Raw genomic sequence first — 230,686 nt, 5'->3', positions numbered from 1 at the left:
TGGCCATGGCCAAAATAATAGATGGAATACCTGAACCAATAACCATAATGAGTAGAATGGCGATTAACAAGAAAGGAATCGCATATACGATTTCAATCGTACGCTGCATCACTTCATCGACTTTCCCGCCATAGTAAGCAGAAATACCGCCATAAATAACACCAATAACCAAATCAATTATAGCTGCGATAATCCCAATGAATAATGAGATACGTGTCCCCCACCATACACGGGTCCATACATCGCGGCCGAAGTCGTCTGTACCGAACCAGTGGTCACCACTTGGAGCCACATTTTTCGCTTTTAAGTTTTGCGTCTGATAATCGTAGCTTGAAACAAAAGGTACAATAATCGCAAATACGATCAAAGCAACCAATATAATTAAGCCAGCCATAGCCAGTCTATTTTTCTTAAGTCGTCTCCAAGCGTCCTGCCAATAATTGAGCGAAGGTCTAACAATTTTTTCGCCAGTTAAAGATTTATTTGAAACGGGAGCAAACTTGTAGTTATTCTCTGTTGATTGATTCGGAGTTTGCATTGTTTATTTCCCGCCTTTCCCAAGACGAATTCTAGGGTCTACAAAGCCATACACTACGTCTGTAATAAATATTACTAAGATAAGAATACTTGAGTAGAAAATGGTTAATCCAGAAATCATTGTGTAGTCATTGGAATAAACCGATGTTACAAAGTGTTTACCCAAACCTGGCACAGAGAAAATTTGTTCAACAACTAGCGTTCCTGTGATGACGTTTACAAATATTGGACCTATTATTGTGATAACTGGTAAAATAGCATTTCTTATCGTGTGCTTAACAACAACTGTAAAATTGGTTAAACCTTTGGATTTGGCTGTCTTAATGTAATCTTGATTCAGAACGTCCAACATGGAAGTTCGCATCAAACGTGCCAAGATTGCAATAGTTCCGAATGAGAGCGCAAGTGATGGTAAAATACGATAACTTGGACCTTTCCATAATCCTGCAGGAAGAATGCCCCATTTAACACCGATATAATAAGAAAGCAATGGACCAAGAACAAATGATGGGATAGATACACCCAGAATCGCAATAAACATTGCCGTATAATCGCCTGCTTTATTATGCTTCAAAGAGGCAATGATCCCTAAAGTAAGACCTGCAATAATAGCAATAGCGATGGAAATCAACCCAAGTTCTAGTGAAGAAGGAAATGCTTGTTTGATAATATCAGTAACTTTGTGAGCAGGGAATTGATAGGAAGCTCCTAGATCGCCATGGATGATATTGTTCATGAAAGTCAGGTACTGTTCCCATAATGGCTTATCTAAACCGTATTGCTTCATCAGCATCTCTTTCGTCGCTTTAGGAATCCGTTCAGAACCTTCTCCAAGTGGATTACCTGGTAAGTTTTTCATCAATACGAATGTAAATGATGCAATTAGCCATAACGTAATAAGCGCATATAAGAAACGGCGAAGAATGAACTTAACCATATTGCTCCTCCTTTATTAAAATGAACTGCTTAGAAATTTAGAAGAGGCCGCTCCCACGAGGTGCGAACGGCCCCTTCTTGTAAATATGAAGTATAGATTACTTAATAGTAACCCATTTCAGTTCCCATTCTTGACCAAATGAAGGAAGAATCAAACCGTTAACTGCAGGCTTTTTCAAGTAAGCACGAGTACGGAAGTAAAGTGGTGCTACACCTTGATCATCCATGAGGATTTTCTCAGCTTCAATCATTGCTTTCGCACGTTTGGAAGGATCAACTTCTGCTTGAGCTTGCTTAATTAGCGTATCATATTGCGGGTTGCTGTAGTCGCCTTCATCAAACTCTCCGCCAGTTACCCACATATCCAAGAATGTCATTGGATCGTTGTAATCCGCGCCCCATAGGGAAAGAGCGATTTCGAAGTCATGTTTGGAGGACAACTCGATACGCAATGCATGCGGAACTGGGTTCGCTTCTGCTTCGTATCCAAGATTTTGTTTCCATTGTGCAAGGATGAACTCAAGTGATTTTTTCGCAGTTTCTGTATCATCCGCGTTCACTTTCATTTTTGGAAGAGCTGTTAAACCAGCTTCTTTCAAACCTTCAGCAAGCAATTGTTTTGCTTTAGCTGCATCGAACTTAGGTTGAGTTTCGCCAGCAGATTTACGGAAGTCGCCGCCTGCACCGTCAGAAGTACCGCCAGGCACTAAACCTGTGGATGATACGGAACCGTTAGCAAGAACTGTATCTACGTAAGCTTGACGATCGATTGCCATACCTAAAGCTTGACGGATTTTCTTGTTAGCTAAGGCAGGAACTTTTTTCGTTTGGTACATCAGGTAGGAGTTAGTCAACTCAGGTTTTGGCAAGTTGTCTGGTTTACCTGCATATAGTTTAAGTTGATCGCGATTGATTTCAGCCAAATCAGCTGCATCTGTTTCATATAGGTTGAGTCCTGTATTTGTATCTTTTACGATATTGACAGTTGCTTTCGTAAGCTTAACGTTAGCAGCATCCCAATATTTATCGTTTTTAACAAGTTCAAGTGTTTGGCCATGATCCCATTTGCTTAAAATAAATGGACCTGCACCAATGACTTTATCAGCTTCTGCTCCATATTTATCACCAGCTTTTGTAACGAAATCTTCTCTTTGTGGCAAGAAAGTTCCGAACGCAAGCATTTGTGTAAAGAAGGTAACTGGTTTCTCAAGTTTAATTTCAAGTTGTTTGTCGCTAATTGCTTTTACGCCAAGTGCATCTTGAGCTTTTTTAACATCTTCAGGTGTTTTTGCTTTCGTTACAGCTTCTCCACCTTTTATCCAAGCTACTACGAAGCTATATTGTCCTTTTGTTGCTGGATCTAAAGTACGTTTGAAAGAATAAACGAAGTCTTGTGCTTTTACTGGTTGACCATCTGACCAGTTCGCATTGTCGCGAATGTCGATTGTGTAAGTTAGACCATCAGCTGAAATTTTAGGGAAATCTTTTGCAAGTCCAGGAGTCGCTTTGCCGTCTTTGTCAGTACGAAAAAGACCTTCGTTAAATGCGCTAATGAATGTGAAAGCAGCATTTGCTGTTGCTTTGGAGCTATCCATAACAGGTGGCTCTGCAGTAAAGTTGATTTTAATTTCTTGCGGTTTGTTAGATGCCGCAGGAGCTGCTGTACCTTTAGTATCCCCAGTTGGAGATGCAGATGGTTCCTCTTTTTTGGCACAACCAATTGCCACACTACCCATAAGCGTTAATGCTACTGCTGTAGAAACCCATTTCGTCGCTTTCATAAAACTCCTCCTTTAAAATATGTATCTAAACATCTATGGTTAGGTGTTTTGATAGTTTTACTAACACAAACCTCACACCTTAAACCCAAAAACAAATGAAACAGCTTTACGCATGTCAGTATATCTGACTCGAACCTCTGGTAAAAAAATTTACTAGACTCTACGCAAGGAATTATAACATATAACTATGCTTTGTCCAGAACAAATTTTCCTTTTCATTCATTCCGATAAAATTTTAATTCACCTTTGTTAAAATAATATGAAGAAAAAGGTCCTTTACGGTTTCTAATTATACAACCATCGGTCAATAAAATCTAGACGGATTTCATTGTTATTTTCTACAATTCTTAAATAAATATTACAAACACACGCTAACAATTGATTTATTCACATTATTTCCACAAAATTGATCTATACTAGGTCAAAAATATATAATTTTTCCCGATATGCAGGAAAAATAGCAGGATATAAAGTGCTGATAGACCCAGAAAACTAAGCCTCCATACTACCCTGCTAACCTTTAATAATTCGGTTTTTCCTTTCATATGCGTCTGATAACCACCAATGATCCCAAAAGCGATGAGCAGCACGAGCGCAATGAGCCAGAAACCAAAATTCGTATGAAATAATTGATTCCACATCAAAGAAACAGAGCCAAACAGAAATAACGTCGTCATATCCATGGTAAGTCTTGTTGTCATCTTCTTATCTCTAAGAAAAACAAAAACTAGAAACCACAAAAAGATAAACGTAATAAACGGTGCCACTGCTAAGACCGCATATATCGTAGATATCCAACTGGCTAGCACATTCATCATTAAGAATCACCTACTTATTCTAAGGCTTTCACTAAGTGGTACACGGTTTGGTGAGTCGGAATCTCAAGATTTAAGTCTTTTGCCATTTTTACTAGGCTTCCATTAATATAATCAATCTCGGTACGTCGAGACTGTTCAATATCCTGAAGCATAGATGAATGATTTAAGCTTGTGGCTTCACAGACGCTAAGTATCGTGTCCCATAGCTCATCAGGTAGTAAAATCCCCTTGGTAGCCGCCACCCTACGAGTTTCTTGATAAAGGTCATTCATGAGTGAGCGCGCCCAGGGTGAAAGCAGCAGATCTCCGTTCTTTACACGTAAAATTGCTGTAAGCGGATTAATTACTGCATTTATCGTCAGCTTGCTCCAAATCCTTACATCCATGTTCTTCGACATCACTGTATGAAATCCTGCCTTCTCAAGCATCTCAACTAACAAAATATGTGTTGAATTTACAGAATGATCCGAATCTTCCGTTGTTCCTATATAACTGACACCCTGTCCTGTGTGAGTAACCCTCGTTAAGCCCTCGCGCTTAGCCCCTTCCGTCGTAACAGCGAGCAGCAAGCGATCCCGCCCGAGATCTTCACCTAACCTCACTTCGTGTCCTATTCCGTTCTGGAAACTTATTAAGTAGGTGTCTTTAGACATTTGAGACTTCAAATTGTTTATTAGTTCTTGTGAAATAGCAGGCTGTTTGACCATGAGAAATATGTAATCAAAATGATATAAAGACGATTTAGCTGTTTCTGCTCCTTCTATATAGTAGCGAAAATCTATAGTCCCACTACGAGTAGTCCTAATTGCCTCTGCAGTTCCATCCAACTCGATTCCCTTCTGAGCTAGCATATCTGCTTGTTCTATGGTTCTTGCAATGATTGTCATATGTTCACAAAAAGCAGACAACTTGGCAGCGAATAACAGCCCTAAGGAGCCTGCACCAATAATCATAATGCGCATCACATGTCCCCCTTTACATACAATTCCCATTATACAACAAAAAAGCCCCAGTCCAAGGGCTCTCCTTGTTCTGAAGCTTCTATATGTAAGGGCGGATTGGCAACTTAATCTACTCTTTCTAGGTTACCATTCGCATCCATCTTGAACCGCGGCTTCTCTTCTTCCTCTTCTTCAACAAGGAAGGCCATTTTCCTAGCACGATCCATAATTTGAATCAATGCTTTATAATCATCATTCACAACACGGTAATCAGTCTCAACTTCATTAACTTGCTTATTCAGCTTGTTGTTTTCTCTGCCAAGTCTATCTAGTTCGTCCTCTTTGTCTTGCAGCTCTTTTTCCAAATTTTTAATATGACGATTCATATCTTGGTACGTATTTCTCCATTGTCTCAGAAAACGGATCACAGCATCAATCGATAATGTTTCTTCCGTGAATGTCTCTACTTTGCCCGTAGACAACTCAGGTCCATCCAGCAGTCCAATGGCAGAAGAACCGGAAATCGAGACGGCCGCATGCTTTTTGAGCTGCGTTCTTTTCTGGCGCTGCGCTTTGGCAATCTGAATTGCCGCTTCATATTTTTTCCTTACAAAACTATTCCATCGGAATCCACATGCTGCTGCTGTACGCCCAATGCGCTCTCCAACCTCTTCGAATGCAGATAATTGTGTACTTCCCTCTCGTATGTGACGCAGTGTCACTTCCGCTAAGATTAAGTCGTCTTCATCGCTCCAAGCATCTTGCCTAATTGCTGACATATGGTCAAACCTCCTAACATAATATAGGGATCTTTGGCGTAGGCAAAGTCTCTCCTTTTTGGGATCTTTGGTCCGTAGATCAAAGTCTCTCCTTTTTGGGATCTTTGGGTCCTTGATCAAAGACTCACCTATTGGGGATGCATCATAATAAAGAATCAATTCGTAGAGAGCAGGGATAAATTGATTCGTGCCATTATTATTATTTCTATGCCCGTACTAGAGTTCATAGAATCTATTTGATACTAAATGGTATTGCCAAATTTTTTGTCACTCATACATGGGATCCCGATAAAAAGACATACTACTACTATCTGATGAAATGTTTTCAATTTCGTCACCGTTTGACGGTTTACACCGCTCATTTCAAACGGTATAATGTGTTGTAGTTAAAGTGCAACGTGGTATGAGAGGGGGATGTTACGAGAATGGATCGCATGTTTCGGGTTCTAGGTTTTTGGACACTTGTTATCGCACTAATGAGCTTAGCTGGCGATATGATACCTATGTCTCTGATTTTCTTTTTTCAAACTGCCGTATTCGTCATTCTAGGCTATATGCGCTTGTCAGAACGAACTTACATATTGTTGTTCTGGGGATATATGATTATTTCCTTCAGCGGATTTACGTATTGGTCATTTTTCAAAATGTCTGTCTAATACCCACAACAATAACAACAAGCAAAAAGGTGAACCGACTGTTACTCAGCGGCTCACCTTTTTTTCATAGAGAATGCTTACTTGCGATGAATACTTTGAATAGCTCACTCATTTGATCACTTAGCAGTAATTGCCTAATTGAGCGGTTCCGCTTAGACACTTCACTGAAAGGGTTCGGATCATAATGATTTTGAAGCCTTTGCAGGATCCCTTGCTCCACCAGAAACTCCCTTTGCGTCTGAAGTTTGCAGTGAGTAAAGCCACTTCGCCTTGCAGCTAATTCACAAGAAGTAAAGTTAACGTGTGATGTCATATCCTGCTCACCCTGGTGGATGAATGGGTCATCCTGAGCTTGGTGTTTGCGATAGCACATTAATGTTCCATTATAACGGTGATGAGCGAATAGTTCTTCTGCTGTATCGCCATAATCAATGATCATGCAGCTCCCGCTTCGGATCCGTTCAGCTACACGCGAGACCCAACTCTCAGCTTCAAGGTTTATCTCCCCTATTTGACCATCCAACCATTGAACTTTGGAACGTTCTAGGAAGTCTAATATACGTCGGGAGCTTATAGGACGCCAAATTTCTTGAAAAATTTGTTCCTCCTCTTGCCATTTTACAAAGGACTCTTGGAAAAGCGAATCTTTATAGCGAATTCGGTGGATTGGGAAAGCATCCAATAGCTCATTGGCAAAAACATATACCTGATCTTGCGGCGTTTGAGCCAACCATTCTGTTTCACTTGCGAATTGAATAACTTTGATGTGTTCTTCAAGCAGTGTTCGCTGCTGCTGAAGATGATAACCACTAGATTCAATAATTGTATAGGTTAAACGAGCATAAATGGCGGGTTCAGTTCGCTTTATTTCGCCCATGATGTGAAGAGCCATTCGCCCGTTCCCCCCTCCCCATTCAACAATATGAACGGGTTCTGTATGAGGGCTTTCATTATGCTGCTGCGTACAAATAAATGATGCCACCATTTCCCCCATTATTGAACCAATAGAGGAACTTGTATAGAAATCTCCTTGTTTACCAATTTTCGGCCTCTCATTTCGATAATAGCCATACGGTTCGCTATATAGACAAATTTCCATATAGTCTCTGAATGTGATGGCTTGAAATTCTGCTGACTGAATGGCCTTTTTTAAGGCGGTTACAACACTTGGGTATCCGAGCTGATGATTCAATGAAGAACCCTCCAATTCTTTACTTAAAGACAAAACATAAGGAAACCATTATAATGAAGAAGGATTTATGGAAGGAGAGATAGAAAAGCATGTCAAAGAAGTGGATTACCTTAACTACGGTAACGGCGATCAGCCTAATATCGCTGACAGCTTGTACAGACAACACGAAGGTCAAAGAAGCACTCGAACAATCACTAAATAAACAAAAAGAAATGAAATCTTACACCTTCGATGGGAGCACAACATTAGCCATAAGCGATGGATTGATGAAATCCTCCAACCCTTTAACTAACGGGCTGTTATCTTTGGTCAGAGAAAGCACAATCGATTGGAAGGGCATTAGCAATGTGGAGCCTCTCCAGTTCCAGACAGATTTGAAAATAACGCCTAAGGGCTCTACATCGCCTTTTGAGATTCCAATTCTCATTAAAGATAGCAAATTGTATTTTAATATGCCAGCACTAAATAAAACAGCTGACGAGTACTATGCAATCGATTTACAAAAAATGAGCCAGAACAGTACCAGTCCCTTAACCGTAGACAGTTTGAAAAATACTTCTCAATTGTCAACCACACTAGGTAATCTTATTTTCAGCGGGATTGACCCAAAATGGTATAAAGAAGCCAAGGAACCGGTTAAGCTGAAAGACGGATCTTCTGCCAAATCCATCAGCGTTGAACTTACTAGTAAAAATGAAAAAGAATTGAATACGCTGCTGCAAACAAAGCTTCCAGAGTTTATTGGGTACTTACAAAACAATGGATTCCTTACAGCCGATAAAGCCGAACAGCTCAAAAAAAATCAAGCAAACCTCTTGCAGCTCAAAGCTCCGGGTAAAATGGTTGTCGCCATTGATGACACTGGCTTTATTCGTGACCAGACGATTGATGTTGGCTTCACCATAACAATGGACGGCAAAGCGCAGGATAACCATATCCTTCTTCACCAAACCTACGACGCTATCAATCAAGCTTCTCCTTTAACGAAAGAAATACCGAAAAACGTTAAAAGCTTCGATGAAATCCTTAAATTAATTACGCCGGCAAAAAAATAGGTAAAAGGCAAAATACTTATCTCTTCCCCAGAGGTAAGTATTTTTTTGTGCTTCATTTAATAGAAATATGATAATCTGTTCTTAGGGGGAGAATTCGTTCAATGACATATAAATTCGTAGCTATAATGTTGTCCATTCTATTGCTCACTCAAGTAACACTACCACTTCATACAATATCAGCCGAAGAAAAGACCCCTACACAAGACGAAGCCAAGGATCTCGTCCAAAAAGGGCTTACCATTTTCGAAATTGACAAAGAAGTGGGCCGATTAAATGAACAAGATGCAAGCATCGTTACCCAAATCAAACAAAATGAACAAGATATCATCAAGCAGAACAGCAATGTTGAAAACACCCGTAAACATGCCGGAAAAGTGTTGAGAGCTTATTATACAGGAGATCGAGATTCGATCTGGATGCTGCTGTTTACCGTTAGTTCCTTTACGGATGCATTGCGAATGTTCGAGTATCTGCAAATGATTATTAGTAATGATCATCGCGCTTTATCAGCTTTCACCGAATCGTTTAAGAAATTGAAAAGCCTGCGAACCGAACTTGATTCTTCTCGTGTCGAGCTCCAGAAAACGAAGGAGAAATTCCTCACACAGCGTGAGAGACTCGTAAAGCTTCAAGAAGAGCTGGACAAACAACTAGCCGTCAGTGCACAAGCACAAGTCATAGAAGCCCAAATAAAAAGCTTAAATGACCAATGGAAACAAGAAGGCATCCCTTTATTCCGCGAGTACTTGAATAGTTTATCATCGGCTTTCAGAGAGCTGCCACAGTATGTAACGACAGAAAATAAATTCATGGACTTATCTTCCATCAAAAATCCGGTCATAACGATTAGTGATACGGATTTCAATGCTTATCTTCATTCAAAAAATGAACTTTTACAGAATTTGAATTTTGAATTTGCCGATGGGTCGATCATTGCAAAAGGTAAAAAAGATCAGGTACAAATCGTGTTGGAAGGAATGTTTTTGTTGAAGGAACATCCCGATATGAATGAAGTCCGCTTTGTTGTGGATAAACTTGAATTCAATGGCTTCCAACTGCCTGATACCACAATTGAAGACTTTATGAAAGAATTCCAACTTGGCTTCATCCCGAAAAAAATTGTCAATTATCTCGATGTCGTTAGTGTAGAGACGAAGAATGGCATCGCAGTTGTAAAACTCAAATTATCCCTGTAAAGTAGCAGAGGATAATGAAGTAAAGTGAGGACTACGAATGGAACCGAAAATTGGTCTGATGATGGATTTGCCCGAAGGAAAAATACCTGGATTTTACGCACAAATTGTTAAAGCTCTTGCAGGCAAGGTTGATTTATTTGATCGCGATAAAGAAATGCTTATTGTCAGCAATGAAGAACAACAGCTTGCCGCGCTCGGTGTTATGGCTCATTTCAATATTGAGACGAACCTGATGCAGCTTCGGCTGCTGCCGGATGACGCTGAACTGACTGATCTATTCAGCGATTATGGCTTTACAAGCCGTGCAGAACACAATTATTTATACGATAAGCTTGTCGTACAATTCCGATTTACCGCAGATAGCCCACAAGCTGAAATCGACCAAGCTGCCCTTCAGATCGAAGAGCACCTCCTTGCTCAGTACCAGGTTCAGGATCACACTGTGTACGTCGTAGATCGGCAGCTCGAAGAGCTCATGCAGGGTATTGCCAAAGCTTATCGATGCCGCATCGAGATGCTGCCTTAGAACAGGCAAAGAAGCCCACATCCCCATAATCAGGGGTGTGGGCTTTTTGAATTTTCAGAGCAGATCGGCTGCTAATTGCGCTAGATGCGAGCGTTCACCACGCTCAAGAGTGATATGCCCACTAATACCTTCCTGCTTGAATCGTTCAACCACATAAGTTAATCCATTACTCGAGGCATCGAGATATGGATGGTCGATTTGGTCTGGATCACCTAGAAGAACTATTTTACTGCCCTCTCCCACGCGGGAAACGATCGTTTTCACTTCGTGCTTGGATAAGTTCTGCGCCTCATCAATAATGATGAATTGGCCAGGAATCGAGCGTCCTCGAATGTACGTCAGAGCTTCCACTTGAATACTACCGAGACCCGCTAGTATTTTTTCAATGTCGCCCGGTTTTTTGGTATCGAATAAATATTCCAAATTATCATAGATCGGCTGCATCCAGGGACGCAGCTTTTCATCTTTTTCACCAGGCAGATAACCAATATCCTTGCCCATTGGAACAACAGGTCGAGCAATTAGCAATTTTTTATATTTACGATCATCCTCAATCTTCATTAGGCCCGCAGCTAATGTAAGCAGCGTTTTACCTGTACCCGCTTTCCCAGTCAGGGTGACGAGCGGGATGTCGTCATTGAGCAGGAGCTCAAGAGCCATTCGTTGCTGCGCGTTACGCGCGGCAATCCCCCAAATGGGATCGTTACTCATGTAGAGCGGCTCCAGCTTTTTGGCATCGGGCGTCACTTTCAATAAAGCTGATTTGGAAGAACCCAGCTCATCCCGCAAAATGACAAATTCGTGAGGATGCAGCATATAGCCCAAATTAAGCGATGTCACAGTCAAGAAACGATATGAATAAAACTCATCAATGATAGAAGGATGTACGTACAACGTTATATATCCCGTGTACATATCCGTTTGTGCAACTATGCGATCTGTTAAATAATCCTGTGCAGGTATACCGAGGACATCCGCTTTAATACGAACTAATGTATCTTTACTCACGATAACGACAGGTCTCGGAAATTCATTATCCTGCTCTTCTAGATGATAGTTGAGCGCGACAGCGAGAATTCGGTTATCATTCGTTAATTCCGCAAATGTATCCTGCAGCTTTGCGAAGCTGCGGTGGTTGAGTTCCACTTTAATGCTGCCGCCACGTTCGAGTGTGATGCCATCGGACAAATTTCCTTTGGTTCTTAGTCCATCCAGCAATCTCGATACATGTCTCGCATTACGGCCTATTTCGTCCGCATTTCGTTTCTTAGAATCGATTTCCTCCAACACCACGGCGGGTATGACTACTTCATTATCTTCGAACGCGAATAAAGCATTAGGGTCCTGAAGCAGAACATTGGTATCCAACACGTAAATTTTTTTCATTGGTGTGTCCCCTCCCAGATTTGGCGTTAGATCATTGGTTATATGAAATACATACAACCTAGCTGTGCCGGACAAACTAAACGCGAGATTCAGGAAAGAAAGGAACGATTCAAGTGAGACTATTGTGCGTAGTTATAGTTATACTGACCCTCGCGGTTGGCTGTAGTCAAGCGCCGAAAAGTGGTGCCCCCTCTCAAAATCCGAATCAAAATCAAGTAAAAGTTCAACAAATCGCCCCACAAAAGCTCGAGATAAAAGATTCTAAAGCAGTTGTAGAACGTTTGGAAAACTTAGCCACCAGTATCCCTCAGGTTGAAAGCGCGCACTGCGTCGTCTTCGGTGATACCGCCGTTGTCGGCATCAACATTAAGAAAGATTTGGATCGAGCCAAAGTCGGCACCGTCAAGTACTCGGTAGCTGAAGCGCTCAAGAAAGATCCATACGGAGTTAATGCCATTGTTACCGCAGATTTGGACTTAGACCAACGCTTGCGCAACATTCGGGATAACATTCGAGCAGGAAGACCCATTACTGGTTTCGCAGAACAAATGGCAGACATCATGGGCCGTGTAATGCCTCAGCTGCCGCGCGATATTCGCAATATGCCAAACAATACAGGACCTAACGGTACGAATCAGTCGGAAATTCCGAACCCTTAATCCACCGAAGATAACAAAAAGCCTGACTGCATACGCAGATCTAGGCTTTTTTTATCACATCAAAAACTCGGCCGGCTGGATTCACAGTTACTCGGCTTACACAAGTTTTCTCATATTCAGGCTCGGTCATCATTTGGGCGCGATCAATCCATTGCTTCGGTAAAGCTGTATTGTGTTCAGCCATATCGTTTGCGCCTCCTACTAGGTGGTTGAAAACGCTCCTTACACTTACAGTATAGCATAGCCGGTGGCAAGCGTTCCACCTTTATGTATCTATTTTCAGATCATGCGAACACTCCTTTTTCAGCCAGATATACCTTAGTGTACGTCGGTTTAAAAAAGTTATGTCGTCAACCATGAACGTCTATTGATTATTGTAAATTGGATTCGAATTAATATCATCAAGCAGCTTTTCCGCCGATTCACGATCAAAACTTTGTTTACTCTTGATACTTTCTTGTTCATAGGCGATGTGAATTTTCATCGGATCCGATTCGTCCACAATTTCCATATGAGTGACCCCATGATCTTCACGCAATATAAGAGCAAAAAAATCAAGCGTTTCTTTCGCCGCTTCGTCATCCGGTCTTGCTTGACTTACTATATGCATTTGCAGCCAATTAAAAAAGGCGTCTTGCAGTTTCATTTTAACGCCCGTCCTCTCTAAGTAAAATAACATCGCAGCCTAATTCCAGCCAACGAAGCCATTGATTTTTCCAAATGATTTGCTGGACATCTAAAGCGCTGTCATCCAACGATGAGACGAAGTCCCAAGCTTCCTCTCGCTTCAGGAGACGATCTAGGAAGGCTTCTGCACAATGCGATAAATGATAAGGGTCACCATCAAACACAATGGTCTCAGAATGCGATAAATCAAGTTCTACGAGCTCTGAACCACATATCTCTTCATCGTCACTTAACAGCAGACTAGCCTTAAACATAGATAGCAATCTGGGGTGTCTCCCATTCGCCAATTCACGGAAAGCTTCCAGCTTTGTGAGCGGAGAGCAGTCCAAGCGATCAGCCCCCAACACCAAAGGAGAATAGCCCACAATCGGAGTTAACCAGTATCGAGTCATTCGCTCCTCCTTAGAGTTTTGCTTTAGCAAAACTAACATCGTAAGCATAATCCTTATTAAGTTGGTTTATTGCCGCTTCTTTTCTCGATGAAATAACGAATACGAACCAGAAACATTAACGATATGGCAACAGCCAGGCAGAGCACGATAGGTAGTCCTACAATTTGAAAAACAAGCAGCATAACCGATCCAATGGCCAGCAGCACATAGATGATAGCTGTCTTGAGAACCGGCAATTTACGCGTTTTGAAAACTTTGTTATACACATAAGACATAAATATAAATATTAACAGATAAGTGATGTACAGGTGATTTCCAAACCACTCGTTCAAGGCAGTCAAAACATACACTCCATTCATTCAAAAAGTAAAGTCAATTATCATTATCCCTCAAAATTACAAATAAATAAAGGGAAATGCGGCATTGCAGCCCACATTTCCCATATTTAGAACACTTTGTGAATTACACGTTAGCTTCAGCTGTTTTGCGGTGTTTCTCAGCACGCTCGCGCTCGCTTTTGTTCAAAATCTTTTTGCGAATACGAACGGATTTCGGTGTGATTTCACAATATTCATCATCGTTCAAATACTCAAGCGCTTGCTCCAAAGAGTACATACGAGGAGTTTTCATTTTTACAGTTTCTTCTTTGTTTGCGGAACGGATGTTGTTTACCGCTTTTTCCTTACAAATGTTAACGATGATATCATTGTCGCGCGTATGCTCACCAACGACCATGCCTTCGTAAACTTCCGTTTGTGGATGAACGAACAAGATACCGCGATCTTCAACGGAAAGGATTCCGTATAAGGTAGATACGCCAGATTCGCTGGAAACAAGTACGCCTTCATGACGTCCGCCAACACCAGCTCCTTGGTATGGACCATAGCTGTCAAAAGCATGGTTCATAATACCGTAACCGCGAGTTAACGTTAAGAAGTTCGTTCTGTAACCGATCAAACCACGTGCAGGGATTAAGAACTCAAGACGAACGTTGCCGCTGCCGTTGTTGATCATGTTGACCATCTCGGCTTTACGGGAACCTAAGCTCTCCATAACGGAACCCATGCTATCTTCTGGAACGTCGATGATTAAACGCTCAATCGGCTCCATTTTTTGACCGTCGATTTGACGAATGATAACCTCTGGTTTGGAAACTTGCAATTCAAAGCCTTCACGGCGCATGTTTTCAATCAAAATACCTAAGTGAAGCTCACCGCGGCCAGATACAACGAAAGCATCCGGGCTATCCGTATCTTCAACGCGCAAGCTTACGTCTGTTTCAAGTTCTTTGTAAAGACGCTCGCGAATTTTACGGGAAGTTACCCATTTCCCTTCGCGCCCTGCGAATGGTGAGTTATTTACGATAAAAGTCATTTGCAGCGTTGGCTCATCAATTTTCAAGACTGGCAATGCTTCCGGATTCGCAGGATCTGCTACCGTTTCACCAATATTGATATCTTTGATCCCTGCAATGGCAATAATGTCCCCTGCAGCCGCTTCTTCGATCTCAATACGCTTCAAGCCTGTGAAACCAAAAAGTTTCTCGATTCTAGCTTGCTTCTGACCGCCTTCACGCGTCATAACAGCAACGGTCTGGCCTTGACGAATTTTACCACGGTTCACACGGCCTACGCCGATACGACCCAGGTACTCATTGTAATCCATCAATGTAACAAGGAACTGAAGCGGTTGATCAACATCTTCTGTTGGAGCTGGAATGTGACTAACAATCGTCTCATAAATAGCTTCCATGTTGTCATCTTGTTTCTCAGGATCAAGACTTGATGTACCTTGTAATGCAGAAGCATATACAACGTGGAAATCAAGCTGCTCATCTGTAGCACCTAGTTCAATGAAAAGATCAAGAACTTCGTCCACAACTTCTTGAGGACGCGCGTTCGGACGGTCAATTTTGTTAACAACAACAACCGGAGAAAGGTTGCTTTCTAATGCTTTACGCAGAACGAATTTCGTTTGCGGCATGGTGCCTTCAAAAGCATCAACAACCAGCAAAACACCGTCTACCATTTTCATGATACGCTCTACTTCACCACCGAAATCGGCATGTCCAGGTGTATCCACAATGTTAATCAGGTAGTCTTTATAATTAATTGCTGTATTTTTTGCAAGAATGGTAATACCACGTTCTCTCTCGAGATCGTTGGAGTCCATCGCTCTCTCTTGAATAGCCTCGTTCTCGCGGAATGTTCCGGATTGTTGAAGTAATTTATCTACGAGTGTCGTTTTACCGTGGTCAACGTGTGCGATAATTGCAATATTGCGAATTTTGTCTCTTGCGTGCATGAATGTCAAACCCTCTCTACCCTATAATTTTCGTCTCTGTTCATAAAACAAGCGTCGGACGAAAGCGCCGACGCTTGACATTTACACTTATTATACGCAGTTTCTCGACATTATGCAAGGTAAATGCGGCTCTACATAAAACTTTTACAAGTAAATGCCTGAAATTACCACACATTTCGCTTACGGAAAATCATGACAAGTCCAGCTACCACAAGGATCAAAGCGATTACATAGATCCCTAAATGAATAAGTAGAGTTAACCCGAAAAATACAGCTGAAATAATTCCCAGCACCATAGCACCAATCAAAACACCGCGATCACTTCCACGATCGAACAAGTGCATCTCATACAATCCAATAGCTACACCAAGAATGAATCCCGGCCACAAATAGCTCATTGACCCCCAACCAAATATATTGCAGTAAAAGAACATTAATGCATAAGTCGATAAAATGCCTCCAGGTACAAGAACGCCTGCGGGCAGTGATCGATTAAAAAAGAATACGTGGAACAGCAGCCCAGGAATGAGTAGAACTAGCGGCCAGAAGAACGAAAGAAGAACATGGAAAAAACCTAATTTTCCAAGAAGCAATAGGGCGGCCAGGCCGATTAACAGGATACCAATGGAGTAGCTATTTCTAGCCATTCAAATCCCCTCCTAATTCACTTGTCACTAAGGGATCGACTTCGACACCCTTCAACAAATAGTTTATCGTACCTGGCGAGAAATTGCTAGGTGTTTGGCGCTATTCGCGGCCTCGCCGTTTGGCTTCGAGCAAACGGCTCATGCTGTCCGGAGGCGCACTATAAAACGATGCGAATTGCTTAAACACTCACCTTTCCAAGAACGAAGGAGCTAGCTTTATCTTGCGTTCAAATTCCTTAGCATGGGCATACTACTATGCGTACAATTTTCCCCTGTCAAACAGGTTTGCGTATGGACAACATGGGAGGTAAAATGGAAACGTTATTTGTAGATAAAAAGAAGAGAAAACCGCTTTGGACCAAAGCTTTTCTGATTACATCACTATCCAACTTACTGCTTTTCTTTAGTTTTCAAATGCTCATACCAACGATACCTACACATGTGTCGCAATTAGGCGGAAATGATGTTCAAGTCGGTCTCGTCATTGGCATTTTCACCATTTCTTCCCTGCTTACCCGCCCTTTTGCTGGGCGAGCGCTTGATTTGTTTGGAAGAAAACATGTGCTTCTGGTTGGACTCGCACTCTGTGCGCTAACCATTGCTGGCTACTCCTATATGGCTGCAGTCACGCTAATTCTTGCTGCGCGCTTTGTTCATGGGATCGGTTGGGGGATGTCCACAACTTCCTTAGGCACTGTTATAGCCGATATCATTCCATCTGAGCGGCGTGGAGAAGGTATGGGTTATTACGGGTTGTCCAACACGTTCGCTATGGCACTTGCACCACTTACAGGCCTGTGGTTGATGCAAACCTATGGCTTCCCCCGCGTACTTTTAATATCAACATTATTAGCATTACTTTCCTTATTTAGTTCTCTTTTTATCACCTATTCCAAACCGATGCCTATAGAAAAGTCGGCTCAAAGGCCGAAGCTTATGGATCGTTTATGGGAACGGACCGCGATGCTTCCCTCCGGTTTATTGCTATGCACAGCAATTTGTTATGGCGGAATTGTGACCTTTATTACGCTGTTCGGCCACGAAGCCGGCATTTCGAATGTCGGTTGGTTCTTCCTATGCAATGCCTCCATGGTGCTAATTGTTAGACCTATAACGGGTATGCTGTTTGATCGAAAAGGACCCGAATGGGTGCTCCTGCCCGGCGCTCTCTTTACCCTAGCAGGACTCCTGCTGCTTTCTTATGCTCACTCAGAAGCTAGCTTGGCCGGAGCAGCGATATGCTATGGCATAGGTTTCGGATCCTTGCAGCCGGCACTGCAGGCTTGGACCATTGCACGCGCTGCTCCGAATCGCCGCGGTGCAGCCAACGGAACCTTCTTCTCGGCCAATGATCTTGGCATTGGGTTAGGCGCGATGGTTTTGGGAGCTCTCGCTAACATAAGCGGGAGTTATGCGTTGATGTACCGTTACTCGACCGTGCTTATTCTGGTTTTCATCCTTATTTATGGATGGTGCTTTTGGCAAGCTCGGCGAGGCATTCAGATGGCACAGCACTAACTTGCATACCTTACTTAATCGAACAATTGGTGAAAAGTTTCAATTCTTAATAAAAAAACAAACCGCTAGCTGATTGCTTCAGCTTGGCGGTTTTCCAAATCATCTATTCATTTTTTGCTTTGAATTGCAGCAATCGCACCCATTTGACGGTTAAGCCGATCGTAATAACAAGAGAAGCCGCTACAATAGGGATCCATACATGCAGCATTTCATAATCATGCAGCAGCCAATCAATCATTTTCTCATCTTTAACAAACATTTCCCCTGCTGTATATCCGAGAATGCCTGCACCCATAAATACGAGAATTGGAAATTTCTGTAGCAGATCCATCACTAGCGAACTCCCCCAAATAATGATGGGAATACTGAGCCCTATCCCTAGTATGATTACGGTATTGTTCCCATTCCCTTTAGCTGCAATCGCAAGCACATTATCCAAACTCATAACAAAATCCGCTACTACAATCGTCCATATCGCTTTACCAAGCGTAGAGGCTTCTTTCACATTTGCATGACTGTCATCATCTGTAAGCAGCTTTATTGCAATCCAGAACAGCAGAAGGGATCCCCCAGCTTGAATATAGGGGATATCGAGCAGACTTACAGCAACTAAAGTCAGGATCAACCGCAAGGCAATAGCCCCGAAAGCTCCCCACCATATGGCAAGCTTACGCTGTTCAAGCGGCAAATTTTTGCTCGCCAATGCAATGACAACGGCATTATCACCGCTAAGCACAATATTGATCAACATAATTTGTAAAAACAAAATGAGCGCATCAATCATGCTTTATAACCTCCCAAGATGCATGGCAAGCAGGTGACGATGTCTGCGATCTTAGCGGCGAATAGTAGTTAGAATAAGTGGGAGTCCGACACCTTCTTCATTTGTCCATGAACAATTTCAATGGTTTCTGTTTGTAAGACAGCTTTCTCAATTAATTCGGGTAAGAAGTCCATACTGTTCTCGATTTTCTCAACCATACGCAGGTTAGGATTGGTACTTGGGGATGGAGGAAGAAATAAGGAACAGCAATCCTCATAAGGCAAAATCGAGATAGGGAAAGTACCAATAGATTCGGCTATTCGAATAATCTCTTGCTTGTCCATCATCATGAGCGGCTGTAAAAGCGGCAGTGTTACAACGCGCCCTATGACGTTTAGGCTTGGCAGCGTTTGACTAGCCACCTGACCTAAGCTTTCACCGGTCACTAACGCACTTAGACCTTCTCGATCTGCCATTTGTTCGGCAATGCGATACATCGCTCTTCGTATAAGCGTTACTAATAAATTATCTTGATACTCACGGTGGATAGATGTCTGTACATCCGTGAATGGAACCAAATGAAGCTTCAAGGAATCCGTATAAGCAGACAGCTGGTGTGCCAGTTCAATTACTTTATCCTTCGCACGCTCGCTGGTGTAAGGATAACTATGAAAGTGAATGGCCTCGATGGAAAGTCCCTTTCGCATCGCTAACCAACCGGCAACCGGACTATCAATTCCCCCAGATAGCATCAACAGCGCTTTTCCACTCGTTCCTGACGGGAATCCTCCTGCCCCCTCAATAACCTCTACATACATGAGTACTTGCTCTTCGCGTATCTCCACCCGCAGCTCAACCTCAGGATTATGAACATCCACCTGAAGACCCGGTGATGCTTGGAGCACATAGCCTCCAACCAAATAATTCATTCGCTGTGAATCAAGTGGAAATGATTTGTTCACTCTGCGAACGGTCACTTTAAAGGTTGCTGGTTGTTTAGGCAATGCCTGCATCATACGCAGCGCCATCTCTTGAATGGCTTCAACCTCCATAGGAGCATGATAGGCAGGACTAAACGACGCAAGTCCAAAAACGCGCTGCAAAGCTGCTGAAGCTTCTTCATAAGCTGCTCCCCCTAGCTCCACATATACGCGTCCAAACTCGGGAATATACCTTAAATCAGGAAATGAGCCTAAAACTTTACGAATTTGAGTCATGACGCTTCTCTCAAAACGCTTACGATTTTTTCCTTTGAGCATCATCTCGCCAAAACGCAAAATTAAACAATCCGGTTTCATCTTCGCTTCTCCCTTCTGACTGACGGTTTGCCGAGCATGGGTGCAAGTTCCTTCACGACCTCCCGCAATGCGGCAATGAATAACGCTATCTCTTTATCTTGATGTTCGTCAGAGAAGCTAACTCTTAATCCGCTAACTGCTCGCTCTCGACTACAGCCTAATGCAAGCATCACCGTGCTTGGATCTGATTCCTCTGAAGCACAGGCTGATTTCGTAGAAATGTATATTTGCCGCTGCTCGAGTGCATGAACGACAACCTCAGCCTTCATTCCCACGAAGGCAAAATGAACAATATGGGGTGCCATTTCCTCTTCCTGCTCGGATCCTGTAAGGGTAAGCTCAGGGATCGATGAGATACCCTCTACAATCATGCGTCTTAAACGATACTTATGCTCTGTTTTGACTGTAAGGTTGTCTACGGAAAGTCGAAGCGCTTTGGCCATTCCTACTATGAGCGGCACATTCTCCGTACCGGAGCGAATGCCATATTCTTGACCGCCCCCTACAAGCAGCGGCTTGAGCTGCACACCCTCTCTGCGATACAGAAACCCAACTCCCTTAGGACCTCTGAATTTATGGGCAGATGCACTGCATAAGTCAACGCCCCACTCTTTAGGGTGAAAGGGAAGCTTTGCAATGCCTTGAACGGCATCAACATGAAATAACACCTTTGGATATTGAGCTAACCATCTGGCGATTTCTTGGATAGGCTGAATCGTACCTACTTCATTATTAACATACATCACACTAACAAGGATGGTATCTTCTGCTATCGCTGCTTGAAGAGTCTCTAGCTCAACACACCCCTTGCTATTCACAGGTAAATAAGTAACTCGAAAACCCTCACGCTCCAGTTCGAGAAAAACTTCCTTCACCGAGGAGTGTTCGATTTGCGTAGTAATGAGATGCTTTCCGCGGTTTTGATAGCTGTAAACGGCACCTTTAATTGCCAAATTATTACTTTCCGTCCCGCCGGACGTGCATATAATTTCAGCAGGCAGCACACCTAATGCTCCTGCAATCACCTCTTTGGAGCTGTATAGAAGCTTCTCCGCTTGTATACCTAATCGATGAATCGAAGATGGATTTCCATAATGTTCCTTCATTACTTCGGCTATCGTATCAATGACTTCTTCATAAATTGGCGTTGTCGCCGCGTAGTCCAAATAAAGCATTTATTGCTGATTCCCCTTTTTCACGCTCTTCCTGCCGCGCACAATCAATTTAAATTCCTTTCATCATTAAAGCCTAAAATAGGGCATAACTCAAGCATTCCCTTGGTAACACAAAAAGCCGACCTCCGCATAAACATGCGAAAATCAGCTAGTTAGCTAATGATTATAACGAAAAATTCTGCCTGTGACCCATCACTTTAGATATGTAGCCTTGCGTTTCCCTTGGCAGTAAATGGAGTTTGTTAGCCAGATCCTGATCGGTCTTAATGCCTAATCGGTCAACACGTCCAGGCCCGGCATTGTAAGCTGCAAGAGCAACCCCTTCATTTCCGTTGTACTTCTTAATTAAGTTGCTAAGGAAATGAGTACCCGCATCCACATTTTGCTTAGGATCAAATGGGTTCGTTACACCGAAGCCGCTGCCTGTCCCATCCATAAGCTGCATTAAACCTTTGGCACCTGCCGGTGATACAGCCTGGTGATTGAATTCTGATTCTTGCTGAATAACCGCCTTGACTAGCGAGGTATCCACACCGTATTTATGACTTGCCTCTTGGATTAAACCGTCAAACTGTGAGACTGAGGATGCTTTACTCACCGATTGTAGCGGTGTATACGCTCTATTTAAAGCCCCCAAAGAACTTGGCATACTGTTTGTCGTGTTATCTAGCATGGAAGATACAGTATCTTGGCTTGTAACGCCAGTTCCACCAGATTGTCCCATAAGCGTGTCAAGCAGCGCACTAAAATCGCTTGAATCATCCGTACTTGATGCCGCGGTTTCACCGGATAGCAAACTCATTTTACCCATCAACTGAAGCTGGAGCAATTCTTTCATTACTCTAGGATCAATGCTGTTCGTGCTGTTCATCCGTCAGACCTCGTTTCTATCCATTCATCGTTGTCTTTATTGTACACGTTTTGTGCCCTGACGACCATCCCCAATTTATATAGAGTCACAAAAAAAGAGGCCGTCAATTGACAGTCTCTCTTCCATCTTAAGAAATGTTTTGCTGCAGTAGCTCATTCTCATCCGACAATTTTCGTACCATGACACGAGAAATTCGTAGATGATCGGTCTCTTCAACAATAAATAAAAACTCATCGTTGTAACTTACTTGCTGGTTCTTGCTTGGCGGTATCTCAGTTTTCGAGTAAATCCATCCTCCGATTGTATCATAATCATCCGACTCAATTTCAAGTCCGAAATACTCATTCACTTCATCAATTAGCAGCAATCCATCAATAGAAAAGGTGTTTTCATCCTTGATTTCGATCGTAGGACGTTCTTCATCGAATTCATCTTGAATTTCTCCAACAATTTCTTCCATAATGTCTTCCAGTGTCACAAGACCTGATGTTCCACCGTACTCATCAATGAGCAGTGCCATCTGGCTTTTTCTTTTCTGCATCATTTTCAACAAATCACTGATAAGAATCGAATCCGGAACCGTCGTTATCGGTCGGATAATTTTCTTGATCCCTTTCAGGTTCGCATCCGGTTTGAGTAAATCCTTAATGTGGACGAAGCCAATAATATTGTCTTTGTCCGGATCACATACCGGGTAGCGCGTGCGCATTTCTTTAATGGCACTCGCAAGATTCTCAGAATAGGAAAGTCCGGCATACAAACATTCCATTTCTGTTCTTGGGATCATAATTTCCCTGGCAGTCGTCTCTGCAAATCCAAATATATTATCAACAAGCGTGAGCTCTGTATTATCTATTAGTCCGTTTTTGTGACTTTCTTTCATAAGGACACGAATTTCATCCTCCGTATGCGCCGATTCATGTTCAGTCGCAGGCTCGATTCCTGCACGTCGTAACATCCAGTTCGAAATACCGTTCAACAACCATATAAACGGATACATCACTTTATAGAAAAAAACCATAGGCCCTGCAGATAGCAGAGTTATTTGCTCAGCTTTACGAATCGCATACGTCTTAGGGAACTGTTCGCCTAATGTAATATGCAATGTGGTCATTAAGGAAAAAGCAATAATGAAGGTAATCGTGTGGAACACCGAATCTGGCAAATTCAGAGGAGCGAATAACGGTTCCAGAATTTTGGCGAACGTCGGTTCCCCGACATAACCAAGTCCCAACGAAGTAAGTGTAATCCCAAGCTGACAAGCACCTAAGTAGGCGTCGAGATTATTCATGATTCCTTGTGCAAATTTCGCATTGCGGCGGCCTTCTCCAACAAGCGAATCAATGCGACTACCTCTTACCTTGACCATCGCGAATTCAGCTGCGACAAAAAAACCATTTAATATGACCAGTCCAAACATTAACAGAAAACTGATTAACGTTCCGGGCAAAGGATCTTCCAATACCTTACCTATCCCCTATCAAGCACGATTACCGCACCAAGGAGAATAGGTACACCTCCCTTAATTTCGATTTGAATTTGAATTATCACTTTTCATTATATAATAATACTGTAATCATTCAAAGGTGCGAATATGACTCTTGTAGCCAAATAGTACGAGCAAATGGGAGTATACGCATTAAAACGATGCCTTAATGAGTCTCTACCCGCTATTTATCCCTTTGAAACGCGAATTTACGCGATTTTTTATTGAAAAAACAAAAACAAGCCGATCGCTCGGCTTGCTTCTAATCGGTCATGCATAATAGGGTACTAACAAAAAATAGGCGGCGACGGCAATAAAACTTAGCGCGATTGACCAAGACCCTAGTCTTTTATTCCCCATAAGAAACGCAATAACACCAAGCACAATACCCGAAATACCTAACAACACAGGCCATACAAAAAGAGAAGCCAAGGCAACGAACAGAGCGACATAGCCTACTGCTTTGTTACGCGTGACAGCCTCTACCAATTCCGCAACTTCTTCATCTGACACATCGGAGTCAGTTTCAAGCCTCTCTGGCTTATTGGCTTTATACTGTTCGGCATAGTTGATTCTTCGGGTAGGTGCTATAATTTCGGCTGCGTATTCTTCCTTATGGTTCAATCCGCTTTCAACGCGGAGCTGATCCTTTTGGAACCGCTCCTTGGTGGCATGATCCAGAGGGACATCGTCTTTATTCATGCTGCCTCCATGTTACGCACCTTAATGTTTATTCTTAGCTTTGAAAGTGTGGCAGCAAGTATTAGCTACTTTGTTTGCTGCATCTTGATGATCCGTATCAAATGATTCCCCTGCAAACTCTTCATTATAATTGGCGGCAGCATGCTGATCGACTTCAATCATAATCGTTCCTGCACTACAGTTGTTGCCTTGCGCCCAGTATTCGCAATTGGCAACTGCACATTTTACATCCGGCATAATCATCACCCCTTTAACAATTTGCCCGCTGTCAGGGTGAACTATGCTTATTTTAAGCTGTCAGATAGCACCAAGAACATCGCTTGAGACCAAAGCAGCGGTAGCGCTGGCTCTCCCCATTTGGCAATCCATTCCGGGTGAGATGAGGGGTCTCTAAGACTTTCAGCCACTTGTTCCGGCAATCGCCCCAGCTTATCTGCTTTACTCATTATCCAATCTAAGCATCGCTGAGCCTCTTCACGATTACCAAGCTCCGCTTGGTACCATCCATACCATGCGGTTAGCAGAAGCCATTCTCCGCCCCCATAGTAGCGATCATCGACATATCTTTGGATGCCTCCATGCTTGAGGTCAGCTTCAATCGCTTGTACCGTCTTCAACATAATAGGATCATTAACCTCACAGGCGCCGAACGGGACAGCAAGCCACAACAGACTTGCATCCACACCATTTAAAGCCGGCTGCCAGACTTCTCCCAAGCAATGGATGGATTTAACAAAACGCCCTTCATAAACTGCGTGATCCATTATAAACTTTTTAATCAACGCCGCTTTCTCAAGTAATGGAGTACGATTCTCAAGTTCACCAAGTGCCTTTAAACCGCCATATACGCAAGCTAATGTTGCCGGGTGAACATAATCTGGAAACTCTTCCCAGCAATCAAAATTCGGAAAATGCCAGAACGTCATCAAATAATCAACTGTTATCTCGATACTCTCCCGCAATTCATTCAAGAGCCCGGAATGACCTGTGATACGAATATGTTCCGTAAGGCCCCAAAGCCACGCTCCATAACCATCCAGTTGAAAATGTCCCCACTCTGATAAATCATCACGACCATCTAAATGATAACGTGTCCCAAAAAATTCGGAGCGGTCTATCCATTCTTTGGCTTCCTGTTTACGAATTAACGCATCCACACGCGGACGCTTGTCCTTCAAAACACGATGTACCCAGCGATAGAAAAGCTCAGCACTTTCGGTTTCCATAGAGCGATCCATCGCGTTCGCGATAAAAGTCCCATCTCTGAGCCAACTGTAAGAGTAAGGCGGGAATAATGGTGAAGCTACATAACCCCCGCTAGGGTGCTGATTCAGCTTAATAATCGAGATACTGCTGTTGATTAATTGTTTACGCTCCATGCACCAAGTCTCCTTTTAAAAGAAAAAGGATGCGCTTTTAGTCGCATCCCTTCTTGTATTTGCCAATTCGATTAAAATTATACTTTTTCGCCTTGCATACGACGTTGAGTGATGTAGTCTGTTTCATAGTAAGACAGATCTTCACGAAGTTCCTCGAATACTTTGGACAACTCAATCGTCAAATCACGCACTTCACGTGAAGGCTTTTTGCGGAAACGAATAGCATCTTGTCCTGTATAAGCGTAGCGACCATCCTCGGAATAGCATTCATTTTTAGGGTAGAAAAATGTATTGACGCATGTATGATAAACCTCATACAGTACTTTTTCCGAAAAATCTACATTAAAAGTAGGACGTCTCAAGCTAACGCCCAATTTCTCATAGGCCACTTCACAAAATACTAATAGATGGCGAGTATCCTGCAAATAACCGCGGTAAAACTCATCCATAGCAGGATCATTCTCCACATTTAACTGTGCGAGCGAATTTTGATTCAGAAACAGTTCCATTTTGGCAGTTGTTTCTTTTAACTTCGTACGCGTTGAATCACAAATATTTTTCACATTAAAAACAGCCATTTATGAAGACCTCCTATAATTGCGCTATTCCTATCCTACCATAAATTAACCCGAAGTGGTATATGCAAAACTCCAGTTTCCATGTATAAAACAATCCTCCGCGCCTCACCCTAGTCAAAGGTAAATCGTTTCGTCACTTGAAAACAAGTTAGTTAAAAAGGAGGGCCTGAGCATGTGGCGTTATCTATCTTCTATTACTCTTATTCTTGGTTTAGGTGTCATCCTATTTCCTGAGCAACCGAACCCCCAGACGAAACCAGGACCGGAAGTGTACAGTAAAAAGTATGAAACAACATCCAAGCTCGCGCTGTTGGAGCAGGACGTGAAATTGACCGATGATCTATGTAGAAGCCAATGTTCCATTGATTATTCGCGAATGCTTAGCAAGATTGATAGTGGAGAGCCTGTGTTAAAAGTGCTTGGCGAAATGAAAACTGAGCATGAAAAAATGGATGTGCTTATTTGGTCGAAGCAAAGTCAACCGTTGGAAAAAGGGATTACAGTAGGTGAAATGCCAAGTTCTTATAAAGAACAAGCCACCTCCTATTTGAAAGAAGCTAAAACAGCCGTCGATGAAGGAAAACATTATCAATCACCTAAATTTGGCGCGGCGCAGCAAACTTATTTCGTTCAGGGCACTCCTTCAACCAATAGGGACAGCTCGGTAGTAGGTGTTATTCATCAGGATGTTCTTCATCAAGTAACAGATCACCAGATGAAAAACTTACGCCTGGAACCTTACCCTAATGAAAATCGTTGGAAAGTTGAGTCAGTGGATACGGACACTTTACAAGATAAAGTCGTTGATCATCCTGAGGATAACCAAGGAACAAGCCACTATCATCAAAATGAAGTCGTCGTCCGCTTCAAGCAGGATCCCACGGAGGCTCAGCTTACACAAATCAAAAACGAAATAAAAGCCATTTCCGCTCAAAAGCTTGGATATACGTATGTATTTCGCACGCAGGGCATGGAAGCCAAAGCATTAATGGCTTATTTCAAAAAATGGGATGTAGCCTATGTGGAGCCTCATTTCCTCTACTTAACAAATGATTATTATGACGATCAAGAAGAAGATGAAAATAAAGATGATTCCAGTCAAACAGATACGGGAGCCTCGACCCCGTCAGATATATCGGCTAATTTTATGCCGAATGATAATTTATTCAGTAAATATCAATGGAACTTGCCCCTTATCGAGACTGTTCAGGGTTGGCAATTAACACGTGGTACGAAAGATGTAATTGTCGCAGTTGTGGACACAGGTGTTGACTTGAAGCACCCTGATCTGCGCAATCAACTTTTACCTGGCTATAATGTCATTAGTGATAATGACAACCCGCAAGATGATGTTGGACATGGTACACATGTCACTGGTGTTATTTCTGCATTAGTTAACAACAATCTGGGTGTTGCAGGTATGACATGGTATAATAAAGTATTACCAGTCAAAGTTTTGGACCAAACAGGAGCAGGCAGTACCTATTCTGTCGCTCAAGGTATCATTTGGGCTGCCGACCATGGCGCTAAAGTCATGAATCTCAGCCTTGGCAATTATGCGGATTCAAGCTTTCTCCACGACGCCATCCGATATGCCTACAATAAAGATGTGGCACTCATCGCGGCGAGCGGCAACGACAATACAGAAAGACCTGGCTATCCAGCCGCTTATCCGGAAGTGTTAGCTGTAGCCGCGAGTGATTCCCAAAATAACAAGGCACCCTTTTCGAATTATGGCGACTATATTGCCGTGACGGCCCCTGGTGTCAGTATCGCAAGTACGTATCCTAATAATCAATATGCGGCGTTATCGGGTACATCAATGGCTAGCCCTCATGTCACTGCTTTGGCAGCCTTGGTTCGTTCTACGAATCCTAGTTTGAAAAACACGGAGGTTTACGAAATCATTAGACAAACCGCTCAAGACCTTGGTACAAAAGGTAGAGACAAATATTTCGGCTTCGGATTAATAGATGTCGTGAAAGCTGTAAAAATGGCCGAACAAAGCTCGAATCAGGTTTCTTACTTTTCGCAAAGTTTATCTCGTCAAATACATCTCATTACGAAAAAGTATGCCTACTAAAGTAAAAGGTTGGTCAGCCTCTGTGCTGATCAACCTTTTTTTGGTATCATGCTCACCTAATGTTCCGCAAGCCCTTTGAATATATCAAAGCTTCCGTTTCTTTGATCTGCTCCTCACCTTTTGGAGTGGAACGTACAAGAACAATTCTACGATCTGCGGAGATCAGATAGCCTCTCCAGATAACCGGCTTGTTCAAGAGCACCCACGAGATGGGTCGCTCCGGCCCGGAGTCATTTCGAGGGCACGGCTGAGCCCTGAAATCTTGATGCCAGAAGTATAAGCGCTCGTGTAGTAAGAGACGGTAGTAAGCAGGGTAAATTCACTTTGACGCAGCCCTTTGAACGATTTACTTTTACTGCTTGATCTTGCTAATTGACCAAATGTACGTGCTAATTCTTGTACGATAAATACAGCATTTTGCGGGGAATCAATAATCGGTACTCTTCACTAAAGTTAAATAAGGGTCTCAAGGGACTCTTATTTAGCCACTTTTTGTGAAAATAGAAGCTTCTATAGGCTCTAATGGCATGAATTTATCAAAAAAGCTGATCTCAGTATCAATTAAAAGTCTATAGGGACTCTTATTCCACCACTTTAGCCACTTTTTGCGAAAATAGAAGCTTCTGGAGACTCGTATTTGCATAAATTTATCTAAAAAAGCTGATCTCAGTACCAATTAAGAGTCTTTAGGGACTCTTATTCCGCCACTTTAGCTACTTTTTGCGAAAATAGAAGCTTCTATAGGCTCTTATTTGCATGAATTTATCTAAAAAGCTGATCTCAGTACCAATTAGGAGTCTTTAGGGACTCTTATTCCGCCTCATTGCCCACTTTTTGTGAAAATAGAAGCTTCTATAGGCTCTTATTTGCATGAATTTATCTAAAAAGGCTGATCTCGGTACCAATTAGGAGTCAGTAGGGACTCTTATTCCACCACTTTAGCCACTTTTTGTGGAAATAGAAACTTTTGGAGATTCTTATTTTTCTTCCAGAAAAATTAAATACCCGCAAGGCCTAAGCCTTGCGGGTAACCGACAGTATGGAAAGTTTGCCGTAAGCCGGGTTCTGTACTTCCAGTGGTCATAGCGGGCGTCTGTCCCCTGCCACCATTGAAGTGACAATCATCTATCTAGGCCATACATTGCTGTACAGCTCAAGCGACCAACCCGAACGCGTCTCAGGCTAAGACTGCCACCTCGAAAGCGGCTTGCGTTCCTCTAGGTCTTGCTCCAAGTGGGGTTTACCAGGATCTATGTCACCATAGAACCTCGTGGTCTCTTACACCACGGTTCCACCCTTGCCTGTGAATCCCTTGCGGGAAACCATCGGCGGTCCATTTCTGTGGCCCTATCCTTCAACTCGCGTTGACTGGACGTTATCCAGCACCCTGCCTTATGGAGCCCGGACTTTCCTCTCGCTGTGGCTTACCCACAGCCAGCGATTGTCTGTCAAACTTTCCGGTGCATTTGCTAGTATACTAAGAATGCCTTTGAAATACAACTGCTGATCGTTTCCTCAAATACCATTTGCAAGTCATGAAGTTATCAAGGCTGCAAATAATCGACTGTGCGAGAACCCTCCACCCTACTCTACAGAAACTGGAATGGTTCTGTATCCACCTCGGAAGCCAGCACCTGCGTGTCCGTCTTGACCAACTGCGCGGCGAGATAATCGGCCACGCCGCGCTTCATGATCTTCTCGACGTTATGTCCAACGTCGATCAAAGTCAAACCCGCCGCAAGCGCATCGTGCGCGGTGTGATAGTCGATGTCGCCGGTGACCAGCACATCGGCGCCTGCAACCAAGGCGTGCCGCATATAGCGGCCGCCAGAGCCCCCCAGAACGGCCACCTTACGGATGGGCCGTTCCAAATCTCCGACGACGCGCACCGTCGGCACGTCGAACACCTGCTTCGCGAGCTCCGTTAGCTCGCGAAGCGTCGTGGCCGCGGGCAGCTTGCCCACGCGGCCCAAACCGAACACTCTACCCTTGAGGTCCATCGGGTAGAGGTCATAGGCCACCTCCTCGTAGGGGTGGGCCTTCATTAGAGCCTGAACCGCCTTGCGCTGGACGCTGGCGGTTACGATGGTCTCTACGCGTACTTCCTGTACGCGTTCAAGCTTGCCTACTTCCCCGATAAACGGGTGCGTCCCTTCCTGCGGCAGGAACGTCCCCGTTCCGGGGATGTTGAAGCTGCAGTGGCTGTACTGCCCGATTCCACCCGCTCCCGCGGTGAAAAGGGCATCCAGCACAGCCTGGTGATGCGTCTCAGGGACGAAAACAACCAGCTTCTGCAGCTTCTCCGTGTGCACATCCTCTAGATGAGTAAGCTCCGTCAAACCGAGCTTATCCGCCATCATATCGTTCACGCCGCCCTCAGCCACATCCAAATTCGTATGAGCAATATAGACAGCGATGTCGTGCTTAATTAATTTTTCATATAAACGACCAGCAGGCGTATCCGTTTGCAGATGAGCGAGCGGTCTGAAAATAATCGCATGATGAGCAATAATGAGATTAGCACCTTGCTGAATCGCTTCTTCAACCACTTCATCGGTGACATCCAAGGCTACGAGGACCTTATGGATTTCCTTCTGCAAAGACCCTAGCTGTAAACCTATTTTATCATCAGGCATCGCATAATGCTTCGGCGCCAGCTGTTCAAACAGCTGGATTACGGTTTGACCTTTTGCAAACAAGCGAGTACCTCCTTTATTTCCTTCATTTCTTGACCGACCTGCTCCGCCTTCGCTACAGACGCTTCTGCTGAAGACAATTGGAGCTGCTCTTCAATCATGGCGAGCTTTTTCAGTTCGCTTTCCCACTTGGTGAACCATACTTCTGGAGCCTCGTTGATGAAGTAAGGCCCCATTTGGAGCAAGCGTTCCTTCGATACCCTTACCCCACCTGGCAGCTGACGTTCAGCGTAAAGAACCCCCAAAGTATGTTTTTCCTCATCCGGCACAGCTATGGCTGTCAAAATCTCATAAATCTTGCCGTCTTCCTCTAGAATCGTTTCGGATTCTAGCTTCCAGCCCTGCTGCAGCAACCAACGCCGCACATGATCTTCACCGACATTGGGCTGCAAAATAAGATGAGTGACGCCTTGCAGCTTATGCTTTCCAGCTTCCAATATACTTGCCATCAAACTTCCGCCCATTCCGGCAATCGTAATGACATTCACTTCTCCAGCATCAATAACGGCGAGTCCATCACCGGATCTTACACTGATTTTCTTAGACAATCCACTTTCAAGAACCTGCCGAGTTGCCGCTTCAAAAGGCCCTGGATTCACCTCGCCAGCCACAGCAAACAAAATAATACCCTGTTGTGCCAAATACGTTGGCAATAGGGCATGATCGGAACCAATGTCCGCTACCTTTGATCCTAATGGAACTCGATCTGCAATCATTTGCAGTCTTTTCGATAATTTCACCATATGTTACATTACCCACTCTACCCATTTTTTACGCAGCAAAAATAATGCCACGCCTGCAGAAACTAACTTTCCTGTAAACGATAATTGAATGAGACGAGAGCTCATATCGACATCTGTCAGAAACGTCATCGCTTCAGGAGCAAACCAAACGATACTTCCAACTAACAACAGCACACTAGCTGCTTGCTTATTCGTATGATGCGCAAGCCAAGCCATCCATATAAGTACAATACTAACCGGAATCCAACTAATTTCAAGTGAGAACCACCCAGGGCTCTCCAGCTTGTGCAGTAATAGCCACCCATATGTACCCACTAGCCCCAGCCATCCACATATCTGGAAAATGGCCATTCGGCCTACCAACCCATTAAACAACCAGATACTACTACAAAAGGCTAAATAACCAACATAGGCATTATCAGAACTCACAGCGTATAAATCTAATAAATACAGACCGACAAAAAGCAAAGCAATCGAAGAAACACCACAGAGCAAATAAGAAATAACAGGTGCTTTCTGATAATGCCGATATGCAAATCCATAACAAATGATGACAAAAAGCGTGGAAATTCCAATTTGCATTGGCAATCCAAAAGAGTTAAAATTAAGAGCAGATAAGGCCAGAGCGGCAATCACCGCCATGATGGCCAACCATATTTTCCAATTACTGTTTGCTACCGAGGATGCGGATACCCCCATTAATGAAGTATGTTTAGGCGTTGATTCATCCACATACAAATTCATTAGGAAATCACAATAATGCTCAGGAAGCAATTTGCTTCTGCGCCAATGATGGATTTCCTTTACAATCAATTTACGTTTCTCTGCATCCATTTATTCGCTCACCTTCCTAGCTACTTTATCGGTGAATTCGTCCTTTGGCTTTAGTAGTAGTTTCAAAATAAAAAAGACCCCGCCGAATATGGCAGGGCCCTCTCACAGCGTCTTTATTCCAAGAAATCCTTTAATCGTTTGCTGCGGCTAGGGTGTCTCAACTTCCGCAAAGCTTTGGCTTCAATCTGACGAATCCGTTCACGTGTAACACCGAATACTTTACCTACTTCTTCAAGCGTACGTGTACGTCCATCATCTAAACCAAAACGTAAGCGGAGTACATTCTCTTCTCTTTCCGTCAACGTATCTAGAACGTCCTCAAGCTGTTCCTTCAGAAGCTCATACGCGGCAGCATCAGCTGGAGCTAACGCTTCTTGATCCTCAATGAAATCTCCCAAGTGGGAATCGTCTTCCTCACCAATCGGTGTTTCTAACGACACAGGCTCTTGTGCAATCTTCATGATTTCACGTACTTTATCTGTGCTCAAATCCATCTCTTTAGCAATCTCTTCCGGCGTAGGTTCGCGCCCTAATTCTTGCAGCAATTGACGGGAAACGCGGATCAGTTTATTAATCGTTTCGACCATATGTACCGGAATACGTATCGTTCTCGCTTGGTCAGCAATGGCACGGGTAATCGCCTGACGAATCCACCAAGTCGCATACGTACTAAACTTATATCCTTTAGTATGGTCAAACTTTTCCACAGCTTTAATAAGCCCCATATTACCTTCTTGAATCAAATCTAGGAACAGCATGCCGCGACCTACATACCTTTTGGCGATACTAACAACGAGTCTAAGGTTAGCTTCTGCTAAACGTCTCTTCGCTTCTTCGTCCCCATTTTCAATCCGTTTGGCTAACCCTACTTCATCTTCCGCGGAAAGAAGCGGTACTCGACCAATTTCTTTCAAATACATCCGAACTGGATCATTAATCTTAATCCCTGGCGGTAAGGCCAGATCATCATCGAAGTTAAATTCATCGCGCTCATTTTCTTCTGGATTCATAGAATCCTCATCGGATTCGTTCCCTACGTCGATCCCTTGCTCCGAAAGCTGTTCGAAAAACTCATCGATTTGTTCAGGATCCTGATCAAAGGGAGCTAATTTCTCCATAATATCCTTGTAAGTTAGTGAGGACCGCTTTTTCCCTTGCTCAATAAGCTGGTCTTTCACCTGGTCCAGGGTCAATTCTGTCTCTAGTTCTGTACGCTGATCATTCGCCATGGTACGGACTCCCTCCTCCCTAGTCATTGCAGTAATTCTAAGTTGACTTCAATCGTTTTTCTAGGGCAATAATTTCAATAGCAATTTGTGCAGCTCTAAGATGGTCGCCCGCGCGTTCAGCACGAACTCGTTCTTCTTTCTTACGTTCAACTTCTTCTTGCATTGGAACTTTGCGAATTTGGCGAATATAGTCGTCAATCACTTGTTCGTTAATTCCATGACCAGCACCCATCATTACAATGGAACTAGCCAAGCTCTCCAGCTGTTCGTCTTGCAGCATGGCAATGTATCGGCTTGCATCCGGCTCAGCATTCTGAGCGTAGTAAGCATATAAATAAGCAGCTAAGACTGCGTGAGCTTCAACATTGAATTGATCACCTAATTGTGCTTCCACTTGTGCGCAGACGTCACGGTCATGCATCATTACCGCCAAAATTAACCGTTCTGCATTATGATAAGCGGGCAAAAGAGAAGGTGTTTTTTTGAGTGTTCGTTCCACTGTTCTCCCATTATTCATAACATTATTCCACAGAATTGGTTTATTATCCCCCTCTGGTCGGTTTTTTTCCGATTGCAGCAAGATTTCGTGAAGGTCTAACTTCATCGCTTCATACGAAGATTCCGGGAATTCAGAAGCCAACTGTTTCAAATAATGTTCACGTTCCATTGGAGATTGAAGATGACTGATTAATTTCACAGCGGATTGCAGATAACGAAGTCTGTCACCGTCCTCATGCAACTTAAAATTTTTGCGGATGTACAATAGCTTATATTTCATCGATGGTACGGCTGGTTCAATAATCTCCCGTACGAATCGGTCAAAACCATAGTTTCTTACATAATCATCTGGATCCTTGCCATCTGGCAGCATAGCTACCGTGACTCGGCTGCCTGTCTCTTCTAGTATAGGAATGCTTTTGAATGCAGCTGATTGTCCCGCGTTATCTCCGTCGTAACATACGACGATTTGATCGGCGTTACGGTTCAGCAGAGCGGCATGTTCCTTCGTTAATGCTGTCCCCATCGTGGCGACACCATTACTTATTCCCGCTTCCCATGCTTTGATGACATCCACATAACCTTCAAAGAGAACTGCTTGTTGAAGCTTACGCATATTGGGTCTAGCCAGATGTAGGTTGTACATCGTCCGACTTTTATTAAAGAGAATGGATTCCGGACTATTTAAATATTTGGGCTGCACATCGCCCATTGATCTGCCTCCGAATGCGATAACTTTGCCAGTAGAGTCGCAAATAGGGAACATGATGCGTTCCCGGAATTTATCTACATAACCGTTACCTTCATGTTTGGCAGAGATTAAACCGCCCTTCTCCATCAGGGCTAAGTCGAACTCTCGTTTATCTAGCTGTTGAACGAGTGTGTCCCACATGGCCGGTGCATAACCAATTTGGAAGGTATCGATCAGCTTATCCGATATTCCTCTTGAGGCCAAATAACCTTTAGCCACTTTGCCTTGCTCCGTGTTGCCAAGAATATAATGATACAATTTCGCAGTAAAATCATAAGCTTTTAACAAGGTTGATTTCTCTTGCTGCTGCTCATTTTGCTCTTCAGTTGCTTCTTCCCAAGTGATTGGGATATCCGCTTCTTCAGCCAGCTTGTTAACGGCCTCGGAGAAGCTAAGTCCTTCGATTTCCATTACAAATCGAATCAAATTCCCACCCACATTACAACCAAAACAACGATAAATTTGTTTTTCGGGTGTGACAGTGAAAGAAGGACTTTTCTCAGAGTGGAACGGGCATAGCCCCTTCATATAATGCCCTTGCTTGCTCAAATGTACGTGCCTACCAATGACATCAACAATGTCATGGCGCTTAAGTACAGCCTCAATGACCTCTTCAGGTATGCGTCCGTACCTCATTTTTGTTCCACCTACAATTCAGGTCGCTTTTCCGACTAATTACTATTCGCTACTTGTTTTCGATTTCCTGCAAATATTTTAAAAGTTTTGTCAAACCATGTAGAAAATTTTGACGATCTGCCTCTGTAAAAGGTTTTGGCCCCTTCGAATGCTTTCCGCTTCTACGCATTTTCGCCGATGAGTGGCGACGGTCCAATAGGAAATCAATCGAACTATCGGTATATTCCTGCCCTCGATTCGTTAAGCAAATAGATCCCTTAGCCAATCCTAAGGCGGCGAGTCCAAAATCTTGTGTCACCAAAATATCACCTTGCTGAATCTGATTGGCAATATATAAATCGACAGATTGATCGGAACGGTCCACTTGAACGACCTTCACGCCAGGGTTCTCCTTCATCCGATGATCGAAAGAAGCAACTAGCACAACTTGTACACCAAACTGCCTACCTGCTTGCTCAATTTCGGATTTTACAGGACAAGCATCGGCATCAACGATAATATTTCTCGCTCGCATACAGTTCAGCCCCTGCTTTCTAAACGAAATCTCACCGTACTATTATATACGATGGACTTACAAAAAATCCTGCAAGGGAAAACATAAAACCTTACTGGACTCGTTCGATATGGTCCATGATTAAACTTGCTGTCTCCTCAACGGCACGGTTGGAAACATCAAAGATGACGCAACCGATTTTGCTCATAATTTTGTCAGCAAAAGCCAGTTCTATTTTAATACGTTCTACATTGGCGTAGGTTGCATTTTCTGCAAGCCCTAATGTCCGAAGCCGTTCTTGGCGTATGACATTCAATTTATCCGGGTCGATCCGCAATCCAATTATCTTATCCTTTGGAACCGTATAAATGGCAGCAGGCGGCTGCATTTCAGGTACCAATGGAACATTAGCGACTTTAAATCTTTTATGCGCCAAGTACATAGATAAGGGTGTTTTGGACGTACGAGAGACGCCCAATAAGATGATGTCCGCTTTTTGTATGCCGCTAAAATCACGACCGTCATCATATTTAACCGCGAATTCAACTGCTTCAACTTTTTTGAAATAATCCTCATCGAGCGGATGAATCATTCCCGGTTGTCTGCGAGGCTCTTGGTGTAATGCTAGCCCTAAGGTAGCAACAACCGGCCCAAGCAAGTCAATATGCGGGATATCGTACTCCTTCGCCTTGGCAATGAGATCGTCACGCAATTCAGGAATAACCAAAGTAAAAACGACAATACCGCCATGTATTCTAATCGCATTGATGACTTTATCTATTCCTTCAAAATCATGGATAAAAGGAGCTCTCATAATTTCAACGGGTACAGGATGAAACTGCATCGCAGCGGCACGCACGACAGATTCTCCCGTTTCACCAACTGAATCTGAAACAACATATACACGAGTAGGTAGTGGGTGGTCCATTTCCCTAAGCCCCTTTCAGCAGGGACGAGGCCCTACATTAGTCATTTGTATGTAAAGTAGACGCAAACAGAACGAAAGCATGAGAAAAACCTCACCGATATGCGGACAGCACAAGGGCGAGGTGATTTCCACCACATCATATCAAAGCCGAAATCACATGTCAAATTAGACATGATCACTATATATTGTATTTTTCCATTTGTTCAATAAAGCCTCTGGATTTCCACTGAACACCAATATGAATATCCATATAAGCGCGCATACAGGTCTTCAACTGCACTTTCGTTTCTTCCTTTACCTGAACGGCACCAAGTCTGCGCATATCCATGCGAGGAAATATTTTCAGAAGCTTAAGCGCTCCTTCACCGATCGGAATAGCCGCAGTATCTTTGTATCGACAGCGAGCACATAATGCCCCACCCATTGCAGGGCTAAAGGTCGTAATCCCCGAAGTTTCTCCACAGGAGACACAAGCATTAGTCACAGGGAGATAACCGGCTAGATCAAACATCTTCATTTCATAGAGGTGAATGACGATCTGCATGTCCTTGCCCTCTTCAATAGCCATTAGTCCAGCTTTCAACTGCTCAAATATATAAGTGCTGCCCTCTTCGTCACCAAGCATCCGGTCTGTCATCTCCACCAAATAGGAAGCATGTGCAGACATATGTAAATCTTCTCGCAAAGCATGATGGGCTTCGATAATCTCAGCACTATTCAGGGACCCCATCTGACCCCTTTGTTTGAAAAAAACAAAATCGCCGTACGTAAAAAGCTGCGTAACGGCGGCATGTCGACTTTTCACTTTCTTAGCGCCCCGAGCCATGACACCAACCTTACCCAGCTCGGGGGTGAATAAACTAATGATCTTATTTCCCTCTCCATAGTCCATACTACGGAGTACAATCCCCTGTACGCTGCGCAGCAAATGACTTCCCCCATGAATGCCGCTCTGAACTTACTCGCTAATGAATATGAATTTACATATTCAGACCTTCGAGCGGCTCTTCGTTACTTTGATCCTCTTCCTGTACATCAGTGTCCATACCCGGTTCTCCGGAAACTTGTTTGTACAGCAGATAGGCATCTACATCACCGGTCTTTGAAAAATACGTCCACGAAAAATCTTTCATGTTCAGCATCCTCCCCATTGAACGTGATGTTCTTAGGATGCGCAGAGGAAGCTTCTCTATGCGAAATAAAAACTGGAACTGTTAGGGAAAAACCTGTTAGTCGTGACGGAAGCCAAGATCACGTAGAACTCTGTCTTGATTTCTCCAGTCTTTTTTCACTTTAACCCACAGTTCCAAGAAAGTTTTGGAACCAAGCAGCGTCTCGATATCACGGCGAGCCTGCCTTCCAATTTCTTTGAGTAAACTTCCTTGTTTACCAATGACGATACCTTTTTGCGAATCTCGCTCAACAAATATAACTGCAGAAATATGGACTACACCATTGGGCTCGACACGCATGTCTTCAATCTGGACGGCAATGGAATGTGGAATTTCTTCCCGTGTTAAATGTAAGATTTTCTCACGTACGAGTTCAGCACATACGAATTGTTCCGGGTGATCTGTAATTTGGTCGGCTGGGTAGTACTGCGGACCTTCCGGCAAATAGCGAACAATTTGTTCCAACAGTGTTGTTACATTGTTACCCTTGAGCGCAGAAACCGGCACGATTTCAGCAAAGTTATACAAATCTTTGTAATTTGTAATAATCGCCAGCAGCGCTTCAGGCTGAACAAGGTCAATTTTGTTTAACACCAGAATGACGGGTGTTTCAACATGCTTTAGCTGCTCGATAATATAGCGGTCACCGCCGCCAATCCCTTCGGCAACATCAACCAAAAACAGCACCGCATCTACTTCCCCAAGCGTCCCATGCGCCACTTTACTCATGTAATCGCCTAATTTGGAAGTCGGTTTATGAATACCTGGCGTATCCAGGAAAACAATTTGGCCGTTGTTGGATGTATAAACCCCATGAATTTTGTTTCTTGTTGTCTGAGGCTTATCTGACATGATAGCAATTTTTTGCCCGATGATTTGGTTCATCAGCGTTGATTTCCCAACGTTTGGACGTCCGATGATAGCGACAAAGCCTGATTTAAATTCTTTTTTAGCCACTTCTAGTTATCCTCCATTTACATGCAAATCTTTCGTTGTGAAAGCGCCCGGTAATAGGGCAGATACGGTTGTTTCTGCAAAATCCCCTTTAAGATTCCCAAGGTAAACTGGCATTTTCGGTTCACATAATTCCACCAATACCTGGCGGCAAACGCCGCATGGCGAAATTGGACCTTCTGTGTCTCCCATAACCGCTATAGCTTGAAAGGAACCTGCCTTATGACCATCCGCGATTGCACGAAATAACGCAGTTCGCTCAGCGCAGTTGGTCGGTCCGTACGCGGCATTTTCTACATTACAGCCATAATGTACATGACCGTTCGCATCCAGAAGCGCCGCACCCACTTGAAAATTCGAATAAGGCGTATAGGCTCTTTTCATCGCTTCTTTCGCGTGTTGAATGAGTTCTTGTTGATTCATAGCCATCAACCTACTTTCATTTTATATTAACGTTATAGCATGTTAAGGCAGGAAAAAGCGAGGATTGTGACCATGATACCAATGAGTGCTCCAAGAATTAGTGCTGGAAATGGTCTCTTTCTTTTGTCGTACAGCATAATAAAAATAAGTGCAGAGAGCGTGTATGCAAGCAGTGCAACTATCGTTTGCGAGACGAAAATCGTAATGACAGTCGCAATTGCGAAGGAAATAGCCGTCAACAAGCTAGGGCGCACCAATTTCCCTTTATCTGAGAAACGTGTTTCAATCACGATAACTGTCAAAACAACAAGGGCAATAAGGATCCATATCGTTCCCGCGGATACCGGAGTATCATGCATTCTTGAATTTCGCAGCAAGTGATCGATAGGCTCATAGAATACAATCATGCCTACAATCACTGCGAAACCTGCGGACACCAATACGGACGCCGCGGCGACGTCCTTCGCAATTTTGGCTAACGGATGGCGCTCTGGCATAGCCAGATCCACTGTTTTCTCCACAGCCGTATTGATGAGCTCAGTAACAATCATTAGAGTTACCGCCAGCAGAATAAACAGAATGTCCGTTTTGGGTAAATGGATAAGTAGCGCTGCCAATAAAACAAGAAAAGCAACGCAAAAATGGAATTTCATATTACGCTGCGTATCTAAAGCATATTTGATTCCTTCATAGGCATACCGGAAGCTCCTGCGCCATTTACTGAAGCCGTCCGACATTAGCGTGTCAAACCTGCCTTCTGCAAAATGTCCTCCTGCTTAGCAAACATTCTCTTCTCTTCCTCTTCACTTTGGTGATCATAGCCGATCAAGTGCAGGAATCCATGAACGAATAGAAATCCGAGCTCACGCTCAACGGAATGTCCATAATCTTCGGCCTGAGCGATGGCACGGGGAACCGAAATGATAATATCGCCTAAAGGCTCAATGAACCCTTCAGACACCGTCTCACCGTCTTGAAGATCATCTAGGTCGTCTTCACCCTCATCCTCGTAGTTGATACGAATTTCATCCTCTCCGAACTCGCTCATTGCAAACGAGAGAACATCGGTCGGTTTATCTAAGTCACGGTACTGTTTATTAAGATCTTGAATCGCTTCATCGTCTACGAATGTAAGGGCAACTTCCCCCTCCGTAACGCCTTCAAGCTCGCCTGCTAAGCGCAGCAGCTCTTCAAGCTTTTCAATAAATGCAGTCGTGATTTCTTTCACTTCTTGCTCACTGCTCCACTCTAACGTTAAATCCATACTTGCCATTATGTGCCCTCCTTTAATTTGTCGTAGATATCATCAAGCCCCTGACTTCTTTGGAGCAAGCTCACTTGGATATTCGATCCTTGAGTGAAAGATCCCTAACAAGGTTTCGTTTAATGTTTTGGCAATCTTATCGAGTTCTTTGAGCGTGAGATCACACTCATTAAATTGTCCGTCGTCCAAACGGGACTTAATAATTTTGTGCACCATTGAATCGATTTGTTCAAGCGTCGGATTACGCAGTGATCGAACAGCTGCTTCCACACTATCCGCAATCCCTACAATTGCTGCTTCTTTGGATTGCGCTTTGGGACCTGGGTAACGAAAATCCTCTTCGCGGATTTCTTTCTCACTGCCGTCTTCTTCGGCTTGTTTCACCGCTTTAAGATAGAAAAAGTGCAGCAGAGTCGTCCCATGATGCTGTTCAGCAATGTCTCTTATCGGCTTAGGCATTTTGAAATCCTTAAGCATTTCAACGCCATCACGAGGATGCGCTATGATGATGGACTTACTTAAATTCGGATCAATTCGATCATGCGGATTCTCAATATTCGTTTGATTTTCAATAAAGTAGCTTGGGCGCTTTGTTTTGCCAATATCATGATAATAAGAACCAACTCGGCACAGCAGCCCGTCGGCTCCGATGGATTCAGCCGCGGCCTCCGACAAATTCCCCACCATGACACTGTGATGATAGGTCCCCGGTGTCTCCGTAAGCAGCTTGCGCAGTAAAGGATGATTCGGATTTGAGAGCTCCACCAATTTCAGCGGAGATAGAATACCGAATGCGACCTCGAAAAAGGGCAGCAGCCCAATAACGAACACAACCGTTAATAATCCGCCTGCAGCCGCGAAAGAAAGCGACAGAAGGGCTTCTCTCTTCTGGAAATGATCTTCCATCAACAGCATCGATGTAATCGTTAACATGGAGAAGAAGGCAATCATGAGACCAGCTTTCAGAATGGTAGCCCGTTGGCTTGCCCTTTGAATCGTAAACACGGCACTAAAACAAATAGCTAAGCTAACTAATCCGAAACGGTAGTCAAAAAGCAACACATGCTCCGTGTTAAAGATAATACTAGCCATTAAGGAGAATAAGACCGATGCAATGAACGCTAGCGGAGCATCCAGTAAAATGGCAATCAGGATGCTTCCTAACGCAGTCGGAGCCAGATAACCAATATAAGGATAATCTAAATTTTGCACGAGAGAGATCAGTTTCATTCCCATAACATTGATAAGAAATATAAGAATGAGCATCACGAGCTGAGAATTATTGTATTTGATCGGTAATGTGCTTTGTCGGACAAACATATAAATAGCGAATGACAAGAGAGCCGAAAGAATACTGAGCCCTAATTGTGGCAAATAATTCGCTTTGTCCTTCAAAAGCTCTAGTTTATCCAGCCTAGCGTATATCTCTTCCGTTATGACATCCCCAACCTTAACGAGAACATCGTTCTTATTGATGTATACCGGTTTCACGCTCTCTCTAGCTTGTCCTTTTGCATCCTCGGTGCCCTTTTGATCAAAAAATTTATTCGGCGTTATGAGGGCTCTTGCGATTTCGGTAACCATTTCACGGGATGTATTTTTCGTCAGGTTCGATGTATTTACAAGCTCAGCAACTTTAGCTCGGGCCGTCTGCGCATCCAAGATTTGATCATTCATCAATTTGTAAATGATGTCTTTCGTCACAGGACGCATGGCCGCTAAATCATCCTTGGTCAGCCTTGGAAGCTTAAAATAAGTTTCCTCCGGCAGCGGGTAATTCTGTTCGGCAAGCCCCTGCTGGATCTGTTCAAGCAATAACTCGTTATATTGACCGCTGATACGAAGTGATTTAATAGACTGATTCTGCATATCGCTGATTAGCTGTGGAATTGCTCGACGATAAATGCTGACTTTGTCATCGAATTTCACTTCTTCATCCGCATTGATTTGCAATAATTTATCATAAATAACATCAATAATCGTATCATTTTTGAGATTTACAATTCGATAAACGGGTTGGACGTGCTTAGCAGCGTCTTCTTTCGCTTGTTCAGTAGCAATTGCGTTTTCAATTTGTCTAGGAGCATAAATGGTTTTTTCACTCGTAGTTCCTAAAACAATATCATAAACTTGAGGCACAAGCTTAACGTAAAGGGACATATAAAAAATTAACGCCAGCAAGAGAAACAACAGTACCCGTATACCTGTACTGTATTTCCATCCGTTCAGCTGGTAATGAAATTTGCCTTTCATTTGCACTTCATTTTTCTTCACGGAAGGTCATTCCTCTCTACCTAACAACCCTGCTCAGTTACTTATCATTTTCAGCATTGTAAGCAACAATGATTTTCTGAACAAGTGAATGTCGAACCACATCCTGCTCATCAAAATAAATAAAGCCAAGTTCCTCGATATCACGGAGAATGCGATTTGCTTCTACGAGACCGGACGATTTGCCGCGCGGCAAATCAATTTGCGTAACGTCCCCGGTAATCACCATTTTGGAACCGAAACCAAGTCTTGTCAGAAACATTTTCATTTGTTCAGGCGTTGTATTTTGCGCCTCATCCAGAATGATGAAAGAATCATCCAACGTTCTACCACGCATATAAGCCAGTGGCGCAATCTCAATAAGTCCTCGTTCTAATGACTTGGCTACCTGCTCAGGTCCAAGGACATCATTAAGAGCATCATACAATGGGCGTAAATAGGGGTCAACTTTTTCCTGCAAGTCCCCCGGCAGAAAGCCCAGACTTTCCCCAGCCTCAACAGCAGGGCGCGTTAATACAATCCTTTTGACGGCCCCTTCTTTAAGCCTCGTCACGGCTAGCACAACAGCTAAATAGGTTTTACCTGTTCCTGCGGGTCCAATTCCGAAGACGATATCTTTCTTCTTAATCGTCTCGACATACTTCCGTTGTCCGATCGTTTTGACACGTATAGGCTTACCCTTATGTGTTGTTGTAATTTCACCTTTGAACAAATCAAGTAATTGGTCGGTTTTCATCTGCTTCGCAAGTTCAACCGCATACAAAACATCCCGCTCTGTCAACGTATAATTATTACGGATGAGCTGTAGGAGAACCTCAAAAAGCTGCTGAAGTGAGTTCACTTCCGCAGCAGCCCCTTGTATCGTTATTTCGGCTTCACGCGTATAGATTTGTGCAGGAATCTCCCTTTCGATGACATGCAGAAATTTATCCTGCGGTCCGAACAAGGCTAGACCCTCAACCGGATTTTTCAATGTTATTTTCACAGATTGCGCGTATTCTACCAACAGGCCTCATTCTCCTCGTATCACAATTGGTTGTTCTTCGGCGATATTTTCTTCGACTTCAAAATGCACGTCTATATAAATTTTACCATTCTCTGTTTTTTCATGCAAAATTTTTTCGCCGACAATTCTAGCATCTGCTCCTTCGGTTCCAAGTAATTTAGCTTTAGCCTGCTCTAAGCCCGCCTTTTTAGCATTCGCTGGATCAATAGGTTCCTCTACAATTTGAACCTCCATCACCTTTTCATGAAGCCAACCGAGGGGAAGTGAAAAAGACCGCCAAGCCAGCGTTTTTCGCTCTGGAATCGTTTCGAAATGTTCGAATTTCTGCTTACCATAACCGCTTACTTGCAGTGCTCTTGTCCCAAAAACTAAATAGTTGCGAGCCATAGCTTCACCTGAATATACTCTATATGTTTTCGTAAGCGGAGTTTCTATTCGGGAGGTATACCAAACGATGCCCTTTACTTTACCACTTGCAACCACGACTTGGCTATTTTGTTCATCGCCAATGGTTCCCGAGATAAGCACGTCCCCTTTTCGCACATACGTATTCGGCTTCACCATGGGTTTGCCTTTATCTGATAAAATCTCGGTAACGAGCGCGTTTTTGGCAGCAACCAAATTCCTAGGATTCATAAGCGGTCCCTTATCAGGAATGGTCGCTTCAACAACCTTGATTGTGATATGTGTACCGCGAATTTCGACCCCAACCCAAGCGGCTTGCGGCAGCATTCCTTGAATTTCGCGCGATAAATCCTCCGCTTTCTTCAACTTAAACTTCCATTGAAACGTATGTATGCCCTGTTTGGAAGCAGCTTGCAAAATTTTCGACTCAGAGATACGATCATTTCCTTCCACACTAACTTGCCATACGAGCGAAGTCAATAAATAAAGACCTATGATGAAAGCAGCCATTCCTGCAAAAAAAACCTTTCTACGGCCCAGTCTGTCCATAAAAAAAGGCAGCCCGTGCCTTTCCGTAACATGCACTCGGCAGCCTGTCCGTTTCAGGAGCGGTCGAAGTCTGAAAAAATCTTTGATCAGGATAAAAAGCTCAATCTTCCCCTTATCTCCAGCTTGAATATCCCATATGGAGAAGCCCTTCTCCATCATGGGATTAATTAATCTTTCACAACCTTCACCTCGTATTTGAATGCGTACATAACCTCGCAAACGAGCAATGAAAAGGGATTGTTTCATGACTCAGCCTCCTGTTCTCAGTCCATACTTTCTATACTTCATCTATGGTTCATATTTCACATTATCGATCAAGCCTTCAATAAACACTTCTTCTGAAAGAATAGCTCGAATAACTAACTGCTTTCCGAACACTTCTAGCGTTCCTTTCGTTAATTCGAGCTTCAAGTTTTCACTTGAAAAATGAAGTACACCCCGATGATTCTCTACATAAAGCTGTACGTTGCCGATCATCGTAATTCGCGGCAAGTCCTGTACCACATCCTGAGGAAGATCAAGGATTTTGGCCGTGAACTGGTTCCATTTGCGGGTCAAGCGACGCATAGCTGGGAGTACCCCCTCTAACTAGATGATCATAAATACAGAAAAAGCGCAGAGACTTTCTACCAAATTATGCGGAGAGCGCCAGTTTTATGTTTTAAAAACCTGCAAAGCAAAGAACGCCCTCTCGATCAATCGAGAGGGCGTTCTTACCTACTATTATCTGCGATATGGTTTCTTCGACCTAGGCGGGCCGAGAATTTCAGCCCACATAATTCCTTGCAGGAGCTGATCTTGGCTCGGTTGATCAGGAAAAGGACTCGGTGTAGAGATTACATCTGCGTAAACAGACGAGTTTTCATTAATAACCTGCGTAGGCGAGCCGAATGGAGATTCTTTCTGAGTGGGCATAGTCGAGACCGCCTTAGCTTTGTTAGAACGACCATACTCGTCTTTCACGTGTCCCAATTGCAAAGTCGATCCAAACCCCTTTTGGTCTGATTTCTTCGCTTCTACTGGTCGTGTAGCGCCATTAGGAGCATCGCCAAAGGAAGGCATTCCCGGCCTCGCCTTAGTTCCCTGATTCGCTCGCCGGCCCTTACTTCGAATTTGATAAAAAAAGGCGAATGCTATAATAACCAGATACCAGTTCTTCAACAAAATTCCAATGAGCTGTTCCATCTGATCACCTCTTCAAGACTACTATTCTTTCTCACTCTTACCATCATTTATTTTGCCAAGTGAAGAACGCATTTGTGTATCTGCATCGATATTTTTAAGATTCATATAGTCCATGACACCTAGTTTACCATTTCGAAGTGCTTCAGCCATTGCAAGTGGCACCTGTGACTCCGATTCGACAACCTTCGCGCGCATTTCTACAACTCTGGCTTTCATTTCTTGCTCCGCAGCAACGGCCATCGCACGTCTTTCCTCAGCTTTAGCCTGAGCGATTCGCTTATCGGCTTCTGCCTGCTCTGTTTGTAAATGGGCGCCAATGTTTTTACCTACATCCACATCCGCGATATCAATCGATAATATTTCAAAAGCCGTTCCGGCATCTAACCCTTTACCCAGAACCGTTCGAGAGATCAAATCCGGATTCTCCAGCACATCTTTATGAGAGTCACTGGAACCAACTGTAGTGACAATCCCCTCACCTACACGAGCGATAATCGTTTCCTCGCCCGCTCCCCCAACAAGCCGGTCAATGTTGGCTCGAACAGTAACCCTGGCTATAACCTTTACTTCAATTCCGTTCTTCGCTACTGCAGATACATTAGGTGTTTCAATGACACGTGGATTTACACTCATTTGTACAGCTAACAAGACATCCCGACCTGCAAGATCGATAGCTGCTGCACGCTCAAACTCCAAGTGAATCTTCGCGCGGTGAGCTGCAATTAAAGCATTGACAACCCGATCAACGTTACCGCCTGCAAGAAAGTGGCTTTCCAGCTGATTGACACTTAGATCAATACCCGCTTTAGTAGCCTTAATCATCGGATTGACGATCCTACTCGGGGTCACGCGGCGAAGCCTCATAGCAATTAAAGTAATAATGCTAATTCTTACTCCAGAAGCAAGTGCTGAAATCCAAAGCATGACAGGCACAATACTCAGTAATACCGAAAGTGCAATAATAACAATGGCCGCTACCAAAACCAAATATAATCCTGGTTCTATATTCATTTTTTTCCTCCTAATATAGGGATCTTTGAGTGTAACTCAAAATCTCTCCGCTCTGGGATCTTTGAGTGTAACTCAAAATCTCTCCGCTCTGGGATCTTTGAGTGTAACTCAAAATCTCTCCGCTCTGGGATCTTTGAGTGTAACTCAAAGTCTCTCCGCTTTGGGATCTTAGCTCAAAGTCACTGCGCGTTAGTGGTATCATTCTCTCGTACTACAACACGAACTCCTTCTACTTCCACAACAACTACATTCCTTCCTGTGGCAATAAAGCTGCCATTCGTCACCACATCCACGCGCTCCCCCTGAATGATTGCAGTCCCTGCCGGGCGCAGCGGAGTAATGGCTTCTCCCGTCATTCCAATCAAATAGGATCGATCAGGGCTGGATGTAAATCCTTTGTTCGTCGTTAGTTGCTCCTTTAGAATAAAACGGTTCCAAATACCACGGTGCCTAAAGGTTTTGATCGCGAAGGAGATCGCAACGATTGCTAACAACAAGGCGATACCCAGCATTATCGCTGCTTGTGTGGGATCTGAAGATGCCATCAGAACCCCGCCAAAGAGGCATATGGCGCCCAACACACTTAGAATCCCAAAACTTGGAACGACCAATTCTAGGATAAGAAGAATTAACCCGATTCCGAAGACAGCCAAGTCACCGAAACCAGCAAAACCAGCTAAATAAAACCCAAGAAAATAGAGTGCAAAACCAGATACCCCCGCCAAGGCGAGTAATCCACCACTGAAAAAAAGCAGCTCCAACGCAATTCCAATGATCCCAACCACTAATAATACCGTCGCTGTTACGGGATGAGTCAGAAAGGCAGATAAGTTTTCTACAAACATCATCTTTCACTCCTTTCCCTGAATCTTCCTTATCACTAATATGTACGTTCCAACACACAAACTGTTTCGTTTTTGCCCAAGAGAATGAGAAAACCTCTATCGAGGCCATTCAGGGATGCGCGACCGCGTTTAGCGAGGTGAGACTTTGGTCTACGACCAAAGATCCCTATATTAGGTTTTATCGCCAATAAGAAAGCGGTTTTCGGGATCCGAAAACTTAAACTTTCTTATGTGAAAACAAAAGACCGAGAGGACTTGGCCCACTCGGTCTTGTCAAACATATTTAGTATTAACCTAATAATTGTTGAACTAACTGATTGATAAGTTTACCATCAGCGCGTCCTTTGACCTGAGGCATCAATGCTGTCATCACTTTGCCCATATCCGCTTTGGAAGAAGCACCAATTTGCTGGATGGTCTGCTGTACAATGGCTTTCACTTCTTCCTCAGAAAGCTGTTGCGGCATGTACTCAGCTAGAATAACAAGTTCTGCCTTCAGGCTCTCGGCCAAATCATCTCTGCCGGCCTTCGTAAATTCATGGAGGGAATCCTTACGCTGTTTGATTTCACGAGTTAGAACGTCAAGCACTTCATTGTCATCTAAGGCTCTTTTCAGATCAATCTCTGAATTCTTGATGGTAGATCTTACCATTCGAATTACGGAGAGTTTGAACTTGTCCTGACTCTTCATCGCTTGCTTCATATCTTCGTTCAATCGATCGCTTAAGCTCATGTTGCCTCCTAGAACTTTCTCTTACGAGCAGCCTCAGATTTAAGCTTACGCTTAACGCTAGGCTTGTCATAATGTTTACGTTTTTTAACTTCTGCAAGAATGCCATCCTTAGCGATGGAACGCTTAAAGCGACGAAGTGCAGCATCTATAGTTTCGTTCTTACGAACTCGAGTTTCTGACAACAGTTTTCCCTCCCTCCGAACAGACCATCTAAGACAAAACGGTTCATCAAATCTCATTATAGGTCATAGTAATTAGGGTGTCAATCGCAAACCTTACGTTTCGTAAAAGGAAGCTTAATTGTGTACTCCTAAAGGCGATAATCGAGCCCCAGCCATAAGATGATAATGAAGATGGTGAACAATTTGCCCCGCGTTAGCTCCAATATTCGTTATAACCCGATAACCTGATTCTTCTACTTCTAGTTCTCTAGCAATTTGTGCAGCCACACGCTGAATTTTCCCGATCATGTTCCAATCCTCTTCTCCCGCATCCGCTAGTGAAGCAATATGCTTCTTAGGAATGATAAGGACATGAATGGGAGAAGCTGGCTGAATATCATGGAAAGCAACAATCTGTTCGTCCTCATACACTTTCTTAGAGGGGAGTTCCCCCGCAATTATTTTACAGAAAATACAATCACTCATTGTTCGGCTTGTCCCCCACTTTCGTGAAATTACTATTTTTAATTTTATCGGAAAAGACCTAAAAAATCCAATCCAATCTACAATTTTAATTGGAATAATTGCAAAAAAAAGAAACACCTCATGGACTATAAGATGTTTCTAGATTGAATGGGTTTCATTTTATTAATAATATGGAAGTAAGGATAAAGCTAGTAATCCAGCTAGAGGTAGGATTTGTCTTACAAAGCGCCGTCTTGGATAGCCATATCCCGGATATGGGTACGGATAGCCGTAGTATGGGTACGGATGAGCGTAAGGTAAGAAAGCTCTCATTTGATCATGATCCATACCACCAATCGGAACGGCTAGGTATACATTGTCATCATCCACATCTTCCACAATACCGTCATAAACCGCACCACTAGTCATAGTTACACTCACATAACGATACATATGCTTCTTACAAATGGCATGAACTTCTTGATGATTCATAGGCTTATGCCTCCTTTTTACCAACAGCATATTCAGCTATAGGCAAAAGGCTACTCCGTGAACATATTTGGGCTTATCTCACCACGAAAAAATTTAACGGTTATGCTGGTTCTTATGAGCCTGATGAATCTTTTTCCACTTTGCTTTCTCGGCTGCTTGAAGCCCTTTATCTTCTTTGCGCGCCAAATAAGCGAGCTCCTTTTGTAATTTTAAGTAGTTATTAAATCGTTCAACCGCCAAAGTCCCTTCATCTAACGCTTGTCTAACAGCGCATTTCGGTTCATTTTGATGCTTACAATCCTGAAAAAAGCACATTCCTGCAAACTCTTCGATATCTTGAAATGACGTGCTTAACCCCTCCGAAACATCCCACAGTTGGAGTTCACGCATACCTGGCGTATCAATCAATATGCCTCCTCCAGGCAGCGAGATGAGCTCGCGGTGAGTCGTGGTATGCTTCCCTTTGTCATCCCCAGAACGAATATCCCCTGTGTCCAAAATATCCTGCCCATAGATGCGGTTCACCAAAGTAGATTTGCCAACACCGGACGAGCCAAGAAGCGCGACTGTTTGGCCTGGAGAAATATAAGCAGCAAGCTCATCTAGTCCGCGATTTTCTGCTGAGCTAATTATATGGATGGGCACACCCACCGCAACAGCCGCGACCTCTGCAGCCAGTGCTTCCGGATCTTCGCATAAATCTGCTTTACTTAAAACAATAACCGGATTTGCTCCGCTCTCCCAAGCTAATACCATATAACGTTCAATACGGCGTACATTAAAATCTAGATTAAGTGCTGTGAACAGAAACACTGTATCTACATTCGTGGCAACAATTTGTTCTTCGGTGACTTGACCAGCTACTTTACGGGAAAACTTACTTTTGCGTGGTAATACAGCATGGATTGTTGCTCGCTGTTCTTCTCCTCTTATGGAAAGGACGACCCAGTCGCCTACAGCAGGATAGTCTTCACGACCCAGAGCAAGATGCCGCATTTTACCAGACACCTCGGCTAGGGCTTCCCCAACTTCCGTTTGAACGCGATACATATGTTTATGTTCCAAGGACACCCGTCCAACCTGATATCCCTCATTTAGGTAAGGTTCGAATGCTTTTTCAAAAAAGGAATTCCATCCTAAATCTTCATTTTTCAAGTGTTTATTTCATCCTCTCATGTGGTTCTATTCTGAAGTATAGACCGCTGGTATCGACATCACACGGGAAACAATAATTAAGATTGTTTTTTCCTTCTTCAAATTTCATACGCATGGTCAATTAAAATGTAGACTGAAAGTCTATTTTTGCATATAATAAGAGTAAATCGATGGTTGGAATGGAGTGAGCGGATGAGCCAATTCATGAGAGCCTCCACCCGCAAAAAGCGTGATGTGATGATGGAAGTCGCCTTAACCATGTTTATGGAAAAAGGCTATGAGAATGTATCCGTAGACGATATCATCGCGGCGACAGGATCATCAAAGGGAACGTTTTATCATTATTTTAAAAGCAAAGATGCCATCATTTCAGCGCTTTACAGTAAACAAATTCAATTGATTCAAGAATGGGTGAAGCAGCCTCCCTCCAAGGTCCAATCCCTTGAAGGACATATTAATCGCTTATTCTTAGACTTAGCGTCCAACATTCATTCCTCACCACGGCTAGTCCGAAGCTTACAAGCTTTATCCTTACAAAATGAAACCGTAAAAACGGAAGAACAGCAGCAATTAAACGTATTATCTGAAAGTTTATTACATTGGCTGCCTGAACCCAGAAAAATTGAACTGCTCGTTTGCATCTATACGGGAACGGTCCGTACTTGGTGCAATCAAGATGACGCCGACTTACTCTCCATGATGAAAAACAACTTAGCCTGGCTTTGGGTAGGTTTGCGCTCCAGCGAACCCTACGCATCTCTGCAGGTAGAACCAGTCCCCAAGGAGGAAAACAAAATGAAAGTAGCTATTATTGGCGGAGGCTTGGCAGGATTAACAGCAGCCGCTTATTTATCTGAGAATCCGCATGCCGAAGGTATCCTTTTCGAGCGCAGCCCGCAGCTTGGAGGACGGGCTTTTACTTACGAAAAAGCAGGATTTACACTCAACTATGGCGCACATGCCATCTATGGGATTGATCGACATACGTTAACAAACATGGAACGTGAATTGGGACTATCTTTCTCTTCTAAGCAAGTAGATAAACGCAAAGTTTTTTATGCGAAACATAATCAACTTACGCCAGCACCACTCGACGCGATAAACCTCTTAAGAACTGATCTACTCAGCACGATGCAAAAAGTAAGATTCGTTGGTGAAATCACAGCCATTATCGCGAATATTCACAACTTAAAAAACTACGCAACTCTTGCTGATTATTTGGCAGAGTCCAATGCGGACGAGGATGTTAAAGAGTTATGGGAGCATCTGGTTTGCTCCAACTTTTTCATTACGCCTGAGGATGCTCGCAACGTATCAGGAGCAGTAATCAGCGAATACTATCACAACTTGTTCCTTTCCTCGAAGCCCGTTAATTATGTATTGGGAAGCTGGGCCGTTATCACGAATCAGCTTAAACAAAAGTTGACTACGTCCGGCAAATGGGAAATTGCCCTTCAAGAAGGCGTAGAGAACCTCCGGTATGCGGATCGCAAATTTGTATTGCAAACCAAAAACCGTGAAGTCGCTTTTGACAAAGTAATTTTCGCTATGCCAGTTCAACAAGTCGTCAAGCTCCTGAAGGGTACAGCATGGGAGCCATTCCTAGCTCCATATGAGTCTAATACCGCAACCGAAGTTATGGTGTACGACGTTGGGTTAAGCCGTGTTGTTGCGAGACCATTCAGTTACATCAGCGACATGGATAACAAGCTATTCATCAGCGATGTTTCAGCGACAGATCATACACTTGTACCAGAAGGCGGGCAGCTGCTGCAGGGTATCGCATACTTAAGCGACCGCTTTGAAAACGAGGAGCAGCGTAAAGCGTATCTAGAAGAAAAGAACCTCCAAATGGAAGCCCTATTTGATAAACATTATCCAGGCTGGCGCGATGTCACAGCCGTAAAACGGGTTTCAAAGAAAGCGATGGTATCCAGCGTGAAAAACATCGCTTCCAATAATCTACTGCCGATACGCGTTGAAAACGTGCCTTTCTACTTCTGCGGAGACGGCTGTACGGGTAAGGGCGAGCTTGCAGAACGCGCATTCTCTAGTGCCCGCACCGCGGCGCTATCCATTGTGCAAGAAGTTCAGCAAGCACTTCAAAATGTTTAATCCGCCCAACATGGATGGATTATCCTAACAAACAAACAACCAGCCCTCCCATTCGCGGGAGAGCTGGTTGTTTGTTTATTGCTTGGTCACACGCACATCATCAAAGTGAAGCGTAGTCCCCCCAGGTGAATCCACGTAAAATCCAACATCAATCTGACCATTGGTCACCATAATATCACTTACACTGATGTATTTCCAAACACCGCTGTTACTGATGTTGGCATAAATGGCAGATCCGCCATAATTTTGAATTTCGGCTCTGGCTATCGTCGGCGTCGTGTTCTTCATGCGGACCCAAGCTTCGAATTTGTACTTAACATTATTAACAGGAACACTGACTGTTTGATGAATACTTTGTTGATAAGCGCCTGCTGCAAAGAAGTATGCCCGCTTATCACCCGTCCATGGGGATTCCGGCGGATTGGTTGTTGAGCCGCTATCAACGCCATAAGCAACGGCTTGCGTGCTTGGATGCCACTCAACCCAGTTATGGCTCTGACTCGTGTCACGCTCGAAACCAGGATTGTCTAGCAGATTCTGCTCAGAAACCGGCGTTCCCGCTGCCGAAGTTGAAAGAAGCAGGCGATCTAAGTTGATGTTCCCACTATCAGCAGCGTCGTATTTAAACGCAATCGTGTTTACCCCTGCGTTTAAAGTCACCGTTTGCACGTTATCCTGCCAGACGTTCCAATTGGTACCAGGACTCGTGAAACTGGTTTGTCCAAGCTTGGATCCATTGATGTAAGTACTCAACGTTTTCGTTGCTGCACTGCCATTAGCATATCGCAGCGCTATCTGATAGCTCCCAGCGCTAGGGATATTCACGTTGTATTTCACCTGTGCGCCTGCCGCACTCAAACCGTCAACAAAAGCTGTACCACTATAGTACCAATGGTTCGTGTTCAATGCGCTGCCACCAGAAAGCTCAGCACTCTCTGCTTCATACTTACCGACGATTGGTGCAAAGGGTACTGTGATGTTGTCGATGTTAACATTGCCCGTATCGCCCGCATCGGAGTAATACTTATAGGTCACTACATTCACACCGGCCGTCAGAGGCAGTGTCTCGGATTGCGTAGACCAAGTGTCCCAATTCGCGAGATTAGCGAGTGAGGTAGACTTCACTCTTTTTCCATTAACAAAAATACTGATAGACTTTGCTGAGCCTGAAGCATTCGCATAACGTAAGGAGACATTATAGTCACCGCCTGTTTTCACCTTTGGATAGAAAGTGACACCTGCGCCTGCGTTACCTAAACCATCTACAAATCCAGTTCCCGTATATCCCGTATGATTGGTGTTAATGGAAGCCTTTGTCGCAACCGTATTGCCAGAAAGCGATGCATCCTCAGCTTCGAATTGCGCAGAAGCTGCACTCACTGCAGCAACACCTGTAACAGCAATAGATTTAGAAGAAGCAGTACCTGCCGTGACTTTTACATAGGTGACATCCCCATAGATGTCCTTCCCAGTTGCCCAACCTTCCCCAGCGGCAGCTTTTAATGCCTGTAAGCTTGCATAAGACGTCATAGCCACGCTGTTATTCGTTACGGTAGTCCCAGCTGAACCGTGCAGCTTAACGATATAGGATTGGAGAGCTGGCGTGTAACTGCCACTCTTTGCCCCTAATGTAAAACTTAGCGAGCCCGCACCAATATCCTGCGCAGTCATATTTTGCTTAAAATAAGTACCGCCTTCGTAGTTATAACTGGAGCCATCATCATCGTAATACGTAAAACTCGACTGCGTCGTATCCGGAAACACATCCACATCAACAGAAGTGACAGAAGTCTGCCCAACGTAATCCTGCACTTTCTGTGTTGGAATAATGGCACCTTTTTTGATAAAAAGAGGAATGTCTGTCAACGTGTCCGGATTAACCGAGTAACGGATGGTTTGACCGCCAGTTATTGCATTACCTCGCGCATAGTCAATCCATGAACCAGACGGCAAATAAATATCTTTACTCGTCTGCTGTTTATCTACCACAGGTGCAGCTAGCAGCCAGTCACCGAACATCCAAGCATCCGTATAATTTTTAACGGCAGCGTCCGATGGATATACCTGCATTAAAGGTCGAACGAGCCCATTCCCATTCTCGTAAGCACTTCTCTCATAGGCATACATATAAGGGATCAAGGAGTACCGCAACTGAATAGCTTCTTTGGAAGCCTCTTCCGCCGTCGATCCGAAGTACCAGGGCTGGCGCTGCTGATGGTTGTTCCCATGTACACGGAAAACAGGTGTTAAAGCGCTGAACTGCATCCACCGTGCGTATAAATCGGGATTCGGATTGTTCGTCGTGCCATCCTGTTGATTGAATCCGCCGGTATCCATGCCCCATTTCACTTGGCCATTGTTCATTGAGGATAACATAACTGCCCTTTGCTCCTGCATCCCAGCAGCCCAGTTGATCCGTTCGCCTTTATTGTATTGAATGCCAATATCACCAGACCAAAGCGTAGTCGCATACCGTTGGGCACCTGGGTAGAAAGTTCTAGATGTTTGCCAAACACGCTGGGCTCCACTCGTGTAAGCCCGTTGACCCTCGTACATGGTCTGAGACATATGGCCTGTTGTGAAGTTGCCAAACCAATACGAAGCTCCACCGGAAGATACTTTATCCGTTTCGTCATTCCACCAACCAACGATCCCTTTATTGAGCGCATCTATGGAATGATTCCAGAACCAGGCACGTTCGCTGGCATTATAAGGGTCGATACTGCGTACAGTTACGGGGATGAAATAATCCTGATACTCGTTATGACCCGGATAATAATAACCACCGTTTGTCGCGTCCGCCCCCTGGCTCGTCACATTCGAAGAAGCATCCTTCGTAACGATTCGAGGCTTCGTAATTCCGATCATTTTGATGCCTTTAGCATCCATTGTTGTCTTTAGTGAAGTAGAAGAAGCAGAAGGGAAATTTGTCGTGTTCCACGCGAATTCGCCGTAGTTGGTTTCCCCGTATTTTTTCCAGTCATAGTCGAAGGCGTAAGCATCTATAGGGATATTCTTAGCACGATACGTATCCACATTATTCGTAAATTCCGTTTGATTCGTATCCCACTCAAAGTTCATGAACCCAAGCGACCACTTAGGAAGCATTGGCGGTTTGCCCGTGATTTCCCCAACGCTGGTCATGATTTCCTTCGGGGTGCCGAGCATAATATAATACTCCACGTTTTGCTTAGCATAACGACGTCCCTCAGGAGGGGTGCCACCATAATAAAACTCCATCTGACCGGTTGTGCCATTTGTATATGGGTATCCGCCATCGCTATCGACTAATAATCCATAACCCGCTGTACTCCAAATAAGCGGACCACCGGAATCTCCCTGTTCACCTGCATGGGCGGCATGACTGGACGAATTCCGCAGCAGGTCGCCTCCGCTATCAAAGGCGTTAAAACTCCGGATGCCATACATATTGTCACCGGAGCCATGAACGAAGCGCACACCATCTGAGAATACCCCTCCGCCGGATGGTTCCCAGAATAGTGTAGTGCCGTCAGCCTTTTTGACCGTCATTCGAACTGGGTTCTTGGTAATCTCAATCTTCATATTGGAGGTCGTGATGGTCATTGGATTGGCAGCTGTGTTAATCATAGCCCCTACAGCTGACCAAGTTTTGTCTGGATCCAGCATCGGCGTTTTCGCGCTTGCCGCTATGCCATTCGGTCGATAATCTACCTTCAAAATACCGTTTTGCACCGCCTGTACAACCAAGAGGTCATCATTCGGCTCCGCACCATTATCCACAGTTAGCGTCAAGGTATCTCCGGTTACGCTCGAAGTGATGAGATTGCCAAGGCTGCTGACATAAGCCTGAGCAGGAGAAACAGGAAGCAAGGTAAGGGTTGAACCAAACAACGTAAATGCTGTGAATAAAGCAAGGATACGTGGAACTTCTTTGTTTGGCGAACTCATTATGGATACTCCCTTTCGATTAGAAAATAAGGGAGGGACATCCCCTCCCTGCTTTTTATTGCTCTACGATCGCGATGTTATCAAGATTAATACCGAGTGAACTGGTACCATCATAGCTGACTTTCACCGTGTTGAGACCTGCACTGAGCGAGACGTTGACCGTAGCCGTACCCCACGTATCCCAGTTCGTTGTTTGCGGTAAGGCAAGGTCCGTCACTTTGGTGTTATTCACATAAATGGCTCTTGAGCCATTGCCTGCACCAGATGAATATCGAACCTTCATTGTATAGGTACCTGCGGCTTTAACAGAAACATCGAAGGTGACATTATCTTCCAGAGTCTCAAAGCCGTCTACAAACCCCGTACCTGTATAACCCGTATGATTCGTGTTCGTGGATACTCCACTTTGCGTACCAAATTCAGCTTCATATTCCACCTTGTTGACGCCATTTAGTACTACAGATTGAGTAGATGCACTTGAGCCAAGCTTGACGTAGGTGAATTTCTGTACCATGTCGTAGTACCAGCCTGTCGATGCTCCGGTTAAAGCAGTTAATGTGCTGTACTCTGTCATCGCAGAACCACCCACCGTTACAGAGGAAGGTTTTGTTGTAAACACTTGCAATGTCTTCGTCGAATTAATCGCTGGAACAGTGACTGTTTCTTTATTCAACCCATATTGCTCTGTAGACGTTATAGTTTTCACCGAACCGCCGATATCATCATTCCAGTCATATGTTGTTGTGCCAAGCGGATAAATGCGGAATGCGAGGTTGGTGTAGCTCGTCAAGCTGTTGCCAATAGTCCCACCCACCTGATATTGCGCGTTCAAATTCAACGGAAGAATGCTGCCGGACTTCACAAAAACTGGTAGATCATCTATGCCGGCATTGTAGCTGATTGTTCGACCGCCAGGACGCTGAGCACCGAACCAGAAATCGATCCAATCCCCCTGCGGGAGATAAATACTCTTGTTTGTTTCTCCCTGATTCATGACAGGAGCAACGAGCAAATTACCCCCGAACATATACTGCTGCGTCAAACCGTACGTGTTCGTGTCCGTCGGATATTCTAACGCCATAGCGCGCATCATCGGAACACCGGTATCACTTGCTTTCTTTGCTTCGCTATAAATATAAGGAAGCAAATTCATGCGTGTATTCGTATATTTAGCAAATTGGCTAATGATCGTATTGTCGCCAGTACGAGCTTGCGCGTTCCATGGCGAACGTTCCTCGTTAATACCGGAGCTGCCGTTAGACTCGGAGTGAAACTGCATGACCGGTGCAAAAGCGGCCATTTCGGCAGCTCGTTTGTACAACTCAGCCGTTGGATAAGTGCCAGTAAAGCCTGCCATATCCCAGCTCCAATAAGGAACGCCAGACATACTTGCCGTGAGCCCTGCACTCACAGCCTGCTGGAAAGCACCGAACGTTGACTCTTGATCGCCAGACCAGAATATTTGATTCGCCTGTGCGCCTTGCGTGCCAGATCGGCTGAAGGAGACCGCATCGGCTTTCTTCGAGCGTGCGTACTCGTTATATGCCTTCACATACTCATTTGGGTATTGATTGCGCATTTCATCACCTTTTTTACCGTTTGCGAAGGTATTCGAGCGACCCCACACCATTTCACCGCCATCTGTTTTGAAGCCGTCTATACCTACACCATCAAACAGATAAGCACGTTTAGACATCCACCAGTTTTTCGCGGCCGTATTTGTAAAATCAAGCAGCAAACTGTTCTCGAACCATTGACCTGTAGGTATCCGGTACTGGCCTCCACTGCCGTTGCCCACGGCATAATTCTGAGCAGTCATATAGGCTTCGTCATTATCTTTCTGGGTATAAGGCGTAGAAGTCCATTTCTGAATAGGGACCTGCCAGAGCACCAGCTTCATCCCATTGCTATGTAAATTGTCCGCCATAGCTTTCGGATTCGTCCATTTCCCTGTTGTCGGGAAAGTGAAATCGGTATAGGCATGCGCAGCGCTGCCCGTTTTAGGGGTATAGGTAGCATCATTGAAAATGTAGAACGTATTCTCATCACTCCACTGTTCGAGCACAACTGCCGTTGCCGGAATATTGTTGGTATTCGCGTTATTAATGGCTGTAGTTACCTTGGATTGACGATCCCACTCGTTAGCTGACATCCATAACCCGAAAGCCCATTTCGGAAGCGCTGTTGGCTTACCGGTAATGTTAGCGTAGTTACCCACAACATTTTTCAAATCATTTCCGTAAATGAAATAATAATCCAGTGTCGAGGCAGCACTACCCCCTGTATCAGCCGTAAAGCTGAACATATCGGTGCGTTCGGTTGCCAATCGGAATTTGGAATAATACGTTGAATTTACGAAAATACCATATCCGCTGCTGTTAAGCATAAAAGGAATTGCCATGTAGGTTCGATCATTTTGATTCTTATACTGATTAAACACGTAGGTGTCCACATCATTTCCGCGTTTACGGAAGTTGTTGTAATGTTCGCCAAAGCCAAAAAACTCCTCTGAAGCAGGCGAATAAAAATGATCTTCTACCTTGTTGATGATAGTACTGCCATTAGTTAACCAAGCTATGTTACGATTCGTAGTGCTGTCATATTGACGGGCAATCAACATCGTTCCATCAGGCTTATACACACTAAGTTTAAAAGGATTCTTATCCACCTTCACCTTCAGCTTGGAGGTTGTAAGCCAAGTGGTCGAGGCGGTATCCGATACCGTGTAATTACTAAGTCCACTACTTAACGATCCTGTTCCCGTTGGAGAAACCTGTACGCGGAGCACATCATCTGCTGCAAAGGACAGGTTGATCTTCGGCGTCAAAGAACCTGTATTCGGAACCGCATTCAGCACAACACGGTTCGTATTATTCGTGATGGAGCTGATGCTACTAACAGATTCCCATCCAGTTACCGTAAAAGTAAAAGGTCCGCTAGTCTTCTCATTCGCGCCATCCTTGTTCCCACGAACGGTATAACTGATCACATCCCCTTTAGCAAATGTGCCAAGGTTCGCTTCCCAGTAAGTGTTGTTGCCGCTGTTGTATTTGTAAGCTGCTCCGACAGCAGCTTGATTGACACCATTTTTCGTCCAGGTCACCCAAGCCGTTTGTCCAGATTCAATCGGCCACGTTGTTATTTTGATATACACAGTGTCGCCTGCAACAGGATCTCTTGGACTGCGCTCCGTCGCCTGAATCTCGTACAGATCATCGATACCGTTTGGCGCATGATGGACACCATCAATGGCATAAATCGGGGGGACGAAGAGACAGAAACAGACCAAAAAAGAGAGAGAAAATCGGAATGGCACTGATAATTTCCGTACATACATAAACACTTCCCCTTTCGTACCGAAATTTGTTTTCTAACACGAATGACTAAGAGGCTCAAACCGTTAATCCTCACTATGTACTCGCTGCTCCAAGCATCCCCCCTTTCAATCGTTGGGAGGTCGCGAATCCTAACCAATCGCGACCGCCGTTTGATTACATCAGATATTCCCTTTCTACAATCGTCTGCGCGAGCTGCAGCCATTTGTTTGAATCCGATTGCCAGTAATGATGATCGCCTTCGCAAACGTGCACATCGCAGATTTTCGCCGTATAACGGCTCCACTCCGACAAATGGTCAACAAGCGCATGTTCATCCTTCTTGCCTGTAAAAACACTGAATCTAGCACGAAGTGGTTCTCGATTGACCTGAGTACGATATTCCTCCACAGGCTGACAGCCAATCTCGGATGCCTCCCCCTGCATGCCATTCGGTACACCGCGAGGTCGAAGAAGGTGCGGGGCGCTGCAGCCAGATAGAAATAAGTGACGTGGCTCTGCAATGCCTTCTGCTTTCAACCGATGACTGGCCTCAAAGGCAAGCAAGCTGCCCCAGCAGTGGCCGATAAACACGTATTCTTCACCAGGCATCACCTGCTGCTTGACGTATTGGGAGGTCTCGTGCAGAGCCTGCTCCCACAGATCAGAGGAAACCTCGCGCATTGATAATTGGGCTTGACTCAGTTCAACAGGTTGGAACCTAACACGAGCGGGCAATCCTCTGCTCCAAGTAAGGTACGACTTTGAGTGATCTCCACAGTGAGGGAACCCGAACAAAATCACTGCGCTATCACCAGACTTCCTGCCAATTCCGGGACAGTAATGAGCAGATTCTTTTGGCTAATCAAATAATGACCTGGAAGCAGTTGTTCCACATGATTGACTGGTGACAGTACCGATTCAGAATTTGAAATGACGGATACGCCATCTGGTTGATGTAAAATAAAGGTTATGGGTTGATTATGGCTAATACTGCCTGACCATTGCAAACGGATCTGACCACTGACTCTTTTTGCTGAAATGGTCACACGATTGCCTAAGTCATCCTCAAACTCTGTCTGCAGCTCATTTACAACATAAACTCGGAAACATAAATGCTCATAGCCGTTTACTCTATTGCCCACATGATCGCCAAGTGAATAATTCTCAGCCAGATTGAGCGCAATGACACTATCCTGTTTCTGATAAACAGGAACAGCCTCTAAAGGTGCAGCAACTTTCATCAGGCACGGACCTTGGACCTCTTCTTGATCGAACAATGATAACCATGACCCTTCCGGAAAATAAATCTCCTTAGCACCATGACCCTCCGCCGTAACAGGGGCGACCAGCAAGCTTTCTCCAAACATGTACTCACTAATCATTTCAGTGCAATGCGGATCAGCAGGGAATTGAAGGGACATTGCACGCATCATAGGCAGCCCTGTTCGACTGGTACGGATCGCTTGATCATAGATGTAAGGCAAGAGGTTCATTCGAATGTCTGCGTACCTTTTGTATAAATCGATGACTAGCGGCTGATTTGTACGTTCAGCAATGTTCCACGGCGTTCTGTCTTGATTGAACTCGCCTTTCGTTTCGGCATGATACTGCATGACCGGGCAAAATGCGGCCATTTGGGTGGATCTTATAAACAACTCCGCCGTCGGAATGTCGCCATGAAAGCCACCCAGATCCCAACCCCAGAACGGGATGCCCGACATACTGCTGGATAACCCGGCAATCATCGAGGAACGGAAAGCCTGGAAGGTCGAACGCTCGTCGCCCGCCCAATGCATCGGGTACCGCTGTGCTCCCGTATAGCCCGCCCGGCTAAAGGTAATACCTCCATCTTTGGCAAACTGCTGGATGAACTCGTAATAGCTGCCCACATACAAATTTGGATACAAATTGCGCATTTCGCGGCCTGTAGAGCCGTCATAGAACTGCAGATCGTGACCGAAGACGAACTCGCCGCCATCTGTTTTAAAACCATCCACACCGATTTCATCAGCGAGGTATTGGCGCTTATTAAACCACCATTTCGCCGCTTCTGGGTTCGTAAAGTCAAGAATATGACAATCCTTAAACCAGTTATAAGGCAATGTGTACGGCTCCCCTTCCGCCGTTTTCACACAGTAACCTTGCTCCAGCAGCGTAATTTCATCCTGATCGCGCTGACCGTGAGAAACGCCATACATATGTTTATGAATGGGTATTTGCCATAACAGCACCTTCAAACCCTGCTCATGCAGCTCTTCGACCATTCCCTTCGGATTCGGCCAACGACCCCACTCTGGGAACTGGAACTCATCATAGCGAAACGGTTGGTTACCATCTTTGACATTGTATTGCGCATCATTAAAAATATAGAACGTCGCCTCGTCACTCCATTGCTCAATAACTAGCACGGTAGAAGGGATCTGATACTTCGCCGTTAGCTCGGCCTGTTTCAAAACCTCTGCCTGGGAATCCCAGTTATTACTGGACATCCATGGTCCAAATGACCACTTCGGCGGCAATACAGGTTTGCCTGACAGATGGGTGAACTGTCCGACCATCGTGAGCGGCTCTTCTGCAAATATATACGCAACCAGCTGTTGATTTGCCTGCGACACATCCACTTCCACTTCAACAAGATCAGATAAACGTGTATGAAAGCGGAAGGTCGAATAAAGCGCTGTATCCACGAAAATCGCATATCCGCCGGAGGATATGGCAAAAGGAACCGGCATGTAAGTCTTCAGGCCTTGATCCCGGTACTGATTGTACACATATTGATCGACTTCATGACCCGAATATTCATAATGGGAGAAGCGTTCCCCCATGCCGAACCAGCGATGCTCCGGCCTAGTTTTCAAGTTCAAGCGAAGCTTATGCAGGCATCCCGAGCCATCGGTTAAAGCCTCGATAAGCGGCTTCCCTTCGGCGGCGAAGCCTTCCATCAGCACGCCCTCCGTGCTGCGCAGCGCGAGCGCAAACTTGCCCCCGCGCACCTCGGCTTCCAGCCGTGCGCGCCCAACAGCTAGCGCCGCCCGCTGCGCAGGCGCGCCCTGCGTACGTTCGCCCTGTGCGGCGAACGTCAGCATGATCGCGCCGCTCGCATCGGCGCGGAAAGACAGCTGAGCGGTGCGGGTACCCTCCGCACCGTAAGCCAATTCGACGACGAAGCCATCCGTCGTCTCGTACAGCGCATGGACGCGCTCCAGCGCCGTCCATGCCCGCACTTTAAAGCGGTAAGTCGCTGAACTCAGCGACTTGCTTCCGCTCTGAAGCACAAATACATAGCAGACCTCGTCACCTGCGAGGTAAGGGCCCAGCTGCGCTTCCCAGACCTTTTCCCCGCCGTCCGTCACTTTCATGACGGCGGTCACGGCTTCGGCCGCCGGAATGCCATTGACGGCGGCCTGCACGGTCACGACCTGACTCGCCTGAAAAGGCTGCGTCAAGAGGCGTACAAGCACCGAATCCCCCGTTTCGGGATGACGGGGAAACCGCTCGTAAGGCAGGATGACGTAAGGGTCATCGTAACCCGTCGGTTGATGCACCAGACAGACGCTGTCCAAACTGTCACTACGGACATCACCTGAAACAAGTGCAGTCTGAGCAAGCTCCAACAGTAAGCCCCCCCATGTACTGACGGGTGGTTCCCCTGCATGTTCACGCCAATAAGTAAGCAGTAAAGGCTCTTTGGCTGTAGAAATGTCTACCTCATACAGCTTCGAATCTTCTTTCTGAAGCGACTCTACATGAGAGAGCAGTTCTTTCACCCGAACCGTGTCCCCTTTTTTAGCGTAGTACCACGCCAACAGGCAGGTAAGGTCGGATCGCTCACAACCTCCATACAAAGTATCGCCAGCTTTGAATCTTACACCTTTACTAACAAGTGTTTCTTCCAGTTTATACAACGCTTCGATCAGAATACGGTCTTCAATACCCAGCATACCGAATGGAATCGCCGCTGTGATGATATCCCCATGAATCGCTGTATCACCCAATTCGCTAACAACTCGGCCTTCTTTAATGAAGCTGGCAAAGACAAGTTCACGGATCGCCTTCAGCAAACGCACACCCCGCTCGCCAACTCCGTTCTGAATATTGGCTTGAACTGCAGCGAAGTACATTGCCAAATGGCTCAAATAAATGCCTTCGTTCCCGCGCTGCAGCCAATGAGGCTGCGGTTTCTGCCAATTGGTATCTAGAAGCAAGGTGGCTTCCTCGACAATCCCTTCTATCTCCAACCTAAAATCCTGATCTTCCGTTACCTTCAGATATTCACCGAAAGCCCATATCCGAAGCGCCACATCCGTCAGCGCCAACTGTCCCTTAAATTGATCGCTGCTCATCAAACGCAGCACAGATAATACACGCTCCGCCTCACCTCGCTGGATAAGCGCGTAACTCAAAAAAGCAATATCTCTAAAAGTAGCAAGCTGCCCAGAGATCGTAATCTGACCTGTATGTTCATCTAGCGAGTAATTAACATTCTGATTTGAATCTAGTGTTTGCACCATAAATCCTCCTACTCCATCCTATGTGTATGAATGAGAAAGGGGCCGTTGCCGCAACAATGCCCCTTCCCTGCCGACTCTATGTCCGCACTACGCTATTTAGTTACTAATTTTTCAATCTTAGCTTGCGCTTCATTGAGTGCTTTTTCCGCTGTATAATCGGATTTCAATTTCGCTTTATCCAGCTCATCGCCGATCGCTTTAGTCAAATCGTTCCATTTGTCCGGAATTGGACCTACTGGCGTCAGTACAAGCGAATTCAATGCATCAAGTACGATTTTCTTTGAAGCTGGCGGCGTTTGTTTGAAATAAGCCTCCATGACTTTTTCATCAGAAACAGCTGGTACACTCCAGCCTTTCTCAATCCGTTTGCTGACAACAGAAGGATCGGAAGACATGAATTTGATAAACTTCCAGGCTGCTTCGGCATTTTTCGTTTTTTCAGAAACAACAAGACCATCCGCAAAGAAATGATGTGCTTTCTTCGTATTACCAGGCTCTAGTGCAATATCCCATTTGAACGGAGCATCCGCAAAGCGGCCAAAGTTCCAAATCCCGCCACGCAGCATAGCAAGCTTACCCGCTTTAAATGCGTTTAAGTCAGCATCCGGTTGGTTAAAGGTATCGTCATTGAGCGCTGGAGACACTTTATACTTTTTCGCTTTATCCAGCATCCAGTTCAAGGCTTCAATATTTTCTTTACTGTTTACAGTAGGCTTGCCATCTGCACTCCAGATACCTCCGCCATTCTGAGCAATTGTTTTGTAAAACTCATAAAATTGAATTGGCGAGTAGGTTCCCCATACGCCGCTTTTGGCGTCGGTGAGCTTTTGAGCCGCTTCCAGCTCTTGCTTCCACGTCCAATCCGCCTTCGGATACTCAACTTGCTTTTTGTCGAACAAGTCCTTATTATAGAAAAGAACTACGTCTGAAAATGACTCTACGACTCCATATTGCTTACCGCTATACTTGAAAGAGTCATAGGCAAGGCCTTTGTAGATTTCCGGCTTGAACGTCGTGTCCTTCGCAATGATCGGCGTCAAGTCTTTTAGTGTATTTTTGGCTGCATAAGAGACAAAGTTTTCGTAACCAACCTCAAATACATCAGGCGCATCCCCCGATGCGAGCTGTGTATTGAGCTTCGTGTAGTAGTTGTTGTAATCGACGATATCCACTTTGACCTTCACGTCAGGATTGGCCGACTCGAACGCCTTCACCATATCGCCGAGCGTCTGCTCTTGAGAACCGCTGGCGGTATACTGCATGAACTTGAGTGTAACCGGTTCTTTCTTTGTCTCCGGTGTTGCCGCTGCCGTTGCGGCTGCAGTCGGCTCTTGTTTTGGCGTCGACGCAGCTTCTTTTTTCGTATCCGCTCCACACCCCGTTGCTGCAAGAGAAACAACCACACCTAACGCTACGACCCAACCTGTTTTTTTAGTAACCATCTTTAAACCCTCTCTTCTTATGAATTTTCTTCTGTTAACTCATCAATGTCATTTTCATCACTTACTTCTCAAACGACTTCCATCACCCCTCTCATTATCCTTTAACGCCACTCATGGTCATTCCCTTAATAAAGTATTTCGATGCGAACAAAAACACAATGAAAATCGGTATAAAGCTGATCACATTCCCCGCCATCAAAATGTTCCACTCCGTCGCCCATCTGCCCTGCAGCTTGCTTAGTCCTATCGGAAGTGTCATCAACTCCTTATCGCTCGTAATAATAAGCGGCCATAAAAAATTGTTCCACGAAGCCATGAAAGCAAAAATAGCTAGCGTTGCAAGAGCAGGTTTACTAAGCGGAAGAATGATACTCACAAACACCCTCAAATAAGAAGCTCCGTCCATTCTGGCCGCCTCAATCAACGGATCAGGAATTGTCATGATGTGTTGTCGAAGCAGGAAAGTCCCGTAAGCACTGAAGATTCCTGGCAAAATGAGACCGAGATATGTATTCGTCAGGTGCAGTTTTTGAAATACGATAAAGAGTGGAGTCATCGTCACCTGCATGGGAATCATCATCGTGATCAAATAGAGAACGAATAGTGTTTCCCTACCGCGGAACGGAATTTTAGCAAAAACAAATGCAGCCATCGCACACACAACAATCTGTGCTGCTGTCGTTACTAAGGAAACGCCTACACTGTTGCCCAAAAAGCGATAGATCGGAAAGTATTTCGTAATCTCGACGTAGTTACTGAATTTAAATGTATCGGGTATTAGGTTCGGCGGCATTCTGACGACTTCCAAGTTATCCTTGAATGAACCCGACAGCATCCAGACGAAAGGAAACATGAGAACGACAGCCGCCACAATCAAAATGAGATGTGAAAGCAGGTTCCGATACGGCATATAATTATCTGTCATAGGTAACCCACCTTTTCTGAAGCTGCTGCTGAACGATGGTGACGGCGAAAATAATTACGAATAAGATCCATGACTGCGCAGAGGCAAAGCCCATTTTATAGCTTTGAAAAGCATTCCCATAAATTTGCTGCACAAGCGTGCTCGTTTGCCCAGCCGGACCGCCACCTGTCATAACTAGCACCTGATCAAAGAGCTGGAAGCCATTGATGAGGGATATGACAAGTACGAAAAAAATACTCGGCGTGAGAAGAGGTAGCGTTACACGAAAAAACTGTTGCAATCCACCTGCTCCATCAATCGTCGCAGCTTCGTAATAATCCTCCGAAATATCCTGCAGTCCCGCAAGAAGTATGACGGTCACATAACCGATATCCTTCCATACGCTCACCGCGATAATTGAGGGCATTGCCCATACGAAGTCCTGCAGCCATACAGGCCCTTGAATTCCGATTAGCGACAGCAGGTAGTTAATGAGTCCGCTCTGTCCATTCAGCAGCCAGCGCCATACGATGGAAACAGCTACCCACGAGGTGATGACGGGCACAAAGATGAAAATTCGATAAAGCTTAATACCTCTTAGCTTCCTATTCAATAAAACAGCGAACAATAGACCAAAAGCAAGAACAGATGGCAAGTAACCAAGGATGTACTGAAGAATGTTCATCAGCGATGTAAGCGTTTTCTCATCCTGCAAAGCTTCGGTGTAATTATCCACCCCAACGAACTTCGCCGGGGTTAACAAATCCCAATTCGTAAAGGAGATGACAGCGGATGAAAGCATCGGGATGAGTTGGAACAGAAACAAACCCGCTAAACTTGGCAATAAAAATCCGATAATGACAACTGCTTTAGAAAATCTCTTTTGTCCGACCATGACGTTCTCCTTTTCCGGTTCCTACGTGTTAATTATTCCTTGGCTCTAACAGTTGCTCTCTCTACGATCGTTAGCGGCAGCATGATTTCATTCGCTTCTTGCTCTACGCCGCCTTGAATCATGTTGATGAGGTGCTCGGCCGCAATAGCGCCTTTTTCAGTTATATTTTGCCGGATTGTTGTTAGTGGCGGGATAAACATTTTCGACATCGTGATATCATCAAAGCCAATGACTGAGATATCTTCCGGGACTTTTTTGCCCATGTCCACCAAGCTCCGAATCGCTCCGAATGCGACCATATCGCCCGTAGCAAATACAGCGGTGATTTCGGGAAACTTGTTTGCGATCAGCTGTCCTGCAGCCACACCATGTTCATAACTCATGGATTCTTCAAACACATAGTCCGGATTATAAAAGAAATTCGCTTCACGTATCGCACGTTTGTAGCCAAGGAAACGTTTCTCAACAACACCATCTTTACGAATCGCTCCGGTCACGAGTCCAATGTTGGAGTGGCCCTTATCAATCAGATATTTCGTCGCCAAATATCCGCCGTATTCGTCATCAATGCCGATTCGCTTGAAATAACTGTCGTTAATGTAACTGTCGATCAGGACAATCGGAATATTAATCTTCTTAAAGCCGTCATAAAACTGTTCGGGATAAATACCCATCATAATAGCACCATCCAGATTACGCTGAATGGATAAATCCAGATAACTTTCTCCTTGGTTAACGCCAGATAACAAGAGGTGGTACCCATACTCGCGAAGCTTGCCTTCAATTCCACTTATCATTTCACTGTAGAAAGGGTTTTCAAGTATAAGCTGTTTGTGGGATTCCGTCTGTGGAATCACGATGCCAATCAACTTGGATTGGTTTTTGACTAAACTTCTCGCCGAGAAGTCCGGTATGTAGTTTAAGGTTTCAATAATTTTCTTAATGCGCTCGATCGTCTCACTGGAGACTTTATCCGTTCTGCCGTTTAATGCATAGGACACTGCGGCTGCTGAAACGCCTGCGACTTTGGCCACATCTTTTATTGTTGGTTTCTTCATTCCTCAACCCTCTTTAGTTACACGTTTAACTAGATTATAAGACACAGTTGTCGATATTACAATATGATAGCGCTATCTTTTTGCCATTAAATTGATTTATCAGTTATGCGTTTAACTAAATTATTTTTAATGTCTATTTTGAAGCTTGGCTCTGTCGAGGCACTAAAAAAGGCCCCAATCCTACATTAATTGTAGAATTGGAGCCCTCTGCTACATGATAGAAAATTTATAAATAGATGTCTCCCTGTAAATCTGACCCGGAAGCAATTCCGTGCTGGGGAAATTTGGATGATTCGGAGAGTCAGGATAATGCTGAGTCTCCAGACAGAGCCCACCGTACTTTTTATATACGCTCCCTCCTTTTCCGATATCACTTCCATTTAAGTTATTCCCTGAATAAAACTGAACGGCGGGCTGCGTTGTGTAAACCTCCATCATGCGGCCTGATTTCGGTTCATACACCCTCGCTGCCAACCCCATTGAAGTTCCGGTCTGATTCAAAACATAATTGAAATCATAACCATTTCTTGCATATTTCATCTGCGGGTCTTGGCTATGAATCCGGGCACCGATTGCCATTGGATTACGGAAGTCGAGCGGTGTACCTGCGACACTCCTCACTTCCCCTATCGGGATGAGACCTTCCTTGATCGGAGTAAACCGATCAGCGTTAATCATAACGATATGCCCTAGAATATCCCCATTTCCTGCACCCGCGAGGTTGTAGTAGTTATGCTGAGAAAGATTCAGCACAGTCTTTTTATCCGTCGTGGCCGTAAAATCCATCCTCAGTTCATTATCATTCGTTAGAGTATATACAAGTTTTACCGCAAGATTTCCCGGGAACCCTTCTTCTCCATCATTACTCACATAATATAATGCGAGTCCGACTGAGTCCTCGTGGTACACTTCTTCCGCTGCCCAGACCCTCTTGTCAAATCCCCTTTTCCCGCCGTGCAGCGTATTGTGATCTTCATTTATGGATAACTGGTAAGTCACACCGTCAAGAGTGAACCGGCCGTTTGCGATGCGATTCGCGTACCGGCCGAGCACAGTCCCGAAGTAGGGCTTATTGCCGGTACGTATAAAATCTTCCAGCGCCCCATAGCCAAGAAGGACATCTTCCAGATTTCCGTTTCGATCCGGTACCTTGAGGGTCAGCATAATAGCTCCGTAATTCATAATTGCGGCTTGCATGCCGTTCTTATTCGTTAACGTGTAAAGGGATATCGACTCGCCTTCTGCCGTTTTACCGAAAAATTGACTGGAGATGCTGCCAGAAGCCGCTTTCGCTTGATCGGGCAAGGGAAACTCCCCTATGTTTATTTCCTCAATCGGCTGCATATGTCCATATACAGGTTCAGCTCCATGGGGCGACGCAGCCCACCGTGCTGCGTTTGCTATAACTCTCAACACGTCTTTGTTATGGTAAGTAGGATACTCTTCGTGTCCCGGCCTGAAATAAAAAATTTTCCCGAGTCCGCGTTGATACACACATCCGCTTCGGAAAACTTCTCCGCCCTGAAACCAGCTGATGAAGATAAGCTCTTCCGGCGCTGGGATATCAAAAAATTCTCCGTACATTTCTTCCGTTTGCAGTTCGAAATATTCGCCGATTCCTTCCGTTATCGGATGAGAAGGGGCAACAACCCACAGTCTTTCCCGCTCAGCATCTGTTCTCCACTTCAAATTGCAAGTAGTCCCCATCAATTTCTGAAATATTTTCGATCGATGAGCGGAATGAAGGACGATGAGCCCCATACCTTGCAGCACTCTTGCCTGAATTCTCTCGACAATCTCATCGGCAACTTGCTCATGTGCCACGTGCCCCCACCAAATCAAAACGTCCGTATGCTTAAGCACTTCATTTGATAGTCCATGCTCCGGCTGATCTAAGGTTGCTGTTCGTATTTGGAACCCGTACGGACCAATGCCTGCAGCAATCGTTTGATGAATGCCATTTGGATAAATGCGTTTTACTTGCGGGTCCGCTCGCTCATGAATAAATTCATTCCAAATGGTTACCTGTATCGGTTTCATTTCAAACATCGGTCCGCTTCCAATCCTTACTTTCATCGATAAAATCCCTCCATCTTTATAGGTGCATAGATATGAGAATTTCCATGTATAGGGAGAACGTCATTAACATAGGTATGGGAAGCATATATTTGAAATTAAAAGGATGTGGTTACTCTTGAGGATATATATAGCCGATCATGAAGAAACACTTCTTTCAATTGCACATAAATATCAGGTTGAATGGGTACAAATAATATCCCTGAATCCGCACATTGACAGGTCTGATGTAATCATCACAGGCCAGCGCGTCAACCTTCCATCCCAAACCAGGCAAGTAACTGAAAATAGGGTCGTTGCCCCTTTTTGCCCACCTGTAACTCAGGAGCAATTTCTTTCTACCTGGATTCCACTCACTTCCGCGGAGCAGATGGCTTCAACCGAGTACGACGTTCTCATTGTCGGTTCAGGCGCAGGGGGAGGAGCTGCCCTTTGGAGATTGTGCGAACAATGGGGGGAAAATGGGAAAAAGATCGGGATCGTGGAAAGAGGAGACCTCTTCTTGCCCACCCATGTCGCCAATATAGCGACCATTGACGGAGACAGCTTCAGGCTGTATGCTCCGCCTCAAATAACCGATTTGATCGGGAACAGACTCCCGCAATATTCCGGCATGAAACTAATTTACGCTTTGGGTGGAAGAACTATATTGTGGGGAGCCGTCTCTCCTCGTATGCCCGCTCACGTCATAGCAGAATGGCCAGTTTCCATGCATGAGATGGAATATTATTACAATATTGCTGAAGAAATCATGAATGTTACAAATACCTATACGAAAGATTCGTCGATTACACAGATTCTTCTGAAACGGCTCCGTGAAAACGGATATTACAATGCGGACGATATTCCGGTTGCCACCGACCTTGATGAAACGCGTTACGGAAAGCTTCATTCCAATGTATTTTTCAGCTCCATTGTTTTATTTGCCAGAGCCTTGAATCGTCGTCCCTTTGACCTGGCCGTTAATACCTATGCTGCAGAAGTGATTACCGATGGTTGCAAAGCGGTCGGCGTTCGGGTGATGACCGCAGATAAGAAATCACATTTCATTAAGGCGAAAACGGTTGTATTATCGGCAAGCTCGTTACAAACTCCGCGTATTTTGCTGAATTCAAGGATTCCAGGAAAAGCAATCGGCCGGTATCTTATAAACCATTCCTACTTGATTGCCACTGCAAGTATAACCACCAAGAATTTCCCTGAACCATTAGGGGCATTGGGGATAATCGTTCCAGAACTTGAAGACCAACCTTATCAGCTGCAGCTGCAAGGACCGGAACAATATTTTAACTACCAGTACGATAAAAAGCCGATTAAGGACGAGTGGAAAATCAGCTTTTACGGCGCTTCCGGCAGGGTAGAATCACGCTATGAAAACAGGGTCTTTATTGACCCGAATAGGTTGGATGAATTCGGGATGCCGGAATTACAAGTCAGTTTCTCGCACAGCGAAAAGGATGAAGCCATTCTTCGTATGATGTATGACGCTATTCTGCGTGCTTCCTCCGCTATGAGCTTAAGTCTGGCCACACTGGGCGGGGTACCTGCCATTTGCTTGATGCCGCCCGGGGCGGATAACCATGAAGCCGGAACATGCCGCATGGGTGATAATCCGAACACCTCAGCTACGAATCGGTACGGACAAATTCACGGTGTACCAGGTCTATATATAGCCGATAACAGTGTTCTCCCCTCTATTGGCGCCGCCAATCCAACCTTGTCAACCGTTGCTCTGGCGATTCGAACGGCGGATCATATCATCAAACAGCTGTAATAATCAAGATTAAAGAGCTAAATACTCCCCACCATTGATATGAAGGGTTATCCCCACGGCATAGCTGGATTCGTCGGATGACAGGAATAAATAGGCCGGCGCAAGTTCAAATGGCTGACACACCCGTCCGATCGGATTATCGCTGCCAAAAGTCATATACATCTCCGGAGGAAGCGATGCAGGAATGAGTGGGGTCCATGTCCTACCTGGTGCTACAGCATTAACGCGGATTCCTCGTTTGAGAAGAGATAACGCTAACGAACGGGTAAAGGCGCTAACCGCTCCTTTGGTCGCCGAGTAATCGATTAATTGTTCAAAGCCAACATATGCCGTAACTGAGCTTGTGTTTATTATCGTGCTTCCAGGCCTTAAATAGGGAACGGCTGCTTTTGCAAAATAAAGGAATGAAAAAAAATTAGTTCGAAATGTACGTTCCAGCTGTTCAGCGGAAATATGTTCAATACTGCTTTGAACGTGCTGTTCAGAGCAGTATTGATCAGAATATCAATGCGTCCAAACTCGGATAAAGTCTGCCCCACGGCCTCGCGGCAAAAGTCCTCATAACCAATATCCCCTGCAATCGTCAAACATCTTCGACCTATCTGCTCGACTTTGGCTTTCGTTTCCGCAGCATCGCCATGTTCATTGAGATAGACGACAACGATATCAGCGCCCTCCTTCGCAAACAAATAGGAAATTGCACGCCCGATGGATGCCGCTATCCCCGCCTGTAATAATGGCCACTTTACCCAGTAATTTTCCGGTTCCGACATGATTGGGATTTTCAGAAACGGGCCTTGGAATCATGATGGATTCAATACCGGGCTGCTGAGGCTGATATTGTAGCGGAGCTTAATGGGTATATCTTCGCATTTCGTTACTTTACCGTAGTTCAATACATGATCATTCCTCCATCGGAATTTGTTACTTTCAGGGTATTCCCCAAAATACAAATGGGTGATTGCCCAAAAGATATTAACTCCCATTGCCTTTCCTAGGAATTACTTTTCAATATTATGGCAAAAATAATACAATCACCAAGGAAGGAAGGCACCTATGAACTTTTTTAGACGACTTGTCCAAAGTCGTAATCGCGGCAAAATCATGGAGCAAAACAACTTCTATAGTCCTTTGACAGAATCACGCACTCCGAATCAAGAAGAGCTTCCCGAGTCGGGTGTTATAACGATTGCAGAGATATCTTCACTTTTGTCGGACAACCTGCAAAGGATGAAGGAAGTATTCGATCGGTGCAATGACGTTACCTTCCTCCAGTGGCAATATGGTCCCGAAATGAAGCATACGGCATTCTCCATTTTTTCGGAATCACTCATTCAAAAAAAAGAGCATAACTTTTTTAAAGAATCGCTTCAAGATCTAGTCACACATGAGGTTGGACCGGGAACGATGGTTACTCCAGAGGATGTCGACTTTTTTTTCAACCGCCATGTCGCCTCTGCGCAAAGTGCCACATTGATCGAAGATTTCAATATCGCGATAAACGAAGTTCTGCACGGCAATCTTGTCATCTTCTTCGACCAATGGAACAAAGCGCTCAGTTACAAGGCGATAGGCCTTGAAACACGGCAAGTTACTGAATCGGTGAGCGAACCTGTCGTTCAAGGACCACGTGAAAGCACAGTTGAGAATATAACTAAAAACATAGGAATGTTACGAGTACGGTTAAAGACATCTAATTTTAAAATTGAAATGTTACCACCGTCAGGACAAACACAAACGAAGGTTGCTTACGGTTATTTGGAAGGAACCGTCAATCCCGAAATGTTAGCCGAATTTCAAAAAAGAGTGGCCAAGCTTCAGAACAAAGAGATATTGGAAACCTCCTACATCGAAGAAGTCATTGAGGATTCCGTGTACTCTCCTTTTCCTCAATATCGTTATACGGAAAGAACGGATGTTGCCGTTGCCTCTTTACTATCAGGGAAAATTGTCGTGATCGTTGAAGGGACCGGATCCATCCTGATCTGCCCTGGTTTGTTAGTCGAACTGCTTCAATCGAGCGAAGATTACTATCAAAGAACCGTTATTGCAAGCCTTATCCGTCTCTTAAGATTTTTTGCATTGTTGATTGCCGTTGGCCTGCCCAGCATATATATTGCTTTTTCCACTTATCATCCGGAATTAATTCCGACCGTATTACTGCTTGCCGTCATCAACTCCCGCGAAGGGATTCCCTTCCCTGCTGTCATTGAGGCATTCATTATGGAATTCTTTTTCGAACTGCTTCGGGAGGCCGGAATTCGTCTTCCGCGTCCGGTCGGTTCTGCGGTGAGCATCGTCGGAGCGCTTGTTATCGGTGAAGCGGCCATCAATGCCGGTATCGCTTCGCCGATCATGGTAATCATTGTTGCATTAACCGGCATCGCCTCCTTTGCCATACCCCAATACAACTTTGCCATTGCACTGCGTATTATAAGATTTCCAATCATGCTGTTCGCAGCTATTATGGGCATATTCGGCATCATGATCGCTTTCATGCTCATTTGGCTGCATTTAGCGAATTTACGTTCTCTAGGTCAGCCCTATTTAAGCCCTATTGGCCCTTTTAGGCCTCGACAATTGAAGGATGTTTTAATACGTGCGCCACTCGGAACATTAATGCGCTCACAGCAAACTCAGGAGTGAACAGATCATGATCAGACGGATATGGATGAGCTTAAGCTTATCGGCACTTTTCGTATTGACAGGATGCTGGGATCGGGCCGAGCTTCCAGAAAAAGGTTTTGTCATGGGAATTGCCTTAGATCAAGCCAGTGGCGGAAAAATTTCACTGACTACACAAGTATTCAGGCCAACCCAAGGGGTCGGTTCAATAGGCGGCAAATCGCCCGATGTGTCATTCGCGAATGTTACGACTATCGATCGTACGCTCCCCAGAGCCATTCGCGATATTCCCATTAATCTCGGACGTAAAACCCAGTGGAGCCATACCCGCCTGATTATTATTAGTGAAAAACTGGCTCGTGAACAAGAGATATTCAGTCTACTCGAATTTTTTTACCGAGATCACGAACCCCGTTTAACCGTTTCCATCATGATTGCGGAAGGAAGAGCAGACAAATATTTGAACATGAAACCTTTCATCGAAAATACGATAAGCCAACAATTATTTCAAAGCGAAAAAGCGTCTGCTTCTAATAGCGGAAAAACAATAGAGACTAATTTGCTGAAAATGGGCATGCAAATGAAAAGCGAGGTTGGCAACGCAATGGTGCCTTTTCTGTATTTATCCAAAGACTCAGAGACGGTAACAAATGTAGCCGGAATCGCCTTGCTTAAAGCTGGGAAATTAGTGGGTAAAATGGAACCCGAGAAGGTTGAAAGCTTACAAATGCTGTTGAACACTTATCAAAGCGGAATGCTTGATATTCCTTGTCAGAATCCATCCAAGCCGAATCAGAAGGTTGAAGCTGTAGAAATCGTGGACTTAAAAAGCAAATGGCAGCCTACCTCACTCGAAGAGCATTCTCTGAAAGTTCATGTAAAACTCAACATGGAAGTAGCTGTCATGGAGTTGAGCTGCTCCAAGCTGGAAACGATAGCTGATGAAAAGAAGTTCGCAAAAAATGTGGAAGAGACGGTTAAACAGCAAATTACGGGAACAATCAATTGGTTAAAAAAAACAAAATTCGATGCCATTGGATTGGGCAACAAAGTGTATCAGAAAAATCCGTCATTGTGGAAGCAGTGGAAAAAGGACTGGGATGATCAATTTGCAAGCAGTGAATTCGATCTCGATGTTGATGTTAAGGTTATTAACAGCGGAACCACAATCGGTAAGCCTATTTTCAAAAAATAGAAGGGACCGAAAAAATGTCGGGTAAGATGTTATTACTGCTGATGATTTATACGGCCATATTACTCGCAGACTTACCGAGACTAAAAAAGCTGGATCGCCGCGAGATCTTTGCTTACTCGGCCATGCTGCTGCTCTCGGTTTACTTAGGCATCAATTATATATTTGACCTGAAATGGCCGTTTCTTGAGGAAGCCGCTGCTGCACTCATTGGTGAACCTGCCCGTCGCATTATTGAGTTTTTAAAGGTTCCCTCTTAAACAATCGAGAATCTGCTGTCGTGGGGGTGCAAGAGATGAAAGTAAAGGAGCAAATCAGCTCATCGCAAATGTCCGTTTTATTTTTTTCTTTCATGACGGGATCTGCCATCGTAAACATCCCCGGACCGTTAATCGGCTACGCCAAAAATGGAGCATGGATATCCCTTTTGCTTTCTATATCTGCAGGCATATTCCTACTATCCTGCATCTTGTATTTGTACCGGAAATTTCCCGACCTGACTTTTATCGATTACAGCAGGACTTTGCTTGGTAATTGGGTTACGATTCTTCTCGCTATTCCCTTTATTTCGTTTCAATTCCACATGACATCCGGAATTGTCCTAGATATCGGTTTATTTATGACCAGTTCAATGATGCGGCAAACTCCGTTGTCTATATTTGTATTATCGGTATTTGTGGTTATTGCTCTTACGGTTCGTTCAGGAATAGAAACTATGGCTCGAATGATCCTGGCTCCTATGATTGCCGTTCTCGTCTTTATCATTCTCATTCTTGTATTATCTTTCAACAATTATGAGATCGACCATCTGTTTCCCATCATGCCTGACGGCATCAAACCCGTCATTCTTGGCGCTTATTTCTCATATGGTTTTCCCTATGTCGAGCTTACGCTAATGGCTATGCTTCTTCCTTACGTACGCAAGAACGAACAAAAACAGCTAAAGAAGGGCATGTATCTCGCCCTACTTGTAAACGGTTTATGTTTAATCGCCGTGACGATCGCCACGATAATGGTGTTTGGTCCAATGGCAGGAGATCGAAAGTATTCGATGTTTGAGGTCGCTCGAATCATCGACCTGCTTGAAGTCATTCAAAGGATTGAATCTATCATTGGGATCTCCTTAATTTTAACTTCATTTTTAAAGGCTACCATTACGCTATATATACTGAATTTAACATTTACAAAATTGTTCAAGCTCCATGACGATCGCATATTGGTATTTCCTCTAGCGCTGACCTGCTACCTTTTTTCTCTGCTTCAAATTGATAAAGGATCAGCCACTTGGATTTATGCCGTATCGGTCATTCATCCGTTATGGGCCACTTTTTCTTACTTGCTGCCATTGCTCTTGGTTACAGTGGTTGCAGTTATAAGAAAAAAAAAAGTTGAATAAGAGAAACCTATCGTTTATTGAAAAAGCTGCTCCAGCGTTCTGACAATCCGTCAAACGAAGGAACAGCTTTTTGTAGATGATGTTCTATTTGGTTGTAATCGTAACTGTTCTGCTTGTACCGTCCCAAGCGACTTTGCCGCCAAAGGTTTCCCCTACGAATCGAGCAGGCGCAAGTGTATAACCGTTCACCAGCTGAGCTGGTTCATCTAACTGCACAGCTTGGCCGTTCACATACACTGTTTTCTGATCAAGAGTTAAGCGTAACGTTGTACTTCCTTTTTTGGCTGTAACAGTTTTTGTCGCTGCTTCATAATCCACCGTTGCACCCATCGCTTCGAAAATCGCACGCAGCGGCGTAAATGTTGATCCTTTTACAATGGCGGGTGCTTGTTCAAATTTCTGCTCTTTCCCATCAATTTCTACAGATACTTGTGAGGATAAACCGAACGTACGTAAAGCTGTTTGCTTACCGGCTTTATTATAAACCCTGATCTGAATGACAGAACCCTCCGGAACATCACCGGCTCGCAGCTCTAGACCGTAAGGCAGATCTGTTTGAGAGGCAATCACTTGTCCGTTTAAGATGTACTCTACTTTGCCAATGTAAACGTCAGGTATTTTGACAAAAGGAATTAACTTGGTTTGTTTCGTAAAAGCTTCATGATTCGCATCTACGGGTACATAACCCATACCATCAGTAGGTTTAGCTGCATCTGTTACTTTGGAAAGTAAATAAGGATTAGCAATTAACTTGCTGTAGTAATTTTGGATCTCAGACGAAGTGGAAAGTGAATAGTCATTTTTCGCATTGTCCATCTTTTGATCGACATTAAAGTAAGTGATAGCCTTCAATCTTGGATATTTATAAGGCATAATCTCATATAAACGCTGCAGATTAAGTTTCGCCCACTCCGTGAAATCTTCACCTGCCGAATGCGCGTAATGCGGGACACCCGTTTCGCTTAGCATTAACGGTTTACGGTCCGAATAGGTGTTGTAAAGCCTCGTTAACCTCTCTACACTGCTCGTAGAAATCATGGAAGGCAGAGACGGATTCCCATTTTCATAAGGCTCAATATATAGACTAACCCCAACCCAATCTACATAAGCATCTCCCGGATAATAAGGGTCAATATCATTCGCAGGTACGTCACCAGGACTCCAAACCATCGCGACATTCGGTGCTTCAGCAGCGAATACATCGTGCAGCATACGGAATTTCGCAATATATTGGGCAGGGTTTCCGTGCCATTTGACCCAAGCGCCATTCATTTCCCCTGCAAAACGCAAGAAAATCGGGATACCTGCCGCCTTGGCATCTTGTGCCCATTTGCGCAAATACGTGCCGTCTGTAACCGGATCTAAGCCATCGTCAGGTTCCCAAGCAATTTGTAAAGCGCCACCTGCATCTTTAGCTCTCTTCGCATATATAGAAGGGAATCCTTGACCCCAGTGTGCATAGGCCAAATAAATCGCGTGCTTTTTACCATAAACAGTTTCCATCTTCGTGAAAATATTACCTACCTTGGGATCCAGTTCGGAGTACACCCCCAGATAAGTGCCGTATGTAGGTTCAAACTTGGCCAATTGACTGTTCTTAGGCAAGGCTAATTGCTGTACAGTCGTCTCATTACGATCCTGTCTATACAATTCAACCGTTGTTCGAATTTGATCGGCTCGCTGCAGCTTAACAGCTCCCCAATCCTTCCCGGCTTTCACCCAATATTCGTTTTCCGATTCGTAAAAGCTAATCGCTTGATCGTAATCACCGATTGTATCGTAGTAGGCGGCCAAGTTTCCATAGAATAAAGCTGCATTCTCCCATTCTCCAGTGCTCGCATAGTGATTAGCTAGGAATTGCCAATGCGGCACAGCCTCATCTTTATTCCCACTTGCACGAAGTGACTCTGCTTTCTGCCAGTGATCCCACACGATGTCTGCACGAGCAGGTGCGGGTGCACTTGCTAGGCTAGCTGCGATAATTCCTACAGCCAACGTCATAATTCCAATTCTTTTTTTCGTGATTTTCAAGTTAAGATGACTCCCTTCGACCCTGTTGTAAGTTTGTATGTCCATAACTAATACGTTTCGGATGGAATAAAGTAGCATTTTGTCGAAAAATAAATAAAAAACAAAAAAACCAATGCGTCTTAATTCATTGGTTTTTGGATGAAATGACAGTATTTACTTAGAGGACTTAACTAGTACAGCGCGAGTGCGTTTACGCTGTTCATCTGTTAATCGCTGAACGTAAGCATGGTTGCCTCGTGGTGCTATCCCTTTAATCGCGCCGGCTTTGAAAGTTCCACCAGGGGCCGGAATGGCAATGCGTAACCCATACGTGGACATAACGATACCAATTGGATTACTAATCGAACGTCGGCCATCCGCTGTACCCGCGAAATTAAGTGCCGCTGCAAAGCGATCCGTTGCGCGGAGCCATACAGAACCGGAATCACCAGGGAGCGAAACAGCGCCCGTATTCCCACGAATAACCGATTGATTTCGGAACAATAATGTCCCTAAAGTTCCTCCATAGGAAACACGCACATCCACATTATTGGACTCTACTGTTCCTCTGACAAACCCGGTTGTACGACCCGATTTAAACACTTGTAGACCGACAGGATAGCTTAACAAGTGACCAGGAACTGTAACCAGCTGCCCTGTTGCACTGACTAAGTATCTCGGATTCAATAAGCTATTTGAAAACGGCAGTGCAATCGCTGAATCTTGGAAATTGACTTCACCTGGGCGCAATCTGACGAATTGAAAGGCTCTCCCTATGGTATTACCCGCAAGCGCTGCATCTGCCGGGCCTGGTTGTACGGTTGCAGAGAAGGCAGTGGAGTTGTTTTTAATGAGAACATGGTTGTTGCTCAGAATGTAAAGCTGGTTATTTCTGATTACAATCACACCTGCCGTTCCTGTGGAAAACGGATCTGGTTTACCAATGCTTACACCGCCTGGCACAGGACGAATTCTACCGCGAAACAATGTTGGCCGGATGGCTTTCGGTTTTGAAGATGAGACATTCGTTTTAAACATCCCAGAAGGCACAAAACGAACGGGAACAGCCGTGCCTGCTTTGGCAACCACTCCTTTGAGGCTGCTCAGACTGGAGGGGACGACTTTTTGATGCGTGTAGACAACAACGCCTGCTCCAAGTGCTGGTTTACTCGGATCAGCATAGCCAACACCAACAGCCATAACCTCCGCTCTTTTTAGTAAAACGGGTGAAATTCTGTTTTTATGTTTTAGAGCCTCATTAAATGTAGCCATTCACATTCTCCTCTTCCCTAAAGATGTTGCAGTGTATGCCAACTTGTACGAATCGGCTTGATGACTTCACCTAAAGATGATTTGGGGGATGTAAAAAAGGCTAACGACGGTTGGAGCGTCGTTAGCCTTGGATAGGGATATTAATTTGAGAATAAATTGTTAAAGTCTCAGTGGCTTATTGTTCAATTGTCACTTCATGCTTTATAAGCTCTGAAGACAATAGAACATAAAAATCTCTCTTAATAAATTCGGGGTACACCTCAATTTGATTTAATTCATCAAATGAAAACCACCTAAAAATCAATCTGCCACCATCTTCAATCCCATTAAATTCAGATTCCTTATTCATTATTTCGTTATTCTCTGGTAGTGAGATCAGATAATAAAATCCAAGTTCATGAAAGTTTTTACCAACTTCTGTAAAAACTAATTCGTGAACATAACTCAGACGTTCCACATGTGCTAAGACACCCAGTTCCTCTTGTATTTCCCTCACGATTCCATCATTAGTTGATTCATTAAATTCCACACGTCCTCCAGGCAAAACCCAGTAATCATGTTCTGGGGTTGTATGTAGGAGGATCTTGTTGTTATGGATAGCAATCCCTGCAACTCTAAAATTAAACTTATTATTTTGTCTTTCGAAAGTTAACAAATGTTCACCTTCCTCCGTAAATTCTAAGCAGTATGCAAGTAGAAACTACAGTTCCTCAACTACAATGCGGCTCCCGCGCCCAGATGGCTCTGCTGGGAGGACGATTAATTTACGAGCTAGACGAGCACGGAGCTCTGGAACGTGGGAAATGACGCCAACCGCTAGACTGTCCATATGAAGCTTCTCAAGCGCACCGATGACCATGTCCAGCAGCTCTTGGTCGAGCGTACCGAAGCCCTCATCGAGGAAGAAGAATTCCAGCGGATATTCCCCCTTCAGCTGAATCTGTGCCGAAAGCGCGAGCGCTAACGCCAGCGAGGTAAGGAATGTTTCACCGCCCGACAGCGTGCTTACCGGCCGCTTCACCCCTCCGTTGGCATCATCACGGATGACGAAGCCTCCGCCAGAGTCGACCTCAATCGCATAGCGTCGACGCGTCAATTCACTAAGCCGCTCCGAAGCAGCGCGGCTAACTTGCATGAGCTGCTCTTCGGCGAGGTATTCGACGAAGGCATTGGCCTTAAGCACGGCTTGTAACTTGCCAAGCCGCTCCAGCTGCGTCGCTTGTTCGGCACGACGCGCCTCAAGCTCGCACCACCGCGCATGCCGCGTAGCCAACTCGTTCGCGCCCTGCGCCGCCTTGGCCCGCGTCTCGAGCGCGGCCTCAGCGGCCGCTTTCGCGGCGCTCAGCTGCGCCTGCGACTGCGCCCACTCGTCCGCGCTCAGCACGCGGCCCTGCAGCTTCGCTGCCAGCTGCGCCAGCTGGGCGCGCAGCGCCTGCTCGCGCTCGCGGTGCTCCGCCGCGAGCTGCGCCCACTGGCGGCGCTGCTCGGGCGCCAGGGCCGCGGCTTCTGCGGCTTCGCGTGACGCGAAGCCGTTATCCTTGAGCGCGCTGTGCAGCGCACGCTCGGTCTGCGCCAGCTGCCGCGCGGCGGCGGCGGCGGCTTCGGCAGCGGCGCTGAAGCGCTGCGCCGCCAGGAGCTGCTCGCGCTGCGCAGCAGCGTGCGCGAGCTTGGTCTGCTGCGCGAGCTGCCGCAGCTGCTCTAGCGCGGAGGTCGCCTCCGCGATGAGCTGCGGCACAGCCGCGCCGGGCGCGCGCAAAGCGAGCTGCCGCGACTTGTCGGCGGCGAGCTGCGCCAGGCCCTGCAGCCGCTCATGCAGCTGCAGGGCGGTACGGTCCTGCTCCAGTGCAGCGCGCTGGAGCTCGTCGATCTTCCCGTTTAGCTCGTCCAGAAACGGGATGCTCTTCTCAATTCGGACGCGGAGTTCCTCGGCTAATCGCTCATTGGCAAGGAGCAGTTCAAGCTGCTGATCCACAGCTATCCAAGAAAGCTCCGCATAACGCTCCTGCCAACCTTTTAACTGCTCAGCTAATGTTGTTGTTATTGAAGTTAACCTGATATCCGCTTCCGATAACAAGCTCGCAGCCGCCTGCAGCTGAGCACCTGCTTGCACGAATTGTTGTGCAAGAAGTGCATGTTCTTTCTGCAGACTTTGGAAAGAATGTTCAAGTTCTTCAGACTGGGAAATACAGGAAGATAGGCTTGTCTCCATAACCTTCCATTCCTTACGTAAAGCCTCAAAACTAACATCTTCATGATGCGCCCCAAAAATGGCATAAGCTCCTACTTCTATCCCAGCAGCAGCCTCACCCCATGCCATAGGGGACTGTTCACTGGTTACTTCACCATGTCCCTGTCCGATTAAAGTTGGAACAGTCAAATCAACCGCTTGCTGATAGACGGTTCCCAATCTGCGCAGCAACTGCTGCCCCGTGAATTGACGCTCTTTTGCAAGCTGAAGCAGCTCTTCTACTTGTCCAAGCAGTTCTTCATTTGCCTCCAGATCATAGGCAGTTTCAGCTGGTACTTCGCTATGCTGCTTTAACGGATGCTCTGTCGCACCACATACAGGACAGTGATCCCCATCTACAAGCTCACTGGCAAGAACTGCCGCCAAAATATGACGCTCTTGCATTTTCCAGCTCAGCTTCTGTCTCTCTTTGTAAGCTTGTAAAGCAGGAACGAACTTAGTAAATGCTGCACTTTGCAAGTTAACCTCTATACCCGTTTCCTGCAACTCCTTCAGCCATCCTGACAATTTAACTTGATAGGCTTGCTGCTTGGCTGCCAATTGCAATTGACTTTGTTCCACTACCGAGTAAGCGCCAGCTTTTTCTTCTCTGGCCTTCTTCGCTTCAAGCTCTTGGGCTTGGAGTAGTTCAATTACCTTCTTTTCTTGAGATGCAGATTGTAATAGCTGTCGGGATACAGAGTTGGTTTCAACCAACTTCAGTTGATCTTTAAGCTCGGTTTGTTTAAGGATTGCTTTTTGTTTTGTTTCTATGTTTTTACTCACTTCAGCCTGTAAATTCGTTAAAGTCGCCTTGACTTTAGCTTCTTGATTCTGAGTGGACTGGATTTGAACTTGCACTTGTTCAAGCTCCTGTTGAATGACAAGTGCTTGCTGCAGTTGATCCAACCGCAATAAAAGCGGCCCTTCCTGTAAAGCCAGCTCTTGCTGCGCATGTTCAAATTTGTGAACAGCTTGCTGATAAGTTGTTTCCGCTGTTAGTTGGGAAGCTGCTGCAATCTCAAGCTGCGTTTCCCCTGTCAACACATCTTTGGATGCCAAAGCATGCTGCTCCAGATAGGGTCTCACCTTTTCGGCCTGCTCTGCTTTTTGAAGAAGCAGCTCTTTCTCGAGGATTAATGCCTCTTGTTCCTGCTGCTTTTGCTTTTCTTGTTCCAGCGCTTCTTTCTCATTCTGCCACTGAAACACCTGCTTATGCTCGTCATAAGACTTCTCCTGCTGTTCCAAATGAAGACGACTTCGAACCGCTTCTTGTTCTGCTTCCAGAAGTCTGGCATTGGCCTCTTCTAGCGCTCTCTCTGAAGCATCACCAAGCCCCTGCTGCTCTGCAGCAAGCTGCTTAACTGTGCTGTCCGTTTCTTTCACTTTGGAACTAACCTTCGCGCTCAATTGGTCCCCATACTGTTCAAGGTGAAATAGCCTCTGCAGCATTTGCCTACGATCCTTGCCGGTCAACGTCAGAAATTCTGCGAATTTCCCTTGCGGGAGCACAACAGCTCTCGTAAAGTCCTGCATAGACAGACCTAGAATATGCTGTACCTGCTGATTCACCTCACCCGCTTTATCCGCAAGAACGATGGTCTCGGTCCCTTTGATATGTAAAAGCCGAGTAATGGTCCCGTTAATGGACATCTCCGCTCCCCGCTTGAATTGCCGCTCGACACGATAACGCTCAGTGCCAGCCGCATTCGTCAGCTCAAACGTAAAAGAAACGAACAGCGTCTGCTCCGCATGATTCATAATCGCTTGGGTGCCTCCGCTTGCTCTTTCCACTTTGCCATATAACGATAACGTGATCGCATCCAGAATCGAAGATTTCCCACTGCCCGTTGGCCCAAATATGCCAAACACGCCCGCATCCACTAATTGGCTAAAATCGATCGTCTGCATTTCCCGATAACTCTGAAGTCCGGACATTTGCAACTGAATTGGACGCATGCCAAATCCTCCTTTCATAAAAACGCTAGAATCGCTTGTTATATGTTCCATCTGTTTTTTCTTCGTTAACATATTAATCTACTTAGGTTTTCGCAGTTATCCACAAGTACTTCTTGGGCATAAAACACTTCTTTTCCTGTAACTAAGCCGCAGCAACTAATTCAACTGAAAGCAATTCATCAAATTTGTCTTAAATCATTCACTCCGGTAAAAAAACTGCAAAAACTACATCAAATTCTTCTAAACTGAAGCTATTTGAGTAAATTTGACGATATTAACTACACTTTTTGCATTAAAACTCACATTTATAGTCATTTCGCGTGAAATAGATGCACTAAATGCAGTTCCCTTTTCCACGTCGTGGGAGAAAGAACTAGTGAGTGAGTAAGCTAGAGAGAGTTCGACTCCCCAAACCTACTCCCCCGCAGCACCCGCCAAATCCTTCTCCTGCAGCAGCTCCAAAAACAACCGAACCAATTCAGGTTCCGGCTGCGCACCACCTGTTTGACGCGAGTAGAAGCGCGTGAAATGCTCCTCCATCGACAGATCAGATCTGGATACCACGGCTCGGACTGCCTCCATCTCTGGGTAAATTGGCCGAATATGTATGAAGCCTTCGTATGCTTTACGCAGCGATTGAATCTGTTCGATTGACATGGCTTCTGTCATCGTGACTTCTAAATCAATCCAGGCTGAAGCATCGCGTTGTTCATCAAGCCATTGATGTACTTGCCCAATCCCTTCTTTGGCTTTCCAACTAACAAGTGGACGGCCCGAAGTCAGAAAAATCTCTTTAGGCTCGGCCACTTGTCCCGGAGCTAGATCGAGCACTGTGACCGACTTCGCTTGTCCGGCTTCCGAGAAGCTGTAGGCGATAGGAGAACCACAGTAACGGATGGGGGACGCTGCTTTCACATTTTGCGGTCTATGCAAATGGCCAAGCGCAACATATTGCGCTCCTGCCGTCAGAGCATTTGTATCCACCGTGTAGGCGCCTCCTACTTGGATTGGGCGCTCCGATTCCGTTTCATGACCACCGAGTACGTACAAATGGCTCATGATCAAATTCACCGTACCGGCTTCAAAAGAAGCCGCTTGCTTACGAATAAGTGCACCCACACGTTCGGAATATTTACTGCGAAGTACTTCCTCCTCGGCAACATCCGAGAGAAGCTCCTTGAGTCGTGATTCAGACGGATACGGGAGCGCTATCAATCGTGCCAACTCACCTGTTCTAGCAATACCAATCGACTGAATGTCAGGGACCGGTAAGCCAATAATCGTGATCCCTTGTTTAGCCGCAAGCGGCCCTGATGCTGCAAGCCGATCCGGATGGTCATGGTTGCCGGAGATAATAGCCACTTGGCGCTTACCGCCGTCAGCCAACCTGGAAATGCCTTCATAGAAAAGCTGTTCAGCAGCAGCTGGAGGATTTACGCTATCATAGATGTCTCCTGCGATCAGAACCAAATCGATGGCTTGATCTTGAACAATCTGCACAAGCTCATCCATGAAAGCCGTCTGTTCCTCTAGCCGGCTGCGACCTTCGAGTGTTCGACCGAAGTGCCAATCGGCAGTGTGTAAAATTCGCATAACTCATCTCCTTCCTAGGCATTCTTTATACTCCGTTGCTATCTATCCCCTTTTACATCTCCAACAACTTCGCCCCATCAAAGAAATACAAGAACTTCCCATTTACAGGACGCTTCCAAATATGTTCCACGGCCCGGGTATACAGTGAAATTTGCTTTTCATAACGCACCTTCAGTTCTGCATCAGTGCTTCCCTTTACCGCATCCGTTTTATAATCAACCAACACGAGTCCTAGGTCGTCTTCGAATAAACAATCGATAACCCCTTGAATTAACACCGTCTCCCCTATCGTGGAGCGGTCGGTTCCAATGTAGACCTCATCCGCAGGCAGTCCGTAGCTAAATGGCACCTCACGCTGCACGTTCGCAGCTTGTACCATCCGTTTGCCAACTTCTGTTTCGAAAAACTTCAATACAACCGGAATATCTACAACATCACACTGCTCCTGCGTGAGCGTTTGTTTGTTCAGCATCTCCTCAAGAGTTGCCTGTATACTTGATTCCGTTGGCGATTCCTGCAAAAAAAGATTTTGCATAACAGCATGGACAACAGTTCCCTTTTCAGCTGCAGTTAGCTTTTTCTCTTCCATGAATCGAGGCCTGCGCCATACCGCAGTCTTTGGCTTCACCTCAGATTCATCCAAAACAGCAGTCTCAGCCCCAGATGGAAATTCCATTTCTCCTGCTATGCGATTACGCTCAGACAAACGCTTCATTTCCGACACAGTGGTCTTAGCAAAATGCTTAGGCGCATCCGGGTATTCGTATGTCCAAGAAAGCCGATCCTCCAACCAATCCTTCCATCTGCCCACTGTAGGTACAGAAAGACTATGATGTACGGCTGATATTCGTTCTGCGTCTGGTAACACACTCTCAGCTTCTAATTTTTCTTCCAATTGCAAACTCTCAGGCTGGATAACCGTCAACTTCCACTGAGAAGGATCTTGAAGTAGACGTACGCTAGAGGTTGCCTCACTAATGCCGAGCCGCTCTCTCCAAAGAGCCGCATCTGGATGACGAAGCAGGGCAGGTCCGACCCAATCGAGATAGCTCCTCGCTTTCGCCAGTTCAAAGTCTGGCAAATACCAATCTGTCCTAGACAGATGACGCCCCCACCCACGCAGCAGCTTATCAAGTGATTTCACTGTGCCAAGTAAATACAGCTTTTCTCTCGCCCTTGTGAGAGCAACATACAAGACGCGCATTTCCTCTGCAAGCAGCTCTAGCTTCATTCTTCTTTTGATAGCTAAGGAAGGCAGTGTCGGATAGCTTATACGCAAATTCGTATCCACAAAACGCGGTCCAAAGCCAAGCTCTTTATGCAGTAAAAAAGCATCATTCAAATCACGTTGATTGAACATTTTGGCCATTCCTGCCACAAATACAACAGGGAACTCAAGCCCCTTACTTTTATGAATAGACATGATGCGAACTACATCTTCTTGTTCACCGAGCGCACGCGCTGTGCCTAAATCTCCGCCACTCTCTTTCATTCGTTCAATAAAACGCAGGAAGCGGAATAATCCACGTAGGGATGTACTTTCATATTGTCGTGCACGATCGTATAACGCTCTTAAATTAGCTTGTCTTTGCAAGCCTCCTGGCAATCCTCCGGCGAAATCGTAATAGCCCGTTTGTCTATAAATGCTCCAAATTAAATCGGCAAGGGAGCCTTGTCTAGCATCATTCCGCCAATTTTCCAGAAGCCCAAGAAAATGGTTCAGCTTTTGTAAAAGAGCTTCATTATCATCTGACTCTGCACTTTTAACTACCTGTAAGACAGACTCGTAAAATGGCACTGATTTATCCGCGACCCTGATTTGCGCTAAATCCTCAGCGGTTAGCTGCACAACCGGTGAACGCAGTACGGCCGCCAATGGCACATCCTGATACGGATTGTCGATGACTTTCAACAAGGAAAGCATCACTTCTACTTCCGTTGCAGAAAAATATCCCGTGCTCAGTTCTGCATAGGCCGGTATGCCCTGTTTTTTGAGTTCATCAATGATGACAGGAGACCACGCCTGCGTTGCACGCAGCAAAATCACGATATCACGATAGGTCGCAGGACGATCGCCACCGGTTCTTTTATCAAAAACCTGAAAAGCTTCCTGTCCCCCAGCCCCCAGCAATCCTCGAATTTGGCGAGCAATCGTGCGTGCTTCCAGCTGCGCAGTTTCCAGTTCTTGCGCTTCTATTACGGGATCAGAGGCTCCTTCGGCCCCCTCTCCAAAAGCTTCTGACTCTTGATCATCGGTATCCTCAGTGAACAATTCACTTTTGTCTGGCACTTCCGTCCCACGATCAACAATCAGCATTTCTACTGAGCAGTCAGAAGCTGATGGCGGATAACCCGCTCCGTATACAAGCTCTGCGCGCTCATCATAGGCGATTTCACCAACAGTTTCATTCATCATTTGTTTAAAAAGAAAATTAACTGCATCGACAACCTGTATACGACTGCGGAAATTACGCGCCAAATCGATTCTTCCACCTTCGGAAGACGTCTCTGGCGATTCATCCTTATTGGAACGGTACGCCTTATACTTCTCCAGGAAGAGACCTGGCTCAGCAAGACGGAACCGATATATACTCTGTTTCACGTCGCCTACCATAAACCGATTGCCAGGCTTCGTATTCGAGATTAGTTCAACAATAGCTTCCTGTACGCGGTTCGTATCCTGATATTCATCCAAAAGTACTTCCACGAATTGTCTGCGATAAGTCTGAGCAGCCTCGGATGGAATCAGATCCCCGGGGATTGAGCCCTCTGCGCTAAGAATTTGTAAACAATAGTGCTCTAAATCGGCAAAATCGATCAAACCCTTAGCTTGCTTGGCCTCTTGATACCGCTGTCCGAAATCAACAACCAGATCCACTAACGTGTGAAGTAAAGGAGCCATTTCGGCAATTTCCTGATGGAATTGTTCAGGTGTACGTCCGAACAGCTCTTCTTTCATTTTGTTAATTTGCTCTTTGGCTTTATTGCGCAGTTCTTTGACTTCCTCTTGCAGCTCTTTATCATAGTCATCGCCTTTGCACGCTTTGAGCTTGCCAAACTCGACCGTCTGGAAACCAAGATACAAGACGGACCACGGATAGGTGGTCGTTTCACGCAAATTATCTACGAGCAGCAAATCTTCTCGCAGATTGTCCAAATACGGGGCCGGACCGCCAGGCGATTCAGCGATTTGCTGCGCTTGCCGCAGCAGATCAGCGGCTCCTTCCAGCTCTAAAGACAGGTCGCGGATCAGACTCTGCTCCCAGATCGAATAGTCCACTGGCGCAGTCGCAGCGGCAACGTAAGGCAGCGCCTCCTGCATAACGGAGGCCGCCTCATCCGGCACGTCCTGCGGTACCTGCGGCGCCGGCGGTCCAAACATCGAAGCCGTCGCCCTGAGCCAGTACTCCGGCCACGGATGACTGCGCGACACATCATACAGCTTCTGAATAAGCTGCATGATCGCGTCGTCGTTGCGCTCGCCGCTGAACGAATCGACCAGCCGCCAGAAGGCGCTGTTCTCTCCGCTCACGGCGTAGTACTGCTCAAGCATTTCGCCTAACAGATCTTGGCGAAGCAGGTCAGCTTCCGTCTCGTTCGCTATACGGAAGCCCGGATCTAACCGAATAAGGCTGAAGTAACGTTGAACGACTTCCAGACAGAAGGAATGCAGCGTAGTAATCGATGCACGTCCCATCAGTGCGAGCTGCTTGCGCAAATGCTGCGAATGCGGCTGCTTCATCAACTCTTTTTCCAGTGCTTCACGAATGCGATGCTTCATCTCGGATGCCGCTGCCTTGGTAAACGTCGCAACCAGCAAGCGGTCAACATCAATCGGCTCCCACTCATTGGATATCCGGCGTATAATCCGCTCGACGAGCACGGCGGTTTTGCCTGAACCAGCAGCAGCGGCAACAAGCATATTTTGACCCTTGAGTGTAATCGCATCCCATTGATCATCCGTCCATGTACTGCCGGGAGGCTTAGGCTGTTGTTGTTTATTCACGTATGTTACGCTCCTTTCTGCCTTTAGGATTGGCTCACGTTTTGCTCCAGATCGGACCAGAGCTGATCTTTGCCCCGTTGTTTGAGCTGGTGAACCTCATTGCCTTCAAATAAGGGATCAAATTGACAAATCGATTTATACGAGCAATGCAGACAGGCTGTTTTTTTACCCAAACGGTACGGAGCAATATCCACATGTCCATCTGTGATACCCGTACCGATCTGTTTGACCTGTTTCCGCACATATTTACGAAGTGTATCCCACTGTTCATCCGTTGCTACCGAAGAGGTTGAATAGAAGCTTCCATCCTTTTTCAAGGCAACTGGGATAAGCTGTGAGTGACCGGCACTTTTCACCAACTCATCGTCCATCATACCGGCTACTTCCGCATCAGCGGTGATTAGGCCTTTCATTTTATAACGTTTGCGCAGCTCCTTCTCCACTTCAGAGGGATCGAGGGCATTTTTTTGCTGGAGCATCGGATTGTGCACATGGAAATAAAGCACGCCTGCCGGCCTCGCTGCAATGCCCAGCCACTGCTCCGCGTGAGTAATAATGACGTCCAAATACGTCAGCATCTGCAGGGAAAGACCGTAATACACCTCAGATAACTGTAAGGAGGTTTGACTTGATTTATAGTCAATAACGCGCAAAAGAACGCCTTGCTCGCCATCCGCTCGATCCACACGGTCAATCCGACCGATAATTTCCATCGTGCAGCCATTATCCAACTCGAAGGTCAGTGACGGCAATTCTTTGCCAGGTCCAAAATCAATCTCCAGCCCCAGTGGCTGGAATTGTCCATGCTTGGCATGCTCACCGAGCACAACTGCTGCTCTGCCTACAACCTGCTTCAATTTTCTTGCTATGTAAGCATAACGGCTTGAACTTAACAGAATTTCTCCCTGGAGCCTTGGCGCTAGCTCATCCACGACTTGAGCGGAACGCTCCATGCATTGCTCAGCTGTAAGCGAACCCCAGTCGAGCTGATCCTGCTGGAGCTTTTGCACAAACTGATTTAGCGCTGCGTGGAACAATTGCCCAATGTCCGGAGCATCTAGTCGATAAACCCGTCTTTCCTGCAGTCTTAAACCATGGGACACGAAATGCGAGAAAGGACAAGCCACATACTTCTCCATTCTCGATACACTCGCACGTAAATTTTGCCCATATAGAAGCTTGCTGGTCTTCGAGCTGAGGCCATTCTCTTTATTCGTATATTGCAGTGCCTGAACTAACGATTGCAGCTTCATCTGCCACTCCGGCTGCTCGGCATACCAATTGTACGTTTCCCACCAAAGGTCAGCCATTCGTCCGCCTAACATCCAATGCTTCATGCGGACAGCCAAATAGGAGATAGCTTGAATAGGGTGTGAAATATATGCCGCCTGTTCGCCTTCGGGCGTTTCAGCTGCTGGTTCAGCAAGTAAAAGCGGGGCTTCTGTCCCCGGAAAAAGTTGACGCATCTGCTTGATTAGCTCCGAAGGCAGAAGTGATTTCCCTTCCTCATCGGCAAGCGGGTAGCTCATCCAAAGCCTTTTACCTGGCACAGTTAGCGACGTATACACAATAAACTGCTCGTCCAGGAGCTTGCGGCGACTGCCATCCGCCATTGGCAAGCCTGACTCTGTCAGTACACTTCTTTCCGCTTCCGTAAGGACGCCTTTTTCATCCATTTGAGCAGGGATAACCCCGTCGTTGACGCCCAGAATGTAAGCATATCGAATCCCGCTGGAACGTGTCCGATCCATACTTCCAATCAATAACTGATCCATCGAAGGCGGCACTAAGCCTAGCTTCATGCTCTCCATACCGGTCTCAATAAGTCCGTTAAAAAGCTCCAGACTCAGGTCGTCTTCCCCCATTGTCTCCACCAATTGATCCAGCATATCCATAACACTATCCCACATTTGGCTATGCTCTCGCGCTTTTTCTGGCTTCCCATCTTGGATCGCTTGCCCACTCCAGGACTCTAATTTCTCAGGAGCCTGTACAGTGACCAGAAGCTCATATAACGCTTCAACCTGATCTTTAACAGAGCTTGCTTGCTGTAAACGTTTCGAAAAAGCAAGAAGCGGTCTTACAACCCATGCTTTGCTCGTATTTAAGGATTGCAGCTCAGCCGTTTGCTCCTGTACACCTTCGTCCGCTTGTTCCAAATTAGCTCGGAATTTATAGGTCCATGGCTTACCGTCCGTCCATCTGTACCCTTGAATGCCGAAGGCAAGTACATAATTCTCTAATTTATCCAGCTCCGTCCGCTGAGAAGCTGCTTCCTTTGGCAGCAGCAGATCCGTTTTGACACACCGAAAAACGGCATCGTAATGCCAATTATGCTGCACAACTTCCAAGGCTGAGCGAATGAATTCAACGAGTGGATGATGAAGGACTGACCGCTTTTGGTCAAAAAAGTGAGGAATGTTATAATCGGTCAAAACCGCTTTTAACAAATCCTGATAGCCATCCATGTTCCGTACCATGACCGCTATTTCCCGCCATCGAACTCCTTGTTCACGAACCAGCAGCAGCATATCCCGCACGGCCCCCTCAACCTCAGCACGGCGATGGACAGCCTCCCTAATAACAAGCTGGTCGCTTAATTTCTCGGTTGGCGCAGGCTTATATTGCCCAGCACCGCCACCAATACGTCGATCGAAATTTCGCTCTAAATAGCCCAGAGCCGGACTATCTTCATAGCGCGGCGAAGTTTCAGGAGCCAAGAGATGAACTTCAGCTGCCGGTAAACCAAGCTTCCATATGAGTTCTTGCATCCGTACCATCGTCATCGCTGTAGGGTGAAACAAATCCAGCTCATCGGGCGTATCTCCGGCCTGCAGCTCACGATCAAGACAGAGTGTAACCGTCACCTGTTTGCACGCAGCGAAAAGCGCGCCAAGCACCGCAAACTCTTGCGGTGTGAAGCCGTGAAAACCATCAATCCATACCGATGCCGACCGCAAATACGCGGAGTTTGGAATTTGCTCTGCCAGCAGCGTTAAATAATCCTCGCCGTCCAAATACTGACGGGAAAGCTCAGATTCAAATTGCCGATAGACCAGCCCTATATCATGCATTTTATCACGCAGCAAACCACTCTCTCCGAGCGTAATGATACGTCTATTCTCGTGTTCTTCCAGCTGCTTAGCGGTTACACAATACCGTTTCATTTCCGTGAAAAGTTGATTCAGCCGGTCGACGAACCCCATTTGCTCCGCCGAATGACCGAATAGGTGAAGCTCATCTTTATATTTATGTAAAATGCTGGTTAACAGCAATTTCTTACCTGTATCATCAATGGGCAGCCTCGCTGTGCCGCCTTCTTCTTGCATGACACGCCATGCCAAACGGTGAAAACTTAACACCTGAGCGCGGATCATTCCACGAATGCTAGGATCAGAGACAAGCGCATGCTCCGCCTGAAACGTTGCTTGCTCAGGAACGAGTAAAATAAGCGGATGACCTTCCGGCTCTGCCGCCAAATGCTGCTTCATCTCTGTGAGGCAGCGTTCGCTTTTGCCACTTCCGGCTCTGCCGATTACGAATCGAATGGACATATACAGGGCCTCCTTAAAGCTTTCCTTGGAAAGCTTGCTTCGTAAGCATATACTTTGTTCTCATATCTCTCCTATTCTATCATACTTTTGGTAGAAAAGAGGTGTGGGAGATGATGGGCTTTCGCTAGAACAAATAAGCTGTTCCCTCGCCATTAGGACCGAGAGATCAGCTTATACGTAAACATATGGTATTTTTCTAATCTATACTTTTGACAGCTATTTTGTACTTTTCATACCACTGTTCCCATTCGCCTTTTGGAAAGTCCATGAAGTGTCCATCCAATAAAGCGTACATCATATCGAGGCAAATGTGCCATCCCGATAAATCCTTGGGTGTATGATCGGTTATTGCGCTAATAAACTCATTTAATACGAGTAAACAACCTTCCGGCTTTGGGTATAATTCGAACCGAACACGATCATTACCCCATTCGAATTCGAGGACGGAGTATGGCTTGAAATCTGTAATTTTCATATCGATAAATATCCCTGATTTGTCCTTCATATCGAATTTGATATTTCCCCCGATGCGAAGATCCTCAACTTGGAGATTAGACATCCATCTGGCAAGCTTATCATTCTCCGTTAAAGCAGCCCAGACTTTTTCAACGGAATGTTTGAGTGGACGATCGAAGCGAGCGATATAGCCACCCTCAACTTTCTGTATGGAAGCTAACATATTATTTATTCCTCCTCATCTAAAAACTGTTTTTATGTCTGTTGGAGGGCAGTTGGCATCTCACCGATATAGACCGATTGCGGCCGAAAAATGCGATTACAACTTGCTTGTTCTAGCAAATGAGCCGTCCAGCCGACCATACGGCTAGCTGTAAAGCTGGGAGTAAATAAAGATTTAGGCAAGGCGATAGCCCGCATAACGGCTGCCGCATAAAACTCCACATTCACATACAATTTCCGGCCAGGTTTATAGACAACCAACAATTCGACTGCCAGCTTTTCAACGTGAATGGCAAGTTCAAACCATGGATCCTCTGAGGCTAATTTCGTCATAATTTGCCTTAGCGCTTCCGCTCGAGGATCGCTCGTTTTATAAATTCGATGTCCAAAACCCATCAGTCGATGACCCGATTCCAGCTGTTCAATCAACCATGCTTCCGCACGATCCTTGGTTCCTATTTCATCCAGCATATGAAGGACTTCAGATGGTGCTCCGCCATGAAGCGGCCCTTTCATCGCGCCAATCGATGCGCAAAGAGCTGAAGCAATATCAGATTGTGTAGACAGCACTACACGCCCTGCAAACGTAGAAGCATTCATCCCATGTTCCATTGCTAATACGAAATAAGCCGTTAACACCTTCACATGTACAGACTGTGGTACTGTACCAGTCAGCATGTACAAATAATTGGCTACATGATCCAGCTCTGGATTAGGTTCAATGGGCTGAAGTCCTAATGACTGCCGATACTTAAAAGCTATAATGGTTGGTAGCAAAGCTGTATAGGCCAAGACTGATTCATATTGGGGAGGCCAAGCAGCTTTCTTTACTGACTCTGTTCCTAGAAATGAGATCGCTGTACGCAGTACACTCATCATATCGCATTCCAATGGCAGCAAATTTAAAGCCGCTTTCAATGTTTCGGGCAATCGCCGGTGAGCCGACCATTGGTTTCTGAAATTGACAAGTATTTCCTCTGTAGGCAGCTCACCATGCCAGAGTAAATAAGCCACTTCTTCGAAGCTCTTATCCAAGGCTAACTTCTTTGCCTCATGCCTGCGATATACAAGATACCCGTTCTCCCCATCCACCAAAGACAATTCTGTTTCGGCCGCAATAATGCCTTCTAAACCTGTTACGGATGCCATACTGTCATCTTCCTTTCGATGAGAAGTGAAATCGTTCTTCCCTCATCTTAGTCGGTAATGACAGTTTCATCCAATTGGAGTTTCTTTTCATCCCGATAAATAAAACTCAATAAAATATATGTATCGATCATAAAAATTTATCAACGTGATTTCATTTATAATATTGCTACTCTTCTTCGTAAATCATTTTAACGCTCATCTCACCATCAAAACCATAATACCTCTTAATAGGGCCCCCGAATATGATCTTTCACCTTATTTTGATAAAAGCTTTGGATACGTTCTAGCTCCTCTGGCGTGAACGAAGGAACCTGAACCGTACCGAGGTTATCCTCTACCTGACGTTCGTTTTTAAATCCCGGAATTACACAGGTAATGTTCGAATTGTCCAGAATCCAGCGCATTGATGCTCGGGCCATATTTCCACGGCTTTCCGCAATCCATGCCAGGTCTCTCGCCAGCTCAACACCCTTATTGAATGGCAGTCCTGCGAACGTTTCACCTACATTGAACTGTGCACCGTCTGCATTGAAGCTCCGATGGTCATCCGCGGCAAATGTACTCGTTTCTGTAAATTTCCCAGTCAGTAGTCCGCTTGCTAACGGTAATCTTACGAGAATCCCTACGCCTGCTGCTTTCGCCTGGGGAAATAATTCTTCGGCAGGTTTTTGGCGGAATAAGTTGTAAATGACTTGAAGCGCCTTCACGCCAGGAATGCCAATAGAGAACAAGCCTTCCTCAACCGTCTCTACGCTCACCCCATAATGGCGGATTTTGCCTTCTGTTTTTAGCTTGTCCAGCACCTCGAACACATGACCAACCTTCAAGATGGAAAGTGGCGGGCAGTGTATTTGATACAGATCGATTCTTTCACGTTTCAATCTTTTCAAGCTGCTCTCACAATATTGACGCACGGACTCCTCAGAATACGTACTAAGATCGTGAATATCGCCGGCGCGGCAAAACTTCGTTGCAACATGAATTTTATCTTCTTTTCCTTTGGTGGCCTTAGCTAAAAGCTCTTCTGCATGGCCCGAGCCATAAACATCAGCCGTATCAAAAAAGTTGACCCCCGCATCCATAGCCTGATTTAAACCTTTCAGCGCCTCATCATCATTTGCGTGCCCCCATCCGCCACCAATTGCCCATGTACCGAAGCTAACTTCACTAACTTGAAGCTCTGTGTCTCCCAATTGACGATATCTCATACGCCTCTCCTCCTTCGTGTTATAACTCACAATTTGTTTGATGATTATTCAACATTTCTAATTTATTTCCTTTGGCTGATAACTGACAAATGCCAGCTGCTTGCTATCGGGCGACCAAGAATTAACGTTAATTGTACCCTGGCCCCCAAACAGCTTAACTAGTGTGCGAAATTCTCCGCCAGCACTAGACATCAATCGAATTTCTACATGCTTATTCGCTGGATGGTCTCCCGGAGCGACATCATCCTTGCCGTAGGATAGAAAGGCTACGGAATCTCCATTGGGAGAGATATGCGGGAACCAGCTGTTGCTTTCATCAAATGTCATTTGTGTCTGTTCACTGCCATCGGCTTTCATTCGCCATACCTGCATAAGGCCAGTACGGACTGAGTTGAACCAAATGTGCATGCCATCCGGTGAGTATTCGGGGCCGTCGTCAAGACCAGGAGAATCAGTCAGCTGCATTTCAACACCGCCGGTTACAGGAATGGTGTAAATATCATACTGGCCGTTCCTCTCGGCACAATAAGCTAATGTGCTGCCGTCTGGCGACCAGCCATGCAGATAGCTGGGTGCTATGGGTGTGATGAGGACCGGATTGCCGCCCTTTAAGGGCAAAACATAAATGCGCGAATGACCATCCTCCTGAGTATGGTGACTTACCGCGATTTGAGTATTATCAGGCGACAGTACATGGTCATTGTTACATTGCGTGGCATATCCCGTATCGATAATCGTACTTTCTAGCGTGCTAATGTCGAAGGAATAGAGGTGACCTAAGCTGTTATAAATGAGCCGCTTACCATCAATTGTCCAATTTGGCGCTTCAATCAGTTCATCAAACTGGGCCAAAGCCTTTCGTTCACCAGTCTGAATATCCACCGTTTCAAGGGTACTAATCACATTTCGACCTAAGATTTTGTTAGGCTGCTTTAAAGTATTCATTTTGTAGTTTCACCCTTTCCATTTCTTGTTTGAAGTGGGAATGCAGTCTGAGGTGATCTTAAATTACATTGGGTATGTATGTATTCAAGTGTTTCTTTTGTTTTACCTTCTTTCCATCCTTTACAAATTCGATCTCATAAACTTTGTAAAACTGTTCAAATCAAAAATCCGACTGCTTTGCCTGCTCTCGGCAGCTGAGAGGTTCTTTTCAGACGTCTCGTGCCACTTTCGTCTGCATTCGGGCCTCCGAGACAGCTTTTTCTGCCTTCTCAGGCTGCAAATCCACTAACTTAACTGCTCTCAGCAGCTGAGAGGTTCTTTTCAGACGTCTCGTACCACTTTCGCCTGCATTCGGGCCTCCGAGACAGCCTTTTCTGCCTTCTCAGGCTGCAAACACACTAACTTAACTGCTCTTTGTAGCTGAGAGGTTCTTTTCAGACGTCTCGCGCCACTTTCGCTGCATTCGAGCCTCCGAGACAGCCTTTCTGCCTTCTCAGGCTGCAATCCCACTAACTTACCTACTCTCAACAGCTGAGAGGTTCTTTTCAGACGTCTCGCGCCACTTTCGCTGCATTCGAGCCTCCGAGACAGCCTTTTCTGCCTTCTCAGGAAGCAACATGCTACTTTACTTAGATCATCTAAAAGTGTCTTTTGACCTCTCACTGCGACACCATTCCCACACTATTGCGATGAATTTCATTGCCTCGGCGGACCAAATAAAAAAGCAAGGCTCATTAGCCTCGCTTTTCAAAGTCCGATCTGTCCGTTTTTACTACTTACTCCGTACCTCAAACATAGCAAACTTCAAATAATGTCCCTCATCTACACCGAGGATGCGAGGATGATCCATACCTGCTTCACGGAACTCTATTAAACGCAAAATTTTACCTGCATCAGTCGCCGCCGCGTGAATGGTCTCTAGGAACAACTCGGGATGCATGTGATAGGAACAACTCGCTGTTACCAAGTAGCCACCTTCATTCACAAGCTTCATGCCGTGCAAGTTAATATCCTTATAGCCGCGGCAGGCACCTTCGACGGCGCTCTTCGTTTTTGCGAAAGCAGGAGGATCAAGAATGACCACATCCCAAGTTCGTCCACCTTCTGCAACGGGCTTCGACGTATCCACTTTAGCTTTACCGCTGCCAGCACTGGCACGAACCTTACGCTCATCCAAGCCTTTAACTTGTGTACGCAAGTATTCGAAAGCATCTGCGACCACAAACTCTACTCGTTCTTCAAAACCGTTTAGAGCAACGTTCGTACGCGCACTTTCAATCGCATGCTCCGAAATATCGAGGCAGGTTACTTTTTTCGCACCGAATTTACAGGCATTTAGCGTGAAGCTTCCTGTATGGGAGAAACATTCAAGCACCGACGCGCCGTCCCAATATGGAAAGGAAACGACTTTGCCATTCGCATTCACAGGGAGTGTCTGGCTCACGCCATCTTCCTCAACTTCTTTCAGTTCAATTCCGCTGCGATGCCCCCATCCTGTCATTAAAGGAGCGATAGCTGCACGGTTCTCCCTTTGGTCAAAGAAATAACCGGTTTTCTGACCTTCTTCAATATCAACGCGAATGCGCAGGCCATTTTCTAAGATGTCAACGTGCTTGGGACACTCGCCATATAGTAAGCCCTTAGTCTGTTTCAAGCCTTCCAGCTCACGAATCGAAACATCACTGCGTTCAAATATGCCTGTTGGCTTCACAACCTGAACCAATGCGGCAACAATTTGCTCTCTGCAGCGATCCATCCCCATGGTAAGGAGCTGCACAACCAGCGTACTCTCAAATTTATCTACAATGAGCCCTGGCAAAAAGTCGGCTTCACCATAAACCAAGCGATAGGATTGCGCATCTTTTACAAAGCGCTTGCGATGCTGTAAACAACGCGTAAACCGCTCAACAAAAAATTCCGTTGTCATCGCTTCAAGCGGTTTGTAGGATACGATTCGGACCGTAATTTGGGAAGCCTCGTTATAATAACCCGTTGCTAGGTATTGGCCGAGATGTGTTTGAACTGGAACTAGTTGTCCTGGCTCGATCTCACCATCTACACGCTCGATTTCACTTTTGTATACCCATGGGTGTCCTTGCTCCAAACGAGCTTTACGTTTCTTATGTAAAAATACTGCTGTCATTATACTTTTAGCCGTCCTTTGTGTGAAACCGTTCACTCTCATCAGCTTGCTTGTCATGCTTGTCTGTACGGTCACATATATTGGTTGAAAAATGATTAGCAAGCTCGCAAAGGAGATCTGCTGCAATGATAACTGCCATCGTACTGCCTGTATTGACAGGCTTAGCTCTATTTCTGTTCGGGATGAAGTTGATGGAAACCGCACTTCAGCGGTGGGCAGGCCCTCGCCTCCAGCTGTGGCTGGAGCGGTTTACCCGCACGCCGGTACGCGGCCTCGCCACCGGCACCGTACTCACGGCGGCGCTCCAAAGCAGCACCGCCATTACTGTAATCGCCATCGGCCTCGTAGGCGCTGGCGTACTGACCTTCCCGAGAACGCTCGGCGTCATTCTCGGAACGAACATCGGCACGTGTCTCACCACCGAGCTGATCGGACTCAGCCTCGGTGGCATCGGCGTGCCGATGCTACTCGCGAGCGCCGGCATCTGGCTCGCGAGCTGGTTTGCTGGGCCGCTCCCGCAGGGCAGGGCCCCCACTGCTACCGCCGCGCAACCGCTAGCGGCGACAATCGGCTCGTCCGCCACCATCGGCGGGCGAAGCTGGCTGCGCAGCGTCCGCTACGGGTCGCTTGCGGTCAGCGGCTTCTCTCTCGTGCTGCTCGGCATCGAGATCATGCAAACCATCGGGCCAGCTTTGCAGTCCCGAGGTCTGTTCGCCTGGTTCGTGCTCCAGGCGCAGCACAGTCTGCTGTGGGGCGTCATCGCCGGTGCCGCGGTCACCGCGCTTGTACACAGCAGTGCAGCTGTCATTGCGATGGCGATGGGCCTCGCAGCTGTTCAAGGCATTCCCGTCGAGCTTGGCGTAGCGATAACCATCGGTGCCAATGTCGGCACTTGTGTAACCGCACTAATCGCCGGGATGAGCAGTTCCCGCGCCGGGCGATACGTCGCCTGGTCGCATATCCTCCTCAATGTCGGAGGCGCAGTGCTATTCTATCCCTTCATCCATCAGCTCGTAAGCCTTTCAGCTCTTCTTGCCAACGATGCTTCCGAACAAATTGCCCGTTCCCAAACGATATTCAATATCGTATGTTCCTTGCTCGCTTTGCCGTTATGCTATCTTAATATGTGGAAGCGTCTTGAGTTCCACTCACAATAGCAACACCAGAGCTTGTCCCTAATCTTGTTGCCCCCGCTTCAATCATAGCAATCGCAGTTTGTAAGTCTCTAACGCCACCCGATGCTTTCACACCAATCGTATCGGATACGTTTTGGCGCATTAAACGAACGTCTTCCACCGTAGCCCCACCAGGACCAAAGCCTGTAGATGTTTTAACGAAATGAGCGCCTGCTTCTTCAGAAAGTCGACAAGCTGCTGCTTTTTGCTCATCATTTAGGAAACCCGTTTCCATAATTACTTTAACAATCGCTTTGCCTTTTACAGCGTCCACAACTTGTTTAATGTCAGAACGAACAGCGTCATACTGCCCTTCAAGCAATAAGCCAATCGGCAGGACAGTGTCAATTTCAGCAGCCCCATTCTCTACTGCCTTAGCCGCTTCAAAAGCTTTCACTTCGCTCAAGCTTGCGCCAAGCGGGAAGCCAACAACAGCAGCAACCTTTACACCTGTTCCTTCTAGTGCTTTACTTGCTGTTCCAACAAACTGGGAGTTTACACAAACACTAAAAAACTGGTGCTTCGCAGCTTCCTCACACAGTTTGTGGATCGCAGCTGTGCTCGCATCTTGTTTTAGTAACGTATGATCGATGTATTTTGCAATTTCCTTTGCGCTCAAAGTACTCATTTGATGCACCTCATCTTTTGATTTTTGAAACCATTCCCTATTTAAACCCTTTAATGAGAAAACCTCTAGCATAGCCATTCAAGATGAGCGACTACGTTTAGAGGTAGATTTTATAGCCTTAAGAGAAACGCATTACAAATTCACGACATTAGCCGCTTCTAAAACACGAACCAGCTGTCCTTTGCTTTCATTAACACCGGCTTCCGTTACCTTCACTCGGCAAACTTGACCGATCATATCTTCGGAGCCTTGGAACACAAGCTGCACATAATTATCGGAGTAACCCATGTACAATCCGCTGTCAGGAGCGCCTTTGTAAGCTCGTTCCGGAATGACTTCAAGCACATCACCTACAAATTTCTGCGCGTAAGCAAGCTGCATTTTCTCGGAAAGATCGATCAGCTCGTGTACGCGGACATTTTTGATTTCCTCATCCACTTGATCTTCCATCCGCGCAGCAGGAGTACCTGTCCGTTTGGAGTAAGGGAAAACGTGCATTTCGGAGAATTTCATTTGCTCCATAAACTTGTAACCGTCGCGGAACATTTCCTCAGTTTCACCTGGGAAGCCAACAATAACGTCGGTCGTAATCGCGACATCCGGCATGATTTCATGAAGACGTTCGATCTTGCGAGCGAATTCCGCTGTTGTATACTTTCTGCGCATCCGTGCGAGAACTTGATCATCGCCAGCTTGCAGCGGGATATGCAGATGACGGCACATTTTGTCCGAGGACTTCAGAACTTCGATGACTTCATCTGTAATTTGGCTAGCTTCAATCGAGGAAATACGAATCCGTTTCAATCCTTCTACCTTATCCAAATCCCAAAGCAGCTTCGCTAAGCTGTAGTCCTCAATATCTTCGCCATATCCACCAGTGTGAATACCCGTCAGTACGATTTCTAGATAACCAGCAGCCACAAGCTGCTCAGCTTGCGCTATAACGCTTTGCGGTTCACGACTGCGCATCAATCCGCGTGACCATGGAATAATGCAGAAGGTGCAGAAGTTATTGCAGCCTTCTTGGATTTTAAGAAAAGCTCTTGTCCGATCGGCAAAATCAGGCACATCCAGTTCCTCGAACTGACGTGTTTTCATAATGTTGCGTACGGCATTGATCGGCTGACGATCTTGCTCAAATTGTTTCACGAGCGGAATAATTTTCTCCCGATCCTGTGTCCCGATCACCATATCCACGCCTGGAATCGCCATAATTTCCGCTGGTGACGTCTGCGCGTAACATCCAGTTACGGCAACAATGGCTTCAGGATTACGACGAATCGCACGACGAATCATTTGGCGGCTCTTCTTATCCCCTGTATTCGTAACGGTACATGTATTAATGACATACACATCTGCCGTATTCTCGAAATCAACCTGCTCGTAACCCTCATTTTTGAATAGCTGCCAAATGGCCTCTGTATCATAGAAATTTACTTTACAACCTAATGTATGAAACGCTATCGTTGCCATAACGCTTATCCTCCCATCTCTCCGGTTTCATAGAAAAGACACGTAAGACCTACCATTGCGGCAGTCTCCGTGCGTAAAATGCGTGCCCCCAGCGACACGGAAGCGAAGCCAGCCTCTTCAGCCTGCTTAATTTCCTGTTCCGTAAAACCACCTTCAGGGCCAACCGCAATCAGCACTTGTTTCCCTAGCCCCAATTTACCGGCTGCTTGCGCTTCCTGAATAGCAGGCTTTAATTGCTGACCTTCTTCCTTCTCATAGCAAATCCAAGCGACATCCGCTTCCTTCGCACGCTGCAGCAGCTGCTTCCAAGAATAAACGGAATCTACGTGCGGCACACGATTTCGGTGAGCTTGCTCCGCCGCTTCTTTGGCAATCTTCTGCCAACGTTCGGTGCGTTTTGCTTCTTTCTTTGCATCGTACTGCACAATCGTTCGTTCTGATAAAAAAGGAAGAAACCGGGCTGCCCCGATCTCAGTCCCTTTTTGAATAATAAGTTCCATCTTATCGCCTTTGGGCAAGCTCTGTGCAATCCACACCTGAACAGCCGCTTCAGCATCCATAGGCAGCTCTTCCACGATTTCTGCGGTCGCTTGCCCTTTATCCAGCTCCGAAATACGAGCGAGCACTTCACGGTCTACGCCATTACTGCAAATAATCTTGTCTCCAATGTCTGCTCGCATGACTCGAATCAGATGATGTGCGTCGTCTCCCTCTATGGTGACTGTATGTGTAGCTTCGTGAAACTGCTCAGGCGGGAGAAAATAACGCTGCATAGTCTAAGCCTCTCTATCTTCGTTCATTTCGATATTGAAGTGAAACTTCCACTCACCATCATACCTTTTTTGGTCGTGGAAATCTACAATGGGTTGAATTTGGAACCGTTACATACCCAAGATCCAAACAATCGGCTTTGATAAAATGCGGACGATGTCTCCACCCAAACTTAAGTAGGGATCTAAAGTCACTTGACGTAATGGTCTTACAAATACAACTAACAGGAAAATGACCGATGCCCATTGTTCAAACTTCTGCAGCGACTCCGTGTATCTCAGGTCCACCAGATCTTGAATAATACGGTAACCATCTAATGGTGGAATCGGAATTAAATTGAACAGAAACAAGGTTAAATTAATGCTTAACATCTTACTCAGAAATTCTTGCATAGCTTCGGCACTACCCACACTCATGCCTTCTAACCAACCATATTTCTGAAATAACGCTATAACAAACAATGTAATAAATGCCAAAATCAAGTTGCTGAGCGGGCCTGCTGCCGTTACGATAATCCCCATCAAGCGGGGACTCTTGAAATTGCCGCGGTTCACTGGTACAGGCTTCGCCCAACCAAAACCAGCAATCAAAAGCATAATCGTACCGAACAAGTCTAGATGGACCATCGGATTTAAGGAAACTCTGCCGAACTGATAAGCCGTAGAATCTCCTAATTTATAGGCGCTATACGCATGAGCAAATTCATGAATGGTAAACGAAAGAACGAGCACTAGAATAACAAACGGCAATGTACTCCAGTCATAAAACAATAATCCTCCCATGTATGGACACCTACAGCTTTCTAGCTACAATCACTACCCAATTCGAATCATAGTTTTTCTCTACGATCGTAAATTTGGCTGCAATTAGTGCTTTTTCGACATCAGCTTCTTTGTTTGTAATAATCCCTGAGGTGATATAGTAACCACCTTGCTGCAAGACTTCATACACATCATCTACGAAAAGAACAATGACTTCAGCCAAAATATTCGCAACAACCAGCTGTACAGGAATTGTGACACCCAGCTGCGCAGCGTCTTCGGTCTCGCTTTCTTTCAGTACTCCGAGTAAATCACTAAGTTTGACAGTAATCTTATCTTCGAGCTGATTCTGTTTTGTATTATCAAGCGCACTCGTCACAGCTACCGGATCCAAGTCAACAGCAAGTACATGCTTCGCACCTAGCTTCGCAGCTGCAATCGAAAGAATACCGGAACCAGTTCCCACATCAATGACGTCGTCTCCTGGCTGGAGCACCTTCTCCAGTGTTTTTAAACAAAGAGATGTTGTCGCATGTGTACCTGTACCGAAAGCCATCCCGGGATCAAGCTCCAAGATCAATTCATCAGGCGAAGCCGTATACTCTTCCCATGTTGGTTTAATCGTCAAACGGTCAGACACGCGAATAGGTTTAAAATACTGCTTCCAAGCATGCGCCCAATCCTCATCGTCAACTTCTATTAACTCAAATGTAGGATTTCCAGTATCGATATCGAATTCTTTAAGCTGCTCAACAGATTCCTTCAGGTTAGCCATGATAGGTTCCATATCTGTGCCATGGTAGAAGTAACCTTTAATGACGGCTCTTCCCTCTGGGATATCGTTAAAAGGTGTTTCGTACAATTGACCAAACGAGGTATCTCTCTCTTTGTTTAAGGTCCCTGATTCTTCAATGGAAACGCCCCCGGCGCCCAGTTCATGAACAAAGTTCGTAATCATTTCTATTGCTTCTTCTGTCGTATGTACAGTTAATTCCTGCCAAAGCATCGGTATTGCTCCTCCTGTCGGTTATCACTTACAAATAAACCAAGCCCTAATCGGCTATTTGGGCTATTTTCACACTGATTATTGTACTACACTTCTCTTCTTGGGTAAAATGGCGTACAACTTGTAAGCGCTCTAATATTATTCCTCTTCCTAACAACTTCCTAATACCTTCATGATAGATTGAAAAGTAGACTGAACTTATCCCCAAGTCCGACATTATTAATCCTTAGAACGGAGTCTTCCCATGTTCAAAACACTCTTATTCTTGCTTGTTTTCCTATCCGTTGAGTTGGTAGCCCCATTCACAACAACACCCTTGCTTGCGGATAACTATAGCCAAGTTACCGCACATCGCGGCAGTTCCGCAGTCACGCCCGAGAATACGCTCCGCTCCTTTCGTCAAGCCATCATCGATCGGGCAGGTATTGCTGAACTGGATGTCCAAGAGTCAGCTGACGGAGTCGTCATGGTTATGCACGATGACAATGCCCTCCGTACGACGGGAATTAATAAATACATGTGGGAAGTAACCTCATCGGAGTTAAAAGAGGCAAGCGCAGGCAACTGGTTTAGTTCGGATTTTCTAGATGAGCACGTGCCAACGCTGGATGAAGTCATAGGTTTAGCCAAAGGTCATATAAAGCTGAATATCGAAATGAAAAATAACGGCCATAGTAAGCTGCTCGCTGAAAAAACAGTCGATATTATCCAAGCACACAGCTTTGAAAAGGAATGCACGGTGACATCATTTGATGCAAAGCTGCTTTATAACGTGAAAAAGCTCAATCCTCAGATTAAGACCGGTCTTATTGTGGGGCAGAACACGGAAAACATTGACGCCATCATGGGGAGTTCTGATTACGATGTTATTTCTGCAGCCTATCCCCTCGTAACTGAATCATTCATGAAGCTTGCCGAGACACATCAGAAGGAAGTCTATGTATGGACGGTCAATCAACCGTCTATCATGAAGCAGATGCTTGCACTCGGTGTATCCAGTATTATTACGGACCGTCCAGAGCAACTTGTTCAAGTCATGAGCGGGCAATAAACACTTTATATATGAAAAGCATCTAATCATACAGGCACTAGCCTTTTGATTAGATGCTTTTTTTGAACTTACATAGTTCCGCCTGCGCTTTGAATGACACGTACCGCCTGCTCATAGACAGCATCGTCGATGACGACAGCCAGTATAATGTCAATTCCCGTTACACCGCCACCTCCACCGTCGCTTAAACCGCTTGCCGCTGGATCTGCCGCAATCAAGATTCCTTCATCTGGTGTAGATACATCTGCCGCCTGGGTTAACGAACCCAAGCTTCCGAAGTCCCCCGCATAGGGATTCATCACGGATTGCAAACCACTGCCTGCATATCTGCCGAATCGATCTACCTGAACGTCAATAGCACGCAGTGCTTTCAGCTTGGAAGCTGCTCCCTCTGCTTGCTCCGGTGAATGAAAATAGGCGAGAATACTTTTCTCCGCCATTACTGTTCTTCCTGTCTGTAATCCGCTGCTTGCGCTCTCTCAGCCGCCTCGAAATCATCGGCATCAGCTACTTCTGCAGCGAACTCAACATCCTCGTTTTTTGCCACAGGCAACTTGCTTTGCTCATCCTGGTTTTGTTTCTGATTCATTTGTAAACCTCCTTTAAACACCGTTGAATTTTCATCCATTTTTTATTGTGCCAAAGCATGATTTTTTTATGCCACAAAAAGAAGATGACCGCCTCTCTCGCAGACGGTCATCTTTTATACAACATTCAGACATCTTATTCATTTTTGCTGCCTTTTATAAATCAATTTGGAAAGGGTCACGCTGATTTCATACAACAAGAATAGGGGAATGATGACTAGAATGTCCGAGATGATATCGGGTGGCGTTATGGTTACAGCGGTAACCGCCAACACAAAATAAGCTAGTTTGCGCATTTTAGCCATTCTTTTCGGTGAAAGCACACCAATTTGCGTCAGGAACATCACGACTACCGGCATTTCAAATAAAACACCGAACGGCACCGTCATATTCACCATGAACGTAAAGTATTTCTCAGCCGTATACATCGTTTCGAAGTTTCCGGCCATCCCTTCCAAAAAGGAATATACCATCGGATAGATGATAAAGTAACCGAAGCAAACCCCGATTATAAACAGCAAAGCTAAAGCTGGTATAAAAGCAAGGGTCGCCTTATATTCATGAGCACGAAGCGCAGGCTTTACAAAGAGCCAAGCTTGCCATGCTAAAATGGGCATCGTAATAGCTATAGCCAAAACACCGCTAAGCATGAAATATACCCAAATGACATCGGACGGAGCGAGTATCGTAAGCTTACCTTCTACATCACGTACTAGCCAACGATATACGTCTTGAACATAAACAAAAGCGACGCAAAACGAAATAAAAAAGGCGACAAGCGTAATAATTATTCTTTTGCGCATTTCCTCTAGATGTAAGACAACGGATCCTTGCTTAATGGAAGTGTTCACCGCGCTTAACATTGTTTAATTTTTATCAGCTGCAGCTACATGCGGCTTCAAATCTTCTACTTTCTTCTGTTCTTCTTTTTCTTCCTTATCTCCGTTTAACAGTTCGCGAGTTCCGTTCTTAAATTCACTTAACGTACGACCGAAAGCACGTCCTAGCTCAGGCAATTTGGAAGGTCCAAAAACAATAAGAGCAATGACCAGAATAACAATAAGTCCGCCTACACCGATATTTCCGAATGGCATATGAATGATCTCCTTTTGAGTAGATAGCTACTGATTAGATGAAGATCCCCACCATGCAGTGGGGATTTTACAATTTCGTTTTTGGACTGCTTACCTACTACATGCACTAACCAAGTTTGAATCCGCTGATTGCAACTACGCCACAGCGAGGTATTGTATCACCTGAACGGTGTGGCCACATGCTTGTAGGCTTAGCCAAATCAGTAGTCAATTCACCTGGATGCTGGATGGAAAGGAACAACGTTTGTTCATTCGGCGTAAAGAATGGGCCTGTCATTTCACTTTCTGCAGGTCCTGAGGCAAACTGCAAGGCAACACCCTTGCTTGGACCTTTGGTTGGGATAACGAATAATCCATTGTTCATAAATGATGAGAACACGCCTTTATTATGGCTGCTTGAGGAAATGTCTGTAACAACCCATAAATTTGCATTTGAATCGAATGCTAGATTGTCAGGTGAGCTGAAGCCGGATTGGCGGCCTCCAGCTGCAAATATCTCAAAATCAAAATCTGTTGCTCCAAGATCATTATCCTTCTCAAAAATTCGTGTGATATGACCATGAATATTACCGTGGGCATCATTGTTCGTATGGCAGATAAATACGGTGTTATCGAATGGTGAGATCTCGATATCTTCCGGACGATCCGTAGGCATGCCACCAAGAATAAGAGCAGCCTCATGACAGTATGTAACAACATCACCTTGGTTTTGGAATTTCTTTTGCAAATCTTCCCTTTTGCCGCTTATACCAGCCGGATTTTTGAACTTCTCATTGGCCAAAGCTTTAGTAACAGCTTCGATCGTCACTGGAATCCATTTGCCGGATTTCAAGTTAGCCACATATAAGGTACCTTCAGATAACAAAGCGGAATTACCGCGACCCAATGCTGCTTCATATTTGTATTTGGAAATAAACTTGTACACACAAGCGTCTTTCTTGTCATCTCCCATATAAACAACAACACGTCCGTCTTTAGCAATTCCCATAGCGGTGTTTTCATGGTTGAATCTACCTAATGCCGTATGTTTCTTCAAGAACGTACCGTCGAATGGATCCACTTCGATAACCCAGCCATAGTGCGTTTGAGGCAATCCAGCTGATTCAGCAGTTTCAGTGAAGTTTTCTTCACAAGACAAAACCGTATTCCATAAAGTAACTCCGCCGGAGCAGTTGGCAAAGGTCCCTTGTACTGTGTTTGCGTTATTTAATGCCGCAATACCTTTGGCAGGACCAGTAAGTTCAAATTTAGTGAAACCGTTAATTCGACGCGCATATTTAGAAGTCTTGTCCATTTTCCATGTGCCGGTCTCATCTTGGAATACTTCAATGACGGACATTCCTTGATAATAAAGATCTTTTTCAATTTGTTCTTTCGTAAGCTTACCGTCTTTTACCGGGCCTACTGAGAAAATGAGGGAGTATTCATGATTTGTTGCCAACAACCCGCGTGTATTCGATCCGTTGATCGGGAAAAAGGCATTATAATCTGCGCATTGACCAAACTTATCTCCTGCACTGTTAATCACATCGTCGAATGCTGCAACTACATCGTATTTGTAGCCCTTCGGCAATATCAATTTATCTTCTTTAGATGCCGCAATCGGTTCGAAATAACCGCTTACTTTGTTGGTCCCGAAACCAAACAAGTGGTCTGCAGTTGGCGACATAGCGGATGCTTTGCCTTCGAGAGTACCTAGTCCTGCAGATGCTGCTGCTAATGCGGCAGCTCCGGTACCGAGGTAAGATAAGAACGTACGGCGGTCAATATTTTTTTCCATTGATATGTACAACTCCCTTAGAAATTTATTAGACTTCTAAGACAAGCTTACGTTGTGAACATCAACACAGTGTTTTGCTCATTTAAATATTTTGTAAATGAAGGAATAAATAAAAAAAACACCCCACATGAAACTTTCAACAGATTAATCTCTGTGAAAGCTCTGTGGGGTGTTTCATACTTCTCGATGGCTATTAATCGCCTAAGAAGGCTCTTTTCATACGTTCAAATATCGATTGATTTTGCTCAGAAGTATTTTCCCCGCTTTGTTTACCGAACTGACGGAGTAAATCCTTTTGATCTTCGGTCAGATTCGTTGGCGTCATTACAATGACTTTCACGTGCTGATCACCTTGACCGAAGCCGCGAAGGTGAGGAACCCCTTTACCTTTTAAGCGGAAATACGTATCGGTTTGGGTACCAGCAGGAATTTTGAGCTTAACCTTTTCAGTGAGCGTTGGAATCTCGATCTCATCACCTAACGCTGCCTGCATGAAGGTTAATGGAACTTCACAATAGACGTCATTGCCTTCACGTTCGAAGAATTCGTGTGTTTTCACACGAATAACGACGTAAAGATCGCCCGCAGGACCTCCACGAGTTCCGCCTTCACCTTCGCCGGATACACGCAGTTGTGCGCCATCATCAACACCAGCAGGAATCTTGATGTGGATGGTACGCTGTTTTTTCACCTTACCAGCGCCATGACACGTTCCGCATTTTTCTTTGATGATCTTCCCTTGGCCATTACACGTCGTACAGACACGACGGTTAACAATACGGCCAAACGCCGTATTCTGTACCACTTCCTGCTGACCGCTGCCGTGACAACCGCCGCAAGTTTCTGGCTTCGTACCTGGCTTAGCACCGGATCCGTTACACGTATCACAATTTTCAGTTCGAGGAATATGGATATCGGTTTCTTTCCCGAAAATCGCTTCTTTGAACTCAACCGTCATTGTGTATTGCAAATCATTTCCACGCTGCGGAGCATTCGGGTTACGACGGTTTCCACCGCCGCCACCGCCAAAGAACATATCAAAAATATCCCCAAAGCCGCCGCTGAAGTCTTGGCCACCCATGCCCTGATTAGGATCAACATGACCGAAGCGGTCATACTGAGCTTTTTTCTGATCATCGCTGAGTACATCATAAGCGTCTTTCGCTTCTTTGAATTTATCTTCCGCATCTGCGGCTTTGTTCACGTCAGGGTGATACTGACGTGCCATTTTACGGTAAGCCTTCTTGATATCATCTTGCGATGCATCTTTGCCTAGCCCAAGCACCTCATAATAATCACGTTTACTCATTGTTCCACTCCCATGTTCAAGACTACAAACGGAAAGTCAAAGCCACGGAGAAACTCCTGTTGGCTTTGACTCATACGTTTTCATTTCAAATAAGTGTTTAAAAAATGGCTTTCAAAGTCAACTTTTTAAACTTCATCTCAATAGGATATGATTATTTTTTGGGTTCGTCAACAACTTCGTAGTCAGCGTCGACAACATTTTCTCTGCCTTTAGGGGCTTCGCCAGCACCAGCATCGCCTTCAGCACCTTGTGCCCCAGCAGCTTGCTCATACAGCTTCACGGAAAGTTGCTGAATGACTTCTGTCAGCTCTTCTGTTGCTTTTTTGATCGCTTCGAGTTCATTACCAGCTAGTGCAGCTGTTACTTTCTCTTTTGCAGCGTTCGCTTTGTCGATCTCACCTTGGTCTACTTTATCGCCAAGATCTTTGATCGTTTTGTCAACGGAATATACGAGTTGATCCGCTTCGTTGCGAGCTTCTACAAGCTCTTTACGGGTACGGTCTTCCTCAGCATGAGCTTCCGCATCTTTCACCATTTGTTCAACTTCTGCATCGCTTAAGCCGCTGGAAGAAGTAATCGTGATTTTTTGGCTTTTGCCAGTTCCTTTGTCGAGTGCAGACACATTAACGATACCGTTCGCATCGATATCGAAGCTAACTTCGATTTGTGGAACGCCACGCGGAGCTGGAGGAATATCACCAAGCATGAAACGGCCTAGTGTTTTGTTCCCGCTAGCCATCGAACGCTCACCTTGAAGCACGTGAATCTCAACGCTAGTTTGGTTATCTGCATAAGTGGAGTACACTTGTGATTTCGTTGTAGGGATCGTTGTGTTGCGGTCGATCATTTTCGTGAACACACCGCCAGCTGTTTCGATACCAAGAGAAAGTGGTGTTACGTCAAGAAGAACGACGTCTTTCACTTCACCTGTCAATACACCAGCTTGAACAGCTGCACCAAGGGCAACAACTTCATCTGGATTAACGCCTTTGTGAGGCTCTTTTCCAGTTAATTTTTTGATCGCTTCAACAACCGCTGGGATACGTGTGGATCCACCAACAAGAACTACTTTATCGATTTGGCTAGTGGACAAACCGGAATCCTGCAGTGCTTGACGAGTTGGTCCAAGTGTTCTTTCAACAAGACTAGCGGAAATCTCTTCGAACTTCGCACGAGTTAGGTTCAACTCCAAATGCTGAGGAACGCCGTCAGCTACTGTAATGAACGGCAGGGAAACGGTTGTTGTCAGAACGCCGGAAAGCTCTTTTTTCGCTTTTTCAGCTGCATCTTTCAAACGTTGTACCGCTGCTTTATCTTTGGAAAGGTCGATGCCTTGCTCTTTTTTGAATTCAGCTACGAGGTAATCGATGATGACTTGGTCGAAGTCGTCGCCGCCAAGCTTGTTGTCTCCACTTGTTGCTTTAACTTCAAAGAAACCATCGCCTAATTCAAGGATGGATACGTCAAATGTACCGCCACCAAGGTCATAAACGAGAATCGTTTGATCTTCTGTTTTTTCCAAACCGTAAGCTAGTGCTGCTGCAGTTGGTTCATTGACGATACGAAGAACTTCAAGACCAGCAATTTTACCAGCATCTTTTGTAGCTTGACGTTGGCTGTCATTGAAATAAGCAGGAACCGTAATAACGGCTTGAGTTACGGTTTGACCAAGGTAAGCTTCAGCATCAGCTTTCAGCTTTTGCAGAATAATAGCTGAGATTTCTTGTGGTGTGTAATCTTTGCCATCGATGTGTTCTTTGTGGTTAGTACCGATGTGACGCTTGATGGAGCTAATTGTTTTGTCTGGGTTTGTGATTGCTTGACGCTTTGCTGTTTCACCAACTACACGCTCGCCATCTTTCTTGAAACCAACAACGGAAGGGGTTGTACGGTTACCCTCCGGGTTAGGAATTACGACGGCTTCGCCGCCTTCCATTACGGCAACGCAAGAATTTGTTGTACCTAAGTCAATACCAATTACTTTACTCATGTAAAGCTGCCTCCTTTTGCTCCTATGGAACATTTCGTTTATTTGAATGTTGAGAAAAAATAAGATCTCTTACACGCTAACTTTGACCATGGCAGGTCGGATGACTTTATCTTTGAGGATATAGCCTTTTTGCAGTTCTTCTACCACGATACCTTCTTCGTGCTCTTCGGATTCAACCTGCATAACCGCTTGGTGGAATTCCGGATTGAACGGTTGACCTACGGAATCGATCGGTTTAAGCCCTTCTGCTGTTAGCAGTTGATCAATGCCGCGGTACGTCATATCCAAACCTTTCACCAAAGCGTCGAAATCCTTCGTCTCTTTGCTTGAAGACAGCGCGCGATCGAAGTTATCTACAATCGGTAAAAGCTGTTCAATCAATTTAAGCGAAGCGTATTTCGCGAAATCTTCCTTCTCCGCTCTAGCGCGGCGGCGGAAGTTGTCGAAGTCCGCTTGAACGCGTAATAAACGCTGATAGTTTTCTTCTGCTTGCATACGCGCCGTATCCAACTCGCTAACTTCTTTGGTTTCCTCAGAAACCTCCGCTTGCGAATCTTGGCTCACCGCTTCTTGTTGTTCAGCGGCTTGCTCGCCTTCGGCTGCGTATGTAGTGTTCACGTCTTGCTCGGCTGTTTTGTTTTCTCCAGTACTCAATTGTCCTTCACCTCCTAAACATAATACATCATACTCTCTCTGACGTCAGTTTGCCCATCTTTAGGCCTCTTCAAAAGGCTGTTTCATCTTAATAACCGTATGAATGCGCAGCACAGCGGCAGCAACTTCTCCAGCCGCTTGCAGAGCGTGAATTTTCACATCAGCTGGATCCACAATACCTGCTTCTAAGAAGTCAGTTACTTGTCCGGTATCGCAATCGATACCGAGACTGTCGGTTTCCAGCGCAATCTGCGCGGCTTTCAGCTCTTCAACCTTCTCGAGCGGATTGTAGCCCGCATTGACGACAATCTGGGCCACTGGCTTGCGAAGTGCCCCTGCGACAGCGGCAACACCGAAGCCTTCCATGCCCTTCATCGTCTCACGGACGCGCTCGAGATCATGGGCGACCGCCATCTCCGCGGCGCCGCCTCCGGGCAAGTACCCGCCGCGCACAGCGGCTTGAACCGCTGACGCAGCGTCCTTCGCGATGCGCGAGCGCTCGTGCGCCGCTTCGCGTGTCGCGGCGCCGACGATCACGGTCACGTGCTGCTCACCGTGACCGCGCGCTACGCGCACGCGCTCCAGCCGCTCGTCGTACGCGGCATAGCCCGCGTGCCCGAGGGCGGCGCCGAGCTCCGGCGCGCTCTTGCGCAGCGCTGTGCGCCGCACCGGCCTAGCGCCGGTGTGCTCGCTCAGCAGCTGCATGTCCCTGCGGGACAGCCGCTGCAGCACGATAATGCCATGGTCGGAGCAGAACTGCTCCGCCTCTGGGTCAACCCCGCGGTCTGATGCAATCAGACCGACGCCAAGTTCCAGCAGCGAGCTTAGGCTGCTGCGGAACTGCTCCCGCAGCTGCATGTAGCGCTGGAAGCCTGCCTCGGTGACCAGCGCTTCTTCGCTGACCGTCTCAGGCTCCAGAGCATCATGCAGCACGAGGATTCGAGCATCGCGCAGCTCGTGCTCGAGATGCAGGTTCATCGGCTTCTGGTTCAGCAGAATGCCGGTCCATACCTCGCTGCTCGCCTCTTCGTGGGCGAGCACGCTGTCTGCGAAGCGGTAGCCGTCTTCGCGGAGCTTCGCCTCACCGACCGCTTCGGCTGCCTGAACGATGAGCTTTGCGATGTCCGCTTGCTCCCTACCGGCTGTGATAGCAATGCGCTTCAGCGCGCTATCACCTAAACCGACAATCGCGCGGCTTCGGCTTTGTAAGCTTTTTACCGCCAGCTCGATGCCTTGCAGCATTCCGCTGACGACCTTCGCGACCGGTACACCGCGCGTCACCTGAGCGACGCCTTCTTGCACCAAAGCTCCGGCAAGAACCGTTGCCGTCGTTGTACCGTCGCCGATTTGGCGCTGCTGGCTGCGTGCGACCTGAATCATCAACCTGGCCGCGGGATGGGTGACGTCCATTTTTTCCAAAATTGTTACACCATCATTGGTAATAATGACTTCACCCTGCCCACCAACTAACATGGTATCGAGACCTTTGGGTCCAAGTGTCCCCTCGACTGCAGAACAAATCGCTCTTACAGCGGCAGCATTGTTGACCAGCGTAGAGTAACGTTCCTCTCCCTCGCTATGAACTGTTTTCATTCCGCTCATTTGCCATACCAACGCCCAAGGACGACTTCAAGATGCTTCGACAAATGCTCCATTAAGCTAATGACCCTGCCGTATTCCATTCGGGTAGGACCCAAAATCCCTATCGTTCCAAGAGGCTTATCACCGATTGAATAGGAAGCCGTTATTAAGCTACAATTATTGATAGCTTCAATACTATTTTCAGCACCAATTTTAATCTCAATGCCTTCATTTGACGATGTAAACAATTTGATAAGGGTTGGTGCTTCTTCCAATAGATCAAAAATGCTCTTGACTTTGTCAACATCTTTGAACTCGGGTTGAGTCAGCATATTCGTCATACCGCTTAGGAAGACGCGATCCTTCTCATTACTTTGAAGTACACTTTCCACAACCGCAAGAAGCTCTTGATACCCGTTCACATATTTGCTTAACTCGCTCGAAATTTCATTATAAAGCCTGGATTTAAACTCTATCAACGGTACATTTTTAAGCTTTGCATTCAGAATATTAACGACCTTCTCGATCTCAGACATCCGTATGCCTTCAGGAATGGAAACTGTTTTATTCTCCACATGACCCGTGTTCATAACAATAATGGCAACGGCTGTCGTCTCTGTAAGCGGGATAATCTGTAGGTGTTTCAGCGTTGTACTGAATACCTCAGGGCCAAGCACGATCGATGTATAATTCGTAAGACTGGAGAGCATACCCGCAACATGCTGGATCACACCTTCCATCTCTTGAATGCGTTCGGCAAAAGCACCCTTCATGGAGTCCAAATCGTTATTATGCAAAGTACCGTGTTGAAGAATATGATCGACATAATAGCGATAACCTTTGTGCGAGGGTATACGACCTGCGGACGTATGGGGCTGCTCCAAATAACCCATTTCTTCGAGATCAGACATCTCGTTACGGATCGTCGCCGGACTGAATCCGACATTGCCCCGCTTCGAAATACTTCGCGAACCAATTGGCTCTGCTGAACGAACATAATCATCAATGATAGCACTTAAAATCATGCGCTGACGCTCCGTCAACATAAGGTACCCCTCCTCTTCACAAATCACTATTTGCCACTTTCGTTAGCACTCGTATTTAGTGAGTGCTAAATCCTAATACAAAAATAACAGACCCTAAGGTCTGTTGTCAAGTCAATCCAAACGTTTAAGTACGGCGATTTCGTCGCAGCAATACTGTTTTTTGCAATGCATACAATCTTTCCAAACCTTCTCTGGGAAAATCTCTTTGGGCACGAGGGTAAAGCCGTTTTTTTGAAAAAAAGCTACTTCATACGTGAGCGCCATCACTTTAATAATTCCTTGGCTCCTTGCCTCTTCAACTAAGAAGTTCACAAGTTTTCCGCCGATTCCTTGCCCCTTGTAGCCTTGGGTCATCCCAAGTGAGCGAATCTCAACAAGATCAGGCCCAAGTTGTGTAAGGGAGCCGCAGCCAATTAGCAAGCCATCCGATTCAGCGACAACGAAAGTGTCGATCTGCTCCTCCAGCATCTCTTTGCTCCGTGGCAGCATAATCCCCTGCTTGGCATAGCCTTGTATAATATCATGCAGCTTCTCAATATCACTTATCGAAGCTTTTCTAACGGACACTGTAGTTGATAGATTCACTGTCATCCCACCAATCGCAACAAAATGCATAAAACCCACGCTAGCGCCACTACGGCTTTGCCGCTGATTCGCTTGTGGATTCATGTATAAATATACAATAAACCGTATATTTGCACAAGAGTTTTTTGCATCAAAACAGGTCTCTCTATGTTACTCGCCTAGGCAAGGAACGAAGCAAAGACTTCGTTGCCAAGCAGGATGCCATGTTTGGACAATCGATACCCATCCGGCGTTTGTTCAAGCAGCTGTTTTCGCAGCCAGCCATTCAAGGTTTCCCCGAATTGTGATTCGATGGTGATTCCGAATTGATCGATGAAATCCGCGTTCCGTACACCTTCCAGCAATCGCAAACCAACCATCATGAAGTCTTCCATAGCTTCCTGCCGAGTTACCTCAAATTGTTCCATGATCGGCAAGCCTACCTTTGCAGCATCGATATAAGGTTGAATTCCCTTCACGTTCACATGACGCTGGCCATTCATATACCCATGAGCCCCTGCACCAAGTCCATAGTAGGAACGATTCCGCCAGTACATTGAGTTGTGTCTGCTCTCTCGACCCGGTTTAGCGAAGTTGCTGATTTCATATTGCTTATAACCCGCTGCCTCTAACCTCTTCATGATGAGTTCGTACATATCGACTTCCTCATCTTCACTTGGAAGAGGCAGTTGATTCTTATTGAACAATGTGTGAAACAACGTGTTCTCTTCTACTTTCAGGCTGTAGATGGAGTAATGCTGCAGATCCAGAGATAAGGCCTCATCTAAGGTAGCTTGCATGATATCCACGGTTTGTTTGGGAAGTCCGAACATCAAGTCAATGGAGAGGTTATCGAAACCTAGCTTTTTGGCATTCGCGATGCTTCTATGAACGTCATCTGTATTATGAATACGCCCAATCGCGGCAAGCAAATCATTATTGAAAGATTGCACACCGAAACTGATTCGATTGACGCCGCCTTCTTTCATAACAGCCAGCTTATCTTCATCCGTCGTACCTGGGTTTGCTTCCATCGAAAACTCGACTTCCGTGCTGTCTGCTGGGAAATACGTACGAACCATGCGCAGAAACCGCTCCATTTGATCAGGAAGCAGTACAGTTGGTGTTCCCCCGCCTACGAAAATCGTTTCCACCTTAACCGGTGGGTTATTCCTAACCGTAAGTTCCATCTCGCGCTCAAGTGCATCCAGATACTCCATAACGGGTTGGCCTTTGAGTACATAAGAGTTGAAATCGCAATAATGGCATTTGTTTGTGCAAAAAGGGATATGAATATACACAGCTGTTGGGGCCGTATAGGTTACTAACATAGGGGTATTTCCTTTCTATTAAGAAAAAGCCAAGGGGCAGAGTTACTCTGCCACCCCAGCTTCTCATTCATTTCAATCTATTCTTCGATTTCATTTCAATCTATTCGTCGATTTTAAGAACAGCCATGAACGCTTCTTGCGGCACTTCTACACTGCCGACTTGCTTCATGCGTTTCTTACCTTCTTTTTGCTTATCAAGGAGCTTACGTTTCCTTGAAATGTCACCGCCGTAACATTTGGCGAGTACGTTTTTACGCATCGCTTTAACCGTCTCACGCGCTACGATCTTTTGTCCAATCGCCGCTTGAATCGGCACTTCAAACATTTGCCGCGGAATCAGTTCCTTCAGCTTATCGCAAATGATTTTACCACGATGATACGCGGTATCACGGTGAACGATGAAGGAGAGAGCATCCACTTGCTCAGCATTCAAAAGAATGTCCATTTTCACAAGATTCGATTTCTTGTAGCCAGATATTTCATAGTCAAATGAAGCATAGCCTTTTGTTCTTGACTTCAACATATCGAAGAAATCATATACGATCTCGGATAATGGAATTTCGTACGTTAGTGTCACACGATTAGTATCCAGGTACTCCATGTTCATATATTCACCGCGTTTGCCTTGGCAAAGCTCCATAATCGTTCCCACGTAATCATTCGGAACAATAACCGATGCTTTGACATAAGGCTCTTCAACGAAGTCAATTCGCTGTGGATCTGGATAGTTCGATGGATTATCGATTTCCATTACATCGCCATTCGTTAATGTGATGCGATATATAACGCTTGGCGCCGTCGTAATTAACGGAATATTGAACTCACGCTCAATCCGCTCCTGAATAATTTCCATGTGCAGCAGACCTAAGAATCCGCAGCGGAAGCCAAAACCTAAAGCTGTAGATGTTTCCGGTTCAAAACGTAGAGAAGCATCATTCAGCTCCAGCTTCTGCAAAGCTTCGCGCAGATCGTTGTAATCCGTTGTTTCGATCGGATACAGTCCGCAGAACACCATCGGGTTGATCCGGCGGTAGCCTGGCAGTGCTTCAGGCGCCGGGCGATCTGCTTCCGTGACCGTGTCCCCGACTCGTGTATCTCCTACATTTTTGATACCGGCTACAACGAATCCAACATCTCCGACTTCAAGGGAAGGAACGGATGCCATTCTCGGTTTGAAAGCCCCGACTTCAATAACTTCAAACACCTTGTTCGTGGCCATCATTTTGATTTTGGAGCCCGCTTTAATCGAACCATCAACGACACGCACATAAACGATAACACCTTTGTAGCTATCGTAATGGGAATCGAAAATCAATGCTTTCAGCGGATTGTCCGGATTTCCTTGCGGAGCCGGCACTTTCTCACAAATTTGCTCGATGATCTCTTTAATCCCAATACCGGCTTTCGCGGAAGCATGAACAGCCTCGCTGGCATCTAGTCCGATAACGTCCTCGATTTCCTGCTTCACTTTGTCAGGATCAGCACTAGGTAGATCGATTTTATTGATAACAGGTAAAATTTCTAAATTATTTTCCAATGCCAGGTACACGTTAGCCAGCGTTTGCGCTTCGATACCTTGTGCAGCGTCTACAACCAGCAGCGCACCTTCACAAGCGGCAAGGCTTCGGGAAACCTCATATGTAAAATCTACATGTCCCGGTGTATCAATTAAATTAAGAATATAATCGACGCCGTTGTCAGCACGATAAGCCAATCTAACCGCCTGAAGTTTAATCGTAATTCCGCGTTCCCGCTCCAAATCCATCTGGTCCAGCACTTGCTCCTGCATCTCACGCGATGATAGCGCGCCCGTATATTCCAGTATGCGGTCGGCAAGTGTTGACTTGCCATGATCGATATGAGCAATAATTGAAAAGTTGCGAATTCTTTGTTGTCTTTCTCGAATGTCCGTCATGCTAAAGACTAACCCCCACTACATGCAAATAATTTTCATTATAGCAGTTGTGGGAAGTTGCAGCAATGTACCCCTAACCTTTCCCTAAGATAGCATCAAACAAGGACACGAATAACTTAATCCCATGATGCGATGCAATCTGCAAAAAGTCCCCTAATTTATTCCCGACATGATTCAATGAATTATCGTGATCAGCAACCGGTTCCGACTTCTTTTCAGCCTCTGGTTTCGCGGCAGTCTTAGCTTTCGCTGCTGCGTCTCCTTTGGCCGCCCCAGTTGGTGACGCTTTGACAGTGGTCACTTTCCCTGGTGGCGTCTTCACAGCGGACTCTTGTGCAGTTTTAGAGGATGGCTGAGGTCCTTGAATGCGTTCCATACCGCTCGACGCCAAGCTGACTCCGAATAAAATACAGAACAACAGCAAGAGTCCAAACAAGCCTACTTTGATATAAAAATGCCTCAGCCTCATTTTGAGTTCCTCCTTAGAGTTTTCGTAAGAAAACTGGCATCGTAAGCATTAACTAAGTTTTGCTTTAGCAAAACTGGCTTCGAAAGCATATGCTTAGAGTTTTCGTTCGCAAACTATTCTACGATTGCTTAGGGGTAACAACCGGTGCATCCACTTTCTTCGCGTTCAAAATCACCTCTGAAATAGCTTCTGCCAACCAATCTGTTGTTCGATAGCACTCTTCGAGTGAATTGTACGGACCGCCGACTTCAATCAATATATTATTAGGCGAAAAGTTCTGATTATATAATCCGTTGCCTTCACTGGCTTCTTTTGCATGAATTCCTTTGGATATGCCGGGATGCTTGGCTTCTAACGCTTGATGAATCTTGCTCGCGAACTCCTCATTCTTTTTCCAATTCGGATTTTTACCGCCGATGATGAAATACACCTGGGCATAATCTTTGCCGTCGAAGGTTGCGGTCGTTTTATTGCGTGCAGCAGAATCCCTATGAATATCGAAATAATATTGCAAATCCGGATGTGAAACAGCAGCTTCCTGCAACGTTTTCAAGGAATATTTGTAGGAGTACGGATATTCGAAGTTTTTGACTGTACTTGGATAGACCGTCTTGGAATGTACGGCACCGATACCGTCCTTCTCCAAATTTTGCGCTAATCTTTGACCTACGGAAATGATATTCACCTTATCGCTATAAGCCTTGTCAGGATCCGTAACACCTCTTAACTCCGGCAAAAAAGACTCATTGCTATGTGTTTGATAAATGAAAGCTATATTATCACCCGCAGTTCTTGGCGGTTGTCCAGTTGCGTTTGTAATCGGGGCTGCACCACCCACAGGTGAGGGTTCTGGTGATGGAGAAAGCTGAGGATTCTTCGCCTCTGCCTCTAGATACTGGGAGTTTGGACTGTAATCAATAGGATCACTGGGATTCGTTTCTGTCCCTTTTACCAAGACCGTCGTTTTATTCGCATCCATACCAGGAACTTCACTAGCCACGAGACTCTTGGGATCGCTTGGATTAATGTCCGTCATGAACTGAAAAGCGAAATGAAACACATTATGCTGAGAAAATGTAAATTTCTTCTGATCTTTATGTAGATGAGGCACTTCCATGCCCAGCATATCGATAAAAAATTGATTCGTGACAGAAGCAGCTAAGCTCTTCATTGATGAAACTGGCGAGGTCGTCATGACTCTATTTTGTAAGAAGCCGCCTACGCCAATAAGAACAAATAAAGCTAAAGTGCCGAAACTGAGTATAAAAAATGTTTTTCCGACGGAACTTGCGCTCTGAAACGTTTTCCGAACATGGCTGAGATTCAAAGTAGCTGATGTCCATTTCATAGTTTGATTCCTCCTAATCTATCTTACTTCAATCTATGAAACGAGCACCTTCGATAGAACCCAAAACGCTAGAATTTTTCTGATAGAGGGAAAATGAAGCGCAAATAAACCTGAGACGCTTCTCAGGTTCTTCTGTCAATCCATACACGGGTACTGCAGATAAAGCTTGTTTCCTTCAAAATCACCTCTCGACTCTTGAAAGGGAAGTTCCCTTTGGATAGTTCTCTCGCGCCTACACCCTTGTTTATTTACAATTCCCCCACGTCTGAGGTCCGAAAAAGCTGGTTATTAACATAACTTCTTATAAGTGAGCAGAAATCTCGAGTAAAGCTAAATTGACATCCTACACTTATACGCAAAAAAAGAACCCCTCACGGGGTTCTTACGTTTATCTTATTACAGCTACGCAAGGGATTCGAAATCAAATGACCCTTTGGCCACAATCGTTACCCCGCTTGTTTTATTTAGAACAGTGGGACCGTTATATAATTTGAGCAGCGTCTTATCACTCGGTTTATGTTTATTGTCTGTGGTTGGTCGGTTACGAACTTTCTTCATGTGCTTCAGCATAAATAATCCTTCCTTTCACAATGGATTTGAGTGAAGACACGAGCTTCGCATTTCTTTCCGATAACTCCATCATGACTTGATGATGATTGCGCGCGGGAATATCCGTCCTTGTTTTGAAATGTATGGATGAAACAATCGTCGGATGCAGCTTAATGCAGTAAATGTATTCAAACTCGCCATCTTCTTTATCCTTGGCTTGCCCTAGGTAGATGTTCGTATCCTTGCCCCGGTAACATTCGGCTAGATAGCTAGTAGGGTCATTGACGTTGAAGCTGTGGTTGTTGCTAACCTGACCGGCACGGCCAAACTGCTGCAAGGTAACACCATCTTCGAGAAGTTCAAAGAGCGTTGCCGCTGTCACTTCTTGAAGCTCAATTATACCACAATTGGTATCAAATGTCTTATGGAATTTATCCAATACGCGGTCATAATCCACACTGGACACACTAAGCGAATCCAAGGCGTCGAACAAAAAACTGCGTATTGCATCGTTCTTCTTCATATCGGATAGCTTGAACCGATTCTTATGAACGCCGATACTATGCTTAATCGGGTAAAGGTGAGGACCTGCTAGCTCCGCAACTCCCGAAACGGCCTGCTGATCATCGATTCGCAGAGGGTTGTAACCCTCCAGATACTCAGGCAGTTCACAATTCTTAGACATCACAATGAACGTGCGGCTATGCCCCAATTCTCCGATACAAAGCCCTATCAATACGAGTATATTCCCGTAAACCAAGGGATCATGACAATCCGCATGCGTGATAATAAGTAGGGCAAAGTCCGTCTCTTCGATATGCTTTTTTAGCATTTTCAATTTATGATTGGACGCCGTAAGCACACCCTGATTAATAACCGTAACCTCGGATGAAGACGATAACTGCGCTTGATAGAATTCGGCCCACAGCGAACTTGCAGGAGAGCAGCCTATAAATATCTTTGGTTTCATTTCTCTCTCAGCCCTAACTCTTTGAGCATTTGCTTCACGACGAAAGTTGCCGGGCCTAGGCCAGCCATTAGCCCAGAGGAATGATTCGCATCATAAGTAAGTGGGGTTAGGCCGATTAAATCGGAGGCTATATGTAATTTTTCTTTTTCCGGAATAAGAAAATACGTCCGTTCTAGACCTATTTGTCCAATAAATAGACCCAATTCTAAAATAACATTGTCACGTACTGTGCTAACCAATGAATCTCTCAAAAGTGTCAAATCATTAGGTTGGAAGACAAAGATAGCAAAATCACTAGACTTCGCCTGCTTAATAAGTGGAGCCAAGGTTGTATGTGAAGGAGGGAAAAGCAATTGACTCCAAACCGTTACATCAAATGAAAAATGGAGATTAGATTGCAAAGCCTCTGCTACTTCAACACTTTCAGCAGATGACCCTATGAATAGCTTCGCTTTATGTGCGCTGCTCAACAGAACCACGTCCTCATTTAAGTTGATCGTCCCTTATTTCGACGCCCCCCTCCTTATTCCTTCCAAATTACGTAAAAAAGGACAAAAAGAAAGAACTGCATCCACAAACTAGCGGACTCAGTTCTTACAATCATTTAGTGCGTATAGGCCGCTACATTATCAACACCCACGGCATCGTGTAAGGCAGCATTTAAGCCGCTAGCAATAATATTGGCGATGTCTTCAATAAACTGGTCGATCTCCTTCGGCGTGACAAGCAGATCGTGTCCTACGGGGTTTAGAACCTCTTTAACCAGCAGCAGCCGCTCATCTTCGTGGATATTATCAAGAAGCCCCAGAATCTGCCCTGTGTTGCTCGTTTGCTGGCTAAAATGCTTGTGCATCAAGTCAAAGGCATTATTCACGATGGTCGATGCATAAACAACAGTCGGGACTCCAATGGCAACCACAGGAATGCCAAGGTTTTCTTTGGTCAACCCTTTGCGTTTATTTCCGATGCCTGAACCGGGATGAATACCCGTATCCGCGATTTGAATGGTCGTATTGACCCGATCTAGGGACCTGGAAGCCAGCGCATCAATAGCGATAATGAAATCAGGTTTAGACATATCGACAATCCCCTGAACGATGTCACTGCTCTCAATCCCTGTTGTTCCGAGCACCCCTGGCGCTACCGCGCTAACTGCCCGATACCCTGGACTAACGTCTTCCGGAACTAGTTCAAAGTAATGACGTGTTACCATTACATTATCCACAACTAGAGGGCCTAGCGCATCGGGTGTCACATTAGAGTTGCCTAGACCAATAATAAGCGCTTTGGCATTCTTAGGGATGCCGATTTCACGCAAAAACTGTTCAAACTCTTGGGCCAATTTCGTGGCGACACGGTCCTGTAATTGGCTGTCTTTCTCCCGAAGAGCTGGCACTTCTATCGTTATATAATGTCCGAGAAGCTTACCAAGCGCTTTGGAGCCCTCTTCGTTCAGAACGTTGATCTTGGTAACTCGTATCCCGTTTTCACGCATCGACTCCTGTTCAATGCCAGGTATCGGTTGCCCCTGATTGGCTGCATGAGCCATATCCCTTGCATCTAGCGCAAGATCCGTATGTGTTGTAAAAGAGCCTAAGTCCATTGAAGTTCCCCTTTCTCAGGTGCATTGCATCCCTTATTGTGCTACGATTTACAACCGCTTATACAAAAACAAAGACCACTGAAAACCTATTGACAGGTCTTGCATTTTCAATAGTTGCATGGTAGAATACTTAAAGTTGTCAGCAAACAAACAAATGTAACGTTGAACCGTGTTTTGTAAGTAGGAGGTGAATTTCATGCCAAACATTAAATCCGCTATTAAACGAGTAAAAGTTAGCGAAAAGCGCCGTCTTCGTAACGCTTCCCAAAAGTCCGCTTTGCGTACTGCTGTGAAAGCTTTCGAAACAGCTGTAAGCCCAGAAGCTCTAATTAACGCTTCTAAGAAATTAGACAAAGCTGCTTCTAAAGGTTTAATCCATAAAAATGCCGCTAACCGCAAGAAGTCCCGTCTGGCTAAAAAGCTGAACGCTCTTACGGCTCAAGCGTAATAAAACGGACATAAAGCAAAAGTCCAGTTCTCTACACAGAGAGCTGGACTTTTTACTTTTCGTAAGGCCGTCCTCCTAGGCAGCAAGCCTAAGAAGGAACAACTCCAAACCTAACACTTTATCGATTTTCCCCGTTTTCATTTGGAAATCGAGATCCGCAAGCTGCGACATGATCCTGCTCAGCTTCTCAATATTATATTTGCGCGCTTGCCCTTCAGCCACCTTCACGGCAAAGGGATGCAAACCGATCTGTGAAGCCATTTGCTGCTGGGAATAGCCTTGTTTACTTAGCTCCTTCACCTGCAGCATGATGCGGAACTGCCTCGCGATGAGCGCCGCGATTTTGATCGGCTCCTCACGCTGCTTCAGCAGCTCCTCGAGAATAACAAAGGCACGTTCCAGCCTTATATTTACAATGTCCTCTATAAGAATGAAGACGTTCTGTTCTGTACTGCGGGCAACCAATTGATCGATTACATCAACCGATGCTTCTGCACCTACTCCTACATATAAAGAAATCTTCTCAATTTCTGCAGATAAGGATTGCAAATTCCCTCCGGTGTATAGGATCAGTTGATCGGCAGCTTCCCCCGTGAACGTAAAACCCAGCTGCCCAGCTTGTTTGGCCACCCATTGCTGCAATTCTTCTGGGCTGAGTGATAGGAAGGGAACCGCTGCTTCAAGGTCCTTGAGCGATTTCACAATCTTCTTACGCTCGTCCAATTTATCTGCATCGACCGTAAACACCACGACGGTATGTTCCGCTGGAGATTTCAAATAATCCGTCAAACGATCCAAGTGATGTTCAATCTTCGAACTCTCCTTCGCCCCTGTGAAAAACAGTGCATTCTTCGCGATGACCAGCTTCTTCGGAACCATAAAGGGAAGGGTCTCCGCATCCTCCAGCACCGCAGAGAGACTAATCTCACTTAAATCAAATTTACTCACTGCAAACTCTTTGTGCTCGGGCTCAATGAGCAAATCCGTTAGTACTTGAATAAATTCCCTCATCTTATATTTCTCAGGACCGTAGCACAAATAAACCGGTGCAGGGCGCCCTGCTTGTATATCTTTTAATGCTCTCTTTGCGTCCATAGCTCGTGTTCACTCCTTGCTACCATTTTACCAACAACAAAGGGATTACGTCAAAGCCCGAAGACCTTGAGGTAATCCCCTTGTTTGTCTATTTAAACACCGGTGAAAGGCTCTAGAAACCTTATACCGTGTGGACAAACCACCAAAGCATTGCCGCTTCCTTATCCTACAGCATACGCTAGAACCGTTACTTTGGTGCATTCGTATCACAAATTTACTTAGCTGATTCCTCTTTCACATTTAAATCAATGAGGAAAGTTTGAAGCGAGCCTTCGCTTTGAACTTGATAAAATAACTTGTCGTCCTTAGACCATTCCACTAACGTGATAAGATCACCAGACTTCCAAACTTGCTTGGACGCAAAAACAACTTCCTTGGTAGAGCTGTTTCGGATCACGACATGCTGTTCTTCAACAACAGCCTCAAGAACGCCCGTTGTTGATTTCAACGGATTCGCACTAGGTGCTGTCAAAGAATATATGCCTCCGACATCACTCGTTCCTCCACCCTTCTTAGCAGCTGGCGTAGGTGTTGGTTCCGTAGTTTTCAATAACTTCTGCTCTTCCGGCAGCTTATTTGAAGTTTCACTGCCTGCTGGCGGATTCGTCGATACAGGATCCGATTCCTTCTTCTCATTAGTCCCAGCGGAAGCTTGGACTCTCAGCCGTTCAGGTTCTGAAGTATAAGGTGCCTGGCGAAAACCATCCGTACCTTTCGTGGTCCCAGATGTACTCAGCGTTTGTGGATCCTCCAGCTTCGCATCTGTTGTAGCTTGCGGCCCCACTAGCCCATTTCCCGTTGCTGCTTCCGGCTGATCTTTCTCTTGCCCAAATGACTCAGCGGCCGGGGCATTAGGTGCCACCTGCTTCGCGTCTGCACTGTCTGCCGCCTTATTCTTGACAGCATCTTGTGCGGCGTTTGAATTGGAGCCAGCCGTGCTTTGCATTTGTCCGGCACTTTGCTTATCAGATGCAGCCTTTGGCTGCAGCAAACCGTCTGCTTGATCCAGCATAGGATGCTTAAGGTTAAATGCGAAGAAACCAAGGATGAGACCTGCGGCAACGACACCACCTGCAAATTTCCAGGAGAACTGTGATCCTAAACGGCGTGTCCAAGGGAGTTTGGGAGGCTGCACAGAAGCTGTCTGGTTAGCATTGGTGCCGAATGCAGCCACCTTGTCGGTAATGGACGCCGCGGCATGTCTGTCTATATCAGCTAGCTGCGGCATGATAGCATCGACCAAACTGTATGGAGGAATGACCTTTGGTAACTGGGTCAGTTCATCGGACAATCTTTGTAAACGTTCAAACATCTGTGCACAGTCCAAGCAATGCATCAGGTGAGCATGAAGCTCATCTTCCTCTTTTGCATCTAAATCCCCATCCAGCTGTCTTTGCATAAATTCCATCACCTCTTGACAATTCATCCCCGAACACCTCCTTTCTGATATTCTTGGAGCAGCGACTGTAATTGCTGTCTAGCTCGAAATAAGTAAGACTTCACCGTGTTTAACGGTAGGTTGAGAGATTCTGCAATTTCATGATACGAAAAGTCCTGCAAATAACGGAGAACAACAACAGATCGATGGTGTTCGGGAAGCTTTTCGATTGCTTCTCTAATATCTTTGGCTAAATAGCCAATTAACATTTCCTGTTCAACATTATGCTCTGCTGTAAAGGTCATATCATGCTCATCAATCGAAACCGTTGGTTTCGCTTTGCGAAATTTATCGATGCAGATGTTCGTTACAATCCGCTGTACCCACGTCTTGAAGAGCGCTTTTTCTTCATAGGAATTAATTTTTGTATAAATCCGAAGGAGTGCCTCCTGTGAAGCATCGAGGGCATCCTGTTCATTATTCAAAATATAATAAGCGGTTCGATATACGTGAGACTCAATTTCTCGCAATAGGGTAATGAGAGCATCACGATCACCGGCTTGTGCAGATCTTACCAGTTCGGGTGCTACCACTGGGATCCCTCCCTCTTGCAATCTTACAGACGCAGCAGCGTCTCATAAGGTTTGCAACTCTTTTAGAATAAAAAAACGATGGCAGTCTTGCAACTACCAGAATAACAAACTTCCAGAAATAAATACACTTGTTATTAGACGTATACAAGACCGATTAGTTTCATCTTCGCCTCACAAACCGCTCTCCCCTCTTTCTCATCAATCAAATTACCTCTATTGTAAGCTTTTTTAAAAGAAGAGATAGTACTATGTTTGGATAGTACCGCCTAAGAAATTGCGATAACCGTTTAATTCTAACCGAAGTGGTAAATATTACAGATGAGCTATTCGAAAGTGGAGGGCTGCATCATGTTCAAACAATTATTTGGCAAAAGGAACCGATCCCCTCAGGTTCATAACCAGCCAAACACTTCAAGTCCAGATTCCATTAAACCATTATCATCGTCATTGCAAGAAAATCTGGCTACCATTCAGACGATCCTGCACCATCCAAGCGATCTACTCATTAGACAGTTTACAATCGGAACAGACCAATATCCGTGTGCATTAGTCAGCATTGATGGTCTGGTCGACATAGCGATGATTAATGAGCAATTACTAAGCCCGATGCTCCACTCCTTTGATCATCCTGTTACCTCAACTTCGGAATTAATAAACGTATTGAAGCAGCAAATTCTAACGGCTTATGAGTTGGAAACAGTTGAACTTCTGGACGACGCTTTAATGGCCATTCTATCTGGCAATACGCTTCTTCTATTCAACAATCTCGCACAGTGCATCATCATTTCCAGCTGCGGTTGGAAAACCCGCTCGATTGAAGAACCACAAACAGAATCAATCATTCGGGGACCAAGAGCAGGTTTTACAGAAGACATACGCACGAACACCGCATTGCTTAGAAGAAGAATTAAAGAAACCAACCTTGTTTTTGACACCTATCAAATCGGGCAAAGAAGTAGACGTGAGGTGATCGTCACTTATATCGCTGACATTGTGCATCCCGACCTTATGAAAGAAGTTACTCGCAGAATCAAGAGCATTGATATCGATGATATCGAAGGATCGGGTTACTTAGAGCAATGGATAGCAGACAGCTTCCTTAGTCCATTTCCACTTATTATGAATACCGAACGACCTGATCGAGTATCTGGCGCACTTCTCCAAGGTCGAGTTGCCATTCTAGTAGATGGAGATCCATTCGCCCTCATATTGCCGATTACATTCGCTTCAAGTTTGCAATCACCCGAAGATTACTATCAGCATTGGCTCATCTCGACGTTGACGCGGGCACTTAGATTAATTTCAGCTTTCATTGCTACCTTTTTGCCAGCTCTTTATATTGCTTTGCTCGAATTCCATCATGGGATGATCCCTTCAAAATTGGCATTCTCCATTGCTGGAGCCAGGGAAGGCGTGCCATTCCCTGCAGTCGTCGAAGCCTTCGCCATGGAATTCACGCTCGAACTTCTCAGGGAAGCAGGACTCCGATTGCCCAAACCAATCGGCCAAACCATTGGGATCGTAGGCGGTTTAGTTATTGGAGAATCTGCTGTTGCTGCCGGCATGGTAAGTCCCGTTATGGTTATTGTTGTGGCCGTCACAGCCATCTCTTCCTTCTCGCTGCCTTCTTATTCGTTTGCCATTTCACTGCGCGTCATGCGATTCAGCATTATGTTGGCCGCTGCCTTTTTAGGCTTATACGGGATCATCTTAGCCTACATCATGATCAATATCCACCTGGTAAATCTGAAGAGTTTTGGCGTTCCATACTCCACCCCTTTTGCGCCAATTTTATTACGAGACTGGAAAGATCTCATTCTAAGATCACCCCTGCTATTCGTGACAAAGCGGCCAAAAATGATGCAAACCAAAAATGATCAGCGAATAAGAGGAAGGAGAAACAGAGGATGAAATCTTTTGAATATGGAGATAGTGAGATCGGTTCCATGGATATAGTCATTACGATTTCATCCATGATTATTGGCGTAGGTATACTCTTTCTGCCGAGGGCACTAGCGAAAACGGTACAATCATCTGATGGGTGGGTATCCATGCTGCTGGCAGGTCTTCTTGCGATCGGCTCAGCCTGGATGCTAGCTAAAATTGCGATTCATTTTAGCAAACAAGGTTATTTCGCTTATGCCTCAGCAGCCGTTACGAAGCCTATTGCCCTCATTGCAATCATTTCTCTTGCCCTTTACTTTATCCTATATAGTGCCTATGAAGTTAGGGCTATTGCTAATATTTCCAAACAATATCTATTTGAGCGGACTCCTGTTGAAGCGATATCCTTAACCTTTTTACTGGTCGTCGTTTATGCCGTTTCTGGCAGTCGAGTCGGTATTATTCGTCTTAATATTTTATTTTTACCCATTGTTATCGTCATCTCACTAGTCGTACTCACTTTTAGTATGAGCATATTTAACTTGGACGACTTAAAACCGTTTATGATCTCGGATTGGAAAAGTTTGGCAAAGGGAATACAAACCAGCGCATTCTCGCTCCTTGGTTTTGAAGTCATCTTAATTTACATCACCTTAATGAATCACCCAAAGAAAGCCCCCAAAGCAGTTGCCATCGGTGTGGCTATTCCTGTTGTACTATATACCGCAATCTACCTTGCTTGCGTTGGTGTATTTTCACATTTCGCCCTTCAACAAATTACGTATCCCGCCATTGAGCTTGCCAAGGAAATGCAAATTCCAGGCGCATTCTTTGAGCGGTTTGAATCTATGTTTTTTACAATTTGGATTATGGCTGTCTTCACTACGACGATTATGGCCTATGACTGTTCCATCTATCTGCTTATGTCTATCTTTAATAAAACAAAGAAAAAGACATGGGTATTCATACTAAGTCCGTTCATTTATATACTTTGCATGTTCCCACGAAACTTAGCTGATTTCGATGAAATAAGCGGTATCATTAGTTATATCGGATTAATTGTCGCCATTATTTTTCCTATCCTCATACATGTTGCTGCTAAACTTCGAGGAGTGAATAGTGATGCTTCTTAAAAAAAGGAGCTGCTGGCCCAGTCTAATCTGCATCCTCTCCCTTTTAACAGGCTGCTGGGATCGTATAGAAATTGACCAACGCGGGTTTGTCGTCGGTGTTGCTATCGATTACAGCAATACTCCGAAACACAAATTCAAGGGAACCTATCAGATTGTCGTACCCAGTGGGCTGAAACAAAGCAGTCAAGGACAAAGTGGATCTGGCAGTTCTGGTAAAGCCTACTTTAATTTATCAACAACCGAAAACTCTATGCCTGCCATTAGCTCGAAATTGGCAGTCAGGACGAGTCGTTCCCCTTATTTCGAGCATCTAAAAATCATTATCATTTCCAGCGAAGTAGCCAAAGACGATAAAATTTTCGCCGACTTGTTGGACTTTTTCTTACGAAATAGTGAAATGCGAAGAGGCGTTCAAATATTAATTACCGATGGAAAAGCCGCGGATATTTTAGATATTCCTACTTTTAATGAACCAACACCTATCGATTATATTACTTCTATTGCCAGAAACGATCGAAAATCAAACTATATGTTACCCGAATCACGCATAGGTGATGTTCATGAATTTTTAGTCAAACATGAGAGCTTCGCTATTCAAACCGTAAAATTGGAAGAAAAAGGGGTTTCGATGACCGGATCCGCTATATTCGATGGTCATACCAAGGAAATGGTCGGATTCTTGACAGGTGATGAAACACAAGGATTGAACTTCGTCACTGAGCAAGTTAAAGGCGGTATCATCGAAGCTAAGATTAAGGATCACACCCTTGCCTTCCGAGCGGAAAGAACAAAAAGTAAAATTACAATGCAGCAGCTCAGTCCAACAAAGTTCAAGTTCAACATTAAAATCGCAACTGAAGGGGTTCTTGATAAATCGATTTCCGATTATGATACCTCTAATTCAGAAACAATTAAAAATTTGGAGAAAAGCCTGGAAGATATGGTCAAAGCAAATACCCTTAAAGCCATTAAAAAGCTCCAACAAACTTATAAGAAGGATGCATTGGGACTAGGGGCTTATCTATATCAAAATCATTATAAAATATGGAAACCCATTGCAAATGATTGGGATCAGGGATTAAATATATTCACACAATCAGAGATTAACGTGCAGGCAGAGGTCATTATAAGGCGTATCGGAAATATCATCAAAACGACAAAGGAGTAATGCAAGTATGTGGTTTTCTCTCATTGGAAGGTTGCCTTCAGGGATGATACTGATTTGTACCATTCTCTCATTCGTCATTCCCTTCGGTGTTCATTGGATATACAAAGAGCTGCATATGTATGGTGATCCACCATGGAAACAGGAACCTATATCGGAAGAACACAAAGATCCACAATCGAACAACTCTGGATAGAGATCATTCAAATCTTGATTCATCCATTATTTTTATACGGGAGTAAATCCCCTCTTTACGGACTTCTAGTTGCACTTCCCCCATTTGATCTGTACGTAACACTTGCACCTCATTTTCTTCCAAACGCCTTAACACATCAGGTGCTGGGTGACCATAACTATTCATACCTCCTACAGATATGACAGCCCATGAAGGCTTCCAATAGTCGAGCCACCCTGGTGTCGTGGATGTTTTGCTGCCATGATGAGCAAGTTTCAGTACATCGACCTTATGATTTTTGTTTTGTTCTAGGTCAATTAACGAAGGATGTTCTTTTAAATAATCGACCACAACAGCTTCAGATTCTTTCTCCATATCGCCCGTAAATAACCAACGCGTCCCCTGCATCTCGAGCAAAAAAACAACGGACTGCGCATTCTGTTCTTTGACAATTTCAATGAGCCGATTATCTCTTTCCAAAGGGTACAGAACCTGCAATCTGGTAAGCGGATCAATCTGGATCCAATTGCTTACATTCGCAGGCAGAAGCGGCACTTTTCGCGTTAGCAGGGTGTCAAATAATTTCTCTATGCTTGCCCCTGGCTTGAGCGTTCCATTAAAAAGAAACTGCTTGACGGGCATTTGCGCAATAACAGCCTGCAGACCGCCACTATGGTCCGCATCTTCATGGGTGAGAACTACGAGATCAAGTTGATGAACACCACGTTTCTTGAGCAGCGGAACGAGCAGCTTTTGGCCAACTTCATAAGGATCCTTGCGAATTTTCCAAGCTTCACCAGGTTTCCTGAATGTAAGAGTCCCTCCACCATCAACCAGAATATGTCGACCATAAGGCGTCCGAATCAGAATAGCATCACCTTGACCAACGTCGATAAATTGAACGAGACCGGATCTATTGAAGCGCTCAGGCGAATACCCCATCCAAAGCAATAGCAGGAAACCTCCTGTCGCACATACTAACCATTTCGATAAGTTCACTTTCTTTTTGCCTTTAACACTTACCAAAACAATCGGAGGCTCTCTTCCAGCTTCTTGAGATAAGCGCCAACATAATCCATAAATCAAAATGAGAAAAGCATAATAAAAGGCAATCCATGGTAAGCTTGGCGACGGCCACAGCATCTTAAATTGGTTAAAATGCTGAAGCTTGTCAGTCATCCAGAAAATTACTTCGTTTAACCAAGAAATAAGCAAACCGATGCTTTTTCCTGCAGGAACATAGACCATTCCCAGAACTAGAGCAAGCAGGCCAGCGGGGAATACAATCATACTTATAACAGGAACCAAGATGGCATTAGCTAGCCAAGACAATAAAGAAAACTGATTAAAATAATAGATGGATACCGGAAAGGATACCATTTGGGAAACAAGCGTGATGGAAGCCGTATTTCGTATAATGGGGGAAGAAATCCACGGAACGAATAAATCATTGACTCTTTGTACGCCAACAATGAGACCAAGGGTAACCAGAAAAGAAAGCTGAAAGCTGACATCCAGCAGGAAGTATGGATCCCATAAAAGCATGATCCATGCGACAATCGCCATAATATGCAAAACATCCTTAAAAAGCCCTCGCCGCGCAGCATAGAGGGCAATTATAGACATGAGTCCGGCCCGAACAATGGAGGGCGAAGCACCTGTCAGTAGGATATAGAACGGCAATAACCATATACAGATTAGCAAATAGGTCTCCTTCGCCAGCTTTAATCGGCGCATGATCCAAATACAAACGCCAAGAAATACAGCAATATTCAAGCCGGATATAGCCAAAATATGGGTCAATCCCAGCTCCGAAAATTGCTGGAAGCGCTCGGGATCGAGATCGTCCGTTTGACCGATCAACATGCTCTTCATGAACCCCGCCTGCGGTGCGGAGAAGATAAGGTCCATGCGCCTGCTAAGGGCACCTCGCAGCTCGTCGTTCCAGCGCAGCAGCTGGACGACGCTTAAGCGCGCAGCCGCAGGCTCGACCTGCGCCTGATCCACCCCTTTGGCAGAAAGCAGCCAATGGGTGTGGTGAAGGCGCAGGTATCGGCGGTAGTCGAAGCCGCCGAAGTTACGGGCCGGGGACGGGCTGCGCAGCGTCCCGTGCAGCGTCACGGCGTCGCCTCGGCGCCAGCCCGACGCCACCGCCTGCTGCGCCTGCTGGAGCAGGCGCAGCGAGACCTGCACGCTTTCCCCGCCGAGCGGGAAAGCTTCCGCGCTTGGGAAGCGGATGGATTCCGCTTCCATCGTGAAGCTGGCCCTGTCGCCGTCGACGGTGACAGGGCTGGAGAATCGACCGAGCAGCGTGACCTCGCTGCCGTCCAGGCTCATCTGCTGCTGCGCTAGCGGCAGCAGCGCAGAGACGTTTCGCTGGTCGGTCCATTGGAAGTAGCCGTAAGCTACTCCGACCAGCAGCAAGGCGCACAGCGGCTGTCTGCCAGGCAGCCGCAGCGCGTAGATGACGATAAGCGCAGCTAACAGCAGCGCGCTCGTCATCAAAGATAACCACCGCAGCTCGGTATAGAGCGCCAGCGCGTAGCCAGTTATCCACAGACAACACCCTATAACAACTGGTCGTTTCATAAGCATTTGCATATACATTTGCTTCCCCCTCCTCTTGAATGTTATAAAATCGAATTGTATTCATTTACACATGTATTTGAAGAAACGATATGTACATTGAACTTCATCATTCATCTTTCATCTTTCATCTTTCATCTTTCATCTTTCATCTTCATCATTCATCTGCATCATTGGATTTTTTACAATGCTTTTCACTCTCAGACTTCAAAAAACAGCTCCTGTTGGAGTAATTCCAATAGAAGTCTCCTGAAAAGACAATCTTCAAGGATAATCATAAATTTCATTGGATTATTCCAGTCAAAGCACAATAACCCAAGTCAGAATAGCCATTACACTGTATTTACTCCAATGAAAATGTAGGTACTGCGCAGTTACCGCGCCTTTGATATCCATACTTTTTATCAGCTGCATAACGAACAAAAAAACCTCTCCCCAGAGCAGCCCTAAAGACTGCTTCTAGAAAGAGGTTCTTCCCCTTGCTTCAGTAAACATATTTAATTCACAACGTCAGATACAGTACCTGGTGGAGGTTCATATCCTTCCATTTTACGGAAAACGATACCTCTGTTCTCCATCAAATGGCTTACTTTCTCATGATCCTTGGGGTATCCGCGATGGAAAACGATCTCCATAACACCGCTGTTGGCCAGCATATTCGCACATGTCCAGCAAGGCTGATCTGTAACATAGACAGTCGATCCTTCGCGATCTTCCCGATCCGTAAATAGCAGTAGATTTTGCTCTGCATGGATCGTACGAATGCATCGCTGTTTACGAATAACTTCCTCGGTATCATCCACCACTTTCAGCTCGATTTCTTCTACAAGCATGCAGCCTGCCTCTGTGCAATCGGGTACACCCATGGGGGCACCATTGTAAGCAGTTCCTAGCAGCTTCTTACCCTGAACCAACACTGCCCCCACATGCCGACGGTTACATCTTGATCGTGTTGATGCCATGTAAGCAATATCGAGGAAATAAGTATCCCAATCTTTACGGTTGTTCATAACGGATTGCTGACTCCTCCTTCCGAAGATCACTGATATAACTATTGAATCCCTTTTTTCATTTCTAGTATTCTCTCATATTTTCTAGCAAAATAAAAGAAAAGCAAGGACTACGACGTAGTTACATAAAGAAATACCTTTAACTTCTCAAGCATTTTCTCCCCGATTCCCTTCACCTCTATCAGTTCTTCAATCCGGCTAAATCGCCCCTTCTTTAATCGATAGTCCAAAATAGCCCTTGCCTTGCTCTCTCCAATACCCGGTATTTCATCTAACTGCTTGAGCGTAGCTGTGTTAAGATCCAATTGACCAGTAGACCGTGCTGCTGGCAAACTAGCCTCCGGTTTTTCATTAGATACAACAGAAGGCGTAGGCATTGCCATAGGTGCAGGTATTGCTGATTTCGGTTCTGTGTCTATGGTTGCATTTGGTTCTGTGTCTGTGGTTGTCTTCGGCTCAGTGTCTCTCGTTGCCTTCGGTTCTTCGTCTATCGTAGTTTTCGAATCTAATTTCCCTGTAAGTTTCGCTTCATGTAGCGACTCCTCCCCAGTTTGAGAAATCATAGCCTGCATCTGAGTGTTCAAAGGCATAAAATCTGTCTGAATCATAGATCTGCCTCCACGAAGGAATGGCCAAACGACAAAAGCAAATAAACAGATCGCTGCCATCATGAGCAGTATCCTTCCTCTTTTGGAACCAAAAAAATCCACGAATTCCCTCCTCAGAGTTTTGCTTTAGCAAAACTGACTTCGTAAGCAAATACTTTAGAGTTTTGCTTTAGCAAAACTGACTTCGAAAGCATAAATTTTAGAGTTTTACTTTTAGCAAAACTTGAATCTTAAGTCTTTTCGAACATAATTGCTGACAAATGAACATATACATGAAAAAGCATCTGAATGGCATTTAAAACTGACCCCGTTCAATAAACGATGAAAGAAAGTGACTGATTTTTTCGGGAGGGATTACTGGATGAAAGCAGGATTCATCGGTACTGGGAGTATGGGAAGTATTCTGATTGAAGCGTTCATTCATTCTGGAGCTTTCAATCCGGAGCAAATTATTGCGGGAAATCGAACAATTCGTAAAGTTGAGCTGCTTGCGGAGACATATCCTGGACTTCATGTTGCCGGGTCGAATAGAGAAGTCGTACTGGGGAGCGATCTCATCTTTCTATGTGTGAAGCCATCTGAATTCAAGACGGTTATTGATGAAATCAAAGAGGACGTGCTTCCCTCTCAACTCATCGTGTCCATCACAAGCCCTGTCCTGCTCAAACATTTGGAAGGTCTTCTGCCGGCGAAAATCAGTAAAATTATCCCAAGTATCACGAACTACGTGTTAAGTGGTGCTACACTATGTATTCATGGGAATCGAATGCAGCCTGAGGACAAAGAGTGGCTTGAGAACCTATTTGCGCATATATCTTCACCTATTCGTGTTTCTGAAAATTATACGCGGATCTCATCCGATATATCCAGCTGCGGTCCCGCTTTTCTAGCCAAATTCCTGCAATCTTTTATTGATGCAGCTGTCGAGGCAACTGGTATTTCAATTGAGGAAGCTACCTTACTTGCCAGTGAAATGACGCTAGGCACAGGTAAGCTGCTTACGACCGGAGGATTCAACCCTACTACTCTGCAAAAACGCGTATCTGTTCCCGGTGGAATCACAGCGGAAGGATTACGTATTTTGGACGACGAGCTTGCGGGGATATTCTCACGAGTCATTTGTGCTACACATACCAAATATGAAGAAGACATTGAGAAGGCAGAGCTGCTGTTTACTTTGAAGCAGTAGCCTTCCCAAATTGTCAACTTCACTTGCTATCCTACGACAATATTTACTAATTTACCTTTTACAACAATCAATTTGCGAACGGCCTTTCCGGCGGTCGCTTCTTTGACTTTATCGAGGTCAAATGCGATTTTTTCCATCTCAGCTTCATCTGTATCCTTGGAAATCAGCACACGATCAACAATTTTTCCATTGACCTGTACAACAATCTCAATTTCATTGTCGACTGTCCACGCTTCATCGTAGGTTGGCCACGGCTGATAGGTAATTGATTCTGTGCCGCCGAGCTTCTCCCAAAGTTCTTCGGCCAAATGCGGCGCAATTGGAGATAACATTTGAACGAAATTTTTCATCGCTTCAAGCGGTAAATGTTCTGTTTTATAGGCTTCATTCACGAAAATCATCATTTGACTGATCGCTGTATTAAACCTAAGGGCTTCGAAATCCTCGGTTATTTTTTTGATCGTCCGGTGCCAAGTACGTTTGAACGCATCGCTGCCCAATGTTTCGGCGGCGCTGATTTTAGCATTTATTTGACCATTCTCGTCAACAAACAGCCTCCACACACGATTCAAGTAACGATAGATACCATCCACACCCGTTGTATTCCATGGTTTTGTAGCTTCAAGTGGTCCCATGAACATTTCGTAAATACGCAGTGTGTCGGCCCCTTGATCGCTGACGATATCATCCGGATTCACAACGTTACCGCGAGATTTACTCATTTTCTCCATGTTCTCACCAAGAATCATCCCTTGGTTTACAAGCTTATGGAAAGGCTCTTTGGTATGAACAAAGCCAAGATCATAAAGCACCTTATGCCAGAAACGCGCATACAGCAAGTGAAGAACAGCATGTTCCGCTCCGCCGATGTAAAGATCTACAGGCAACCATTGCTGCTGAAGCTCCTGCGAACAAAACTCTTTATCATTACGCGGATCGATAAAACGTAGATAGTACCAGCAGCTGCCGGCCCATTGCGGCATGGTATTCGTTTCACGGCGAGCTTTCATGCCGGTTTCCGGATCAATCGTATTTACCCATTCGGATACGTTCGCAAGCGGTGATTCTCCTGTACCTGATGGTTTAATTTCATCGACTTGCGGAAGCAAGAGTGGCAGTTGATCCACGGGAACAGGCTTCATTGTGCCATCTTCAAGATGAAGAATTGGAATCGGCTCTCCCCAATATCTTTGACGGCTGAAGAGCCAATCTCTCAAGCGGTAGGTTACTTTGCCGCGGCCTTTGCCGTTTTGCGTAAGCCAAGCGATCATATGGCTGATCCCTTGTTCGATGTTCATGCCATTAATCGGACCGGAATTGACATGTTCGCCATCCCCTGCGTAAGCTTCCTTCTCAACGTCTCCACCTTGTACGACTTCGATAATCGGCAAATTAAACTGTTTAGCAAACTCCCAGTCACGTTGATCGTGTCCTGGAACAGCCATGATTGCTCCCGTACCGTAACCGCCAAGCACATAGTCAGCAATCCAAATTGGCACTTTGGCGCCATTTACCGGATTGACAGCATACGCTCCTGTGAAAACACCTGTCTTGTCTTTTGCAAGATCCGTACGTTCGAGATCGCTTTTGCGAGAAGCTTTTTCTTGGTATTCCTTAATGGCAGCAGCTTGATCGCCTGTTGTAATTTGCTCAACAAGCTCATGCTCAGGTGCCAGAACGCAGTACGTAGCGCCAAACAATGTATCTGGACGTGTAGTGAAAACCGTCAGACTCTTCTCATCGTATCCATCAATGGCAAATTGGACTTCTGCCCCTGTTGATTTACCAATCCAGTTGCGCTGCATATCTTTGATGCTTTCGGACCAATCCAGCTCCTCAAGATCTTCAAGTAGACGTTCAGCGTACTCGGTAATTTTCAGAATCCATTGACGCATCGGCTTACGAATAACGGGATGGTTACCGCGCTCGCTTAGACCGTCAATTACTTCTTCATTAGCAAGAACAGTTCCCAGCGCTGGACACCAGTTTACGGGCACTTCATCCACATAAGCGAGTCCTTTATTGTACAACTGGATGAAAATCCATTGTGTCCATTTGTAATACTCAGGATCTGTTGTACTAATTTCACGATCCCAATCGTACGAGAAGCCTAGTGATTTAATTTGACGACGGAATGTATCAATGTTCTTCTTGGTGAATTCTCGCGGATCATTTCCCGTATCCAGTGCGTATTGTTCAGCAGGAAGTCCGAAAGCGTCCCATCCCATTGGATGAAGTACATTAAAACCTCTCATCCGTTTGAAACGTGAAACGATATCAGTTGCTGTGTAGCCTTCCGGATGCCCTACATGCAGACCAGCTCCTGATGGGTAAGGGAACATATCCAACGCATAAAACTTCGGCTTATCCGAATTCTCAAGCACCTTAAACGTTTTCTTCGCATCCCAATAAGCCTGCCATTTCGGCTCAATTGCTTGTGGATTATAGCCTTGCTGCTCTTTTGTTTCTTTGGTTTCTTTAGTTTCCTGTGTCATGTGCAAAATCCTCCCTGTGTACAGCCATCCTCTTCATCATTCAAAAGCGCTGTAAGCGCCAAAAAACCCCTCATCGCTAGCGGATATCGCTAGGGACGAGAGGTTAGATTCCCGTGGTACCACCCTAGTTAACACAAGACATTCTTTGCCTGTGTTCACTCTGCCCCTTAACGCGGGTGAGACGATCCAGCTAGCACCATATATAGGGATCTTTGAGCGTAGCTCAAAGTCTCTCCGCTATAGGGATCTTTGAGCGTAGCTCAAGTCTCTCCGCTTTCCATGGTGATTCACCTTCTAGCTCCAAGGCGAGTTCACAAGACTGACATCTACCGGCTTCCACCCTACATCCGGCTCTCTGAAAGATGCTGTACAAGTTACTATTCCTCTTCTTAGCTTTAATAATCTAATTAGCTTTGATTATATGTAAAATAATGCCGCACTGTCAAGCTGCAATGGACTTCATTGTCGTTATTTCTTTGCAATAAAGAAAGCTCGCTCCGTCATAGAGGTAGGTTGCTCCCAAGTAAAGTCAGCAGCCATTTGCACCTCAGTGAAACCGACTGCAAGCAGCATTTCCTTAAGCCAATGCAAAGAATAAGCCCTTTGCAGATGAGTTTCATCGATACGTCGGAAAGAATCCTTTCCGCTGTCTTTGACAAATATGGTCAACTCGTGCTCAATCTGCACTCTTTCTTCATCTAACTCGCTTGTCCATATGTAGGCAACATCGTCTTCATTCAGGAAAAAGGGCTGAGAGTCTGCATAAGCGAACAACTGCTCAGGTGTATGCACATCAAAAAGGAAAAGACCGCCTGGCTTAAGACCCTTAAAGGTTTGACGGAAAGCATCAACGATATCTTCTTCCTCTAGCAAATAGTTGAGACTATCACAGATCGAAAGCGCCACATCCACTTGTTCACCGAGGTCCCATTCACGCAGATCCTGTTGTACCCAATGAATGGTGCCACCGCGCAGTTGACTTTTGTGCTCCCCCGTTTTTTGCTCGGCGACTGCCAACATGTCTTCAGATAAATCAATACCTGTCAGCTGGTACCCTTCCAAGGCTAAAGGAATCGTCAAATTTCCAGTACCACAGCCCAGATCAACAATCGTAGATGGTTTCATACCAAATCGTTCGAAGCTTTCTTTCACAAAACGAAGCCAATCTTCATATGGCATGCTGTTCATCAAGCGATCATAGGTGTACGCGAATTTTTCGTAACTCATGTTAACCTTGCGTCTCCTCTTGCTTCAGATAGGTCCAATCATCCTCTTGGTAGATGAGCCCGTCCTTCATAAGCTTGCCTAATGCGCGTTTGAAAGCCGCTTTACTTAGGCCAAACCGATCCTTGATGACATCTGCCGACGTTTTATCCGAAAATGGCATCGCATTTCCAGGCCGTTCTTGGAGGACACTCAAAATGCGCTCCGAATCTTCATCCATTCCTTTTTCTTTCCGGAGTCGCATCGATAGATTGACCCGCCCATCCTCTTCACGAACGAATGCGACCCGTACTTCTACCAACTCACCTACACGCAGCAAGCGTGTCCGTTCCGGAGCAGCAATAAGTCCAATAACACCATAGCCAAGGACTCCTGCTTCGCAAATAACAAAGGTACCAATTTGAAGCGGTCTGTACACACGTGCTTTGACCCACTGATTATTCCAACTCGAGGGTGCACGAACGCAAAGAGGAGCCAGGTCCTCTTCCAGAGCCAGCTTAGCGATTAAACGTTCTTGCCGATCGTGAGCTAATGTGGCAAATACCTTATCTCCTACTTGTGGACGCAGCTCTTCGAGCTCCGGCACATGTCTGTAGGGAAGCAACAGGTTGCGACCCAGTCCCATTTCAAGAAAATATCCAAATCTAGGGTGAATATCTACTACTTCCAGAAGTCCTACTTCGCCCATGAGAAGAAGAGGTCGTTTCATTGTAGCCATCAATCGATCCTGCGTATCGTGAAACAAGAAGGCTTCAACATGATCTCCGGGTTGTATCTTACCTACGATTTCTGCATAAGGCAGAAGAACATCCTGCTGGCCGTCAGTAAGGAAATAACCGTTAGGAGGAACCTCCCTCGCTACCTCTAGGGTAACAAGGGATCCTGCTTCCATTCTCATACGCGCTCCACAACTTTGGCATCGGACCAAAGTCTTTCGATATTATAATATTCACGATCATCGCGGTGGAAGACATGAAGAACAACGTCCCCTAGATCAAGCAGCACCCATCTTGCTGTATCAATACCTTCGTAGCCTCTGATATTAACGCCATACTCATGTGCTTTCTTTCTAGCTTCGCTGGCAATCGCTTGCACTTGCGTTTCCGAATTCCCGTGACAAATAACGAAATAGTCGGCAATTGGGGATACGCCTTTCAAGTTCAGGGTTACAACATCTGCCGCTTTTTTATCTTCAGCAGCCTCAACAACAAAAGCCAAAACTTCTTCTGGGTTTTTACTCATTCAATCATCCTCCAAGGTTCATGTGTTTATTTGTGTAATCAAATCGTTCCGTGTCAAAATAGTAAGCGGATAAATCCGTTTGCCTTTGGCAAGTAAAAAGCTAATCGTGGAATCAAAACCGGCAACCAGCGCCTTCTCTAGGCTTCGCTCAGCCAGTTCGCGAATGAGATCAACACCCGGAAAATCGCGTCCAGGCTCCATATAATCCGCTAAGCATACGATTTTGTCCATTAATGTCATCTGAACACGACCGGAGGTGTGATACCGAATTGCATCTAGTATCTCCTCATCATGGATGCCAAATTGCTCCTTAGCGATAAAAGCTCCAGCATGGGAGTGCCATAGCTCCTTCTCATAATCCAGCAAGTCCTGGGGCAATCCATTCTCGCGAATAATCTTAGCTTGCTCCTGAACGGGCCAATACTTGCAATAATCGTGCAAAATGGCCGCAAGGTCGGCTTTGGCCGGGTCTCCACCAAAGCGTTTCGCCAAAATAACGCTAGTTTCCATGACACCGAGTGTATGCAGCCAGCGTCGCTCAGGCATTTGTTCCTTTACCGCCGCCATCAGTTCCTCACGATTCATACAAACGGTTCACCTCCATATAACCATTCACCGTATCTGGCACAAGGTAACGGACTGAACCGTTCCTTTGTCTTTCATTACGAATAGCTGTTGACGAAATTTCAACAAGCGGCATGGGTACAATCGTAACTCGATTACGAATGTTAATAGGCATTTGCGACATATCAAGTTCATAACCAGGTCTAGCTAATCCAATAAAGCGAATATGCCGCACAATGTCATCAATGCGATGCCACTGCGGCAAATATTGAACCATATCGGCACCTATAATATAAGCAAATTCCGTACCTGGATATTCCTTGCTGAGCAGCTCAATCGTATCGATACTATAGGATACGCCGCCTTTACTAATTTCGATATCCATTGGACGAAAAAAAGGATTGCCTACCGCAGCAAGGCAAACCATCTCCCAACGCTGCTCCGTCGTCGCTTTCGGCGCATTTGGCTTATGCGGCGGCACATTAGCCGGCATCAACCATACTTCGGTTAGTCCTGCTTCCACCCTCGCTCTCTCCGCCGCGATCAGATGACCGGTGTGAATTGGATCGAAGGTGCCTCCCATTATTCCGACAAGCATGCTTCCACCTCTTTAGCGCGGCAGTTCAATCTTTTTCTTGTCACGCGATTCTTTGTAAAGCACGACGATTTTACCGATAACCTGAACGAGCTCAGCGCCAGACTTCTCGGACAATTCAGTGCCGACCTCGTCGCGGTCTTCTCCACTGTTGTTGAGTACCGTAATTTTAATCAATTCACGAACTTCCAAAGCTTCTTGAATGTGACGGATTAAATGATCGTTCACGCCGCCTTTACCTACTTGGAAGATCGGATCTAAATGGTGCGCCATTGAGCGCAAATAACGTTTCTGTTTGCCTGTTAACATAGATGTCCCTCTATTCATTCTTATTCAGCTAACGACTGTTCTACCACCTGTCTCATCGCCGCAACGGGCGCAGGGGTGCCAGTCCAATATTCAAAGGCAAAAGCACCTTGATAAATAAACATACCGAGTCCGCCATGTATGCGGGCTCCTCTTGCTTCCGCTTCACGAAGAAATCTTGTAATTCGCGGATTATAAATGAGATCGCTGACCAGATGATGCGAACGCAGGAGTTCAAGCGGTAACGGAAGTTCTTCAACATGAGGATGCATGCCGGCCGAAGTTGTATTCAGAACAAATTGGACTTCATCTACAACATGTCCTAGCTCGTCCATGCCAAGTCCAATCGCTTCGGTGTAAGCACTGATCGTTTCGGCAAGCTCCAAGGCGCGTTCTTTGGTACGATTCGCGATGTAGATTCGGCCTGCTCCTTCTTTGGCAAGCGCATAGGCAACGCCTCTGGCAGCTCCACCAGCACCAAGGAGAAGAACACTTTTCCCTTTCAGATCAATACCCGTCTCTTCCTTGAGCGATCGCACATAGCCAATACCGTCTGTATTGTAACCGATGAGCTTACCAGATTCATTCACGATGGTATTCACCGCCCCAACGATCCTAGCCCCTTCATCGATTTCATCCAAGTACTGCATAACTTCCACTTTATGCGGAATCGTTACGTTGATACCTCGGTATCCTAATGCCCGTATCCCGCGAACAGCATACCCAAGTTCTTCAGGACGAACGTGGAAAGCAGCGTAAACTGCATTAATACCCGCTTCCTGAAAAGCCCGATTCAACATAATCGGGGAACGGGAATGCCGTATCGGATCTCCGAAAACCCCATATAGAATGGTATGACTGTCAATCGTCGTCATCAGTTTCTCCATGTTCTCCTCTTGTCCCCCTAAATCAACGACTCACGCGTGATCACCTTAATCCCCTTCGGCGCATGAATGGCAAGCTGAGCACCAGCTAAACTGTTCACTTTAATCCAGCCTAAACCAGAGATCAGCACATCCATTTGTTTCCCCCTCGGAATATGCAGCGGATGCTTCACAAGCTTAGGCAGCTCGTCTAAGTCCGCTAGGTTAGGTGGCGCAAGCATGACACCTTTGTGTTCTTCATACAAATCATCAGCCTTTTCTAGCTTTGTACGATGAATTTGAATGGCATTGGACGTGTAGCAAGTGAACGACTGATGTTCACCGCTAATAAAATCAAATCGAGCTAAGGCGCCAAAGAATAACGTCTGCGCTTCATTTAATTGAAACACCATCGGCTTAAGTGGTTTGTCAGGCATGATTCTAGTTAAATCACGCTTTTTCACGACTTCAGTTAATCGATGAGTGTGCACGATTCCTGGTGTATCAACAATAAACCGACCATCATCCAGTGGGATTTTGACCAGATCCAGTGTTGTACCCGGGTACTGCGACGTCGTAAGCTCCGACTCCAGATCACTATAATCACTGATTAAGCGGTTAATGAGCGTCGATTTACCAACATTTGTTGCACCGACCACATAGACATCCATGTTGCCGCGATATTCCTGCACAGCTGTAATAACACGATCGAAACCAATGTTTTTCTTCGCACTGCAAAGGATGATATCAACAACCTTGAGGTTCTCCTCTTTGGCTCTGCGCTGTACCCAGTTAATGATCTTGTTTGCGTTCGTCACTTTTGGCAGCAAATCAATCTTGTTTACGACCAACAGAACAGGATTCGTACCCACAAAGCGTGCAAGACCGCTAATCATACTGCCTTCAAAGTCAAAAATATCTACGATTTTCACAACCAGAGCTTTCGTTTGACCGACATGTCCTAGTAATTTAAGAAAGTCGTCCTGCTGCAGTGTGATACTCGAAGATTCATTATAATGCTTGATGCGATAGCAGCGTTGACAAATAACCGGTTCCTTCTGCATCGCTTCAGCCGGGATAAAGCCCAGCTTACCCTTTTCTTCCGTTTGCAGCAATACGCCGCATCCCGCACAATGATTAATCGTTTCTGTACTCATGAATCCTCCTATTTCTTCATCCTTGCTAAAGCCCATTTCTCAATACGGCGATTGATTTTCGTGAAAAAACCCTCATCCTTAATTGAAATGGGTTGAACAAGGATCGTATATAGCCCCATCCGATTGCCGCCAAGCACGTCTGTTAACATTTGATCACCAATGACAGCTGTTTGTCTCGCATTCGTACCAAGCAGCTTCATGGCTCTGTGGAATGAAACGTTCGTTGGTTTCTTAGCTCGGTGAATGAATGGAATGCCAAGCGGCTCCGCAAAGGCTGAAACCCGTCCATGATTATTATTGGACACGATGACGACCTTGAAGCCCATTTTTTGCAAACGGTTCAACCACTCTATTAACTCCGGAGTCGCATGCGGATCTCGTGCGCCTACGAGTGTATTATCGAGATCTGTTATAATACCACGGACACCAAATCCCCATAGGTGATTGGCATCAATATCATAGATCGTATGTACAGACTGTCTGGGAACTAGCTTTTTCAGCAAACAAATTACCTCCAACTGCTTCCTCGCAAAGCGGAGAGACTTTGAACTACGTTCAAAGATCCCTTATATACGTGAAACTATACCATAGTGATCCACTTGTTGCAAAAAGAAAAGAACATATTTTCCCACTAGGAACGGGCCGGAAGCGGTAACCAGTTCAATACATTTTGAATTTTACGGTCCCAATAGCCCCATTCATGTTCCCCTGGCTCTTCTTCATAGGTCAGATCCATACCCAATTTGCGGCAATAATCTCGGAATCGAATATTATCTTCATAAAGGAAGTCTTCCGTACCGCAGCATTGATAAAGCTTAGGGGATTGTCTAGTCGCGCCTGACAACTGCTCAACCAAATAAAACAAATCATTCCCGCTGCCTTTAATCTTGGATACATCTCCATAAATCAGTTTGAAATCGTCAGGAAAGTTCAATGCTCGGTCCGATATATCCAATGCCCCCGATAAGCTTGCCGCTGCTGCAAACCGATCTGGATGTGAAAGTGCCAGTTTCATCGCGCCATAGCCACCCATTGAGAGGCCTGCCACATAATTCAATTCTCTTTCCTCAGCGAGCGGAAAAAATGATCGCGCTAAAGCTGGCAATTCTTCACTAATGAATGTCCAGTATTTCGGCCCAAACGCCATATCGGTGTAAAAGCTGCGATTGACGGCAGGCATTACAACTGCTATCCCCAATTGCGAAGCATACCGTTCTATCGAGGTTCTTCTCATCCAAATGGTATGATCATCAGATAAGCCGTGCAGCAGATATAGTGTAGGATGCTTAACCCCATAAACCGCAGATGCCAACCCGATTTGATTTTGAGCCGCTTGCGGCAAAATAACGTTCATGGATGCTGAAACACCTAGGGAATCTGAATAAAAATGACAGTCGATAAAAGCCATAAATAATAATCTCCTCTCATAGGAAAACCACCCCCTCGAAAGGTGAGTGGCTTCTTGGTCCTATTTCATTTGTTCTTTTAATCGAATAATAGATTGACTAACGGTCTGATAGTCGACTTCCGTGGAATTCTCCTGACTGTACTTCGCACGCTCAAACAGCTCGAGCACCGTTTCCAGTTCTTTTTTCATCCACTTGCTTTGGTTCGACCACCTTGTCGTCGCTTCTCGCATTGTTTCGTACTCATGTCTCGTGTAGCCCTTGCGACGGCTTAGCCGCAGCAGTTTTTCGAATTCAACGATAATTTTCTGATTAAAATTAACAACTTGTCTTTTCTTCCTGCGGGTTCGCCATGCTCTCCAGTTGTCGCTTTTCAAAATAAAGAATAGAACTACTGCAACTACCGCGGCAGCTGCTACACCACTTAATGTCAACCACAACCATGTAAGGCTCGGAGTCTCTTTTGGTTCGTCAGGCAAAGTAACAGGGTCACTATCTGTTGATAGATCAACAGGTGGCGGTGTTTGCTCTGGGAACACATTCGGCAGTTTGAAGCCTGAGGTCGGTTCAAAGGGTATCCAGCCAAAGCCTTCAAAGTACACTTCAACCCACGAATGAGCGTCTGAATTTCTAACTGTATAGGTACCTGCTCCATCCGTATCGATTTCAGAACCCAGTTGACTCAAAATACCTAAATCCCTAATTTCCTCAGGAATCGGTGAAGTACCCGATGAATAACCTTTCACCCAACGAGTTGGAAGCCCAATAGAACGGGCTAGTACAGCCATAGACGATGAGTAATAATCACAATACCCTTGCTTCACTTCAAATAAGAAGCGGTCTACGAAATCTTTGCTCTTGCCCTTACTTTCATCCGGGGTATTCGTATACGGATAATGATCTGATAAATACTTCTCGATCGACTTTGCTTTGTCATAAGGATTCGTCGCTGCCTTGGTAATTTCAACAGCTAGCTGCTTCACTCGTTCAGGAAGGTCGGCAGGCACTTGTAGATACTCCGCCCATTCCAGTTGATTGGCATAGTCTGATTTGACTTCTCGCAATAACGCTTCTTCCAGTATAGGTTCCTGGGTAACGATTGTATAATCTTTAGGATAATTATTTCTTCCTACATAGCGCAGTTCAGACTGACGCGGAGACCATATCAGGCGTTGAAACGGGTTCTCACCTTTATTCACTTCCACAATCTTCTGGATGGCGAATCCCCCGAACAAAACGGGAAATACTTCCTCTCTATCCATGACAACCGTTTGTGTCACTTCTTTGGTTTTCAAAAGTGACAGATCAAATCGCGGATCTAGCGGCAGCGGATTACTATTCACACGATTGACTGGCAATTTCCGTTCTACAGGGCTAAGATCCCAGCCTTTTCCATTATATAACGATCTCGTTTCGCCTCGGAAATAGGTTCTCTTGCTCGTTTCAACGGTCATAACCGGCGTGTAATCATAACGAAAACCGCCGCCAAGCCGGCTATCATCTCGACTATAGCCGGAAGAAGCATCAGCGTTCGCAGATGACGTGATGCTGACTCCTTTTCCAAGTAGAGGGACAGCTTCACCACGGCTAACTTTCCAAGCTGTGTAAGGATCCGTTAATATCGGATTCACAGTTGGCGCTAGTAGACCCACTAGAAAAGTGACACCGACAATCAATAGAACTGGAACAATAAGGGTGGACGGGTAATCCGTAATCGTTTCCCAAATGACCGGAGCCCGTCTCTTCAGTTGACTAAAATGCTGCACCATCAACAGTGAGAATCCGCAAAATATGACCATAGCTACTTGCGGCCACAAAAAGATCATACTGAAGGAATCACGAATTGCAAAAAATAAAATACTGACAAAAATAAGGACAAATACACGCAGTCTCGATTGGATAGACCACATCGCAAACAAATAAGTCATCCATGCAATTAAACTAAACCAAATGTATGGTTCCAGCTGCCCTGCATTCAGAGCAATCCATTTCACCGCATCTTTCCATGTTGTCACATTAACGGCCACAAAATGATAGCTCAAACCAATTCCATGCAGCCATATAATCAAACCGAATTGTATCAAGGAACGCCAACCGCGATGTAAGTGGGGTATGAGGTAAGTTACCGCTACAATTGAGAGGGTTCCCGTCACAAAAGCGACCGTTTCAGGCAACCAAAGCCCATCTTCTTTCATGATCCAGATGACAAATTGATAAAGGAAAATACCAGTAAGAATTGCGGTTACTCGCTGTGACCAATCTGTCAGTAAAATCCTTTTCCATAATACGTTAGGCATAACGTTTCGCCCCTCCCAACAGGTTAGGCAAGTCCGTCAACTGACTAACCTCATAACCCATATAGCCTTGTGAGCGAATCGCCTTTATCCAATCCTCCTGATTGCCTTCCATGTCCACCCCTTGCGGTTTGAATGCATGGTTGGACTTCGCACGAACCCAGATATGGCATGGATTCATCTGAAGATGTTCCAGGTGATGAATCACCTGAATCATCTCTGAACCCTTTTGCGGAGAAATAAGTACAAAGAAGCAGCCTGCTGGCCATTCCCTCGAGCGTTCCTTGATGATTTGGTGAAGTGAGTGATAACCATCTGCCTCTACACCGACCAAATGCTGTATGATTTGTTTGTGATGATTCTGACTTTGCTTCGGTTCAAAATACGTGGATTCCTTTCCAATCGAAAGTAATCCCAGTGCTAAGTCACGACTCGCTCCATAGCGAAATAAAGAAGCTGCGACAGATACCGCTAGTTCAAATTCGGCAGCATCCCGATAGGCGCGGGCATTCCGATCCAATAGAATAATCGTCTTGGGAAGGGATTCTCGCTCGAATTCTTTGGATTTCCATGTACCTGTCTTCGCAGTGGCATTCCAATGTATACGTGATAAGCGGTCTCCATAAATATATTCACGGACACCATTAATTTGCGTCGTTTCACGATGTGCTCGTGTCGTTGTGGAATGATGCTGCATACCTTTAAGCATTTGGTGAAATTGCGCCCATTCCCGAATAGCAACCGTTTGTGGATAAACAGTGATCGACTGTTGAAGCTCTAAACGGCCCTTATGCTGAAAGAAACCAAAAATATCCTCGGTTAAGCACTCCGTTTCACCAAACCAATAATACCCTCTTCTTAATGGTGGTGTACTGTAAAGTAATTCGCCTCTACGTTTCCAATCCGGCACAATGGAGCCTTCGAATATGGTCTCTTCCCCATTCTGTCGAATAAGCTGATCTTTAATCATCATATAAGGAATAGGCCAGTACCCTGGAATTTGCACGCCAATACCAATCTGCAACGATTGCCCAGCTTCTATCTGAGTTTCTTGCCCTACATTCGCAAGTTTGCGTGTACCTTGCGCACGTTTAATTCCACTCCAGTTGCCAGAGAGTAAATAGGCGGACAATAACGTGATAATGATAAAAAGCATAGAGGCCAGCTTCCCACCTTGAAACAACAGGAACATTAAACTAGCTGTGAAACAAGAAATAAGAAGCCATAGAGCTGCCGGAAACCGGGGAAGTTCCCCGAATCGTTTGAATACCGGTCGATTCATAGGCTCACTTCTCCAATCGAACCGGCACGCGTACTTGCTCGAAAATCGCGCCGAGAACTGAGGAAACCGTGGCTCCGTCCATACGGGCTTCGGAATGAAGAATCATTCGATGACCAAGAACATAAGGAGCAAGGTATTTAATATCATCAGGAATCACATAGTCTCTTCCATGGAGGAACGCAAAAGATTTGGAAGCTAAAACCAATGAAAGCGTTGCCCTTGGGCTGGCTCCCAGGAATACGGCCTGATGTTCACGTGTTTTTCTTGTAATGGTCACTAAATAATCGGCTACTGCTTCATCCAAGTGTACATGACGAACTTGTTCCTGGATGGCTAACACTTGAGACGTATCCATGATCGCCTGCAGCGCCTCCATCGGATGCGCTTTGCTTTGGGACGTAATCATTTGCTTCTCGGCAGCTTCACTTGGATAACCTAGACTTAGCTTCATCATGAATCTGTCAAGCTGTGCTTCAGGCAAAATATATGTGCCTTCGAAGTCAATCGGGTTCTGGGTCGCCAGCATCATAAATGGGGAAGGAAGTTCGTGTATATCACCATCGACGGTGATATGTTGTTCTTCCATTGCTTCCAGTAAAGCTGACTGTGTCTTGGTTGTTGCCCGATTAATTTCATCGACAAGTAAAATGTTCGTCATAATCGGTCCTGAACGGAACAGGAACTTCTCTTCTTTGGGATGATATATAGAAACACCTGTTATATCGGAAGGTAATAAATCCGGATTACATTGAATGCGGCGAAATTGACCATCTATGGATCGAGCAAGTGCTTTAATCAGCACTGTCTTGCCAGTACCCGGCACATCTTCAAGCAAAACATGCCCACCGGCCAGCATCGCAGTTAGCAACAATTCAATCTCAGAGCTCTTGCCGAGAATGCATGATTCCAAATTCGCTTTCAACCTAGCTAGAACTTCTACATGATGATGGGTGGCAGTTTCCATTTGTGATCCTCCTTAGAGTTTTGCTCAGCAAAACTTTCTTCGAAAGCGCTACTGAGTTTTCGTAAGAAAACTTACGTCGTAAGCAGATGCTTAGTCTTCAGAAAGTTTACGACAAAAGCATTCGCTGCGTTTTTCTTTGCAAATTGCGTTTGTGCTGCCATTTATGGTGAAAATACTTCCATAAGTCCGTATTCCTCAAAAATGATAGGAAAATGAGCGTAAATCTAGTTTACAGTAAAGTTTTTCTTCCGTATACTTGTAAATCCTCTAAATTTATTTGTTAAATTTAACCATCCATAGCGGTTTACGATGAGAAGCAAAAAGAAAGAGATCCACAGCAACGTGCTGTGGATCTCAATTTAATATATTACCTATTGCTGCGTATCATATTGCAAAAGTCATAGTAATAATCACCAACAAAATAAAGAGAACCAATACTGCTGCTGAACTACTACCGCCATATCCTGCTCCTGCTGCTGAATATCCCATAAATTAGTCACTCCTTTCATGTGATCGCTGTCTAGGTACTACCAAAAGAAAAACGGAGACCTATGGAAGAATGCTTACGGATTTGGCATTTGAACGAAGATAGATTTTGTCACGCGTGCTCTTAGCCAAAATTCCCTCTAAAATTTGCCCTTGTCGTGTCATAACGTAAACATGTTTGCCCATAAGGGATTTTAGCCGATTATTGTCGATTGACATTCCTATAACCACCAATTGTTGAATTCTCTTAAAAAGCTTGAGGTGTGTTGTTATGAATTACCATACAAATGCGCTGGTAATAATAACCAAAAGAATGAAAAGAACCAAGACAACAGCCGTACTAGTACCCAGACCACCGCTATAACAACCTCCTGCAGCATAACCCATTCCACTTCGCTCCCTTCTGCTATCAGATGGTCTATTGTATTTCAACGGCATTTGAAATGTATGGACAAATGTCAGATAGTAAAGGCCTGTTTTAAGATTAGGATCAATAATCGCTGTTTTTTGAATAAACGCATGCAAAATGCTGATAAATTAGATTTTTTCTGTAAGTTCCATCAAGGTTTTTATGAAGCTGAACCATAATTATAAAAGGGGCTATCCTTTTGGGACAGCCCCTTGCCAAGCATTGATCTTATCCTTTGGGTTTGACAAATACGGCAGCTATGAAGGAGAAAATGATCGCCGCGGATACCCCCGCGCTGGTCACTTTAAAAATACCGGTGATGATCCCTATATAGCCGTCCTTATGAAGTTCTTCTAACGCCCCGTGCACAAGAGCATTGCCGAAGCTGGTAATCGGAACAGTTGCACCCGCACCAGCAAATTCAATGAACGGATCATACAAATTACAGCCGTCTGCTATAGCGCCAAGCACGACAAGTGTGCTCATGGTATGAGCGGGTGTCAGCTTGCCCACATCCATCAAAAGTTGGCCAAATACACAGATGGCTCCGCCTATCAGAAAAGCCCAAAAAAAGTTCATGCGTACAACCCTCCAGACTCAATTGAAACAGCATGTGCAATGCAAGGAATGCTTTCCCCTTGTTGAAAAGTAAGCGGTGAAAGCAAAGCTCCAGTCGCTACGACTAGGATTCGCTTCAATTCGCCACTCTTAATGCGCTTTAGGAGATGACCATAAGTGACGGTTGCAGAGCAGCCACAACCGCTCCCTCCCGCTTGGACAGTCTGCTTCTCGCGATCATAAATGATCAACCCACAGTCGTTATATGTCGTTTGATCAATTGGAAACTTGTGCTTCTCGAATAGTTCGCGCGCAATATTCACACCCACTGTTGCCAAATCACCGGTGACGATTAGATCGTAATAACTAGGCTCAATATTCAGTTCTCGGAAATGAGTTTGAATGGTATCTACCGCGGCCGGCGCCATCGCAGCGCCCATATTAAACGGATCCGTAATGCCCATATCGACGATCCGTCCGATTGTGGCCGAGGTGACGACGGGTCCGTCACCGGTCTTGCCAAGCACAGCGACCCCAGCGCCGGTAACTGTGTATTGAGCTGTCGGCGGCTTCTGCGATCCGTATTCCGTCGGATAACGGAACTGCTTCTCCGCCGTACAGTTATGGCTGCAGGTGCCTGCCATCACGTAGTTGGCAGCCCCCGAGTCCACCAGCTGCGCGGCTATCGCCAGCCCCTCCATCGATGTGGAGCAAGCGCCGAATATGCCGAGATACGGCATATTTAATGTGCGCACAGCAAAGGTATTGGAGATGATCTGATTCATCAGATCGCCTCCAATATAAAACTGTATGTTGCCGCCTTCGAGCCCTGCCTTAGCAAGTGCTCGTTGCGCAGCTTCCTCTAGCAGTGCCTTTTCGGCTTTTTCCCACGTTTTTTGACCTACGGTCAAATCACCGTGGACAATATCGAAATCCCCACTAATTGGCCCCTGGCCTTCATCAGGTCCTACAACCGTCCCCGTTGATAAGATCACGGGGCGATTCTCAAAGACCCAGCTCTGATGTCCCTTCAGCATAAGGTCAACCCCCACCCGTAATGATAAGATGTACGATACCTACAATAAAGGCTGCGACGGTTCCGAAGACAATGACGGAGCCAGCTAACTTGAACATATTACCGCCTACCCCAAGCACAAGTCCTTCCGCCCGGTGCTCAATAGCTGCTGAGCATAACGAGTTTGCGAAACCTGTTACAGGAACGGAGCTTCCCGCTCCGGCCCATTGGGCTATTTTATCGTACACACCGAAGCTCGTCAGTATGACGGATATGATAATTAACACGGCAACCGTTGGATTCCCTGCCGTTTTTTCGGTAAAACCAAACCAATTAACGAACATCTCCATGATACATTCACCAATTAAACAGATTGTCCCTCCAACGAGAAAGGCTCGCAGGCAATTAATTAGAACGGGTCTTTTGGGCTCTTGCTTCTTCGCTAGTTTCTGATACTCCTGCTGCGTCATTGTCAAGTTCTTCTTCTTGTTGTTGGCCATGTTGTCCCTCCAGCTTCCTCTAACGCCCTAAGTTCTTAGAATCATATGCAGATCCTGAATGACCTTCGTTAACTGCACCGAACATGCCTCGTACATCTTCTTTGCTTGCGGATGACTAGTCGTCAATGAAAAAAGTTCAAGATCTGCCTCACACTTCTTCAAAGTGGCTAATAATGCAGGCCTTTCAATCGGTTGAGGCACTTTTAATTTATCATCATAGAGATCGACAGTTAATTCGCCATGCGTGTCTACTTGTGCGAGGAACACATTCTCCTTCGTTACTCCTAGCTTATCCAGTTCCGTATGTAGCCATCCTCTTCCTCTTCCTGTTGCGGCCAAGGGTTCATCTTGTATGACGCCATCCATGATGACGGACTGCGTCGGTTTCTCAATATTCAGCTTCATGCCCAAATGATTAGGTGTCAGAGGCTGGAGTTCACTTTTGAGCAGAACACTTAAATCACCACTAGCCTCAAGCATAGCGAATTCAACATCTGCCATGCGAAAAACACTTTTGGTTCGCAGCTGCGCCAGCAGCTCGTCACCCGTGTAACGCTCTTTTTTCAAATTGTCCTCAAGAATTTTGCCATCTTTTATCACAACCGTTCCTTCACCTTCAAACCAAAGTCGTAACGTCTTACTTTTGAGCGTTAGAATCTCCAGTGTTAAAGGGATGAGAACCCAGACGAGAATAGCGATGACCCCATGCCAGAATCTGAATTCCACATCTGTGGAAATAGTCCCAGCCAAGTCCCCAATCGTAATTCCGAGAACATATTCAAAAAAAGTAAGTTGAGATATTTGTTTTTTACCAAGAATTCGCGTCAGTACAAACAAAAAGACTAATGCGAAAAACGATCTGATTACGATACTCACCCAATCTGCCACAAGCTTTCCCTCCCATTCCTAAAGCTCGAAACAATCTCATTATGTGCTATTTAGGCAGCAAGTATGATCAATTTGAGTTGGATTTAAATGTTAACTACGCGAGCGAAAAAATAGGCTTGCAAGTTTGAATTTACACGAGTAAAATACATTTTATAATAAATGGATAAAGAGTGACTTGCTCTCTATCCATTTTATTTTTCATCATATTTACACGAGTAAATAAAAGGAGGACGATGAGAATGACGACAGTTACCCTGGATATCCCTAAGCTTGCACGACAATTTGAAAAAGACGGTTATTTACTCCTTCGCAATGTACTTTCGGAAGAAAGGATTGCAGTATTGAATAGTGCCGTTGACGGCATCCTTTCCGATGAGCAAGAATCGTTATCCTACAACATTTACAATAGCGTAGAACGAGACCCCTCTATTCTGTCCTTAATGGACAATCCGACACTTCTTCCACTTATCGTTAATTTGATGGGTTATAACATTCAACTTCATATCTCACATCTGACCGTGCGCAAACCAAATCCCGATGATCTCAAGACGCAGACCAACAGCTTCATTCATTGGCATCAGGATGGACCAGCGCCCAAATTCCCAAGTATTAACGGACTTACATCCACCTACTATATTAAAGTTTGTTTTATTTTGAGTGAAATGTCTGAGCCAGACCGCGGGAATACAAAAATCATTCCAGGCAGTCATAAGTAGCCAGATTACCAACCCGTTCAAACCGACGTGAATGTGCTTTTACCAGGAGAAATGCAGATTTGCGGTAAGCCTGGGGACGTATTCCTATTTGCACAAAATCTTTGGCATGCCGGTTCCCCGAATCGCTCCGACTTCACACGTCGACAATTATTTATCGGCTATAGCCCGATTTGGATGAGACCTATTGATTACCATGCTGCTTCTCCTGCTCTACTCGAAGGGGCAGATCCGATTCGCCGCCAACTGCTAGGTGCAATTAGTGAAAACTATTTCAAATTCTACGTACCGGATGAGTCAATGGTCCCGCTTAAAGAATTGTGGTTAGGCGATGCTGCATCGAAAAGCGAGTACATTTAGATTTGTCCAAATTTATGATACCCTTGAGGAAAAAAGAAAAGGGAGCTCCCTATGATTACCAGGAAAGAAGTTGCAGACCGGGCAGGTGTTTCGGTAGCTGTCGTATCCTATGTGCTTAATAATCGAAGCATCGTCAAAGAGGAAACCAGGCAAAAAGTACTTGCCGTGATCAATGAGCTAGGTTATCGTCCCAATCAAACAGCCCGCAGCCTCAAAACTAGGAAAACAGGGCAAATTGCTGTCCTCGTCCATTTCGTGGGAAACCCATTCGAGGGTGGATTGCTATTGTATATTGAGAAAAAAGCTAAACTCAGCAATTATTCTGTGTTTTTTCATTCATTTGAACCTGCTCGTGAAGAAGAATTAAAAAATACACTGATGGGGCGTGTGGACGGGATTCTTCTGCTCGGCCAAACGCTAAGTGAGGAAAGTCAGGCATTTTACAGCTTGATGGAGCTCCCTGTCGTGTCTCTCATGCATCCAGGTGTTTCCATGCCGAGCATCCCGGTCGTTGATGTGGATTGGGTAACCGAAATGCGGCGGTTAATTGTTCATCTGCGTGAACAGGGGCATGATCAGATTGCCTTTATGACCGCTGGCGATCTGCAGGATCCGATTGCTTATCGGCTCAATGCTTTCCGCGAAGCCATGCATCACGAAGGATTGAAACTGCCGGAGCCATATATTCTCGAAGGAGCTGGCCGCTTCGAAATGGCTTTCAACACGTTAACAACAACACTAACGCAGGGTTTTGATTTTACAGCCATCGTAGCAGCAAATGATTTGATGGCTGTTGGTTGCCTCGCGGCTTGCCGCGAATCCGGCATTCTTGTCCCACAACAATTGGCAATCGCCGGTTGCGAAGATATTCTAATGTCTTCGCAGGTCTCGCCAGCTTTGACAGCTATCTCTTATCCACGGATGGAGGTTGGTTTGGCAGCGACAGAATTGCTGCTATCACTCATCGACGGAAATAATAGGAAGACACCTCGACTAGAAGGCAAGCTTTCAGTCAGAACTTCTACAGTTGAGTCTTTATGAACAAATTCAATTGGATTTAATTGTTATAAATGCAGGTGAAAAGTTAGGGCATATTAAAGATCGCAATCAATTGAAAAACGATCAATTTGCTTGCTATCCTACACAAATCTTAAAGAAGAGGTGCACAACATGACAGTAGCTTCTCAAGTAAAAACAACATTGGCTTCACTTAAAAGTGCGCAAGCAAGCTTAGAAACATTTGCTCTAGGCACGCAAAATCAAGAAGCTAAACAGTTGTATGAAGCGGCCGCCTTATCTGCACAAGACATCGTAAATCAAGTCGCCTCCCGTGTGCAGCAATTGGAAAATGAAGAACCTCAGTACAAAGGCTTCTAGTTAACAAACCAAAACCAGCCGTTTGCGATCGCACGCAGACGGCTGATTTTGCATTAAAACAAAACGATGAATACCAGAGTAAGTAAAACGAACAGAATTAATATAAGCAGTATCAGCTTATCTTTTGGCATTTAAGCCGCCCCTCGTTTCGGATGAGATTCCTATTTATTCCAATGGTTGACCGGATGATTTCCTTAGCTCATTGGCCAAACGATGAAATTCTTCTCTTGCCTCAGCATCCTCGGTTGCCAAATTAGCCGCAGACAAGAACGCAATGATTTTATTAGCATCTTCCACACTTAACATAGATTCAGCACCTCCCTGAAGTCGGTTTATTTACCGGTCCAATAATCGAACGTCATCACGTTATTTTTGAAAAAGGAATAGGGCATGTAACAATAGCCTTGATCTCCCCATGCTTTCCCCCATGAATTCCGCACGATGACTATTCCCTTTCCCTTCTGCTTACCATCCTTATATCCGACGGCCACTAGGGCATGCCCGCCTAACATTTGCTCTTTTTTCCGATTCGGGTACGGGATCCTTCCTGTTTTTGCAGCCAATGGACTTTCGAAGGATTGATACAGCCAGATTCCAAAGACAACAGGCTGGCCATCAGCTAAGGCTGCTTTAATCCCTGCCAAATCATGAATCCGATGATACACCTCGATACGGTAGGCTCCTGCTGCAGCTTCAGCCTCAGAATCAGGCTTCACTTTAAATTTGGCTATCCGATAAGGCCATTCGGATTCCGGACATACCCCTATTTTATGCAGCACCTTCATGCCATCACGTACGGTAGCTCCCGAGTCCCAATTGATCGTACCCTCTAATTTACGCTCATGCCAATAATGAAAAAGGCGAGATAGCCGTATCGTTGAATCTCGTTCTTGACGAAGCCAATACTCACGCAGCCCGCTTACAATGGCATTCGATGTGCAAGAGCCTAAATACCCCTGATTTACGATAGGAGACAGCTCCTTGCGCAAATCTACTTTGCGGGGCAATTGCGATTCCCGGATATAATTGACGCTTCGGTAAAAATAATCCCGAAAATCTCTCTGGTCCCGTTTAACCGTGTATTTACGCATCCGTTGCCTCCCCACGGTGTATTAGCCAGAATTGTACTCCAGTATATTCACCCATAGGCTGCAGCGTGCAAAAAAGCACGCATCTCTATGGAATGCGTGCAGGTTGTTGCAGATTATTTTTCATTGCTTTTTGATAAATTTTTAAGTAATTTGTTGTCATTTGGAACGTTGTAAATCTACGAATGACATAACGACGAAGCTCGACAGGATGCGGATAATTCCCTTCTTTTACCTTTGCAACCATCTCAGAAACGGAACGGCAGATTAATTGCGGAAATCCCGCCATAACTTCGGGTACCGCGCCATGTTTCAAGGCGATTACTGGTGTACCACAGGCCATTGCCTCAATCATGACGAGTCCAAAGGGCTCTTCCCACAGCGTTGGAAACAGCAAACAGCTTGCATATTTGAGCAGCGTCTGTTTATTTTTGCCACCTATGGGTCCAACAAAATGGATATGGGGACTCCTTCTGATACGAGGAGCAACTTCGTTACGAAAAAATGCTTTATCTTTAATTGGTCCAGCAATAATAAGTTTTTTATTCGTTCTCTCCGCAATCTCAATGGCGAGCATGACACCTTTCTCTCTCAGAATACGTCCCATAAATAACATAAAACTGCGCTTTTTATCACTGAATTCATATTCACTAGGATTAAGTCCGTTATATACATAGTATCCGCGATTATTGCCCATCACCTTTCTAGCTCGTTTGGAAACATATACAGGATGTTTCACTAGCTGTTTTACAGGGAGATGCAAGGTACATACCGTAGGGAAATTATGTTTGCTCCGCCCAAGTGCAGAACTGAACGTATGATCATGAATAACATCAACATCCCGCGGCATCTTACTCAAGACATAACTTGCTATTCCTCCATCACGAAGACCCTCTGGGAACGGAATAAGCTTAGCACTAGTTCTACTGCCTCTTGGTGCAAATACCGTGACTCGATGTCCTCTTTGCACAAGGTTTTCGGTCAATTCATGGACAACTTTCTCTGTACCGCCTTGGTTCGTGGGTGGCAGCTTCTGTGCATTTGGAAAGTTAGAAATCACCTGCACAATGTGAAGACTTTTCATTCCCCTATCACTCCGTTTCTCTTAACATTTTCTCTATGTGCTCGCGAAGCCATGGCCTCAGACTGGCTCTCTTATTCGCTTCAGAAAGAATCGATGTAATAAAACCTCTATGGTTTCCAATATCATGCCATTGCCCCTTTACCTCACAGGCATAAATGGCTTCGATTTCGTTCAACGTAATCAGTGCGTCCGTCAATTGAATTTCTTTACCTACACCGGCTTTTTGAGTGGCCAAAACATCGAAAATCTGAGGTGTCAAAATGTAACGACCCAGTATGGCCAAATTAGACGGCGACATTGGAAGAGCTGGTTTCTCAATAAGGTCTACTACACTATGAATACCTTCATGCAGGACTTTGGCCTCTACAATTCCATAATCCGAAACGAATTGATCCTCAACTTCCTGAACACCAATAATTGACCTATGATATCGATTATAGTAATGGATTAATTGCGCCAATGCAGGCGTTTCGGCATCAAAAAACGTATCGCCCAATAACACTGCAAAGGGTTCATTTTGAACAAAAGCGCGGGCACACCAAATAGCATGTCCTAGTCCGAACGGCTCGGTTTGGCGAATATAATGAAGGTTGGCTAGCTGGGTTGGCTCCTGCACACGCCCTAGAAGATCAAACTTCTCACGCGTTCTAAGATAACTCTCCAGTTCGAAAGCGGTATCGAAATGATCTTCGATCGCTTTCTTCCCTTTCCCAGTTACTATGATAATGTCTTCAATGCCTGAAGCTACCGCTTCTTCTACGATAAATTGAATGGTTGGTTTATCTATGATAGGCAGCATTTCCTTGGGGAGAGCTTTGGTCGCCGGTAGAAATCGCGTACCCAAACCTGCTGCAGGTATGACCGCTTTTCTAATCTTCAAACATATCACCATCTCTCAATTAAAATTACTAAGCTTTATGTATAAAATATGCAAACCAGTTTCGAATGCCACGGACATGTATCTTTTTCACTCAAAATATACTGGTTAAAACAGGTCATAGGCACTGGGTGAACTTTCAGTTATGATGAAGGTGTGAACATGATCAACTGACAGAAAGGAGCAAACTCCATGACGATGACATCATTCACTAAAGTGTTACTTGGGAGTACCAGTCTCTTATTCATGCTGACCTTAGGGACTCAGACGACGGAAGCAAGGGAAAGTCAATTTACTAGAAATGGAACAGGGCCCCTATATTGGAGCACTTATGAATATCAATACACACGTAATGCCCCTATGAACGAGGCAGAATGGAAGAAAAACATCGATTGGATTGCAAGCGATTACAAAGCATCGGGCTATGACATGATAGCTTCCGACGGTTGGATTGAAGGTGCTCAGCTCACAAATGAGAACGGTTACATTTTATCCCACAATGATAATTGGCAGCATGACTGGGCGTATTGGTCAACCTACATTCAAAATAGAGGCATGAAGCTCGGCGTTTACTATAACCCCTTATGGGTAACACGGAGCGCCGCGGCAGATCCAACGAAAACAGTCGCCGGAACGAATTACAAAATTAGTGAAATTGCCAGCTCCGCAGATAAATTTAATGATGATTTGTACTGGGTAGATGTTACGAAACCCGGCGCCAAGGCGTACATTCAAGGGTATGTGAATTACTTCAAACAGCTAGGTGTTCCCTACCTGCGAATTGATTTTCTCTCTTGGTATGAAACCGGAACAGATAAAGGCAAGACGATTGGAGTTAATCATGGCTCCGAGAACTATCAGACGGCTCTAAAGTGGATGCAGGAAGCAGCCGGCGATGATATGGAACTAAGTCTCGTAATGCCTCATTTAAACAATCATGCAGCTGGCGAACTGCCGTATGGTGATATGGTCCGAATCAATGAGGATCTCGCCCATGGCGGTTGGGAAAACTTAAGCGGTCAACGTCAAAATTGGGTGAACAGCTGGTCGCAGTGGGCCAATCCGTTCCAAGGATTCACTGGATTTTCCGATATCGCTGGCCGTGGTTCCAATATGATCCTGGATGGGGATTTCATCCGCATGAATACCTTCAAAACGGATGAAGAGCGCAAAAGCATCATTCAATTATTCACAATGGCTGGATCGCCAATTGCGATAACGGATCAGTATTCCACGATTGGCAATTTCGGCAGCTTTTACAAAAACAAGAACATGCTTGCGCTCCATAATCAAGGGTTCGTAGGCAAACCTTACTATAATAATGGGCATTCATTTAGCAGCGATCCGGGGGCAAGGAATTCAGAAAAATGGCTTGGACAATTACCAGATGGCAGCTGGGTTGTCGGTTTATTTAATCGATCAGATGAGACAGCCACTCGTTCGGTCAATTATCTGAAAGATTTGGGACTGACTGAATCAGCGAATACAACCGAGCTCTGGACAGGAACTAGCCTGGGCAAACTTACTGCCTACAGCCCGAGTCTAGTGAAACATGCTTCTAAAGTTGTGAAAATTGAACCGGAAGGCACGAAAGCGAATTATGCTGCTGAAGTTGCCACTTGGCTGGGCGGTACGCATTTTAACAATAATTATGCGGGTTATCAAGGATTTGGTTTTGTGGATGGTTTGGGATTGACGGGGGCGAAAATTGTCTATGCAGTCCAAGCAGCTGAGGAAGGTGACTATGCGCTCTCTTATCGTTATGCAAATGCGTCAGGGATGAACAGCACTCTTCATGTAAGCGCAACCGATGATAAGGGAGCTGTTGTTCAACCTTCGCGGGCAGTCACGTTTGGTTCGACTTCAGCTTGGCAGACATGGATGAACCAGAATGATCGCATTCATTTGAAAGAGGGTTTGAACCTGATCACTTTAGAACGCACAGCCTCAGATACGGGTGAGATTCACTTGGATGGTCTTGTGCTCGACAAGAATCAGTTAGCCGACATTGACTCTTCGCTCTTGGAAAATGGGGATTTTGAAAGCGGTGACATTCGAGGCTGGTCGGAATGGCATCCATCAGGTCAGACAGCAAAGTACGGCGTTGATTCTTACGATGCATATAAAGGTAACTACAAGCTCTATTTCTGGGACACCAAAGCCTATAAGCAAAGCATTCATCAAAAATTAACTGGACTTTCAAATGGATCATATACCGTCAGCGCATGGGTCAAAGAGACGTTATATGGAAACAAACCAACGACAGTCCGGATGGAGCTTCGTGAGCATGGTGCTAAGACAGTATACAAGAACATTAGTCCGATCAAAGGGTATCAACGGATTCAAGCAACCGTTAATGTAACGAATGGCAGCTTGGACATCGGCTTCTATGTGGATTCACCGGGTTTAACTTCTTTGCAAATCGATCAAGTTTCCATTGAGAAGATAGACTGATTCAAAATTGACCTGGCTTTTTGGCCAGGTCTCCATCTCTTCCATATGAAATCGAACCTAAAAACATCGTCTCAGGCCTTATTTAGGATTAGGATGGTCCATCCTCCCCCATTTGCCCCAAAACAAATCCCCAGCCTATTGTGATATTTATCACGTTGGGCTGGGGTTATTTGTAATACTCATCACCTTAGAATGGGTTAATTCATGATACTCATCACCCTGACTGGGGGTATTGTGATACTCGCCACTGGATTCCTACATCCTACTTCGTTGGTTTTCTTTAGACAGCCACTTACTAACGCAGATAACGCATAAGCGGCTGGATATTTTGCTTTCTTATACAGTCTACGACCAGCTTGGCGATGGCAATACCGCCTCTTTCCTGGAAATGTGTATTATCCTCTGCGCCTTGGGGGAAGTTAGGGAACTCCCCCGGCCACGCCCACATGAACAATGATTTCGTTTCCTCCGGACCTAGTGCTTCAAACAATTGCCTGCTCTCTTCTGCCAAATCAATCAGGGGGACGTTTTCTTCCTCTGCGAGCTGCTTCATCGCGGTGATATAATCACCATGTGTATCTATGATTTTACCGGCAGTGTCAAAAAATCTTCGCTGCACAGGCGTTACTAGAATCGGGGCAGCTCCCCGCAATCTGGCCTCTTGTATGTAGATGTTCAAATGCTCTTTATACGTTGTAAAAGGGGATGTTGCCCGCTCCGTATCCAGCTTCTGATCGTTATGCCCAAACTGAATGAACAGGTAGTCATTCGCATTCATGTGATCAAGGATGGGTGCCAGGCGTCCTTCCTCCAAAAAGCTTTTGGAACTGCGGCCTGATACCGCAAAGTTGGCTACAGCAGCGTCCGCTTTAATAAAAAGCGGCAGCATTTGTCCCCAACCTGTGTACGGATAACCATCCTGCGGTTGATCGGTAACGGTGGAATCACCAACGATGTATAAGGTTGCCGCTTGCGGTGATGAGGTGATTTCCAAAGCGTTAATTCGCGGGGTAACGCCAGAGAAAGCAAGCTTTAGCTGTCCATCAGCCACATGAACGGTAAAGCTGCTAGTAACAAACTCACCTGCTGCCGTCAGTACATCAGCCAATATAAGTCTTCCAGGCCCTGCCTTTAATCCCGTACAAGTTGACGTGATCAGGTCGCCCATAAGTGTCTGAACCGTATAGCTGCCATTCGGCACATCCACAACGAAGATAGCACCAACCGGAATACAAAAATCTTGGCGGAGCGCCGCGGGACGCCCTCGGTCTCGTTCAAACACCGTTGAACCATCCAGAAAGCCGTAGCCCATTTTCTCATTGTAATACGAATGACCACTAACTCTCGTATACCCTTCTTTTGTACAGCTTGAATTCTGTTCTGGACCGAAATTGAACCTGTAGTGTACGTTCATAGACGTTTACCTCCTACCAGTCTTTGCGATTAAGCAAGGATGCTAAGAAAGTAAGCCCTAACCCTTGTCCCCAGCCCTGAATCCGTTTGTAAGGAACCCCTTTGTAGCCGTCAATATCCCTCATTACCGCTGTCCCGGCTGAAACGTGAGTGATTGTCCCATCTTCCGTGATGCGCGAAAGTATGCCTTGAATTGATTTATTCGTATATTTGTTGTAAAGAGGACCTGAACTGATAAGCGCCGCCGCGATACCAGCAGAGCCGCTTGTTTCCAAATAAGCATCCTTGTCCGTCAATACGGTATGCCAAAGTCCACTCTCATCTTGCAAGCGGACAAGTGCGCTCAATTGATCACGCAGCGAGCCCTCGAGAATCATAAATGAAGGGTGCGTCACATGCACAAGTCTCAGCGCACGAGCCATCGTGATCGCTGCCCAAGCATTGCCACGGGCCCAGAATATGCTCGACATATGATTTTGCGCTAGATGATCCCAGCCGTGGTAGTAGAGATTAGTTGTCATATCTTGCAAGTAATTCTCGTGACCGTGATATTGTTTCAACCCATCTTCGAAATAATCGTCACGCTTTAGCACGGAACCGATCCGCAGGAGGAAGTAACCTGCCATGAACATGGTATCCACCCATGCCTGCTGCGGAAAGTTATAGGTTTCCGAGTTCACCGTGTGCTGGAATATGCCTTCTCCGAAACGCTCAGCCTCATGCTGAAGGAATTCAGCCATTTGGGAAGCAATATCGATATACCGATCTTCGCCAGTTTCTTTGTACAATGTCAGCAAGGAGTGTCCAATGGAGATCCCATTAACGGACAGCTTAGGCAAGCCATCCTCCAGCTTCTCATCGATCCAATCTTTCAGCAGCTGCAGATATTCCTCCTTGCCCGTCGCTTCATAGGCTTCGGTTACGCCATAGAAGGCTACACCACCCGGCCAATCCCAATTAAAGTCCATTCGGAACGTTCTATGAACTACACGGTCAATCACCTTGCGAATTTCATCTGGATCGAATTGTAAGGCTGGCATCTCTTCATTTCCTCCCTGTAGTTGGCTATTTTCTATGTTTGTAACCATCTCTTCTTATCCTTTCAAACCGCTCGTCGAAATCCCGTCAACAATGTACTTCTGGAATATGATGAAAACTACGAAAATCGGGACAAGTGATAACGTCGACATGGCAAACATGCCGCCCCAGTTATTCAAAGACTCGCTATCCAAGAAAAGCTTCAATGCTAAGGAAACTGGATATTGACTCGGATTGTTCAAATAAAGCAGAGGCGTGTAGAAATCATCCCATCTCCAATAGAAGGAGAAAATCGCTGACGTCACGAGTGCCGGAACAATTAAGGGTACGATGATTTTGTAAAAGATGCTGTATTTGCTGCATCCGTCCATTTTTGCGGCTTCATCCAATTCCGGAGGAATCGTACGAATAAACTGCATGATCAAGAAGATGAAGAACGGAATCCCAAAGAACTGCGGGACAATAATCGGTTTAAAGCTGGATAACCAGCCTATTTTGGCAAATAAAATATATTGCGAAATAATCGTTACGTCTTGAGGAAGCAGTAAAGTAAGCATAACCGCTGAAAACCAGAATTTGCTTCCGGCAAAACGAATCCGGGCAAATCCATATCCTACTAAAGCGGAGGAAACCACCGCACCTAACGTCGAAAGAATAACAATAATGAACGAATTTTTCATGAATGTAGCAAACGTATTGCCTGCAAACCCTTTCCAGCCCGACACATAATTGTTCCACTCGAGCCGACTTGGGATCAGACTGGTAGCCGTTGTATAGATTTCATCATTCGGCTTCAGTGAGCTGGCGACCAGCCACAGGATCGGATAAATCGCCGTTACCGCGATGATACAAACGATGAGATGATACAGCAGCGTTTTCACATTTTTGACTCGTAAAACCATGTTCTACCCCTCCTAGCTTTCGTAATGAACCCAATATTTCGATGTTTTGAAAATCACTAAGGTAATGAGTCCGATAAGGATCAGCATGAACCAAGCCATGGCCGAAGCGTAACCCATTTCGAAGAAGACGAATGCTCGATGAAATAAATAAAGCGAATACAGCAAGGTATTGTTCAGCGGCCCGCCTTCCCCATTGGAAATAATGTAGGCCGGGGTAAAGGTTAAGAAGCCTGAAATCGTTTGCAGGATTAAATTAAAGAGAATAATCGGACTTAACAAAGGCAGTGTGATGTGGAAAAATTTGCGAATCGGTCCAGCGCCATCTACACTTGCGGCCTCGTAATAGGTCCCCGGAATATTCTTAAGACCGGCAAGAAAAATCAGCATGGAGGAACCAAACTGCCAAACCGAAAGCAGTACTAACGTTCCAAGCGCCGTTGCCGGGAAGCCAATCCAAGATGTACTGGTGTGGATGCCGATGTTTCCTAGAAAAGCATTGATAAGTCCCTTATCTCCGAATATTTGTCGCCACATAATAGAAACCGCTACGCTGCCGCCAATCAATGACGGTAAGTAATACGTGGCTCGGTATAAGCCAATTCCTTTTACCGCACGATTCAAAAGCATGGCGACGAGCAATGCAATAATGAGTCGCAATGGAACGGACGTGAGTACGTAAGTCAGTGTTACTCGGATGGAGTCCATGATTTTGTCGTCATCTGTGAACATTTTCTCGTAATTGGAAAGTCCCACCCATCGTGGAGCCGAGAGTAAATCGTACTCGGTAAATGAAAAATACAGCGATGAAAACATCGGAAACAGCGTGAAGATCAGAAAACCCAGGATGAAAGGTGATATAAACACATAACCGACTATGTGATCATTTTCACGTAGTTTCATAGTTCCACTCCCTTACATTCGTCAAATTCTGTTTATTTGGGGAGGGCAGCTTGCATGAAGCTGCCCTCTCACCCCTACTTTAACCCCTATATAAAGCTGCTTACAAAGTTCTTACTTCTTGTTTTTGGAAAGAATTGCGTTGGCATCGTTCATGAATTTGGCTGCGGCCTCTTCCACCGAGAGCTTCCTGTACAAGATCTGCTCCTGCATATCCCGAAGCAGCTTGCTTACTTCTGCAGCCCCTGGCGGATCCGGTGGATCCATAACACTGCTGTTCAACTGTGCCCAAGCGACGTAATCATAGACTTTCTGATCGGCCTCTGTTAGTAGGGGTTTCAAACCTTCCCTAACGGCAGCCGAAATCGGAATCCCGCGGTCTCCATTTATGAGCTTATTCGCTTCCAAATCATTAATAAACCAAGAAATAAATTTAGCTGCTTCTGTTTTCTGCTTCGAACTTTTCGAAATGGAGAACAGCATAGTTGGCTTCAAATAAAGACCTTGCTTCCCATTTGGACCCGGAAGCCCTATCATGCTCAATGATTTCTTGGCAGCCTCCTGCAGAGTCACGAATTGATTCGACCAGGCCATCGTCATGAACCCATCGCCGAGTACAACCGGATTCTCCTCCGGAGTCAATTTGGTCAAAGACTCTTTATCCCAGTTTCGCATGTAACCTGCATCGTACCATTTGAGATACATCGTGAAGTAATTTATAAAATATTGGGGATCGCTATAACCAAGACTCGTACCATCCGAGCTAAAATAGTGCTGATTTTGCGTACGCAAGTAGTAAGGAAAGAACTGATCGAATCGCATATGATCGAGCACTTTGCCTTTTCCTTTCATACGCTTAGCGATTTGCTCCAGATCAAACCACGTCCAGTTCACAGGAATCGAAGTGATACCTGCCTGCTTCAGCAGCGCTGCATCGAAGGTTGCTCCCATCGCATTCACCCCAAGAGGAATACCGTAAAGCTTGCCGCCAATTCGTCCAGACGCTATCGTTTCCGCTGAAGCTGAACGAACATCTAGCGTTCCGTTATTTGTAAGCTCATCTAGATCTTCCAGCTGATTCTTCGAACTATATTGATTTAAGTACGAGATATCCATCTGGATAATATCCGGAAGTTGGTTGGCCGCGGCTTGCGGCGCCAGCTTTTTCCAATAATCATCGAAGCCGGCATATTCCGTATCGATCTTCACGCCTGGATTCTGCTGTTGGTATAACTCTATCAGCTTCAAAGTGTAGTCATGTCTGGCTTGACCGCCCCACCAAGCGATTCGAAGCTTAACGTCATGCTTGCTTTCACTTTTCGCAGTTTCTATCGTTCTTGATGTCCCCGTTCCCCCATTCGCTGATTGCTGACTCGAGCTGCATCCGATTAACAACAACATGACTAGGAGCAGGACTAGTATTGGTATGCGTTTCATAGTTAGCTTCCCCCTATGAGTCACCTGCGCTCCACACTTCTTATTATCAGCTTGGAAGAGCGAAAGTTGAATCTAATTTACCGCGATAAATGTTCAAAAAACAGTGAAAACAAGATTTATAGCGCAAGATTTATAGCGTCAACTTCTTATACTCGGAAGGAGCGCAGCCTGCGATCTTTTTAAACACTTGGGAGAAGTATTGCGGATTGTCCCCAAAACCCAGCTGTTCCGCTAGTTCAAACATTTTAACATCATCATTATGTCTAATTATCTCCATTGCTTTCTTAATCCTTACGGTGACTACATAGTTAGAGAAACGTTCTCCCGTCTCTTTCTTGAACAATTTCCCCAGATAATCCGGGTTCATATACAACATCTGGTGGGCTACCCAATTGAGAGAAAGTTCAGCGTTGGCTAGCTCCGAATTGACGATATCAATTACCTTTTGAACGACTTGTGAATGTTTATTTTTATTTTTTTCAAAATTAATAAGTGTGATTTCGGATGCGATTTGTTTTAACAAATGGATGCTCGCTTGCAGGGTTTCCAGTTGAGATATTTGACCAATCAGCCCCATGTAATGATTCATTTTCTCTTCTGCAACTAGTCGCGTCATGGAAATAAATATTTGAATGACATACGACTTGGTCGTCTGAATATCGAGTCGGGAATTGGCCAGTTGATCGTGAACCGCGTCAATACTCACTTCTGCTTCCTCCCAATTGCCTGCCCGGATCGGGAACAGAATCCGATCTTCGTCATAGACGAAATCGGCTTTGCTTAGTAGGGTGGAATCCAGGATATCACGCATTGTAATCAGTCCGCCTTCACCAAGATAAAAGCGATGGCCCAAACAATCGAGCGCTTGCAGATAAAGACGTCTCGCCTCTACGATATCTCCTGATTCGCTTAATGCGACTGTCGTATCAATTTTGTAATAGAGCATAAAAATGCGCCGTATCTCTTTGATTTGCTCTTGTAATCGCTCCATGTCTTGCTGATCCTCAATCATAATCAGAATTTGTTCAGCAATGGTGGAGCTTAGCAGAGGTTCATCGAGAATATCCTCAGCAATATTTTTCACGGCAAAAAGATGCTCATATTCGAACTTGTCTTCCAGACGAAAAAGCAATAAACGCACTTTCTTCCCGCTAACCTGCAGTCCAAATAAATCCTGATAATAATCCCAATCCCGGCTTCCATACGACTTATTCGTCACGAACTCCTTCAGAAACTGTTCCTTCACATGGGGCAGTACCTTCCGCAAATTCGCCTTCATCGACTGAATAAAGCCTTCCTTGCTCTCTTCCTGCTTATATTCCGCAGCAATTTCGCTTAAGGCCTTCAGAATGCTGTTCTCGTTGCATGGCTTTAATAAATAATGCTTCACCCCATACTGCATGGCGATTTGGGCATATTCGAATTCATCGAATCCAGAAAGCATAATGAAGCGGATGTGCGGATGGGTTTCTTTTACTCGGGCCACAAGCCCGAGTCCATCCATACCAGGCATGCGAATATCACTTATAATAATGTCGGGTGTATGTTCACACACGAAGGCGTAGGCTTCAACACCATTTCGCGCTGTTCCAACTAACTGTGTATCCACCGATTGCCAATCCACAATGGAAGAAATACCCTCCAGAATCATTCGTTCATCATCGACTAACAGCACTTTATACATAAGCAGTTACCCTCTTTTCGTAATAGGAATACGGACTGTAATACGAGCACCGCCGCCCACGCGATTATCCACTTGGACTCCGAATTCATCGCCAAAAGAAAGCTTGATTCGTTCATCAATATTTTTCAGACCGATACCTGTACCTCTGGATTTACGTTCTCCTGTCAGGATCTGTTCTAAATAGGCTTCATCAATACCAGGTCCATTATCTTCCATAATGAGTAAAATAGATTCGCCTTCTTCTCGACCGATAATTTGGATGACACATGGCTCTAGCATGACTTCTACCGCATATTTAATCGCATTTTCCAAAAGCGGCTGCAGCGTCAGCTTTGGTATACTGTTGCTTCTAATTGGTTCTGGAACATCGAGTCGAAAATCGAGCCGTTCTTCAAATCTGACCCTTTGAATCGTAATATAATGCTGCACAAGCTGCAGCTCTTCTTCCACGGTGATGATATCCTGCTTCAGACTAATCGACGAACGGAGCAAATAACCGAGTGATTCAACCATTTGGGACACTTGTTTCTGTCCATTCATCTTGGAGATCCAATTGATTGATTCTAACGTATTGTAAAGAAAATGCGGATTAATCTGCGCCTGCAAGGAACGAAACTCGGTTTCTTTGATGATCAACTGTTTCGTGTAGTTCTCTTTGATCAGCTCTTGAATACGCACTAGCATCATGCGATACGTACGCTGCAGCAAGCCTACCTCATCCATCTGCTGTGATAATGGTGCGAGCGTTGGCAGTTCGGACTTCTCTAGATCACTAATTTGCAGGCCGCGCATGTTGGTAATTAAGCCTTCTATTGGTCTTGTTACGCTTCTTGCAACCGTCATCCCAAACCCTACAAGTAGGAAAAAGCTAAGCAGGAATGCGGCAATCATCCAGTTTTTCATCAAAATAATATGATAAAAGATGGTTTGGAAGGGCAGGGTGTTGTAATACGTCCAGCCCAAATAATCAGAGTGAATATGGGAAACGAAATATTTCTCTCCGTCTTGTTCCATAATGCGAAAGCCTTTGGATGCCGACTCTGCTGGATTGCCCTCACTAAGAAAGGATTTCATACTAGCTGCGCGCGGGTATACTAAATTCCTGTCTGATACAATGACGAGCTCGCCGTCCCTCGTTACGGCTTCTCTTGCGTATTGGTTAACAATCTTGTCTAAATTCACATGCAGCACCAAGGTGCCCAGCTTGTTTAGCTCCAATTGGTCGAAGGAACGAATTTGTCTGGCCGCAATTAAGCTGTAATCCTGCGCGTCCGGGTTCACCCATCCCAGGGTTCCATTGCCTCGGTCAGCCGTTGTTTGGATAAGGTCTCTCCGCTCTGATGAGAGCGTTATCAAATTACCGCTGGAATAGCTGCTTCCCTTCACATCGGTTATATCTGCTGCAATGATATACGTCTCAGTATTAATGTATTGCACGAGTCGATCCACAAGTTTAGCACGTGATTGGATCCGATTGTAATCGGACTCATCCGCGTTCATCACGATTAAATTTTGCTGAATTTGTTCATCCGACATGATACTAAAGGTCAATCGTTCCACTTTGTTTAACTCATTCTCAATCAAGGTGGATGATAGATTCAGAACTTGAGATGATTTCTCATAAATTTGCTGATCATAAATCGAATAGGCAATCTGGAGCCCCACCAATGAGATGCAAGAACTGACAGCCATAGATATTGTAATTAGCAAAAATAGCTTCGCTTTAATACGCAGATTGCGTATTTCGTTAAACCACTTGCTTATGCCTGATTTCATGCAACGTCACCACTTTTCTTCGCTGAATAAGGTTCATGTTGGAGAGAGTCTTCGTGATGAAGGTTCCAATTCCCTTTAAGGGTAACAAAAAAGGATGCTGGTATTTATAGCCAGACATCCTCTTTAGTTTATGAAATTAGTCACTAGGTAACAAATTCTAGCGTTTACTTCTCTTCAATATCCGAACTCCGTAAGGCTGGAGCAGCAAGCTAGACGATACGGAATCCGAGGCGAGCATGTCCGTATATGCTTGTTCATCCAGTGTAATGGTATGGGTTTTACTGCTAAAATTCATGAGGAAGATGAACTCATTCACACCGTCTGTACGAATTTGAGCTGTAACCTCTGCAGGCAGCTCTGTTTGTAGAGCAGCATCGATGCCCACTTCTTTAAGGATCTGCTTATAGAAGCTGCTCTGGAAAGTTTGATCCGTACGAGCTGCGATATAGTAAGCTTTGCCTTTACCAACCGCATTGACTGTGAGCGCAGGTCGACCTGCATAGAAGTCATCACCATATACGGCAAGAGTCTCTGCACCTTCTGTATGAATCAGCTCGCACAGCTCACGAACCTCATATTCACCTGTAATTTGAAGCGCGTTGCCCTTCAAGAAGAGGACACGATTCACTTCATGTTCGTGGAGTCCGTCGATCTCCTCAGACCAGATGCCCAACGTTTTGCGAAGCGGTCCCGGAAAGCCGCCTTGGAAGCAAAGGTCATTCTCATCCACAATGCCAGACCAATACGTAGTGACGAAAGTTCCCCCATTCGCGACAAACTGTTCGATTCGCTCTCCGACGCCCGGGCGTACCAAATATAACATTGGCGCAACAACAAGCTTATATTTACTGAAATCACAGTCCATATCGATGACATCAACGGGAACACCTTGTTCCCAAAAGGCACGATAATGGCTTAATACTGTTTGTTCGTATTTAATTCCCATATTACGAGGACCTTGCGAATCCTTAACGGCCCAGCGATTTTCCCAGTCGAAAATAAGTGCCGTTTGTGCGGGCACTCGTGTCCCGATGAGATCTGTCAGTTTCTCCAAAGCGCCGCCAAGCTCAGCTACATCTTGAAAGACACGCGTATGCTCATGACCAACGTGATCAATCACCGCGCCATGCAGCTTCTCGCTGGCTCCTCGGCTTTTGCGCCACTGGAAATACTGGACGGAGTCGGATCCATGTGCCACTGCTTGCAAGGAAGACAGTAGATGCATGCCCGGCTTCTTCAGCTTTGAAACGGGCTGCCAATTCGTTAAGCTCGGTGTACTCTCCATTAGCAGGAAAGGCTTACCGCCACCAAGCGAGCGAAACATATCATGGTTGAGCGAGAAGCATGCGGCTAGATTGCTCTGATCTGCCGCATCATGCCAAGTTGGATAGGCATCCCATGAGATGACATCCAGTACATCGGCGAACTTCCAGTAATTAAGACCTTCGTAAGCGTCCATGAGATTCGTCGTAACGGGCAGTTCGGTATTTTCCGCCTTCAGCGGAGCGATTTCATGACGGCAGAAATCAACGGTTTGATCCGTTACGAACCGTTTCCAATCCAAATTCATCGCATGGACCAGATTTTCGCCATGCGGTGCAGGAGATTCAATCTGAGACCAATTCGTATACGTATGGCTCCAAAATGAAGTCCACCACGCCATGTTGAGAGCATCCAGCGTTACGTATTTGCGCTTCAGCCATCCGCGGAAAGCTTCCTGACAATAGTTGCAGTGGCATTCCCCTCCATATTCATTGGAGATATGCCAGCCCACTACGGCAGGATGCTGCGCATAGCGCTCTGCCAACTGCTTATTCATGATCGCGACTTTCTCCCGATAGACTGGGGACGTATAGCAATGATTATGACGCGCACCGAATAAATTGCGCACCCGGCCAGGGCTTACCCGCAGCACTTCCGGGTATTGCTCCGCCATCCATGCTGGTCTGGCGCCACTCGGGGTAGCCAACCACGCATAAATGCCGTTGGCCGCAAATGTGGCCAACACACGGTCGAGCCAATCGAAGGTGAACACACCTTCCTCCGGCTCAAGCGCTGACCAAGCAAAAATGCCGACAGCCATCACATTACATTTGGCCAGTTTCATCATGCGAATGTCTTCTTCCAGCACATGTGGATCGTGCTGCCACTGATCAGGATTATAATCGGCACCGTGCATGAAAACGGGTAATTTCGGGCTTATTGGCGGATATTTCTGTGACAAGATGATCACCTCTAGGATAAATGTATGGACTCATATTAGTTCATTGCATTCAAGTTTATCAGGTTCACCACCACAAAAATACCCGACAAATTATCGATTACCCGTCATTTCTTTCGATTTACGCACGAACCATTTGTTCGACCAATCGCTGAAGATCAGCAATATCGACATGTCCATCGTTATTTATGTCGGCCATAGCCGCCACTTCCCAATTCGCTGTTCCAACAGCCGCTTGTAAGTAATAAACAACCAAGGCCAAATCAGCCACATTTACAGCTTGGTCACCATTGAGATCCGCAGACTTCAAGGTTACCGAAGCGGTCGCAATAGCAGGGATATCCGAACCTTGAACGACTCCCATCACCTGGAATTGGCCTGTTTGAGCATAGGTATTCTCTGTGACCGTTTCCCATGTTACTGGCGTAGTCTTGTAGGAATAATCGTCACGATAAACGGCTTTCACGACAGTCGGAAGCTGAGGCGCTACATGGATAATCGTACTAATCTGAATCGGGTTAATGTCTAGCGGCACTGAGGTACTCTCCGTGTCACCAATCCGTGTAAATGTAACATCGTCTAAAGAGCCCCAATTCCCGTCATTTCCTTGGATTTCAATTCCAATTGTACAAGTCCCATTGGTTACCTCAATATTGATATGTGTTAGTTGCGATTGCTTCCACTGCGCATAACCAGTATGAGTAATATCTGCACTCAACTGCTCTCCGCCATAATCCTTTGCAAATAACCGGGAGACATTCTCGCCTCCCCCTCCCTGTGTCCATGCGGATAGCCTGTATCTTCCGTCTGGCAAACCTTCAATCGTTTGTGAAATTGTGAAATGGAAAGCCGAAGCTGACCAATAAGCGGCTGAATGTGTACCTCCCTCTGTATGGTTATCCTTAGCTTGAATAGAAATGGCTGAGGTTGTTCCCGTGATGACCCAAGGAGATGTGTTCGCCTCCTCAAAAGCACCATTTGCAGCTAAATTAACGGGTACGATAGCAATAGCCTTCGCTGGGTTTACTCCAGATAAACTCGCCAGCCATATGGAGGCCGCCAGAATGCTAGTTTTCAAGTAATATCCAATCCTCATCGGGATGAACCTCCTTTAAATGAGAGATGCAGCAAGCGATAAATGATCAGGGCTGCTTCTGCTCTTATCGTGTTAGCTTGTGGCGCAATCCCTTCATCATTACCACTTACGATGCCGCTTTTGACCAAAGTTGAAACGGATGCAGCAGCGTAATCCGAGATACGGGAGCTGTCCTTGAACACATTCAAGGAACTCATATCCGTTGTTACATCCAATCTTTTCGAGATATGAAGCGCCCTTGCAGTCAATACCATGAGATCCTCTCGGGTGATGGATGCTTTGGGATCAAAGCGGTTATTGCCGCTTCCTTCGGAAATGCCCAGAGCTTTGGCAATGCCTAACGCTTCGTAATAATAATCTGAAGATTGTACATCGGTAAAGTTAGATTCCACCTTAGCGCTCAGGCCAAGAGCTTTTATCAGCATAACCACATAGTCCGCGCGCGACACTTGCTGTTCTGGACTAAATGTGTCTTGTGAAGTTCCTGTGGTTACCCCTTTGGAGGCGAGAGCTTCGATGGCTTCCTTCGCCCATTCGTATTTCGCGATATCCTTGAAGGACTTGGTAACGAATGATATGGCGTAGGTACTGAAATGTGTCGTTGTGAAAACGATTGCTTGCGTCACAGCATCGTATTTCGCATTGGGAACAGCTATGGCGTCACCGCTTCCATCCAAGTACCACACCACGAGATGATCCGGATGTTGGAGTTCTTCCTTGGTTGGTGTATACGGTATCGATACGGTAACCGGTGCCGCTGGATTGTTCCACGAAACGATCTCACTGCCTGATTTCAGGTATAGATCAATGAGCGGTCTATCCCCAATCTTTGCTAACAATGATTCAGGAAGTGTCGTAGGATCTACGTATCCGATATGTAAGCTAACTCCTTCCGCAGTGCTAAGAGTGGTAGAGTTCAGCATGTTACTCGAGATTGAAACGGTGCCTTTTGGCGTTACAATATCCAATTGCTTAACTACTTTCGACGATTGCAATGCGGTCTTAGGCAGCTGCTGTGCATACGAATTTGCTCCTTCAATTTTGGAAATTTCCAACGATACTTTTTTCTTGCCCTCGTTGTCTGCCTTCGCCTGATCCAGCATTTTTTTCCACATCTCCGCGGATAAAGCAGCCAGCGCTGTTTTACTTTGATCTAATACAGGCAGTTGTACAAGGCTGGATGAACCATCTGCCTCCGTCTTAATTGTTTCCAAAGGAGATGCTGGACCTGAACTTAAGTTAGTACTAGGACTGCTAGGAGTGTCATCACCGCTATCTACATCAGTAATGGCAACGGCAGCCGAGCCTAAGATAGCCGGCTTGATGCTAGCACCTGCAGGAGCACTACCCCACTCGACATCGTGAACGGTAATCGTACCTACAGTTGCAACAGTGTTTGTCTTTGCTTTGAAAGTAAGCGCTAGTGAGTTTATATTTAACGCTTTTCCCCCTGGGTGTGCTAGAACAAATCTTACAGTCCCAGGAACAGCATGATCTGTATGCAAAAGAAGCGTACTTTCCGCGCCGCTTTGCGCAGTCATGTATTCAAATTTGTCCGCGTCATAATGAAGGGTAATGTCTTCTGCGTAGATGGTTTCTACCAAGCCGCCATTTCCAACGTTCACTGTGAAGGAATCTCCCTTCGTCACACGACTAGGAGCTGTTAACGTCTCTGCCGTACGGTCTGTATAAAATTCAAAGTCATCAATATTTCCCCAATTGCCGGCGTTGCCGTCTGCTTTGACCCCAATGGTTGCTTGACCATTGGTAACTTGAATGTCCATAAGAATGGGGTGCTTCCACTCCAACCATTTGGTGTTATGAATATCGGCGGTCACTTCTTCTCCACCAAAGTTGTTTGCAAATAACTTCAGGCTATTTTCGCCACCGCCTCCGTGCGACCAGACTTTCAATGTGTAGTTGCCATTTGCTAAGCCTGTAATCGTTTGCGATGCCGTAAATGGCATGGCTTGAGGTAACGAATAATGCAGCGCATGGCTGCTGGCGTGAGCATTTGCTTGATCTGTCACGACTTTTACCGCGGTTTCATCGCCTGTAATTGTCCAGTTGCTGCTATCTCCGCTTTCAAAGCCTGGATTTTTGACCAGGTTGGTAGCTCCCTGTACGATCACCTTTAGAGTGGCTTTCAGTGGAACCCCTGCGATCGAGCCTTGCAGAGAAATGGTTCCAGGATGATTCAGTGCATCAGTATCGAACGCCTCCCAAGTTACCGGTAATTCTCTAACCGAATCATCTGTAAATTCAACCTTCACTTTACTTGGCAGCAGCAGTGTTCCTCCGACAGTGACATTGACCTGGGAAGGGTGGATCAGCGCAGCTTCTGCTGTGAAGATTTCTCCATTTCCAGCGGAAACACGATTGAACACATCGAGAGATGGGAGAGCATTGCCGTTAAAATCAAACATCGCCTGATTTTCCCATCCGTTACCTTCACCTGGTTTGGAGCTCCACTCCGCTCCTTTGACTGGAATCCAGTCCGGCTCCCAGTAGAAAATACCCAGCCCTTTCTTCTCCGGAACTTGAGCCACAGCGTTCATGACGTCCCGAACTTCTTGAGCTTGTCCTTGAATGGTTGCTTTATAACCGCCAAGCTGTTCTTGACTGGGACCAAAATTGTTTGAAAAGTTGTCCCCATCATTCAATGTATACGCGTAAGCGTTTTCAGCAACGAGCACCTCTTTGTTGTACCTCTGCGAAATGTCCGTCATGTTCTGCTGAAGCTGCTCCAGCGGACCGTGCCAATAAGGGTAATATGAGAAACCAATCACATCGTAGTCCACTTTAAAAGTTTCCAGTTGATCAAAGTTGCGACGAAAAAGTTCGTTGTTCCCCCCGTCGGCGAGATGAATCATTATTTTCGTTCTTTTCGCAGGATTATTCTGGTTAGGATCGTTATCACGGACAGCTTGAACGCCTTTTTTCACGAGATTAGCCCAGCCTTCAAATCCACCGCTGCCTGTCGTTTTCCCATCCGGCCATACCATACCTGTATTCGTTTCATTTCCAATTTGCACCATCTCCGGCATTGCACCGACAGCCGTTAAGCCTTGTATCACATCTGCCGTATAGTCATAAAGAGCTTCTTGAAGCTCTGCGGTGTTAAGTCCCGCCCACGCCGACGGTTTATTTTGCTTCTCTGGATCCGCCCAGAAATCACTGTAATGAAAATCCAGCAGCACCTTGAGGCCGAGATCATGCGCCCTTTTGGCGATTTCTATGGTTTTGGCCTTATCGTTATTGCCCCCACCAAGCGGCTTGCCGTCACCATCGAAGGGGTGATTCCAAATACGCAGTCGTATCCAGTTAACTCCGTGATCTTTCAGAATTTGCAGGGCTTCCTTTTCTACGCCTTGATCATAAAATTTACCTCCGCTAATCTCAATTTGCTTCAGCATCGACACATCGGCACCTTTAATAAAATCAGGGGATATGCCCTGAATCGGGTTAATGCGAATTTGTGCAGAAGCATTTGAATTCGGCTCCGAGGCATAAGTTGTCGGAACCATCGCTGATGTCAGTATCAAACTAAGCAGAATGGCCAAGCTCTTTTTCATTTTCTCAATTCCTTTCCAAAGGCAAAATGTGAGCGCTTTCTATTTGTCACCTAAATGGTACCAACATCTGTTTTTCAAAATAACCCGCTAAAATATCGATTACCTGTTCATTCTATCGACCTATATAAAGGCTTAGGCGAACCTACTGGGTGATCCCCCTATTTGATCCAAGTAATGTTGTATTTTGTACAACAAAAAGCTAGTTAAGCCTCGTTATCCTCTCGATTGTTGCAGTAAATACAACAATTTCCCCCTAAAATAGCTCCATAGAAGGAAATTAGGCTAAATTGTTGTACACCATACAACATTGACAGCTTTATGAGAAGAAACCAACGAAATTGTTGTACTGCGTACAACAATCACTCCTCTAAACCAAATAAAAGACTGTCAGACTGGACTGTTATTCCCCACTGCTCACTCAAGCCAGTAACCAATAACCAGAAGCAAAATCACTCAGCATAAAAATTCACTACAACGATCCAATCAAAAAAACTTGGCTTCCAAGTGTAATAGGGTTAAGCTTCGCCTCCCCTTCCGAGACGCCTCTTTATTCCTTCTCAGGACGCAACTCGCCCTCTCTCAGCGGCTGAGAGGTCCTTTTCAAACGTCTCGCGCCACTTTAGGTCCATTCGAGCCTCCGAGACGCCCCTTTATGCCTTCTCAGGACGCAAAACCCGCTAACTTGCCTTCTCTCAACAGCCGAGAGGTCCTTTTCAGACGTATCGCGCCACTTTCGCTCCATCCGGACCTCCGAGACGCCCTTTTCTGCCTTCTCAGGACGCAAAACCCGCTAACTCGCCTTCTCTCAACAGCTGAGAGGTCCTTTTCAAACGTCTCGCGCCACTTTCGCTTCATTCGGACCTCCGAGACGCCCTTTTCTGCCTTCTCAGGATGCATTTTCGACCTCTCACTTCGCTTTAGCACCATTCCCACACTTTAGTGATTAATTTTATCGTCTCAGCAGACATTACGGAGGTTCCGGACGGATCCTCCGATTTTAAGCGTGTTTTCTCACTATCAAATCACTTCCACGCGCTCCCCGCACTTTAGAGAAGAATACATCCGTTTCCGCGGCGGCCCAATAAATATGGGTTAAATTTCGCCTACCCTCACACTCTAACGAAAAAAAATCCGCTTCCTGATAACAGGAAGCGGATCCCTCTTCAACTTTCGCAATCAATGATTAGCTTGGTTCAGCATGCATTTTGTCCGATTTAATCTTCGTAAATCACAACGGACTTCGTTTCTTCTTCCCATTTAACCGTAGCTTTTAGAGCTTCGCTAATGAAACGAACCGGTACAACCGTGTTTCCTTCAACGATGGCCGCAGGAACTTCCAATGTAACTTCTTTACCGTCTACAGTAGCTTTCGTGCTATCGATAAAGAGTTTAACTGTAATTCCGCCACGAGTAACGGTTACCGAACGTTCTTCGGCGTTCCAGGTTACTTCGGCTTTTAAAGATTCGGATATCGCACGGAATGGTACCAATGTGCTGCCGTCTTTGATGAAAGGATTAACTTCCAAAGTAGGCTCCTCACCATTCACATACAAAAACACGCCTTTTTTACCTAGCTTTTCAAAAAGTTTTCCAAGTTTCTTATAGGAATTCAAGTTCTTTATGTTTGCTTTCACGGCTTCCTTTTGAACATAAACCGCATCGGTTACACTACCCTGCTCGTCCAAAACATCAGCAACAGCAGAAAGTGCAGCATCACGATCTTTAATCGCATCAAGTTCAACCTTTAATTCGTCGCTAATGTGAGCACCGTAGTTAGTCAAAAGTAGATCAGCAATAACAGCTCCGGCTGGCTTGTCCTTTACATTCTCGAGCGCTTTAAGAAGACCTTTATACCCGTTTTTGCCTTCATTGCCATAAGTGTCGGTAGTTACAGTTGAATCTGCACCTCCATTAACCTTTATATTCAGTTCAACTGCTGGTTTGGACGAATCCACTTTATCAGCATTGTTGCCATTTTCGGATTTTGCAAAGGCAGATCCTGTCATAAGGCTAGTTACAACAACGCATGTTGCTGTAATCATCCAAGTCTTTTTCATTTTCATAATAACGACTCCTCAATTGTGATTTATTAACTCCCTAACATATTCGACATCTTTCCTATTTTTGGAGGGGTCGCTTTGAGAGAATTGAAAAAAACCGCCTCCTTTCAACAGGAAGCGGACTTCTTTTCAACTTATTTTTTCGCAATCAACGGATTAGCTTGGTTCTGCATTTCAGCAACAACCTTTTCAATACCAGCTTGCTTCAGCTTATCATTAAACACTTTCACACCATGCTTATCATCGTTAGGATCAACCAAACCGTAGAAGAGCGGTTTACCGTAAGTCTCCATTACGTTGCTAACAGCGGCGACCTCATTTTTCACTTTGGTATCATCAAACGTAAATGTCTCTAAAGGATGGTTGACAGTCACTGTCTTTTTCCAGTTTTCTGTGAATTTTTGTGTTTCAGCAGCTACTGTGGAATCCAAACGTTCATGCAAGGAGTTCCAGCCCCATGGATCCGTACCGGACGGAGGGAAATCAGCAGAAGCAGGAAGCGGTTTGAACTGATCGTTGCCTACAGGCTCGTAGTGCTTGCCTTTAATCCCGTAGTTCGTCAGGTCATGAATTTCTGGATCATAACGGAGTAAATCAATCGCCATTAAACCACGTTCGTAGTTTTTGGAACCTGCATGGATGGACATCCCGTTATTGATAAACGGATTGGATAGACGTTTTTTGTCAGGACTCAGATCATACAGCTCCACCTTCCAATCTGGATGTGTGGTTTGCATTTCGGATTTGGCACGCAATAATGTTCCTAAATTCCATTCTACGGAAGCTAGTTTACCATCTTTGAATGCTTGTGTTTTGTCGACTTTATTGGCAATGGCATCTCGGGACCAAGCACCTGTTTTTTGTGTATCATTCATTTTCTTAGCAAAATCAGCGAACTCCGGTGTATCTACAAAGTTGAATAGTTTTCCGGAACCATCTGTTACTTTATAAGCAACTGGCAGTTGAGGAACGACAAAGTTCCACTCATTCGGTTGAACCAACTCAATCGCATTAAACTCACTCACACCGATACTTGGTTTGAAATCCTTCTCTTTCTCAGCAACCGTTTTCAAATATGTCACGTAGTCATCATACGTTTTCAGCTCAGGTAAATTGTACTTTTGACGCAAGTCTCCTCGAATACCGACCATATGGTAACTGTACTCAAAATTGTTTTGTGGAACCATATAAATTTTACCGTTGATTTTGGCTTGCTCCCAAGCTACTTTTGGCTCTTCCGCCCATGTTTTCGGGGCAAACTTCTTAATCATATCTTCTGTCAATTCCATAAAGCCGTTTTTCGTAGCTTGCTGCGCATAGTAGGACCATGTAGCCGAGAACACGAGATCGAAATCCTCGTTAGCTGCGAACATAAGCGGATATTTCTGTTGATACTCGCCCCAATCTAGAAAGCTAACATCAAGCGTTGCATTAATCTTTTGCTTCATCAATTTATTTACTTCACCATAAACCTCATCAAAAGCTTTTGGCTTGGAGCCAAGCAAAACCATTTTCAGCTTTACTTCCTTACTTGTATCAATACCATTACTTGAAGTTGCGGAAGCGCTTGCTTGAGGTGCCGCTGAAGTACTCGGTGTCGGTGTTGCCTCTTTCGTGCCGCAAGCCGTCAGTACAGTACCCATCACGAAAAGTGATGCTAGACTGAGTTTAGCTAATTTCTTGGTGTATGCCATTTTTTTCTCCCCTTATAAAAGATAGATAATTTATGATAACCGGGAATTTGAATTCCCGGGGTTATCCTTTTACAGCTCCAACGGTTAAGCCTTGAACGAAATAACGCTGAACGAACGGATATAAGAAGATGATCGGACCTGTAACAAGAATGGCGAGCGCCATTTTCAAGCTTTCACCAGGCAATTCCGTAACCTGCATACCTGTAATGGCCATAACCTTGCGAATGCCTTCGAGATTGCCCAGCATTTTATAAAGTAAATATTGCAGGGTATACAGTTTCTCATTCTGTACAAACAGCAAAGAGTTAAACCAATCGTTCCAATAATTCAGTGCGGTGAACAGTCCAATCGTGGCCAGTCCCGGTTTGGCTAGCGGTAGAATTAAACGGATAAAAATCGTGAAATCCCCTGCTCCGTCTATCTTCGCAGATTCCGTAATAGCGTCCGGTATGCTCCGTAAGAACGTCCGTAAGATGATAATATAGAACACGTTTAAGAGCGGAGGCAATAACAGCGACCAGAAGGTATTCTTCATGTGTAAATAGTTAACCATTAAGATGTACCAAGGTACAAGTCCGCCATTAAAAAGGGTTGTGAAGTAGAAAAAGAAGGAAAATCCGCCGCGCCACTCAAAATCCTGACGTTGAAGGACATACGCAGCCATCGCTGATATGAATAGTCCCACAATCGTCCCCGTTACGGTTAGAGCAATCGTCAACAGATAAGAGCTAACAAATTGCTGTGGATGTTTGAGCGCAAAGGCATAGGCATCCCAAGAAAATTCCTTGGGCCATAATCGAAAGCCATCACTCGTAATCGAGGATTCGCTCGTTAAGGAGCCGCTAATAATAAGAATAAAAGGAATTAAACAAGCCAAACTGATCAAACTGATAAACACATAGCCAATGACATCCAGCATTCGCTGATCGATTTGACTCTTTTTAACACTCGTCGTACTCATAGGTTCACCCCGCAAATTGCATTATGTTTAAAATAAGGCATTCTCTTTATCCGATTTACGTACAAGGAAATTCGTTACCATAATGGTCGCAAAACAGAGGATGGATTGATAGAATCCAATTGCGGAAGACATCCCGATTTCATTGTTAACCAATAAGGAACGGTACACATACGTGTCAATAACATCCGTCGTTTGATACAGCAGACCATTGTTGCCCACGAGCTGGTAGAATAGTCCAAAATCACCGCGGAAAATGCCGCCAATCGCAAGTAGAACAAGGATAGTTATCGTAGGACGCAAGGACGGAAGTGTAATATAGCGAATCCTTTGAAACACATTAGCGCCGTCAATTTCAGCAGCTTCATACGTTTCTCGATCAATACTCAGAATGGATGCCATGTAAAACACAGCGCCATAACCAACTGCTTTCCACGCTGAGAAAAAGATCAGAATATACTTCCAATATTCCGGAGTCGTATAAATATCTAGCTCAGGAATATGTAAGGAGCGAAGCAGTGTATTCACGGTTCCATGTTCGTAATTGAAAAGATTGTATGCTACAGCTCCAACCACGACCCAGGATAAGAAATACGGTAGAAACATAAGGGTTTGCGCTGTTTTGCGAAACAGTTTCGAGCCGATTTCGGCCATCAGGATCGCCACCACAATTTGCAGCACATTGTTAATAAGGATAAAAGCCGCATTGTAAAGCATCGTGTTCCGAGTGACTCTAAACGCATCGCCCGTCATGAAGAAGAATTTGAAGTTATCAAATCCCACCCATGGTGAGTTCATAATGCCCAAATCATAGCGGTACTGCTTGAACGCAAGCACGATACCGGCCATCGGCACATAGCTGAAAAGCAAGAAGTAAAGGACTGCCGGAGCAATCATGAACAGCAGTGTTTTCTTAGACTTGAGTCGATACAGGAGTCCTGTTCTCATCTCTATTCGTTCCCCCATCCGGTTCTAGTTGTCTCTCCTGTTACTAAATTAACAGGTTCCATGCAGCGTAGTAACCCGACAAAATATCGATTCCCTGTAACTTTTGCAGATAGCACCTAAGTTAGTGGCTTTGCTGTCTAATATGCGCTAATCTTAAGCTACACTAGGATAAACGGATCCGCTGTCCTCCAGGACGAGCGCGTTTGTCAAGGTTGATGCAAAGCCAAAGTATAAAACTTATACTTCCTTATCAACTCTAGAGAAGCTTACGCTTACATCATAAGTTTCTCTGAAAATTCTTGGGGGCGATTTTAACTATGAAACTTCTTTTCGCAGAGGATGAAAAATTCACGAGAGAAGGAATTCGTAAATCGATTGCATGGGGAGAACTCGGGATTACTGAGCTTGTCGAAGCGGTCGATGGTCTAGAAGCGGTTGCTATCGCTGAGCAATTTCAGCCCGATATTGTGCTGACGGATATTCGCATGCCGCGCATGGATGGCATTGAGCTTGCTACACACCTACGCCGGAAGTATCCACTTTGCAAAATTGTTTTTATGAGTGGTTACGCAGATAAAGACTACTTAAAAGCAGCGATATCGTTGAAAGCGGTCAGCTATGTAGAGAAACCGATTGATATCGAGGAGCTAGAAGAAGCGTTGCGAAGCGCAATAGCCATTTGTTTGGAAGAGCAGCGGCATTTGGCGAACGACGCGGTAGCCAGAGATAATAAGAGCTACATCAAGCAAGAAGCAGCGCTCCAGCTCATACGCGGGGGATTTGACGAGGAATTGCTGGTTAAGCGACTGTTGGCCGTTGGATTCGAGGCATCGCTTCAAGCCCCGGCAGTTACAATATTGGCCAAACTAGTTACACCACAACCAACGAAAGAAAACATTAATTCCATTATTGAATCAGCATTGACCGCCTTCGAAAACCCGTACTTATATGCACTGAAAGATGACAATCACGTTATCCTTCATTTATTTTCGAGCGGCATAGTGCCTATAGAAAGCAGTGGATTGCATCACGTTTGTTACGAGCTCTCTTCTGCTTTAAAAAAGGAATTTCATTCCTTCTCCATTGCCGCGGGGAAAATAGTTCCTTCGGTTAAAAGGCTGCAGGAGTCGTATACAAGTGCTGTCCTTCGTCTTCAGGAGTCATTCTTTCATAAACCATGCTCCGTCATATTGCATGACAGTTATGGCAGCGAAGTGAATTCTGAGCATTATCAAGTGCCGGCTGAGTTATTCAACAGGTTCCAAGAAGCACTTGTAGAGGAAAACTTTGAGGATATTTCCCGTTTGTTGAACACGGTTACCACGGATATTCATCAGCATCCTGGAACACTAATTGTCAGCGTCAAAGAGCTCTATTATCGTTTTGCTTTGGAAATGGACAAATTTGCTCGCAGCCGAAATGTCATCCTGTTCGATGTCTCGGAAGAAAATAATGTGCCGTGGAAGCTTATCCTGGAATGTCACTTCCTAGATGATATTCATCGGGTGATCACCCAGAAGCTGGATGAGCTGAAGCAATCCTTCAGGGAACGTGGGAATGGAAGCATGTCATCTGCCAGCTCGCGGATTATTCGTTACATTCATCTGCATTTTGCTGAGGATAACTTGTCTGTCCAAGATGTGAGTGATCATATGCAAATGACAGCCTCGCATCTCATCTCGATTTTCAAAGAAGCGACTGGCAAAACCATTAAGCAGTATGTCACAGAATATCGAATGGAAAAGGCAAAGGATTTGCTACGAAACAATCGATTGAAAGTGCTCGACGTCGCTTCACAGGTGGGGTTTAAAGATGGGGAGCATTTCGCGAAAATATTCCGCAAATCAACAGGGATGACACCTTCCGAGTACCGGGAGCGATGCCAACTATGATGTTCACTTTGATTCAAACGATACGAAAATGGCTGTACAACGCGAAATTACGGCATAAAATCATGGTTACTTATTTACTGCTGATTATGATTCCACTTGGCTTCTATCAATTCATTGCTTCGGATAAAATGTCAGCCATCATCATTAATCATGTGACGTATTCGGCCAAGCAGGGCTTCGACCAAACCTATTCGTTCCTCAGCTACCGCGTACAGCGAATAGCGGAAACGACGAATATCCTGGTTTCGAACACAACCATCTCTAGTATCTTAATGGACACGAGTATCACGCAGAATATTAATCGCGAGCTGCAAGATTATAGTAATTTGAAGCAGCTCCTCCGATCCATGCAGGACAGCCTTGATATTTCACGGGTCATCCTCTATGTGCCGAAGGCATTTATTTTCTCCAACGAGTCGGAGAATTTCCTCCCCCTCGACCAGACTGTTGACAGCCCTTGCTTTGCTCGTTTAAATGAACTGCATGCCAAATATTTATGGTGCTCGCCACCGGAATTAGGTTCTCATGCTACCCATGATAACTCCTCCCTCTATGTGGTTAGGAGCATTCTGGATCCAAATAATTATTCGGTGCCCATCGGCCAGCTGCGTGTGGATGTACAGGCGGAGACACTGCGCTCCATGCTTAAAAAAGCCAACGTGGTGAAGAAAAGCGCCACCTTCTTAGTTGACCAGAACCATCAGATCGTGCTTGCTTCTGAACCTATGACCCTTACCGACTTTACCCTGCCAGATATCTCCAGCGACTCGGTTACGATGAATTGGCAAAGCAACAATAACTACTATTTATACCGGCAGCTCCCATCGAATTGGGGCATGGTGACAGTCATTCCGTTAGATGAAGTCGTTCAGCAAAGCAATGAGCTGCGCAATGACTTACTAGTTATTTTACTTATTGTAAGTGGACTCGCGTACCTGCTAGCCTATTTATTCTCCTTCTCGGTTACTCGGCGCATCTCACAATTAACGAGCCGTTTGCGTGATGTACAGAATGGCAATCTAATCGCATTGGCTCAAACGCAAGGAAAAGATGAAATAGGAGAGCTGATTCAAACCTACAACTACATGATTGAACAAATTAGTTCTATGAATAAGGAGCATTACCGGCTAGGACAAGAAGTGAAAAACGCGGAGCTTAAAGCACTTCAGTCGCAAATCAATCCTCACTTCCTGTATAATACCCTCGATCTTATTAATTGGATGGCTGACAGCGGTCTTAACACGGACATCAAAAAGGTCGTCAAGGCGCTAGCTCGTTTCTATAAAGTCAGCTTAAGCAGCGGGAAAGATATTATTTCGCTCCGCGAGGAATTAAAGCATGTTTCTTTTTACATGCAGATTCAGAATATCCGATTTGAAAATAAGATTGATTTTCAAATTCATGTGCCAGAGGAGCTTCTAGATAACACGATTCCGAAAATTACTTTGCAGCCAATTGTAGAAAATGCAATCCTACATGGTATTCTTGGACGTACTCACCGCGAGGGTACGATTACAATTAGCGGTGCGAGAGTGAATGACAACATTCACCTGATCATCAAGGACGACGGAGTCGGCATGCGCGCTACACAGGTCGAAGACATCATGACGGGCACGAGCCGCAGCAAAATAAGCGGCAGCGGATACGGCGTCAAAAATGTCATCGAACGCATTCGCCACTATTTCGGCGAGCCTGCGAATTTGACGTATCGCAGCGTGCCTGGCGAGGGCACTGAAGTGGAAATTACGATTCCGGTTACAACGGGATCCGAGATGTAGTCATAGAAAGAGCCTTAGGATGCAGGTGCTTCCTAAGGCTCTACTTCTATCTATTTCAAATAAAACACTTCGCGCATCGGTTGAATTGGCACCGCTTCGCGGAAGTCGAAGGAACCGACGACCATCTTCGAAGTAATCGCATTCCATCGATTACAAGCTTCGCTTTCTGCTAAATAAGCGAAAGCAGCTTCTAAATCATCGCACAAGAAGCAATAAAAAAATTGCGCACCATTTTGAAAGATCGAGTAATCCCTAATCCCGGCTTTCGTGTGCTCTTCCATAATTTCCGGCCATGGTGCCAGATGCATACTCACGTATTCCTCTAAATCTTCTTCACGAATGGTCCATGTCCATGCGAATTTCCCACTATTCGACATACGGTCACCCTTTCCCATTAACATTCAATCAATTGTACTTTAACTCGACAACTTCGTCTCGTCAATAAACATCATCGCCCAAGCTTATAAACAGAAAAAGACGACAGCCAATTAGGGCCGCCGACTCTTGATGCATGGTGCTTATTATTCGATTTTACGGGATGCTCCAATGAACCAAACGAGAAAAGCGTAGCACAATAGCGCAATAAAGCCATAGCCGCCGAATACGTCATATTTTGAAGCAAAGTAACCGAAGCCAAGACCAGCGAGAGTGTGCACGAGATTCTCCCCTAACGATTGGAACGAATCGATCGTTGCCCGCATAGAGGAATGGGTCCGGTGATGTAAGTAGCCGGAGGCGATTGGCTCCATCACCCCAGAAAACAAGCAAATGATGAACATCGCTGAGAGGCCGATGAAATCCTTGCTAATGGCAACATAGGTGAAGCCGACGGCGAATACAACCATAATAATGAAAATCAGCGCTCTATAGCTGAACCAACCTAACAGCAAGTGTGCCATGAGATTGCCAGGAAGCTGCAGCAGCATGATAGCGGCAGATAATACGCCGAAGTATGCAACCGGAATACCCAGTCTGCTCACGTATAACTGCCAGAATTCTTCGATGTAACCCATGGCAGCACCTGTCACCATGGCTGAAAGCATCACAAGAGAGACGCTTGGGTTCGTTCGAAAAAAACGTAGAGACACAGCGACATAGGTCTTGAAAGGAATTACTTCATTGACAGAATTATCTTCTGAAGCAGCAGACGGCTCGATCAAAAGGATTGAGAGCGTCAGGGCGATTAGCGCGCTCCCGAACGATATCCAGTAGTTCAGCTCAAGGCCGTATTTACTTGCGAGTAAGCTTCCGCACAAGGCGGCGAGAATTGCGGATACGAAGTCGCAGGCATTCAATCTGCCCAGTTGTTTTTCGTATGAAGAGGCCTTCCCTTGCAGCATTAAAGAATCGTATAGCAGGGCATTTTCTGAGCCGCTGCTGGCCGATCGACTCACACCCGCCAAGAAAACGACCAAGGCAAAGTGCCAGAATTCGGTCGCAAACAGTAGCATCAGAAACTCGCTGCACCCAAGCAGGGCACTGAGCACAAGCATCTTTTTTCGGCCCCACTTGTCGGCCATAATGCCAGTGGGAATTTCCAGAAAGACGATTGTCAGGGCGTAAATAATTTCCGTATACACGACCATCTGAATGGTCATGCCCCTCTCCTCCCAGAAAAGCCTCTCGATGACGTAGGCTGGGATAAGGCTGGAAAAGAAGCGGAGCGCATATAGTTTTCGAAGGTTGGCTGTGTAGTCCATGAAGGAGCTCCTCTCCTAGATTTGATTGGCTAATTAGGCTCAATCAAATCAGGGGGCGCTCGCGGAGGACTAGCGGTTACGTTTTAGCAGGGAGGTCGTGCGAAAGCTATCATGGTGAGGTATCTCCTTTCATTCAGGTCGTAGTTATCCCCATCATAAGTTGCGAAACAGGGCGCGTCAATGATTCTCGGATCATTGCCTCTTTTTCATTTCTTTTCGCCACAATATCAAAGCAAGCATGCCCATTGAAATAACCGCCCCAGCTAATCCAAGTCCCATGTCTTTTTGAGTATCAAAAACATCACCTTGCAAACCAACATATTCCTCCCCATGTTGCCCAGCTACAAAAGCAGCCCCCATCTCAATGATTTCGAAACAGGCGCTGCAACTGAAAACGACTGCCGCGGGAATGACGAATGACCAAAAACCACGAAGTGCGGCGGCACGGGTTAGCAATTCACGGAATGGATATGACCAGAATAAACCGAATGCGAAATGAATGACCCTATCGTAATAGCTTCTCTGGGTATAAAACGAAGCTTTCAGCCACATGTCGAACGGTGTACCCTGATAGGTATAATGAGCCCCATAGGTATGTAAGCAAAGAAAAATAAACATGAATAAATAGGAAACATTAGAGAATCGGAAAACTTTATAAGTAAAGGTGAGAACAAGTACAACGATAACGGGAAGTATGCTCTCCATAAGCCATTGTATCCGGTCAGTGGGTGAGATGGCCATGAATCCCCAATACACAGCAAACACGAAGATCATCAAGTGCAATAGCCAATTGCGGGAAAACGGTCTTTCGGGGTTTGTCAGCATATTCGTCCGTTTCTTAGAGATAGGATGCTAGTCATGTAGAAGTCAACCTTTCTTCCGCCTTGTTTGTTTTTATCTGGATTACATATAACAAAATCCCGTTAGCCATTTCGGCCAATGGGAGATTTATGAATGACTTTAGTCTTCTGGTGTACGATCCAAGTACAAACGAGTCACTGAAGTAGCATCGCCCTTTTCAATATCTTCTTCCGTTGCTTTTTTCTCAAGAGGATCATGCGTGTTCATACCCGGTGCAATTGTCGGCTCGTTATGGTTGGATTGGGACTTGTCTTTCAAATTAATCACCTCCATCACCCTTAGTTTGGATAAATATGCCGATTCTATACTTGGGCAGAGAAAGATAACATCCAAAGTGGCTTTTGGGCATCCCAAGCAGGATAGTTGGGGTTGGGGGTGGCTCTCGACAAGCATAGATGTAAAAAGTACATCAAAATTTGTTAAAAGTGACTCTTAGGGCGAGTAATCATGCATTTTCTCCTAACGCATGAAAAAGGCAAAATTGTTGTACAACATGCAAGCCGCGGCAGCTCCTAGTTGATGTACATTACCGTCAATATTCGTTTTATGTAAGTTGAGAATAAATAAAAGGGAAAGCCCATCTGATGGATAACATCAGAGTTTTTTCCCTTTGTTTTATTGCATTTGAAGGCCAAGCTACAATCTTACACTAGCCACGACTGGATAGTGGTCCGACGGATAGCGACCGTTGTACATGTTTCTATCGATATTGATTGAATTCACTTGAATTTCGGGCGTCACGAAAATGTAATCTATCGGCTCTCCCGTGTCGCCGCCGTTAAAGTCATGCCAGGTGCAGCCTACATCATTGTCATCACCATAAGCGTCACAAAGCCCCGCTTGTGTCAGAATTTCGATCACTTCGCTGCTTGGGCCGCAGTTAAAATCACCTGTCAAAATTGCCGAAATCCCGTCTCGGCGGTTCATGGAACGGATTCGTTCTACAATAAGCTGGATGCCGTTCGTTCTAGCTTCCTCACTCATATGATCCAAGTGAGTATTGAACACGTACCACTCCTGTCCGTCTTGCTGCTTCAGCCGTACCCAGGTGCATATTCGCGGACAGCCAGTGTTCCAGCTCAAGTAACCGAGCCGTTCAGGATATTCCGATAGACCGAAGTTCCCGCTCTCGACTGGCTTCAACAAACCACGATGATAGAAGACAGCGCAATGCTCGTCTTCATTCCCTCCCTGACGGCCATCACCAAGCCAGGCATAATCCGATAGCTGCGCCTCCAGATCCTGCAGCATGGCATGCGTTCCCTCCTGCGTGCAAACAATCGCTGCCCCTGCTTTTTTTATAGCCTCAGCCGCTTCAATGATCCGGTTCGGCCATGCATTGTCGCCATCCTGCTTGACATTAACCCGCAGGTTAAACGTCATCACGGTTATATCCATGTTATCCTCCAATAGTTACAAATAACCTGCCAACTTTTTAAGAATTTGCGCTTGTTCGGTCGTCATTTTCTTGCCGCTTTGAGCGTTCACTTCGTTAAGGAAAGCGTGAAGCATTCCTTCCTTTGCCTTTAGATTTCCTCGCTTCTCCGCTTCCTGTGCATTCAGAAGCTTGCTGCAAAGCCCATTGGCAATCTCCTGATCGTCCGCTATAAATTGACGAATGAGTTCGCACACCCCGTCATAGGTCACGGAAACTTGGAACGTAAATGTGGCGGGTACTGGTGTTTCCTGCCAAGTCTGTGGCCGATACCGTAATATCGTGGCTTCCAGGTTCAAACGTATAGGCAGGTTGCCCAACGAGTGGAGATGAACACGAATTCGTAACCAGTCCGGATAAAGCTTACCCCTTCTGCAGAAATCGGGAATTGAATTGTTGATCCCTTTACTGTCGTTTGATTAATCGACTGCGCCCCCGTAGCGGAATAGGAGATGGAGTAGGCATGGTTTGCTTCAATCGTTACGGCCGCATCCTTATTGATCCAACCGCTCTCGTTCGGAGACGGATTGATGCTTGCGACTGAGATCGGCGGGACTGAATCTTTGACACTAATGAAAAAATCATCATAATACGCTGATGAAATATTATATCGGCTCGTAACAGCGATTAGACTAGCGTAGGCTGCATTGGCCGGCGCCTTTCCTTTGAGTGTCACCTTCTGCCATTGGGCCAATCTGGATTCGTCCAGATGGATTTCCAGCGTGGAGATCGTCGCGTTGTTCTTGCCAAAGAAACGGAACATGAATCCCGGTTGACCTGACTCAATGTACAGATTAACGCCCGCTTGGTATTCTTCACCAGGCTTGACCGGAATCTTGTCACTTTGTACGGCAACGGAAGCTGTCCGGAGTTTATCCGCGATCTTCAGGCTTTTGGATCCGGAGAAGCTGCGATCACCGTTGATTTCAAACCGGTAATCCGTTCCTGTTGTGAACAAAGAAGTCCAACCGGGAATAACACCATTATTCACAGTATCTTCCAATCCAGCGTTGCGGATAGAAACTGGAATGCCCGGTGGCTCCTCCACGATTTCCCCATCTACCTTCATTCGGTATAAAATCGTATTGGTCGCCTGATCGGTAAAGTATAAGTTGCCATCCATTCCCAGATCAAATCTTGAAGTGTCCGCCAAAGTGCGAAACTCCAGCGTTTGCGGATCAATAACAGTCAGTTTGTTATTGAAAAGGACGTAGAGCAGTCCGTCAAATCTTGATTGGTGAAAAATTGGATAAAATGCTTCAGCCCGACCCACTCACTGCCCAGCACGCCAGAGAAGACACTGTAATCCTTAAAGGCAATAATCAACCCATATAAGGGGCCGTATCGGAATAAAACGTAGAAGATTATACATGGAATAAAAAGTATTAGCAGCTGGCGATCCCGCCTCATATGCTTGAATGCGGCCGATAATCGGGATTCTGTCTTTGGGTTATTTGGCTGCATCATACCGTTTTTGTGCGTCGTTGTAGACTTTGATATACGCATCCAGTCCTTTTTTCGCAATCGTCTTTTTCCATTCTTCCCACTGGCAATCCCCGTATTTTTTATCAAGGATATACTTGGCGTTAAATTCTTCGGCTGCTTTTTGCAGCGATGTTTGAAGCTGAGCTAAGGTCGATATTTCTTCATCTGTGAAGTTCAAAATAGGATCGACAGGCTCAAACTTTTTGCCTTTCAGAATTTTATCCTGTGCTTCGCGTTCTTTCTCAGAAAATTTGTAATACACACTGCGGCGATCCGGTCGCAAGTAAGCCCCCTCCAGCCACATTGCATAGCGGTCTTCCAGCACGCCGATGTCAACCAGAGGCAGATCCTTCAGTTGTGGATAGACAGGGACCCCATCTTTGCCCCACTCAAAATTCACGCCCTCGACCCCAATCGTCATCAATTCGCCGCCGGACGGGCTCGTCAAGTAGTCAAGAAGTTTAAGAGCTGCTTCTTTGTTTTTATTGTTGGAGACTGTCACGCTAAAATCAGATACTTTAGGCAGTGTTCTTACGTTGCCGGTCGGACCGATCGGATTGGCATAACGCAGATTATAATCGGGATTTTTATCCTTAATTTGGTTATAGAATAAATCCAAACGTCCGATCCAATCCCAAGTAACAAAAGACTTGCCGGTGGTCATCTTCGTTGTCCACGAATCCTGCGTATCTGTCAAAAACTCAGGATCCAATAAGCCTTCGTTGTACAGCTTCTTCATGAAATCCAGCATTTCCTTATGCTCAGGCTGAACGCTCGCATACTTCCAAGTTTTATCTTTCTCGTCATAATAGGAAGGATAAGTATCTCCGTTGCCTATGCCCCAGCCGAACGACCAGTCTCTAAAAATATTGGCAATACCTTTCGAGGCATACGGATAGGAGTCCGGGTAAGCTTCTTTCAGTTTTTTGAGCGCTTGATAAAACTCTTCCGTATTCATCCATTCTTTTATCCCTAATTTGTCAAAAACATCTTTTCTAAACAAAAACCGTGATTGACATCCCGATTCAGGTTAAATATAGGCCACGTGTACAGCTTTCCGTTTTCATCGCCATAAGATTTTATGACCCAATTGTTTTCTTCCACGTATAACTTTTTGAAATTTGGAAGATGATCCGTGTAATCATTGATGGCAACTACACCTTTTTGTTTACCGATTTTCTTTAATTCCGCCGGCTTGAGTCCGCTGAAAATGTCCGGTAGCTTGCCTGAGGCAACTACAACCTTAAGCTTATCTTGATAAGTTTGAGGCGAATACGTCTGGAACTCGACTTTAATGCCTGTACGTTTTAATATTTCCTGCACAACCAGCCGATCTTCTTTAATATTGGATGAATTGCTCGGCAGCATCCAAGTCAGCGTCGTTGGTTTGTCCACCAGTGGAAGCTTTAATCCTCCGGTATCGCCGTTAGGATTGGCCGCAGCCGTTGGCGAGCTTACAGGTGATCTCGTCGCATTGCCGACTGCACCTATATCCTTGTTTACGTCGGCCTTTCCACTGCAAGCAGCCAGAATCATAATGATTGTTGATAATACGGTAATGATACGGATCGGCTTTCTTGTCATTTGCGTTCCTCCCTTTTATTTGCAGTTACGCTTTGGGTATTTACTTGTAAGCGTGTCAGCTTCCCTTTTTATATTGAAAGCGCTTCCAACTTTCGTAAATAAAACGATTTCCACCCGCTTATATTTTTCTTTGACTTTCCTTTAAAAACAAAAAAAACCTTGTCATATCAAGGTTTTTCTGCGTGTGGAAAATGATAAAGAGGTAGAAATTAGTGAAAAATGAGGAGCGCAATACCTTTAATATCAGCCGATCGTGATCTTCCCCTCCGGGTAACGGTAAGGCTCTTTTTTCGGCAATGGCGACAAGGAATAGGCAAGCGAGACGGGGCCAAGACGTCCGACGAACATCAGAATGATGATGAAAACTTTACCGAATCCCGAGAGCTGCGACGTTAATCCAACCGACATTCCCGCAGTAGCATACGCCGATGTAACCTCGAACAAAATCCCTAAGAAATGGAAGTTCTCGGTGATCGAGAGGATCATTGTCGAAAGTACGATTAAGATAAAGGAGAGTAACGCAAATGTAATAGCTTTATAAATCCGATCCTTCGAGATTCTTCGGTGGAACAGAACAATTTCATCCCTGCCTCGAACCATTGCGTAAACCGCTCCAACAAGAATTACGAAGGTAGTCACCTTAATACCCCCACCGGAAGAACCTGGCGCGGCTCCGATAAACATCATGATAATAATAAAAAACTGCGTAGCTTGCCTCATCGAGGCAATATCGACCGTGTTCACACCCGCTGAACGTGATGACACGGATTGCAGCATCGCGCTGAGCGTTTTGCCTATGGCGGACAACGGCTGCAGTGTGAGGGAATTCGAGTACTCAAACACAAAGATGACCAGTGTGCCTAACAATATCAAAGCCGCGGAGGCGCTGAGGACAACCTCGCTGTGCAGCGTTAGTTTTTTATTCTTAGGGTATGTAAGCAAGTCAGAGATAACGATAAATCCGATTCCGCCTAAAATGATAAGCACCATCGAAACGATATTCAGGTACGGGTCCTCTACATAATGCATGAGACTTCCCATTCTATTAGGTAAACCGCCAAACAGATCGAATCCTGCGTTGTTGAATATCGATATGCTATGAAAAATACCGAAGTACAACGCTTGGCCAATTGGCATTTCAAATGACCAGCGAAGTGCGAATAACAATGCGCCTGCCAGTTCAATATACAGCGCATAGATCAGCACCTTACGAAAAAGACGGACTATGCCTTCCGTTGATTCATGGTTCATCGCCTCCTTGAGAATAAGGCGTTCCTGAAAGGAAATACGACGGCGGAGAACGAGTGCGATTAATGTAGACATGGTCATAAAGCCGAGCCCGCCAATTTGGACTAGCAGAATGATGACAATCTCCCCAAAGGCCGATAAATGTGCTCCTGTATTGATCACGGACAGCCCGGTAACACAAGTAGCGGAAGTCGCCATAAATAAGGCATCAATGAATGTTAATCTGCCTGCGCCAAAATAGGAGATAGGCAGCCACAGTAGTACGGCACCAATTAGGATGATCACTAGGAATCCGATCGCCATAACTTGAGGAGGACTCCAGCGGAATTTTTTCTTGAAATGAGTTAACATATAGGGACTCCATAAACTTATGATTGTCCGATTATTGTATAATCTGTCAATAACAAAGTAAAGACAGCATTAAACAAGATGGTATGCCCTAAATTGTCTTATAGAATTTTTGATAATTATTTCTTCTTTTCATTCGAATTATGGTAAGATATCGTACGATAACTTTAAGAAGGGAGTTCCAACCGTGTCTCGTATTATTCAAGTAGATGAACGCCCCTCCATAGGCGAAAGTATTCCCCTTAGTTTACAACATTTATTTGCTATGTTTGGCTCCACCGTGCTGGTCCCTATTTTGTTTCATGTCGATCCAGCTACTATTCTTTTGATGAACGGGATAGGAACCTTGCTTTATATTTTCATCACAAAAGGAAAGATCCCGGCTTTCTTGGGGTCAAGCTTCGCCTTCCTCTCTCCTGTTTTCGTCGTCATCGCTTCCAAAGGATATAGTTCGGCGTTAGGCGGATTTCTGGTTGTTGGATTGATTTTTACAATCATAGCGTTGTTGATTCGGGTCGTGGGGACACGCTGGATTGACGTTGTATTTCCACCTGCTGCGATGGGAGCGATAGTTTCCGTTATCGGTTTAGAGTTGGTGCCTACAGCTGCCACTATGGCAGGTATTATTCCACCGGCTAATTTAAAAGAAGCCTGGGTTCCCGATCCTATCGTTATCTCGGTTTCTATTTTTACATTTTTGGTAGGCGTAGTAGGTTCCATTGTCTTTCGTGGACTTTTGAAGGTCATTCCCATTTTGGTAGCCATCTTTGTCGGTTACCTACTTGCAGCACTGCTTGGTTTGGTGCATATTGGTGAAACGTTTGGGGCTGCTCAGTGGTTCAGACTCCCTACATTTTACAGCCCAACATTCGATCTGGCGAGTATCTTAATCATTGCTCCTGCTGCTTTAGTCGTCATTGCGGAGCATATTGGCCACTTGATTGTTACCGGGAATATGGTAGGAAAAGATTTATCAAAAGACCCTGGACTAAGTAGATCCTTACTCGGAAATGGCATCTCTACGATGCTGTCCTCCTTAGTAGGTTCAACACCAAATACAACTTACGGTGAAAACATCGGTGTCATGGCGATTAGCCGCGTATATTCTGTGTGGGTTATCGGAGGAGCAGCGATCCTGGCGATTGTGCTCTCCTTTGTCGGAAAAATCTCAGCATTGATTCAAACCATTCCAACTCCTGTCATGGGCGGCGTTTCCTTGCTGCTGTTCGGTATCATCGCCGCTTCGGGGATCCGCATGCTGGTGGAAACCAAAGTCGATTATTCCAAACCGGTCAATCTAATTCTAACAACCGTTGTTCTTGTCATTGGCCTTAGCGGAGCAACGCTGAAATTGGGACATTTTGAACTGAAAGGTATGGCACTGGCCACCATAGTTGCCATTCTGCTCAGCTTGTTCTTCAAGCTGCTGGAGGTTTTCAAGCTTTCTAACGACTAAAGCTCAAATGGTATAAAGAATGGCTATCCCTTAAGTCTTAACAGACCCGGGGGATAGCCATTTTTTTAAATATTAGACATCGTTATATCTGCTTCAAGCTCTTAAAAACATGGATGGCATCAAAAAAAGGCGCGTTATATCTACCATCCTCCTGAACTGTCCAACAGGTTGCTAGAACTGAATGTGCAAAACCCCACGATAACATTCTTTTTTTGTCTAAGTTCAACTCTTTTACAAATATATCAATACGCTTCTCAATGACATGTGTTGAATCTCCATTAGGCAATTTATTTAATAAATACTGAATGACGTCGTATTCTCTGTCTCCAATCAACCCTTTAGGATCAATCGCTAACCAAGGTTCTCTAGCAGCCATTAAAATATTGTAATGATGTAAATCGCCATGAAGTAAAAATGGTTTATCCGGCATAGCGTTCATTGATCTATAAGTGTCAACTGCTTCATGTAGAATATCTTTTGTTATAGGACCGTGACCTTCTATATTTCTCTTATAAATATTGATTAATTTCTCTTCCATATGCATAGTTGTTGGAATGCTAGATGAATTAGAAGGTGCAGGAATCCATAATTTCTTCATTACTTGTGAGGCTATATGTGCAGCTTCGTCCTCACTTTCTAATGACGCTAGTGTTTGCCCTGGAATTAATCGTTCAAGAATAAGAATCCCTTTTGCGATATCAACATCAATGATTTTAACTATGCCATTCCCATTAAAAAGTGTTAGAGCATCGACTTCAGATACAAATTCATCACCTGGAATGACGAGTTTTATCACAACTTCAGTTCCGTCTTTCCGAATGGCAGGAGCCACAAAATTAAAAGATAAATCAAACGGGGACATCATTTTCATTTGCCAACGCTTTTCACAATCATAAATAAGCCTGTCAAAATTTCTCAACCACTCTTCGGCTTTACCCTTATGGACGTCTCTTAATGTTTGAACGAATTGTTTTGGTAAGCTGCTCATTGTCTTTACCCCCACAATAGTCAAATCCTGATCAATTTAAAGTCTATTCGATCTCATTATAAGATATATCGTTCAGATTATGTACTTATCTACATATGAGAATGGTTTCATCTAATATAGGATTTGTTTTTACCTGAATTTTTTATTAAAATATATAAATTCGCTAACCATTTTGCAAAGAAGGAACCCATATGCCTTTTCTCAGATTTAAAGGTTTTCAAAAGGATTTCATTTCTTCGATTTCAAGTACCGTCATCCAACAATTTTCAAAGTTAACGGGCGTTTTGCAAGAGAAAATAAAAATTGAACTTCTTCTTGTGGAACAATTAAATAATTCTCCCCTATCCTTAGAAATATATATGTTCCCTAGAGATCAGGAATTGCATGATAGCATTGTTAAAGAACTCTATACGATTTTATGTGAATATGGCTTTCGCGATGTTCATATCTTTTTTATCCTGCTTTCTCCTCATTTGTACTATAAAGAAGGACAACCATTAATCACCAATCATTCAGAACCTTTCTTAATAACATAACTATTTGGAGTAACAAAAGAACAAGAAAAGGCACGCTTTTAGCGTGCCTTTTCTCTATTTAGCACATCCACAGTCATCTTCGGCGACTTTTTGGACAGCCACTTCATGTTGCAGAATTTCGCTAAAATTTTCTTTTATTCTAAATGATTCTATGCGTACAGATAGGATTTAACGTCCCTCCCGACATATGCTTTCCAAATATTCAGATTGTATGGATAACTCCAATCTATTTCGTAGCCGCCGAACATCTCGTGAAGCCGATTATTGTTAAAAATGATCGAGCCCTTCTGGTCAAAAGCGACTCCGTCCACCCAAAGCATCCGATCGTCAGACACAAAGTTATGAAAGCTGCGGCCACTAGCATCGTAGAAGCCGATCCCTTTTCCCTCTAGCATCGTGTAGAATATATTGCCTTTATTGTCTGCGTGCATACCGTCGGTGGTCGTGCCTTTGCTGCCGATCACTTTCACAGCATCTTTAATTTGCTCAAGAGGCGTCTGATCGTTTTTCAGAAGTGAGGTATCGATAGCGTACAAATTGCGGCCGGTTACCTGGCAATAGTACAACGTGCTGCGGTCTGCGGACAAGGCAATGCCGTCGGCGCCGATGCGCAGTGGCTTATCTTTAAACACAGGTTTGTAATCGATTTGAAAATGAAAATCGGGAAACTCCTGTGTGCTGTAATGCCGGTCCAATACTCGCCGGAACGTTCTCGTTCGCATGTTGTAAACGATGATCCCGCCATCCAGCGGGTGGTCCGGCCAACCACATCCCGAATCCGTTATGTAAACGAATCCGTTCTTGTTATCGATTACGACGTCATTGAGGAAGGAAGTTCGAAGTGGCGCAATTTCGTTCGGAATGACGATCGAGTCGAGCAGCTTATTCGTATTCAAGTCCCAGATGACCAGCTTCTGTGAGCCTTCCGGAGAAGGTGCATAAGCGATTTTACCCTGATCCAGCAGCCACATCCGGTTATATTCGTCTATCTCATAGCCGAGGACGGATTGTAATGCTTGAACGTTACCGGCCTTATTCCAATCCCAGCTTGGGAAGGCTTCCAGTAACGGTTTTCCATCCCTTACGACAATGCGGTTCATCGTAGCGGGTATACCGTGCGCCCACCGCGGGACTGAAACATAATAGTTGCCTTGATGATCGACCTTGACGCCCGCGGGCATCGCCTTTTTCCAGAATTGGTTCGTCTCGAACTCCTGTTTCATCCCGGGATTGGGGAAATTCCAGTCCAACCGGTTCCAGTGGCATATCATTTTATACATCGGGTTAAAGCCTCCTGCGACCTTATAATCAGGTTAAACACCTTCCTTATAGGTATGCGCACAGGAAAAAAGAGCGTGGGCTCTTAGCTTTTTACATTCCAAATTAGAAACATTTATTCATCGTTAAACTCCATATGCGTTTTATCCTGTTTATAATAATCTAATCTGTCCTGTAAAGTACCTGTATGAAATTCGAACTTATGACCGTCTGGGTCTGTGAAGTAAATTGACCTCTTATCTTTCTCGTCTCTTGGACGACCTGGAAGGATGTTAACATGCAATTTCTTTAGTTTCTCATACAGATCATCAAAGTCGGCTTCTTCAATTGAAAAAGCAATGTGTGTGTACGATAGATTTATTTCATTACGTGGAATATCTTGTTCTACATTCAGGGCAATCCACATGCCATTCAGATCAAAATAGGCCGTACTTCTTCCTTTAACTAACGGCTTTGCATCAAAAACATGTTGATAAAACGAAATCGAATTCTCTAAATTAGAAACAGAAAATAATAAATGATTCAAACCTTTAATAGACACCCGATCACCTCAGAATTTATTTATTTTTACTGACCCCAGCTAACTCTTTAATCATCTCCGCCAAATGCTCAATCCCCCATTCAAGCTCATGAAGCTTGGCGTAGGCATAGGAAATACGCAAGTAACTTCCCGCATTTCTATCATAAATCGAACCCGGGTTCAGCAAAATCCCTGCTTTCAAAGCACGCTCAAACAGCATTTGCATGGGCACATCCACATGGAGACGAACCCAAATGTAGAAACCGCCTGCCGGCACTGACCAGGAAGCAATCTCTGTAAAATTGGTCTTCAACAACTGAACAGTGAGATCCCGTCTTCTCTTAAGTTGATCTCTAGCATAGACAAGATGCTCTTGATATAAGCCTCTGCCAAGCCATTCGGCTGCTGCCCATTGGGATACCGAGCTCGAGCCGTAATCGTTCTGCATTTTAATATCAGCCAATCGTTCAATAACCGGCTCTGGGGCAACTACCCAACCAATTCTTAGTCCTGGACTTAAGGTCTTCGACAAACTCCCCAAATAGAGGACTAGTGCATTAGGGTCCCTGGACTTTAATGGTAGAGGTGGTGGCGTTTCAAACCAAAGCTCCCTGTAGGCATCGTCCTCAATGATTGGAAGTCCCTCATCCGCGCAGATTCTCATCAGCTCTTGACGTCTTGGCTCTGACATCAGCGTACTGGTAGGATTATGGAAAGTAGGAATGGTATAAAGCAGTGAAGCGTTATAGCCTTCTTTGTAACGGCTAATCTGATTCGTTTGAATGCCTTCTTCATCCATGGGTAGACCAACCAGCTTAATCGCACTAGATTGAAACACATGAACCGAATATAGATAGGATGGCTTTTCCAAAAGGATGGATGAGCCTCGCTGCAGCAGTCCGATAGATATGAGCTGCAACGCTTGGAGCGATCCAGATACGATCAGGATGTTGGAGGGCGAAGTTTGAACGCCAATTCCATGCAAGTAAGCAGCTATTTGTTCCCGCAAATACTGATTTCCCTTAGGTTCTTCATAGCCCAAAGTGAAAGGATTCACTGAAGAATCTTCAAAAATCTGTTTCATTTGTTCAGAAGGTAGCAGCTCAGGGGAAAGCTCCCCAGTCCCCAAACGAATAATGCCATCTTGAAATTCCGCACGATTAATGTGCTGTATGGCAGGCTGGTTTGGATAATAAGTGCCGGCTTGCACATAAGAGCTCCAGTCTGGGGGAGGTGAAGCCGCTAAAAGGTTCCAAGAGTTATTGATGACTCTAGTCCCCCCTTTGGTGTTGCCCTCCAATAACCCCTCAGCAATTAGATCACTCAGCGCGGTAACAACCGTACTTCGATTCACGTCAAAGCGTTCAGCCAGCGCACGCTGTGAAGGAATTTTGGTACCAACCGCCCATTCACCTAGCGATATTTTATTTTTAATAAAATCCTTAATCTGAATATATAAAGGGGTTTCCGACAATAAGTCCGGTTTCCAGTCCATGCTATGATCCTCTCCTAACTAGTTCAAATATAACATTTGGTTGGGTGATACACCATCCATTTGGAGGGAGACATTCGATTGATTTGTTCTATACTAGTGAAGAATAGTCTTATAGATAGGAGAGATCGTTTTGCTGGAAACTGTTTTACATGGGCTTATTTTGGGATTTGGGCTCATTCTGCCTGTAGGGGTACAAAATGTTTTCGTATTCAACAAAGGTGCCCGCGGGTCATCTTACCTTAAAGCACTGCCTGTCATCCTTACGGCGTCGGTTTGTGACACGATTCTTATTTTATTGGCAGTCTTAGGCGTTTCTTTCGTCGTATTAACCTTCACTTGGCTTCAAGCAGCGCTCTATGGATTTGGATTCTTTTTCCTGTTATATATGGGATGGGTACTCTGGAGGAGTAAACCTGGTTCGATGACCTCACAACGGGAAAATGAGCCAAAAAAACAAATCCTGTTTGCAGCATCCGTCTCGTTAATGAATCCCCACGCTATACTTGATACGATTGGAGTTATCGGTACAAATTCCTTACAATATGTTGGCGGAGAAAAATGGGTGTTCACTGTCTGCGTTATTCTAGTTTCCTGGTTCTGGTTCTTCGGTTTAGCGTTCGCAGGACGCCTAGTGGGCAAGCGTGATCCTGGGGGGCAATTCATTGACAAATTAAACAAGGTTTCTGCCTGTATGATATGGGCTGTTGCTGTCTATATGGGCATGCAATTCTTATAAAAGGAATGGAGGAACCGTTGAACACTAGATGAATGAATCCACATACTCGGGAGAAAGATGTTGTAAAAAGCACAACAATTACTACCTAAATCCCGCCTCTCACCCTTCGTCGCTCTATAATGTATAATAATTGGGCCCGAGACAGGCGATTTTGCAACAAATGGCCTCAAAATGTTGTACGAACTGCAACTTCAAGTTCCAAAATAGCATTTAGGCGTGTGAATTGTTGTAGTCAAATAATGAGCAGGTTGTCCCTCCGACAACTGTTCATTATTTGTTTCAACCCAACCAAATATCTAAAAAAACTACAAAAAAAACTAAAAACAATGGCATACCTGTGGGTAGATAGGAGCGCTATACTTAAGTCACATTAATGAAAGCACTTACAAATTAGAGAGAGGAGGTCCGCTTTACGATGAGAATACTTCGAAAAATTGCTCTCGGTATTGATACATGTATCGAGTCTGCCGCCCTCATCGGCTTGCTTAGTATGATCATCATCGTCACCGCACAGGTCATGACCCGCAAGCTGTTTGACTTCGTATTCTTCTGGTCGGAGGAAGTGACCATGCTGCTTCTTGTCTGGTTTTCCTTCATGGGCATTGCAATTGGCTTTCGTGAGAAGCTGCATTTGGGCATCGATTCCTTCACCCACAAGCTTCCAGCCTCCGTCAATAAAGTTCTTGATAAAGTCATCGAGCTAGTTATTCTCGCCTTTGGTGCCTATCTCGTGTACTTTGGTTGGGACTTCACCGTCATCATGAATGAATCAGAATTACCGGCGACGGGCCTGCCTAACAGCACACTGTATGTCATCATGCCAATAACCGGCGTCATGACCTGTGCCTATGCACTCTTGCAGTTGTTTGGTATCGAGACGAAGCGGCATCAAAATATGAAAGAAGGAGGCCCCGAATAATGGATCCGACCATAGCTATTCTCATACTTTGTATCACTTTTGTTGGTCTGATCGTCCTCCGCTTTCCGATCTCATTGGCTTTAGCTGGTTCATCACTGCTCACCTTACTTTACTTGAAAGTCCCGCTGGCAACCGTGGGCCAAACGATGATTCAGGGGATGAACTCTTACTCCCTCCTAACCATTCCGTTCTTTATACTTGCCGGGCAAATTATGAGTGAAGGCCAGATGGCTTTGCGCCTCATCAATCTCGCTCAAGTTCTCGTTGGAGGCATACGCGGAGGCTTAGCCATGGTCAACTGCGTCGCCTGTATGTTCTTCGGAAACATCTCCGGATCAGCCATTGCTGACGTCTCCTCCATCGGCTCTGTCATGATTCCGATGATGAAGAAAAAGGGCTATGATACCGATTACGCAGTTGGCGTTACGGTCTCTGCCGCTATTCAAGGCGTTGTTGTGCCGCCAAGCCACAACCTCGTGCTTTATTCCCTAGCGGCTGGAGGTGGAATCTCCATCGCGTCGCTTTTCCTAGCGGGCATAGTCCCGGGATTGATCCTATGTGTCTCCCTTATGATCACGAGTTATATCATCGCCATCAAGCGGGGTTATACGAAGAGTGAAGCTGTTCCAGTGCGAGAAATCCCAAAGATTGTACGCGATGGCCTGCTTTCCCTTCTGACTGCCGTCATCATTCTAGGCGGTATATTCACAGGATGGTTTACGGCTACAGAAAGCGGCGCATTAGCTTGTCTCTACGCTTTTATTCTTACCTTTTTAGTGTACCGAGATATTCCCATAAGCCGGATGTGGATCATTCTCCAACGTACATTCCGAACCGTAGCGATGGTGCTCTTCCTGATAGCTGCCTCCGCTACCTTCAGCTGGGTACTAGCCTTTCTCAAAGTTCCCGGCATGTTAACGGATTGGATGCTGGGCATCACAGACAGCCCCATTGTTATTTTGCTGATCATCAATGTCTTGCTGCTCTTACTGGGCGCACCGATGGATATGGCTCCACTCATCTTAATCATGACGCCTATTTTACTTCCGGTCGTGACGACCCTTGGCATGGATCCTGTTCACTTCGGCATCATTATGATGTTAAACTTAGGCATTGGATTGCTGACACCACCTGTCGGAACCGTTCTCTTCGTAGGCTCTGCTATTGGAAATATTTCGATTTCTGAAGGCACCAAAGCCATGATGCCGTTCTTTTATGTCATGTGCGTTGTACTCATGATACTTACCTATATACCTGGTCTTGTCATGTGGCTTCCTAACTTAATGAAATAAGGAAATAATTCAACTAATTCGATAAAAAGGGTGAATATTCGATATGAAAATGAAAAGAAAATACATCACGGCTCTAAGTACAGTAATTGGTACTAGTCTCTTGCTTGCGGCTTGCGGTGGCGGAAGTACACCGACGAATAGTGGTTCAACAACGACTCCTGGAGCCGCGAGCCCTGCAGCAGCGACGAAGAAAGCCGATGGACCTAAATTAAATTTCCGTCTGGCTGAGACACACCCTGCTGACTACCCTACGACACTTGGCGATAAGAAATTCGCCGAACTCGTCAATCAAGCATCGGATGGCCGCATCAAAATCGATGTATTCCCTGCCTCTCAGCTCGGTGAGGAGAAGGCCGTGATCGAGCAAGTTCAACTTGGCGCTATTGAATTCACTCGTGTCAGTACGGGAGCACTTGGCGGGTTCAACAAGCAATATGAAGTGTTCAGCTTGCCCTACATTTTCGATAATGATAATCATCAGTGGAAATTTCTGGAAAGTGAACAAGGAACGAAGCTGCTCGATAGCTTAGAGTCTTCACGTATGAAGGGACTGGCGTATTACAGCTCAGGAGCTCGTCATTTCTATTCCAAGAAGCCGATTAAAAGCATCGCCGATCTGAAAGGACTCAAAATACGCGTTATTCAAAACAAGGTCAATATTGATCTCATGAACGCACTTGGCGCGAATGCAACACCAATGCCTTATGGAGACGTCTTCAATGCTTTGCAAACAGGTATCATCGATGCCGCTGAGAACAACTATCCGAGTTATTTCTCTTCCAATCATTTTCAACAAGCCAAAAATCTCATTCTTGATCAGCACCAACGGGTGCCTGAAGTGCTTTTGATTTCTAAAGTAGCTTGGGATAAGCTGTCTGCTGACGATAAAGCACTTATTAAAAAAGCTGCTATTGAATCCGTCAAAACGCAAAAAGTAGAATGGGATAAATTCGAGAAGGATTCCGAAGCCAAAGTGAAAGCGGCGGGAGTTACGATTACGGACGTATCTGACCTGGGGCCATGGCAAGATGCTGTAAAGCCTGTTATCGAGAAGTATCGCAACGACTACAAAGAAACGTTAGACGCGATCGAAAAAGCTAGAAAATAGCAATTCAGAACAAAGTAAAAAAAGGACATTCTATGGGTTGCACTCTCCCCTCAGGTGTCCTTTTTCATTTGACTTCATTTCGCTTCTATTTGGCTTCATCCAACCTTCCGCCACATTTCCTATATTCCAACGGGGAGCAGCCTGTCAACTTTTTAAACGTACTGCTAAAGTAAGAAATATCCCCGTAACCAAGCCTTTCCGCGATTTCAGAAACACGTAAAGACGTTTTTATAAGCAGCTTCTTCGCTTCTTCCATGCGCATTTCAATGACATAATCGACGAACTTGCCTCCCGTTTGCTGCTTAAAGAGTTGGCTCAAGTAGCTGGGGTTCAAATGGACCAATGCTGCGGCATCGGTTAAGCTGATATCTCTGGATAAGTTCAAGCCGATAAACTGCTGTACTTGTTCAATAGCTGACAATTCGTCCGTTCCGATTAGCGGGGAATCCGCCAACCGCCTCGCTGTCTTCGTTATCCTGTCTTGCATCCATCGGCCCAAACAATCTGCCATCGCCTCCATTTCCACAGGTTTCAGCAGATAGTCCTTCACCCCGTAGCGAATCGCTTGCTGAGCTAGCTGAAAATCGTCATACCCGCTCACTAGGATTAAATTGGCTGATACCTGTGTCATCTGCTCCGCCAAAGCAATGCCGTCCATAATCGGCATCTTCACATCCGAGATAACCAAATCAGCTCTATGCTTCTGTAGTGCATCTATAGCTTCCAAACCGTTCGCGCATTCCTGCACGATTTCGAAAGGAAGCTTTGTTTGTTCCACGGCTTTACGCAGCACGACACGAACCCATCTTTCATCGTCTACGAGAATGACTTTGTACATGACCTACTATTACCTCCCTTCCTCTCCATGAGGCTTCAACGGCAGCTTGATTCTCACCAGAGTTCCTCCATTTGCTTCACTGTCTAGCTCTAGACCGTAGGCGTCACCAAACAGATAAGAGATACGCCGATGTACATTGACGATGCCGATCTGTGACACCGCCGTAATCATGTCTTTCTGCAGCAAATCGAGCTGTAAGGCACGGAGTTTCGCAGCCGGAATACCAACACCGCTATCCTTAATTTCAACTACAAATTGATGATCATTTAATTGAGCAGCTGAAATGACAATATGAACAGGCTGTGCACTCGTTTCAATGCCATGAATGACACAATTTTCAACCAAGGGCTGTAAAGCGAACTTCGCGATGATTTGTCCTTCTGCCCATTCAGGGATCTGGAATTCATAGGTAAGTTTATCGTCAAACCGATATTTCTGAATCCGTAAATACATGTCGCATATCTGAATTTCCTGCTGCAAGGAGATCGTGGCCCCAGCATGATTTAAATTGTAACGCAGTAGTCGAGCAAGGGAGGCAACTAGCACAGAGATGTCGGTCATATCCTTTTCCAGTGCCATCCCTCGCACCGTTTCTAAAGCGTTCATGAGAAAGTGCGGATTAACCTGCGATTGCAGCACTTTCAGCTCTGTCTCTTTTTGGCGCAGCTGAAGATCCTTCTCTCGGAGCTGAGAGTAGTAAATTTCATCGAGCAGTACCTGGAGCTTTTCGACCATTTTATTAAAATCGTTCGTTAGCTGCCCAATCTCATCCTTAGATTCGATATCCACACGAGCCAGAAAGTCGCCCTCTTTCACTCTTTTCATGAAAAATTGCAGCGCCCTTACAGGTCGAACGATACTCGTAGCAAAACCAATCCCAATCAAATAGGCAATCAGTAATGTGGCAAGGACCGTCCACCAAATCGTTCGCCGAATATACTCGGTTCCACGTGTCAATTCTTCTTCAGGGATCGTCGTCACCAACCGCCAATTTAAATAGGATGACAGGCTGAAGGTGTAGAAAGGCTTATCTCCTGTTTGTGCTTGGTAAGATCCACTTTCCTGCTGTAAAATCCATTCTAATTGATCCCAATCCGCCAAATGTCCAATTTTCGTGTATTCAGGTGAATAAATATAACGCCCGTATGAGTCGAGAATAGATAAATACCCCGTTCGGCCAATTGTAACCCGTTCAGCAATCTCTTGAATCCGTTTGAAGTTGACTTCCATAATTAACGTTGCAACGGGCTCTAATGTATTGGGACTCACTAAGCGCTTCACGATGGAGAGAACAGGCACATATTCCAGCTCGTAGCGCTGAGAAGGCGGTCTGATGATCAACATAATATCACTGTTGGAGGGTACACTGGCAAACCATGGCTCCTGTATCAATTGCAGCGCCGGGGTCACGTTTTTATTCATGCTTGTATCCAAGACAGTCTGATTTTCCATAACAAGCATGATCCGAGAGATGTCTGATCGGGAGTAGGCGGTGTCGTTCAAAAGCTGCATCATGGGCTCGCGGATGCCTGAATTCTTCACTTCCTGTTCACTTGTCATCCTTAGAAACTGCTGCATCGAAGGATGATTCTGCATGCGAATCGAGTCGATCTCGAAATCTCGAATATAGTATTCAATATGCAGCTTGACTTGCTCAATGATTTGCTTGTTACTCAAATTGGCTTCCTCGCGCAGCACTTCAGATGATTTCTGATAAGAAATCAGCCCAACCACAAGCAGCGGAATGACAACTAGCATTGCCGAATAGACGAGCAGTTTCACTGTCAGTGGACGATCACGCAAAAACAAGTTTCTGTAGAACCAGATCCAAGCTCTACGACCTCTTCTACTCATGTTCAGCCTCCTTTCCGCCAAATTTGCAAGCGCATTCAATGTTGATTAGGAAAGAAAAACCAGTTGCAAGTGCAACTGGTTACCGTTTTACAAGATCTTCGCGAATCGGTGTGAAGACATCTAACAACGCGGATTCTTCTAATGCCGTAACACCATGCTTAGCGTTACTTGGTATGTATACCGTCTGGCCTTGGCTGATAACGGTCACCACACCATCTATAGTAAACTCAATTTTCCCTTTTAAGCAATAGGACATTTGTTCATGAACATGACTGTGTTGGTAACCAATGGCTCCTGGCTCGAAATGAACCTCCATCATCATCAAACCAACCTCAGCTTTCAGAATGCAGCGCTGAACGCCTGGCTCGGCTGCTTCCCATACGCCAATATTAGACATCTGACTTTCCCCTTTCATTATTAAACGATTACCGAAAAAAATAAAAGGACCGCAAGCGGTCCCTCACTTACTTTTTTAATTATAACTGAAAAGCACCTAAATGAACATACTTGAATCCAAACGAACATTAAGAGTTAACAGCTGCGCGATCTTTCCCTTTGTCCGCTTCACCTGCATTTTTATTCGCAGCTTCACGATCCTGCTGCATTTCTTCCACTGTTTTCACCTTCAAGCGCGCTGCTCCTTCATAGCTGCGCGTAGGAACGAGGTTCCCAGCTGCAAGACGTTGTTTCGCTTCGGCAATAGCCGTGCCGTATTGTGGCAGCCATGACTCTTGTGCGACCAACATTTCATCGACCATCTGCCATATTTCATTGGGATTGCAGACGGCTCCTACGAGCGGATCCATCATAAACGCTTGACGAAGCAGCTTTTCATCGCCATGCACGGCCGCTTCGACAGCAAGCCGCTGCACAGAAATACTTACATTGCATACCGCTGCTGGCCCAAGCGGCAGGTCTCCAACATGCGGCATCGAGATACCGTTGCGATCTGCATAGCCAGGCGCTTCGATAATTGCATCATCAGGCAAATTCGAGATGACACCGTTATTAACCAAGTTGAAATGTCCACGATATACGCGTCCTGTCTCAAGACCCTCAATAATATAAGAGCCATGCTCTTCACTGCGTTTCTCTGCTTCGTAAACGAATGCCTTATCCTTCATCCAGTTCGGAAACTCCGTTTCGAACCAGTTGCGACCCTCCGTGCAAACACGCAGATAGCCGCCTGTTTCTCCATTAATCCAGCTGCCCATGTCGATCCAATCTTGGATTTCGCTAGCGCGCTTTCGATACCAAGGCACATACTCGCTCAGATGTCCATTGGATTCTGTACTATAGTAGCCAAAGCGGCGCAGCATGTCGATACGCACTTTCTCCGTACGCGTGAACTCCGGATGGTTCTCGAAGGCTTCCAGCAGACCGCCCGTCAAATCCTGACCGTTGTGACGGATCTGTACATACCAAGTTTGGTGATTGATGCCTGCGCAAATAATGTCTACTTCCTTTTTCTCCAAGCCGTATACTTCTGCAATTTGTTGATGCCCATGCTGAACACCGTGACACAGACCAATCGTCCTCACACCACCGTACTTGTTGCAAGCCCAAGTCAGCATGGCCATCGGATTCGCGTAATTTAACAACAGCACATCAGGCGCCGCCACTTCTCGAATATCTTGGCAAATGCGAAGCATTTCCGAAATGCCGCGCTGACCATACATAATGCCGCCTGCACATAGCGTGTCGCCCACACATTGGTCAACGCCGTATTTCAGCGGAATATCCACATCGGTGGCAAAAGCCTCCAGACCTCCTACACGAATCGTACATAAGACATACTTCGCATCTTTCAAAGCTTCTCTACGATCTGTTGTAGCTTGAATCTCTATTTTCAATCCATTTTCTCGAATATCCCTTTGGCAGAGCTCGGTAACCATATCTAAATTATGTTGATTGATGTCTGTAAAAGCGACTTGAATATCGTGAAATTCAGATACTGCTAACAAATCTCGAAGTAACCCACGTGTAAATCCAATACTCCCTGCTCCAATAAAAGCTACCTTAAATGACATATCTATCGTCCTCTCTATCGTTTAATCTACAATTCACATTGTATCAAGATCGAAAGAGAAAACGTTATCAAATTCCTAACTTCATCGGAGGTGATTTGTCAAAAATCCTAACTTTTTTCTGGATATTCCCACTTGTGAGTATCCATTGATTTCCGATATTCCGTAGGGGTTAAATCGGTATAGTCTTTGAAAAGCATATGAAAATACTGTCGGCTCCCAACCCCGATATAATCGCATATTTCTGAAATCGGCACATCTGTTTCCAGCAGCAGCATTTTGGCTTTTTCCATTCGAATCACGGTTAAATAAGCCATAAGGGTTTGCCCTGTTAACGATTTGAAAATCCGCTGTAAATACCCGGGGTGTAAATTTACAGCTCCAGCAATATCCTTCACTTGAATGTCGCGGTCATAGTTCTGATGCAAATAATCAACGCTCTGTTTCACATACCACTCACTTTGCGCCATGCCGCCACTTGCTGCTTCTTGCCTAAGTCGTGCTATTCGAATGAGCAGTTGAGCGATGAGCAATTGAACCATCGTATCACTTTTGGCGGCTGCTTTATCCAGTTCAAGCACCAAGCTTTTCATAATATGATAAACCTCATCGGGGTCGCGCAGTACCAAATAAGGAGATTTGACCTCCAGTAAAGAAGCCAATAGCTTGTCTTCTGCAGCCAGTTGATGAATAGATGGAAATACACCCTTTTGCTGGGTAAAGCGGAACTCTACATTTAGCATTCTACAAGGGGCAGCCTCGTCAACGATCAATCGATGGGAGACATTTGCGTCCATAATAATGAACTCTCCCTTTTTGAGACTAACACTCTCGATATGTGTAGGCAATATTTGGATTTCAACGTCGCAGGAACCTTGTATGGTATACATAATTTCTACCGCATCATGGCGATGAAAGGACATATCAAAGCCTTGCCATTGTTTAAAATAATACGCCATCACTTGAGGATGGCAGTGATGCTCGGTCACAAAAGCTGGGAATAGACTACCGCCATTCTGCATTGGAATCTCCTTTCCCTGAGAGGTAGTCCTTATTTCTGAAGGGGTTTTACCTGATTAAAACTAAGATGTTCCAACGGATTCGCCATGTGCTTCATCTCCAGAAAAGCTGTGTCATCATTAAGGCAATTGTAACCGCCTGTAGGAAAAAAGAAAATCCCTTCGTATGGAAGGGATTTTGCACCTTAATTATCGTTTAAATAAAATTGGTAAATACTCATTTGCAAAAGCTTGACCGTGAAAAGGATGCGGTCCTAACAGACGGGAATTGTCATGACGCTGTACACCTGCGCGGTAGCTCGTACCGCTCGGCATCAGATGTGCAACGACCGACATACGCGGCTCATTCGTCTTATTAGCTCCAGACCCATGGAAAGTAAGAGCGTGATGGAAGCTTGCCTGACCTGCCTTCAGAATGCAGAGCTTCCAGTCAACATTTTGCCACCGTGTTTAAAACATTACAGGCATGACCCCGATCCAATGGAGAATGAATCAAACTGGCTTGAATGATTATGCCTATCCTATCCACAATCTCACTTAGCCAAGCAAAAATCCGTAGAAAACTATCCTAAGTAAGGTAAACTTCGTCGCCTTACGTCTAAATGAAAAAGGACCTTGGCATCTACACATGTAGACTGCAAGGTTCTTTTCAGCACTCTCCCATTCTCGGGTGAAGCTTTTCCAGTTCCTAATCCCGATCATCGGGATCGCTGGTCGAGAACACCTTTTTTACATTATCCATGATTTCCTCAACAGCCTCACTCAGCATATCTGTCGGTGTTGTGGCCTCCTCATCAGGTTGAGTGGGAATTGTGTCGTTACATACGTGATCGAAATAATGACTTTTATCCATGCGCTAACCTCCTAGGTGTAACATAATCTCGTTTGCTTGTTGTTTACTTAATCCGTATCCTTTATTCACCCTAACAGAAACTTTTGAAACATAGGTCCAAAAACCCTTGCCTAAACCCCGTTATTGGAGTAAATTAAACCTATATGAACGCATATCAACATAAATAAACCAATTTTAAGGAGAGATTAACCGATGGATATCCGCTACGCATCACACCCGAATGAAGTTAAGCAATTTGATACTGAACGCCTGCAAGCTGAGTTTCAAATTAATTCTTTGTTCTCACCTAATGAAATTAAATTAGTGTACTCCCACGTTGACCGTTTCATCATTGGTGGCGTGCTTCCTATTACAGGCACACTTCAATTGCAAGCCGACAAGAAAGAAATGGCTGCAGATTATTTCTTAGAGCGCCGCGAGATCGGTATTATTAATGTTGGCGGCAGAGGCACGATCACAGTTGATGGAACGGTTTACAACATGGATTCCAAAGATTGCATTTATATTGGTCTTGGCGCGAAGGACATTTCATTCGCAAGCGAAAATGCTGCCGAGCCAGCGAAATTCTACTTTAATTCAACACCTGCTCACCAAACATATCCAACGGTAAAAGTCGCCATCAGCGAAGCTACTCCTACTCACTTAGGCAGTATCAATACATCTAATGAGCGTACGATTTACAAATACATCCACACAGGCGGCGTAAAAAGCTGTCAACTCGTTATGGGTATGACACTTCTGAAGCCAGGCAACATGTGGAACACAATGCCTTCCCATACTCACAATCGTCGTTCCGAAGTTTACTTCTACTTTGACATGCCGGAAGATGCGGTTGTGTTCCACATGATGGGTGAACCGCAGCAAACACGTCACGTAGTTATGCGCAATGAGCAAGCTGTCATCTCCCCAAGCTGGTCCATTCATAGCGGTGTTGGCACGAACAACTACACCTTCATTTGGGGCATGGCTGGCGAAAATCAAATTTTTGATGATATGGACGCCGTGGCCATGAAAGATTTAAAATAGTCGGTAACCTCTATTTAGAAACGGATGACACCCGATGAACCCTTTACGCAGATATGAAACCATTATGGAAATACTTCTGGCGCAGAAAGAAGTAACCGTTAACGAGCTTAGCGAACGGCTGGACGTTACTGGTAAAACGATTCGCGAAGATTTGGCCAAACTCGAAGAAAAAGGGCTGCTTGTCCGCATTCATGGCGGTGCGATGCTCGCTCAAAGTGATCAGCTTGGCATACTTTCAACGAAAGAGCCTATCATTAAGCATGCCGATCAGAAATCCGAAATTGCAACAATTGCTCTGCGATACATTCAGCCAAGGGATATTATTGCCCTCGATGGCGGCAGTACAACACTTGAAATTGCTAGGCGGCTGGAAAATCAGCCGCTTACTGTTGTAACGAACGATTTATTTATTATCTCCGAGCTCTTGCATAAGGAAGAAATTCGGCTGGTTGTTCCAGGCGGCTACCGTCTGCGTAACATGCTCGCAGGTCCTGAAGCCGTGGAATATGTGAGTAAGCTCAACATTCAGAAATCGTTCATTTCTGCCACTGGTGTTCATTTGCAGCACGGCTTTACCATCTACACGAGTGATCATGCCGATTATAAACGTGCATTGATTAGATCCAGTGCAGCGGTTTACGGCGTTGCCGATCATTACAAATTCGGCCAGTGTGCCTTACGAACCTTCGCTTCCTTATCCGAGGTGGCTATGATCCTAACAGACAGTGCCCTACCCGCTGATATTGCCAAGCAGTACCGTGATGCTGGTATCCAGATCGTAACTCAATAGTGAAAAGGAGTATCCTTCATGACACTTTTTAATTTAACAGGCAAAACGGCCTTCGTAACCGGCGCTTCCGGCGGTCTTGGTCAAGCAATGGCCATTGGCCTTGCAGAAGCAGGCGCAAACGTCATTGCTGTATCCTCTTCCGAAAGCGTTCAAACGGTAGAAGCCATCCGAGCATTAGGCGGCAAAGCTGAGCTGATCGCAGCTGATCTTAGCAACGAAGACATCCTCGAGGATGTTGTAAACAAAGCCATCGGCATCTACGGCGGCATCGATATTCTCGTGAATAATGCCGGAATCATCCGACGTACGCCGGCAGTCGACCATGCACGTCAAGATTGGCACGATGTTATTGATCTGAACTTGAACTCTGCGTTCTTCTTGTGCCAGCTGATTGGCCGTCATATGATTGAGCGCGGCAGCGGCAAAATTGTGAACATCGCTTCCATGCTGACCTACCAAGGCGGTATCAATGTTCCTGGCTACACAGCAAGTAAACATGCAATCGCAGGTGTTACCAAAGCATTAGCGAATGAGTGGGCTGGAAAAGGCATCCAGATCAATGCCATCGCTCCTGGTTACATGACGACTAATAATACGGCTCCTATTCTCAAAGATGAGAAACGCACACAATCCATTACAGATCGAATTCCGGCAGGCCGTTGGGGCTCACCAGAGGATTTGAAAGGTCCAGTTGTGTTCTTGTCATCGCATGCATCGGATTATATGAACGGACACGTACTGTGCGTGGACGGCGGATGGATGGCTAGATAGATGGGAATCGGTACATTAGCCCATGCCGCCGGCCATCTTCCATTGAAGCAATTAACAGAGAAGCTAAGCGGACGAGGCATTGACTTCGTTCAACTGGCACTTAGCAAAGCGATCAGTGATATTGACACCAGCCTCGGTAGGCTCAGCCCTGCTCTGGCCAATCACATTGGCGAGCAATTCCACCGTGCGGGTATCCGGATTGGCGTGCTTGGCTGTTATATCAACCCGATTCATCCTGATCCGCAGCAGCGGCGTCATGAAATCAACCGGTTCAAAGAGCATTTGCGTTTCGCCAGAGACTTTGGTACCTCTATCGTTGCGACGGAGACAGCTGACCTAACGACTTACCTTTCGCAGGATTCCGAGCGTTATGAGGCCATTGGTTGGGCAACCCTCAAGCAAACTGTTGAAGAATTAGCAGAGGAAGCTGAACGTTGGGGTGTCTTCATCGGACTCGAACCTGTATTCACTCACACATTATCTAGCTGCGATAAAATGGTTCGGATTTTGGATGAAGTTCCATCCAGTAATCTGGGAGTTGTATTTGACCCAGTCAACCTGCTCCCGCCAACAGCTATAGATTCACAAGATGTTTTCCTTGATCAGGCATTTGCTGCTTTTGGTGACCGGATTGTCCTCGCCCATCTTAAGGATGTTGTCATTCAGAACGACAAGCTGAAAGAGGTACGATCTGGTAAGGGTATTTTTCAAACGAAATCGTTCTTGGAGAAGCTGTACCTGGCAAAACCAGGCATCGATATCTCCTTAGAACAGCTTGCTGATGATACGCTTGATGAAACTTTTCAATATGTAAGAAGCCTTATGAGTTAAAAATAAGCCCCGTCCTCTCTTTCATCGGAGGAACTGGGGCTTTACTATTTGAAATGATGCCTATTTCTTTATATCAGGCTCTGTCATGACTTCGTACGCGTTACCCAAATAACACTGCAGCGCCTTTAACGCCGCAACCCCTACCGCTATGTCATCCTCACCATTCCCTCCGCTTACACCAACCCCGCCAATGACACTCCCGTTCACCACAATCGGAAGTCCCCCGACGAAAATGGCAAATTTACCAGGCATCATGGCATGAATCCCAAATGCCTCACCATGGATGGTCGCTGGGCCGCCGGGCTGATTGAACAAATGTGTAGAACGCCTGTGATTGCTAGCTGTAAACGCCTTAGCTATGGCGATTTCCGGGCTCGTATTGCGAGCGCCATTCATTCTTTCTAATGCAATTAGATATCCGCCGTCGTCTACGATACATATCGTTTCGGCTGCTTTCGCTTCTATTGCCGCTTGTATGCCTGCTGCGATCATGACTCTCGCTTCTTCTAATTCAAGCTTAAATACTAATTTCATAAGTCATTCCCTCCCTGCTTGGTAGGCCATAATGACGTGCGCAACGAACACCTCTTCAATTCATATGGGGACGTGAGGGGTTTAAGTCATGGTCGCCGCTTGAAAAAAGTTATTGAATTTCGGAGTTGGAAATTGTAAGATTATAGAAATTAAACCGATGTGTGACTGGCGTAAACATGGATAACCATGAGGGAGCACATCGCAAGCAGCCGTACGCCTGGGCAAAGTATTTGATCCTTGATCAAGTGCTTTTTTGTGCTTTTATGACAATTGAAAGGTCAGGTGGCTGTTTATGAAAATGGCATTCGTACTATTTGATGGGATGACCGCGTTAGACTTCGCCGGCTTCTATGAAGCTATCACATGGATGGGTATTTTGGGAGCTAAAGAAAACGTCACTTGGGATTTCTGCTCCAATAAGGAGGAAATTACGGACGACCGAGGCTTAACCCTTAAGGTGACGCATGTCTATCCCGATCTATCGGGTTATGATCTCCTGTTTGTTCCTGGCGGATTTTCAACGAGAAGCCTTAGATTCGACTCTGCCTTCATCACTTGGCTCCAAACCTCAGGTAATGTGACTTACAAGGTTTCTGTGTGTACAGGTGCGTTATTACTAGGTGCAGCCGGATTCCTACATGAAAAAAAAGCAACCACCAATCCTTCCGCCTATGAGTTATTGACGCCTTACTGTTCCGAAGTCATTAAAGAACGAATCGTCAGAGACGGGAATCTCTTTACCGGCGGCGGCGTTTCGGCCTCCATTGACTTAGGATTATTCGTCATTGAATCGCTCACTGATTCAGATTTCGTACAGCTAGTTCAACAAAAGATGGATTACCCTTACTACCAAGCGGGACAGTTGTCTAATGTGAATTTGGAGTAATAACCTACTCTATAAGGATAAACGGCTTACTCTTGCCTTGGACGAGAGCGAAAGTGAGTGTAAATGTGAGAGTGTGTGTGTGTGTGTGTGTGTGTGTGCGAGTGCGTTTATTAAGGTTGATATAAAGCATGGTGCGCCCAGACGTAAATTTTCAAACATTTGCTTGCTTACTCGCTCATCGATGTAAAGTTGTTGCACTTTGTACAACATTTGGAAAGTTTATTCACGTTATCCTCGCGATTGTTGCACAAAATACAACATCTTCACCTTTGTCCTGAAGAAATGATGGAAATTGTTGTACGCTGTACAACATTCCCTCCCATATTCCCCACATCAATTGTATAGAACAAAACAATAAACCAGAAGCACAAAAAACACTATCGCTTCCCGGCCGATTATGCATGATCATGTATCCTAATCACTCGAGCCGAGTCCGTATCTCCTTCTTAACAGTGGGTAAGCTCTTCTCCCTCTACCCAAACAAATAAAAAATAAGCCTATCCAGCCCTCTCAAAGAGGCTGGATAGGCTTATTTTATTCTTTAGGCTGTTCACGGTTAACACGAACGGGTCTCTCGACCCAATTCTCACGATTCATACGTTGAACCTGATTAATCGGGTTCTTAAGATCGATAATCTCAGCGGGTTTACCCTCCGCTTGCATGGTGGTCGCTAGCTTTTCCTTATAACCCGTTCCGGCTGCTGGTCCGCCACCCCCGTTGCGCTTACCCTTGTTCCAAACTCTACCTTTACTCATTTCACCACTCCATTTTTGTTTTAAGTGTAAAGGCATAAGTAGAAAAACGCAAATTTTTACTTCCAATCATCATCAACTTTATGTCTAAAAGGTGGTTACCCGTTCCAAAACCAGTCACTTCACGGGTCCCATACTTCCTATGATCACCTTAACGGAAACGTGAATGTCAGCCTTCGACAGTGCTTCTCCCCAATGATCCTCCACTTTCATATATTGGTTATATTCATAAGCCCGTGCGTAGAGACCAAGCCCGATCGGATCAATCTGATGTTCCTGTAGGTTCTTGATGAGTTTCTCAAATTGCTTTTGCACTTGGTCAGAAATCATTTTCTCTAACTCTTTTCCATTCTTTCGCACATCAAAAGGAAATAAACGTTCCGAGACACCAGCCGGCATTTTAATGTTGATATCGAACCGAAACTTATTCTGATTGTATGAGGTCTTGACCTTCGTTTTCACTCCCTGAACCGTTATACTTAAATGGTCTGTGTAGAATGGACCGCTCTTCTTTTCTCCGGGAATTGGAAGTGTCAGACTAACAGCCTTCTTGGCGTTTTTATTCAAAATTTGAAGTAATACGGTTTCCTCCGCGGACAATGAAAGTGTATATTTCCCCTTATGATCCAGCAGCGATACGCCAGTCAGCTTGATCCGTTTGGTCTTGTCCAACTGAATTTCGGAGATATAGGGCGTCACCCCCTTCTCATTTATTTGCCAATGCAGCTTCTGAAGCGTCGTTTTTGCCGTTTCCGATCTAGCGCTCTTCGTATCGACCATTCCCCTCAACAATAAAGGTAATGACGGCTGGTCTTTGGGATTTAGGTAAATCATGTCTGAGACAGATCCATCAACTGCGATGACTCTTGGCATTAATGGATTTTTCGTATCACGAAAGAAGACATCCAGTATCGGGAACCAATCTTCATGCTCCAGGATGCGTTTCCCTATAAGAACGACCTGAACCTTTCTGCCAGTAATAACACCTGGTGAACGTTCGTCTATTTCCTCTCTCGCTTTCCGAATCGTATCCGCCTTCACTTTGACCTCTGTCATGTGCTTCTTGACATTTCTGCTGAACACAGGATTTTTCATATAGATTAGCAAGTTGTTTTCATTATCGAGATCCAGGCCGATGGCAAGGTTGTTCGTGGCATCTTCCAAATCCAATCTGTCACTGCACCCTGAAGCGATAGTAATCATCATAATGATGAGCAAAACGAATCGCACCCGCTTGTTCATAAGTGCTTCCTCCACCCCAAACGATCATGTATCCATACATATAGGAGTAAACAAACAGGAACTATGTACTCAACAACAAAACCAATCTGACCAAGAAGCGTATTCATCTTTTCGCTCTGAAAAAAAGTAGGCATGAAGAAATACGAACCCACAGCGATGAATAGCCAAAGCAGCCGCAAATGATTACGGTGGTCCTGTTTTCCGATTAGCCAAGTTGTGCAAAATACACTCATGTACATCGTAGGTATCCATGACAATGAAAAGATAAGCAAATAAAACGCGATAAATAACAATTCGATCCGTGCTATAAACTTAAACTCAATCGTTTTCAATAAATTGATTGTCGGTTCGTTGTACGTCATAATTTCATCTGAACTGAAATAGACAAAACAGATCACGGTAATGAACAAATACATAAGCATCGTCAGTGTATATGAGATAACAATTCCGGTTGAGGCCTTTTGCTTGTTTCTGAGAAATGGATACAAAATAAACGTGGTTGAAAAACCAATATGATAATAGAAAGTACCGGGTACCGCCGCGAATACAGGCTCCCATCCTTCCTTAAGCACAGGAAACAGCCGGAGCCAATTAGCGTCCTTAAGCGGAAGCAAATAAACGAAGGGGATCCATACAGATAAAAGCATAATCAATACTACGTATCTGCCCACTATGCGGAGTCCACTCCGCACAACAACATAAGTGGGAATGAGCAGCAGAAACATAATGAGATATGCCGGAGTTTGCTGCAGGAGATATTGTTTTGTAATCATTACAGTATAAATAAGACCGGTATATCCGTAGTAAATGAGATAAAGGGCAAATAGGACAGCTCCCGCTTTGCCTGCCCATTTGCCCAAATACACCGTCAATAAATCTAACAAGGTGCCGTCTGGGTACCTCTTCATTACCTGTATGACGATCAAACTCGCTATTAAGGAGATAACCCAAACGATGAGGAGAGCGATCCACCCAGCCGTTCCCGCCTGTTCGGCTAGTACGCGCGGCAGCGACAAGAAACCGATGCTCACTACCATACCAAAGTTGAGAAAGATATACTGCATGAGGGTAATTTCATTCAATGTATATTTTTTCACGTGTTATCCCCCTTTGGCTTTACTTCACTGTTCCCATAGCTCCTATGATTGTTTTCACGGAAACTTGAATGTCCGCTTTGGCCAGCGATTCACCCCAATGATCTTCTACTTTCTTGAATTGGCTGTATTCATGCGCCTGAGCGTAGAACCCAAGCCCAATTGGATCAATTTTATCCGCCTGTATTTTCTTTATGAGGCTGTCGAACTGCTGTTGTACTTGATCTATAATCTTATTTTCCAACTCTCTTCCACGACTTCGTACGTCGTAAGGGAACAATCGCTCTGTAAGTCCAACTCGCATGGTTATGTGTATATCGAACTGAAATTTGTCATGAAGAAAAGAAGTCTTGATTTTCGCCTTGATTTTATCGGCGTTTAAACTTAATTTGTCCGTATGGAACGGTCCGATCTTCATTTCACCAGGAATAGGAATGGTCAGGCTGATGGACTTCTTCGTATTGTTTTGCAATATTCGTAGTAGAATACTTTCCTGCATGTTCAGTGAATCAGCAAATTTTCCTTTATGATCCAGCAGTGTCGTGCCCGTCAACGCAACCTGTTCATCTATCACTCGAGCTTCAGAGATAACGGGAGTTACGCCCTTCTCACGTATTTGCTGATGCAGCCCTTGTAAAGTCGTCTTGACCGTTTCCGATCTAATGTTCTTCGTTTCGACCATATCCCGCAGTAATAAAGGCAGCATCGGCTGGTCTTTCGGATTTAAGTAGATAATGTCAGAGAGAGGTCCATCGAAAGCAATGATCCTTGGAGTTAACGGATTTTTCGGATCGCGAAACCAGACATCCGTTAGTCGGAACCAGTTTTCTTGCTGCAGGATTCGCTTAGAGACCAGTATGACTTGAATAGTTCTGCCTTGGAAAACGCCCGGTGTATAACTGTCCTGTTTTTCTCTTGATTGACGATTTGTCAGTGGTTTTACCCGAAGTTCACGCGTTTTCTTCTCGATATTTTTGATAAAATTAGGAGATGTACTATACACAATGAACTCGTTTTTTTTATCGAGATCAAAGCCTATTAATAAGGGAAATGTAGCATCTTCCATATCTAACCTATCACTGCAGCCCGGAATAATGACGAGAAACATGGCGATGAGCATACCGTGAAGCAGCCATTTTTTCATAAGCGCTTCCTCCACTGAAAACGATCATGCATCCATAAATAAAGAAGTAAGCAACACGGAAAAACGTATTCAATTCCAAAACCAACCTGACTAAGAAAATCATTCATGCGATCGCTCTGATTAAAAGTTGGCATGAAGAAAAATGCACCCACAGCAATGAATAACCATAATACCCGCAAATGATTGCGGTGATCCTGCTTTCCTAACAGCCAGCATGTGCAAAAAACACCCATGTACATAGCGGGTATCCAAGCTAATGAAAAAATAAGCAAAAAAAACGCAATAAACAGCATTTCCATCCGTTCTAAAAATTTAAACTCGATGGATTCTAACATATTAATCACGGGTTGGTTGTACTTCTGAATTTCATCCGGGCTGTAATAGACAAAACAGATAATCGTAATGAACAAATACCCAAGCATGGTTAGGGTATCGGAGATCACAATATCCCTAGAAGCCTTTAGTTTATTCTTCAAAAACGGATACAAAATAAACGTAGTTGCAAATCCAATATAAGAAAAGAACGTTGTAGGTACCGTTGAGAATACGGGCTTCCATCCTTCCTTTAATACGGGAAGCATATTGAGCCAGTGTACGTCCTTGAGCAGAAGTAAATATACCAATGGAATCCACGAGGAGATCATAAAAACAAGTTCCGCATATCTGCCTAAGATGCGAAGTCCATTACGTGCAATCACATATGTGGGTATGAGCAATAAAAACATGACAATAGATGCCGAAGTTAGCGGCAAGAGCCATGACTTCGTGATCAAAACCGCTTGAACGAGCCCCGTGTATGCGTAATAAAAGAGATAAAGGGAAAATAAGATGGCAGCCACTCTGCCTGTCCAATTACCCAAATATCTTGTTAGCAGGTCAAACAATGTTCCTTCGGGATGCTTTTTCATTACCTGAATAACAATCAAGCTTGCTGCTACCGTAACAGCCCATCCGATGATGAGTGCGATCCAGCCATCCGTGCCTGCCTTTTCGGCTAACTTTCGCGGCATTGACAAAAAGAACACACTCACCTGAATGCCGCTATTAAGAAAAATATATTGCATAGAGGTGATCTCATTGAATGCATATTTCTTCATTTCCCATCACCTTTTGGACGATTTGATCCTTGCCTCTGCGATTGAGTCGCTCTTGTGCCTAGAGGTCGCTTGTCCATTTTCCAAAGAGGCAAACGTACAAACGTATCTTTCCAGTCAGCCAACCGGACCGGCGCAAAAGGGGTGCCGTATGGTGTTCCAAGTGATTCGAGCGCAATCAGATGCCCGATCATCGTCATCAAACCAATAATGATGCCAACAATGCCGAACATAGAGGCAGCAATCATCATACCGAAGCGGATAAGCCGGACGGCTGCGACCATATCATAGTTGGGCAGGATGAACGAGCAAATGGCTGTAAAAGCAACGACAATCACCATGATATTACTGATGAGTCCCGCCTGTACGATCGCCTGCCCGATGACAATCCCCCCAACAATACCAATGGTTTGCCCAACTGGAGCAGGCAGGCGCACACCTGCTTCCCGCATCATTTCTAATGTGACCTCCATGAGGATCGCTTCTACAAATGGCGGAAATGGTACTCTTCCCCTGAACTCACCAATCGTCAGAAGTAATTTAACGGGGATGATCTCGAAATTATAGGAGATGACAGCAATATAGAATGCCGGCAAAAATACGGCGACAAAAAATGCCAAAATCCTCAGCAGCCGTATAAAAGTAGCAATCGACCAGCGTGTGCTGTAGTCGTCGATGTTCTGAAAAAATGACATAAAGGCCGCTGGCGCAATCAATACGCTTGGCGAACGATCAACGACAACAGCGAATCTTCCTTGCAATATTTGTGATGCGGCAGCATCCGGTCTTTCCGTCGTAATAAATTGCGGGAATGGGGAAAATGGATTGTCCTCGATCAGCTCTGCCAACTCACCGGTGTTGATGATAACATCAACATCTAGCTGCTCAATTCGGTCTTGCAGTTCTTTCAGCACCTCAGGATGCGCGACATCTGCCAAATATAGGATAGAAACTAAACTGTTCGCTCTTCGTCCAACCGTCAGCTCGATAATTTTCAATTCACGGTTTTGAATGTAGCGTCGGATTAAAGCAATATTCTGACTGCCCGTTTCAACAAAGCCTTGATGTGCTCCTTTTAAAGAAGCCTCCATCTGTGGATCTTCAATCGCCCGCTGCGGCCAACCTTGTGTTCCTAAGGCGGAGACTTCTGCTCGTCCGTTAACAAAAAGTATACTAAATCCTTGAAAGATGGCAGTCTCGACAAGCGGCCACGTGTACAAGGTTTGAACTCGGCCTACATTTACCGATATATCGTCAACTGCATCACCGCTTCCCGCTTCAAATTGCAACGGGCGAAGCACATTATTATTAATCGCATTCATATCTACAAGTCCACATAAATAGACTAGCGCTGCTTGCTGCCCAGACTGTTTGATGATAAAATGCCGCACTACCAGATCGGGAGTTTGATTGAACTGGCTATGTAAATAAGTCATGTTTTGTACTAATGACGTGCTTATGGTATCGTTTGGCTGCTGATTAATTTGCTCTGGAACCGAACGATACTTCTTCCTTCCGAACCAGTTTGAAAATAGCATCGATCTTCACCACGCTCATCCATATTCTTTCTTTTATTATCCAAGATTTTGGAAATTTTATTCATGACTACGACCATGCGAGCTGGATCTCGAGAAGTAACAGGTCGTTACCATTGCAAAATATATAGCAATAAAAAAAAGCAGCCACCGCTAATCGGTGTGCTGCTTCTGATTTACAAGATTGAGCCTATTCCATACTTCCACACTATACGCTAACTTTTACCCTTGCAGCTCAAACGCCTTGGCTAACATACGATAAGAATGAATGCGCGCATCCACATTATGAATCGGAGAAACGACCATAATCTCGTCAGCTTTATAAGCTTCGTTCAGCTTGAGAATCTCCGCTTTTACTTGCTGAGGAGTACCCACAATACGCTTGTGTTGGCGACCTCGTATTAGGGCCAAATCAGCTTCTGTATACGGATAATTCATAGCCGTTTCAACGGAAGGGAAGGAGGGCAACAGCGTGCCGCGGCCAAGGGAGAGGAAGAACAAATCCGTACTTGTCGCCAGTCGATGCGCCTCTTCTTCCGTATCGGCACAGACAACTAAAACCGCTGCAAGCGAATGTGGCTTATCGTTCAAAATAGACGGTTTGAATTCCTCGCGATAAATCTGCAGCGCTTGTTCACAATCGGCATTGCCAAAAAACTGTGCAAAACCAAATGCTGCTCCTTGTTTAGCAGCAATGCTGGCACTGTCATAGGAAGAACCGAGCAGCCAAATTTCCGGTGCTGTCGGAATAATTGGAGACGCGTGCAGCGCAGCAAAGCGATGGTTCGCAGGCAGCGAATCATATAAATACCCAGTCAAGTCAGCAACTTGCTGCGGGTATTGATCTACGCTCGTGTATTTCCCCTCTTGCAGCGCTCGCGTTGAGATTGGCATGCCGCCTGGCGCACGTCCAAGACCAACGTCAATCCTTCCCGGATGCAGCGCCTCCAACAAACGGAAATTTTCTGCTACTTTGTATGCACTGTAATGCGGCATCATGATACCGCCTGACCCTAAGCGGATCCGATTCGTTTTTGCAGCTAAATGAGCGATAAGTACTTCTGGGCTTGAGTGAGCAAGCGCCTCAGAAGCATGATGTTCCGACACCCAGTAACGCGTATAGCCAAGTTTATCTGCCTCTTGCGCCAGCTCGGTCGTTTCAACCAGCGTTTGCGCGGCGTTGCGACCTTCTCCTATTTGTGATTGGTCCAAAATCCCCAATTTTAACATGCACGATCACCTCCTTTTAACTGTAACATATTTAAGCACAGAATAGCAAAAAACAGTCAGAATGACTCCCGACTGTCTTTAAGCATCTACTTATTGGGCAAGTTGAACTTGCTGAAATAAAGTCTTTTTCAGAAAAACCAGCGTATCCGTTTCTCCTAGCGGCCTTTCGTGAAAGGCTTGATAGCCTTTACGTTCATACATCGGAAGTAGCCAAGGATGATTCTTCGACGTTGCAAGGACAACACCGGATGACAACAAGGTGTCTCTAACGATGACCTCTTCCACATAAGTCAGAACCCGATTGCCGACACCTTGATTTTTGAATTCAGGTAAGACAGCAAACCAATACAAAAAAGGCAGCTCGGTCAGTTCCGGCAAATTTTTCAATAAAATGGTGGCTGCAATAGAGCCGTCAATTTCCAAAGACATAGCTTGTAAGTTCTAAAAGGTTCTCCCGAATCAAG

205 protein-coding genes, 1 other RNA gene, 5 pseudogenes, 1 riboswitch and 1 other annotated feature (2 of these 213 running past the window's edge) are annotated in these 230,686 nt (G+C 45.2%); of the genes and pseudogenes, 39 read left to right on the top strand and 172 right to left on the bottom strand.

Going from position 1 to position 230,686, the window contains the following annotated elements; all coding sequences use genetic code 11:
- The 6 genes from QFZ81_RS11810 to QFZ81_RS11785 form a co-directional block, all read right to left on the bottom strand.
- Positions 1-538, bottom strand: the 5' portion of a protein-coding gene (locus QFZ81_RS11810) for an ABC transporter permease (protein ID WP_307444264.1). Its footprint begins 395 nt before the window's first position; only the first 538 of its 933 coding nucleotides appear in the window; the start codon lies at positions 536-538; its stop codon lies beyond the left edge, outside the window.
- A gap of 3 nt (positions 539-541) precedes the next feature.
- A complete protein-coding gene (locus tag QFZ81_RS11805) occupies positions 542-1,474 on the bottom strand; it encodes an ABC transporter permease (protein WP_307444265.1) in 933 nt (310 codons plus the stop codon).
- Between the two features lie 97 nt (positions 1,475-1,571).
- Positions 1,572-3,254 carry a peptide ABC transporter substrate-binding protein gene (locus QFZ81_RS11800; protein WP_307444266.1) on the bottom strand — a complete coding sequence of 561 codons (1,683 nt, stop codon included), beginning with the start codon at positions 3,252-3,254 and terminating at the stop codon, positions 1,572-1,574.
- A gap of 416 nt (positions 3,255-3,670) precedes the next feature.
- The gene (locus tag QFZ81_RS11795) at positions 3,671-4,072 is read right to left on the bottom strand and encodes a DUF3397 family protein (protein ID WP_307444267.1); all 402 of its coding nucleotides are present in this window, start codon (positions 4,070-4,072) and stop codon (positions 3,671-3,673) included.
- A 14-nt stretch (positions 4,073-4,086) separates the two neighbouring features.
- On the bottom strand, positions 4,087-5,034 hold the full coding sequence (locus tag QFZ81_RS11790) for a ketopantoate reductase family protein (RefSeq protein WP_307444268.1): 948 nt from the start codon (positions 5,032-5,034) through the stop codon (positions 4,087-4,089).
- A 104-nt stretch (positions 5,035-5,138) separates the two neighbouring features.
- Positions 5,139-5,792: an RsfA family transcriptional regulator gene (locus QFZ81_RS11785; protein WP_307602852.1), complete on the bottom strand. Its 654-nt coding sequence runs from the start codon at positions 5,790-5,792 to the stop codon at positions 5,139-5,141.
- Between the two features lie 425 nt (positions 5,793-6,217).
- Between QFZ81_RS11785 and QFZ81_RS11780 the strand changes: the two genes are divergently transcribed.
- Positions 6,218-6,448, top strand: coding sequence for a DUF2626 domain-containing protein (locus QFZ81_RS11780; RefSeq protein WP_029196536.1), 231 nt, complete (start codon positions 6,218-6,220; stop codon positions 6,446-6,448).
- A gap of 64 nt (positions 6,449-6,512) precedes the next feature.
- Here the strand turns inward: QFZ81_RS11780 and QFZ81_RS11775 are convergent, their stop codons facing one another.
- A complete protein-coding gene (locus tag QFZ81_RS11775) occupies positions 6,513-7,640 on the bottom strand; it encodes a class I SAM-dependent methyltransferase (protein WP_307444272.1) in 1,128 nt (375 codons plus the stop codon).
- 89 nt (positions 7,641-7,729) lie between these two features.
- Here QFZ81_RS11775 and QFZ81_RS11770 point away from each other — a divergent pair, with 89 nt between their 5' ends.
- The 3 genes from QFZ81_RS11770 (at position 7,730) to QFZ81_RS11760 (ending at position 10,417) form a co-directional block, all read left to right on the top strand.
- Positions 7,730-8,695 carry a hypothetical protein gene (locus tag QFZ81_RS11770; protein ID WP_307444273.1) on the top strand — a complete coding sequence of 322 codons (966 nt, stop codon included), beginning with the start codon at positions 7,730-7,732 and terminating at the stop codon, positions 8,693-8,695.
- Positions 8,696-8,796: 101 nt separating this feature from the next.
- Complete coding sequence (locus QFZ81_RS11765) at positions 8,797-9,891, top strand: coiled-coil domain-containing protein (protein WP_307602850.1); 1,095 nt, start codon at positions 8,797-8,799, stop codon at positions 9,889-9,891.
- A 37-nt stretch (positions 9,892-9,928) separates the two neighbouring features.
- Positions 9,929-10,417 (top strand): hypothetical protein, encoded by a 489-nt coding sequence (locus QFZ81_RS11760; protein WP_307444276.1) that lies wholly within the window; start codon positions 9,929-9,931, stop codon positions 10,415-10,417.
- A 54-nt stretch (positions 10,418-10,471) separates the two neighbouring features.
- Here the strand turns inward: QFZ81_RS11760 and QFZ81_RS11755 are convergent, their stop codons facing one another.
- The gene (locus tag QFZ81_RS11755) at positions 10,472-11,803 is read right to left on the bottom strand and encodes a PhoH family protein (RefSeq protein WP_307444278.1); all 1,332 of its coding nucleotides are present in this window, start codon (positions 11,801-11,803) and stop codon (positions 10,472-10,474) included.
- A gap of 113 nt (positions 11,804-11,916) precedes the next feature.
- On the opposite strand from QFZ81_RS11755, the gene QFZ81_RS11750 reads away from it, so the two are divergent.
- Entirely contained in the window at positions 11,917-12,462 is a 546-nt protein-coding gene (locus tag QFZ81_RS11750; protein WP_307602849.1) for a YhcN/YlaJ family sporulation lipoprotein, read from the top strand.
- A 40-nt stretch (positions 12,463-12,502) separates the two neighbouring features.
- Here QFZ81_RS11750 and QFZ81_RS11745 read toward each other — a convergent pair whose 3' ends face one another.
- The 6 genes from QFZ81_RS11745 to QFZ81_RS11720 all read right to left on the bottom strand — a co-directional run bounded on the left by QFZ81_RS11745 (position 12,503) and on the right by QFZ81_RS11720 (position 16,492).
- The gene (locus QFZ81_RS11745) at positions 12,503-12,646 is read right to left on the bottom strand and encodes a hypothetical protein (protein WP_157036514.1); all 144 of its coding nucleotides are present in this window, start codon (positions 12,644-12,646) and stop codon (positions 12,503-12,505) included.
- Positions 12,647-12,826: 180 nt separating this feature from the next.
- Complete coding sequence (locus QFZ81_RS11740) at positions 12,827-13,108, bottom strand: hypothetical protein (RefSeq protein ID WP_307444283.1); 282 nt, start codon at positions 13,106-13,108, stop codon at positions 12,827-12,829.
- A gap of 1 nt (position 13,109) precedes the next feature.
- Positions 13,110-13,541, bottom strand: a complete 432-nt coding sequence (locus tag QFZ81_RS11735) for a hypothetical protein (RefSeq protein WP_307444285.1) — start codon at positions 13,539-13,541, stop codon at positions 13,110-13,112.
- A 56-nt stretch (positions 13,542-13,597) separates the two neighbouring features.
- Complete coding sequence (locus QFZ81_RS11730; RefSeq protein WP_307449885.1) at positions 13,598-13,873, bottom strand: YlaH-like family protein; 276 nt, start codon at positions 13,871-13,873, stop codon at positions 13,598-13,600.
- A gap of 130 nt (positions 13,874-14,003) precedes the next feature.
- On the bottom strand, positions 14,004-15,845 hold the full coding sequence (typA, locus tag QFZ81_RS11725) for a translational GTPase TypA (RefSeq protein WP_307444286.1): 1,842 nt from the start codon (positions 15,843-15,845) through the stop codon (positions 14,004-14,006).
- 164 nt (positions 15,846-16,009) lie between these two features.
- Positions 16,010-16,492: a hypothetical protein gene (locus tag QFZ81_RS11720; RefSeq protein ID WP_307444288.1), complete on the bottom strand. Its 483-nt coding sequence runs from the start codon at positions 16,490-16,492 to the stop codon at positions 16,010-16,012.
- A 312-nt stretch (positions 16,493-16,804) separates the two neighbouring features.
- Here QFZ81_RS11720 and QFZ81_RS11715 point away from each other — a divergent pair, with 312 nt between their 5' ends.
- A complete protein-coding gene (locus QFZ81_RS11715; RefSeq protein ID WP_307602847.1) occupies positions 16,805-18,010 on the top strand; it encodes an MFS transporter in 1,206 nt (401 codons plus the stop codon).
- Positions 18,011-18,113: 103 nt separating this feature from the next.
- Here the strand turns inward: QFZ81_RS11715 and QFZ81_RS11710 are convergent, their stop codons facing one another.
- The 9 genes from QFZ81_RS11710 to QFZ81_RS11670 form a co-directional block, all read right to left on the bottom strand.
- The gene (locus QFZ81_RS11710; protein ID WP_307444290.1) at positions 18,114-18,794 is read right to left on the bottom strand and encodes a TerC family protein; all 681 of its coding nucleotides are present in this window, start codon (positions 18,792-18,794) and stop codon (positions 18,114-18,116) included.
- Positions 18,795-18,862: 68 nt separating this feature from the next.
- Positions 18,863-20,071 carry a tRNA uracil 4-sulfurtransferase ThiI gene (gene thiI, locus QFZ81_RS11705; protein ID WP_307444292.1) on the bottom strand — a complete coding sequence of 403 codons (1,209 nt, stop codon included), beginning with the start codon at positions 20,069-20,071 and terminating at the stop codon, positions 18,863-18,865.
- Positions 20,068-21,246 (bottom strand): cysteine desulfurase family protein, encoded by a 1,179-nt coding sequence (locus tag QFZ81_RS11700; RefSeq protein ID WP_307444294.1) that lies wholly within the window; start codon positions 21,244-21,246, stop codon positions 20,068-20,070. Before QFZ81_RS11700 ends, thiI begins: the two co-directional genes overlap by 4 nt.
- Positions 21,247-21,409: 163 nt before the next feature.
- Positions 21,410-22,117: a lytic transglycosylase domain-containing protein gene (locus QFZ81_RS11695; RefSeq protein WP_307444295.1), complete on the bottom strand. Its 708-nt coding sequence runs from the start codon at positions 22,115-22,117 to the stop codon at positions 21,410-21,412.
- A gap of 127 nt (positions 22,118-22,244) precedes the next feature.
- On the bottom strand, positions 22,245-23,537 hold the full coding sequence (locus QFZ81_RS11690; protein WP_307449888.1) for a hemolysin family protein: 1,293 nt from the start codon (positions 23,535-23,537) through the stop codon (positions 22,245-22,247).
- Positions 23,538-23,873: 336 nt separating this feature from the next.
- Positions 23,874-24,305 carry a hypothetical protein gene (locus QFZ81_RS11685; RefSeq protein WP_307602845.1) on the bottom strand — a complete coding sequence of 144 codons (432 nt, stop codon included), beginning with the start codon at positions 24,303-24,305 and terminating at the stop codon, positions 23,874-23,876.
- Between the two features lie 21 nt (positions 24,306-24,326).
- Positions 24,327-24,542 (bottom strand): DUF1540 domain-containing protein, encoded by a 216-nt coding sequence (locus tag QFZ81_RS11680; protein WP_029195901.1) that lies wholly within the window; start codon positions 24,540-24,542, stop codon positions 24,327-24,329.
- A gap of 47 nt (positions 24,543-24,589) precedes the next feature.
- The gene (locus QFZ81_RS11675) at positions 24,590-25,684 is read right to left on the bottom strand and encodes a glycoside hydrolase family 15 protein (RefSeq protein WP_307602843.1); all 1,095 of its coding nucleotides are present in this window, start codon (positions 25,682-25,684) and stop codon (positions 24,590-24,592) included.
- A gap of 77 nt (positions 25,685-25,761) precedes the next feature.
- Positions 25,762-26,262: a YpuI family protein gene (locus tag QFZ81_RS11670; RefSeq protein ID WP_029195899.1), complete on the bottom strand. Its 501-nt coding sequence runs from the start codon at positions 26,260-26,262 to the stop codon at positions 25,762-25,764.
- Between the two features lie 172 nt (positions 26,263-26,434).
- Here QFZ81_RS11670 and QFZ81_RS11665 point away from each other — a divergent pair, with 172 nt between their 5' ends.
- The gene (locus QFZ81_RS11665; protein WP_307602841.1) at positions 26,435-28,345 is read left to right on the top strand and encodes a S8 family peptidase; all 1,911 of its coding nucleotides are present in this window, start codon (positions 26,435-26,437) and stop codon (positions 28,343-28,345) included.
- 1,039 nt (positions 28,346-29,384) lie between these two features.
- Here QFZ81_RS11665 and rnpB read toward each other — a convergent pair.
- From rnpB to rsgA, 26 genes are all read right to left on the bottom strand, one after another.
- Positions 29,385-29,802: RNase P RNA component class A (rnpB, locus tag QFZ81_RS11660), an RNA gene on the bottom strand.
- Positions 29,803-29,934: 132 nt separating this feature from the next.
- Complete coding sequence (locus QFZ81_RS11655) at positions 29,935-31,044, bottom strand: Nif3-like dinuclear metal center hexameric protein (RefSeq protein WP_307602839.1); 1,110 nt, start codon at positions 31,042-31,044, stop codon at positions 29,935-29,937.
- Positions 31,020-31,784 carry a tRNA (adenine(22)-N(1))-methyltransferase gene (locus QFZ81_RS11650; protein WP_307602837.1) on the bottom strand — a complete coding sequence of 255 codons (765 nt, stop codon included), beginning with the start codon at positions 31,782-31,784 and terminating at the stop codon, positions 31,020-31,022. Before QFZ81_RS11650 ends, QFZ81_RS11655 begins: the two co-directional genes overlap by 25 nt.
- Positions 31,785-31,787: 3 nt before the next feature.
- Positions 31,788-32,618: a hypothetical protein gene (locus QFZ81_RS11645; protein ID WP_307602835.1), complete on the bottom strand. Its 831-nt coding sequence runs from the start codon at positions 32,616-32,618 to the stop codon at positions 31,788-31,790.
- Positions 32,619-32,731: 113 nt separating this feature from the next.
- Entirely contained in the window at positions 32,732-33,847 is a 1,116-nt protein-coding gene (gene rpoD, locus QFZ81_RS11640) for an RNA polymerase sigma factor RpoD (protein ID WP_028558036.1), read from the bottom strand.
- A 37-nt stretch (positions 33,848-33,884) separates the two neighbouring features.
- On the bottom strand, positions 33,885-35,732 hold the full coding sequence (dnaG, locus tag QFZ81_RS11635) for a DNA primase (RefSeq protein WP_307444311.1): 1,848 nt from the start codon (positions 35,730-35,732) through the stop codon (positions 33,885-33,887).
- A 49-nt stretch (positions 35,733-35,781) separates the two neighbouring features.
- Positions 35,782-36,246, bottom strand: coding sequence for a YaiI/YqxD family protein (locus QFZ81_RS11630; protein ID WP_307444312.1), 465 nt, complete (start codon positions 36,244-36,246; stop codon positions 35,782-35,784).
- A 91-nt stretch (positions 36,247-36,337) separates the two neighbouring features.
- Positions 36,338-37,153 carry a pyruvate, water dikinase regulatory protein gene (locus tag QFZ81_RS11625; protein ID WP_307602833.1) on the bottom strand — a complete coding sequence of 272 codons (816 nt, stop codon included), beginning with the start codon at positions 37,151-37,153 and terminating at the stop codon, positions 36,338-36,340.
- Between the two features lie 178 nt (positions 37,154-37,331).
- Positions 37,332-38,081, bottom strand: a complete 750-nt coding sequence (gene recO / locus QFZ81_RS11620; protein ID WP_307602831.1) for a DNA repair protein RecO — start codon at positions 38,079-38,081, stop codon at positions 37,332-37,334.
- 52 nt (positions 38,082-38,133) lie between these two features.
- Positions 38,134-38,286 (bottom strand): YqzL family protein, encoded by a 153-nt coding sequence (locus QFZ81_RS11615; protein WP_082562144.1) that lies wholly within the window; start codon positions 38,284-38,286, stop codon positions 38,134-38,136.
- A gap of 96 nt (positions 38,287-38,382) precedes the next feature.
- Entirely contained in the window at positions 38,383-39,282 is a 900-nt protein-coding gene (era, locus tag QFZ81_RS11610) for a GTPase Era (protein ID WP_057303091.1), read from the bottom strand.
- A gap of 6 nt (positions 39,283-39,288) precedes the next feature.
- Positions 39,289-39,702 carry a cytidine deaminase gene (gene cdd, locus QFZ81_RS11605; protein ID WP_307444314.1) on the bottom strand — a complete coding sequence of 138 codons (414 nt, stop codon included), beginning with the start codon at positions 39,700-39,702 and terminating at the stop codon, positions 39,289-39,291.
- A 32-nt stretch (positions 39,703-39,734) separates the two neighbouring features.
- Positions 39,735-40,439, bottom strand: a complete 705-nt coding sequence (locus tag QFZ81_RS11600) for a diacylglycerol kinase (RefSeq protein ID WP_307444315.1) — start codon at positions 40,437-40,439, stop codon at positions 39,735-39,737.
- A complete protein-coding gene (gene ybeY, locus QFZ81_RS11595; protein ID WP_307449891.1) occupies positions 40,439-40,966 on the bottom strand; it encodes an rRNA maturation RNase YbeY in 528 nt (175 codons plus the stop codon). Before ybeY ends, QFZ81_RS11600 begins: the two co-directional genes overlap by 1 nt.
- Before the next feature lie 42 nt (positions 40,967-41,008).
- Positions 41,009-43,240, bottom strand: coding sequence for an HD family phosphohydrolase (locus QFZ81_RS11590; RefSeq protein WP_483874663.1), 2,232 nt, complete (start codon positions 43,238-43,240; stop codon positions 41,009-41,011).
- 37 nt (positions 43,241-43,277) lie between these two features.
- Positions 43,278-44,243, bottom strand: coding sequence for a PhoH family protein (locus QFZ81_RS11585; RefSeq protein ID WP_307444316.1), 966 nt, complete (start codon positions 44,241-44,243; stop codon positions 43,278-43,280).
- 6 nt (positions 44,244-44,249) lie between these two features.
- Positions 44,250-45,443 carry a sporulation protein YqfD gene (yqfD, locus tag QFZ81_RS11580; RefSeq protein WP_307602828.1) on the bottom strand — a complete coding sequence of 398 codons (1,194 nt, stop codon included), beginning with the start codon at positions 45,441-45,443 and terminating at the stop codon, positions 44,250-44,252.
- 42 nt (positions 45,444-45,485) lie between these two features.
- Positions 45,486-45,764, bottom strand: a complete 279-nt coding sequence (yqfC, locus tag QFZ81_RS11575) for a sporulation protein YqfC (RefSeq protein ID WP_047672305.1) — start codon at positions 45,762-45,764, stop codon at positions 45,486-45,488.
- A gap of 156 nt (positions 45,765-45,920) precedes the next feature.
- Positions 45,921-46,382: a hypothetical protein gene (locus tag QFZ81_RS11570; RefSeq protein WP_307602826.1), complete on the bottom strand. Its 462-nt coding sequence runs from the start codon at positions 46,380-46,382 to the stop codon at positions 45,921-45,923.
- Positions 46,383-46,403: 21 nt separating this feature from the next.
- Positions 46,404-47,393 (bottom strand): flotillin-like protein FloA, encoded by a 990-nt coding sequence (floA, locus tag QFZ81_RS11565; RefSeq protein WP_216625510.1) that lies wholly within the window; start codon positions 47,391-47,393, stop codon positions 46,404-46,406.
- Positions 47,394-47,572: 179 nt separating this feature from the next.
- Complete coding sequence (locus QFZ81_RS11560) at positions 47,573-48,241, bottom strand: NfeD family protein (protein WP_307444323.1); 669 nt, start codon at positions 48,239-48,241, stop codon at positions 47,573-47,575.
- A gap of 286 nt (positions 48,242-48,527) precedes the next feature.
- Positions 48,528-48,971, bottom strand: a complete 444-nt coding sequence (locus QFZ81_RS11555; protein ID WP_307444324.1) for a GatB/YqeY domain-containing protein — start codon at positions 48,969-48,971, stop codon at positions 48,528-48,530.
- Between the two features lie 8 nt (positions 48,972-48,979).
- The gene (gene rpsU / locus QFZ81_RS11550; RefSeq protein ID WP_029195880.1) at positions 48,980-49,153 is read right to left on the bottom strand and encodes a 30S ribosomal protein S21; all 174 of its coding nucleotides are present in this window, start codon (positions 49,151-49,153) and stop codon (positions 48,980-48,982) included.
- 114 nt (positions 49,154-49,267) lie between these two features.
- On the bottom strand, positions 49,268-49,618 hold the full coding sequence (locus tag QFZ81_RS11545; RefSeq protein ID WP_307444325.1) for a histidine triad nucleotide-binding protein: 351 nt from the start codon (positions 49,616-49,618) through the stop codon (positions 49,268-49,270).
- 162 nt (positions 49,619-49,780) lie between these two features.
- Positions 49,781-50,089, bottom strand: a complete 309-nt coding sequence (locus tag QFZ81_RS11540; RefSeq protein ID WP_307444326.1) for a hypothetical protein — start codon at positions 50,087-50,089, stop codon at positions 49,781-49,783.
- A 93-nt stretch (positions 50,090-50,182) separates the two neighbouring features.
- Entirely contained in the window at positions 50,183-51,244 is a 1,062-nt protein-coding gene (gene rsgA / locus QFZ81_RS11535; protein ID WP_307444327.1) for a ribosome small subunit-dependent GTPase A, read from the bottom strand.
- Between the two features lie 192 nt (positions 51,245-51,436).
- Between rsgA and QFZ81_RS11530 the strand changes: the two genes are divergently transcribed.
- On the top strand, positions 51,437-53,359 hold the full coding sequence (locus QFZ81_RS11530; RefSeq protein WP_307444329.1) for an FAD-dependent oxidoreductase: 1,923 nt from the start codon (positions 51,437-51,439) through the stop codon (positions 53,357-53,359).
- A 75-nt stretch (positions 53,360-53,434) separates the two neighbouring features.
- Here QFZ81_RS11530 and QFZ81_RS11525 read toward each other — a convergent pair whose 3' ends face one another.
- The 10 genes and pseudogenes from QFZ81_RS11525 to QFZ81_RS11480 all read right to left on the bottom strand — a co-directional run.
- Complete coding sequence (locus tag QFZ81_RS11525) at positions 53,435-57,289, bottom strand: TIM-barrel domain-containing protein (protein WP_307444331.1); 3,855 nt, start codon at positions 57,287-57,289, stop codon at positions 53,435-53,437.
- A gap of 55 nt (positions 57,290-57,344) precedes the next feature.
- Positions 57,345-60,626 (bottom strand): TIM-barrel domain-containing protein, encoded by a 3,282-nt coding sequence (locus QFZ81_RS11520; protein WP_307602824.1) that lies wholly within the window; start codon positions 60,624-60,626, stop codon positions 57,345-57,347.
- A gap of 154 nt (positions 60,627-60,780) precedes the next feature.
- Positions 60,781-61,407 carry a thioesterase II family protein gene (locus tag QFZ81_RS11515; RefSeq protein ID WP_307444335.1) on the bottom strand — a complete coding sequence of 209 codons (627 nt, stop codon included), beginning with the start codon at positions 61,405-61,407 and terminating at the stop codon, positions 60,781-60,783.
- Positions 61,404-65,117, bottom strand: coding sequence for a glycoside hydrolase family 31 protein (locus QFZ81_RS11510; protein WP_307444339.1), 3,714 nt, complete (start codon positions 65,115-65,117; stop codon positions 61,404-61,406). The genes QFZ81_RS11515 and QFZ81_RS11510 overlap by 4 nt, the downstream gene beginning before the upstream one ends.
- 92 nt (positions 65,118-65,209) lie before the next feature.
- Complete coding sequence (locus QFZ81_RS11505) at positions 65,210-66,559, bottom strand: ABC transporter substrate-binding protein (protein WP_307444341.1); 1,350 nt, start codon at positions 66,557-66,559, stop codon at positions 65,210-65,212.
- A gap of 94 nt (positions 66,560-66,653) precedes the next feature.
- Positions 66,654-67,484, bottom strand: coding sequence for a carbohydrate ABC transporter permease (locus tag QFZ81_RS11500; RefSeq protein ID WP_307444343.1), 831 nt, complete (start codon positions 67,482-67,484; stop codon positions 66,654-66,656).
- On the bottom strand, positions 67,474-68,358 hold the full coding sequence (locus QFZ81_RS11495) for a carbohydrate ABC transporter permease (protein WP_307444346.1): 885 nt from the start codon (positions 68,356-68,358) through the stop codon (positions 67,474-67,476). Before QFZ81_RS11495 ends, QFZ81_RS11500 begins: the two co-directional genes overlap by 11 nt.
- A 32-nt stretch (positions 68,359-68,390) precedes the next feature.
- The gene (locus tag QFZ81_RS11490) at positions 68,391-69,416 is read right to left on the bottom strand and encodes a LacI family DNA-binding transcriptional regulator (RefSeq protein ID WP_307444349.1); all 1,026 of its coding nucleotides are present in this window, start codon (positions 69,414-69,416) and stop codon (positions 68,391-68,393) included.
- Between the two features lie 210 nt (positions 69,417-69,626).
- Positions 69,627-70,655: pseudogene (locus QFZ81_RS11485) on the bottom strand (aldose epimerase family protein); the annotation flags it as partial.
- A gap of 84 nt (positions 70,656-70,739) precedes the next feature.
- A pseudogene (locus QFZ81_RS11480) lies at positions 70,740-71,492 on the bottom strand (ThuA domain-containing protein); the annotation flags it as partial.
- A 118-nt stretch (positions 71,493-71,610) separates the two neighbouring features.
- Here QFZ81_RS11480 and QFZ81_RS11475 point away from each other — a divergent pair.
- The gene (locus QFZ81_RS11475; RefSeq protein WP_307602822.1) at positions 71,611-73,266 is read left to right on the top strand and encodes a GMC oxidoreductase; all 1,656 of its coding nucleotides are present in this window, start codon (positions 71,611-71,613) and stop codon (positions 73,264-73,266) included.
- 9 nt (positions 73,267-73,275) lie between these two features.
- On the opposite strand, the pseudogene QFZ81_RS11470 reads toward QFZ81_RS11475, so the two are convergent.
- Positions 73,276-74,129, bottom strand: a pseudogene (locus tag QFZ81_RS11470) (SDR family oxidoreductase).
- Positions 74,130-74,496: 367 nt separating this feature from the next.
- Between QFZ81_RS11470 and QFZ81_RS11465 the strand changes: the two are divergent.
- The 4 genes from QFZ81_RS11465 to QFZ81_RS11450 are packed head-to-tail and all read left to right on the top strand — an operon-like array spanning position 74,497 to position 78,479.
- Positions 74,497-75,912, top strand: a complete 1,416-nt coding sequence (locus QFZ81_RS11465) for a spore germination protein (RefSeq protein ID WP_373463773.1) — start codon at positions 74,497-74,499, stop codon at positions 75,910-75,912.
- 7 nt (positions 75,913-75,919) lie between these two features.
- Positions 75,920-77,086, top strand: a complete 1,167-nt coding sequence (locus QFZ81_RS11460; RefSeq protein WP_307444359.1) for a Ger(x)C family spore germination protein — start codon at positions 75,920-75,922, stop codon at positions 77,084-77,086.
- Positions 77,087-77,100: 14 nt separating this feature from the next.
- The gene (locus QFZ81_RS11455) at positions 77,101-77,343 is read left to right on the top strand and encodes a hypothetical protein (protein WP_307444361.1); all 243 of its coding nucleotides are present in this window, start codon (positions 77,101-77,103) and stop codon (positions 77,341-77,343) included.
- A 35-nt stretch (positions 77,344-77,378) separates the two neighbouring features.
- Positions 77,379-78,479 carry a GerAB/ArcD/ProY family transporter gene (locus tag QFZ81_RS11450; protein WP_307444364.1) on the top strand — a complete coding sequence of 367 codons (1,101 nt, stop codon included), beginning with the start codon at positions 77,379-77,381 and terminating at the stop codon, positions 78,477-78,479.
- A gap of 84 nt (positions 78,480-78,563) precedes the next feature.
- On the opposite strand, the gene QFZ81_RS11445 is transcribed toward QFZ81_RS11450, so the two are convergent.
- The 12 genes from QFZ81_RS11445 to QFZ81_RS11390 form a co-directional block, all read right to left on the bottom strand.
- Positions 78,564-80,510, bottom strand: a complete 1,947-nt coding sequence (locus tag QFZ81_RS11445; protein ID WP_307602819.1) for a stalk domain-containing protein — start codon at positions 80,508-80,510, stop codon at positions 78,564-78,566.
- Between the two features lie 153 nt (positions 80,511-80,663).
- Positions 80,664-81,761: a chymotrypsin family serine protease gene (locus QFZ81_RS11440; protein ID WP_307444369.1), complete on the bottom strand. Its 1,098-nt coding sequence runs from the start codon at positions 81,759-81,761 to the stop codon at positions 80,664-80,666.
- 175 nt (positions 81,762-81,936) lie between these two features.
- Positions 81,937-82,416, bottom strand: a complete 480-nt coding sequence (locus QFZ81_RS11435) for an NUDIX hydrolase (RefSeq protein WP_307444372.1) — start codon at positions 82,414-82,416, stop codon at positions 81,937-81,939.
- 45 nt (positions 82,417-82,461) lie between these two features.
- Complete coding sequence (locus tag QFZ81_RS11430; RefSeq protein ID WP_307602817.1) at positions 82,462-85,947, bottom strand: SbcC/MukB-like Walker B domain-containing protein; 3,486 nt, start codon at positions 85,945-85,947, stop codon at positions 82,462-82,464.
- Between the two features lie 414 nt (positions 85,948-86,361).
- Entirely contained in the window at positions 86,362-87,540 is a 1,179-nt protein-coding gene (locus QFZ81_RS11425; RefSeq protein WP_307444376.1) for an exonuclease SbcCD subunit D, read from the bottom strand.
- A 52-nt stretch (positions 87,541-87,592) separates the two neighbouring features.
- Entirely contained in the window at positions 87,593-91,546 is a 3,954-nt protein-coding gene (gene addA, locus QFZ81_RS11420) for a helicase-exonuclease AddAB subunit AddA (protein WP_307602814.1), read from the bottom strand.
- A 23-nt stretch (positions 91,547-91,569) separates the two neighbouring features.
- Complete coding sequence (gene addB, locus QFZ81_RS11415) at positions 91,570-95,100, bottom strand: helicase-exonuclease AddAB subunit AddB (RefSeq protein ID WP_307602812.1); 3,531 nt, start codon at positions 95,098-95,100, stop codon at positions 91,570-91,572.
- A 196-nt stretch (positions 95,101-95,296) separates the two neighbouring features.
- Positions 95,297-95,779 (bottom strand): SRPBCC family protein, encoded by a 483-nt coding sequence (locus tag QFZ81_RS11410; RefSeq protein WP_307602810.1) that lies wholly within the window; start codon positions 95,777-95,779, stop codon positions 95,297-95,299.
- A 32-nt stretch (positions 95,780-95,811) separates the two neighbouring features.
- Entirely contained in the window at positions 95,812-96,927 is a 1,116-nt protein-coding gene (locus QFZ81_RS11405; protein WP_307602808.1) for a citrate synthase/methylcitrate synthase, read from the bottom strand.
- Positions 96,928-97,151: 224 nt separating this feature from the next.
- Positions 97,152-98,135, bottom strand: coding sequence for an aldo/keto reductase (locus QFZ81_RS11400; RefSeq protein WP_307602806.1), 984 nt, complete (start codon positions 98,133-98,135; stop codon positions 97,152-97,154).
- A 57-nt stretch (positions 98,136-98,192) separates the two neighbouring features.
- Entirely contained in the window at positions 98,193-99,080 is an 888-nt protein-coding gene (locus QFZ81_RS11395; RefSeq protein WP_307602804.1) for a TolB family protein, read from the bottom strand.
- A 772-nt stretch (positions 99,081-99,852) separates the two neighbouring features.
- A complete protein-coding gene (locus QFZ81_RS11390; RefSeq protein ID WP_307602802.1) occupies positions 99,853-101,223 on the bottom strand; it encodes a class I SAM-dependent rRNA methyltransferase in 1,371 nt (456 codons plus the stop codon).
- Between the two features lie 125 nt (positions 101,224-101,348).
- On the opposite strand from QFZ81_RS11390, the gene QFZ81_RS11385 reads away from it, so the two are divergent.
- On the top strand, positions 101,349-102,380 hold the full coding sequence (locus QFZ81_RS11385; RefSeq protein ID WP_307602800.1) for a Na/Pi cotransporter family protein: 1,032 nt from the start codon (positions 101,349-101,351) through the stop codon (positions 102,378-102,380).
- On the opposite strand, the gene deoC is transcribed toward QFZ81_RS11385, so the two are convergent.
- From deoC to prmA, 5 genes are all read right to left on the bottom strand, one after another.
- Positions 102,343-103,026, bottom strand: coding sequence for a deoxyribose-phosphate aldolase (gene deoC / locus QFZ81_RS11380; protein ID WP_057303124.1), 684 nt, complete (start codon positions 103,024-103,026; stop codon positions 102,343-102,345). The genes QFZ81_RS11385 and deoC overlap by 38 nt on opposite strands.
- Positions 103,027-103,158: 132 nt before the next feature.
- Positions 103,159-104,499: a tRNA (N(6)-L-threonylcarbamoyladenosine(37)-C(2))-methylthiotransferase MtaB gene (mtaB, locus tag QFZ81_RS11375; protein WP_307602798.1), complete on the bottom strand. Its 1,341-nt coding sequence runs from the start codon at positions 104,497-104,499 to the stop codon at positions 103,159-103,161.
- A 5-nt stretch (positions 104,500-104,504) separates the two neighbouring features.
- Complete coding sequence (locus QFZ81_RS11370; protein ID WP_307602796.1) at positions 104,505-105,272, bottom strand: 16S rRNA (uracil(1498)-N(3))-methyltransferase; 768 nt, start codon at positions 105,270-105,272, stop codon at positions 104,505-104,507.
- Positions 105,273-105,380: 108 nt separating this feature from the next.
- Positions 105,381-106,052, bottom strand: coding sequence for a site-2 protease family protein (locus tag QFZ81_RS11365; RefSeq protein WP_307602794.1), 672 nt, complete (start codon positions 106,050-106,052; stop codon positions 105,381-105,383).
- Positions 106,053-106,062: 10 nt separating this feature from the next.
- Complete coding sequence (gene prmA / locus QFZ81_RS11360) at positions 106,063-107,037, bottom strand: 50S ribosomal protein L11 methyltransferase (protein WP_307444405.1); 975 nt, start codon at positions 107,035-107,037, stop codon at positions 106,063-106,065.
- Positions 107,038-107,281: 244 nt separating this feature from the next.
- Here prmA and QFZ81_RS11355 point away from each other — a divergent pair, with 244 nt between their 5' ends.
- Positions 107,282-108,088 carry a glycerophosphodiester phosphodiesterase gene (locus tag QFZ81_RS11355; RefSeq protein ID WP_307444408.1) on the top strand — a complete coding sequence of 269 codons (807 nt, stop codon included), beginning with the start codon at positions 107,282-107,284 and terminating at the stop codon, positions 108,086-108,088.
- Between the two features lie 68 nt (positions 108,089-108,156).
- Here QFZ81_RS11355 and QFZ81_RS11350 read toward each other — a convergent pair whose 3' ends face one another.
- From QFZ81_RS11350 to gpr, 19 genes are all read right to left on the bottom strand, one after another.
- Entirely contained in the window at positions 108,157-108,528 is a 372-nt protein-coding gene (locus tag QFZ81_RS11350) for a hypothetical protein (RefSeq protein ID WP_307444411.1), read from the bottom strand.
- Positions 108,528-108,677, bottom strand: a complete 150-nt coding sequence (locus tag QFZ81_RS11345) for a YfhD family protein (RefSeq protein WP_307444414.1) — start codon at positions 108,675-108,677, stop codon at positions 108,528-108,530. The genes QFZ81_RS11350 and QFZ81_RS11345 overlap by 1 nt, the downstream gene beginning before the upstream one ends.
- 138 nt (positions 108,678-108,815) lie before the next feature.
- The gene (gene tatC / locus QFZ81_RS11340) at positions 108,816-109,538 is read right to left on the bottom strand and encodes a twin-arginine translocase subunit TatC (RefSeq protein ID WP_307444416.1); all 723 of its coding nucleotides are present in this window, start codon (positions 109,536-109,538) and stop codon (positions 108,816-108,818) included.
- A 3-nt stretch (positions 109,539-109,541) separates the two neighbouring features.
- Positions 109,542-109,769, bottom strand: coding sequence for a twin-arginine translocase TatA/TatE family subunit (locus QFZ81_RS11335; protein WP_307444417.1), 228 nt, complete (start codon positions 109,767-109,769; stop codon positions 109,542-109,544).
- A 106-nt stretch (positions 109,770-109,875) separates the two neighbouring features.
- Entirely contained in the window at positions 109,876-111,549 is a 1,674-nt protein-coding gene (locus QFZ81_RS11330; RefSeq protein WP_307444419.1) for a PhoX family protein, read from the bottom strand.
- A gap of 193 nt (positions 111,550-111,742) precedes the next feature.
- Positions 111,743-112,858 carry a molecular chaperone DnaJ gene (gene dnaJ / locus QFZ81_RS11325; protein ID WP_307444422.1) on the bottom strand — a complete coding sequence of 372 codons (1,116 nt, stop codon included), beginning with the start codon at positions 112,856-112,858 and terminating at the stop codon, positions 111,743-111,745.
- Between the two features lie 151 nt (positions 112,859-113,009).
- Entirely contained in the window at positions 113,010-114,848 is a 1,839-nt protein-coding gene (gene dnaK / locus QFZ81_RS11320) for a molecular chaperone DnaK (protein ID WP_307602792.1), read from the bottom strand.
- A gap of 69 nt (positions 114,849-114,917) precedes the next feature.
- The gene (gene grpE / locus QFZ81_RS11315; RefSeq protein WP_307444428.1) at positions 114,918-115,502 is read right to left on the bottom strand and encodes a nucleotide exchange factor GrpE; all 585 of its coding nucleotides are present in this window, start codon (positions 115,500-115,502) and stop codon (positions 114,918-114,920) included.
- A gap of 60 nt (positions 115,503-115,562) precedes the next feature.
- On the bottom strand, positions 115,563-117,104 hold the full coding sequence (locus QFZ81_RS11310) for a TCP-1/cpn60 chaperonin family protein (protein WP_307444429.1): 1,542 nt from the start codon (positions 117,102-117,104) through the stop codon (positions 115,563-115,565).
- Positions 117,101-118,129 carry a heat-inducible transcriptional repressor HrcA gene (gene hrcA / locus QFZ81_RS11305; RefSeq protein WP_307444431.1) on the bottom strand — a complete coding sequence of 343 codons (1,029 nt, stop codon included), beginning with the start codon at positions 118,127-118,129 and terminating at the stop codon, positions 117,101-117,103. The genes QFZ81_RS11310 and hrcA overlap by 4 nt, the downstream gene beginning before the upstream one ends.
- A 111-nt stretch (positions 118,130-118,240) precedes the next feature.
- Complete coding sequence (locus QFZ81_RS11300; protein ID WP_307444433.1) at positions 118,241-118,714, bottom strand: N-acetyltransferase; 474 nt, start codon at positions 118,712-118,714, stop codon at positions 118,241-118,243.
- Positions 118,715-118,872: 158 nt separating this feature from the next.
- Positions 118,873-120,024, bottom strand: coding sequence for a radical SAM family heme chaperone HemW (gene hemW, locus QFZ81_RS11295; RefSeq protein ID WP_307602789.1), 1,152 nt, complete (start codon positions 120,022-120,024; stop codon positions 118,873-118,875).
- Positions 120,025-120,124: 100 nt separating this feature from the next.
- Positions 120,125-121,939 (bottom strand): translation elongation factor 4, encoded by a 1,815-nt coding sequence (gene lepA, locus QFZ81_RS11290; RefSeq protein WP_307444437.1) that lies wholly within the window; start codon positions 121,937-121,939, stop codon positions 120,125-120,127.
- A 73-nt stretch (positions 121,940-122,012) separates the two neighbouring features.
- Positions 122,013-122,408: a DUF3679 domain-containing protein gene (locus QFZ81_RS11285; protein ID WP_307444440.1), complete on the bottom strand. Its 396-nt coding sequence runs from the start codon at positions 122,406-122,408 to the stop codon at positions 122,013-122,015.
- 118 nt (positions 122,409-122,526) lie between these two features.
- A complete protein-coding gene (gene spoIIP / locus QFZ81_RS11280) occupies positions 122,527-123,756 on the bottom strand; it encodes a stage II sporulation protein P (protein WP_307444444.1) in 1,230 nt (409 codons plus the stop codon).
- 402 nt (positions 123,757-124,158) lie between these two features.
- Entirely contained in the window at positions 124,159-124,326 is a 168-nt protein-coding gene (locus QFZ81_RS11275; RefSeq protein ID WP_307444445.1) for a hypothetical protein, read from the bottom strand.
- Positions 124,298-125,275, bottom strand: a complete 978-nt coding sequence (locus QFZ81_RS11270; RefSeq protein ID WP_307444448.1) for a TIR domain-containing protein — start codon at positions 125,273-125,275, stop codon at positions 124,298-124,300. The genes QFZ81_RS11275 and QFZ81_RS11270 overlap by 29 nt, the downstream gene beginning before the upstream one ends.
- The gene (locus QFZ81_RS11265) at positions 125,272-125,745 is read right to left on the bottom strand and encodes a nucleotide-binding protein (protein WP_052228179.1); all 474 of its coding nucleotides are present in this window, start codon (positions 125,743-125,745) and stop codon (positions 125,272-125,274) included. The genes QFZ81_RS11270 and QFZ81_RS11265 overlap by 4 nt, the downstream gene beginning before the upstream one ends.
- Positions 125,746-125,879: 134 nt before the next feature.
- Positions 125,880-126,878, bottom strand: a complete 999-nt coding sequence (gene gpr / locus QFZ81_RS11260) for a GPR endopeptidase (RefSeq protein WP_307602787.1) — start codon at positions 126,876-126,878, stop codon at positions 125,880-125,882.
- A 196-nt stretch (positions 126,879-127,074) separates the two neighbouring features.
- Here gpr and rpsT point away from each other — a divergent pair, with 196 nt between their 5' ends.
- A complete protein-coding gene (gene rpsT, locus QFZ81_RS11255) occupies positions 127,075-127,326 on the top strand; it encodes a 30S ribosomal protein S20 (protein WP_028557986.1) in 252 nt (83 codons plus the stop codon).
- Positions 127,327-127,401: 75 nt separating this feature from the next.
- Here the strand turns inward: rpsT and holA are convergent, their stop codons facing one another.
- The 3 genes from holA to QFZ81_RS11240 form a co-directional block, all read right to left on the bottom strand.
- Positions 127,402-128,421 carry a DNA polymerase III subunit delta gene (holA, locus tag QFZ81_RS11250; protein WP_307444456.1) on the bottom strand — a complete coding sequence of 340 codons (1,020 nt, stop codon included), beginning with the start codon at positions 128,419-128,421 and terminating at the stop codon, positions 127,402-127,404.
- Between the two features lie 214 nt (positions 128,422-128,635).
- Positions 128,636-129,847 carry a zf-HC2 domain-containing protein gene (locus tag QFZ81_RS11245; protein ID WP_307602785.1) on the bottom strand — a complete coding sequence of 404 codons (1,212 nt, stop codon included), beginning with the start codon at positions 129,845-129,847 and terminating at the stop codon, positions 128,636-128,638.
- Complete coding sequence (locus QFZ81_RS11240; protein ID WP_056838612.1) at positions 129,844-130,392, bottom strand: RNA polymerase sigma factor; 549 nt, start codon at positions 130,390-130,392, stop codon at positions 129,844-129,846. The genes QFZ81_RS11245 and QFZ81_RS11240 overlap by 4 nt, the downstream gene beginning before the upstream one ends.
- A 348-nt stretch (positions 130,393-130,740) precedes the next feature.
- On the opposite strand from QFZ81_RS11240, the gene QFZ81_RS11235 reads away from it, so the two are divergent.
- The 3 genes from QFZ81_RS11235 to QFZ81_RS11225 are packed head-to-tail and all read left to right on the top strand — an operon-like array spanning position 130,741 to position 134,577.
- A complete protein-coding gene (locus tag QFZ81_RS11235) occupies positions 130,741-132,303 on the top strand; it encodes a spore germination protein (RefSeq protein WP_307602783.1) in 1,563 nt (520 codons plus the stop codon).
- Entirely contained in the window at positions 132,300-133,409 is a 1,110-nt protein-coding gene (locus QFZ81_RS11230) for a GerAB/ArcD/ProY family transporter (RefSeq protein ID WP_307444464.1), read from the top strand. The genes QFZ81_RS11235 and QFZ81_RS11230 overlap by 4 nt, the downstream gene beginning before the upstream one ends.
- Positions 133,399-134,577: a Ger(x)C family spore germination protein gene (locus tag QFZ81_RS11225; protein WP_307444467.1), complete on the top strand. Its 1,179-nt coding sequence runs from the start codon at positions 133,399-133,401 to the stop codon at positions 134,575-134,577. Before QFZ81_RS11230 ends, QFZ81_RS11225 begins: the two co-directional genes overlap by 11 nt.
- A gap of 196 nt (positions 134,578-134,773) precedes the next feature.
- On the opposite strand, the gene QFZ81_RS11220 is transcribed toward QFZ81_RS11225, so the two are convergent.
- From QFZ81_RS11220 to QFZ81_RS11210, 3 genes are all read right to left on the bottom strand, one after another.
- Entirely contained in the window at positions 134,774-137,356 is a 2,583-nt protein-coding gene (locus tag QFZ81_RS11220; RefSeq protein WP_307444468.1) for a DNA internalization-related competence protein ComEC/Rec2, read from the bottom strand.
- Between the two features lie 476 nt (positions 137,357-137,832).
- Positions 137,833-138,345 (bottom strand): deoxycytidylate deaminase, encoded by a 513-nt coding sequence (locus tag QFZ81_RS11215; protein WP_307444471.1) that lies wholly within the window; start codon positions 138,343-138,345, stop codon positions 137,833-137,835.
- Positions 138,346-138,455: 110 nt separating this feature from the next.
- Positions 138,456-139,055, bottom strand: coding sequence for a helix-hairpin-helix domain-containing protein (locus tag QFZ81_RS11210; protein ID WP_307602781.1), 600 nt, complete (start codon positions 139,053-139,055; stop codon positions 138,456-138,458).
- A gap of 259 nt (positions 139,056-139,314) precedes the next feature.
- Between QFZ81_RS11210 and comER the strand changes: the two genes are divergently transcribed.
- Positions 139,315-140,142, top strand: coding sequence for a late competence protein ComER (gene comER, locus QFZ81_RS11205; RefSeq protein ID WP_307444478.1), 828 nt, complete (start codon positions 139,315-139,317; stop codon positions 140,140-140,142).
- A 26-nt stretch (positions 140,143-140,168) separates the two neighbouring features.
- Here the strand turns inward: comER and leuS are convergent, their stop codons facing one another.
- From leuS to QFZ81_RS11105, 20 genes are all read right to left on the bottom strand, one after another.
- Positions 140,169-142,637, bottom strand: a complete 2,469-nt coding sequence (gene leuS / locus QFZ81_RS11200; protein ID WP_307602779.1) for a leucine--tRNA ligase — start codon at positions 142,635-142,637, stop codon at positions 140,169-140,171.
- 88 nt (positions 142,638-142,725) lie between these two features.
- Positions 142,726-143,037 (bottom strand) — a binding site (T-box leader).
- 68 nt (positions 143,038-143,105) lie between these two features.
- Positions 143,106-143,864, bottom strand: a complete 759-nt coding sequence (locus QFZ81_RS11195) for a class I SAM-dependent DNA methyltransferase (RefSeq protein ID WP_307444482.1) — start codon at positions 143,862-143,864, stop codon at positions 143,106-143,108.
- A 1-nt stretch (position 143,865) separates the two neighbouring features.
- Positions 143,866-144,759 carry a CvfB family protein gene (locus QFZ81_RS11190; RefSeq protein ID WP_171643691.1) on the bottom strand — a complete coding sequence of 298 codons (894 nt, stop codon included), beginning with the start codon at positions 144,757-144,759 and terminating at the stop codon, positions 143,866-143,868.
- Positions 144,756-145,103, bottom strand: a complete 348-nt coding sequence (gene rsfS, locus QFZ81_RS11185) for a ribosome silencing factor (RefSeq protein WP_307444487.1) — start codon at positions 145,101-145,103, stop codon at positions 144,756-144,758. Before rsfS ends, QFZ81_RS11190 begins: the two co-directional genes overlap by 4 nt.
- Before the next feature lie 18 nt (positions 145,104-145,121).
- Positions 145,122-145,688 carry a bis(5'-nucleosyl)-tetraphosphatase (symmetrical) YqeK gene (yqeK, locus tag QFZ81_RS11180; protein ID WP_307444490.1) on the bottom strand — a complete coding sequence of 189 codons (567 nt, stop codon included), beginning with the start codon at positions 145,686-145,688 and terminating at the stop codon, positions 145,122-145,124.
- Positions 145,678-146,265 (bottom strand): nicotinate-nucleotide adenylyltransferase, encoded by a 588-nt coding sequence (locus tag QFZ81_RS11175; RefSeq protein ID WP_307444492.1) that lies wholly within the window; start codon positions 146,263-146,265, stop codon positions 145,678-145,680. Before QFZ81_RS11175 ends, yqeK begins: the two co-directional genes overlap by 11 nt.
- Positions 146,266-146,277: 12 nt before the next feature.
- Entirely contained in the window at positions 146,278-146,571 is a 294-nt protein-coding gene (gene yhbY, locus QFZ81_RS11170) for a ribosome assembly RNA-binding protein YhbY (RefSeq protein WP_029193567.1), read from the bottom strand.
- A 20-nt stretch (positions 146,572-146,591) separates the two neighbouring features.
- Positions 146,592-147,455 (bottom strand): shikimate dehydrogenase, encoded by an 864-nt coding sequence (gene aroE / locus QFZ81_RS11165; RefSeq protein ID WP_307444496.1) that lies wholly within the window; start codon positions 147,453-147,455, stop codon positions 146,592-146,594.
- 17 nt (positions 147,456-147,472) lie between these two features.
- The gene (yqeH, locus tag QFZ81_RS11160) at positions 147,473-148,588 is read right to left on the bottom strand and encodes a ribosome biogenesis GTPase YqeH (protein WP_307444499.1); all 1,116 of its coding nucleotides are present in this window, start codon (positions 148,586-148,588) and stop codon (positions 147,473-147,475) included.
- Positions 148,589-148,596: 8 nt separating this feature from the next.
- Positions 148,597-149,091 (bottom strand): YqeG family HAD IIIA-type phosphatase, encoded by a 495-nt coding sequence (locus tag QFZ81_RS11155; protein WP_171643686.1) that lies wholly within the window; start codon positions 149,089-149,091, stop codon positions 148,597-148,599.
- 128 nt (positions 149,092-149,219) lie between these two features.
- A complete protein-coding gene (locus QFZ81_RS11150; protein ID WP_307444502.1) occupies positions 149,220-149,996 on the bottom strand; it encodes an alpha/beta hydrolase in 777 nt (258 codons plus the stop codon).
- 60 nt (positions 149,997-150,056) lie between these two features.
- On the bottom strand, positions 150,057-152,291 hold the full coding sequence (locus QFZ81_RS11145; RefSeq protein ID WP_307602777.1) for a transglutaminase TgpA family protein: 2,235 nt from the start codon (positions 152,289-152,291) through the stop codon (positions 150,057-150,059).
- Positions 152,284-153,570, bottom strand: a complete 1,287-nt coding sequence (locus QFZ81_RS11140) for a DUF58 domain-containing protein (RefSeq protein WP_307444507.1) — start codon at positions 153,568-153,570, stop codon at positions 152,284-152,286. The genes QFZ81_RS11145 and QFZ81_RS11140 overlap by 8 nt, the downstream gene beginning before the upstream one ends.
- A 4-nt stretch (positions 153,571-153,574) precedes the next feature.
- Entirely contained in the window at positions 153,575-154,534 is a 960-nt protein-coding gene (locus QFZ81_RS11135; RefSeq protein ID WP_307444510.1) for an AAA family ATPase, read from the bottom strand.
- 384 nt (positions 154,535-154,918) lie between these two features.
- A complete protein-coding gene (locus QFZ81_RS11130) occupies positions 154,919-155,023 on the bottom strand; it encodes a YjcZ family sporulation protein (protein WP_307444513.1) in 105 nt (34 codons plus the stop codon).
- A 273-nt stretch (positions 155,024-155,296) separates the two neighbouring features.
- Positions 155,297-155,407, bottom strand: coding sequence for a YjcZ family sporulation protein (locus QFZ81_RS11125; protein ID WP_307444515.1), 111 nt, complete (start codon positions 155,405-155,407; stop codon positions 155,297-155,299).
- A 250-nt stretch (positions 155,408-155,657) separates the two neighbouring features.
- Positions 155,658-156,008, bottom strand: coding sequence for a stage V sporulation protein AE (spoVAE, locus tag QFZ81_RS11120; RefSeq protein WP_171643680.1), 351 nt, complete (start codon positions 156,006-156,008; stop codon positions 155,658-155,660).
- Positions 156,005-157,024: a stage V sporulation protein AD gene (spoVAD, locus tag QFZ81_RS11115; protein ID WP_307444518.1), complete on the bottom strand. Its 1,020-nt coding sequence runs from the start codon at positions 157,022-157,024 to the stop codon at positions 156,005-156,007. Before spoVAD ends, spoVAE begins: the two co-directional genes overlap by 4 nt.
- Before the next feature lie 4 nt (positions 157,025-157,028).
- Complete coding sequence (spoVAC, locus tag QFZ81_RS11110; protein ID WP_307444520.1) at positions 157,029-157,502, bottom strand: stage V sporulation protein AC; 474 nt, start codon at positions 157,500-157,502, stop codon at positions 157,029-157,031.
- A 27-nt stretch (positions 157,503-157,529) separates the two neighbouring features.
- Positions 157,530-158,390, bottom strand: coding sequence for a DUF421 domain-containing protein (locus QFZ81_RS11105; protein ID WP_307444523.1), 861 nt, complete (start codon positions 158,388-158,390; stop codon positions 157,530-157,532).
- 239 nt (positions 158,391-158,629) lie between these two features.
- Between QFZ81_RS11105 and QFZ81_RS11100 the strand changes: the two genes are divergently transcribed.
- The 5 genes and pseudogenes from QFZ81_RS11100 (at position 158,630) to QFZ81_RS11080 (ending at position 160,840) form a co-directional block, all read left to right on the top strand.
- A complete protein-coding gene (locus QFZ81_RS11100) occupies positions 158,630-159,106 on the top strand; it encodes a phytanoyl-CoA dioxygenase family protein (RefSeq protein WP_307602775.1) in 477 nt (158 codons plus the stop codon).
- Between the two features lie 51 nt (positions 159,107-159,157).
- The gene (locus tag QFZ81_RS11095; RefSeq protein ID WP_307602773.1) at positions 159,158-159,463 is read left to right on the top strand and encodes a phytanoyl-CoA dioxygenase family protein; all 306 of its coding nucleotides are present in this window, start codon (positions 159,158-159,160) and stop codon (positions 159,461-159,463) included.
- A gap of 42 nt (positions 159,464-159,505) precedes the next feature.
- A pseudogene (locus tag QFZ81_RS11090) lies at positions 159,506-159,646 on the top strand (LacI family DNA-binding transcriptional regulator); the annotation flags it as partial.
- Positions 159,629-160,504, top strand: a complete 876-nt coding sequence (locus QFZ81_RS11085; protein WP_307606878.1) for a LacI family DNA-binding transcriptional regulator — start codon at positions 159,629-159,631, stop codon at positions 160,502-160,504. The pseudogene QFZ81_RS11090 and the gene QFZ81_RS11085, both read left to right, overlap by 18 nt.
- A gap of 129 nt (positions 160,505-160,633) precedes the next feature.
- Positions 160,634-160,840, top strand: coding sequence for a DUF1657 domain-containing protein (locus QFZ81_RS11080; protein WP_057303170.1), 207 nt, complete (start codon positions 160,634-160,636; stop codon positions 160,838-160,840).
- 165 nt (positions 160,841-161,005) lie between these two features.
- Here the strand turns inward: QFZ81_RS11080 and QFZ81_RS11075 are convergent, their stop codons facing one another.
- The 4 genes from QFZ81_RS11075 to galU form a co-directional block, all read right to left on the bottom strand.
- Positions 161,006-161,146 (bottom strand): N-acetylmuramoyl-L-alanine amidase, encoded by a 141-nt coding sequence (locus QFZ81_RS11075; protein ID WP_307602772.1) that lies wholly within the window; start codon positions 161,144-161,146, stop codon positions 161,006-161,008.
- Positions 161,147-161,172: 26 nt separating this feature from the next.
- Positions 161,173-161,931, bottom strand: a complete 759-nt coding sequence (locus QFZ81_RS11070; RefSeq protein WP_307602770.1) for a C1 family peptidase — start codon at positions 161,929-161,931, stop codon at positions 161,173-161,175.
- Positions 161,932-162,016: 85 nt separating this feature from the next.
- Positions 162,017-163,012 carry a glycosyltransferase family 4 protein gene (locus QFZ81_RS11065; RefSeq protein ID WP_307602768.1) on the bottom strand — a complete coding sequence of 332 codons (996 nt, stop codon included), beginning with the start codon at positions 163,010-163,012 and terminating at the stop codon, positions 162,017-162,019.
- A gap of 7 nt (positions 163,013-163,019) precedes the next feature.
- Positions 163,020-163,892 (bottom strand): UTP--glucose-1-phosphate uridylyltransferase GalU, encoded by an 873-nt coding sequence (galU, locus tag QFZ81_RS11060; protein WP_307444536.1) that lies wholly within the window; start codon positions 163,890-163,892, stop codon positions 163,020-163,022.
- Between the two features lie 189 nt (positions 163,893-164,081).
- Between galU and QFZ81_RS11055 the strand changes: the two genes are divergently transcribed.
- Complete coding sequence (locus tag QFZ81_RS11055) at positions 164,082-166,343, top strand: carbohydrate-binding protein (protein ID WP_307444539.1); 2,262 nt, start codon at positions 164,082-164,084, stop codon at positions 166,341-166,343.
- 295 nt (positions 166,344-166,638) lie between these two features.
- Here QFZ81_RS11055 and QFZ81_RS11050 read toward each other — a convergent pair whose 3' ends face one another.
- From QFZ81_RS11050 to QFZ81_RS10985, 14 genes are all read right to left on the bottom strand, one after another.
- Complete coding sequence (locus QFZ81_RS11050; RefSeq protein WP_307602766.1) at positions 166,639-167,757, bottom strand: rhamnogalacturonan acetylesterase; 1,119 nt, start codon at positions 167,755-167,757, stop codon at positions 166,639-166,641.
- A gap of 13 nt (positions 167,758-167,770) precedes the next feature.
- Positions 167,771-168,796, bottom strand: coding sequence for a glycoside hydrolase family 88/105 protein (locus QFZ81_RS11045; protein ID WP_307602763.1), 1,026 nt, complete (start codon positions 168,794-168,796; stop codon positions 167,771-167,773).
- A 54-nt stretch (positions 168,797-168,850) separates the two neighbouring features.
- Positions 168,851-169,696 carry a carbohydrate ABC transporter permease gene (locus QFZ81_RS11040; protein ID WP_307444545.1) on the bottom strand — a complete coding sequence of 282 codons (846 nt, stop codon included), beginning with the start codon at positions 169,694-169,696 and terminating at the stop codon, positions 168,851-168,853.
- Positions 169,697-169,708: 12 nt separating this feature from the next.
- Positions 169,709-170,596, bottom strand: a complete 888-nt coding sequence (locus QFZ81_RS11035; protein WP_060645324.1) for a carbohydrate ABC transporter permease — start codon at positions 170,594-170,596, stop codon at positions 169,709-169,711.
- Positions 170,597-170,707: 111 nt separating this feature from the next.
- Positions 170,708-172,030, bottom strand: coding sequence for an ABC transporter substrate-binding protein (locus QFZ81_RS11030; RefSeq protein WP_307602761.1), 1,323 nt, complete (start codon positions 172,028-172,030; stop codon positions 170,708-170,710).
- Between the two features lie 130 nt (positions 172,031-172,160).
- On the bottom strand, positions 172,161-173,714 hold the full coding sequence (locus QFZ81_RS11025; RefSeq protein ID WP_307602759.1) for a response regulator: 1,554 nt from the start codon (positions 173,712-173,714) through the stop codon (positions 172,161-172,163).
- Between the two features lie 6 nt (positions 173,715-173,720).
- Positions 173,721-175,490: a cache domain-containing sensor histidine kinase gene (locus QFZ81_RS11020; protein ID WP_307602757.1), complete on the bottom strand. Its 1,770-nt coding sequence runs from the start codon at positions 175,488-175,490 to the stop codon at positions 173,721-173,723.
- A gap of 157 nt (positions 175,491-175,647) precedes the next feature.
- Positions 175,648-177,669 (bottom strand): beta-galactosidase, encoded by a 2,022-nt coding sequence (locus tag QFZ81_RS11015; protein ID WP_307606876.1) that lies wholly within the window; start codon positions 177,667-177,669, stop codon positions 175,648-175,650.
- 163 nt (positions 177,670-177,832) lie between these two features.
- Positions 177,833-178,807 carry an Ig-like domain-containing protein gene (locus QFZ81_RS11010; protein WP_307444555.1) on the bottom strand — a complete coding sequence of 325 codons (975 nt, stop codon included), beginning with the start codon at positions 178,805-178,807 and terminating at the stop codon, positions 177,833-177,835.
- Positions 178,804-182,382 carry a glycosyl hydrolase 53 family protein gene (locus QFZ81_RS11005; protein ID WP_307602755.1) on the bottom strand — a complete coding sequence of 1,193 codons (3,579 nt, stop codon included), beginning with the start codon at positions 182,380-182,382 and terminating at the stop codon, positions 178,804-178,806. Before QFZ81_RS11005 ends, QFZ81_RS11010 begins: the two co-directional genes overlap by 4 nt.
- Positions 182,383-183,596: 1,214 nt before the next feature.
- A complete protein-coding gene (locus QFZ81_RS11000) occupies positions 183,597-184,445 on the bottom strand; it encodes a copper amine oxidase N-terminal domain-containing protein (protein ID WP_307444559.1) in 849 nt (282 codons plus the stop codon).
- Positions 184,446-184,576: 131 nt separating this feature from the next.
- Positions 184,577-186,136: an ABC transporter substrate-binding protein gene (locus QFZ81_RS10995; RefSeq protein WP_307444561.1), complete on the bottom strand. Its 1,560-nt coding sequence runs from the start codon at positions 186,134-186,136 to the stop codon at positions 184,577-184,579.
- A 61-nt stretch (positions 186,137-186,197) separates the two neighbouring features.
- On the bottom strand, positions 186,198-187,097 hold the full coding sequence (locus QFZ81_RS10990) for a carbohydrate ABC transporter permease (protein ID WP_307444564.1): 900 nt from the start codon (positions 187,095-187,097) through the stop codon (positions 186,198-186,200).
- Between the two features lie 27 nt (positions 187,098-187,124).
- Positions 187,125-188,042, bottom strand: coding sequence for an ABC transporter permease (locus QFZ81_RS10985; RefSeq protein ID WP_307444567.1), 918 nt, complete (start codon positions 188,040-188,042; stop codon positions 187,125-187,127).
- 317 nt (positions 188,043-188,359) lie between these two features.
- On the opposite strand from QFZ81_RS10985, the gene QFZ81_RS10980 reads away from it, so the two are divergent.
- Both QFZ81_RS10980 and QFZ81_RS10975 read left to right on the top strand, forming a co-directional pair.
- Positions 188,360-189,934, top strand: a complete 1,575-nt coding sequence (locus tag QFZ81_RS10980; RefSeq protein ID WP_307444569.1) for a response regulator — start codon at positions 188,360-188,362, stop codon at positions 189,932-189,934.
- Positions 189,931-191,712 carry a cache domain-containing sensor histidine kinase gene (locus QFZ81_RS10975; protein WP_307444572.1) on the top strand — a complete coding sequence of 594 codons (1,782 nt, stop codon included), beginning with the start codon at positions 189,931-189,933 and terminating at the stop codon, positions 191,710-191,712. Before QFZ81_RS10980 ends, QFZ81_RS10975 begins: the two co-directional genes overlap by 4 nt.
- Positions 191,713-191,762: 50 nt before the next feature.
- Here QFZ81_RS10975 and QFZ81_RS10970 read toward each other — a convergent pair whose 3' ends face one another.
- The 10 genes from QFZ81_RS10970 to QFZ81_RS10925 all read right to left on the bottom strand — a co-directional run bounded on the left by QFZ81_RS10970 (position 191,763) and on the right by QFZ81_RS10925 (position 200,376).
- Entirely contained in the window at positions 191,763-192,089 is a 327-nt protein-coding gene (locus QFZ81_RS10970) for an L-rhamnose mutarotase (protein WP_307444575.1), read from the bottom strand.
- 144 nt (positions 192,090-192,233) lie between these two features.
- Complete coding sequence (locus QFZ81_RS10965) at positions 192,234-193,412, bottom strand: MFS transporter (protein ID WP_307444577.1); 1,179 nt, start codon at positions 193,410-193,412, stop codon at positions 192,234-192,236.
- Positions 193,413-193,604: 192 nt separating this feature from the next.
- On the bottom strand, positions 193,605-194,237 hold the full coding sequence (locus QFZ81_RS10960) for a DUF2238 domain-containing protein (protein WP_307444579.1): 633 nt from the start codon (positions 194,235-194,237) through the stop codon (positions 193,605-193,607).
- Positions 194,238-194,372: 135 nt separating this feature from the next.
- Positions 194,373-194,531 (bottom strand): hypothetical protein, encoded by a 159-nt coding sequence (locus QFZ81_RS10955; protein ID WP_171643649.1) that lies wholly within the window; start codon positions 194,529-194,531, stop codon positions 194,373-194,375.
- A gap of 378 nt (positions 194,532-194,909) precedes the next feature.
- Positions 194,910-195,671 carry an endonuclease/exonuclease/phosphatase family protein gene (locus QFZ81_RS10950; protein ID WP_307444580.1) on the bottom strand — a complete coding sequence of 254 codons (762 nt, stop codon included), beginning with the start codon at positions 195,669-195,671 and terminating at the stop codon, positions 194,910-194,912.
- Between the two features lie 15 nt (positions 195,672-195,686).
- On the bottom strand, positions 195,687-196,007 hold the full coding sequence (locus QFZ81_RS10945; RefSeq protein WP_307602753.1) for a hypothetical protein: 321 nt from the start codon (positions 196,005-196,007) through the stop codon (positions 195,687-195,689).
- Positions 196,004-196,981: a hypothetical protein gene (locus tag QFZ81_RS10940; RefSeq protein WP_307602751.1), complete on the bottom strand. Its 978-nt coding sequence runs from the start codon at positions 196,979-196,981 to the stop codon at positions 196,004-196,006. The genes QFZ81_RS10945 and QFZ81_RS10940 overlap by 4 nt, the downstream gene beginning before the upstream one ends.
- A 177-nt stretch (positions 196,982-197,158) precedes the next feature.
- Positions 197,159-198,151, bottom strand: coding sequence for an extracellular solute-binding protein (locus tag QFZ81_RS10935; RefSeq protein WP_307602749.1), 993 nt, complete (start codon positions 198,149-198,151; stop codon positions 197,159-197,161).
- A gap of 14 nt (positions 198,152-198,165) precedes the next feature.
- Positions 198,166-198,777, bottom strand: a complete 612-nt coding sequence (locus QFZ81_RS10930; protein ID WP_307602747.1) for an extracellular solute-binding protein — start codon at positions 198,775-198,777, stop codon at positions 198,166-198,168.
- A gap of 243 nt (positions 198,778-199,020) precedes the next feature.
- Positions 199,021-200,376 carry a TrkH family potassium uptake protein gene (locus tag QFZ81_RS10925; RefSeq protein WP_307602746.1) on the bottom strand — a complete coding sequence of 452 codons (1,356 nt, stop codon included), beginning with the start codon at positions 200,374-200,376 and terminating at the stop codon, positions 199,021-199,023.
- A gap of 184 nt (positions 200,377-200,560) precedes the next feature.
- Here QFZ81_RS10925 and uraA point away from each other — a divergent pair, with 184 nt between their 5' ends.
- Positions 200,561-201,829, top strand: coding sequence for a uracil permease (gene uraA, locus QFZ81_RS10920; RefSeq protein WP_307444594.1), 1,269 nt, complete (start codon positions 200,561-200,563; stop codon positions 201,827-201,829).
- Between the two features lie 82 nt (positions 201,830-201,911).
- Here the strand turns inward: uraA and QFZ81_RS10915 are convergent, their stop codons facing one another.
- Positions 201,912-202,817, bottom strand: coding sequence for an aminoglycoside phosphotransferase family protein (locus QFZ81_RS10915; protein ID WP_307602744.1), 906 nt, complete (start codon positions 202,815-202,817; stop codon positions 201,912-201,914).
- 191 nt (positions 202,818-203,008) lie between these two features.
- On the opposite strand from QFZ81_RS10915, the gene QFZ81_RS10910 reads away from it, so the two are divergent.
- Positions 203,009-203,353, top strand: a complete 345-nt coding sequence (locus tag QFZ81_RS10910) for a DUF1904 family protein (protein WP_307602742.1) — start codon at positions 203,009-203,011, stop codon at positions 203,351-203,353.
- Positions 203,354-203,502: 149 nt separating this feature from the next.
- Here the strand turns inward: QFZ81_RS10910 and QFZ81_RS10905 are convergent, their stop codons facing one another.
- From QFZ81_RS10905 to QFZ81_RS10895, 3 genes are all read right to left on the bottom strand, one after another.
- Positions 203,503-204,633: an L-dopachrome tautomerase-related protein gene (locus QFZ81_RS10905; protein ID WP_307602739.1), complete on the bottom strand. Its 1,131-nt coding sequence runs from the start codon at positions 204,631-204,633 to the stop codon at positions 203,503-203,505.
- A gap of 113 nt (positions 204,634-204,746) precedes the next feature.
- Positions 204,747-205,172 carry a FosM family fosfomycin resistance protein gene (fosM, locus tag QFZ81_RS10900; RefSeq protein ID WP_307602738.1) on the bottom strand — a complete coding sequence of 142 codons (426 nt, stop codon included), beginning with the start codon at positions 205,170-205,172 and terminating at the stop codon, positions 204,747-204,749.
- A 16-nt stretch (positions 205,173-205,188) separates the two neighbouring features.
- The gene (locus tag QFZ81_RS10895) at positions 205,189-206,646 is read right to left on the bottom strand and encodes an aminotransferase-like domain-containing protein (protein ID WP_307602736.1); all 1,458 of its coding nucleotides are present in this window, start codon (positions 206,644-206,646) and stop codon (positions 205,189-205,191) included.
- Between the two features lie 130 nt (positions 206,647-206,776).
- Here QFZ81_RS10895 and QFZ81_RS10890 point away from each other — a divergent pair, with 130 nt between their 5' ends.
- The 4 genes from QFZ81_RS10890 (at position 206,777) to QFZ81_RS10875 (ending at position 210,701) form a co-directional block, all read left to right on the top strand.
- Entirely contained in the window at positions 206,777-207,382 is a 606-nt protein-coding gene (locus QFZ81_RS10890; protein WP_307602734.1) for a LysE/ArgO family amino acid transporter, read from the top strand.
- Between the two features lie 415 nt (positions 207,383-207,797).
- On the top strand, positions 207,798-208,301 hold the full coding sequence (locus QFZ81_RS10885; protein WP_307602732.1) for a TRAP transporter small permease: 504 nt from the start codon (positions 207,798-207,800) through the stop codon (positions 208,299-208,301).
- On the top strand, positions 208,301-209,593 hold the full coding sequence (locus QFZ81_RS10880; RefSeq protein WP_307444613.1) for a TRAP transporter large permease: 1,293 nt from the start codon (positions 208,301-208,303) through the stop codon (positions 209,591-209,593). The genes QFZ81_RS10885 and QFZ81_RS10880 overlap by 1 nt, the downstream gene beginning before the upstream one ends.
- A gap of 43 nt (positions 209,594-209,636) precedes the next feature.
- Entirely contained in the window at positions 209,637-210,701 is a 1,065-nt protein-coding gene (locus tag QFZ81_RS10875) for a TRAP transporter substrate-binding protein (protein ID WP_307444615.1), read from the top strand.
- Positions 210,702-210,786: 85 nt separating this feature from the next.
- Here the strand turns inward: QFZ81_RS10875 and QFZ81_RS10870 are convergent, their stop codons facing one another.
- The 8 genes and pseudogenes from QFZ81_RS10870 to QFZ81_RS10835 all read right to left on the bottom strand — a co-directional run bounded on the left by QFZ81_RS10870 (position 210,787) and on the right by QFZ81_RS10835 (position 217,292).
- Positions 210,787-211,539: a response regulator transcription factor gene (locus QFZ81_RS10870; protein WP_307444617.1), complete on the bottom strand. Its 753-nt coding sequence runs from the start codon at positions 211,537-211,539 to the stop codon at positions 210,787-210,789.
- Positions 211,540-211,548: 9 nt separating this feature from the next.
- A complete protein-coding gene (locus QFZ81_RS10865) occupies positions 211,549-213,393 on the bottom strand; it encodes a sensor histidine kinase (protein WP_307602731.1) in 1,845 nt (614 codons plus the stop codon).
- Positions 213,394-213,472: 79 nt separating this feature from the next.
- Positions 213,473-213,790 carry a cupin domain-containing protein gene (locus tag QFZ81_RS10860; RefSeq protein ID WP_307444621.1) on the bottom strand — a complete coding sequence of 106 codons (318 nt, stop codon included), beginning with the start codon at positions 213,788-213,790 and terminating at the stop codon, positions 213,473-213,475.
- Between the two features lie 127 nt (positions 213,791-213,917).
- Positions 213,918-215,423, bottom strand: a complete 1,506-nt coding sequence (melA, locus tag QFZ81_RS10855) for an alpha-glucosidase/alpha-galactosidase (RefSeq protein WP_307602730.1) — start codon at positions 215,421-215,423, stop codon at positions 213,918-213,920.
- Between the two features lie 107 nt (positions 215,424-215,530).
- Entirely contained in the window at positions 215,531-216,442 is a 912-nt protein-coding gene (locus QFZ81_RS10850) for an AraC family transcriptional regulator (RefSeq protein WP_307444624.1), read from the bottom strand.
- 186 nt (positions 216,443-216,628) lie between these two features.
- Positions 216,629-216,775, bottom strand: a complete 147-nt coding sequence (locus tag QFZ81_RS10845; RefSeq protein WP_307602728.1) for a hypothetical protein — start codon at positions 216,773-216,775, stop codon at positions 216,629-216,631.
- 9 nt (positions 216,776-216,784) lie between these two features.
- A pseudogene (locus QFZ81_RS10840) lies at positions 216,785-216,856 on the bottom strand (phytanoyl-CoA dioxygenase family protein); the annotation flags it as partial.
- Between the two features lie 271 nt (positions 216,857-217,127).
- Positions 217,128-217,292, bottom strand: coding sequence for a hypothetical protein (locus QFZ81_RS10835; protein ID WP_307444628.1), 165 nt, complete (start codon positions 217,290-217,292; stop codon positions 217,128-217,130).
- 192 nt (positions 217,293-217,484) lie between these two features.
- Between QFZ81_RS10835 and kduI the strand changes: the two genes are divergently transcribed.
- The 4 genes from kduI to QFZ81_RS10815 are packed head-to-tail and all read left to right on the top strand — an operon-like array spanning position 217,485 to position 220,710.
- Entirely contained in the window at positions 217,485-218,318 is an 834-nt protein-coding gene (gene kduI / locus QFZ81_RS10830) for a 5-dehydro-4-deoxy-D-glucuronate isomerase (RefSeq protein ID WP_307444630.1), read from the top strand.
- A 34-nt stretch (positions 218,319-218,352) separates the two neighbouring features.
- On the top strand, positions 218,353-219,108 hold the full coding sequence (locus tag QFZ81_RS10825; protein ID WP_307602726.1) for a DeoR/GlpR family DNA-binding transcription regulator: 756 nt from the start codon (positions 218,353-218,355) through the stop codon (positions 219,106-219,108).
- Between the two features lie 18 nt (positions 219,109-219,126).
- Positions 219,127-219,879, top strand: a complete 753-nt coding sequence (kduD, locus tag QFZ81_RS10820; protein ID WP_307602725.1) for a 2-dehydro-3-deoxy-D-gluconate 5-dehydrogenase KduD — start codon at positions 219,127-219,129, stop codon at positions 219,877-219,879.
- Positions 219,880-220,710 (top strand): sugar phosphate isomerase/epimerase family protein, encoded by an 831-nt coding sequence (locus QFZ81_RS10815; RefSeq protein WP_307444636.1) that lies wholly within the window; start codon positions 219,880-219,882, stop codon positions 220,708-220,710.
- 60 nt (positions 220,711-220,770) lie between these two features.
- Here the strand turns inward: QFZ81_RS10815 and QFZ81_RS10810 are convergent, their stop codons facing one another.
- Complete coding sequence (locus tag QFZ81_RS10810; RefSeq protein ID WP_307444637.1) at positions 220,771-221,244, bottom strand: GlcG/HbpS family heme-binding protein; 474 nt, start codon at positions 221,242-221,244, stop codon at positions 220,771-220,773.
- A gap of 151 nt (positions 221,245-221,395) precedes the next feature.
- Positions 221,396-221,474, top strand: a riboswitch (ZMP/ZTP riboswitch).
- A gap of 62 nt (positions 221,475-221,536) precedes the next feature.
- On the opposite strand from QFZ81_RS10810, the gene QFZ81_RS10805 reads away from it, so the two are divergent.
- On the top strand, positions 221,537-222,130 hold the full coding sequence (locus QFZ81_RS10805; protein ID WP_307444640.1) for a DJ-1/PfpI family protein: 594 nt from the start codon (positions 221,537-221,539) through the stop codon (positions 222,128-222,130).
- Between the two features lie 534 nt (positions 222,131-222,664).
- Here the strand turns inward: QFZ81_RS10805 and QFZ81_RS10800 are convergent.
- From QFZ81_RS10800 to QFZ81_RS10760, 9 genes are all read right to left on the bottom strand, one after another.
- Positions 222,665-222,886, bottom strand: a complete 222-nt coding sequence (locus tag QFZ81_RS10800; protein WP_307444642.1) for a hypothetical protein — start codon at positions 222,884-222,886, stop codon at positions 222,665-222,667.
- 114 nt (positions 222,887-223,000) lie between these two features.
- Entirely contained in the window at positions 223,001-224,125 is a 1,125-nt protein-coding gene (locus tag QFZ81_RS10795) for a Ger(x)C family spore germination protein (protein ID WP_307444644.1), read from the bottom strand.
- Positions 224,122-225,222, bottom strand: a complete 1,101-nt coding sequence (locus tag QFZ81_RS10790; protein WP_307602723.1) for a GerAB/ArcD/ProY family transporter — start codon at positions 225,220-225,222, stop codon at positions 224,122-224,124. Before QFZ81_RS10790 ends, QFZ81_RS10795 begins: the two co-directional genes overlap by 4 nt.
- A gap of 19 nt (positions 225,223-225,241) precedes the next feature.
- A complete protein-coding gene (locus QFZ81_RS10785; protein WP_307602721.1) occupies positions 225,242-226,363 on the bottom strand; it encodes a Ger(x)C family spore germination protein in 1,122 nt (373 codons plus the stop codon).
- The gene (locus QFZ81_RS10780; protein WP_307444650.1) at positions 226,360-227,460 is read right to left on the bottom strand and encodes a GerAB/ArcD/ProY family transporter; all 1,101 of its coding nucleotides are present in this window, start codon (positions 227,458-227,460) and stop codon (positions 226,360-226,362) included. Before QFZ81_RS10780 ends, QFZ81_RS10785 begins: the two co-directional genes overlap by 4 nt.
- Positions 227,457-228,995, bottom strand: coding sequence for a spore germination protein (locus QFZ81_RS10775; protein ID WP_373462663.1), 1,539 nt, complete (start codon positions 228,993-228,995; stop codon positions 227,457-227,459). The genes QFZ81_RS10780 and QFZ81_RS10775 overlap by 4 nt, the downstream gene beginning before the upstream one ends.
- 219 nt (positions 228,996-229,214) lie before the next feature.
- Positions 229,215-230,222: an LLM class flavin-dependent oxidoreductase gene (locus QFZ81_RS10770; protein ID WP_307602719.1), complete on the bottom strand. Its 1,008-nt coding sequence runs from the start codon at positions 230,220-230,222 to the stop codon at positions 229,215-229,217.
- Positions 230,223-230,312: 90 nt separating this feature from the next.
- Entirely contained in the window at positions 230,313-230,651 is a 339-nt protein-coding gene (locus QFZ81_RS10765) for a GNAT family N-acetyltransferase (RefSeq protein WP_307602718.1), read from the bottom strand.
- Positions 230,635-230,686: the 3' portion of a hypothetical protein gene (locus tag QFZ81_RS10760; protein ID WP_307602716.1), read on the bottom strand. The gene runs 125 nt beyond the window's last position; the window shows 52 of its 177 coding nt (coding positions 126-177); its start codon lies off the right edge, out of view; the stop codon is at positions 230,635-230,637. The genes QFZ81_RS10765 and QFZ81_RS10760 overlap by 17 nt, the downstream gene beginning before the upstream one ends.

The sequence above is a fragment of the Paenibacillus sp. V4I9 genome, from assembly GCF_030817295.1.
Lineage (GTDB): Bacteria > Bacillota > Bacilli > Paenibacillales > NBRC-103111 > Paenibacillus_E.
This window is presented reverse-complemented; position numbering and strand designations above follow the sequence as displayed.

Bases quoted from the DNA above. Each gene is read 5' to 3' on its own strand.
- QFZ81_RS11805 (WP_307444265.1), bottom strand. From the start codon at position 1,474: ATGGTTAAGTTCATTCTTCGCCGTTTCTTATATGCGCTTATTACGTTA.
- QFZ81_RS11800 (WP_307444266.1), bottom strand. From the start codon at position 3,254: ATGAAAGCGACGAAATGGGTTTCTACAGCAGTAGCATTAACGCTTATG.
- QFZ81_RS11795 (WP_307444267.1), bottom strand. From the start codon at position 4,072: ATGATGAATGTGCTAGCCAGTTGGATATCTACGATATATGCGGTCTTA.
- QFZ81_RS11790 (WP_307444268.1), bottom strand. From the start codon at position 5,034: ATGCGCATTATGATTATTGGTGCAGGCTCCTTAGGGCTGTTATTCGCT.
- QFZ81_RS11785 (WP_307602852.1), bottom strand. From the start codon at position 5,792: ATGTCAGCAATTAGGCAAGATGCTTGGAGCGATGAAGACGACTTAATC.
- QFZ81_RS11780 (WP_029196536.1), top strand. From the start codon at position 6,218: ATGGATCGCATGTTTCGGGTTCTAGGTTTTTGGACACTTGTTATCGCA.
- QFZ81_RS11770 (WP_307444273.1), top strand. From the start codon at position 7,730: ATGTCAAAGAAGTGGATTACCTTAACTACGGTAACGGCGATCAGCCTA.
- QFZ81_RS11765 (WP_307602850.1), top strand. From the start codon at position 8,797: ATGACATATAAATTCGTAGCTATAATGTTGTCCATTCTATTGCTCACT.
- QFZ81_RS11760 (WP_307444276.1), top strand. From the start codon at position 9,929: ATGGAACCGAAAATTGGTCTGATGATGGATTTGCCCGAAGGAAAAATA.
- QFZ81_RS11755 (WP_307444278.1), bottom strand. From the start codon at position 11,803: ATGAAAAAAATTTACGTGTTGGATACCAATGTTCTGCTTCAGGACCCT.
- QFZ81_RS11745 (WP_157036514.1), bottom strand. From the start codon at position 12,646: ATGGCTGAACACAATACAGCTTTACCGAAGCAATGGATTGATCGCGCC.
- QFZ81_RS11740 (WP_307444283.1), bottom strand. From the start codon at position 13,108: ATGAAACTGCAAGACGCCTTTTTTAATTGGCTGCAAATGCATATAGTA.
- QFZ81_RS11735 (WP_307444285.1), bottom strand. From the start codon at position 13,541: ATGACTCGATACTGGTTAACTCCGATTGTGGGCTATTCTCCTTTGGTG.
- typA (WP_307444286.1), bottom strand. From the start codon at position 15,845: ATGCACGCAAGAGACAAAATTCGCAATATTGCAATTATCGCACACGTT.
- QFZ81_RS11720 (WP_307444288.1), bottom strand. From the start codon at position 16,492: ATGGCTAGAAATAGCTACTCCATTGGTATCCTGTTAATCGGCCTGGCC.
- QFZ81_RS11715 (WP_307602847.1), top strand. From the start codon at position 16,805: ATGGAAACGTTATTTGTAGATAAAAAGAAGAGAAAACCGCTTTGGACC.
- QFZ81_RS11710 (WP_307444290.1), bottom strand. From the start codon at position 18,794: ATGATTGATGCGCTCATTTTGTTTTTACAAATTATGTTGATCAATATT.
- thiI (WP_307444292.1), bottom strand. From the start codon at position 20,071: ATGAAACCGGATTGTTTAATTTTGCGTTTTGGCGAGATGATGCTCAAA.
- QFZ81_RS11700 (WP_307444294.1), bottom strand. From the start codon at position 21,246: ATGCTTTATTTGGACTACGCGGCGACAACGCCAATTTATGAAGAAGTC.
- QFZ81_RS11695 (WP_307444295.1), bottom strand. From the start codon at position 22,117: ATGAACAGCACGAACAGCATTGATCCTAGAGTAATGAAAGAATTGCTC.
- QFZ81_RS11690 (WP_307449888.1), bottom strand. From the start codon at position 23,537: ATGTTTGGACTGGTCATATTAAATGGTTTTTTTGTCGCAGCTGAATTC.
- QFZ81_RS11685 (WP_307602845.1), bottom strand. From the start codon at position 24,305: ATGAATAAAGACGATGTCCCTCTGGATCATGCCACCAAGGAGCGGTTC.
- QFZ81_RS11680 (WP_029195901.1), bottom strand. From the start codon at position 24,542: ATGCCGGATGTAAAATGTGCAGTTGCCAATTGCGAATACTGGGCGCAA.
- QFZ81_RS11675 (WP_307602843.1), bottom strand. From the start codon at position 25,684: ATGGAGCGTAAACAATTAATCAACAGCAGTATCTCGATTATTAAGCTG.
- QFZ81_RS11670 (WP_029195899.1), bottom strand. From the start codon at position 26,262: ATGGCTGTTTTTAATGTGAAAAATATTTGTGATTCAACGCGTACGAAG.
- QFZ81_RS11665 (WP_307602841.1), top strand. From the start codon at position 26,435: ATGTGGCGTTATCTATCTTCTATTACTCTTATTCTTGGTTTAGGTGTC.
- QFZ81_RS11650 (WP_307602837.1), bottom strand. From the start codon at position 31,784: ATGGTGAAATTATCGAAAAGACTGCAAATGATTGCAGATCGAGTTCCA.
- QFZ81_RS11645 (WP_307602835.1), bottom strand. From the start codon at position 32,618: ATGGATGCAGAGAAACGTAAATTGATTGTAAAGGAAATCCATCATTGG.
- rpoD (WP_028558036.1), bottom strand. From the start codon at position 33,847: ATGGCGAATGATCAGCGTACAGAACTAGAGACAGAATTGACCCTGGAC.
- dnaG (WP_307444311.1), bottom strand. From the start codon at position 35,732: ATGAGGTACGGACGCATACCTGAAGAGGTCATTGAGGCTGTACTTAAG.
- QFZ81_RS11630 (WP_307444312.1), bottom strand. From the start codon at position 36,246: ATGCGAGCGAGAAATATTATCGTTGATGCCGATGCTTGTCCTGTAAAA.
- QFZ81_RS11625 (WP_307602833.1), bottom strand. From the start codon at position 37,153: ATGGACCACCCACTACCTACTCGTGTATATGTTGTTTCAGATTCAGTT.
- QFZ81_RS11615 (WP_082562144.1), bottom strand. From the start codon at position 38,286: ATGAAAGATTTTTCGTGGACGTATTTTTCAAAGACCGGTGATGTAGAT.
- cdd (WP_307444314.1), bottom strand. From the start codon at position 39,702: ATGAATCAACAAGAACTCATTCAACACGCGAAAGAAGCGATGAAAAGA.
- QFZ81_RS11600 (WP_307444315.1), bottom strand. From the start codon at position 40,439: ATGTCGGACGGCTTCAGTAAATGGCGCAGGAGCTTCCGGTATGCCTAT.
- ybeY (WP_307449891.1), bottom strand. From the start codon at position 40,966: ATGGATTTAACGTTAGAGTGGAGCAGTGAGCAAGAAGTGAAAGAAATC.
- yqfD (WP_307602828.1), bottom strand. From the start codon at position 45,443: ATGAAACAATCCCTTTTCATTGCTCGTTTGCGAGGTTATGTACGCATT.
- yqfC (WP_047672305.1), bottom strand. From the start codon at position 45,764: ATGCGTCGCTTGACCCGCAAATGGAACCAGTTCACGGCCAAAATCCTT.
- QFZ81_RS11570 (WP_307602826.1), bottom strand. From the start codon at position 46,382: ATGGAACAGCTCATTGGAATTTTGTTGAAGAACTGGTATCTGGTTATT.
- floA (WP_216625510.1), bottom strand. From the start codon at position 47,393: ATGAATATAGAACCAGGATTATATTTGGTTTTGGTAGCGGCCATTGTT.
- QFZ81_RS11560 (WP_307444323.1), bottom strand. From the start codon at position 48,241: ATGATGTTTGTAGAAAACTTATCTGCCTTTCTGACTCATCCCGTAACA.
- QFZ81_RS11555 (WP_307444324.1), bottom strand. From the start codon at position 48,971: ATGAGCTTAAGCGATCGATTGAACGAAGATATGAAGCAAGCGATGAAG.
- QFZ81_RS11545 (WP_307444325.1), bottom strand. From the start codon at position 49,618: ATGAGTGATTGTATTTTCTGTAAAATAATTGCGGGGGAACTCCCCTCT.
- QFZ81_RS11540 (WP_307444326.1), bottom strand. From the start codon at position 50,089: ATGAATCATCAAGAAGTTCATGCCATTTGTAAGAAGCATATGTATCGT.
- QFZ81_RS11530 (WP_307444329.1), top strand. From the start codon at position 51,437: ATGAGCCAATTCATGAGAGCCTCCACCCGCAAAAAGCGTGATGTGATG.
- QFZ81_RS11525 (WP_307444331.1), bottom strand. From the start codon at position 57,289: ATGAGTTCGCCAAACAAAGAAGTTCCACGTATCCTTGCTTTATTCACA.
- QFZ81_RS11520 (WP_307602824.1), bottom strand. From the start codon at position 60,626: ATGTATGTACGGAAATTATCAGTGCCATTCCGATTTTCTCTCTCTTTT.
- QFZ81_RS11510 (WP_307444339.1), bottom strand. From the start codon at position 65,117: ATGGTGCAAACACTAGATTCAAATCAGAATGTTAATTACTCGCTAGAT.
- QFZ81_RS11505 (WP_307444341.1), bottom strand. From the start codon at position 66,559: ATGGTTACTAAAAAAACAGGTTGGGTCGTAGCGTTAGGTGTGGTTGTT.
- QFZ81_RS11500 (WP_307444343.1), bottom strand. From the start codon at position 67,484: ATGACAGATAATTATATGCCGTATCGGAACCTGCTTTCACATCTCATT.
- QFZ81_RS11495 (WP_307444346.1), bottom strand. From the start codon at position 68,358: ATGGTCGGACAAAAGAGATTTTCTAAAGCAGTTGTCATTATCGGATTT.
- QFZ81_RS11490 (WP_307444349.1), bottom strand. From the start codon at position 69,416: ATGAAGAAACCAACAATAAAAGATGTGGCCAAAGTCGCAGGCGTTTCA.
- QFZ81_RS11465 (WP_373463773.1), top strand. From the start codon at position 74,497: ATGAAGGAAGTATTCGATCGGTGCAATGACGTTACCTTCCTCCAGTGG.
- QFZ81_RS11460 (WP_307444359.1), top strand. From the start codon at position 75,920: ATGATCAGACGGATATGGATGAGCTTAAGCTTATCGGCACTTTTCGTA.
- QFZ81_RS11455 (WP_307444361.1), top strand. From the start codon at position 77,101: ATGTCGGGTAAGATGTTATTACTGCTGATGATTTATACGGCCATATTA.
- QFZ81_RS11450 (WP_307444364.1), top strand. From the start codon at position 77,379: ATGAAAGTAAAGGAGCAAATCAGCTCATCGCAAATGTCCGTTTTATTT.
- QFZ81_RS11440 (WP_307444369.1), bottom strand. From the start codon at position 81,761: ATGGCTACATTTAATGAGGCTCTAAAACATAAAAACAGAATTTCACCC.
- QFZ81_RS11430 (WP_307602817.1), bottom strand. From the start codon at position 85,947: ATGCGTCCAATTCAGTTGCAAATGTCCGGACTTCAGAGTTATCGGGAA.
- QFZ81_RS11425 (WP_307444376.1), bottom strand. From the start codon at position 87,540: ATGCGAATTTTACACACTGCCGATTGGCACTTCGGTCGAACACTCGAA.
- addB (WP_307602812.1), bottom strand. From the start codon at position 95,100: ATGTCCATTCGATTCGTAATCGGCAGAGCCGGAAGTGGCAAAAGCGAA.
- QFZ81_RS11410 (WP_307602810.1), bottom strand. From the start codon at position 95,779: ATGTTAGCTTCCATACAGAAAGTTGAGGGTGGCTATATCGCTCGCTTC.
- QFZ81_RS11405 (WP_307602808.1), bottom strand. From the start codon at position 96,927: ATGGCATCCGTAACAGGTTTAGAAGGCATTATTGCGGCCGAAACAGAA.
- QFZ81_RS11400 (WP_307602806.1), bottom strand. From the start codon at position 98,135: ATGAGATATCGTCAATTGGGAGACACAGAGCTTCAAGTTAGTGAAGTT.
- QFZ81_RS11395 (WP_307602804.1), bottom strand. From the start codon at position 99,080: ATGAATACTTTAAAGCAGCCTAACAAAATCTTAGGTCGAAATGTGATT.
- QFZ81_RS11390 (WP_307602802.1), bottom strand. From the start codon at position 101,223: ATGACAGCAGTATTTTTACATAAGAAACGTAAAGCTCGTTTGGAGCAA.
- QFZ81_RS11385 (WP_307602800.1), top strand. From the start codon at position 101,349: ATGATAACTGCCATCGTACTGCCTGTATTGACAGGCTTAGCTCTATTT.
- deoC (WP_057303124.1), bottom strand. From the start codon at position 103,026: ATGAGTACTTTGAGCGCAAAGGAAATTGCAAAATACATCGATCATACG.
- mtaB (WP_307602798.1), bottom strand. From the start codon at position 104,499: ATGGCAACGATAGCGTTTCATACATTAGGTTGTAAAGTAAATTTCTAT.
- QFZ81_RS11370 (WP_307602796.1), bottom strand. From the start codon at position 105,272: ATGCAGCGTTATTTTCTCCCGCCTGAGCAGTTTCACGAAGCTACACAT.
- QFZ81_RS11365 (WP_307602794.1), bottom strand. From the start codon at position 106,052: ATGGGAGGATTATTGTTTTATGACTGGAGTACATTGCCGTTTGTTATT.
- prmA (WP_307444405.1), bottom strand. From the start codon at position 107,037: ATGCTTTGGCAGGAATTAACTGTACATACGACAGAAGAAGCAATAGAA.
- QFZ81_RS11355 (WP_307444408.1), top strand. From the start codon at position 107,282: ATGTTCAAAACACTCTTATTCTTGCTTGTTTTCCTATCCGTTGAGTTG.
- QFZ81_RS11350 (WP_307444411.1), bottom strand. From the start codon at position 108,528: ATGGCGGAGAAAAGTATTCTCGCCTATTTTCATTCACCGGAGCAAGCA.
- QFZ81_RS11345 (WP_307444414.1), bottom strand. From the start codon at position 108,677: ATGAATCAGAAACAAAACCAGGATGAGCAAAGCAAGTTGCCTGTGGCA.
- tatC (WP_307444416.1), bottom strand. From the start codon at position 109,538: ATGTTAAGCGCGGTGAACACTTCCATTAAGCAAGGATCCGTTGTCTTA.
- QFZ81_RS11335 (WP_307444417.1), bottom strand. From the start codon at position 109,769: ATGCCATTCGGAAATATCGGTGTAGGCGGACTTATTGTTATTCTGGTC.
- QFZ81_RS11330 (WP_307444419.1), bottom strand. From the start codon at position 111,549: ATGGAAAAAAATATTGACCGCCGTACGTTCTTATCTTACCTCGGTACC.
- dnaJ (WP_307444422.1), bottom strand. From the start codon at position 112,858: ATGAGTAAACGTGATTATTATGAGGTGCTTGGGCTAGGCAAAGATGCA.
- dnaK (WP_307602792.1), bottom strand. From the start codon at position 114,848: ATGAGTAAAGTAATTGGTATTGACTTAGGTACAACAAATTCTTGCGTT.
- QFZ81_RS11310 (WP_307444429.1), bottom strand. From the start codon at position 117,104: ATGAGCGGAATGAAAACAGTTCATAGCGAGGGAGAGGAACGTTACTCT.
- hrcA (WP_307444431.1), bottom strand. From the start codon at position 118,129: ATGTTGACGGAGCGTCAGCGCATGATTTTAAGTGCTATCATTGATGAT.
- hemW (WP_307602789.1), bottom strand. From the start codon at position 120,024: ATGTTAGTAACCTATACGGCCCCAACAGCTGTGTATATTCATATCCCT.
- lepA (WP_307444437.1), bottom strand. From the start codon at position 121,939: ATGACGGACATTCGAGAAAGACAACAAAGAATTCGCAACTTTTCAATT.
- QFZ81_RS11285 (WP_307444440.1), bottom strand. From the start codon at position 122,408: ATGAGGCTGAGGCATTTTTATATCAAAGTAGGCTTGTTTGGACTCTTG.
- spoIIP (WP_307444444.1), bottom strand. From the start codon at position 123,756: ATGAAATGGACATCAGCTACTTTGAATCTCAGCCATGTTCGGAAAACG.
- QFZ81_RS11275 (WP_307444445.1), bottom strand. From the start codon at position 124,326: ATGCTGAAGCACATGAAGAAAGTTCGTAACCGACCAACCACAGACAAT.
- QFZ81_RS11270 (WP_307444448.1), bottom strand. From the start codon at position 125,275: ATGAAACCAAAGATATTTATAGGCTGCTCTCCTGCAAGTTCGCTGTGG.
- gpr (WP_307602787.1), bottom strand. From the start codon at position 126,878: ATGGACTTAGGCTCTTTTACAACACATACGGATCTTGCGCTAGATGCA.
- rpsT (WP_028557986.1), top strand. From the start codon at position 127,075: ATGCCAAACATTAAATCCGCTATTAAACGAGTAAAAGTTAGCGAAAAG.
- holA (WP_307444456.1), bottom strand. From the start codon at position 128,421: ATGGACGCAAAGAGAGCATTAAAAGATATACAAGCAGGGCGCCCTGCA.
- QFZ81_RS11245 (WP_307602785.1), bottom strand. From the start codon at position 129,847: ATGAATTGTCAAGAGGTGATGGAATTTATGCAAAGACAGCTGGATGGG.
- QFZ81_RS11235 (WP_307602783.1), top strand. From the start codon at position 130,741: ATGTTCAAACAATTATTTGGCAAAAGGAACCGATCCCCTCAGGTTCAT.
- QFZ81_RS11230 (WP_307444464.1), top strand. From the start codon at position 132,300: ATGAAATCTTTTGAATATGGAGATAGTGAGATCGGTTCCATGGATATA.
- QFZ81_RS11225 (WP_307444467.1), top strand. From the start codon at position 133,399: ATGCTTCTTAAAAAAAGGAGCTGCTGGCCCAGTCTAATCTGCATCCTC.
- QFZ81_RS11220 (WP_307444468.1), bottom strand. From the start codon at position 137,356: ATGTATATGCAAATGCTTATGAAACGACCAGTTGTTATAGGGTGTTGT.
- QFZ81_RS11215 (WP_307444471.1), bottom strand. From the start codon at position 138,345: ATGAACAACCGTAAAGATTGGGATACTTATTTCCTCGATATTGCTTAC.
- comER (WP_307444478.1), top strand. From the start codon at position 139,315: ATGAAAGCAGGATTCATCGGTACTGGGAGTATGGGAAGTATTCTGATT.
- leuS (WP_307602779.1), bottom strand. From the start codon at position 142,637: ATGACACAGGAAACTAAAGAAACCAAAGAAACAAAAGAGCAGCAAGGC.
- QFZ81_RS11195 (WP_307444482.1), bottom strand. From the start codon at position 143,864: ATGAGTTACGAAAAATTCGCGTACACCTATGATCGCTTGATGAACAGC.
- QFZ81_RS11190 (WP_171643691.1), bottom strand. From the start codon at position 144,759: ATGAGAATGGAAGCAGGATCCCTTGTTACCCTAGAGGTAGCGAGGGAG.
- rsfS (WP_307444487.1), bottom strand. From the start codon at position 145,103: ATGAGTAAAAACCCAGAAGAAGTTTTGGCTTTTGTTGTTGAGGCTGCT.
- yqeK (WP_307444490.1), bottom strand. From the start codon at position 145,688: ATGAATCGTGAGGAACTGATGGCGGCGGTAAAGGAACAAATGCCTGAG.
- QFZ81_RS11175 (WP_307444492.1), bottom strand. From the start codon at position 146,265: ATGCTTGTCGGAATAATGGGAGGCACCTTCGATCCAATTCACACCGGT.
- yhbY (WP_029193567.1), bottom strand. From the start codon at position 146,571: ATGTTAACAGGCAAACAGAAACGTTATTTGCGCTCAATGGCGCACCAT.
- aroE (WP_307444496.1), bottom strand. From the start codon at position 147,455: ATGGAGAAACTGATGACGACGATTGACAGTCATACCATTCTATATGGG.
- yqeH (WP_307444499.1), bottom strand. From the start codon at position 148,588: ATGAGTACAGAAACGATTAATCATTGTGCGGGATGCGGCGTATTGCTG.
- QFZ81_RS11150 (WP_307444502.1), bottom strand. From the start codon at position 149,996: ATGGCTTTTATCGACTGTCATTTTTATTCAGATTCCCTAGGTGTTTCA.
- QFZ81_RS11145 (WP_307602777.1), bottom strand. From the start codon at position 152,291: ATGCCTAACGTATTATGGAAAAGGATTTTACTGACAGATTGGTCACAG.
- QFZ81_RS11140 (WP_307444507.1), bottom strand. From the start codon at position 153,570: ATGAATCGACCGGTATTCAAACGATTCGGGGAACTTCCCCGGTTTCCG.
- QFZ81_RS11135 (WP_307444510.1), bottom strand. From the start codon at position 154,534: ATGGAAACTGCCACCCATCATCATGTAGAAGTTCTAGCTAGGTTGAAA.
- QFZ81_RS11130 (WP_307444513.1), bottom strand. From the start codon at position 155,023: ATGGGATATTCAGCAGCAGGAGCAGGATATGGCGGTAGTAGTTCAGCA.
- QFZ81_RS11125 (WP_307444515.1), bottom strand. From the start codon at position 155,407: ATGGGTTATGCTGCAGGAGGTTGTTATAGCGGTGGTCTGGGTACTAGT.
- spoVAE (WP_171643680.1), bottom strand. From the start codon at position 156,008: ATGAACTTTTTTTGGGCTTTTCTGATAGGCGGAGCCATCTGTGTATTT.
- spoVAD (WP_307444518.1), bottom strand. From the start codon at position 157,024: ATGCTGAAGGGACATCAGAGCTGGGTCTTTGAGAATCGCCCCGTGATC.
- spoVAC (WP_307444520.1), bottom strand. From the start codon at position 157,502: ATGGCCAACAACAAGAAGAAGAACTTGACAATGACGCAGCAGGAGTAT.
- QFZ81_RS11100 (WP_307602775.1), top strand. From the start codon at position 158,630: ATGACGACAGTTACCCTGGATATCCCTAAGCTTGCACGACAATTTGAA.
- QFZ81_RS11095 (WP_307602773.1), top strand. From the start codon at position 159,158: ATGCAGATTTGCGGTAAGCCTGGGGACGTATTCCTATTTGCACAAAAT.
- QFZ81_RS11080 (WP_057303170.1), top strand. From the start codon at position 160,634: ATGACAGTAGCTTCTCAAGTAAAAACAACATTGGCTTCACTTAAAAGT.
- QFZ81_RS11075 (WP_307602772.1), bottom strand. From the start codon at position 161,146: ATGTTAAGTGTGGAAGATGCTAATAAAATCATTGCGTTCTTGTCTGCG.
- QFZ81_RS11070 (WP_307602770.1), bottom strand. From the start codon at position 161,931: ATGCGTAAATACACGGTTAAACGGGACCAGAGAGATTTTCGGGATTAT.
- QFZ81_RS11065 (WP_307602768.1), bottom strand. From the start codon at position 163,012: ATGAAAAGTCTTCACATTGTGCAGGTGATTTCTAACTTTCCAAATGCA.
- QFZ81_RS11055 (WP_307444539.1), top strand. From the start codon at position 164,082: ATGACGATGACATCATTCACTAAAGTGTTACTTGGGAGTACCAGTCTC.
- QFZ81_RS11050 (WP_307602766.1), bottom strand. From the start codon at position 167,757: ATGAACGTACACTACAGGTTCAATTTCGGTCCAGAACAGAATTCAAGC.
- QFZ81_RS11045 (WP_307602763.1), bottom strand. From the start codon at position 168,796: ATGCCAGCCTTACAATTCGATCCAGATGAAATTCGCAAGGTGATTGAC.
- QFZ81_RS11040 (WP_307444545.1), bottom strand. From the start codon at position 169,696: ATGGTTTTACGAGTCAAAAATGTGAAAACGCTGCTGTATCATCTCATC.
- QFZ81_RS11035 (WP_060645324.1), bottom strand. From the start codon at position 170,596: ATGAAACTACGTGAAAATGATCACATAGTCGGTTATGTGTTTATATCA.
- QFZ81_RS11030 (WP_307602761.1), bottom strand. From the start codon at position 172,030: ATGAAACGCATACCAATACTAGTCCTGCTCCTAGTCATGTTGTTGTTA.
- QFZ81_RS11025 (WP_307602759.1), bottom strand. From the start codon at position 173,714: ATGTATAAAGTGCTGTTAGTCGATGATGAACGAATGATTCTGGAGGGT.
- QFZ81_RS11020 (WP_307602757.1), bottom strand. From the start codon at position 175,490: ATGAAATCAGGCATAAGCAAGTGGTTTAACGAAATACGCAATCTGCGT.
- QFZ81_RS11015 (WP_307606876.1), bottom strand. From the start codon at position 177,669: ATGCACGGTGCCGATTATAATCCTGATCAGTGGCAGCACGATCCACAT.
- QFZ81_RS11010 (WP_307444555.1), bottom strand. From the start codon at position 178,807: ATGAGGATTGGATATTACTTGAAAACTAGCATTCTGGCGGCCTCCATA.
- QFZ81_RS11005 (WP_307602755.1), bottom strand. From the start codon at position 182,382: ATGAAAAAGAGCTTGGCCATTCTGCTTAGTTTGATACTGACATCAGCG.
- QFZ81_RS11000 (WP_307444559.1), bottom strand. From the start codon at position 184,445: ATGAAAATGAAAAAGACTTGGATGATTACAGCAACATGCGTTGTTGTA.
- QFZ81_RS10995 (WP_307444561.1), bottom strand. From the start codon at position 186,136: ATGGCATACACCAAGAAATTAGCTAAACTCAGTCTAGCATCACTTTTC.
- QFZ81_RS10990 (WP_307444564.1), bottom strand. From the start codon at position 187,097: ATGAGTACGACGAGTGTTAAAAAGAGTCAAATCGATCAGCGAATGCTG.
- QFZ81_RS10985 (WP_307444567.1), bottom strand. From the start codon at position 188,042: ATGAGAACAGGACTCCTGTATCGACTCAAGTCTAAGAAAACACTGCTG.
- QFZ81_RS10980 (WP_307444569.1), top strand. From the start codon at position 188,360: ATGAAACTTCTTTTCGCAGAGGATGAAAAATTCACGAGAGAAGGAATT.
- QFZ81_RS10975 (WP_307444572.1), top strand. From the start codon at position 189,931: ATGATGTTCACTTTGATTCAAACGATACGAAAATGGCTGTACAACGCG.
- QFZ81_RS10970 (WP_307444575.1), bottom strand. From the start codon at position 192,089: ATGTCGAATAGTGGGAAATTCGCATGGACATGGACCATTCGTGAAGAA.
- QFZ81_RS10965 (WP_307444577.1), bottom strand. From the start codon at position 193,412: ATGGACTACACAGCCAACCTTCGAAAACTATATGCGCTCCGCTTCTTT.
- QFZ81_RS10960 (WP_307444579.1), bottom strand. From the start codon at position 194,237: ATGCTGACAAACCCCGAAAGACCGTTTTCCCGCAATTGGCTATTGCAC.
- QFZ81_RS10950 (WP_307444580.1), bottom strand. From the start codon at position 195,671: ATGGATATAACCGTGATGACGTTTAACCTGCGGGTTAATGTCAAGCAG.
- QFZ81_RS10935 (WP_307602749.1), bottom strand. From the start codon at position 198,151: ATGAATACGGAAGAGTTTTATCAAGCGCTCAAAAAACTGAAAGAAGCT.
- QFZ81_RS10930 (WP_307602747.1), bottom strand. From the start codon at position 198,777: ATGACAAGAAAGCCGATCCGTATCATTACCGTATTATCAACAATCATT.
- QFZ81_RS10925 (WP_307602746.1), bottom strand. From the start codon at position 200,376: ATGTTAACTCATTTCAAGAAAAAATTCCGCTGGAGTCCTCCTCAAGTT.
- QFZ81_RS10915 (WP_307602744.1), bottom strand. From the start codon at position 202,817: ATGAGCAGCTTACCAAAACAATTCGTTCAAACATTAAGAGACGTCCAT.
- QFZ81_RS10910 (WP_307602742.1), top strand. From the start codon at position 203,009: ATGCCTTTTCTCAGATTTAAAGGTTTTCAAAAGGATTTCATTTCTTCG.
- QFZ81_RS10905 (WP_307602739.1), bottom strand. From the start codon at position 204,633: ATGTATAAAATGATATGCCACTGGAACCGGTTGGACTGGAATTTCCCC.
- QFZ81_RS10895 (WP_307602736.1), bottom strand. From the start codon at position 206,646: ATGGACTGGAAACCGGACTTATTGTCGGAAACCCCTTTATATATTCAG.
- QFZ81_RS10885 (WP_307602732.1), top strand. From the start codon at position 207,798: ATGAGAATACTTCGAAAAATTGCTCTCGGTATTGATACATGTATCGAG.
- QFZ81_RS10880 (WP_307444613.1), top strand. From the start codon at position 208,301: ATGGATCCGACCATAGCTATTCTCATACTTTGTATCACTTTTGTTGGT.
- QFZ81_RS10875 (WP_307444615.1), top strand. From the start codon at position 209,637: ATGAAAATGAAAAGAAAATACATCACGGCTCTAAGTACAGTAATTGGT.
- QFZ81_RS10870 (WP_307444617.1), bottom strand. From the start codon at position 211,539: ATGTACAAAGTCATTCTCGTAGACGATGAAAGATGGGTTCGTGTCGTG.
- QFZ81_RS10865 (WP_307602731.1), bottom strand. From the start codon at position 213,393: ATGAGTAGAAGAGGTCGTAGAGCTTGGATCTGGTTCTACAGAAACTTG.
- QFZ81_RS10860 (WP_307444621.1), bottom strand. From the start codon at position 213,790: ATGTCTAATATTGGCGTATGGGAAGCAGCCGAGCCAGGCGTTCAGCGC.
- melA (WP_307602730.1), bottom strand. From the start codon at position 215,423: ATGTCATTTAAGGTAGCTTTTATTGGAGCAGGGAGTATTGGATTTACA.
- QFZ81_RS10850 (WP_307444624.1), bottom strand. From the start codon at position 216,442: ATGCAGAATGGCGGTAGTCTATTCCCAGCTTTTGTGACCGAGCATCAC.
- QFZ81_RS10845 (WP_307602728.1), bottom strand. From the start codon at position 216,775: ATGTCGGTCGTTGCACATCTGATGCCGAGCGGTACGAGCTACCGCGCA.
- QFZ81_RS10835 (WP_307444628.1), bottom strand. From the start codon at position 217,292: ATGGATAAAAGTCATTATTTCGATCACGTATGTAACGACACAATTCCC.
- kduI (WP_307444630.1), top strand. From the start codon at position 217,485: ATGGATATCCGCTACGCATCACACCCGAATGAAGTTAAGCAATTTGAT.
- QFZ81_RS10825 (WP_307602726.1), top strand. From the start codon at position 218,353: ATGAACCCTTTACGCAGATATGAAACCATTATGGAAATACTTCTGGCG.
- kduD (WP_307602725.1), top strand. From the start codon at position 219,127: ATGACACTTTTTAATTTAACAGGCAAAACGGCCTTCGTAACCGGCGCT.
- QFZ81_RS10815 (WP_307444636.1), top strand. From the start codon at position 219,880: ATGGGAATCGGTACATTAGCCCATGCCGCCGGCCATCTTCCATTGAAG.
- QFZ81_RS10810 (WP_307444637.1), bottom strand. From the start codon at position 221,244: ATGAAATTAGTATTTAAGCTTGAATTAGAAGAAGCGAGAGTCATGATC.
- QFZ81_RS10805 (WP_307444640.1), top strand. From the start codon at position 221,537: ATGAAAATGGCATTCGTACTATTTGATGGGATGACCGCGTTAGACTTC.
- QFZ81_RS10800 (WP_307444642.1), bottom strand. From the start codon at position 222,886: ATGAGTAAAGGTAGAGTTTGGAACAAGGGTAAGCGCAACGGGGGTGGC.
- QFZ81_RS10795 (WP_307444644.1), bottom strand. From the start codon at position 224,125: ATGAACAAGCGGGTGCGATTCGTTTTGCTCATCATTATGATGATTACT.
- QFZ81_RS10785 (WP_307602721.1), bottom strand. From the start codon at position 226,363: ATGAAAAAATGGCTGCTTCACGGTATGCTCATCGCCATGTTTCTCGTC.
- QFZ81_RS10780 (WP_307444650.1), bottom strand. From the start codon at position 227,460: ATGAAGAAATATGCATTCAATGAGATCACCTCTATGCAATATATTTTT.
- QFZ81_RS10775 (WP_373462663.1), bottom strand. From the start codon at position 228,995: ATGCTATTTTCAAACTGGTTCGGAAGGAAGAAGTATCGTTCGGTTCCA.
- QFZ81_RS10770 (WP_307602719.1), bottom strand. From the start codon at position 230,222: ATGTTAAAATTGGGGATTTTGGACCAATCACAAATAGGAGAAGGTCGC.
- QFZ81_RS10765 (WP_307602718.1), bottom strand. From the start codon at position 230,651: ATGTCTTTGGAAATTGACGGCTCTATTGCAGCCACCATTTTATTGAAA.